Origin of the sequence: Streptomyces sp. NPDC017246, from assembly GCF_044331325.1 — a bacterium.
Classification (GTDB): Bacteria; Actinomycetota; Actinomycetes; order Streptomycetales; family Streptomycetaceae; genus Streptomyces.
This window is the reverse complement of record NZ_JBIRMW010000012.1, coordinates 57672-279692: the sequence shown is the minus strand read 5'-3', so window position 1 is coordinate 279692 and position 222021 is coordinate 57672. Positions and strand designations below refer to the sequence as shown.

The following is a 222021-nucleotide window of genomic DNA, read 5'->3' as shown; positions in this document are numbered from 1 at the left end:
GCCGGCGACCGACTCGTCTCCGATCTCCGCGGCGGCCCGTCGGCCGCCGGGATCGCCGCCGTGACACCGCTGCTCAACGCCACAGGGCGGGCCACCGATCCGGGACACCGCAGCCCCCAACCGCTCGACACCGCCGTCGTCGGCGTGCCGGACGGGGCGATCACCGGCATCACCTTCCGGGAGCGGCTGCCCGGCCTGAACAACGACCCCGCGGTATGGCGTGCTCTCGCCTCCGACCCCCGCTACGTCGTGCTCGACGCCTTCTTCGGCAGCACCGGCGGCCCGGCCGGCGACTACTACGATCCCGGCGACACCCTCACCCTGACCGACCCCCGCACGGGCCGAAGCGAACAGAAGATCATCGCCGGGGTACTCAGCAACGGGTTGGTCTTCTACCCTGGCACCGGCGCCAGTTCGACCACCTACCCCGTGGTGTCGAGCGAGCAGGCGACGCGCGAGCTCTTCGGCGCCCAGGCCCAGAACGCCTCCGCACTGGTCAGAACCAGCCCCGGAACATCCCCCGACGCCCTGGCGACCCGACTGCAGGGCGAGCAGCTCTCGTCCAGCCTGGTCGCCACACCCATCGAGTCGGACATCCGCCAACAGTTCGACTCCAGCACCGCCTTCTTCCGCCTCATGCAGGGCTTCCTCGCCCTGGGCCTCGGCGTGGGCATCACCGGCCTCGGCGTCGTCATGGTCCGATCCGTACGCGAACGCCGACGCACCATCGGCATCCTGCGAGCCCTCGGCTTCCGGGCGCGGACCGTCCAACGGTCCTTCCTCTGGGAGAGCACCTTCATCGCCATGGAAGGAATCGTGCTCGGCTCCCTCCTGGGCGTGCTCACCACCTGGCTGATGTACGCCAACAGCGCCGCGTTCGAGGGCCTCGAAGGAGGCTTCCCGGTCGAATGGACCAGCATCTGCGGCCTGGCCGCAGCCACCTTCGCCGCGTCCCTCCTCGCAACGATCGGGCCGGCCCGCCGCGCTGCCGCCATCCGCCCCGCGCTCGCGGTCCGCGTCACCGAATGACGAGCGACTCGGGAGGGCTCGTCTCACCCACCCCGGTGCTGAGGCAGCGCCGTCACGAGATCCGCTTCCCGGCGCACCGCCACCTCGTCACGCGTCGAGCTGCCGGGCGATGTCGTCCGCCCAGGCGTCGATCGCCGCCCAGTCTCGGTGGTCCCCGTAGCGGCAACCGAGCAGTCGGAACAGCAAGGCACCCTTCCGGTCGAGGTGTTCGCGCCGGATTACACCCGAGATACGCCGATGGTCCCGAGGGCGGACAAGCTCGACGAGAGCGGCGATGCGTGGCTGCACCATACGTTCGGCAAGCCGGCGCAACGGTCCCGGCAGGGCCGCGGCCATGCCGACGCTGAACATCCACGTCGGTTGATCACCCCAGCGATCGGCGTTGCTCCTGGTGAAGCCTTCCGCCACCGGCAGCCAGGCACCGTCGTGGACCGCGCTGCCCAGCACGAGCGCGTCGCCCGGCAAGGGCCCCTGCCCCTCGGAGGATGCGCGCAGCGCCTGGATCTCCACACGGTGTCCGTTGCTGGGCGCGTCGCTCGACCCCGCGTCCACGGTGATCGACGAGGCCGCGCTGCACTCCCCGGTCGAGCGGACCTTCAGGGCTGTGAGGGGCGCTCGGCGCACTCTCCGAGGCTCACCCGACCCTCGCCGACCAGCAGATCACGGGCAAACAGATCGCGGTGCCGCGGGACGCGACCCGGCTGGAGGTGAACATCGGCAACGCCTCCGACAGGAACGCCGACCTGGACCTGTACCTGATCGCTCCGTCCGGCGCGCTGATCGCCTCCTCCACCAACGGAGGCGCCCGCGAGTCGCTGAACGTGAAGAACCCGGCGCCCGGCTACTACCTGATCTACATCGCCGGTACGGACATCCCCTCCGGCAGCACCACGTTCGACGTCCAGGACACCCTGTTCTCGACGTCGCTCGGCTCGGTGACCGTGGACAGCGCGGAGCCCGTCCACCTCACCCCCGGCGAGTCCCTCCGGATCCGCGGCCGCATGGTCGCGGACATCGCCCCGCCGGCCGGGCGGCGGCTGGTGGGACGGTTCTCGCTGGCGACGGACGCGGGCACCGCACTGGGCGGTGCGGATGTCCTGCTCGGCAGGGTCACGCAGCCGCAGGCCGAGGTCACCGGCTCGTTCGGGCCCGCGCTCGGGTTCAGCCTGGACGACAGGGGACGGGTCTCGGGCTCCCAGCAGGTCGCCGGCGTCACCCGGCCGGTCCGCTGGGCTCCGGGCAGCGGTGTCACTCTGCTGGCCAACCCCGGTACCGGCACCGGCTACGCCCTGGCCCAGAGCCCGTCGCAGGGCTACGCCACCGGCCAGTTGACCGTCGCCAAGCAGACCCGCGCCATCCTCTGGAACGCGGAAGGTGAGCTCACCCCGCTGCCGCTGCCGGGCTGGGAGGCGTACACCTACGCCCGCGGCTTCGCCGTCACCGACGAGGGCACCGTGATCGGCAACGCCACGGGGCTGGTCAGGAACCCGGCGACGGGCCGCGACCAGACGGTGAACGACGGGTACATCTGGAACGCGAAGGACGGATACCGCAAGCTCGCCCACCTGACGGACAACCGCTCACTGACCGAACCGCTCGCCGTCAACGACGCCGGTGTGGTAGTCGGCCACTCCTCCAAGGACGGCAGGCGGCACGCGGTGCGGTGGGACGCCGACGGCAGGATCACCGACCTGGGCACGCTCCCTGGCATGACCGACAGTTTCGCCAGGTCGGTCAACTCCTCCGGAACGGTCGCCGGGAGCAGCGGTGACGACGCCTTCGTCCTCAAGCCGGGCGGCACGATGACCCGGCTGCCCGACTTCGGTTTCGACGCCGAGGCGAAGCAGGTGAACGACGCGGGGTGGATCATCGGCACCGCCGAGACCGCGCCCGACGTGACCACGGCCGTGGTGTGGAACCCCGAAGGCCGCATGCACGACCTGGGCTCGATGGTCGACTCCTCCCACTGGAGCCCGATGGAGGGCATCGGGATCCACGCCCGGGGCGAGGTCGCGTTCTACGCCATGGACCTGAAGGACGCGGGGAAGACGAAGATCGTCGTGGCCGGCCTGCCCGGCTGATCCCCCGCACGTCGCGGTTCGGCGGTCGCACGTCCGTGACCGCCGGCCGCGGCAGTGGGGGCACACCGTTGGCTGGCACGCCTTTGGCCGCCATGCCTTTCGAGCCGGGCAGGGTAGGGCATCCGGCCGCCCGGCACACGGTCCTCGGGCAACGCCGATCGGCTGCCGGCCCGTGGATACGGGCCGGCAGCCGACAGACTCGGAGGATCCTTCGGAATCACTTCAGACCGAAGGCAAGGATCACCTCCTGCTCGACGGTCAGCCCGTTCGCGGCCTCGGCGCCGGCCTTGAGCGACACGAAGCCGCCCGGCGTCCTCGGCAGCTTCAGCTCCGCCGACCAGGAGCCTCACCCGTCACGGTCCAGAGCGACCGGCTGCCAGGTGGCGCCGTCGTCGTACGACACCGACAGCGTCGCGGAATCCGCGTACGTGGTCGAGTCGAGCCACTGCTGAGTCGAGGCGGAGAGGGTGAGCTCGATGCGGCGTCCGGACTCGACGTCGCCCGCCAGGTCGGTGTCCACCTCGAAGTGCGGCTGAAGCAGTTTCACCGACTCCCGGCCCGAACCGGCGGCCATCGCCCCGGAGGTGAAGCCCCACTCGGAGTGGCTGCGCACGGCGGTGTGCCAGTCCGCCGCGTTGCGTGCGCTGTCCATGACGAGCCGGTACGGCAGAGCTTCGGCGGGTCGGTTGCGCGCGGTCACCGAGCGGCTCGAGGACTGCCCGACCAGGGATTCACCCTGGTACAACGCCATCTTGGTGGTGCTCTTGTCCAGGAAACCGGACCGGTCGACGGCGCCGCCGTCGGCGTACGGGGTGACGGCCAGCGACAGGGTGTTGTTGCCGTCGCGGTAGGGGCCCGCGTACGCGGAGCCGATGCCCGGGTGCTGGACCGGGGCGAGCCAACTGGTGGTGTAGTTCTTGCCGGCCGTGTGGTTCAGCCGCCCACCGGAGGTGTTCTGGACTCCGCGCGAGTCCCAGGTGGTGTGGTCCTCGAACCAGGAGGAGCCACCCTCCAGGTGGTCCACCCATTCGGTGCGGACCATCGGGTAGGACTCGTCCATGTTGTGGACGACGCCGGCGCCGTAGGTGGGAACGTCGTAGCGGTAGCCGTACCCGGTGGCGGCGCGGTCCGAGTAGAGGCGGTTGGCGAGCTGCGCCAGGTCACGGTCCGGGTCGGGCGCGTAGGTCAGCGAGCGGTCCGGAACCCGGTCGGGGTGGCGGGACACCAGGTCGTACAGGTAGCGGGGGGCACCCTGGGCGTCGATCACGAGTTCCTCGCCGCGCTCGTCGCGGTCGAGCAGGTCGGCCACCTGCGACTGGTGCACGGTCACTACGGGGATGCCGGTCAGGCCCGTCGTCGCGTAGGACTCGTTGAGTCTGCCCGGCCGGTCGCTGAGGACCATGAGCAGTTTGGCGCCGGCGGCCTCCGCGTTGGCGACCCGGGTGCGCGGCGGCACCGCGTCACTCCTGTCCACGATCACGGCCTTGCCCTTGACGTCCAGGCCCGCGTAGTCGGCGGCGGCACGCGTGTGGACGTACGCCGTGTGCAGCCGGTGCCTGCCGGTGAGCAGCATGCTGCGGGTCTGCACCATGGCGGGCACCGAGCCACCGCTCGCACGGTAGGTGAACCGGGGCTCCTGAAGGTTCCAGCGGGTGAGGAACTGGAAGTCGCCCTCGCTGACCTTGTCGGTGGGGCTCACCCACAGCTCGTCCACCACGATCGGCATGGTCACGACGCTACGGATGACGTTGCCGTCCTCCACGGTGCGGACCATCTCGTACTGCGTCTCGCGCGTCTCGGTCGACTTCGGTGTCCTGGCGCTGATCAGCCGGGCCTTCGAGGCGTCGAGAGTGACCGTGGCGTCATCGTTCAGCCTGGTCTCGGGGTCGATCAGCAGCGCCTGTGCCGCCGTGTTCCTGCCGGCGCTTCCACATCGATCCGCGACCACACGACGTAGTTGCCCGGAGGCATGCGCAGGGTCTTGGTACCCGCGACCTCGAAGTCCGTGGCTGTGGTCGATCCGAGCCGTGACAGGTGAACCCACCCCGTCGCGGGCTTGCCGTCCCGCCCCCGCACGTCGATCCTCAGGTCGTAGAGCTCACGCTCCTTGGCCAGGGCGAACCCGGTGTGGGCCACGACCGTCCCGGTGGCGTGGTCCTTGGCGACCACCTGTCCGGAGAAGGTGGTTCCCACGGCGGCCTTCGCCGGGTCCAGCGAGAGGACGGCCTCGGCGCTGCCGCCGGCCGGAACGGTGACCTGACCGGCGGAGAGCGTGTACGCGTCGGCCGAGGTGTCGGTGGCCAGGTCCAGGGTGACGGGCCGGTCGCCCTGGTCGCGGTAGGTCACGGTGCGCTCGGCGACCGGGTCGCCGGCGCTGTGCGGCCAGTCGTACGAGGCGGCGGCGACCGAACCCGTCGCGGTGATCTGCGCGTCGACGGCAGCGGGGACGTCGACCCGCCCGGTGCCCATCTCGTACGGGGTGTAGTCCGGCAGCTGCTTGGACGTGCTCATCAGCGCGTCCTTGAGCTGCTGACCGGTCCAGTCCGGGTGCCACTGCTTGAGGATCGCGGCCACACCCGCGACGTGCGGGGTGGCCATCGAGGTACCGGACATGGTGCGGTACATGCCGGTGGTCCCGGGGACCGCCTGCGATGCGGCGGCGGTGATGTTCACGCCGGGAGCGGAGATGTCCGGCTTGAGGCCGGAATTGCCGACAAGCGGTCCCTGGCCGGAGAAGGGAGCCCGCGCGTCGGACCTGTCCACGGCGGCGACGGTCAGCGCCTTCTCCGCGGAGCCGGGGGTGGAGATGGCCCCGGGGTCGTAGGCATTGCCCGCGGCGATCACGAACAGCGGTCCGCCGTCGGCCGACAGCGCGTTGACGGCCTGGGCCATCGGGTCGGTGCCGTCGTCGGGCGTGGTGTCGCCCAGGCTCATGGAGACGACCGAGGCGCCCTCGGCCTTGGCCCACTCCATGGCTTCGATGATCCCGGAGTTCTGCCCGTAGCCGTCGTTGCCGAGCACCTTGCCGACCAGCAGATCGGCGGCGGGGGCGACACCCTTGTCGGCGCCGCCCGAGGCGGCGCCGGAGCCGGCCACGGTCGAGGCGACATGGGTGCCGTGACCGTTCTCGTCGAGCACGGCCTGACCGGGGACGAAGCTCTTGGAGCCGACGATCCGGTCCTTCACGTCCGGATGACCGGGGTCGATGCCGGTGTCGAGCACCGCGACCTTGACACCCGTCCCGTCGAAACCCTCGGCCCAGGCCTTCGGCGCGCCGATCTGCGGCACCGAGTCCTTCAACGCGCCCTTGACCCGGGCGTCGAGCCACAGCTTCTTCACTCCGGTCGAGAGCGTACGGCTGGTGCCCGGAGTGGCGACGACCTCGTTCCAGAACGCCCCCTGCCCGGATCGCCGAACCGTCAGCGCGGCGCCGTGGATGCTGTCCAGGCGATGCGTCAGGGAGCTGCCGGTGGGGGCGGCGGGCACGGAGCGGGTCGCGGCGCCGTACGTGGCGATCACGGGAAGGCCGTCGACACGGGCGTCGTCGTAGCCCATCGCGATCAGCCCGGTGACGTCGAACAGGCGACGGTCCAGGGTGCCGGCGGCGATCAGCGGGGCGGCCTCGTCGGGAATGACGTAGTAGTCGTCGCCGAGCTGCTGCACCTCGACGCCGCCCGCGGTGCCGTCCGCACGGTCGACGGTGAGGGTGTCACGGGTGCCCGGCCCGTCCGTGTAGTGGACCACGTCACCGGTGATCAGGGTGACGTCGTAGGACCGGGTGTCGCTCGCCGGGGCGGGTTCACCGTAGACGACGGGCTGGGCGGTGGCCCGCAGGGGTATGAGCAGGCCGCCGGCCACGGCCGCCGCACAGGTGAGCGCCGCCATCTGGCCGCGCCACCTGCGCGTGGGCCCGGCGTAGCCGGGGATGTGGGTTACGGAGGTCATGCGGAGCATCATCAGCCCTGCCGGGCAGATGGTTGTCCCCTACACGGTGGCGGCAAGTCGCCTGGCCACTGACCGCCACATTCCGGTTCGGTCGCCACGCCACCGTCTTGCGGGGAGAACGGCGAGCACCCTGCCCTCCGTTCGCGGGGCGGCCGCCCGCCGCGCGGTTCATTCGGCGGTGACGTCCAGGAGCCGGCGGGTGCGGGCGCTCGCACCGCTGAGGGCGAGGGGGATGCCGAGGCTCGCGCACATGCGGTGGGCACGGGAGAGGGCGCTGAGGGTGGCCGGAGTGGGTTCGGCGCTCGGGACCTCGACGACGACGCGGGTGGGACGGTGCGTCTGGACCAGGGCCTGGACCTGGAGGGCGGCGGCGGCCCGGTTGGTGACGTCCAGGTCGCGGTGGAGCGTCACGTGCAGCACATGGTGACGTACGGCGTGGCTGATGAGCATGGTGTCCCTCCGCGCAGGACGACGAAGGCCCACAACTGGACACGCTGTGGGCGGTTCGTCCGAGGATGTCACGGGGACCGTCCAGGTGGCGTTCTCGTGGCATCGACGGCGCGGAGTGTCAGACCGGAGCGATCGGCATTCACGTACATGAATACGATCATCGTGCGGGCCGGGGTGAACCGGTCGACATATCGAACGTGACCCTCCCTCACCGGGCGACTCCCCAGGCGGTTCTCATGACCCAGTTCGACCTGCCCCTCGACCAGCTCCACGGCTATCGCAGCGCTTCCGTGGAGCCGGAGGACTTCGACTCCTTCTGGGCCGAGACCCTCGGCGAGGCACGCGCGCACGAGCTGGACGCACGCTTCGAGGCGGTCCCGACGGGGCTCTCCACGGTGGAGGCCTTCGACGTGACCTTCGCCGGTTTCGACGGACAGCCGGTCAAGGGCTGGTTCGTCCTCCCCGCTGGTACGACCGAACCGCTGCCGGTCGTGGTGGAGTTCCTCGGGTACGGCGGCGGGCGCGGCCTTCCGCACACACATCTGCTCTGGGCCTCGGCCGGGTTCGCCCACTTCGTGATGGACACCCGGGGGCAGGGCAGCGGCTGGGCGACCGGTGACACCCCGGACCCGGTGGGCAGCGCGCCGTCGTTCCCCGGCTTCATGACGCGCGGCGTCGAGGATCCGTACACCTACTACTACCGGCGGCTCTTCACCGACGCGGTCCGTGCCGTGGAGGCCGCCCGCTCGCACCCCCTGGTGGACGCGAGCCGTACGGCGGTGACCGGCGTCAGTCAGGGCGGCGGGATCACGATCGCCGTGGCGGGGCTGGTGAGCGACCTCGTGGCGGTGGCGCCGGACGTGCCGTTCCTGTGCGACTTCCCCCGTGCCACGACGATCACGGACCGCACCCCGTACCGCGAGATCGGCAACTACCTCAAGACGCACCGCGGCCGGGTGGAGCGGATCCGGGCGACGCTCGCCTACTTCGACGGGGTCCACTTCGCGGCCCGCGCCACGGCGCCGGCGCTGTTCTCGACGGCCCTGGAGGACCTGACCTGCCCGCCGTCGACGGTGTTCGCCGCCTTCAACGCGTACGCCGAGGACGAGAAGGCGATCGAGGTGTACGACTTCAACGACCACGAGGGCGGCGGCGCCTTCCAGCAGGCGGCCCAGCTGCGCTGGCTGCCGGGCAGACTGCGCGGCTGAGACCCCGCCCCGCTCGGCCGGCTCGGGTTCGGCCACCCGCGCCGGGGACGAAGGCCCGCGGGGACGGACCCGGCGGAGTCACGCCGCTCCACGGGTGACACGATTCCCGTCGTGGAGAGCACGCGCGTGTGGAACGACGGACCCGTGGGCGACGAGGCGGGGGACGGCGCCCTGGGGCGGCTGTTGGGCGGGGCCGCGCCCGGCGGGACGGACCGGCGGATCGTGACCGGTGCCCTCGCCTGCCGCTACTGCGACGCGGACCGGTTCGAGGTGACCCCGTGGGAGTGCTTCTGCGAGGGCTGCTGCCTGCCCATCGGCGTACAGGACGGGGATGTGCACGAGAGCCCGGACACCCCGCTCCGTCGGCTTGAGCCCTCCGCCGTTCCGGCTCCGGGGACAGACCCGAAGGTGCTCACATGCCCTGCGGGGCACGACCTGTTCCAGGTGGCCGCCGCGTACACGCTCGACACGGACGGCCGGGTCCTGCGTCTGTCGGTCGGCCTGCGGTGTCCCGTCGACGGCGCGCTGAACCTGTTCGTCGACGACGCCCGCGTGGTGCCGGTGGCCGGCTGACGGCCGGGCCCTCCCGTCGTCCCGGCCACGGGGCACGAGGCACTGCGGGTACGGTCCGGAGCCCGGACCGGGTCCCGGACATGGGCCGGAGCCCGAACCGCGCAGCGGGTTCGGGCTCCGGCGGGGTGCACGGGTGTCGTGCACCGGCGTGGTGCCCGCCTCCCGGACGGGCCGCACGCTCACTGGTTTCAGTGCCAGTACTTCATGGTCGTACCTCCTCCCCCGTCTCTGGACGCAAGGTGACCTCGAAGCGGTCGAGACCGCGAAGGGTCAGATTGCGCCGGTGGTCCGGTTCCGCGACCGCCCGTGCGTCGGGGTGGTCCTTGGCCAGGGTCCCGAGGACCGATCCGGTGAGCCGGATCGCCATGGACGCGCCCAGACAGGCGTGGGCCCCGCGGCCGAACCCGAGGTGTGGGTTCGGTGCGCGGTCGAGTCGCAGCTCTGTGGGGTGGTCGAAGCGGAGCGGGTCGTGGTTGGCCGCGCCCAGGAAGAGCGTGACCGGATCACCCGCTCTCATCGTGACGCCACCCAGTTCGGTGTCGGTGACGCAGACCCGGGCGTCCGCCTGGACCGGTGCGTCGTACCGGATGAGTTCGTCCACGGCCGCGGCCGGGGTCGCCCGGAACGAGGAGAGCGCGCCGGGGGTGGTGAGGAGGGCGGCCGCCGCGTTGCCGAGGAGCCGGGACGCGGATTCGTAGCCGGCGTGGAGAACGGCGCGCAGACTGTTGCGCAGAACCGTTTCTGCTACGCCACTGTCCGCCGCGTGCTCGGCGACGTACGCGATGAGGCCTTCCTTGGGCGGGTCGGCGAGCCACCCGCCCGCGTACTCCGCGAGCCGGGCGCGGGCGGCCACGGCGGGCTCGTGCTTCTCCGGCCACAGGCCGGCGTCCATGCCGTCGACGACGGTACGGGACATGGGCACGAACCAGTCGAGCTCGGGAGCCGGGACGCCCAGGAAGGCGGTGACGAAGCGGAGGGCCACCGGCTCGGCGAGCTCCCCGACGAAGTCGAAGGAGGGGCGCCGGGCCAACTCCGCGAGGAGATCGTCGATCTGCCCCTCCAGACCGTCGTGCAGCGCCTGGCGGTCCTGTGCCCGGAAACCGTCGAGCAGCAGATGCCGGATCGCGGTGTGCTCCGGCGGGTCGAGCGTCTGCACGCTCAGGAGCGGGGCGGGGATGTCCTCCCCGGCGCGCCGCCAGTCGGAGGCGAAACGGTTGCTGTCGGTGAGCACGGCGAGGCAGTCGGCATGCCTGGTCAAGACCCAGGAACCGAGCAGTTCGTGCCAGAAGACGGGGGAGGTCTCCCGCATCCGGTCGTACGACGGGTACGGGTTCCGCAGGATCGACGGACGGGCCAGATCCAGAATCGGGTCCACGGCTGCCGCTTGCTCCACGAAACGTCTCCCCCTGCGCATAGGGCCTGGTTGAGGCCTTGGCTGCTACCGAGTCGAGCTGTACGAGGCACCGGGCACCGGTGGGTGGAGCGCCTCGCTGATCTTTTCACCGACGGTTCGCCGGTCCTTCGCCGAACATCATCCGAGCCGAGCGCCGGTGACGCTACCACGCAACTGGGGTGGCTGGTATGACTACTTGCCAGAGATCTTTCACAAAACGTCGGGGAGTTACGGAAGATGACCGGTCAAGAGCAGACAATCGTTCACGATGTCCCGGTAAACGTGGCCCAACAGCCCAACCCCTACCCGCTCTTCGAGCGCATCCGCGAACACGGTGTCGTCCAGCGCGTGCGGCTGAATCCCACCCTTGAAGTCTGGATGGTCACCGGCTACGACGAGGCGGTGGCCGCGCTCACCGACCCCCGGCTCAGCAGCAGCCCCGTCGGTGTCAACGGCCTGGAGGAGGAGATGGCGCACCAGGAGCGCACCAACGTCCTGATGGCCAGCATGCTCGTCGCCAACGGCGAGGACCACACGCGCCTGCGCAACCTCGTCTCGAAGGCCTTCACGGCCCGCCGGGTGGAGCAGCTCGCACCCCGGGTCCAGGCACACACCGACGCCTACCTCGACGCGATCGCGGCACGCGGAACCGCCGACCTGGTCTCCGAGTTCGCCCTGCCGCTGCCGATGGCCGTGCTGAGCGAGCTCATCGGCATCCCGGCCGAGGGACAGCCGGACTTCGCCCGCCTCGCGGTCGGCCTGATCATGCCGCCCAACACTCCGGAGCGCCTCGCCAAGGGTGCCCGCGCACGGGCCGAACTCACCGAGTTCTTCGAGCCGTTGATCGCCGAGCGCAAGAAGGACCCGAAGGACGATCTGCTGAGCGCGCTGTGTGCCGCGCAGGCCGAGGAGCGGATCAGCGACCGCGAGCTGACGGCGATGACGATCCTGCTCACGCTCGCCGGACACGAGACGACGGCGAGCCTCATCGCCAACGGCGTCCACGCCCTGCTGCGCCACCCGGACCAGTTCGCCGCACTGCGCGACGACCCCTCGCTGCTGCCGGGCGCGATCGAGGAACTCCTGCGCTACGAGGGCCCGGTGAGCCGCGGCGTCGCGCGCTTCACCACCGGCGCGTACGAGATCGGCGGGGTCGTCGTCCCGGCGGGCGAGATGATCATCATCGGGCTCGCCGCCGCCAACCGCGACCCGGCCCGCTACGACCGTGCCGACATTCTCGACATCGCACGACGCGAAGTGCCGCAACAGCTCGCTTTCGGCCACGGTGTGCACTTCTGCCTGGGCGCGCCTCTCGCCCGCGCGGAGGCCAGGATCGCCATCGGCACCCTGCTGCGCCGCTTCCCCGACCTGCGGCTCTCCGACCCGGACGTGGACCTGAGCCGGCGCGAGGGCATCCTGCGCGGCATGGCGACGCTGCCCGTGACCTTCACGCCCGAGGGCTGACCCACCTCGTGCCGAGGACCGGAGCCGACCCGCCCGAGGGCGGGAGCGCATCTGTCCGCACCACCACCGGAGGAACCGTCCGCGGCGGACACACCCCGCCGCGGACAAGCAGTGCGCCGGAGAGCCCGTCCGGCGGAGAAGAGAAGGGAGACAGCAGGATGACATCGGCCTCCACCGTCCCGGAGTTCGACGCGATCGCCCCGGAGTACGACGCCTCGCGCGGCGGCACGGCCCGGGCCGCCGGCTTCGCCGAGCAGCTCGCACCACTCCTCGACCCGGCCCGGCCCGTGCTCGACATCGGGGTGGGCACGGGCATCGTGGCGGCCGAACTGACGGCGCGCGGGCACGTGGTGTACGGGCTCGACCTCTCGTCCGGGATGCTCGCCCGGGCCCTGGACCGCCTCGGTCCGCGGGTGGCGGTGGCCGACGCCTGCCGGCTTCCGGTACGGACGGCCTCGGTGGGCCAGGCGGTGTCCACCTGGCTGCTGCACACAGGGCCCGATCACGGCCGGGTCTTCGACGAGGTGGCCCGGGTGCTCCGGCCGGGCGGCCGCTATCTGGTGATCCCGGCCGGGGGCACCCGCCCCACGGACGACGTCGGGGTCGTGGTGGGCGAGCTGGAGGAACGGCTCGACCCCGGCCGGACCCGTCAGGACGGGCCGTGGACCCTCGCGCCGATCGCCGAGGCGCGCGGTCTCGTCTACCGGGGCACGGCCTCCGAACGCCCCGCGGTCTTCCGGGTGTCGCCGCGGTCGATGGCCGACTCCCTGGCGGGCGGGCTCTTCACCGGCGCCTGGTCGGTCACCGGCGAGGACACCCGCCTGGTGGGCGAGGCCCGGAAGCGGCTCCTGGCGCTCCCGGACCCGGACGTCCCCCGCGTGCGGGAGACGTCCGACTTCGTCATGGTGTTCGAGAAGCCGTGACGCCGGTGGCTCCGGCGCGGCCGCGCAGCGCCGCGGAGTAGGCCTCGTCGGGGTCGAGGCGGCGCAGTTCCTCGGCGATCAGCTCGGCGGTGGTCCGCACCTTCAGGGCGAGGACCCGGCTGGGCTGACCGGGGATGGAGAGCCGGGCCACCGGGCCCTCGGGCCGGTCGATGCGGATCTCGCCGTCCGCGGTGCCCATACGGACGGCGGTGACGACGGGGCCGTCGGTGACGATCCGGTCGACGGGGACTCCGAGGCGGACCTCGAACCAGCGGGCGAGGAGTTCGGCGCTGGGGTTCTCCGCCTCGCTCTCGACGGCGGCCGAGGTCACGGCCAACGGGGCCTGGTCGAGCGCTGCGGCCAGCATCGAGCGCCACGGCGTGAGCCGGGTCCAGGCGAGGTCCGTGTCACCGGGGGCGTACGAGGCGGCCCGGGCCTCCAGTGCGGCGAGGGGGTCCTCGACCGCGTACATGTCGGTGATACGGCGCTGGGCCAGGACGCCCAGCGGATCCCGGGACGGGACTTCGGGGGCGTCGACGGGCCACCAGACGACGACGGGCGCGTCCGGCAGGAGCAGGGGCAGGACCACGGAGTCGGCGCGGGCGCCGAGCTCGCCGTAGAGGCGGAGCAGGACCGTCTCGCCCGAACCCGCGTCGGTGCCGAGGCGGACCTCCGCGTCCAGCCGGGTCTCGTTGCGCTCGCGGGGCGTGCGGGCGTGGCGCTTGATGACGACGAGGGTGCGGGAGGGGTGTTCCCGGGAGGCGTCGTTGGCGGCCTTGACCGCGTCGTAGGCGTTCTCCTCGTCGGTGACGACGAGGAGGGTGAGCACGGCGCCGACGGCGGGTGTGCCGACGGCCCTGCGGCCTTCCAGGATCGCCTTGTTGATCTTGCTGGAGTTGGTGTCCGTCAGATCGATCTTCATGCGGGGCGGTCGTCCCTTCCTCTGCGGCGAGCCTATCCCTCCCGCACGGGGGACGCGTGCGGGCCCCCGTCACCGGTCGGCGCTCACGCCGATTCGGGGTCCGGCGCCGGGTCCGGGGCGGACTCCTCGGCGGCGGCCCGGTCGTCGGCGCGGCGGTTGACCACGGCCGCGGCGGCGATGGCGGTGCCGACGAAGGCGGTGGCCACCACCCAGGGACGGTCGAGGACGTGCCCCGTGGCGTGGTCGAGCGAGTACCGCCCGGCTCCCGTCACCCCGATCGCCGCGGCGACGAAGCCGAGGAACGCGGGGTACTCGTAGCCGCCGCTCTGGGCGAAGAAGCCGGCCGGGGCGTGGACGGCGACGGCGCCGGTCATGGCGCCGGCCGCGGCGGCGCCGGCGGCGGGAGTGGCGAGACCGAGGGCGAGCAGGGCGCCGCCGCCCGCCTCGCCGAGACCGGCGGCGACGGCGCTCTCCCGGCCGGGGTGGAAGCCCATGGCCTCCATCGCCTTGGTGGTTCCCTCGATGCCGCCCCCGCCGAACCAGCCGAAGAGCTTCTGGGTGCCGTGCGCGGCGAGTACGGCACCGGTGCCGACCCGCAGCACGAGGAGCCCGAGGTCGCGTCGGTTGAGGTGGCCCATGTGGTTCTCCAGATGCGGGAGGGGCGGACGGGGATCGGAGACGTACGCCGTCCACTGTCGTCGCCCTCGCGGGTCCGCGCCGCCCGGGACCCTGTCTTAATACTCCGTAAGAGTCATGTTTTGCGACGCTTGTCCACCGGTGCTTTGGTGGGAGTGTCGTTCGCCGTGCGGGGCCTCGCGCAGCACCACCCCGCACCGGCCCGAGGGAAGTGGGTACGCATGTCCGCAGAGTCCACCGCGACCGCAGCCCTGCGCGAGAAGGTCCGGGCGCTGATGCCCCGGGCCAAGGAGGACCTCGCCGAGCTCGTGGCGATGCGCTCCGTGGCCGACCCTCGCCAGTTCCCGCCCGAGGAGTGCGCGAAAGCCGCCGACTTCCTCGTGCGGGCCTTCACGGAGGCCGGGCTCCGTGACATGCGCCGGGTGACGACCCCCGACGGCACGGACGCGGTCGTGGGTCAGGCGCCGGGCCCCGAGGGGGCGCCCACCGTCCTCCTGTACTGCCACTACGACGTACAGCCACCGCTGGACGACGACGCCTGGGAGACACCTCCCTTCGAACTCACCGAACGCGACGGGCGCTGGTACGGGCGCGGCTCGGCCGACTGCAAGGGCAACATCGCCATGCACCTCACGGCGCTGCGCGCGCTCGGCGGCCCGGACGGCGGCGGATTCCCCGTGAACATCAAGTTCGTGGCGGAGGGTTCGGAGGAGCAGGGCACCGGGGGACTGGAGCAGCTCGTCCCCCTTCAGCCCGAACTCTTCTCCGCCGACACCCTGTTGATCTGCGACACCGGCAACTTCTCGCGCGGTCTGCCCACCACGACCACCTCGCTGCGCGGGCTCGCCAACGTCGTCGTCACCGTCTCCACCCTCAAGGGGGCGATGCACTCCGGCATGTTCGGCGGCCCGGCGCCCGACGCCCTGGCCGCGCTGGTCCGGATCCTCGACAGCCTCCGCGACGAACACGGCAACACCGTGATCAAGGGGCTGCCCGGCGACGGCGTCTGGGACGGGGTGGACTACCCGGCCGAACAGTTCCGGGCAGACGTGGGCGCCCTCGACGGAGTCTCCCTCGCCGGGACGGGCTCGGTCGCCGACGAGCTGTGGGCGCGACCCGCGGTCACCGTGCTCGGCATCGACTGCCCGCCGGTGGTGGGCTCCTCGGCCGCGGTGCAGGCGAAGGTACGGGCCAGGGTCAGCCTGCGGGTCCCGCCCGGGATCGACGCCGACGACGCCCTGCGCGCCCTCACCGACCATCTCGTCGCGGCCGCCCCGTGGGGTGCCCGGGTGGAGGTGGAGCCGGAGGGCGTCGGCCAGCCGTTCCGCGCGCAGACCGACGGCCCCGCGTACCGGGCGCTCGCGGCGGCGCTCCACGAGGCGTACGGGAAGGACATGGTCCAGTCGGGGCAGGGCGGTTCGATCCCGCTCTGCAACGTGCTCGCCGCCCGGTTCCCCACCGCCGAGATCGCCCTGATCGGCGTCGAGGAACCCGGCTGTCTCATCCACGCCCCCAACGAGAGCGTGGACCCCTCCGAGATCGAGTACATGGCGCTGGCCGAGGCGCTCTTCCTCAGTACCTACGCCACCCCGCTCTGAACCCCCCGCTCTGCCCATCCCCTCCACGGAAGGACGGGAACCGTCCATGGCACAGACTCAAGACGGCCCGAGGCACCAGGACATACCGCCCGGCCCGCTGAGCGCGCTCGCGGGCGCCGCCTGGCAGGCACTCCTCGTCGCCGGACTCGCGTCACTGGTCCTCGGCGTCATCGTGCTGGTCTGGCCGGACGCCTCACTGTTCGTGGCCGGCCTGCTCTTCGGTCTCTTTCTGCTGTTCAGCGGTATGCTGCAACTCGTCGCCGCCTTCGGTACGCACACCACGACCGCGCTGCGCGTCATGGCCTTCATCAGCGGCGCCCTGTCGATCCTGCTCGGTCTGCTCTGTTTCCGGGGAGCGACGCAGTCGATTCTGCTGCTCGCGCTCTGGATCGGGATCGGCTGGCTCTTCCGCGGCATCACCGAGACCGTCGCGGCGGCCTCCGACCCCGCGATGCCGGCGCGCGGCTGGCACGTCTTCCTCGGCATCGTCAACGCGCTCGCCGGTGTGGTCCTCATCGTCTCCCCGCTGGAGTCGGCGGCGGTGCTGATGGTCCTGGCAGGTATCTGGCTCCTCGTCGTCGGCGTGGTCGAGATCCTCACGGCCCTCCGGGTCCGTTCACGCGCCAAGAGCCTGCCGCCGGGCACCTGATCAGGGCCGTTCACCACTCTCCCGGCTCCCCGTCGCAGCGTCCGCCGCCCGCCCGATTCCCGGGCGGGCGGCGGGGGCTGTTGACGCGTGCGCTACATTTTGCCGGTCCTTGACCACCGATCCCCCGTGATCGCGACGTAGCGGAGACCGGCACACCATGAGCGACATCGTCAACGGCCTCGGCCGGGCCGGCGCCTACGGCGCCCTCGGCGTGGTTCTGCTGATCCTCGGCATCGTGCTCGTGGACCTGCTGACCCCGGGGAAGCTCGGGCGGCAGATCTGGGAGGACCGCAACCGCAACGCCGCGATCCTGCTGAGCTCGGCGCTCCTCGGCATAGGCGGCATCGTCTTCACGTCGATCTGGACGACGTACGACAACTTCGGCAAGGGTCTGGTCTCGACGGCCGCGTTCGGTCTTCTCGGCCTGGTGATGATGGCCGTGGCCTTCCTGGTCGTGGACCTGGTCACGCCGGGCAAGCTGGGCGCCACCCTGGTCGACCCCCAGCCGCACCCGGCGGTCTGGGTGACCGCCTCCTGCAACATCGCGGTCTCGGCGATCGTCTCCGCCTCGATCGCCTGAGCCCGGCCCGAGCCCCGCCGGGGTCCGCTCCGGCCCTGGCCTGCCCCTCCGGTCCTCGGTTCCTCGCTCCTCGCTCCTCGGTCCTTCGGGAATCAGCCGTTCATGGGTTCGACCTCCAGGAAGCGGCGGCCTCGCGGGCCCTTGTAGAGCAGGGCCTCCCAGCCGAGCCGCGCCAGGGCCGGTACACACGCGCCGAGGGCCGCCGTCTCCTCCTGGGCGGCGCCCGAGCCCGCCGGGCCCAGCCACTCCACCACCGCCGTCTCCGGCCGGTCCCCCGCCCTCACCCGGTACCCGGTGGTGATCCGGGCTCCGGTGGCGTCCACGGACGAGGGCGCGAGCCCGCCGGACTCCAGCGCGAGCGCCACCGCGCGGAGCGGCTGCCGGCGCTCCCAGTCGGCGGGTCCGGTCGTCGGGTCCCCGCCGTCCGGACGACGGGTCAGCCGTCTGATCTGGAGCAGCCCGTCGACGGCCGCCCGGACCTCCCGCGACCGCTGTTCGGCACCGGCCGGGGGCAACGGCGGGCCGTCCCCCGTGGCCGCGTCGAACGTGCCGCCTCCACCGTGACCCCCCGCCCCGTGACCCGCTGTCACTGAAGCCGCCGGATGTCACCGCGGACCCGGTAGAAGCCGCCCGCGGCGGCGTGCAGGGCGTCCACCACGTACCGCACGCCGGGCTCCCGGATCGCCCGGGGGAACTGCACGTTCCACGCGGAGTCGTAGCCCTGGGAGACGACCCGCACCCGGGTCCTGCCCGACTCGTTCACACATTCCACGACCACCGATCCGGCCGGGGCGTCGCTGACGGACGCCACGGCGGTGACGGTCGTCGCCGGCTCGTACACCGGCAGGGCCGCGGCGAGCTTGATGTCCCGGGCGACCGGGACCGTACCGCCCTGGGCGGCCTCGATCGCCGCCTCGCTCGCGTCGACGCACACCAGCGACCCGTCCGTGGTCACCAGGTAGAGCCGCTCGTCGCGGTACTGCATGGAGAGCGCCGAACCCCCTCCCGTACCGAGCTTCCAGAGTCGGGTCCCGTCCTCCGCGAAACAGTAGACGGAGGACGCCGAGTCGGCGGCGAAGACGAACCGGCCACCGGGCGAGGTGGCGCAGGAGTACACCGGGCTGTCGCAGGCGTAGACCGCCTCGACGCGCCCGTCCTTCTTCGCGAGCCGCTGGACCTTCTTGCGGGCCGTGCCCGCGTAGACGGCGGTGTCCTCCTGCCAGCCGAAGAGCACTCCGCCTTCGGTGGCCGTGTGCCACAGCTCGCCGCCGCCGTCCGGCGCGTGGGCGGCGACGCCCCGCGTGTCCCCGTAGTAGACGGCGTCCCCGTCGGCCCGGACCATCCAGGCGTGCTCGCCCTGGCCGCCGCGCGCCCACTGGTGCTCGTCCTCGTGGTCGATGACGGTGAGCCGGCCGGAGCGGTCGGCCACGTGCAGGACGCCCTCGTGGATGTCGAGCCAGAAGATGTCGACGTCGGTGGCGATGTCGTACGCGGCGAAGGGCAGCTTGGACGACAGGTCGTACACCTTGCCGTCGTCGCAGCCGGCGTAGATCCAGAAGTCGTCGGCGACCAGGCACTTGACACCGTCCGGCAGGCTGAACCGGGCCTGCACCTCGCCTGAGCGGTCGAGGGTGAAGACGTCCCCCGCCTGGTTGCCGACCCAGCAGCGCTCCTCGTCGACGTGGATGCCGAAGGCCGCCGACCCGGTCCGGAAGCGCCAGAGCACGGGGGCGACGGCACGCGCGGTGGAGGGCGCGGAGGTCACCGCACGGCGTGTCACGGCGCGGGCCGCCCGCTGTCCACGGACCGCCGGGGCGTATCCCTTGCGGACCTTCTCCCCTATCTTCTTCGCCGCGGCGGCCTGCGCCTTCGCCTGTGTCGGGAAGGTGGAGCACTGCGTCTGGCCCGCCGCGCCGATCCGGCCGTAACGGACCGACACCGTGAGCTCGTCCACGGTCACTTCGTAGAACTTGTGGGCAGCGCCGTCGTCCTGCGACAGCTCCAGATAGGTCGTCGTCATGGTGAAAACGGTAGGGCCACCCACTGACAACGGCCCTCGGTGAAGCCTTGGCCGAGGGACCTGAGTCCCGGGCATTCAGGACGTTCGGCTCGGTATTCCGGACATACACCCCTGTGACGATGGTGCGTGAAGATCATCCGACGCACCGTCACCTCCGGAACGACCGGCAGGTCCGGAAGGGCCAGAAGGGCCTCATGACCGAACTGCGGAAGCGGCCCCTGCCCGAGGCGGAAGCCGGGACCGTCACGGAAGCCCCGAAGGCGGCGGGCCCTACGGCATCCCCGCGCCGTCCCCCGCCCGTCGACCACGACCTCGTGGAGCGCCCCGGGCCCGCCGCCCCCGGGTGGGTGGCCATCCTCACCGGCCTCACCGCGCTCGCCGGCTGTGTCGTCGTCACCGTCGTCGCCTTCGGCGGGCTGACCCGAGGGCGCACCGGCTCCGCCTGGGTGCTCTCGCTCTTCGGCCGCTACCGGGGAAGCGTCCGCCGCACCGGACTCGTCTGGATCAGCCCCTTCGTGCTGCGCCGCCGGATCGACGTGCGCCTGCGGCACTGGCGCAGCTAACCGATCGCCGCCGTCGACGCCGAGGGTTCCGCCCTGCGCGTGGTGGTACTGGTGGTGTGGTCCGTACGGGACACCGCCCGCGCCCTGCTCTCCGTCGACGACCATCTCGGCTGTCTGCGCGAGCAGGTGGAGGCCTCTGTCGCACGGGTGTTGTCGCAACTGCCCGCGGACGCCTTCCGGGGCGACGCGCCGACCCTGCGGGACGCCGAGGCGGTCGGCGACGCGCTCACGCGCCTGCTCGCGGCCGAGTGGCGGCCCGTCGGCATCGCGGTCTTCTCCGCACAGCCGACCCGCATCGAGTACGCCCCCGCCATGCGGCGCCGGCAGATCGCCGTGCTCGACGCGAAGCACCGGGAGTCGGTCCTCACCGGGGTCATCGACGCCGTGGACGACACCGTGAACCGGCTCACCGCGCGGGGACTCGTCGAGCTCGACGACTTCGAACGCCAGGCCCTGGTCAAGGACTTGGCCGTGGCCTTCTACACCCGGAGTGGCGGCCCGGCCGACCGGAGTCAGGAGTGAAGAGGACCGTGTACGCCCCCGCACCCACCGCCCCCGTCGTCAACCCGCCCGTGAGCACCCCACTCGCGAGCAGCGCACCCCCGTTCGCGCTCCCCCCTTTCTCCGCGCCCGCAGGCGCGGCCGCGGGAACGGCGGCCGCCGAACCCGCCCCGGCGCACGCGGGCTGGGACGGCGCGAAGTACTGGTTCCGGAACGCGGCGGGCGACTGGCGCTGGACCAGCCACGCCACGACGTACGAGCGGCGCACCGGAGCCTCGGCCGTCGAGAACGTCACCGTCACCCCCGCCCGGCGCGGCGGCCGGACCGGTGACCCGGTCCTCCGGGGGCGGCAGGGCTGGGACTCCAAGGACCGGGTGTACTGGTACAAGTCCCGTGGCCACTGGTACTGGACCGGCCACGCCTGGAGGTACGAGCAGCGGACGGGCCTGCCCGCCACCGAGTCCGAGCCCTCCCCGACGCCGAAGCCGGCCGGGCCGTCCGCTCCTTCGGCGCCCTCCGGCTCCTCGCGGGGCTGGACGGCGCCGGTCTCCTCGTACGTCTTCACCGGGTACTACGGGCAGCGCGGTTCCTGGTCGAAGGGCTACCACACGGAGCAGGACTTCGCCGTGCCGTCGGGAACGACGGTCCGCTCGGTCGGCCCCGGCCGGGTGGTGACCGCCGGGTACGGACGCTCGTACGGATACGAGGTGGTGATCCGTCACCCGGACGGCTTCACGCAGTACGCCCATCTCTCCCGTATCGACGTGCCGGTCGGCCGGAGCGTGTCCGCCGGGCAGCGCATCGCGCGGTCGGGGGCGACCGGGCGGGTGACGGGTCCGCATCTGCACTTCGAGGTGCGGACCACGCCGTACTTCGGCTCGGACATCGACCCGCTGGCCTAACTGCGCGGCCGAGGCGTGCCCGTGCAGACCCTCAGGCCTCGACCGGGTCCGGCGACTCCGCCGGGCGGTTCTCCTTGATCGTGATCCGGCCCTTGCGGATCGTGGCGAGGCGGGGTGCCCGGCGGGCGATCGCGCTGTCGTGGGTGACCATGACGAAGGTCAGCCCGTGCTCCTTCCACAGCCCTTCGAGCAGGTCGACGATCTCGTCGCGCATCGACTCGTCGAGATTGCCGGTGGGTTCGTCGGCGAGCAGCACCTTGGGGCGCTTCACCAGTGCGCGGGCGATCGCGACGCGCTGCTGCTGGCCGCCGGAGAGCTCGGACGGCAGATGGCCGAGGCGCTCGCCGAGCCCGACCGACTCCAGCGCCTCGGCGGCGCGGCCGCGGCGCTCGGCGGGCCTGACGCCGAGCGGGACGAGCGCCGTCTCCACGTTCTCCTGCGCGGTGAGCGTGGGGATGAGGTTGAAGCTCTGGAAGACGAAGCCGATGTTCTGACCGCGCACGGCCGTCAGCCTGCGCTCGGAGAGCGCGGCGAGGTCGGTGCCGTCGAGCAGGACCTGCCCGGAGGTGGGGCGGTCGAGGCCGCCGAGCATCTGGAGGAGGGTCGACTTGCCGCCGCCCGTGGGGCCCTGGATGACGAGCCGGTCGCCCTGGTCGAGGGTGAGGTCGACCCCGGCGAGCGCGTCGACTCTCTTCTGCCCCCGCCGGTACTGCTTGGTGACGCCGATGAGTTCGTACATGGTGCGACTCCTGTGGTGCGTGGGTGGGTTGGTTCGGCTACTCGACGCGGCGCAGGGCGTCGGCGGGGCGCAGCCGCGAGGCGCGCCAGGCGCCGAAGGCACCCGCGACGAGGCCGCCGCCCAGCGCGAGGAGCACGGCGAGACCCACCGTGGTGATGCTGACGGGGGCGGTGAGGGCGATGTCGACGGTCTTGCCCGCGGCCGTACCGCCGGGGCCGCCGCCGAAGACCATGCCGCCGCGTCCACCGCCGCCGCCACCTCCGAACGCGCCGCCGGACGAGCCGAGTTCGGCGGTCAGCGTCGGGCTGACGGCGGTCACGGCGTACGCCCCGGCCAGGCCGATCGCGATGCCGAGGGCGCCGCCGATGACTCCGTTGACGAGGGCCTCGCCGACCACCTGGCGGGTGACCCGGCCGCTCTTCCAGCCGAGGGCCTTGAGCGTGCCGAACTCACGGACCCGACGGGTGACGGCGGAGGAGGTGAGCAGACCGGCGACCAGGACGGCGGCGAGCAGCACGGCGTACGAGAGCCACCTGCCCATGTTCGAGGCGAGGTCGGCCGCGGTGTCGAGCGAGCCGGAGACCGTCTGGGCGAGGTCGGCCGAGGTGGTGACGGTGGTGCCGGTGACGTTCTTCTGGATGCTCGACTTGACCGCGTCGATCCGCGTCGAGTCGGCCGCCTTCACATAGATCGTGGTGATCTTGGAGGCGGAGGAGGAGAGCGTCTGCGCCTGCTTCAGCGGCAGATAGACCTGGGCCGCGGACTGGCCGCGGTCGGCGGTGGCGATGCCGACGATCTCGAACTTGACGCCCTTCACGGTCAGTTCGCCGCCGACGGCGAGCCCCTGCTGCTGGGCGTAGGCGCTGTCGACGACGGCGACCTCGGCGTCGGTCTCGGTGGTCTTGAAGGTACGGCCCTTCGAGACGGTGGAGGTGGTGAGGGGGCCGAGGTCGGGCGCGGTGACGTCGGTGCCGTAGAGGGTGAAGGAGTCGACGTCGAAGGCCGCACCGCCGCCGGTGACCGTGTCGCCCGGACCGCTGCCGCCGCCGGTGCCGCCGCCGTTCTCGCCGCCCGGCCGGCTCTGCTGGGTCTGGCCGCGCTGGATCCGGCCCCGCTCGAACTCCCCGTTGATCTTCAGGTTGACGAGGCTGAGTCCGCCCACCGCCCGGGCGACACCGGGCTGTCCGGCGACCGTGGCGACGGTGGAGTCCGCGAGGGTCTGGAATCCCTGGACCATCAGCCGGTCGCTGCTCTGCGCCTCGCCCTCCTCCTTGCCCTGGAACTCGAACCGGGGGCGCTGCGGCCGGGCGCCGTCCTCGGGCCGTTCCTGCGCCTTGGTCACCGTCAGGTCCGTCCCGAGACCGTAGAGGGATTCCAGGACCTTGCCCTGGGCCTGGCTCATGCCGGAGGAGACGGAGTTGACGACGATGACCAGCGCGATCCCGAGCGCGAGCCCGGAGGCGACGACGAGCGCCGCCTTTCTGCGACGGCGCAGTTCGCGCCGGAGGTAGGTGAAGAACATGGGCGTGAAGCTAGGCGCGCCGTGTGATGACGGGATAAGGCCTACGTGAGAGCGGGATGAGAGCGGTCGGCTGGACTTCCGCTGTTTCGCCGTCGCCGCCCCGGACGGTGCGGGCTGGACGCTGATCGACGCGGGCTTGGGCCCCGCCGAGGGTCCCGGGGCGCCCTGGTGTCCCGTGCCCGGCCGGCTGCCGGAGCTGCTCACGACGGCCGGGATCGACCGGGCGGACGTCCACACCGTGGTCCTGACGCATCTCCACGAGGACCACACCGGCTGGGCCGCCGGCCTGCCGTTCTTCCCGCGGGCCCGGTATGCCGTCCAGCGCGCGGAGACCGCCGCACTCGGCCGGCGGGACCCGGTCGCCGACCGGGTGGTGGAGCCGCTCCGCGCCGCCGGGCAGCTCCACGAGGTCGACGGCAGGCACCGGCTGCGCCCGGGCGTCACGCTGCTGCCCACCCCCGGGCGCACCCCGGGCCATCAGTCCGTCCTGGGCGAACGGCCGGCCGGCCGGGACGTGCTGGTCACCGGTGACCTCCTCGTCCACGCCGTGCAGCTCGCCGCCCCGGGCGTGGCCTGTGCCCATGAGCTCGACCCGGTCGCCGCCCGCACCTCGCGCGAGGAGCCTCTCGCGCGGGCCGCGGAGAGCGGGGCGGTGCCGGCGACGGCGCACCTGACCCGTCCGTTCGTCGAACCCCCGCCGTACGGCCCGACGGCCGCCCGGTCGTGACCGCGGCGAGCGGCACGGCGCGGTGCGGCGCGGCGCGCGCGGACCGGTGAGGCGCTCTCAGGCCCCCGCGGCCGCGGCGTACGCCAGCGGGTCGGCCAGGACGTCGTGGAGGACGAGGGCCGCCGCGCCCCGGGAGGCGTCGGTGGTGGCGGAGGCCGGGCGCAGCCGGCCCGCGTCCGGGGTCCAGAGGCCGGAGACGACCCGGTCGGAGAGCTCCTCGGCCAGGGCCGGGACGAGCCACGGCATCAACTGCGGGTAGATCCCGCCGAGGACGACCGCCTCGGGGTCGAGGAGGTTCACGGCGCCCGACAGTGCGCGCCCGAGCATCCGGCCCGCCTCGGCGAGCGCGTCGAGCGCCCGCCGGTCGCCCGCCACGGCCCGCTCCGTCAGCTCCGGGACGCCGGTCGCCTCCGCCGAGCGGAGCAGCGCCGCCTGCCCCGCGTACTGTTCGAGGCAGCCGCGTGAGCCGCAGCGGCAGCGGGGGCCCTCCGCGTCGACGACGAGATGGCCGATCTCGCCGGCGAAGCCGTGGGCGCCGCGCAGGAGTTCGCCGTGGACGACGATCGCGCCGCCGACGCCGATCTCCCCCGTCAGGTGCAGAAACGTCCGCAGGTCGCCGAGTGCGCCGAACCACAGCTCGGCGAGGGCCGCCATGTTGGCCTCGTTGTCCGAGGTCAGCGCGAGGCCCCCGGTGCCGGGGCGCAGCGCCGTGAGCGCCTCGCCGAAGAGACGCTCGGCGTCGACCTCGTACCAGCCGAGGTTGGGGGCCTGTCGGACGGCTCCGCCGGAGACGAGGCCGGGCAGGGCGAGTCCGGCGCCGGCCGGGACGAGGTGGCGCTCGGCGGCGGTGTCCAGGGCTTCGGCGGCGATGCGGGCGGCCCGGGCGAGGACCTCGGGGGCGCCGGCAGCGCGGTTGTCGAGGCGTACGGTGCGGCGGACGCGGTCGGTTCCGGTCAGGTCGACGACGCAGACGGTCACGTAGTCGACGTTGATCTCGACGCCGAGCCCGGCGGGTCCGGTGTCGGCGGGCTTCAGGACGGTGCCCGGACGTCCTGCCTGGCCGCTGAACGTCTTGCCCGATTCGACGAGGAACCCGAGGTCGAGGAGTTGCTCGACGAGGGACGAGACGGCGGGCCGGGTCAGGCCGACGCGGGCGGCGACGGCCGCCCGGGTGGTCTCGCCCGCGTCGTGGACGGTCCGCAGGACGAGGCTCAGGTTGTGCCGGCGCACGCCCGACTTGTCGGCCTTGGGTTCCGTGGGCTGGTTCATGGTGAGCGAGAGCCTAGTCGTCCCTTTCACTCACCCGAAACGGCAACGCTCGCTCACCGGGCAACAGCGCCCGATCACCTGTGAGCAGCCCTTCGGTCATCCGCGAACAGCTTCGCTCGCCAAAAGAGTTCAGTGACCGAACTCTTCTGCGCTAGGGTCCGGTCATGACGCTTCCGCGCGACTACCGCGGCCAGACCTGCGCCCTGTCCCGGTCGATGGAGATCGTCGGCGAGCGCTGGACACTGCTGATCCTGCGCGACGCCTTCTACGGCGTCCGCCGGTTCGGCGAGTTCGCCGCGCACCTGGGCGTGCCCAGGGCCGTCCTCACCGACCGGCTCACCACCCTCACCGGGGCGGGTGTCCTGGAACGGCGCCCGGAGACGGGCACCGGCCGCCGCGAGGTGTACGCGCTCACGCCCAAGGGCGTCGCCCTCTGGCCGGCCGTCCGCGCGCTCACCGCCTGGGGCGAGGAGTTCCACGCGGCGGACGGCGGCCCGCGCCGCGTCTTCCTGCACGCCGCGGACGAAGCCCCCCTCGACGCGGACGGACGGTGTACGGGCTGCTCCACGGCCGTACCCGTCGCGGACGTCCTGGTCGCCCCGGGGCCGGGACTGGCCCCCACCTCCCCGGACGACGATCCGGTGACGGCGGCACTCGCCCGGCCGCACCGGCTGCTCCACCCCCTGCTCATCACCGCGCCCACGGGGCGCCCCACGAGAGGTTCGCGACGATGAAGATCCTGGTCGTCGGCGCCGGTGCCACCGGTGGCTACTTCGGAGCCCTGCTCGCCCGCGCAGGACAGGACGTCACCTTCCTGGTCCGCCCGGCCCGGGCGGCGGCACTGCGCGAGCGCGGACTGCGGGTCGTGGGCCGCGACGAGGAATGGGTCCTGACGCCCCGCCTCGTGACGGCCGACGCGCTCGACGCCCCGTACGACCTCGTCCTGCTCTCGGTGAAGTCCACCGGCCTGGACGCGGCGATCGAGGACATCGCCCCGGCCGTCGGACCGGACACCGCCGTCGTGCCGCTCCTCAACGGCCTCGCCCACCTGGACGCCCTCAATGCCCGCTTCGGCGCCCCGGCCGTCCTGGGCGGCGTGGCCAAGGTGGTCACCACCCTCGACGACTCGGGTGACATCCGGCGGCTCGCCCCGCTCGCCCATCTGACGCTCGGCGAGCAGGACGGTACGGACTCCGCGCGCGCGGCGAAGATCCGGGCGGTGCTCGAAGGCGCGGGCATCGCCTCGCCGGAACCGGCGCACGCGGTCACGGCCATGTGGCACAAGTGGGTGTTCATCACGACCCTCGGCGCCGTGACGAGCCTGATGCGCGGCACGGTCGGCGAGGTGTACGACGTGCCGGGCGGTCCCGGCCTCGGCCCGGCGGTGCTCGACGAGGCGTCCGCCGTCGCCGCGGCGGCCGGGCACCCCGTACCGGAGGCGGAACGGGCCGCGACCCTCGCCGTGGTGTCCGTGCCGGGTTCTCCGATGGTGCCGTCCCTCTACCGCGACCTGACGGCGGGCCGTCCGACCGAGGTCGAGCACCTCTTCGGCGACCTGACCGACCGCGCCCGCACCCTGGGCGTGCCGACCCCGCTCCTCGACCTGGCGACCCTGCACCTGCGGGTGCACCAGCGGCGCGTCACGACGGGGACAAGGCCCGGGGCCTGACGGGGACGGCAAGGAAGCGGCGGGCACGGGCTGTGGGGCGGGCGGGGGCCCGTGCCCCCGCCCGCGCTCCGGCTTGGACTTTCGTACCGGCTCATGGATCCTCGCCCGAGACCGTGGCGGGGGCACGGCCGGCTCGCGATCATGACGCCATGAACGTCGACACCTCACTCCCGCTCGGTCTGGACTGGGCCACCGCTCCCGCGGCGTACTCCCTCGCCGAAGGCGTCCTGACCGTCACCGCCGCCCCACGGACGGACCTCTTCACCGACCCGCTCGGCGGGGCGGCACGGCGCGACGCCGCCGTGGCCCTGACCACTCCCCCGGAAGGCGACTGGCAGTTCTCGGCCCGGCTCCGCGTCGGCTTCCGGTCCGCCTGGGACGCGGGGGCCCTCGTCGTCCGGTCCGACGACGACCACTGGGCCAAACTCAACTTCGAGCAGGCCCCCGACGGGACGCCGAGCGTCTTCTCGGTCGTGACCCGCGGCCGTTCCGACGACGCGGTCGGGTGCCCCGTCGCGGGCGACGCGCTGTGGCTGCGCGTCAGCCGGATCGGGGAGGGTTTCGCCTTCCACGTCTCGGACGACGGGGACTTCTGGCGCCTGGTCCGGCAGTTCGCCCTGGAGGGTCCCCGTCCCCTACGGATCGGCATCGAGGTGCAGTCGCCCGTGGGCGAGGGGTGCCGTGTGCGCTTCGACGACATCCGTCTCACCCCCACGAGCCTGGCCCACCTCATCGACGGCCGATGACACCGACGCCTCGGGCGGCACCCGTGACACCGGCCGCACGATGATCCGCCGCGCGTCAGCGGCGCCGAAGGGTCCTGGGAGCGGCGCGGTACCGACTTTCCGTGCTCTTCAGCGAGCGATCTGCCGGTCCCGCCGCTCCCGCGTCAGGTCGTGGGGCCGCCGTGGTCCCGCAGGACGTGCAGAGCCCTGTCGAAGGCCGAGTCCCTCTTCTTGGCGAACTCGTCCTCGGTGAAGACCGGCTCGGTGAGGTGCGGCGGAATGCCCGTGCCGTCGAAGGTGCTGCCCGAGCGGGTCAGGAACTCCTCGTTCGGCAGCCAGGCCGACATGCCGTTGGGGAGCTTGCGCATCATGACGTCCGAGAAGACGCCCTGCGTGGGCTGTCCGATCCGGACCGTCCTGCCGGGCCGGTCCATGAGGGCCTGGGCGAACGTCTCCCCCGCGCTGACCGTCGACCCGCCGGTCAGCACGGCGACCGGCCCGGTGTAGCGGGGACCCTGGGCGGGCGTGACATGGGCGGCCTGGGGGCGCGTGTGCCTGGTGGGGTCGGCGGGGTCGTTGCGGGCCCGCTTGGAGTAGGCGACGTAGGGGGTGTCGGTGAGGCGCTCGGCGATGTGGATCCCCATGGAGTCGGAACCGCCGCCATTGATCCGCAGGTCGATGATCAGACCCTTCAGGCGCCGGGTGCGCTCCTGGCCGAAGACCGTGTCCAGAGCCCTGTCGAGCTCGGCCAGCTGGACGGCGTAGGGGGCGCCGGCGCCCGCGTATCCGCCGAAGCCGGAGATCCGCACATAGCCCTGCCCGCCGGGGAGGTCGGCGTAGGTGATGCGCCCGTTGGCGAAGTCCTGGAGGTTCCGGGCGTCCTTGAGGTCGCGCGCCACGATGAAGTTCTTGACCTTGGTGTCCAACTTCTCGGTGGGCAGGACGGTGCCGGGGCGAACCTGCGCGAAGACGCGGTCGCCGTCCTGAACGGCGACGTGGGCGTCCTGGAGCGGCCTGACCATCTCGCTGAAGACGGCGTAGAGCTCGTCCCTGGTCGTCTTCGCGTGCACCTCGGGCCGGTAGTGGTCGCGTACGGCGTGCCAGTCGACGCCCTTGGCGGCGAAGAAGGGGTAGTTCTCCTCGTAGGACTGCCAGAAGACGTCGAAGGCGGCGAGCGGACCCTTGGGGGCGGGACGCTTACAGGCGTCGGGCAATTCCGGGATCCGGCGCAGACTCCGGTCGCCCACGGAGCCGTCCACCCGCAGGGACGCGCTGTCGAGGCCTCCTTGGGGGCGCACGGTGCGGACGGTCCCGTCCGGCGTGGTGTACGTGCCGGGGCCGGTCCGCCGTGCGGAGTCGCCCTTGAGGCAGCTGACGGCGGTGGTCTGGTACTCCTGGAAAGTTCCGTTCCGGATGGACAGCACTGTGCCGTAGCCGTCCATGCGCCAGGTTCCGTCGGTGGTCGGCTGGTGGGCGGCGGCGGCCGACGCGGCCCCGCCGACGAGAGCCAGTGCGACGGCGGTGGCCGTGACAATGCGCACGATCTTGCCTTCTCTGTAGGCGACTTGTTCGGGACAGCCCCCACAGTCGCCGACACGACGTCCATCCGCCCATCCGGCTGTCCGGTCGATCGAAGGTGGGGCCAGCCCCCACTGACCGGGGAAACCGTCCTGACGGGCAACCCCTGTCAGCGAGTTGATCTCCGCCTACGGAACTCCTGCCGGAGCCGTGACCGTACGTACTGAGCAAGGCAGTTGTGCGGCGCTCGGGCCCGGGTGGTTCAGCGGAAGGCGTCGGTGTTCTCCGAAGCCCATTGCCGGAACGGGCGGGCGGGCGTTCAGGTGATCCGTGCGACCGTGTCGCGCACCGTCAGCAGCTCGTCGTTCACGTCTCCGCCCGTGACGTCGAGCACCGCTTCCGCGGCTTCCGGGCCGAAGACCGCGGCCATCTGCGCGTGGGCTCGGCGGCGGCTGATCTCGGCGAAGGGAACCTCCCGGCGCAGGGTTTCCGCGATGGCCTCGACCTGCTGTCGGGCGGTCACCGGCTCGGGGCCGGTCAAGGCGTGCGTGCGACCGTGGTGGCCGGGCTCGGTCAGTGCCACCCGTGCCACCGCCGCGACGTCCGCAGGGTGGATGGTGGGCAGCGCGGTCTCGGCGTACGGTGCGCGGACGGTCTCGCGGCCACGGATGGATGCCGCCCACATCAGGGTGTTCGAGGCGAACTGCGTCGGTCGCAGGATGGTCCAGGCCATGCCGCTCGCCTTGAGCAGCTGCTCCACCGCCAGGTTCTCTCCGGCGGGGCCGAGGTGCGGGTGGGTCTGGACGGTGATGGACGACACCAGCACGACGTGCTCCACGCCCGCCTGGCGCGCGGCTTCGAGCATGTCGGCGTCCGGGCCCGGACGCGACACGAGGAACAGCGAACGCACCCCTTGCAGCGCGGGCTTCAGCGAAGCCGGCTCCCTGAAGTCGCCCTCCACGGCCTCGACCCCGTCTGGGAGGACGGCCCGTGCGGCATCACGCGTGAGGCCCCTCAGCGGCCCGACACCGCGTGCGTGCAGCTCCTTCAGCAGGGCACTGCCGATGTTTCCGGTGGCTCCGGTCACGAGGATCATGGGTGTCTCTTCCCGTCACCGGATGATCAAGTAGGCACCACGCTAGAACCTCGACCAAGCTTCAGGTCAAGGAGTGCCCATGGTGCGGCGCGGCCTGTGAGGCGTGTTCGGCCGCGGCGCGAGACCGTGCGGGTGAAGCGCCGGGCAGGAGGTCTCGCCAGTCGGCGGGCCAGTTGGCCAGCGCGAGGATGCCCATGACGACGAGGTGGGTCGGCGCGGCCCAGCTTTCCCCCGCCGGGTCGTGGTTGACGATGTGGGTGGTGGCCGCGCCGGTGAGCACGAACATCAGCGTCGTGGCACCCAGGAAGCGTGCCCGCTTGTCGGGGATCACCAGCAGGACGGCGGCCACACCTTCCAGGGCGCCGACCACGAAGCGCATCCACGACGGGTACCCCCATTCGGCGAACTTCACGGAGTACGCCGAGCTGAACATCGTGTCGCCCGGCCAGTACTTGGTCACGGCGCCCAGCGCGAACTCGCAGGCCATGAGCCAGTACAGGCCGGTCATGAGTCTCTTCGACATGGTCGTCCCTTCAGGAGGAATCGGGCAGGGTGATTCCTCCGCACGGCGGTGGAACTGCCGTGCGGAGTGCGGGCTCTCGGGCTTTCGGGCTCTCGGGCTCTCGGGCTTTCGGGCTCTCGGGCTCTCGGGCTCTCGGGCTCAGCCGTGCAGGGTGGCGATGGCCTTCTCGATGCGCCGCCGGCGCGTCTCGGGCTTCTTCGCGCTCTCGACGGCGCGCACATGCTCACGCTTGCGGCTGTGGGAGAGGGTGTCGTACGCGGCGCGTGCGACGGGGTCGTCGTCCAGGGCTCGGGTGAAGTCCTCCGGCTCGACGACGACGCGCGGCTCGGTGTCGAGTTCCAGCTCGACCTCGACCTCGTCGCCGATCGCGACACCCGCGGCCTGCCGGTTGGCGTTGCTGAGGCCGAGCAGGTGGCGGCCTCGCAGGAGGGCGACCCGGCTCTTCCAGGAATGCCCGTTGACCGTGATCGTCACCGGCGGCCGTGCGCCCCCGCCGAGCGCTTCAACCACCTCGGACGGAACTTCCAGGCCCCGCATGGGCTCGGGCGGCTCGACATGGGTCCAGAACCTCATGGTCTTGCTCCTGTTCGGTGAGGCGGGAGATCGCGGCTACTCGGCGTAGGGCTGGTCGGTTCCCCGGGTACTGTGGTCGAGGCTCCAGACGTAGCCGTCCGGGTCGGCGAAGGTGCCAGCGGTGCCGCCGAGGACGACGCGGTGCGAGCCGGTGCCGTCCGCCGGGACGCCGAGGTCCTTGGCAAGGGCACGGCGCTTGTACAGCGCCAGCTTGACGGGGCTGGACTGACCGGGGGCGAACTCGGCGTACTTGCCGCCGAAGCTCTTGGCCACGGTCAGGCCCAGGCCGGCGTACATCTGCCTGGTGGCCTTCACGTCCTCGACGCCGAGGAGCAGGACGATGTCGTCGATCTCGCGGGTGGCGGGGCCGGTGTCCTTCTTCTCCGAGGTGGCGATCTTCCAGATCGTCCCGTCCGGGGCCCGGACGACGCCGCTGTATCCCCAGAACGACTTCGCGGCGGGCTTCAGGACCGTGGCGCCGGCGGCCACGGCGGCGCCGACGAAGTGGTCGACGGTGGCCGGCCCGGACACCGTGAGCGCCAGGGTGAAGCCGCGGAATCCGGTGGAGTGCGCCTCGGACGCCCGCAGGCCGATGTACGTGTCCACGCCGAAGGCGGCGTAGAAGCGGCGGGCGGCGTCGAGGTCGGCCACCTCGAGGGTGACGGACGCGAGGGACGTGGTGGCTGCGGTGGAAGCGGTGGTTGCCATGACCATCACGCTAGGGGCAGTGCGACGGGCGGGGCTTCTCGATTCCTGACCGGCCTTGAGACGCGCCCGGCCAGGCACGCCGACCCGGCCCGCCCCGCACGCCGGCTCTCGCTCTCGCACACCGGCCCCGCCGCCCCGCACGCCGACCCCTCCCCCTCGATCGCCGGCCCGGCATCACCGGCGCCACCCGCGGCAGCGGCATGGCCGGCCGACCGGCCTGAACACGCGGGCCGACCGGCCCCGGGCCCGAAGGCCCCGTGCGGTCGGCCCACCGGCGCTCAGCGCAGCAGCGCGGGCGTCGCGGCGGCCAGGACCCCCGCGATCCGGTCCCAGGTCGCCTCGTCGCGCTCGACCGGGGGCAGGACCTCGCCGGTCCCCGTACCCCAGGCCGTCGTCAGGGCCACCGGGTCCGCGCCCGTCACCGCGGCGGCGGCGAGGGCCGCCGCGCCGAGGGCGACGAGCTCGTCGGCGGCGGGGACGATCAGGGGTCGGCCGGAGAGCCGCCGGACCGTCTCGGTCCAGACGCGGCCGCGTGCGCCGCCGCCGATCAGGCGCAGCGGCCGGTCCCGTACGGCGGGGTCGGCCGGGTCGAGGCCGCAGGCGGTGAGGAGTCGGTCGAGTGCGCGCAGCACGGTGAAGGCCGCTCCCTCGTAGGCCGCGCCAAGCACCTCACGCGGGTCCGTGCCGTGCCGGAGGCCGGTGACGAGTCCCGAGGCGTGCGGGAGGTCGGGGGTCCGTTCGCCGTCGAGGTACGGCAGGACGACGACGTCTCCGCCGGGTGCCGCGTCCGCGCGGTCGAGGCCGAGGAGCGTGGCGAACCGGTCGACGGCCAGGGTGCAGTTGAGCGTGCAGCCGAGCGGGAGGTAGGTGCCGTCGGTGGCGGCGAAGCCGGCGAGTCCGGGGTCGGCGGGGCGGGCGCGGGTCGCGGCGAAGACGGTGCCGGAGGTGCCGAGGCTGACGACCGGGTGGTCGAGGAGTCCCGCGCCGCCGAGGCCGAGGCCGACGGCGGCGGCCATGTTGTCGCCGGTCCCGGCGGCGACGACGACCGTCCGGGGCAGCCCGAGGGCCTCGGCGGCGGCCGGGGTCAGGGTGCCGACGCGGGTGGCGCCCCCGGGCGCGACGGCGGGCAGCAGGGCGGGGTCGAGACCGATGAGGTCCAGGATCTCGGGGTCGTAGGCACCGTCGCCGGTCCCGTACCAGCAGGTCCCCGAGGCGTCCCCGGGGTCGGTCACGGCGGTTCCGGTGAGCCGCTCGGTGAGGTGGTCGTGCGGAAGGCGGACGCCGGCGACGGCCGCCGCCGTGGCGGGTTCCCGCTCGCGCAGCCACTGCCACTTGGCGGCGGTCATGGAGGCGACGGGGACGGAGCCGGTGCGCTTCAGCCAGGCCGGAGGGCCGCCGAGGCGGGTGGCCAGGCCGGCGGCCTGGGGGGCCGATCGGGTGTCGTTCCAGAGCAGGGCGGGGCGCAGGGGGTGCCCGTCGGCGCCGAGGGTGACGAGCCCGTGCTGCTGTCCGGCGACGGCGATGCCGGTGACGGAGCCGGCCGGGACGCCCGCTTCCCGTACGGCCGCGCGGACGGCCGCGGCGAGGGCGGTCCACCACTCCTCGGGGTCGCTCTCGCGCGCCCCTGCGGTACCGGTGACGGTGTGCGGGGCGCGGCCGAGGGCGAGGAGTTCGCCGGTGTCGGCGTCGACGGCCGCGGCCTTGGTGGACTGCGTGGAGCTGTCCACGCCGATCACGACGGAGCGGCTCGTGGGCACGCCCTCACCTCTTTCCTGTTGTTCGTCCCGGGGGTGATTCGTGGCCCGGGGGGTGGCGCCCGGTGCGTCCGTCCCGTATTAGTTATCTCAGAAAACAAATCCCGAGAGAAGGACACCACCATGCCGGATCTCTACTCCCCCGTCCCCGAGGACCGGTTCACCTTCGGACTCTGGACCGTCGGCTGGCAGGGCCGCGACCCCTTCGGCGAGGCCACCCGCCCGGCGCTCGACCCCGTCGAGACGGTGGAGCGGCTCGCCGGCCTCGGTGCGCACGGCGTCACCTTCCACGACGACGACCTCATCCCGTTCGGCACCCCGGACGCCGAGCGCGACACGATCGTCAAGCGCTTCCGGGCGGCCCTGGACCGCACGGGCCTGAAGGTCCCCATGGCGACGACGAACCTCTTCACCCACCCGGTCTTCAAGGACGGCGGCTTCACCGCCAACGACCGGGACGTCCGCCGCTTCGCCCTGCGCAAGACCCTCCGCAACATCGACCTGGCCGTCGAGCTCGGCGCCACCGTCTATGTCGCCTGGGGCGGCCGGGAGGGCGCCGAGTCCGGGGCCGCGAAGGACGTCCGGGTCGCGCTCGACCGGATGAAGGAGGCCTTCGACCTGCTCGGCCAGTACGTCACCGAGCAGGGCTACGACCTGCGGTTCGCGATCGAGCCCAAGCCGAACGAGCCGCGCGGCGACATCCTGCTGCCGACCATCGGGCACGCCCTGGCCTTCATCGAGCGCCTGGAGCGCCCCGAACTCGTCGGCGTGAACCCCGAGACGGGCCACGAGCAGATGGCCGGCCTCAACTTCCCGCACGGCATCGCGCAGGCCCTGTGGGCGGGCAAGCTCTTCCACATCGACCTCAACGGCCAGTCCGGCATCAAGTACGACCAGGACTTCCGCTTCGGGGCGGGCGATCTGCGCCAGGCGTTCTGGCTGGTGGACCTGCTGGAGACGGCCGGGTACGAGGGTCCGCGCCACTTCGACTTCAAGCCGGTGCGCACGGACGGTGCCGACGGGGTGTGGGAGTCGGCGAAGAACTGCATGCGCAACTACCTGATCCTCAAGGAGCGCGCCGCGGCCTTCCGCGCCGACCCGGACGTCCAGGGGGCTCTCGCCGCCTCCCGGCTGCCCGAACTCGCCGTCCCCACCGCCGCCGACGGTCTCGCCGCGCTGCTCGCCGACCCCACGGCGTACGAGACCTTCGACGCGGACGCGGCGGCGGCCCGCTCCATGGCCTTCGAGCACCTCGACCAGCTGGCCCTGGAGCACCTTCTCGGCGTCCGCTGACGCCCGCGCTCCGGGAGGTCAGGGACCGGCGAGCGTCGAGCGGCGGACGACCAGTTCCGGCTGGAGCACCACGTGCTCGTGCCGGTGGTCGGCCGCCCGCTCGCCGGTCTCCTCCAGGAGCAGCTCGGCGGCCCTGGCGCCGAGCGTCACCGCCGGCTGCCGTACGGACGTCAGGGGTACGGTCGCGGCCGCCGCGAACTCGATGTCGTCGTAGCCGACGATGGCCATGTCCTCCGGGACCCGGACGCCCGCCGCGTACAGGGCCTGGAGCACGCCGAGGGCCAGCAGGTCGTTGGCGCAGAAGACGGCGGTCGGGCGGTCGGGGAGACCGAGCAGCCGGGAGCCCGCGTCGCGTCCCGATGCCACGTCGAGGCGCTCGGCGGGGAGTTCCCGGAGCGCCGAGGCGGGCAGCCCGGCCTCGGCGAGCGCGAGGAGGGCGCCCTCGCGCCGGTCGCGCACCTGCTGGAGGTGGGAGGGGCCGCTGACGTACGCGAAGGTCCGGTGTCCCGTCGCGGTCAGGTGCCGGATGGCGAGGGCGCCGCCGACGACGTCGTCGACGGAGACCGAGCAGCCGGCGCCGTCGCCCGCGACCCGGTCGACGAGCACGGACGGGATGCCGTGGCGGCGGAACTCGCGCAGGTTCGCGCCGCTGGGGTCGGCGGGGGTGATCAGGACGCCCCGGACGCGCTGTTCGGCGAAGAGGGAGAGGTAGTCGGCCTCGTCGCGGGCGTTCTGGTCGCTGTTGCAGACCATGACGCCCAGGCCGGCGGCCCGCGCGGTGCGCTCGGCACCGCGGGCGATGTCGACGAAGAAGGGGTTGCCCATGTCGAGGACGAGCAGCGCCATGATCCGGCTGTGGCCGGCCCGCAGCTGGCGGGCGGACTCGCTGCGGACGTAGCCGAGGCGGGCGATGACTCCTCGTACGTGCTGGAGGGTCGCGGGCGAGACCCGGTCCGGCTGGTTGATCACATTGGAGACGGTGCCGACGGAGACTCCCGCCTCGCGTGCCACGTCCTTGATCCCGACCGTCCGCGCGGTGTCCGTCATCCGTCCCACCTGGTTCGCCCTGCCCCTGCCGCCCCGTCGGGGCGGGGTCCTGCCCCGGTTCTCATCCTACTGAAATGTTTCATTTCCGTGGACCAGGACGGTAGGACGTGGGTGAGAGCAAGGTCAAGGATCATGCGGAGTGAATCGGTTCAATACATCGGGTTCAACACATCGGTTCGACGTATCGGTTCAACTCATCGGTTCAACGCCGAAGGAGCGGCCGGCCCCGAAGGGTCCGGCCGCTCCACGCGTACGTACCGACGGACTCGCGTCCTACGCCGATTCGCGGCGGACGAGCTCCGTGGGCAGGATGACCGCCGCCGGTTCCTCGCCCGCGATCCGGGCGAGCAGCGTCCGCACCATCTCGGTGCTGATCCGGTCCCAGGGCTGGCGGATGGTGGTGAGCGAGGGCCGGGAGGAGAGGGCCGCCGGGGAGTCGTCGAAGCCTCCCACCGCGATGTCCTCGGGGACCCTGCGGCCCGCCCGGGCGAGGGCGTCGAGGACGCCCTGGGCCATCAGGTCTGAGGCGACGAAGACGGCGTCGATGTCCGGGGCGCGCTCCAGGATGACGCGGGCCGCGTCCTCGCCGCTGGCCCGGCTGTAGTCGCCGGTGACGATCAGCGACTCGTCGGCGGGCAGCCCGTACTCGGCGAGCGTCTCGCGGTATCCGGCGAGGCGTTCCACCCCGCCGGGGGTGTCGAGCGGTCCGGTGACGGTGGCGATCCGGCGGCGCCCGGAGGCGTAAAGATGACGGACCATGTCGCGGGCCCCGTCGCGGTCGTCGGCCGCCACGTATCCGATCTTGGCGGTCTGGCCGAGGGGCTTGCCACAGGCGACGACGGGGACGCCGGCCTCGTGCAGCCGGGCCACGACGGGGTCGCCGGAGTGACTGGAGACGAGGAGGACGCCGTCGACGTGACCGGCCTCGATGTAGCGGAGGTTGCGGCGGCGCTCGTCCTCGGTGCCCGCGATCATCAGAAGGAGCGGGATGTCCCGCGCCGCGAGCGCCTGGGTGCAGGCGCGGAGCAGGACGTTGAAGTTGGGGTCCTCGAAGAAGCGTTCCTGCGGCTCGGTCAGGAGGAAGGCGACCGAGTCGGACTTGCCGGTGATCAGCGAGCGGGCGTGCCGGTTGACGACATAGCCCGTTCTGCGGATCGCGGCGTCGACGGCCGCCTTCGCCGTCGGGCTGACGTAGTGGCCGCCGTTGAGGACTCGGGAGACGGTGCCGCGCGAGACGCCGGCCTCGCGGGCCACGTCGTGGATGGTCGCCGGGCGGCGCCTGCTCGCTGCTGTGCTCATGCTGTGTGTTTCCCCTCGATCCCCTGTGCTCAGGACTTTACGGCGCCGGAGAGGAGGTCGAGGCTCCAGAAGCGCTGGATGAGAAGGAAGAGGGCGATGAGCGGGAGGACGGCGAGGAGCGCACCGGTGATCACCAGGGTGTAGAGGGCGGGCTGCCCCGCGCCCTGCTTGAGCAGGGTGAACAGGCCGACGGTCATGGGGAACTTCTCGTCGTCGCCGAGCATGATGAACGGCAGCAGGAAGTTGTTCCAGATGGCGACGAACTGGAAGAGGAAGATCGTCACCAGGCCCGGGGACATCATCGGGGCGGCGATCCGCAGGAAGATCCGCCACTCGCCCGCGCCGTCCATGCGGCCGGCCTCGACGAGTTCCATGGGGACGGCGGCCTCGGCGTACACGCGGCCGAGGTAGACGCCGTACGGGGAGAGGATCAGCGGCAGCAGCACGGAGGCGTAGGTGTCCGTCATGTCGGCCTGGGCCATCAGCAGGTACTGCGGGATGGCGAGGATGACCGGGGGCATGAGGACGCCGGCGAGCATCACGTTGAAGAAGGTCTCGCGGCCCCGGAAGCGGTAGACGGCGAGGCCGTATCCGGCGAGCGCCGAGACCGCGGTGGACAGGACGGCGCCGAGGCCCGCGTAGAACAGCGAGTTGCCCATCCAGCGCCAGTAGATGCCGTCGCGGTACGCGCCGAGGTCGCCGAGGTTGTCGGTGAAGCCGTCGCCGGGCAGGAAGGTGAAGGTGGAGAACAGGTCGGCGCCGGACTTGGTGGCGGCGACGAGGACCCACGCGACGGGCAGCAGGCAGTAGACCGCGCCGAGGACGAGGGCCGCGGTGGGCAGCAGCGCGGCGCGGCGCGGCCGGGGCGGTCCCTGGGAGGTGCCGGGTGTGGTGCCGGCGGCCGGTGCCGCCTTGTGGAGCGGCGGGGAGGCGAGCCCGGTCATCGGGTTGCTCCTTGCGTGGTGCGGCGGTTGGAGATCCTGAGGAGGGCGAAGGAGAGGACGAAGGTGGCGAGGGCGAGCACCACGGCGGTGGCCGAGGCGGCGTGGATGTTCCCGCCGGTGAAGGCGTCGTTGTAGACCTTCATCAGGGGGCTCCAGGTGGTGGGGATGCCGTTGGTGAGCGGCCGGAGCGTGGTGGGCTCGTTGAAGACCTGGAGGGTCGCGATGATCGAGAAGAAGAAGGTGAGCACCAGGGAGGGCGCCACCATCGGGATCTTGACGCGGAGCGCGATCTGGAACTCCGAGCAGCCGTCGAGCTTGGCCGCCTCGTACACCTCGGCGGGCAGGGAGCGCAGCGCGGTGTAGATGACGATCATGTTGAAGCCGGTGCCGCCCCAGACGGCGATGTTCGCCATGGCGAGGTAGAGCGGGGTGCCGTCCATGAGGTCGGGCTGCGGGAGTCCGAGGGCGTCGAGGACGTAGAAGAAGGGGCTGACGTCGGGGAGGTAGAGGAAGCCCCAGAGGAGCGCGGCGATGACGCCGGGGACGGCGTACGGGAGGAAGATCGCGAGCCGGGAGAAGGAGCGGGCCCGGACGCGCTCGGTGTCGAGGAGGAGCGCGAAGAACAGGGCGAGGCCCAGCATGACGGGGACGACGATGGCGCCGTAGCCGAGGATGCGCAGGGCGCTGGCGCCGAGTTCGGAGTCGGTGAGGGCGGAGGTGTAGTTCTCCAGACCGGCCCAGACCTCGCTGCGGGCTCCCTTGCCGAGGCCGAGACCCTTGATCTCGATCTTGTGGAAGCTGAGCCAGATCGCGTAGCCGATGGGCAGGGCGAAGAAGAGGGCGAAGAGGACGGCGGCGGGGAGGAGGAAGCCGTACGGGGCCGCCTTGACCCCGTACGACCGGCGCACGCCCTGAGGGGGCTGCGTCACTTGGCGACCTCGAAGCCCTGCTTCCGCAGGTCCGCGACGGTGGCGGACTGGACGGAGGTGAGGGCGGTGCCGAAGCCGGACTTGGCCTTGGCGGCCTTGCCGAACTCGTCCTTGAAGGAGGTGTAGGCGACGTTCACGTTGGGGCCCCAGGCGGCCGGCGCGGTGGTCTTCGCTATCTCGGCGGCGCGGGTGTAGAAGTCGGGCTGGTTCGGGAAGAAGGCGGGGGCCTCGGCGAGGGCGCCGCTGGTCTGGGCGGCGGTGGCCGCCGGGTAGATGCCGCTCTCCTTCACGAGCGCGGCGAGCGCGACCGGGTCGGTGTTGAGCCAGGTGGCGAACTGCGCGGCGGCCGTCTTGTGCCGGGAGTCGGTGGTCACGGCGGTGGAGGAGCCGCCCCAGCTGCCGGTGGAGGAGGCGCCCTCGCTCCACTGCGGGAGCGGGGCCATGGCCCACTTGCCCTGGGTGTCGGGGGCGGCGGTGGTGAGGACGCCGGGGGCCCAGACGGCGCTGACCCAGGCGAGCTGCTCGCCGCTGTTGAGGGCCTTGTTCCAGGCGGGGGTGTACATCGGCTGGTTGTCGACGGCTCCCTCGCCGACGAGGCCGCCCCAGAAGTCGGTGACCTTCTTGGTGGCGGCGTCGTCGATGCCGACCTTCCAGGTGTCGCCCTCGAAGGTCCACCACTTGGCGCCGGCCTGCTGGGAGAGTCCGGCGAAGAGGCCGGAGTCGTTGGCGGAGAAGGTGGTCAGGGACTTCTCCGGGGCCTTCTTCTTCAGGTCGCGGGCGGTGGCGGCGAACTGGTCCCAGGTGGTGGGGACGGAGAGGCCGTACTGCTTGAAGAGGTCCTGGCGGTAGAAGAACATCAGCGGCCCGGAGTCCTGCGGCAGGGCGTAGACGGCCTCGCTGCCGAAGGTGGTCTGCTGCCAGATGCCGGGGGCGAACTTGTCCTTGACGCCCGCGACGTCGGGGGCGATGTCCGCGAGGGCGTCGTTGGAGACCAGGGTCGGCAGGGCCTGGTACTCGGCCTGGACGAGGTCGGGTGCCTTGTGCGCCTTGGCGGCGGTGATGATCTTGGTGACGAGGTCGTCGCCGGATGCCTGCTTCTGCACCGTGACCTTGATGTCGGGGTGTTCGGCGTTCCAGAGGGCGACGACCTTGTCCATACCGGGCGCCCAGGCCCAGTAGGTCAGCGAGACGGGGCCGGACGCCGCCGCCTCGTCGCCGGAGTCGGAGGATCCACAGGCGGTGAGCGCGGTGGCGCCGAGAAGGACGGCGGTGGCGGCGGCGAGGCTGCGGCGCTTCATGTGGGGCATGGGGTACTTCTCCCTGACCGAAAGGGGCCTCTCCCTTGAGCGGGGAGGCCGACCATGCATCTGTGAGCGTTCACAGTAGAGAAACGTTCCGGACACTTGTCAATGGTTGTTCCTGTGCGGTTATGTTGCGTTGCCACATCGAGACCGGGTGTGTGCACGTTCCCAACCGAACAAAGCTTTCATCGTTCGACGTTTCAGGAGAGACTCATGTCGCAGACCACTCCCAAGGGCCTGCACCGGCTCGCGTTCGGCGGGGACTACAACCCCGAACAGTGGCCGGAAAGCGTCTGGCAGGAGGACGTCCGGCTCATGCGCGAGGCCGGCGTCACCATGGTGAGCGTCGGGATCTTCTCCTGGGCCCTCCTCGAACCGGAGCCGGGCCGGTACGACTTCGGCTGGCTCGACCGGCTCCTCGACCTGCTCCACGAGCACGGTGTCCGGGTCGACCTGGGCACGCCGACCGTGGCACCGCCCGCCTGGTTCTACCGCGCCCACCCCGAGGCACTGCCCGTCACCGCCGAGGGCGTGCGCTACTCGTACGGCTCACGCGGGACGATCTGCCACAGTTCCTCCGCCTATCGCGCGGCCGCCACCGGCATCACCACCGAGCTGGCCCGGCGCTACGGCAGCCACCCGGCGCTCGCGCTCTGGCACGTCCACAACGAGTACGGCGTCCCCGTCAGCGCCTGCTACTGCGACAGCTGCGCCGCCCACTTCCGCCGCTGGCTGCACGAGACGTACGGCTCGGTCGACGCCGTGAACGAGGCCTGGGGCACCGCCTTCTGGGGGCAGCGCTACGGCTCGTACGAGGAGATCGACCCGCCCCGGATCACCCCCACCGTCGGCAACCCGGCCCAGCAGCTCGACTACCGGCGCTTCGCCGACGCCACCATCCGGGAGAACTTCCGGGCGGAAAGGGACATCCTGCACGAGCTCGCCCCCGGCATCCCCGTCACCACCAACTTCATGACCGCGCTCAGCCAGTGCGACTCGATCGACTACTGGGCCTGGGGCCGCGAGGTCGACCTCGTCACCAACGACCACTATCTGATGACCGACGGCCGTCGCACCCATGTCAACCTGGCCATGGCCGCGGACCTCACCCGCTCCGTCGCCGGCGGCGCCCCCTGGCTGCTCCTGGAGCACTCCACGTCCGGAGTGAACTGGCAGGCCCGCAACCCGGCCAAGCGCCCCGGCGAGATGGCCCGCAACTCCCTCGCCCATGTCGCCCGCGGCTCCGAGGGCGCCATGTTCTTCCAGTGGCGCCAGTCCCGGCGCGGCGCGGAGAAGTTCCACTCCGCGATGGTCCCGCACGGCGGCACCGACACCCGGATCTGGCGCGAGGTCGTCGCCCTCGGCGCCGACCTGGAGGCCCTGGAGGAGGTACGCGGCACCCGGACCGTCCCGGACGTCGCCGTGCTCTGGGACTGGCACTCCTGGTGGGCGCAGAACCTGGAATGGCGGCCGAACGCGGCCCACGAGGCCCGCGAGCGCGCCGACAGCTTCTACGAGACCCTCTACGACCGGCACCTCACCGTCGACTTCGCCCACCCCGAGGCCGACCTCTCCGCCTACCCGCTGGTCGTCGTACCCGCGCTCTACCTCATGACCGAGGCCGCCGGGCGGAACCTGCGGGAGTACGTCGAGAACGGCGGCACGCTCGTCGTCTCGTACTTCTCCGGGATCGTCGACGAGCACGACGCCGTGCACCCCGGCGCCTACCCCGGCGCCCTGCGCGACGTCCTCGGTCTCACCGTGGAGGAGTGGTCGCCGCTCCTGGACGACCGGCGCGTACGGATCGAAGGACCCGACGGCGCCTCGCTCACCGGCGACGTGTGGACGGAGTTCGTGCGGCCCCGCGGCGCCGAGACCGTGTGGACGTACGCGGACGGGCCGGCCGCCGGCGGACCCGCCGTCACCCGGCACCGGCTCGGGCGCGGCACCGCCTGGTACGTCTCCACCCGCCTCGACGCCGCCTCGCTCGACGCGATCGTCGCCGCAGCCGGCGAGGACGCCGGTGTCACGGCGCGCGACGGGCTGCCGCACGACGTGGAGGTCGTGCGCCGGGCCGGGGAGGGCGGGGAGTACGTCTTCGCCCTGAACCACTCCGGGGAAGACGCCGAGGTGCCGCTGGACGGCACCGGCACGGAGCTCCTCGGCGGTGGCCAGGTGACCGGCCGGCTCGCGGTTCCGGCCGGGGCCGTCAGGGTCGTACGACGGAACGGCTGACCCGCACCACAGCCCTCCCGCCCCGCCTCCCTCCCGCGCCACACCCCTTCCGCCCCGGTGGCTTCCGGGCCGGACCCCCTGATCTCCCCGGGGGCGGCAGTACCCGCTGCGCCGTCCCCGGGTGAGCCGTACCCCCGTGCCCTCGGCACGGGCCGATCCACCCGCACCCTCCGTACTGCCCGTACCACCGGCACGACTGGCGCCACCGGCATCACCAGAACCACTGGCACGACTGGCGCCACCGGCACCACCCGTCAGGAACGCACCACTCCCCTCATATCCGCCACCGTCGAAGGGACTCGACGATGCACCCCACCACCAGAAGCCGCTTCCGTCTGCGCGCCGCGGCCGTCGCCGCCGCGCTCGGCGCCCTGCTCCTGGCCCCGCTGCCCGCCGCACAGCGGGCCGAGGCGGCCGCCACGCTCACCAACGCAGGGTTCGAGAGCGACGCCGCCGCGACCGCCGCTCCGGCCGGCTGGTCCACCTACTCGGCGGCCGGCCAGAACACCGCCTCGTTCACCGAGGCCGGGGGCCGCAGCGGCGGTTACCGTCTCAGCCACTGGTCGGCCTCCGCGTACAAGGTGGAGACGTACCAGTACCTCTCCGGGCTCGCCAACGGCACGTACACGCTGAGCGCCTGGGTCCGCTCGGGCGGCGGCCAGAACGCGGCCTACCTGGCCCTGCGCAACTGCGGCTCCGCCGAGCAGCGCACCGACCTGCCCGTCACCACGAACGGTGCCTGGATACGGCTCGTCACCTCCGTCACGGTGACCGGCGGCGCGTGCACGGTCAGCGTCAACTCCGACGCCAACGCCGGAAACTGGCTGAACGTCGACGATCTGACGTTCACCTCCGGATCGACCGGCCTCACGGTCAGGGGTGTCGACCTCTCCGCCCTCAAGAAGAGCGAGGACCTCGGCGGCACCTACCGCACGAGCACCGGAACCACCGGCGACCCGGTCACGATCCTGAAGAACGCGGGCGCCACCTACGGCCGCCTCAAGGTGTGGGTGAACCCGGCCGACGGCTACAACGACAAGGCCCGCGTCCTCGCCACGGCCCAGCGCGTCAAGGCCCAAGGCATGAAGCTCCTCGTGGACTTCCACTACTCCGACATCTGGGCCGACCCGGGTGCCCAGACGAAGCCCGCCGCCTGGCAGGGCCACTCGTACGCCCAGCTCAAGACGGACGTCTACAACCACACCTACGACGTCCTGAACGCGCTGAAGGCGCAGGGCACCACGGCCGACATGGTGCAGATCGGCAACGAGATCAACACCGGCATGCTGTGGCCCGAGGGGTCGACGATCAACTGGCCCCAGCTCGCCGGGCTGCTCAACTCCGGCATATCCGCCGCCAAGGCGGTCTCGTCGGGCACCCAGATCGCGCTGCACCTCGCCCACGGCGGCGACAACGCCCTGTACCGCACGTGGTTCGACAACGCGACCGCGCAGGGGGTGAGTTACGACGTGATCGCACTCTCCTTCTACGGCTACTGGCACGGCGCGCTGTCCGCCCTCCAGGCCAACCTGGACGACATCTCGGCCCGCTACGGCAAGAAGGTGATGGTCGCCGAGACGGCGTACCCCTTCCGCCTCGACAGTGAGGACAGCCACGAGAACATCATCGACCTGTCGTCGGAGCTGGTCACCGGCTACCCGGCGAGCGCGGCCGGACAGTCGGCCTGGCTGCGGGACATCATGAACGTCGTCGAGGCGGTGCCGAACGGCCGCGGCCTCGGTGTCGTCTACTGGGAGCCGGCCTGGACCGCCGTGACGGGCAACGGCTGGGACCCGGCCGACCCCTCCTCCGGCAACGGCTGGGAGAACCAGGCCCTGTTCGACTACGACAGCAAGCTGCTGCCGGCGGCGAGCTGGCTCGCCCACCGGTGACCTGACCCCGGGGAACCCACCACCGTGAACCCGTGAGGGGGCGGGCTCGTGAACGAGCCCGCCCCCTTCACCGCGTCTCGGCTACCACTCGGCGAGCGAGCCGTCGTCCCGCCGCCAGGCCGGGTTGCGCCAGCGGTGCCCCGCCTCGGCGGCCCGCTCGACGGCCTTCGCGTCGACCTCGATACCGAGACCGGGGCCGGTGGGCAGGCCCACATGCCCGTCCTCGTACCGGAAGACCGAGGGGTCGACCAGATAGTCGAGCAGGTCGGAGCCGGTGTTGTAGTGGATGCCGAGGCTCTGCTCCTGGATCAGCAGGTTCGGCGTGGCGAAGCCGACCTGGAGACAGGAGGCGAGCGCGATCGGGCCCAGCGGGCAGTGCGGGGCGAGGGAGACGTCGTACGCCTCCGCCATCGCGGCGATCCTGCGCACCTCCGAGATGCCACCGGCGTGCGAGAGGTCCGGCTGCGCGACCGCGATGCCCTGGTCGAGCACCTTCTTGAAGTCCCAGCGGGAGTAGAGGCGTTCGCCCGTCGCGATGGGGATGGAGGTGGAGCGGACGATGTCACCGATGTGGTCGCTCATCTCCGGGACGACCGGCTCCTCCACGAAGAAGGGCAGGTACGGCTCCAGGAGCGGCAGCACGCGGCGGGCCATCGGGGCGGTGAGCCGCCCGTGGAAGTCGATGGCGATGTCGAACTCGTCCCCGACCGCCTCCCGGATGGAGGCGACCCGGTCCACGATCCCGTGGACGGCCGCCGGGGTGTCGATGAGCCGCAGCTGCGCCGAGGCGTTCATCTTGATCGCGGTGAAGCCCTCGTTCTTCCGCGCGAGGGCCTCGGACGCCACCTCGTCGGGCCGGTCGCCCCCGATCCAGCTGTACACCCGGGCGCGGTCCCGGACGTTGCCGCCGAGCAACTGCCACACGGGGACGCCGAGGGCCTTGCCGGTGATGTCCCACAGGGCCTGGTCGATACCGGCGACGGCACTGGAGAGGACCGGACCGCCCCGGTAGAAGCCGCCCTTGGTGAGGACCTGCCAGTGGTCCTCGATCTTCATCGGGTCCTGGCCGATCAGATAGTCCGAGAGCTCCTCGACGGCGGCTGCGACGGTGTGGGCGCGGCCCTCGACGACGGGCTCGCCCCAGCCCGTGACGCCCTCGTCGGTGTCGATGCGCAGGAAGCACCAGCGCGGGGCGACGAGATAGGTGCGCAGGGAGGTGATCTTCACTTGGATTCCTTCTTCACGGTCCAGCCGCCGTCGACGACCAGGTTCGTTCCGGTGATGTAGGCGGCGTCGGCGGAGGCGAGGAAGGCGACGGCCGCGGCGACCTCCTCGGGCCGGCCGAGCCGGGCGAGCGCCGTGGCGTCGGCGGAGAGCCGCCGTCCTTCCTCGTCGACGTCGTTCCAGACGTCGGTGAGGATCGGGCCGGGCAGGACGGAGTTGAACCGCACGTCGGGCCCGTACTCGACGGCGAACTGGCGGACGAGGGCGCACATGCCACCCTTCGCGGCGGCGTACGCGGGGTAGCCGGGCAGGCCGAAGTCGGCGTGCACGCTGGAGGTGGCGACGAGGCTGCCGCGCTCGGCGCGCAGATCGTCGAGGAAGGTGCGGGTGGCGAGGTAGAGGGCCCGCAGGTTGACGGCCATCTCACGGTCCCAGGTGGCGACGGGGAGCTCGTGGGCGGCGGCCGGGGTGTGGGTGAAGGCGTTGCTGTGGAGGATGCCCACCGGGCCGAAGCGGGCGTGGGCCTCGGCCCGCAGGGCGGTCCAGTCGTCTTCCGAGGCGACGTCGCAGCGTACGTAGACGGCCCGACCGCCGTCGGCGCGGATCGCGGCGGCGACGGCCTCACCGGGTCCGTCGGCGATGTCGGAGACGAGCACCGCGGCGCCCTCGGCGGCGAGCCGGACGGCGCTGGCCGCCCCGATGCCGGAGGCCGCGCCGGTGACGACGGCGGTCTGTCCGGAGAAACGGTTCATGGGTGTGGGTTCCTGTGTGCTGGTACGGAAGGGGATCGGGGGACGGCCGGACACGGCGGTGCCCGGCCTCGCACGGCTCAGCGGCTGATGTCCTGGGCCGCGAGCAGGCCGAGTTCGGTGCGGCGCGGGAGGCCCTCCCAGTCCCCGGGGACGGAGACCGCGAAGGCTCCGCAGAGCGCGCCCAGGTGGAGGCGCTCCTCCACGGGGGCGCCGTCGAGAACCGCGGCGAGATAGCCGGAGACGAAGGCGTCGCCCGCGCCGACGGGGTCGACGGCGGTGACGGGGACGGCGGGTCTGATGTGCAGCTCGCCGTCGGCGGTGGCCACCAGGGCCCCCCGCGCGCCGAGCTTCAGCACCGCCTGCGCGGGACCCAGCCGGGTGAGGGCGCGCGCCATCCGCTCCGGCGCCTCCTCGGGTACGAAGAGGGCGGCCTCCTCGGGCCCGGCGAAGACGATGTCGGCGTACCGCAGGATCCCGGCCAGCACCTCGGCGGCCTCCGCGCGGCCCCACAGGCGCTCGCGGTGGTTGACGTCGAAGGAGACGGTGACCCCGGCGGCGCGGGCGAGAGCCACCGCGTGCTCGACGGCGGCGCGCGCCGTGTCGCTCAACGCCGGCGTGATACCGGTGACATGGAGCACCCGGGCACCGGTGATCCGCGCCTCGTCGAGATCCTCGGGGGCGAGCCGGGAGCCGGCGAGCCCGGCCCGGTAGTAGCCGACGCGGAGCCGGTCGGCGGTGCGGCGCTCACGGAGCATCAGACCGGTGGGTGCCGCCGGGTCCGTACGGGCGGCGGAGACGTCGACGCCCTCGGCGCGGAGTCCGGCGAGGATCATCGCGCCCGCCGGGTCCTCGCCGACCCGGCCGGTCCAGGCGGTCGGGTGGCCGAGGCGGCAGACCCCGATGGCGACGGTCGCCTCGGCGCCCGCCCAGCCGAGCCGGAGCGGCGCGCCGGTGGCGAACGGACCGGGTGTGGTCGCGGCGACCACCGCCATGGCCTCGCCGAGGGTGACGAGGGCGGGCGGTGTCCCGGTCGTCATCGGCGGATCCCTTCCAGGAAGGCGGCAGCGCGTTCGCCGAGTGCGGCGAGGGATCCGCCCTCGCAGGCGTCGCCGACGAGGGGGCCGCCGATGCCGAGGGCGACGGCGCCCGCCGCCAGGTAGGCGGGGGCGTCCGCCACGCCGATGCCGCCGGTCGGGACCAGGGGGACATGGGGCAGCGGGGCGCGGACGGCGCGCAGGTACTCCGGTCCGCCGGTGGCCGCGGGGAAGAGCTTCACCATCGTGGCTCCGGCCCGCCAGGCGGTGAGGATCTCGGTGGGGGTGTAGGCGCCGGGGAGCACCGGGACGCCGAGACGAACGGCCTCCGCGATGACCTCCGTCGAGGTCGTCGGGGTGATGAGGTAGGTCGCCCCGGCCTCCACGGCGGCCCGGGCCTCGGCCGGTGTGGTCACCGTGCCGGCGCCGAGCGCGAGCCCGGGCGGGGCGTCGGCGGCGTACTCGCGGAGGGCGTCGAGCACGCCGGGGGTGGTGAGGGTGAACTCGGCCGCGCGGACACCGGAGGCGAGGAGGGTGTCGGTGACTTCGGCGAAGCGGGTGGCGGAGGCGGCGCGGAGGATCGCGATGACGGGTGCGGCGGCGAGGGCGGCCCGGAGACCGTCGTGGGGGGCGCCGTCGGGGCGCGTACGTCCCCCGGGCGGGGTGGGCGCTGCGGGCGGGGTGGTCATGGGCGGGTGCTTCCTGGTGGCGGGGAGGGGTGGGTGATGGGGAGGGAAGGGCCGGGCCGGGTGGGAGGTGAGGGCGCGTGGGGGCGCCGGCGATCGGGGGGGGCGCCGGACGTGCAGACCGCTCCGACGGGCGCCCGACGCCCAGGCGGTCCCGGGAGGCGCCCGACGCCCAGGCGGTCCCGGGAGGCGCCCGACGCCTGGGCCCGGCCGCGGGCGGATTCCGCGGGGTCAGCGGTCGGCGTACGGGACGGTCGGCAGGCCCGTCGCTCCCGGGCGGCACACGAAGAGCCGGCCCGCGTCCGGTTCGGCCCGGCGGCGGTCCTCCGCCAGGCCTTCCGTCGCCGTCGTGATGACCAGGACGTCGAGGTCCGGTCCCGCGAAGGCGCAGCTCGTCACGTGGGACGCCGGCACCTCCACGCGCGCGTGGAGGGCGCCTTCGGGGGTGAAGGCGAGGACTTCGCCGCCGCCCCAGACCGCGACCCACACGCGGCCCTCGCCGTCCACGGTGAGTCCGTCCGGCACGCCTCGGTCGAGGACGGCGAAGGGCCGACGGTCGCCGAGGGTGCCGTTCTCCCGGTCGTACGCGAAGACGTCGACGCGGCCGGTCGGGCTGTCGGCGTAGTAGAGCCGGGTGCCGTCGGGGCTCCAGCCGAGGCCGTTGGAGATGGTGACGGAGTCGAGGAGGGTGACGAGCCCGTGGCCGTCGAGGCGGTAGAGGGCGCCGGCGCCGGGGCTCTCGTCGTACGCCATGGTTCCGGCGAGGAGCCGGCCCGCGGGGTCGACGGCGGCGTCGTTCATGCGGCGGGGCAGGCCGTCCTCGGGGAGGACGGGTGCGGCGAGCTCGACGGCCTCGGCGACCGGCCGGCCCTCCTCCAGGTGCAGGAAGGAGGTGCCGGCGGCGGCGAGCAGGGCTCCGGAGGCGCAGGGCAGGACGGCGCCGACGGGGCGGTCGAACCGGAGGGTGGAGACGGCGACGAGGTCCGGTCGCGCGTCCTCGTGCGTCAGGGCGGCGCGGTGGACGAGCCCGTCGGGTATGTCCACCCAGAGCAGTTCCTGATTCCGGGTGTCCCAGACGGGTCCTTCCGTCAGGCGTCCGGGCAGGGGGGAGCAGGGCACGGCCCTGAGGTGCTGCATCTGGCCTCCTCGGTCGGCGGGTGGTGCGGCACTCAAAAAACTACGGGTTCGTCTAACGGTTGTAAATATCCCGCCCTCCGCTTCTTCCAACCCTTTGAATAAGATCGCGGGGTACGGGTCGTACGAGCGGAGGACAGCACACATGATCAAGCGGACGTCCCAGGACATTCGCCGCCTCAACCGCTTCGAGGTCCTGCGGCGCTTCTACGCGGGTTCCGGCGCGATGAGCCGCCAGGACCTCGCGGCGGCGACCGGACTCTCCTTCGCCACCGTCGCCAACCTGACCTCCGAACTCCTGGAGGCCGGCGTCCTCGTCGAGGCGGGCCACGAGGACTCCAGCGGCGGCCGGCCCCGCGCGCGGCTCGCGGTCAACGCCGACCGGGGTGCGCTGATCGGTATCGACATCGCCGAGACCTCGGTGCACGCCGAACTCTTCGACCTGGCCCTGGAGGTCCGGCACTCCGTGGAGCGCCCGCTCCCCCCGGGCGACGTCCGGCCCGCCGACGTCGTCGAGCAGCTCGCCGCCTGCGTCGAGGAGTTGCTGAGCGGCTCGGGGGTGCCCCGCGCGCGCGTGCTCGGGGCCGGGGTCAGCGTGCCGGGCATGGTGGAGCGCGAGGGCGGGGTCTCGTCCTTCTCCCCGTACTGGTCCTGGCACGAGGTGCCGCTGCGGGCCCTGCTGGCCGAACGTCTCGGACTCCCCCTGTGGCTGGACAACCCGCTGCGGGCCAGCACGGTCGCCGAGCTGTGGTTCGGCGCGGGGCGCGAGGTGGACGATCTGGTGGTGCTCACCCTGCGGGCCGGTGTCGGCGCCGGGATCGCCGTCGACGGACAGCTCTACCGGGGGTTCACCAACAGCGCGGGCGAGTGGGGGCACACCTGCCTCGCGATCGACGGCCGGCTCTGCACCTGCGGCAACCGGGGCTGCGTGGAGGCGTACGTCAGCACCCGGGGGATCGCCCAGACCTGGCGCGAGCTCGCCCCCGGCGACGAGCGCGCGGCGGGGCCGGACGACGCGGCCGTCGTCGCCGCTCTCGCGCGGGCGGCGGAGGAGCGGGACCCGACGGCCGCCGAGGTCATCGACCGGACGGGGCGCTACCTGGGCGCGGCGGTGGCCAATCTCGTCAATCTGCTCAACCCCCGGGCCCTCGTCCTCGGCAACCAGGTCGTCGACCTCCTGGGGGAACGCCTCCTGACGGCCACGTACGAGGCGGTCACCCGGCACGCGCTGCCGCTGCCGCACCGGGCGGCGACCCTGCGGCGCAGCGCGGTGCCGCACAACGCGGTCACCCGGGGCGCCGCCGCCTTCGCCCTGGAGGGCTTCCTCGACGACCGGGAGGTCTTCGGCCCGGTCAGCCGGATGCGCCAGCCCCGGGAGCGAAGGGACGGCAGGCGCGCCGGGTCCGCCGATGCGGAGGCCTGACCCCGGCGGGTCGGGCCGGGGTTCAGCGCGCGATCCGGTGCCCGAGGCGTTCCGACAGCTCGTTCGCGCCCTTCACCGCGAGGGCGGTGAGCTCGTTCTCGCGGTCCTCGCTCCAGCGGTGCACCGGGACGGAGACGGAGAGCGCGGCGACGACCCGGCCGGATCGGTCCCGTACCGGGGCGGCGACACAGCTGACGTCGGGGTTCGACTCCTGCTGCTCACCGGCGACTCCGAGGATCCGGATCTCCGCGAGCGCGGCGCGCAGGGCGTCCGGATCGCTGATGCTGCGGGGCGTCATGGCGACGAGCCCACGCCCGTCCGCACATCCGTCGACCCGGCCGTCGACGCGGCCGTCGAGCCGCTCCTCCAGCTCGTCCTCGGGAAGCGTGGCGAGCAGCATCTTGCCGACGGCCGTGCAGTGGGCGGGCAGACGGCGTCCGGCGGCGGAGACCATGCGGACCGCGTGGCTGGAGTCGACCTTGGCGATGTAGATGACGTCCATGTCCTCCAGGACGGCCACATGGACGGTCTCGCCGCAGGTGTCGGCCACCTGACGGGCGACCTCGTGCCCTTCCGCGGCGAGGTCGAGCTGCTCCGCGTACCGGCTGCCGAGCTGGTAGGTGCGGACGCCGAGCCGGTAGCGGCCGGGCTGTTCGGGCACCGCGACGAGGTAGTTGCGGGCGGTCAGGGTGGTGACCAGCTCGTGGGTGGTGGTGCGCGGCAGCTGGAGCCTGCGGGTGATCTCGGGGGCGGAGAGAGTCCCGTCGCCCTCAAGGAACAGCTCCAGCACGTCGAATGCCCTGGTAACCGCCGGAACAAGTCGTCCCATGGGCCCCCCACCTCACTTCTGACCGTTCGGTATGCCGTACGGCGGCCGAAATCGCGAACAGAGACTAACGCCGCGCCGCAGGCGGGGCAACGGTTCGCGCGAGGGGGGCGGGCCGGGTGGCCGCGCTCCCCGCGGCGCCATTGACACCCCGGCAGGCCGCTGCCTACGGTCACGCCTACATTTCGAACGTGTGACGAAATTTCGAACGAGATCGAGGGGCAGCTGCCTTGCGGATCACGGGAATCACCACTCATGTCGTCGGTACGCCCTGGCGCAATCTCACCTATGTGCTCGTCCATACCGACGAGGGTCTGACCGGTGTGGGCGAGACGAGGATGCTCGGGCACACCGACGCGCTCGTCGGCTATCTCCGCGAGGCGGAGGCCAACCACATCGCCGGTTCGGACCCGTTCGCGGTCGAGGACCTGGTGCGCCGGATGAAGTACGGGGACTTCGGACGGGCCGGCGAGATCGTCATGTCCGGTATCGCGGTCGTCGAGATGGCCTGCTGGGACATCAAGGGCAAGGCCCTCGGCGTGCCCGTCTGGCAACTCCTCGGCGGCAGGGTGACCGACCGCGTCAAGGCCTACGCCAACGGCTGGTACACCACCGAACGCACCCCCGAGGCCTACCACCAAGCCGCCCGCACCGTCATCGACCGCGGATACCGCGCCCTCAAGATCGACCCGTTCGGCACCGGACACCTGGAACTCTCCCACCAGGACACCCTGTACGCGATCTCCCTCGTCGAGGCCGTCCGCGACGCCATCGGACCGGACACCGAACTCATGATCGAGATGCACGGCCGGTTCTCCCCCTCCACCGCCATCCGGCTCGCACACGACCTCACGCCCTTCCGCCCGGCCTGGCTGGAGGAACCCGTCCCGCCCGAGAACCTCAAAGCACTGGAGAAGGTCGCCGCGAAGGTCGACCTCCCCCTCGCCACCGGCGAACGCATCCACGACCGCACCGAATTCCGCGAACTCTTCGAAAGCCAGGCCGTCGACATCATCCAGCCCGACCTCGGCCACCTCGGCGGCATCTGGGAGACCCGCAAACTCGCCGCGACCGCCGAAACCCACTACACGATGATCGCCCCACACAACGTCGGCGGCTCGGTACTCACCGCCGCATCCCTCCAACTCGCCGCCTGCACACCCAACTTCAAGATCCTGGAACACTTCAACGACTTCGCCGACGCCGAGATCAAGAAGGTCGTGAAGGGCGCCCCCGAGGTCGACCCGGAGACCGGCTGCTTCACCGTCTCCCACGCGCCAGGCCTCGGCGTCGAGCTCGACGTGGACGCGGCGGCCGAATTCCCCCAGCAGCGCGCCCGGTTCGACCTGTGGGCCGAGGGCTGGGAGAAGAGGCAGCCGAAGTGAGCACCGATCCAGCCCGAGCGAACACCGGCTCCACCGACCCGAGCGCTGACGTCCCCGGAACGGACACCGGCTCCCCCGGGAGGGACACCGCTCCCGCCCCGCCGAGCCGCGCGATCCTCGTCGAGCAGCCGGGCGCCCACCGGCTGGTCGAGCGCGAGATCCCCGTGCCCGGCCCCGGTGAGGTCCGGGTGCGGGTCGCCGCCGCCGGCATCTGCATGAGCGACCGCGAGTTGTACGAGGGTCACCGCGCCCCCGGCTATGTGCGCTACCCGGTGGTCCCCGGCCACGAGTGGTCCGGGACCGTGGACGCCGTCGGCGCCGGGGTCGATCCCACACTCCTCGGACGGCCGTGTGTAGCCGAGGGGTTCCGGGCCTGCGGCCGGTGCGAACGCTGCCGGTACGGGGAGACCAGCCTGTGTACGGCGGGGTACGCGGAGACCGGCTTCACCGAGCCGGGGGCGTTCGCCGACCATCTCCTCGTCCCCGCCCGGCTGCTGCACCCGCTGCCGGACGGGGTGGACCTCCGGGCCGCGGCCCTGCTCGAACCGGCCGCCGTCGTCGCCGCCGCCGTGCGGGCGGGCCGGCCGCGGCCGGGCGAGAGGGTAGCCGTGGTCGGCGCCGGGACGCTCGGTCTGCTCGCCGTGCAGTGGCTCGCCGCCTCCTCGCCCGCCGAACTGACCGTCGTGGACCCGCGCACGGACCGGGCCGCCCAGGCCCTGGCCTTCGGCGCGAGCCGGGCCCTCACCCCGGCCGACGCGGAAGACGGGGCCGGGGCCTTCGACCTCGTCGTGGAGACCTCGGGGGCGCCCACCACGGCCGCCTCCTCCTGTCTGCTCGCCCGCCGCGGCGGGCGGGTCGTGCTCACCGGCATGTTCACGGCGGGGGCCACCGGAATCGACCCGGTCCACCTGTCCGTCAGCCAGCTGGAGATCCGCAGCGTCTTCGGTGCCTCGTCCGCCGCCTGGGCCGACGCCGTCCGGGCCCTCTCCCTGGGGTTGCTCGACCCGGCACCGCTCATCACCCACGAGTTCCCGCTGGAGCGGTTCGGCGAGGCGCTCGCCCTGGTGGGCGGCGGTGGTCGGAGCACGGGCAAGGTCCTGCTACGCCCCTGACGGACCACCGCGCGTCGAAGCGCTTCGATCTTCTTGGGTCACCTCTCTGGACACGTCAACACACCCGCGTTACGGTCTCGCTGAGCTGTCGAAGCGATATTCCGACAGACACCGTCGAAGCGAATCGACTCGGCCCGCGGGGAGAACGGATGGTCACGCTTGCCGAGGTCGCCCGGCACGCCGGAGTGTCGGCCAGCACAGTGAGCTATGTCCTCAGCGGGAAGCGGCCCATCTCGGACCCCACCCGGCGGCGGGTGCGGGCCAGCATCGAACAGCTCGGCTACCAGCCCCACGCGGGGGCCCGCGCCCTCGCAAGCAGCCGTTCGCGGATCATCGCGCTCATGGTCCCGCTGCGCACCGACATGTACGTGCCGGTGATGCTGGAGATCGCGGTCGCGGTCGCCACCGCCGCCCGCGCCCACGGCTACGACGTCCTGCTCCTCACCGGGGAGGAGGGCCCCTCGGCGCTGCGCCGCGTCACCGGCAGCGGGCTCGCCGAGGCGGTGATCCTGATGGACGTCCAGCTCGACGACGAGCGGCTGCCCGTGCTGCGCGCGGCCGGTCCGCCGTCCGTCCTGGTCGGGCTGCCCGCCGACCCCGCCGGGCTGAGCTGCGTCGATCTGGACTTCACCGCGGCCGGTGCGCTCTGCGTGGACCATCTCGCGGGCCTCGGGCACCGGGAGATCGCGGTGATCGGCGAGGCTCCCGGTGTCTACGCGCGCCACACGGGCTTCGCCGAGCGCACCCTGCGGGGCCTGCGCGACCGGGCGGCGGAGTCGGGGGTCCGGCTGCTGCACCGACCGTGCGAGGGCGGTCATGACGCCGTGGCGGGCGTCCTCGCCCGGATCTTCGACGAGCGGCCCGGGGTCAGCGCCTTCGTCGTCCAGAACGAGACGGCGATCGAGCCCTTGCTCGCACTGCTGCGGCGGACCGGCCGGGCCGTACCGGAGGACGTCTCGGTGGTCGCCGTCTGCGCCGATCAGATCGCCTCCCAGGCCTCGGTGCCGCTCAGTTCGGTGGCGATCCCCGCGCAGGAGCTGGGCCGCAGGGCCGTGGAACGGCTCGTCGCGGGCCTCGCCCGGCCGGACGCGGAGGACACCGCGGGGGTCGAACTCCTCACGCCCGCCCTGACCGTACGGGACAGTACGGGTCCCCCTCCCCCGCCGACCGCGTTCAGGAACTGACGGTCCGCCGTTCCCCGGCGCGCAGCACGAGCCGGGTGGCGCCCGCCGGGGTCCTGAGGTCGATCTCCGCGTCCCGGTCGGGGCGGAGCACCGCGTGGTACGCCTCCGGTGCCCAGGTCAGGTCGACACGGGCCCCGAACCTGGTCCGTACGCCGGTGAGCCGGCCGCGCGGGCACCGGGCGGGCGGTGCGGGCAGGAGGACGAGGCGCGTGGGCGTGGACTGCACGAGGGCCTCGACGAGGAGCGCGGGCAGGGTGTGGGCGGCGTCGGCGTTGTAGACGTCGCGGGCGGGGTAGTGCGCGCTCATGAGGGAGTCGTGGAAGTAGTCCCCGGTGAGGACACGGGCGAGCGCCTCCTCGGTGCGGCCCGCGTCGCCCAGGCGGGCGGCGATCAGCCCGTGGTGGAGGTGCCCGTGGGCGGAGTCGTTCTCGGGGCCCCGCAGTTCGAGTGCGCGCCGGGCGGCCCCGGCGAGGTCGGGGGTGTCGTACGGGTTGATCTCGTCCAGCGGCCAGACGGGGTAGAGATGGCTGAGGTGACGGTGGTCGTAGCGGTCGCCCAGGCCGGGCCAGGCCCACTCGGCGAGTGCGCCCTCGTCGTTGACGCGGTGGTCCGGGAGCCGTGCGGCGAGGGCTCGGAGACGGGCGGCGTCCCGCGCCGGGGCGCGGTCGGCGGCCGCGTGCAGGGCGTGACGGGCGGCGGCGATGTCCATCGTGGCGTTGACGGCACCCCAGCTCCCTCCGCGCGGCCGGTTCTCGGGGGAGTACGAGGGGACGACCGCGATCCGGCCGTCGGGACCGGTCCGGGTGAGGAAGTCCTCGTAGAAGGCGGCGAGTTCGGCCAGGGCGGCCGAGGTCCTCGGGTCGTGGCGGCCGTTGGTCTCGTCGTGGTCGAGGAGCGGCTTGAGGAGCCAGTCGGCGCCCGCCGTCCACAGGTGGAGGGGGTACTCGCGGCTGAAGTGGTACGTGTGCCCCGAGACGCCGTCCGAGTGGGAGGGGGCGACGATCCCCCGGGCGCCGAAGATCGCTCGCGCGTTGTCCCGCCAGTCGGCCAGCCGGCCGTGGACGAAGGCCGCGTGGGCCTCCGTCACCTCCGGCAGGTCGGCGGCGACGGAGGAGGCGGTCTGGAGATTGAGGTTGGCGTTGGTGGTGAACGCCCCGGACCAGGCCGTGTCCCAGTCCCCGGTCCAGAGCCCGGTGAGCCGGGGCGGATGCGCACCGGAGGAGGAGAGCAGGTGGTAGCGGCCCGCCGCGAAGAGCCGTTCCAGGAGGGCGGGGCTGCCGGGGCGGCGGAGGAGGGCGGAGCCCGGCAGGGCCCGCTCGGTCTCGTCGGCGCCGAGGTCGAGGACGACGCGCCCGTACGCGGCGCCGTGCGGGGCGGTGTGGCGGGCGAGCAGGCGGGTGTGGAGGGCGGCGAGGTCGCTCCCCGAAGTCCGGGCTCCGGCACCGGCATCGGCACCGGCTCCGACGGCAGGTCCCGCTCCTGATCCGGCTCCGAGGGCAGACCCCGCTCCCGTCCCCACTCCTGATCCCGCTGCGGACCCCGGTCCACCGATCAGTGCCCGCAGGTGCTCCGTCTCCCGGGCCGTGTCGCAGTCCCCCGCGTGGCTCCGCACCCGCGTCAGGAGCAGCAGCGCCCCCGCCCCCTCGACGCGCACGCCGGAGGAGGTGACCGTGGTGCGTCCGGTGTCGATGAGCAGGAGGGTGACGCCGGTGTAGCCGAGCGGGCTGTCCGGGTAGCGGGCCCGCAGGGTGAGGACGGTCTCCCGGCGGGCGGTGGCGACACCCCGGCCGGCTTGGAGCGCGCGGGGGACGCCGGGCAGCCGGTGGTCGAGGTCGATCTCGACGACGGGTCCGGGTGCGGTGACGTACTGGACGAGGACGTCGTCGGCGCGGGAGACGAAGACCTCGCTGCGCCGCTCCCCGTACTCCCCGGTGACCACCCCGGTGGCGAAGTCCACGGACCGGCGTCCCACGGGCCGGCTCACGGCGGTGCCGGGAGTGCCGGAGGTGCCGTGCGGCCGCCGGACCCGGGTCTGGAAGCCGGGGTGGAAGGGCCGGACCCAGCGCAGCGGCCGCCCGTCCGTGAACCGTTCGGCGGCCGTCGTGTCCCCGGCGAGCAGGGCGTCCTGAAGGGCCGGGAGCGCGGCGGCGAGCAGGGGCGGGGCGGTGTCGGCGGGCGCGTTGTTCGGGCGTACGAGGGTGTGATGGGTGACGATCACCCGGTCGTCCTCGGGGTCGCCGGGGACGAGGGCGCCGTGTCTGCCGTTCCCGGCGAGGAAGGCGTCCTCCCAGCGGGCGGCGGGCGTCGGCTCCCAGGTGCCGTGCGTCACGGAAGCTCCCCCGACACGGTCGCCGGGCCCCCCGGCGCTGTCGCCGGGTCCCCCGTCGTGGCGAGCCGTTCCTCCGGCGCGTCGGCCGGCTCCGGTCCGCACTCCTCCAGGACCGCGACTCCGTACCGTTCCAGCTTCAGCGATCCCCCCGTCTCCGTTCCCGTGAGCAGGTCGCGGTGGCGGCCGGGGAGCGGCACGGTGACCGGGTCGGGGCCGTGGTGGAGGAGGAAGAGCAGGTCGCCGCGCCGGACGGCTTCGACGCCCTCGGGCAGGCCGTCGACGACGGGGCGTACCCCCGCCTCGCGGGCCACGGTGGTGAGCAGCCCGCTCAGCCCGGCCGGTTCGGGGAGGGTGGAGACGTACCAGGCGCGGCCGTTGCGCAGCACGGCGGGCAGGCCGTCGAGCTCCCCGCCCCGGTAGGTGGCGACGGTCTCGGCGCCGGGGGCGGCGGTGAGTTCCTCGGACCAGAGCGTTCCCCCGAAAGTGCCGCAGTCGACGTGTTCGCCCTCGTCGAGCGGCCACCACTCCTGGAGCAGGTCGATGCCGAGGAGCTCCCGGAGGCGGGCGTCCATGCCGCCCGGGCGGACCCGGTCGTCCCGGTCGGCGATACCGGTCAGGAAGCCGCAGACCAGGGTGCCGCCGCCGCGTACGTACGCGAGGAGGTTGTCGATCGCGGTGTCGTCGAGGAGGTAGAGGTGCGGGACGAGGACGAGGCGGTGGGAGCCGAGGTCGTGGTGGGGGTGGGCGAAGGAGACGGGGAGGTGGGCGTCCCAGAGGGCGCGGTGCCAGGCGCGGACGATGTCGGCGTGGTCGACCCGGCGGGAGAGCGCCCCGTCCTGGTCCCCGGCCCACCAGGAGTTCCAGTCGTGCAGGACGGCGATGTCGGTGGTGACGCGGCTGCCCGCGACGCGGGGGCCGAGCCGGGCCAGCTCCTCCCCGATGCGGACGGTCTCCCGGAAGACCCGGCCCCGCTCCCCCGCGTGGCCGAGCATCCCGGAGTGGAACTTCTCGGCTCCCTGCCGGGACTGCCGCCACTGGAAGTAGCAGATGCCGTCGGCTCCGTGGGCGACGGCCTGGAGCGACCAGAGGCGGTTGAGTCCGTACGGCTTGGGATGGTTGACGCCGCGCCAGTTGACGGCTCCGGCGGCCTGCTCCATGACCATCCACGGCCGGCCGCCGGCCTGGGAGCGGGTCAGGTCGCCGATCATCGCGTTGTACGGGCCGGCGCCCGGGTCGCGCGGGTCGGGGTAGACGTCGACGGAGACGAGATCCTCCTCGGCCGCCCATGCCCAGCCGTCCTGCCCCTGCCAGAACGGCATGAAGTTGGTGGTCACGGGGACGTGCGGGGTGTGGCGGCGGACGATGTCGCGTTCGGCGCGGTAGCACTCCAGGAGCTGGTCGGAGGTGTAGCGCCGGAAGTCGAGGACATGGGCCGGGTTCTTCAGGTAGTGGGCGCGGCGGGGTGGCAGGACCTCGGCCCAGTCGCCGTACCGCTGGCTCCAGAAGTCGGTGCCCCAGGCGGTGTTGAGGGCGTCGAGGGTGCCGTACCGGTCCTGGAGCCAGCGGCGGAAGGTGCGGGCGGCCTCGTCGCCCCAGTCGTAGGTGCAGTACTCGTTGTTGATGTGCCACAGGGTGAGGGCCGGGTGGGCGGCGTAGCGGGCGGCGAGGTCCTCGGTGATCGCGGCCGCGTACCGCCGGTAGACCTCGCTGGAGTGGGAGAAGTGCTGGCGCGAGCCCCACCACTCGGTCCGGCCGTCCTCGTCGCGCGGCAGCGTCTCGGGGTGGAGCCGTCCCAGCCAGGGCGGCGGCGAGGAGGTGGGGGTGGCGAGGACGACGCCGACGCCGTGGGCGTGGGTCAGGTCCATGAGCCGGTCGAGCCAGCCGAACTCCCTCGCCCCCGGTGTGGGTTCGATGCGGGACCAGGAGAAGACGCCGAGGGTGACGGAGGTGACTCCGGCGCGGCGCATGAGCCGGAGGTCCTCGGTCCAGGTCTCCTCGGGCCACTGCTCGGGGTTCCAGTCGCCGCCGTACAGGATGCGGGGCGGGCGGCCGGGCGGCCGGGTCAGGTCGTCGAGGCTGGGCATCGGACTCTCCGTAGGGGGTGCGGACTTCGGGATGGGGTCAGCCCTTGACGGCGCCGGTGAGCATGCCCTTCCTGAAGTGCTTCTGGACGAAGGGCGAGAGGACGGCGACGGGCAGCAGGGCGAGGACCATGACGGCCATCTGGACGGCGAGCCCGGAGAGGTTCCCCGCCTTGACGGCCTGGCCGAGGCCGACGGGGATCTCCTGTTTCTGGGCGAGCTGGATGAGGACGTTCTGCAGCGGCATCATGTTCTGGTCGCTGAGGTAGATGGAGGCGTTGAACCAGGCGCTCCAGTAGCCGACCGCGTAGAACAGGGTGATGACGGCGATGACCGCCCTGGACAGCGGCATCACGATCTGCCAGAGGATCCTCAGGTCCCCCGCGCCGTCGATGCGCGCGCTGTCGACGAGTTCGGGGGAGACGCCCATGAAGAAGCCGCGCAGGACGAGGATGTTGAAGACGCTGACGGCGCTGGGGAGGATCAGCGCGAGATAGCTGTCGGTGAGGCCGAGGGTCTGCACGAGGAGGTACGTGGGGATCAGGCCGGCGCCGAAGAACATCGTGGCCATCAGGGTGAGCAGGATGAAGCGGTGGCCGAGCGAGCCGGGCCGGGAGAGGCCGTACGCGCAGAGGATCGACACGGCCATCGAGAAGAGCGTGCCGGTCACGGTGACGAGGACGCTGACGACGGCGGCGCGGGTGACCTGGCCGCCGCTCAGGAGTTCCTGGTAGGCGAGGAAGGTGATGTCCCTCGGGACGACGACCAGACCGCCGGTCTCCGTGATCGTCTTCTTGGACGACAGGCTGGTGACCACGACGATCCACAGCGGGAAGAGGACCGCGAGGCAGGCGAGGACCAGGATCAGGCCCTTGGCGGCGAGGCCGGCCCGGCCGGGCGGCTCCTCCCAGACGGGCCGGGCGGGCGCCGCCCATCGCGCGGGGGTGAGAGGTCGGGTCACTTCCGGTACACCCCCTGCTCGCCCATGAGATGGGCGGTCTTGTTCGCGGAGAGGACCAGCACGAGGCCGACGACTCCCTTGACCAGTCCGGCCGCGGCCGCGTAGCTGAAGTCCTGGCTGCGCAGTCCCGTCCACCACACGAAGGTGTCGAGGACCTCGGCGGCGCCCGGGCCGACGGCGTCGCGCTGGAGCAGCAGCTGCTCGAAGCCGACGGTCAGGGCGTCGCCGACGCGGAGGACGAGCAGCAGCGCGATCACGGGCCGCAGCGCGGGCAGGGTGACGTGCCACATCCGGCGCCACCGGTTCGCCCCGTCCATGGCGGCGGCCTCGTACAGGTCCTGGTTGACGGCGGCGAGCGCGGCGAGGAAGACGATGACGCCCCAGCCGGCGTCCTTCCAGATGCCCTCGGCGGTGACGAGGAACTTGAAGATCGCCGGATCGGTCATGAGGTCGAAGCCCTCGTGGCCGTGCTGCCGGAGGGTCTGCGCGATGATGCCGGCGCCGCCCAGGATCTGCTGGAAGACCGTGATGACCAGCACCCAGGAGAAGAAGTGCGGCAGGTAGAGCACGGCCTGGACGAGTGCTCTGACCCGGGGCCTGAGCACGCTGTTGACGAGCAGGGCGAGCGCGATCGGCACCGGGAAGAAGAGGAGCAGCTGGAGGAGGAAGAGGACGAGGGTGTTCTCGACGGCGTGCCAGAACCCCGGGTCGGAGAAGACCCGTTCGAACTGGGCGAGACCGACCCACGGGCTCTCCAGCATGGCGGTGATGCCGTTGGTCGAGACGTACGGGTCGTAGTCCTGGAAGGCGACCACGTTCCCGAGGATCGGGACGTAGTTGAAGACCACGACGAGGACGAGGGCGGGGACGGTCATGAGGAGGAGGGCTCGGTCGCGGCGGAGCCGCCGGCCGAGCGGGACGTGCCCGGTCCCGGGGTTCCCGCGCCGGGCCCGGCGGCGGTCGCCGCCGGGGGGCCGGCCGGCGGTCGCCCGCCCGGCCGGGTCCGCCCTCTTGGTGTCGAGCGTGCTCACGGTCAGCTCGCCGCGGAGCCGTTGGTGTCGAGGAGCTTCTTGTACCAGTCGCGCAGCTGGTCGCCGCCCTTGGTCTTCCACTCGGAGACCGCCTGCTGCATGTCGGAGACCTTCTTGCGGCCGCGGACGACGTCCTTCTCCAGTTGCTCGAAGTCGTTCATCAGGCCGGTCCACCGGGACGGCTCCGTGACGGTCATGCCGTAGAAGGAGGACTTGGAGGTGACGGCGCCCATGCGCTGCTGCCACTCGACCATGGCCCGGGTGACCTCGGGAGTGTCGGGGTGGGCGATGTAGGGGGCGGGGCTGGCGACGAACATCCAGGAGCTGCTGACCTCCTGGTTGCCCTTGTCGGTCTTGACCGGCAGGCCGTCCTTGACGGTGTGGTGGACGCCTTCGACGCCGTAGTCGGTGAGCATCCGTTCCTTGGTGCCGTAGGGGGCGGCGGTGAAGTCGGCGACGGCGAGGGCGTCCTCGATGACCGCCTTGGAGCTGCCCTTGCGCACGAAGGCCCAGATGTTGGCGGGGTTGGTGGCCCACAGTTTCGGGAGGCCGCCGGCGTGACCGGGGATGTCCATGGCGGCCATGGCGAACGCGGGGTTCTGCGCGGCCTGTTCGGACGTCTTGGCGTACCAGTGGGAGAGGTCGTTGTTGTAGATCAGGCACTGGCCGGCGGTGAAGCGGTTGCCGGTGTCGCCCTGGTTCTGGGTCTTCTCGTCGGGGTGGACGACCCCGGCGTCGAAGAGCTTGCGGGTCCACTCCAGCGCTTCGAGGTACTCCGGTGTCTCGATGCGGTTGATCAGCTTGCCGTCGGCGAGGTTCCAGCCGAGCGCCTTGTCGCTGCCGGACAGCACGCCGAACATGTTGTAGGCGGTCCAGGTCATGTCGCCGCAGGCCCACACCTTGGTCTTGGCGCTGGTGATCTCCTTGGCGAGGGCGAGGAACTCGTCCGCGCTCCTGGGGAGTTGCCAGCCCTTGGCGTCGAAGAGGTCCTTGCGGTAGAAGGGCGCGATGTTGGTGACGTAGGAGGCGGGCATGGGCAGTCCGCGCAGCTTGCCGCCGAAGATCGAGCGCTGCCAGGCGTCGGTGGGGATCGCCGCGAGGTTGGGGTAGACCTTGACCTTGTCTCCGGCGAGGTAGGGGCCGAGGTCCTCGAACTTGGCGTCGACGGCGCTGGGGATCTTGCCGCCGAGGTTCCAGCCGGGGATGACGACCACGTCGGGGATCTCGCTGGAGGCGAGGACGGCGCCGAGCTTCTGGTCGTAGACGTTGCCGTCCTGGTTCTGCCAGGTGGCCCGGACGCCGATGGCCTCGTTCATGGCCTTGTAGTACGGGTTGTCGGGGGCCGGCGGGGGACCCCAGAACGGGGCCATGATCGTCAGTGCGCCGCCCTTGCCCCGCTTCTCGGTGACGGAGGCCTTGAGCGCGGAGCTCGGGATGGCGCGGGTGAAGCCGGCCGCGGAGCCGTTCTTCGGCGCGATGTCGGGGGCGACGACGGTGCTCGCGGCGAAGGCGGGGAGGAGTTTCGCCGCGTCCTTGCCGGTGGTGGTGCCGTCCTTCTTCCCGTTGTCCGAGCCGCCGCCACCGCAGGCCGCGAGGAGCGGTGCGCCGCCGGCGACCGCGGCGGCGGCGACGGCGGTGGAGGCGAGGAAGCCCCTCCGGCTCGGGGTGGATCTCCGGGAGCCCGTGGAGACGGCGTTCGGCGTCATTGCGTCAACCCTTCATGGCACGCGCCAGGACATACGGCGACCGCGGGGGTGCCGGCCGGCTGCGGTGGTGGAGGTGGTGCGGGCGGGGCGGTGCACCCCGGGGCGCTGTCGGCGTTCGAGTCGAAGCGCTTCGATATTGCTGCGAGGTTAAGTGAACGTCACAGGCGCGGCAAGAGTGGTTCCCGAGAATCTCGGGGATTCGGCGAGCCTCGCGTCCGGGCAAGTACCCTTGAAGGCAAGGGAAATGGTCGCTTCCACGGCTTGACACCCCCTCGGCGCACCCCGGAGCATCGAAGCGCTTCGAAACAGTCGTTCCGACGACCTCCACGTTCTTCTGCCAAGGGACTCGCACGTGACCGCACACCGGCCGCCCTTCCGTGACCCGGCGCTTCCCGTCGCCCGCCGGGTCGACGACCTCCTCGACCGGCTCACCGCCGACGAACGCCTCGCGCTCCTGCATCAGTTCACCCCAGGCGTCGGCCGTCTCGGCCTCGCCGCCTTCCGTACCGGCCAGGAGGCCCTGCACGGTGTCGCCTGGATGGGTCCGGCGACCGTCTTCCCGCAGTCCGTGGGCCTGGGGGCCACCTGGCACCCGGAGTTGGTGCGCCGGGTGGGCGAGGCGGTCTCCCGCGAGGCGCGGGCGATGCGCGCCAAGGACGACCGGGTCGGCCTCAACGTGTGGGCGCCGACGGTGAACCTGCTGCGCAACCCGCTGTGGGGACGCGGCGAGGAGGGCTACTCCGAGGACCCGGCGCTGACGGCCGCGATCGCCACCGCGTTCACCCGGGGGCTGCGCGGGGACCATCCGGTGTACTGGCGCACCGCGCCCGTCCTCAAGCACTGGCTCGCGCACAACAACGAGGCGGCGAGGGACACGTCCTCGGCCTCCGTGCGGCCCCGGGTGCTGCACGAGTACGACCTGCGGGCCTTCCGCGGGCCCGTCGAGGCGGGCGCGGTGGCCGGGGTGATGCCCGCGTACAACCTGGTCAACGGGCGGCCGAACCACCTCTCCCCGTACCTGGAGGACGAGCTGCGCGGCTGGACGGACCAGGAGCTGCTCGTCTGCTCGGACGCGGGCGCACCGTCCAACCTGGCCGACTCCCAGGGGTACTTCGCGACCCACGAGGAGGCGGTCGCCGCGTCCCTGAAGGCCGGTGTCGACTCCTTCACCGACCACGGCACGGACACCTCGGTGATCCTCGGGCGGCTGCGACGGGCGCTGGAGTCGGGGCTGATCGGGCAGGAGGACGTGGACCGGGCGGTGCGGCGCCAGCTGACCGTACGGTGTCTGCTCGGCGAGTTCGACCCGGAGCTCGATCCGTACGCGGACGAGGACCGGTTCGACACCCCCGAGCACCGGGAGCTGGCCCGCGAGACGGCGGAGGCGGCGGTCGTCCTGCTCAGGAACGAACCCCGGGGGCCGGACGGCACGCTGCTGCCCCTCGCGGCAGACGGACGGCGGATCGCCGTGGTCGGGCTGCTCGGCGACGCCTGCGGCCTTGACTGGTACAGCGGTTCGCTGCTGCACCGCTCCTCCCCGTTGGACGGGCTGCGGGAGCGGTTCGGCGCCGACCTGGTGACCTTCGCCGAGGGCGTGGACCGGATCCGGCTGCGGACCGCGTCCGGGACGAGGCTCCGGGTCCCGGAGGGCGGGGCCGCCGGGACGGTGCGGGGCGCGGAGGGGGCGCTCGACCCGGCGCTGCTCGTGGGCCGGACCGACCTTCCCCCGCTCACCGCCGACGCGGAGGGTTCGGAGCTGGCGCTGGTCGACTGGGGCGACGGGGTACTGACCCTGCGCGCCCCGGACGGCCGGTATCTGTCGGTCGCCGGGGACGGGTTCGTCCGCGCCTCGGCGGACGAGCCCGGTGGCTGGGTCGTCCAGGAGACCTTCCGGCTCGAAGCCCGTGAGGGTCCTGCGCATGGGCACCTCCTTCTGCACCTCGGTACGGGTGGCTACGTCTCTGTCGCCGCCGACGGCGCGAAGGTTGCCGCCGGCCGGGAATCCGCCGAGGTGTTCACCGTGGAGGTCGTCGAGCGCGGTGAGGACGCGGTCGCCCGGGCCGCCGCCGGGGCGGACACGGTGATCGTGGTCGCGGGCAACGACCCCCACATCAACGGGCGGGAGACCGAGGACCGTACGACGCTCGCCCTCCCCGCCCAGCAGGAACGGCTGTGGCGGGCCGCGCACGCGGCGAACCCGCGGACCGCCCTGGTCCTGGTCTCCTCCTACCCGTACGCGGTCCCGGAGGCCGCCGCCACGCTCCCGGCCCTGCTGTGGACCGCGCACGGCGGGCAGGCGGCGGGCACGGCGCTCGCCCGGGTGCTCGCCGGTGACGTCTCCCCGGCGGGCAGGCTCCCGCAGACCTGGTACGCGCGGGACGAGGACCTGCCGGGGATGCTGGACTACGACGTCATCGGCGGCCGGCAGACGTATCTGTACTTCGACGGCACGCCGCTGTTCCCGTTCGGACACGGCCTGTCGTACACGACGTTCACGTACGAGGAGCTGACGGCCGTCGTCGACGGGGAGACCGTACGGATCGCCTGCACGGTCACCAACAGCGGCGACGTCACCGCCGACGAGGTGGTCCAGGTGTACGCGCGGGCGGTCGCGCCCTCCGTACCGCGCCCGCACCGCGAGCTCGTCGCGCACGAGCGGGTGGAGCTGCTCGCGCCGGGCGCGTCCGCCTCCCTCTCCTTCGAGGTGCCGGTGGCGGCGCTCGGCCACTGGGACGTGGCCCACGGCCGCTGGACGGTGGAGCCGGGGGCGTACGAGATCCGGGCGGGCGGGTCCAGCACGGACGACCGGCGCACGGTCCGCGTCGAGGTGGCGGGCGAGGCGCCGGGTCCGCGCCCGGTCCTGACGGAGGGCCTCGCCGCCGCCGACTACGACGAGCAGTCCGGCACGCTGATCGTGGACCGGACGAGGGTCTCGGGCGACGCGGTGACACCGGCGGATCCGGGCACGGAGGGCAGGCTCGTCTACCGGGCCTGTGACCTCTCCGACGGTGTCACCGAGGCGGCGCTGACGGTCGCCGGCGAGGGCTCGGTGGAGCTGTCGCTCGCCGACGGCACGGTCCTGGCCGGGGTCGAGGTCCCGCCGACGGGCGGCCCGTACACGTACACCACCCTCGGGGTCCCGCTGCCGCTCCGGGACGTCGTGGACCTGCACATCGGGCTGCGCGGGCCCGTGCGCCTCGCGCACGTCGGTTTCGCCGGCTGAGGAGCCGGCGCGACCGGCCGGGAGCCCGGCACCGGTTCCTCCGGTGCCGGGCTCCCGTCGTGCCCGAAGGGCGACAGCGACCGCCCGTCCGCCTGCCTGCCGCCGCCTCAGACCGCCCAGACGCCGTCCCGCATCAGATGGCGTCCGGCGAGCTCCGGCTCCTCGTGCCAGGCTTCCACGGCGGTGGGCCGGACCCGGAACCAGCCGTACGAGGGGCCGGAGTCGCGGGGGTCCCAGCCGCACTTCGCGGCGAACTCCTCGATCGCCGCCGTCGGTACGTCCCCGACGGAGAGCGTCGTCACGTCGCCGTCCAGCAGGACGACGTCCCGGGTGTGCCCGAGCGCCAGGCGGGTCCGCCCTCCGTCACGGAGGTTGCGGCCGGTGGGATTGGTCAGCCTGGTGCACAGCCAGATGTCCGTGCCGTCCCAGTGGAAGGCCAGGGGCACGAGGTACGGCGTCCCGTCGCCGCCCGCCGAGGCGACCCAGATGTCCACCTCCTCCGCCAGGCGGGCGAGGACGTCCTTCTTGCGCTCTTCGGGGCCCCGTGTCGTCCGCGTGTTCGTCATGATCCCGACCCTACGGGCCGTCCTCCCGGCGATGCATCCGCTTCCACCACCCGGGGGAGAAAGGCCCGTTCACCTCGGGGAGAGGGCCGGTCCCGCCGCCCTCACCCGTCGAGACCCCCCGCCCCCAGGACCCGCACCGCGTACGGCAGCTCCGTTCCGGTCACCGTCGCCCGGGGGCCCTCCGGGGTGCGGGTCACTCCGTAGACGGCGGCCGGGGCGCCCCGGTGGTCGGGGACCGTGACCGTGACCTCGCCCGACCCGCCCGGAGCCACGAGGAGCGTGAGGCCGTCGAGCCACTCGCCGTCCGGACGCGTGTCGTCGGCCCCCAGCGGGAGGACCGCGCCGGGGCGGACGTACAGCGGGAGGCTGTCGAGCGCGTGGGTCTCGTGGCGCCAGCCGGGACCCGTCACCGTCTCGCCCGTGAGGAGGTGGGTCCACTCCCCCGCCGGGAGGTACACCTCGACCTCGCCCCCGTGGGTGAGGACGGGCGCCACGAGCAGGTCGGGGCCGAGCATGTACTGCCGGTCCAGGGTCCGGCAGGCCGGGTCCTCCGGGAACTCCAGGAGCATGGGCCGCATCACGGGGACACCCGTCCCGCGGGCCTCGGCGGCAACCCCGTACAGGTACGGCATCAGCCGGTGCTTGAGCCGGGTGAAGCGCCGGGCGACCTCCACCGCCTCCTCGCCGAACTCCCACGGCACCCGGTACGAGTCGCTGCCGTGCAGCCGGCTGTGCGAGGAGAGCAGCCCGAAGGCGAGCCAGCGGGTGAAGACCTCCGGCTCCGGCGTGCCCTCGAAGCCTCCGATGTCGTGGCTCCAGAAACCGAAGCCGCTCAGGGAGAGCGAGAGACCGCCGCGCAGGGACTCGGCCATGGCCTCGAAGGAGGCCCAGCAGTCCCCGCCCCAGTGCACGGGGAACTGCTGCCCGCCGGCGGTCGCGGAGCGGGCGAAGAGGACCGCCTCGCCGGTGCCGCGCTCCTTCTCCAGGAGGTCGAAGACGGTCCGGTTGTAGAGCTGGGCGTAGTAGTTGTGCATGCGCTCGGGGTCCGAGCCGTCGTGCCAGACCACGTCGGTGGGGACCCGCTCGCCGAAGTCGGTCTTGAAGCAGTCGACGCCCTGCGCGAGCAGCGGCCGCAGCCGGTCCTGGAACCAGGTCCTGGCCTCGGGGTTGGTGAAGTCGACGAGGGCCATGCCGGGCTGCCACAGGTCCCACTGCCACACGTCGCCGTTCGGCCGCCGGAGCAGGTACCCGCCGGCGACGCCCTCGTCGAAGAGGGGGGACTTCTGGGCGATGTAGGGGTTGATCCACATTCCGACGCGGAGCCCCCGCGCCCTGAGCCGGGCGAGCATGCCCTCCGGGTCGGGGAAGGTCTCGGGGTCCCAGCGGAAGTCCGACCACTGGTACTCGCGCATCCAGAAGCAGTCGAAGTGGAAGACGGAGAGCGGGATGCCCCGTTCGGCCATGCCGTCGACGAAGGAGGTGACGGTCGCCTCGTCGTAGCGGGTGGTGAAGGAGGTGGTGAGCCAGAGGCCGAAGGACCAGGGCGGGGGCAGGGCGGGGCGGCCGGTGAGCGCGGTGTAGCGGGTGAGCACGTCCTTGGGGGTGGGGCCCGCGACGACGAGGTACTCCAGGGTCTGGTCCTCGACGCTGAACTGGACCTGGCCGACGGCCTCCGAGCCGACCTCGAAGGAGACCCGGCCGGGGTGGTTGACGAAGACGCCGTAGCCGCGGGAGGAGAGGTAGAACGGGATGTTCTTGTAGGCCTGTTCGCTGCTGGTGCCGCCGTCGGCCTGCCAGATGTCGACGCTCTGGCCGTTCTTCACGAAGGGGGTGAAGCGCTCGCCGAGGCCGTAGATCTGCTCGCCGACGCCGAGCGCGAGCTGCACGGCCGTGTGGTGGGCGCCGTCGGGGGTGGTGACGAACGCGGTGCCCTTGCGGCCTGCCTCGGTGAGGATACGGCCGTCGGCGTCGCGGAACTCCAGGGTCCAGGGGGCCGAGCGGTCCAGGCGCAGCCGGAGGGGGCCGGAGGCCAGTTCGACGACCGGTCCTTCGCTGTGGACGGTGCCCGCTCCGGCCCCGGAGCCGTCGAGCTCGAAGTCGGGGCCGCGGCGGACCGTGCCGGCGTGGTGGGTGACGCGGACGCCGATGACGCCTTCGGCGGGTGCGTGGCACTCCACGGTCAGGAGGGCCGAGTTCAGGGTGTCGCCGCGGGTTTCGACCCGCTTGACGGAGGCGTAGGCGGTGAAGCGGTCGGCTTCCGGGCGCAGATCGCGGACTTCGGTGGCGTACGAGGCGTGGACGCCCTCGCGCATCAGCCAGAAGCCGTCGGTGAACTTCATGCTGGTCCTTGGGGGTGGGGTGGGGAGGGGGCTGCACCGAGCCCTCAATAGTTATCCCAGAAAACAAATCACCGGACCAGCCCCGCCACCACCCGACTCGTGCGACACGCACGACTCGCACGGCAGGAGCCGGCCCGCCCGGCCCACCCGACCCGTACGACCGCCCCGGCGATTCCCCTGACCCGCACCCTTCCCGGACACCGATCGCAGAAAGCGCTTGCGCGAAGCATTGACGAAACACGAACGCCCCCTTAGCTTCATGCCCGTTGCACTTCGTACGTCATATATGAGACGCGATACATGAGATCTGAGAGTGCGCCATGGCCTTCGCCCCCAGTCCCATCCCCTCCCGCACCCAGTACGTCCTGGAAGCGATCAAGCACGACATCCTCACCGGGGGACTCAGACCCGGGCAGGCGCTCGTGGAGACCGAACTCGCCGCGCGTTTCGGGGTGTCGAAGACCCCCGTCCGCGAGGCGCTGAAGACCCTCGCGGGCAGCGGACTCGTGGTGATGAGCCAGTACAAGGGCGTCACGGTCCGGATGGTCGACGCGGACATGGCCCGCGCCGTCTACGACGTACGACTCCTCCTCGAACCCGAGGCCGTCCGCCGCGCCGTCGCCTCCCGCGCCCCGCTCGACGCGGCGCACGAGGCGCTGCGCCGGGCCGCGGGCGCCGAGGACCCGGCCGAACGGTCGCTGGCCAACCGGGACTTCCACCGCGCGCTCTACCTGCCCTGCGGCAACCCGCTGCTCGGCCGGATGCTCGACGAGGTCCGCGACCAGGCCGCACTCGTCTCCACGGTCGCCTGGGCCGCCAGCCCCTCCTGGGAGCGCGAGGCCGCGGAGCACGAGGAGATCCTGCGACTGGCCGACGCCGGCGACATCGACGGATCGGGCCGGGCCGTACACGACCACATCGCCTCGTTCGTCGAGCGCGCCTTCCCCCAGTCCCCCCTGATCAGCGAATGAGCGGGCAGCACGTGAGCATCGAATCCGACACCCTGAGGACCGCGCTCGCGGACGTCGTGGCCATCCCGGTCACCCCGTTCGCCGAGGACGGCTCCGTGGACACCGTCACTCACCGGGCGCTGCTGCGCCGGCTCCTCGACGGCGGGGTCCGCACCCTCACCCCGAACGGCAACACCGGCGAGTTCTACGCCCTGACCCCCGAGGAGCGCCGCTCCCTCACCGAGATCACCGTCGAGGAGGCCGGCGACCGCGCCACGATCCTCGTCGGCGTCGGCCACGACGTGCCGACGGCGGTCGAGGCCGCCCGGCACGCCCGCGCCACCGGCGCCCACATGGTGATGGTCCACCAGCCCGTCCACCCGTACGTCTCCGAGAGCGGCTGGGTCGACTACCACCGGGCCATCGCCGAGGCCGTCCCCGAGCTCGGCGTCGTCCCCTACATCCGCAACCCGCTGATCGGCGGCGACCGGCTCGCCGAGCTCGCCACCCTCTGCCCCAATGTCGTCGGAGTGAAGTACGCGGTCCCCGACGCGGCCCGGTTCGCCGGCTTCGCCCGGGACGCGGGCCTCGACCGGTTCGTGTGGGTGGCGGGCCTCGCCGAGCCGTACGCCCCCGCCTACTTCGCGAGCGGCGCCACCGGCTTCACCTCCGGCCTGGTCAACGTCTCCCCCGCGCTCTCCCTGGAGATGCTGGGCGCCCTGCGGGCGGGCGACTACCCGGGGGCCATGAAGGTCTGGGAGCGCATCCGCCGCTTCGAGGAGCTGCGCGCGGCGAACGGCAGCGCCGACAACGTGACCGTGGTCAAGGAGGCGCTCGCCTCCCTCGGCCTCTGCCGCCGCGCCGTCCGCCCGCCGAGCCGGGAACTCCCCGAGGCGGAGCGGGCCGAGGTCGCCACGATCGCCGCCGGGTGGCCGATATGAGCACCGGAGACCCCGCAGGCACCGGCCTCCGCCCGGAGGACCTCCGCAGTCACCAGTGGTACGGCACGGACGGGCTGCGTTCGTTCAGCCACCGGGCCCGCACCCGGCAGCTCGGCTACCTTCCCGAGGAGCACCTCGGCAAGCCGGTGATCGCGATCCTCAACACCTGGTCCGACATCAACCCCTGCCACGTCCATCTGCGCGACCGCGCCCAGGCCGTGAAGCGGGGTGTGTGGCAGGCCGGCGGCTTCCCGCTCGAATTCCCGGTCTCCACCCTCTCGGAGACCTTCCAGAAGCCGACCCCGATGCTCTACCGGAACCTCCTCGCCCTGGAGACGGAGGAGCTGCTGCGCTCGTACCCGGTGGACGGGGCGGTGCTGATGGGCGGCTGCGACAAGACGACCCCGGCGCTGCTGATGGGCGCGGCCTCGGTCGACCTGCCGACGGTGTTCGTTCCGGCGGGTCCGATGCTGCCGGGCCACTGGCGGGGCGAGACCCTCGGCTCCGGTACGGACATGTGGAAGTACTGGGACGAGAAGCGGGCCGGGAACCTCGGGGACTGCGAGATGGCCGAGCTGGAGAGCGGTCTCGCCCGCTCCCCCGGCCACTGCATGACGATGGGCACGGCGTCCACCCTGACCGCCGCCGCGGAGACCCTGGGCGTGACCGTGCCGGGCGCCTCCTCGGTGCCGGCGGTGGACTCGGGACACGACCGGATGGCGGCGGCCTCGGGGCTGCGGATCGTGGAGCTCGTACGGCAGGACCTGCGGCTGTCGCGGATCCTGACGAGCGAGGCGTACGAGGACGCGGTCGCCGCCGTGCTGGCGCTCGGCGGCTCGACCAACGCGGTCATCCATCTGATCGCGATGGCGGGGCGCTCGGGGGTGAAGCTGACGCTCGACGACTTCGACCGGATCGCGCGGACCGTCCCGGTGCTCGCGAACCTGCGGCCGGGCGGGAAGTTCCTGATGGAGGACTTCCACTTCGCGGGCGGGATGCCGGGCTTCCTCTCCCGGCTCACCGATGTCCTGCACCTGGACCGCCCGACGGTCTCCCACGCCACTCTGCGGGAGCAGCTGGACGGCGCGCTCGTCCACGACGAGGAGGTGATCCGGGACCGTTCGAGGCCGTTGGCCGCCGAGGGCGGGGTCGCGGTGCTGCGCGGCAACCTCTGCCCCGACGGCGCGGTGATCAAGCACATCGCGGCCGAGTCGCGGCTGCTCGAACACACCGGTCCCGCCGTCGTCTTCGACGACTACCGGTCGATGCAGCGGACGATCGACGACCCGGCGCTCGGCATCACGGCGGACCATGTGCTGGTGTTGCGCGGAGCGGGTCCCAAGGGCGGGCCGGGGATGCCGGAGTACGGCATGCTGCCCATCCCCCGGTACCTCCTGGAGCAGGGGGTTCGGGACATGGTGCGGATCTCCGACGCGCGGATGAGCGGGACGAGCTACGGGGCGTGCGTGCTGCACGTGGCGCCGGAGTCCCATGTCGGCGGACCCCTTGCCCTCGTCCGTACGGGCGATACGATCACCCTCGACGTCGCGGCACGCTCCCTCCATCTGCACGTCTCGGACGAGGAGCTGGACAGCCGTCGGGCCGCGTGGACACCGCCGCCGGCCCGGTACGAGCGCGGTTACGGCGCGCTCTACATGGAGCAGATCTCCCAGGCCGACACGGGCTGCGACTTCGAGTTCCTGGCCCGTCCGGGCACCACCCCCGATCCGTACGCGGGCTGACACCCCGTCTGCCGCACCCGGCCTCATGGCCCCCACTCACACCTCCAGCTCCACCCGCCCCACCTTGTCCGAAATCTCGAACGTCGTTCGCGAAGCGCTTCACCGAGAACGGAGCCGCCGTCATGGCCTCAGCTGTGACCCCACCGCCCCAAGCCGTCACGGCACGGGGGCGCCGCCGCACGGGAGCGACCCCCCGCCGACTGCCGTATCTGCTGATCGCCCCCGCCGGACTGCTGATGCTGGGCTTCATCGCCTACCCGGTGCTCAGCGTCTTCTACTACAGCCTCCAGCACTACAACCCCACGAAGCCGTGGCGGAACGGCTTCGCCGGCCTGGACAACTTCACCCGGATCTTCACGGACGACCCGCGGTTCTGGGGGACGCTGACCTTCAGCCTCAAGTGGGTCTTCGTCGAGGTGACGCTCCAGCTCCTCTTCGGTCTCGCGCTCGCCCTCATCGTGAACCAGACCTTCGTCGGGCGGGCCCTGGGCCGGGCCCTGGTCTTCTCCCCGTGGGCCGTCTCCGGCGTCCTCACCTCCGCGATCTGGGTGCTGCTCTACAACTCCCAGACCGGCATCAGCCGTTATCTGGCGGACATGGGGCTCGGCACGTACGGCACGTCCTGGCTCTCCGACACCTCGACCGTGTTCCCCGCGGCGATCATCGCCGACCTCTGGCGCGGAGTGCCCTTCTTCGCCATCCTCATCCTGGCCGACCTCCAGTCCGTACCGAAGGACCTGTACGAGGCGGCCGAGGTCGACGGGGCGGGCCGGGTCCGGCAGTTCCTCCACATCACCCTGCCCCACATCCGGGACGCGATCGTCCTGTCCACGCTGCTGCGCGCGGTCTGGGAGTTCAACAACGTCGACCTGCTGTACACGCTGACCGGCGGAGGACCCGCGGGCGAGACGACCACCCTGCCGCTCTACATCGCCCACACCAGCGTCGACGCCCACAACTTCGGATACGCCTCCGCCCTCACCACGGTGGCGTTCGTGATCCTTCTCTTCTGCTCGATGGTCTATCTGCGCCTGAGCAAGTTCGGAGGCGACGGCAAGTGACAGCCGAGTCCACCCTGAGCCCGGCCCCGGCCGACGTGACCCCGCCCCGGGACGCGCGGCCGCCCGACCGGACCCCGCCCGCCGCCGCCCGTGCCAGGCACAGGGCCTGGGACGAGGTGCCCCGCTGGCAGATCTATCTGCCCCTCGGGATCTATCTCCTCTTCACCCTCGTCCCCTTCTACTGGATCCTGCTCTTCGCCGTGCGCCCGGCCGGCTCCACCTCGCTGGTGCCCTGGCCGATGACGACCGCGCACTTCGAGAAGGTGTGGAACGAGCGCAGCTTCGGCGTCTTCTTCCAGAACAGCCTGCTCATCGGCGTCGCCGTGCTCATCAGCACCACCGTCGTCGCCCTGGCCGGCGGATACGCGCTGGCCCGCTTCGACTTCACGATCAAGAAGGGCTTCATGCTGGCCCTGCTCTGCTCGCAGTTCGTACCGGGCGCCCTGCTCCTCGTCCCGCTGTTCCAGATCTTCGCCGAGCTGAAGATGATCAACTCCCTGGGGAGTGTGATCATCGCCGAGACCGTCTTCCAGCTCCCCCTGTCGATGATCCTCATCAGCGGCTTCATCAGGAACGTGCCGTACTCCCTGGAAGAGGCCGCCTGGGTCGACGGCTGCAACCGCTTCTCCGCCTTCCGGATCGTCGTCCTGCCGCTGCTCCGGCCCGGCCTCGTCGCCGTCGGCTCCTTCGCCTTCGTGCACGCCTGGAACCACTTCCTCTTCGCCCTGATGTTCCTCAGCAGCCAGGACAAGCAGACGATCCCGGTCGGTCTCAACACCCTCATGGGCGCCGACAGCGTCGACCTCGGAGCGCTCGCCGCCGGCGGCGTCATCGCCGCCGTGCCCGTCGTCATCGTCTTCGCCTTCATCCAGAAGTGGCTCGTCACCGGGTTCAGCGCCGGGGCGGTGAAGGGATGAACGGGGCCGCCGGCATCAGCACAGCACGCACGGACAGGGAAGACATGAACACCGCACGCACCACCCCGCTGCCGGTCGTCCTCGCCGGCGCGCGCGGCCACGGCCGCAGCCACCTCCTCAACATCCGCCGCCTCGAAGAGCGGGGGCTCGTCCGTCTCGCCGGGGTCTGCGAGCTGCGGCCGCTCGACGCGGACGAGCTCGACGGCATCGGCGACCCGCAGCAGTCCGCCGACCTCGAGGCACTCCTCGCCTCCACCGGCGCCCGGATCGCCGTGCTCAGCACCCCCATCCAGACCCACACCGACATGACGCTCACCGCCGCCCGGCACGGGGCGCACATCCTCCTGGAGAAGCCGCCCGCCCCGTCGTTCGCCGAGTTCCGGAGGATGGCCGACGGGGTCGAGGCGGCCGGGGTGGCCTGCCAGATCGGCTTCCAGTCGCTCGGCTCGCACGCGGTGCCCGCGATCCGCCGGATGGTCGAGGACGGCGCCATCGGCGAACTCCTCGGCGTCGGCGGGGCCGGCGCCTGGGTCCGCGACGAGGCCTACTTCCGGCGCGCCCCCTGGGCGGGCCACCGGCGGCTCGGCGGGGTCGACGTCGTCGACGGGGCGCTCACCAACCCCCTCGCCCACGCCGTCGCCACGGCGCTCGCGCTCTCCGGCTCCACCCGCGCCGAGGACGTCGAGCACATCGAGACCGAACTGCTGCACGCGCACGCCATCGAGTCCGACGACACCTCCGGCGTACGGGTCGTCACCTCGGCCGGCACGCGGGTCACGGTCGCGGCGACACTGTGCGCCGAGAAGGCGTCGGAGCCGTACGTCGTCGTCCACGGCAGCCAGGGCCGGATCACCTTCTGGTACCGGCAGGACCGGGTGCTGGTGCAGCGTGCCGGACACGGCCCGGTGGAGACCGAGTACGGCCGGACCGACCTCCTGGAGAACCTCGTCTCCCATGTCACGGACGGCGTGCCGCTGTGGGTGCCGCCGGCGGCGACCGGCGCGTTCATGCGGGTCGTCGAGGCGGTACGGACGGCTCCCGACCCGCGCGGGATCCCGGCCGCGCACTGGCGCACCGAGCCCGGCGAGAGCGCGCCGCGCCGGGTCGTCGACGGCATCGACGCCCTGGTCGACGCCAGTGCCGACGAGCTCAGGCTGTTCTCCGAACTCGGCGCCCCCTGGGCTCCGTCGACCCGGGCGGAGGCCCGATGAACCCCGAGGCCCCGAAGGTCCTGCGCTGCGCGGGCCGCTCCGTCGCCCGCTACACCACCCGGCCCGATCTGGCCCCGGACCACGCGCCCCGGCCGTATCTGCACCCGGTCACCACCCTGACCGGACGCCCGGTCACCGAGACCGTCCCCGAGGACCACCCGCACCATCTGGGCGCGGGGGTCGCCGTGCCCGACGTCGCGGGCCACAACTTCTGGGGCGGGCGCACCTACGTCCGCGACCTCGGCTCGGTCGAGCTCGACAACCACGGGGTGCAGCGGCACGACGGGTTCAAGCTGTGCGACCCGGACGGCTTCGTGGAGGAGCTGACCTGGACGGCGGGCGGCGAGCGGCTTCTGCGCGAGCACCGGACGGTGGCGGCGACCGCGCTGACCGATGCCGCCTGGGCACTCGACCTCACCTTCTCCCTGACCAATGTGTCCGGTCGGGACCTGTCGATCGGCAGCCCCGCGACGAACGGCCGGCCGGGCGCCGCGTACGGCGGCTTCTTCTGGCGCGCGCCGAAGGAGACGACGGAGCCGATGGTCTTCGGGGCGGGGGCCGACGGCTCGGGCGTGGACGGCGAGGAGGCGGTGCACGGGGTCCGCGCGGACTGGGTGGCGCTCGCCGGCGAGGGCTGGACCCTGGTGTTCGCCGGGGCGACCGCACGGACCCGCGAGGACCCCTGGTTCGTCCGGGCCGCCGAGTACCCGGGGGTCGGCTCCTCGCTCGCCCACGACGAACGTCTCCGGGTGACCGCCGGGGAGACCTTCGTGCGGCGCGTGGTGACCGTCGTCGCCGACGGCCGGCTCGACCGGGACGGCGCCGCGGCGCTGGTCCGCAAGGCGGTGGCGTCGTGAGCTGGGCCGGTGCCGTCACGGCGAACGCGGCGGGTGCGCGCACGCCGACCGGTGACCTCGGCGACGGGACCTACCGCAACCCCGTGCTCGCCGCCGACTGGTCCGACCCGGACGTGGTCCGGGTCGGCGAGGACTACTACCTGACGGCGTCCAGCTTCGGCCGTGCCCCCGGCCTGCCCCTGCTGCACTCCGGGGACCTGGTCAACTGGACGCTGGTCGGCCACGCCCTGGAACGGCTCGAACCGGCCGCCGCGTTCACCGAGCCCCGGCACGACCGCGGAGTGTGGGCGCCCTCGTTCCGGCACCACGACGGACGGTTCTGGATCTTCTGGGGCGACCCCGACCACGGCGTCTTCCAGGTCAACGCCCCGTCCGTGCGCGGCCCGTGGACGGTGCCGCATCTGGTGAAGGCGGGCCGGGGACTGATCGACGCCTGCCCGCTGTGGGACGAGGAGTCGGGCGAGGCGTACCTCGTGCACGGCTGGGCCAAGTCCCGCGCCGGCTTCAACAACCGGCTGACCGGACACCGGATGAGCCCCGACGGCACGAAGGTCCTCGACGAGGGCCGGATCCTCGTCGACGCGGACCGGATCCCGGGCTGGTTCACCCTGGAGGGCCCGAAGCTGTACCGGCACGACGGCTGGTTCTGGATCCTCGCCCCGGCCGGCGGGGTGGCCACCGGCTGGCAGGGCGCGTTCCGGTCGCGGTCGTTCCTCGGCCCGTACGAGGAGCGGATCGTCCTCGCTCAGGGCGACACCGACGTCAACGGCCCCCACCAGGGCGGCTGGGTGCGCACGCAGCGCGGCGAGGACTGGTTCCTGCACTTCCAGCAGTCGGGCGCGCACGGCCGGCTGGTCCATCTGCAGCCGATGCGCTGGGACGCGGACGGCTGGCCCGTGCTCGGTGACGACGGCGCCCCGGTCCGCGTCCACCGCAAGCCGGACCTGCCGGAGCAGCCGCCCGCCCGGCCGGCCGTGGACGACACCTTCCCCGGCGGGCGGTTCGGCCGTCAGTGGCAGTGGACCGCCAACCCGGGCGAGGGCTGGGCCAGCCAGCACGCGGGCGACGGTCTGCGCCTCGACTGTGTGCGGACGGACCGCCTCGACGATCTCCGGCGCGTGCCGCACGTCCTCACGCAGCGGCTGCCCGCAGGGGCCGTGACCGTCGAGGCGGGGCTTCGGCTCGACTCGGCGGCGCCCGGGGCCCGCGCGGGGCTCGTCGTCCTGGGCGACGCCTACGCGTGGATCGGTCTGGAGCGGGCCCCGGACGGGACCGCCCGGCTCGTGCACCGTTTCGCCCCGGCCAACGCCGACCGGGAACGGCACGCGGCGCACGCCCGGCCGGTGGCCGGTGACCGGGTCCTCCTGCGGATCGAGATCACCGCGGACGCGCGCTGCCGCTTCTCGTGCACCACCGACGACACCGCTGACGACCCGGTCCCGCTCGGGCCCGAGTTCGCCGCCACGCCCTGGCGCTGGGTCGGCGCGCTGCTCGGTCTGTTCGCCGGGGCGCCGGAGGGCGCGGGGCACGCCGGGACGGCCGTGTTCTCCGCCTTCCGCGTCACCGCCGCCTAGCGGCATCCCCCCCCCGGGGCGCTCTCCGGCGCCCCGCCCCGAACTCCCCCACATCCCCTCCCCGCAACACCCCGAGAGATCCCGCAACACCCCGAGAGAAGAGAGCCGACGATGACCATCTTCCCCGGCGGACGGCGCAGAGCCGCCCTCGCCCTCGCCCTGTCCGGCGTCCTCGCCCTGTCCGCCACCGCCTGCGGTGACGACGGCAGCGGTACGGGCGGCGACAAGGGCACCGAGGGATCGGGCAAGGGAAAGATCACCTTCTGGGACAACAACGGCGGTGTCCGCACCGACGTCTGGAAGGAGATCATCGCGGACTTCGAGAAGGCGAACCCCGACATCGACGTCGAGTACGTCGGGGTCGCCTCCAAGGAGGTCCAGTCGAAGTACGACACCGCGATCCAGGGCGGTGGGCTGCCGGACGTCGGCGGCGTGGGCGCGGCGATGCTCGCCGGAATCGCCGCGCAGAAGGCGCTGGAGCCGCTCGACGCCCGCGTCGAGGGCAGCTCCCTCAAGGGCAAGCTGAACAACGCCATGGTCAGGAGCGTCACGGCGGCCGGCGGCCAGGACAAGATGTTCACCGTCCCCACCTCCGCCAGCAACGGCGTCCTTTACTACCGCACCGACCTGTTCAAGGCGGCGGGGCTGCCGGAGCCGTCCACCTGGTCGAAGTTCTACGGGGCCGCCGAGAAGCTGACCGACGTCGACAGGAACAAGTTCGGCTACACGATCCGCGGTGGCGCGGGCTCCATCGCGCAGGCTCTGGACGCCATGTACGGCCAGAGCGGCATCACCAGCTTCTGGGACGGCGAGAAGACCACCGTCAACGACCCGAAGAACGTGGCGGCCATGGAGAAGTACGCCGGCCTGTTCAAGAAGACCACCCCGGCCGCGGACGTCAACAACGACTTCACCAAGATGGTCGCCCAGTGGGACAGCGGCGAGATCGGCATGCTGAACCACAACCTGGGCTCCTACCAGGACCATGTGAAGGCGCTCGGCACGGACAAGTTCCGGGGCATCCCCAACCCGACCCTCGACGACGGCACCCGGGTGCAGGTCTCCAACCCGGTCGACGGCCTCGGCCTGTTCTCCACGAGCAAGAACAAGGCCGCCGCCTGGAAGTTCATCGAGTTCGCGGCCTCGCACGCCTCCAACAGCAAGTGGAACAAGTCGGCCGGCGCCATCCCCGCCAACACGGACGCCGCCAAGGACCCGTGGCTCCAGGAGGCCGAGCCGACCAAGCTGGGCGCCGAGGTCCTGTTCAGTGGCGAGGCCACCATCGTCGAGCTGCCGTACTACCTGCCGGACTGGAACACGATCTCCAAGGCCGAGAACGAGTCGGGCTTCCAGAAGGTCCTGCTCGGCACGACCACGGCCAAGGCGTTCCTCGACCACCTGGCCGAGCAGCTGAACACGGCGCAGGCCGAGTGGCTGCAGCAGAAGCAGTGAGCGTAGGCCGCCGCGCGGTGGTCACGGCCGGGGCGGGCCTCACGCTCGCCCTGGCCGGGGCTCCCCCGGCCCGTTCCCAAGGACACCCCCGTATGCGCACCGTCTTCATCGCCGGCGACTCCACGGCCGCCCAGAAGTACGCCGACGCCGCGCCCGAGACCGGCTGGGGCATGGCCCTCCCCTTCTTCCTGCACCGGGGCGTGCGGGTGGCCAACCACGCCGTCAACGGGCGCAGCACCAAGAGCTTCCTCGACGAGGGCCGGCTCGACACCGTCCTGGCGGAGCTCCGCCCCGGCGATCTGCTCCTGATCCAGTTCGGCCACAACGACCAGAAGGTCGCCGACCCGAGCCGGTACACCGAGCCGTGGACCACCTACCAGGACAACCTGCGGGTCTTCGTCGAGGGCGCGCGGTCCCGGGGCGCTCTCCCGGTGCTCGCCACCCCGGTCGAGCGGCGCAGGTTCGACGTCGACGGCACCGCCCTGCGCACCCACGGGGCGTACCCGGCGGCGATGCGGGAGACCGCCCGTGAGTCGGACGTCCCGCTCCTCGACATCGAGGCGCTGTCGCTCGCGCTGTGGCAGCGGCTCGGCCCCGAGGCCACCAAGACGTACTTCAACTGGACCGCGACCGAGCAGGACAACACCCACTTCAACCCGCCCGGGGCGATCGAGGTGGCCCGCCTGGTCGTCTCCGAACTGCTCGCCACCCACGTCCTCGTACCGCGTGAGACGCGTCGCCTGGACGACCAGATACCCACCGGCCTGATCACCTGGCCCACATCCGAGGAGAGCCGACCGTGAACCGACACACGCGACTGGGAGTGGTGGCCGCCACCGCCCTCGCCCTGACCGTCACCGCCCCCGCGGCCGGAGCCCACGCCGCACCGCGCCCCGGCGCCGACCCGGCCCGCGCGACCCTGCCGGCCGGCGACGGCTGGGCGTCCGAGGGGACCGGCACCACCGGCGGGGCCGCGGCCGACGCCTCCCGGGTCTTCACCGTCACCACCTGGGAGGAGTTCCGGGACGCGCTGGCCGTGCCCGGCACCGAGCCCAGGATCGTCAAGGTGGTGGGCACCCTGAACGCCACCGCCGCCGGCTGCGCCGCCTTCGAGGCCCCCGGCTACGACTTCGACCGGTACCTCGCCGACTACGACCCCGCCGTCTGGGGGTACGAGAACGTGGTCAGCGGCCCCCAGGAGGACCTGCGGGCGGCCTCGGCCACCGCCCAGGGCAAGGCCATCAAGGTCAAGGTGCCCTCGAACACCACGATCGTCGGTGTGGGCAAGCGCGCCGGGATCACCGGCGGCAGCCTCCAGGTGCAGGGCGTCGACAACGTCGTGGTCCGTGATCTGACGCTGGAGAGCCCGCTCGACTGCTTCCCGCAGTGGGACCCGACGGACGGCGCGACCGGGGCGTGGAACTCCGAGTACGACAGCCTCGTCGTGTACGGCTCCACCCATGTCTGGATCGACCACAACACCTTCACCGACGGTGCCCACCCGGACAGTTCACTGCCCTCGTACTACGGCGAGGTCTACCAGCAGCACGACGGCGAGCTGGACGTCGTGCGGGGCGCGGACCTCGTCACGATCTCGTGGAACGCCTTCACCGACCACGACAAGACCCTGATGATCGGCAACAGCGACAGCGCGGGCGCCACCGACCGGGGCAAGCTGCGGGTCACCCTCCACCACAACCTCTTCGAGAACGTGGTCGAGCGGGCGCCGCGGGTCCGGTTCGGGCAGGTCGACGCGTACAACAACCACTTCGTCGTGCCGAGTGCGGCCTATGCCTACAGCCTCGGCATCGGCCAGGAGTCCCAGCTCTTCGCGGAGAAGAACGCGTTCACGCTCGCCGAGGGCGTACCGGCCGGGAAGATCCTGAAGAAGTGGAAGGACGCGCCCGTCACCACCGTCGGCAACTACGTGAACGGCAGGCCGGTCGACCTCCTCGCCGTCCACAACACGCAGTTCCCCGAGGAGCTGCTGCGGGCCGACGCGGGCTGGACCCCCGTCCTGCGCACCCGGGTCGACCACCCGAGGGCCGTCCCCGCCCTCGTCGACCACCACGCGGGCGCCGGCCGCTCCTGCTGAGCCCCCGTCCCCTCCAGGAGGATCCCGCATGCCCTCGCCCGGCGCCGCCGCCGTCCCAGGACGCCGCTCCCTGCTCCTGGGCGCCGCCGGAGCCGCGCTCGCCGCGCTGACCCTGCCGGCCGCACCCGCGTCGGCCGCCTCGCCGTCGCGGACCCGGCCCTTCGGCCGGTTCGGTTCGCCCGCCCGGCGGCTCACCGGGCGCACGCTGTACGTGCACGCCGGCGGGCTCGGCGACCACACCACCGTCCAGGCCGCGGTGACCGCCGCCGACGGCACCGGCCGGACCCTGGTGATCGCTCCCGGCACGTACCGGGAGACGGTCGCCGTGAGTGCCGCCCGCACCGACATGACCTGGATCGGCGCGAGCGGCGACCCCCGGGACGTCGTCGTGGTGTACGCCAACGCCGCCGGTACGCCCCGCCCCGAGGGCGGTACGTACGGCACCACCGGATCGGCGACGACCACCGTCCAGGCGGCCGGTTTCACCGCCCACGGCATCACCTTCGCCAACGACTTCCTCCGCACCGACCTCCCGGGGAACCCCGGCACCCAGGCCGTCGCCCTCAAGGTGCAGGGCGACCGGTCGGCCTTCTTCCACTGCCGCTTCCTCGGCCACCAGGACACCCTCTACGCCGACTCCCTGTCCCTGACGGCCTTCGCCCGGCAGTACTTCGCGCATTGTCACGTCGAGGGCGACGTCGACTTCGTCTTCGGCCGGGCCACCGCCGTCTTCGAGCACTGCCACTTCCGGACGCTGCTCCGCCCCGATCTGACGGCGGCGCCGCACGGCTTCGTCTTCGCCCCGTCCACGGCCCGGGAGAACCCGTACGGGTTCCTCGCCGACCGCTGCCGGGTCACCGGCGACGCCCCGGACGGCTTCTACAAGCTGGCCCGGCCCTGGGTGCCCGGCTCCGATCCCACCGCCTGGCCTTCGCTCGTGGTCCGGGACAGCGTCCTCGGCCCGCAGATCGACGCGGTCGCGCCGTACGCGAACATGCGTGACGTGTACCCGTGGCAGGAGCAGCGCTTCGCCGAGTACCGCAACTCCGGCCCGGGCGCGCGGATCACCGTCCCGGAGAACCGCCCCCGGCTCGGTGCCGCCGAAGCCGCGTCCGCGACCAGGGCGACCCGTCTGGGCGACTGGGACCCCCGCCCGCCCTGCCCCTGATCCCCCACGCCCAACGGAACCGGCTCGGTGAGCGTGGGCTCGTCGGTCGTCTCGGCGGGCAACAACCGGGACGGCGGGATCGGTACGCCGGCCTTCCTGTCCACCGATCCGGCGAGCGCGTACGGGGCGCGGAAGGCGGACGGCTCCCTCCCGGGGACGGCGTTCCTGACGACCGGGTCGACGACGATCGGCTCGACGATGAACTGACCGGCTCCCGAACGCCGGGAGGGGAGGGGCTCTCCGGGCCCCTCCCCTCCCGGCGTTCTCCCGTGTCTCAGAGCAGCAGGTCGACGCAGTCGATCGCGGTGCCCGGGCTCAGGAAGCCGGTGCCGGAGGAGCCGCTGACGATGTTCAGCTTGAGCACGTTGTACCGGCCGGGGTCGGTCTGCCAGGCGCTCGCCGGGACGACATGGGTGAAGGTGTGGTTGTTGCCCCGGTAGGAGCCGTTGGTCAGCGACCGGGTCGAGGGCTGGGCGGGCGGCGAGGGGATCGCGGAGACCCAGTCGTTGACGGTCACCTGGGGGCGGCCGTTGAGGAAGGCCGTGGTGACCCCGATGCGCAGGGTGTGCGCGGCGGCGGCCTGGGCGGCGGTGAGCCGGAAGTACACGAGGACGCCGTCGTTGACGTCCTTCCACAGGTAGCAGGGGAACGAGGCGGACACGTCGCCGGCGCCGAGGACGACGTTCCCGGTCCAGGGCGCGGCCCGGACGTCGGCCGGGTGGGCGTAGGTCATGAGGGCGGCGTTCTTGAACGCGCCGGGGGTGCCGTCCCAGTCGCCGATCCGCCAGAGGGCGGGGGCGGTGCTCGGGTCGTTGCTGAGGGTGAGGGTGTGGAGGGCGGTGGTGGCGCCCGCGGTGACGGTCACCGTGCCGGTGTGGACGGCGAGTTCACCCTTGTGGACGGTGAGGGTGTACGTACCGGGAAGCATGCCCCGGCAGGAGAACGCGCCGGTTCCGTCGGTGGCACGGGCCCAGTACTGGGCGTCGGCGTTGGCGAAGCCGACGGTGTACGCGTGGCCCGCGGCCATGCCCTGGAGCCCGACGCCCGCGACCCTTCCGCGGCCGGCGGCGCCGACCCAGCCGGGGATGCCGAGGCCGTCCACCCACGAGGTGTCGTGGTTCGCGGCGGAAAGCGCCGGGTCGGGGGCGCCGCCGTCGGTGAAGGCGAGCAGATAGGGGCCCTGGAGGCCGAAGCGCATGGGTTCGGTCTGGGACTGGTTGTAGTGGAGGATCTCGTAGAGTCCGACGCCGAGTTCGTTGGAGTGGCGGAGCAGGGAGCGGTAGAAGGGCCCGCCGGAGGCCTTCTCGTGGTTGGAGCGGATCATCCAGAGGCCGACGCCGCCGGTGGTGTAGCCGATGTGGTCGTAGTCCATGACGCGGACCCCGGAGTAGTGCTTGGACCGGGTGTGGCCGTCGGCGCGCTGCCAGACGTCCCCGGCCTCGATGACGGTGTCGGCGCCCTCGACCCAGGAGTCGGGTCCCTCGTTGGGGAGGATGCCCGGCTTGAGGCGGGCGATGAAGCGGGTGGCCGTGAAGGAGGTGTCGGCCTTGTCGGTCCACAGGTAGACGTTGTTCCGGCCGGAGCGGGCCGCCAGGTAGTGGCGGAGGGTGCCGTGGACGACGGTGATCAGCACGGTGGAGCCGGTCCGCGCCAGGCTGACGGTGGAGGCGCCGAGGCCGGACTCGACGTGCGAGTGCTTGCCGCCGTACCCCTCGTACTCCTTGCCCTTGTAGACGAGGGAGGTGAGGTCCCCGGTCGACCTGGAGACCTTGAAGACCAGTCCGGCGCCGGTGTCGACGACGTACTGCGTGCCGTCGTCGCTCCAGCCGAACCCGGCGGCCGCGGCGGTGGAGGGCGCGGGTCCGCCGGTGGCGGCCACGGCCGTGCCGGCGACGGCGGCCCCGAGGAGGGTGCGGCGGCGGAGGGGCTGTCCTGTGGTGTCGTACGGGCGCATCGCGTGCGGCTCCTTCGGTGCGGGGGACTCCGGGGCGGCTCCCGGTTGCCCTCAAGTCGCCGCGCGGAGCCGAAGGGTTGCCCCTCGCCGTCGCCGTCGTACGGCGGCGGGCTCAGCCGGGCGTCGGTGTCCCCGGCACCGGCAGGCGGGCGCAGCGGCGGCAGGCGCGGGCCGTGCTCGCCACGGCGGCGTGGGAGGCGGCCGCGAGCGCGCCGGCGCAGGCGAGCAGGGGACCGTTCGCGGCGAGGGCGGACGCGGTGGCGAGCGCGAGGGTGGTGACCGCCATGGCGACGCCGGCGGTGGTGCCGGTCCAGGCGACCACGAGCGGCAGCCGGCGGGGTGGGGGCAGCCGGCGGGAGAGGCGGCCGGTGGCGGCCAGCGCCGCGGCGGCGAGCAGGGTGGCGACGATCGCGACGCCGGCCGCGTTCACCGCCAGCAGCTGCGCGGTGCGGGTGACCGGCCCGGCCGGGTCGTGGCCGGAGGTCCCCGCCACGTACCAGCAGGCGATCAGGAGGGGGGCGGTGAGCGCGACGGCCCGCGCGGTGTGCCGGGCCTGGGCGAGGGTCAGTTCCCGCTGGCAGCCGGGCACGAGCTCTTCGGCGGTCCCGAACTCCCGCAGCGCCTCGCGGACCGCGTCCCGATGGGGCAGGCCCCGGTCGAGCCGGGCGTCCACGGTGTCCGCGAGGCCGCCGCGGATCTCCTCGATCAGCCGGGCCTTGGCGCGGGGCGGTCCGTGCAGGGCGGCCGTCAGCTCCGCGACGTACGCCTCGACGGGGTCGGTCTCCCGGCCGTCGGCGCTCATGTGGTGAGCCCGGGGGCGGGGCTGGGGTTCAGGACCGATCCGATCGCGGCGGTGAACTCCCGCCATGCCGTGCGTTCGCCGGCCAGGGTCCGGCGGCCGGCGTCGGTCAGTTCGTAGCAGCGCCGGCGCCGTTCGCCGGAGGACTGCCAGCTGCTGCTCAGCAGACCGGTCCGTTCCAGCCGGTTCAGCGCCGGATAGATGGTGCCCGTGCGCAGTTCGAGCACGCCTCCGCTGCGCTGCTGCACCGCGGTGATGATCGCGTAGCCGTGCAGCGGGCCGGGTTCCAGCACCGCCAGCAGCAGTCCGTCCAGGTGCCCTCGCACCGCATCAGCCTTCATGGGTAGGCAGCCTACCCAAAAGATCAGTAGGCAGTGTATGTATTGGCAGCCAACATATTGAGCGCCGACTCGGAGGCCCACACCGTGACCAAGCTGCTGTTGTCCGTCCACGTCCTCGTGGCGATCCTCACGGTCGGGTCCATCACCGTGGCCGCCTCGATGTTCCCGCGCCACGCGTTGCGGGCCTGCGGCGGCGAGCGGCACGACGGCCGCCCCGAGGGGATCGGGACGGCCGTGCTCCTGCACCGGATCTGCTGCGCCTACGCCCTCGCCGGGGTCGCCGTGCCGGTCTTCGGAATCGCCACCGGCGCCCAGCTGGGCGTGCTGACGGATGCCTGGCTGATCGTGTCGCTGGTGCTGACCACGCTCGCCGCGGCCCTCCTCGGACTGGCGGTCCTGCCCGGCCAGCGACGGCTCCTCGCCCTGGCCGAGGGCGCGGCCGGCGAGGAGGAGGCGCGGCCCGTGGCGACCCGCCTGGCGATGCTCACCGGCCTCTTCAACGTCCTCTGGGCGGTCGTCGTCGTCCTGATGATCGTCCGGCCCGGCTCCACCACGAGCGCCTGAGGGCCTGCACCGAACCCGCCGAGCGAGGCCCCCGCCCGGCGGTCACGTGGCGGAAGCCGCCCCGAAGGTCCCGCCGAGCGTCGACCGGCCGCCGTCGGCGCCCGTCAGGACCACGCTGTACGAGTCCGCCGAGGTGTCCCGCACCCCTTCGGCGTGGTTGTACTGACCGGCGAAGGTGTGGGGCCCCGGCGGGACCGTTCGGCCCGGCTTGAGGGTCCAGCGGTAGACCAGGTCACGGCCCTCCGGGGCCACCGTCACCGTGAAGTCCTCGGCCGGTCGGGTCCGCCAGTGACCGGTGCTCACGACACCGGGGGTGCGGACGATCCGCAGTTCCACGGTGAGGCCGGTGACGGGCACGTCCGTCGTCACGGCGAGATCGCTCTGCGCCCACCAGCGGTTGCTGCCGGGGTCGACGGTACCGGTCGCCCGTGCGCCCGGGCCGGGGGCGGGCAGGGTGGCGGCGGGGCCGGCGGGCCGGTCGTCCAGCCGGGTCGCCGCGAGGCCGCCGAGCCCGACGACTGCGGCGACGGCCGCGGTCACGGCCACGACCGCCGTCCAGCGGCGGCCGGTCCGCGGACGCGCGGGCCGGGGCACACGCGTCGCCGGGGCGGGCGCGGCGAGGCCGCGTTCCACCCGGGCCAGCATGCGGGCGTGGTCGGGCCGGTGCGCGAGCGCCGCGTCCCGCAGCTCACGACGGAGCCGTGTCTCGTCCATCAGCGCCTTCCCGCGGCGAGTTCGGTGGCGGCCCGGGGGCCGAGCAACCGCTGGAGTTCGGCCATGCCCTTGGCCGTCTGGCTCTTGACCGTACCGACCGAGACCCCCAGGGCGAGGGCGGTGTCCCGCTCGGAGAGGTCGAAGGCGTGCCGGAGCACGACACAGGCACGCTTGCGGAAGGGCAGGGCGCGCAGGGCCGTGCGCACATCGATCACGGCGGGGACGTCCGGGTCCTCGGTGTGGTCGGGACGCCGGTCCCAGAAGGCGGCGATACGGCGCCGCTCGCGCACGGTGCCGCGGATCCGGGAGCGGACGAGGTTGGCGACGACGCCCCGGGCGTAGGCGGCGGGGTGGTCGGCGGCGCGGACCCGGTCCCAGCGGTGCCACAGGGCGAGCATGGCGTCGGCGGCGAGGTCGTCGGCGGCGTCGGTCTCGCCGGTCAGCAGGTGGGCGAGACGGGCGAGTTCGGCGTAGTGGCGCTCGAAGAAGGCCCGGAACTCCGTCGCGCTGTCGCCGTCAGCGTCCGCCGTGACCACGAGGGTCCTCCGTGGGCGCGTCGGGGGACGCCGGGCCGGCGGCCGGTCCCGTACTGGCGCGGGGGGTCAGCCGGGGCGCGATGAGCTCCGTACCCCGGGGCTCCTCCCCCGCGAGTCGCCGGACGACCCGTTCGACGGCCAGGCGGCCCATCTCCTGGGCGGGCACGGAGACCGCGGTGAGCGGTACGGAGGCGTGGACGGCGACCTGGTCGGGGCAGATGGCGACGACGGAGACGTCCTCGGGCACGGCGCGGCCCTGGTGGCGCAGGAGGGCGAGCAGCGGTTCGACGGCGGCCTCGTTCTGCACGACGAGGCCCGTGGTGCCGGGGCGCTCCTCGAAGACCCGGGTGACGGCGGCGGCGACGGCCGCGTAGGTGCCGTCGACGGGGCGGTGGAGCAGTCCGACGCCGTGGCGTTCGGCGGCGGCGCGCAGTCCGGTGAGGGTGCGGGCGGCGAAGCCCGTACCCCGCTCGTAGACGGCGGGGGGTTCGCCGAGGACGGCGACGCCGGTGTGGCCGAGTCCGGCGAGGTGCTCGACACAGCGCGCGCCGGCGGCCTCGAAGTCGAGGTCGACGCAGTCGAGTCCGGCGGTGCCTGCGGCGTCCGCGGTCTCGGTGGGAAGTCCGATGAGGACGGCGGGCCGTTCCGCCTCCCGCAGGCAGGGGAGGCGCGGGTCGTCGATCCCGACGTCCATGACGATCATGGCGTCGGCGACGGCGCTGCCCTCGACGCGCCGGACGGCCTCGGGGCCCTCCTCGCCGGTGAGCAGCAGCACGTCGTAGCCGTGGGAGCGGGCCGTGGTGGTGACGGCCATCGCGATCTCCATCATGACCGGCACGTAGAGGCCGGTGCGGAGCGGCATCATCAGGGCGAGGATGTCGGTGCGGCTGCTGGCGAGTGCGCGGGCGCCGGCGTGCGGCCGGTAGCCGAGGGTGTCGATGCTGTGCTGGATCCGCTCGCGTGTGGGGGCGGATATGGAGCGTTTGCCGCTGAGCACGTAGCTGACCGTGCTGGCCGACACCCCGGCGTGGCGGGCGACATCGGCGAGGGTGACCACGTGCGCGCTCCTCGGCAGTTCCCGGTGTTCCGGGCGAACGGTGCCCGTCGATGATTCGGACCCCGACCCTAAGCGGCCGCTCGTCGAGCTGTCCAGGCGGGCCGCGAAGAGTCCAAGGGTCCGGCGGCCGGGCGGGGTTGTGCGCGGGCGTCCCGCGCGATGGGATGAACACCGTACAGCAAGCGCTTTCCGCGTCGTCGGTCTCCCCTTCCCTTCCTCCCCGCTTGCCTCCCTCGCCGAGCCCCGCCCTCCGTCTCCCGCCCTCCGACAGGAGAAGCATGTCCGCCCTGCCCTGGTACGAAGACGTCTCCCCCGGCCGCGGCACGCTCCCGCCCCGCGCCTGGTACGCCCGCTCCGACGCCTCCGCCCTCTCCCTGAACGGCGACTGGGCCTTCCGGCTCTCCCCCACCGCCGACACCGAGGACGAGTCCTTCGCCGCCCCGGACTTCGACGCGAGCGGCTGGGGAACGGTCGCGGTACCGGGCCACTGGGTCCTCCAGGGCAAGGAGCACGGCGGCCCCGTCTACACCAACGTCCGCTACCCCTTCCCCGTCGACCCGCCGCGCGTCCCCACCGAGAACCCCACCGGCGACCATCTGCGCCGCTTCGACCTGCCGGCCGACTGGCCCGCGGAGGGCGGGGCGGTCCTCCGCCTCGACGGGGTCGAGTCCTGCGCCCGGGTCTGGCTCAACGGCACGGAACTCGGCGAGTTCAAGGGCTCCCGGCTCGCGCACGAGTTCACGGTCGGCCACCTCCTCGGGCCCCGGGACAACGTCCTCGCCCTCCGCGTCCACCAGTGGTCCTCCGGCTCCTATCTGGAGGACCAGGACCAGTGGTGGCTGCCCGGCGTCTTCCGCGACGTGACCCTGCTGCACCGGCCCGCGGGCGCCCCCGGCGACTTCTTCACACACGCTGCGTACGACCACGTCACCGGCGGCGGCACCCTGCGGGTGGAGTGCGACGTACCGGGCCGTGTGACCGTGCCCGAACTCGGCCTCGACCTCGCGACCGGCGAGTCGGTCACCGTGCCGGTCGAACCGTGGAGCGCCGAGGTCCCCCGTCTGTACGAGGGCGAGCTCACGACCGACGGAGAACGCGTCCCGCTGCGCATCGGCTTCCGGACGGTGGCCGTCGAGAACGGCGTCATGACGGTGAACGGCCGCCGGGTGCTCTTCCGGGGTGTGAACCGCCACGAGTTCCACCCGGTGCGCGGACGCAGCCTGGACCTCGCGACCATGCGGCAGGACGTCGAACTGATGAAGCGGCACAACATCAACGCCGTCCGCACCTCCCACTACCCGCCGCACCCGGCCTTCCTCGACCTCTGCGACGCCTACGGCCTCTGGGTGATCGACGAGGGCGACCTGGAGACCCACGGCTTCGAGGACCTGGCCTGGCAGGGCAATCCGGTCGACGACCCGCGCTGGACCCCGGCCCTGCTCGACCGGGCGGCCCGGCTGGTCGAACGGGACAAGAACCATCCGTCGGTCGTCATGTGGTCGCTGGGCAACGAGTGCGGCACCGGCACCGGACTGACCGCGACGGCCCGGTGGATCCGCGACCGGGACCCCTCCCGGCTCGTCCACTACGAGGGTGACAGGTCCTGCGCCGACACCGACGTCTACTCACGGATGTACCCGCCGCACGCCGAGGTCGACGAGATCGGCCGCCGGGCCGACGAGGGCCCCGAGCGACGGCGCGCACTCCCCCTCATCCTCTGCGAGTACGCGCACGCCATGGGCAACGGCCCCGGCGGACTCTCCGACTACCAGCGGCTCTTCGAGACGTACGAGCGCTGCCAGGGCGGCTTCGTCTGGGAGTGGATCGACCACGGCCTGGTCCACCCGGTCCACGGGTACGGCTACGGCGGCGACTTCGGGGAGGAGCTGCACGACGGGAACTTCGTCTGCGACGGGCTGCTGCTCCCCGACCGGACGCCGTCGCCCGGACTCCTGGAGTACAAGAAGGTCGTCGAGCCGGTCCGTATCGCCGACGGCGGAGCGGGCACCGTCCTGGTGACCAACGGCCATGACGTCGCCGACCTCTCGCACCTCGCCTTCACCTGGTACTTCCTGGCCGACGGGGAGACCCTCGCCACCGGCCCCCTGGAGGTGCCGGAACTGACCGCCGGCGCGAGCGCCCGCGTCGCGCTCCCCGTACCGCCCGAGCACGCCGCCGCGGCGGAGACCGTGTGGACGGTACGGGCGCTGCTCGCGGACGACACGGCCTGGGCGCCCGCCGGGCACGAGGTCGCCTGGGGGCAGATCCCGCACTCCGGGCCGGCCACCCCCGCGCCGCGCGCGGCGGCCGGTTCCGCCCGGCCGGTCCGCGAGACGGACCGGATCACGCTCGGCCCCGGCGTCCTCGACGCACGGACCGGCGCCCTGCTCGCCCTCGGCTCCCTCCCCGTCGCCGGCGGCGCTCGTCTCGACGTCTGGCGGGCGCCGACCGACAACGACGAGGGCGCGCCCTGGCAGCCCGACGAGCGCCACGGCCCGCTCTGGCGCGAGCTCGGCCTGCACCGGATGCGGCACCGGATCGACGAAGTCGCCCTGGAGGAAGAGGGGTTGACGGTGCGCACCCGGGTCGCCGCCGCCGCATCCGATCTCGGGCTGCGCACCACCTACCGCTGGACCTCGGACGGCACCGCGCTGCGGCTCGGGGTCGAGGTGGTTCCCGAGGGCGACTGGCGGGTGCCGCTGCCCCGGCTCGGGGTCCGCCTCGGGCTGCCCGCCGCCCTGGACCGCGCGGTCTGGTACGGCGCGGGGCCGGGCGAGGCGTACCCCGACACCCGGGCGGCCGCACGACTCGGCCGCTGGGAGGCCACGGTGGACGCGCTGGGGACCCCGTACCTGCGACCGCAGGAGAACGGGGCCCGGATCGACACCCGCTGGGTGGAGCTGACCTCGGGGACCGAGGGTGTACGGGTGGACGGCGAGCCGGTGTTCTCGTTCACCGCCCGCCGCTGGACCACCGAGCAGCTGGACGCGGCCGCCCACCCCACCGATCTGGTGCCCGGCGACACGCTGTGGCTGCACCTGGACCACGCCCAGCACGGCATCGGCTCCCAGTCCTGCGGGCCGGGAGTGCTTCCCGCCCACCGCCTGGACGCGGCACCGGCGTCGTTCGCCCTCACCTTCGGCCCGCCGGAAGCCTGAGGACCTTCGGCCGGGCGGAGCCCGAGGCCTTCCGGCCGGACGGCCTCACGCCTCCGGAACGCGCCGGAGCAGCCGCTTCGGCAGGATTCCCCGGGCCCGTAGTCCGGCCGCGACGAGGGCCGCGTACTCCGTGGCCCCCCGCACCGAGGTGTGGGTGTTGTCCCGCTTCTCCGTCGTCAGGTACAGCGCCTTGGACGCCTCGGGGCCCAGCTCCTCTACGCGCGCCCTGGTGAGGGCGGTGAGGTCGATCAGCGGGGTACCGAGGGTGCCCGCGAGGGCCCGGATCTCGGCCGGGTGGTCCACGCCGAGGCCGTTGACCAGCAGGGCCGTGCCGTTGTTCAGGGTGCCGTCGGAATTGAACCAGCGGCGGACGATCGGGGTGACGAGGACGGGCTCGCCGCGCCGGGCCCGTACCCGCTCGACCAGTGTGGTCAGATTCGCGCGGTAGGTGGCCGCGTCCGTCTGCTTGTCGTTGTGCGCGAGTTGGATCAGGACGGGGTCGCCGGGCCGGATCGCGGCCTCCACGCGGTCGAAGAGGGCCGGGTTCTCCAGGAAGGTGACGGTGCTCTCCCCGGAGTCGGCGTGGTTGGCGACCGCGATCCCCCGCCTCAGATGGGCGGGGAGCATCTGGCCCCAGCCGGTGTACGGGTCCCCCGGCTGGTCGCAGACGGTCGAGTCGCCGACGAGGAAGAGCCGGTGGGCGGCGCGGGCGGGGGTGACCCGCAGCGCGGTGACGCGGGGTGCGGAGCCGCCGAGCACCAGGTCGAGTCCGGGGCTGCCGGTGGGCCCGGTGGGCTCGCCCTCCGGATCGCGGACGTCCACGGTGAACGAGCGCCGGACACGCTGCCCGGCCCCGGTGACGGTCTCGGCGAGCAGCGACCGACGGGTCTCGCCCGTGACGGCGGTGGCCCCGGCCTCGTCACCACCGAGGACCACGGAGACCTCGTACGTGCCGGGTGGGACCTCGAAGCGGCAGACGAGGGCCGCGGTGTCGGGGGTGGTGGTGCAGTGGTCGAGCCCCTGGACGTAGGGCCCGTGGGACGGGGCGCCGTGGGCGGCCGGCGCGGCGGCGAGGGTGCTGAGCAGGGTCGCCACGGCGGCGAGGAGTGCGGTCCTTCTCATCGTGCTTCCTCCGGGGCTCACGCGGGCAGGTGGTCGCCGACGAGGGCGAGGTTCTGGATGGCGGCCAGGCCGTAGAGGGCCGTGGTGTTGGTGCTGATCCACAGGTGCTCGTAGCCCGGTTCGAGGGCGGCGGATCCCTGCACGGGGGTCTTGTCCCAGACCATGGCGGCGGTGTAGCCGTCGCTCCTGTCGAACCTGGCCCAGGCACGCTGGGCGAGCGCGGAGTCGTTCAACTGGGCGGCGGCGTAGGCGTCCTGGCGCGAGTGCCCCTGGAAGAGGAGGAGCGTGCCGAAGTTCTGGCCGTAGCGGGCGGCCTGCTCGGTCTTGGAGGCGTTGAACCAGCGGCAGTAGTCGAGCCAGGCCTCCTTGAACTTCGGCTGGTCGACGAGGTCGATGAGCTCGGCGCACATCTCGACCAGGCCGAACATGGCGGAGAGGTGCGAGACTCCGACGACGGGCTTGTCGGCGATCACGAAGCGGCCGGTGTCCAGGTCGTAGAGACCGGTCCCCTGGACGAAGCCGTTGGGCTGGGCGGCGATCGTCTCCATGGTGGAGCGCAGCCGGGCCTCGGCCTTGGCGGCCTTCGGGCCGCCGCGCTCCCACTCGGTGAGCCAGGCCGCCGCGAGACCGCTCCAGTCGGTGCCGAAACCGATGGAGAGGGCGTGCCGGTCGGGGGTGTAGGGCTCGGTGCGGATCTTCCGGATGGGGTCGAGGGCGAGGAACGTCTCGTCGGAGTCGACCAGGTCGTGCATCAGGTCGCCGACACGTTCGTCGGCGGTGAGGAAGTAGTAGGGGCGCCGGTAGACGGCGGTGGAGATGCGCTGCTGCTTGGCGCTGTCGGCGAAGTGCTGGACGCCGTGGCGGGTGCCGAGGCCGGCCCACGTACCGAGGTGGTACACGTCGACCTCTCCGGTGTGACGGGTCATGGCCTCGGCGAAGCGGAAGATGTCGGAGCGGCCGGAGCGGAGGTACGCGTACCAGAGCCACAGGTCGGGCGAGAGTTCGGAGTTGTCCCAGGCGTAGCCCCCGATGTCGTACCGCCACTGGTGCCGGTCCTCGTCGTAGGTGTGCATGATGTCGCCGTAGTCCCAGAAGCCGTACCAACGGCGCTGCTCCGCCTGGTCCTTGTAGTAGGTGAAGAGGTAGTCGAGGCGGTCCTCGATCCTCGCCCTGGCGGGGGTGGAGCGGTCGACGGGCGAGAAGAGCCCGCCGAACACCCGGGCACGGACGAGGTCCTCGGGGGCGGCGGCGAGCTGGGGCGGGGTGCGGACGGCGGCGGCCTGGGCGACGAGCGCCGAGGCGGTGGGGGTGGCGGCGTTGGCCCAGAACATCAGCTCGCTGGTACGGGCGATGCCGTAGGGGGTGCCGAAGCCGGGCTCGTGGTCCTCGTAGGTGATGTTGAGGCCTTCGAGCTGCTCGGGGAAGGTGTCCTGGCCCATGCCGTCGTGGTAGAAGCGCAGGTCCATGGGCTGGGCCTCGGGCGACCAGAGCCAGAGGGTGACCTCCGCGGCGTCTCCGGCGGCGCCCCTGATGTCCAGCTGGGCGGGGTGCTTCTGCCAGAAGTCCCGCAGACCGAAGGAGAGTCCACCGCTCACACCGCCGACGTAGCCGAAGCCGCTCGCGCGACGGCCGCCGCCGGCGGGGATCCAGCCGTGTCCCTCCTTGGTCCGCTTGCGGAGGGCGAAGCCGTCCGCGGACAGCTGGGCGAGGGTGTAGTCGCCCCAGGTGGGGACGTACCGCATACGGGTGGTGACGCGCTGGTCCCAGGTGGCGGGGTCGGGCAGCTTCTCCCCCTTGACCTGGGCCGTGCGGACGGCGGCGCCGGGGTCTCGGCGCAGGCCGGTGACGCCCTGGACGGCCTCGGTGAGGAATCCGGCGCCCTCGCCGGCGATCCGGACGTGCCGGTCGTAGGCGGCGTCCCGCATGGGGACGGTGAAGCGGACGCCGAGGCCGCGGATGAAGTCCTTGTTCTGGTCGCCGTCGTAGGTGATCGTGTGGACCATGCGGAAGGACTCGGAGCCCGCGTAGAAGTAGAGGCGCACGGAGAACGGAAGCCAACTCCGGCTGCCCTTGCGGTGCTTGCCGTCGATTCGGACGACGGCCCGGACGGGGCCGCTCTGCTCGACGACGGCGCCGGAGATCTCACCGTCGAACCGGTCCCACTTGGCGTTGCCGTGGTCGCCGTCGTCGAGGTCGCTCTGGCGGAGCAGGACGAGCCGGCCGTCGGTGGCGATCTTCACGCCGTCGCGGGTGACGGACTCGACGAGCTTCCCGCCGCCCTTGGAGACGACGGCCCGGACGGTTCCGGTGTCGACGGTGATCCGGCGGTCGGTCTCGGTGACGGAGACCGTCTTCGCGGCGGTGGCGGGGGTTCCCGGGGCGAGAGTGAAGCGCTCGGCTCCGGCGGCCTCGGGTCCGACGGCGTGCGCGGTCCACTTGAGGGAGCCGTCGGGCCAGCGGGCGGTGGTCCAGGTCTGCACCGGGACCTTCGCGCCGTCTTCGGTGGTGAGCGCGAAGGCCCGGTCGCCGGGGTGGACACCCTTGGGCCAGGCGACGCCGAAGGTCGATCCGGCGGCGGCGCCGAGCCCGCCGGGCTCCAGCCAGGTGATGGTGGCAGGCCGGTCGGCCGCCGGGGTCTCGGCGGGGGCGGCGGCCCTGGCCTCCCCGCGTCCGAGCGCCCAGCTGAACTGTGCGGCCGCCCCGGCCACGGCGGCGGCCTTGAGGAGGGAGCGACGAGGAATCGAGGACACGAGAACTCCTTTCATGGGCATGCGCGGGCATGCCCGCGGAAGCGGGAGGTGCGGGAGGTTCCGGGGGGCGAGAGGTGCCGGGACGAGAGGTGCCGGGGACGGAGCGTCCCGGGTCCGGCCGATGGCCGGAATCCAGGCCTGGCCCAGGAGCCCGGAAGGGCTCCACCGATGGTCGGGTGCGCGGTCCCGGCCGGGCCACGGTCCGGCCGTCAGGCCCGGGCCGACCGGCAGGCCGTGCCCCCGGGTCCGTGGATCAGGCGTGCGCCGGAGCCGTCCGGCGGCGTTCCGCCGCCAGGGCCGAGGCGACGAGGATGCCGAGGGCCGGCAGGGCCAGGGGGGCGGAGAACCAGGCCGACGCGGCGATCACCGCCAGGCCGCAGACGACGAGGAGGGAGCCCGCCGGGTCGCGCAGCGCACGGCGGGCGGCGGGGCCCAGCAGGTCCCGCCAGCGCAGGTCCGGGCGCCAGGCCGTGGCCGCCCGCAGCAGGGTGACCGTCAGCCAGAGCGCCACCAGGATCGCGAGGGCGCCCGCCGTCCGCCCGCCGGGCACGGGCAGCGCCCGTACGAACGCGAGGTCGGCGGCCACCAGGGCGAGCACGGCCCCGTAGCCGAGACCCGTCGACCAGCCCCCGCCCCGCAGGGCCGCGCGCAGATCGGCGGAGAAGAACCGCAGTCCGGCCTCCTCGCCGCCGGTCCAGCGCCGCAGATGCGCGGCGCCGGCCGCGAGCGCCGCCGGAAGGGTGACGAGGGGCACCGCGGCGACGGCGATCCACACCCCGACGAGCAGCGCCTCGGCGAAGACCGCGAATCGGGCGAGGAAGCGCGCCCTGGTCCCGCCTCCCGCTCGGGTACCGCTGTCCGCACTCATCGACGGCACCGCCCCTCAGCCCTTGAGGCCGGACGTGGCCATGCCGTCGATGAGGTACCGCTGGAAGGCGAGGAAGAACGCGACCACCGGAAGCAGCGCCACCAGCGACATCGCGATCATGCCGCCGTAGTTGGCGACGCCGTCCTGGTCGACGAACATCTTGAGGCCGAGCGAGACCGTGTACTTCTCGGGTTCGTTGAGGTAGATCAGCGGACCCATGAAGTCGTTCCACGCGTTGATGAAGGTGAAGATCGCGCTGGTGATGAGAGCGGGGCGGCACAGTGGCAGCACGATCGACCAGTACGTCCGCAGGTGCCCGCAGCCGTCGAGGCGCGCCGCCTCGTCGAGTTCCTTCGGCAGCCCGCGCATGAACTGGAGCATCAGGAAGACGAAGAAGGCGTCCGTGGCGAGGTACTTGCCGAGCAGCAACGGCGTGTAGGTGTTGATGAGTTCGAGCTTCTGGAACAGCACGTACTGCGGGATGAGCAGGACGTGGTACGGCAGCAGCAGCGTGCCGATCATGGCGGCGAAGAGCACTCCGCGTCCGGCGAAGCGGACCTTGGCGAAGGCGTAGGCCGCCAGGGAGCTGGACAGCACCACGCCGATCACCGAACCGACGGCGAGGAAGAGGGAGTTGCCGAAGAAGGTGCTGATGGGGATGTCGGCGATGCCGTCGGCGAGACGCCGGTAGTTGTCGGTGATGGGGTCGGTGGGGAAGAGCGTCAGGCTGCCGACGATCTCGTCGTTCGGTTTGAAGGAGCCGCCGACGACCCACACCACGGGGTAGAGGATGACGGCGAGGACGGCGAGGGCGCCGAGGTGCCAGAGCACCGAGCCGGCCGTCCGCGTCCTCGCGGGACGCGTGGCTGTGCGTACGAGGCTCATCGGGCCCCCTCCTCGTAGTGCACCCAGCGCTTCTGGGACCAGAAAAGGAACGCCGTGACCAGGGCGACGGCGAGCAGCAGCATCCAGGCCATCGCCGAGGCGAGGCCCATCCGGCTGTTCTCGAAGCCCTGGATGTAGAGGTAGCAGGTGTAGACGAGCGTGCCGTCGGCCGGTCCGCAGGCGTTGCCCTGGCTGCCGATGATGTAGGCGGACCCGAAGATCTGGAAGGAGTGGATGGTCTCCAGGAGCACGTTGAAGAAGAGGACCGGGGAGATCATCGGCAGGGTGATGCTCCAGAACCTCCGCCACGGGCCCGCGCCGTCGACCTCCGCCGCCTCGTACAGCTCGCGGGGCACCTGCTTGAGTCCGGCGAGGAAGATGACCATCGGGGCGCCGAACTGCCAGACGGTCAGCGCGACGAGGCTGTAGATGATCCGGTCGGGGTCGCCGATCCAGCCGCCGGCCTCCATGCCGAGGAGTTGCTGCCCGCGGTCGATCGCGGCGCCGTCGGAGAACAGCGCCCGCCAGACGATGGCGATGGAGACACTGGCGCCGACGAGCGAGGGCGCGTAGAACGCGGCCCGGTAGAAGCCCTGTCCGCGTCGGCTCTGGTTGAGCAGCAGGGCCACGCCGAGTGCCGCCGCCAGTTTGAGCGGGGTGCCGATCACCACGTACCAGCCGGTCACCTCGACGGAGGTGCGCCAGCGGGGGTCGCCGAACATCTCGGTGAAGTTGTCGAGGCCGATCCACTGGGGGGCGTCGAAGAGGTTGTAGTCGGTGAAGGCGAAGTAGAGCGAGGCGACCATGGGCCCCGCGGTGAGCAGGAGGAAGCCGGCGATCCAGGGGGACATGAAGAGGTAGCCGGCGAGGTTCTCGCGGCGGGCCCGGCCGCGCGGGCCGGCGGGGCCGGGGGTCCGGAGCGGGTGTCCCCCGCCGGACGTGGCGTCCGCGGGTGCGGTCGCCACGTCCGGCCGGGTCACCGGCGCGGGGTTGGGTGCGGAGGTCACGGCGGCGTCCATCAGGAGGTGAGCGCCGTCTTCGCCTCGGTGAAGAACTGCTTCACCGCGTCGGCGACGGGCCGCGTGCCCAGGGACATCTCCTCGCCGAGCCGCAGGAAGGCGGCTTCGGTGACGTCGGCGCCGGCCGGGTGGGGCGTGATCGGCTCCAGGAGGCGCGATTCCACGAGCTGCTTCTCGTACGCGGCGATCTGCCTGCCGACCTCGTCGGTCGGCACGTAGGCCTCGTACTGGGCGGTGGTGGCGGGGACTCCTCGGTCGTAGCCCATGATCTTCCCGACCTCGGGGTCGTGGACCATGAAGTCGATGAACTGGGCGACTTCCTTGGGGTGCTTGGTGCGGCGGGAGCCGCTGAGCATGAGTGAGCCGAGGTACTGGCCGGTCCTGCGGCCGTCCGTGGTCGGGATGGGGGCGAGACCGTACTGGCTCTTGCCCTCGGAGGCGTAGCGGACGGTGAAGTTGTCCCAGGTGAACTCGCAGGCGGCGAGTTCGGCGGTGACGGCCGACTTGGGCTTGGCCTGGATCGTCTTCTTCGGGTCGGCGTAGACGCCCGATGTGACGCCGGCGTACGCCTTGGTCCACCAGTCCGTCAGGTCGGCCTCGGTGAAGCCGAGTCCGGAGGCGGTGAAGAAGGCCTTGCCGTGCTGGCGCAGGTAGAGGTCGTAGAGGTACATGATCCCGTAGGGGCCCGCGTCGCCGGCGCGTCCCTGGGTGTCGCGGATCTTGGCGAGGGCGGCGTGGTATTCGTCCCAGGTCCAGCCGGTCTTCGGGTTGACGCCGGCCTTGCCGAAGACGGTCCGGTCGACGACGAGGGCCATCGAGTTGCTGCCGACGGGTACGCCGAGGAGCTTGCCGTCCACCTCGCCGAACTTCTCCAGACCGGCCCGGAAGCCGTCGAGGCGGAGGTTGCCCTGCTGGGCCTGCTCGCGCAGGTCGAGCAGGACGTTCTTCGCGTCGTACTTGCGCAGGAAGCCGATGGCGTTCTGGAAGACGTCGGGCGCGTTGCCGCCCGAGGCCTGGGTGTTGAACTTCTTCCAGAAGTCGGCGTAGGGCTGGAAGTCGGTCTTGACCTTGATCTTCGGGTACTTCTTCTCGAAGAGCGCGATCGTCCGGTTGATCCGCTTGGCCCGGTCGTCGGAGCCCCACCAGGCGTACCGGATGGTGACGGTGCCGTCCCCGGAGCCGGAGCCGGTGCCGCATCCCGCGGCGGTCAGGCCGAGTGCCGCCAGTGACCCGCCCGCGAACTTCAGCAGATTCCGACGGTCGACAGTGCTTTGAGTACGCACAGTTCGTCCTCCCGCGCGTGTAATTAGAACGTTTCAGGAAAGCGCTTGCTGGGACAAAGTAGGTGGGCTCGCCAGCCACGTCAACGCTTCGGACAGGATCTTTCGAAGCGCTTCGAGGGTGGACCGGGCAACCGAGGTGAAAGGATTCAACATCGGATGCGGCAACGGGTCGTTCAGAGCAGCCTGACGACGTTCCAGGACATCGGCTCCAGGACGGCCCGCAGTGTCCCGTCCACCAGCGTGGCGCCCTCCACCGCGTGCGGCACGACCCGCTCGGGCGCGTCCAGGGTGTTGCGCGCCTCCGGGTCCGCGTCGGCGAGCGCGGTGTGCTCGACGACCCGGCTCAGGTCGAGACCGCGCAGGGCCACCTCGAGGGGCAGGGACGCGTTCCGGCCACGGTTGACCGCGAAGACCGTGACACCGCCGTCCTCGCCGCGTACGGCCGTGGCGTGCAGCAGCGGAACGTCCCCGTACCGCTCCGTGGGGTACGTCGGCGCGTCCACGCGCACATCGAGGACGGTGCCCCGGCCCCAACGGGAGGCCTGGGCGAAGGGGAAGAAGGTGGTCTGGCGCCAGGCGGGGCCCCCGGGCTCGGTCATGATCGGAGCGATCACGTTGACGAGCTGGGCGAGGCAGGCGACCGCGACCCGGTCGGCATGGCGCAGCAGGGCGATGAGGAGGGTGCCGAACACGACGGCGTCGGTGACGCTGTAGACGTCCTCGAGAAGGCGCGGGGCCTCCTGCCAGTCCTCCACCGGATGCGGGTTGGGCCGGCGCTGGTACCAGACGTTCCACTCGTCGAAGGAGAGGGTGAGCCTCTTCGACGACTTCAGCCGGGCACCGACGTGGTCGCAGGTGGCGACGACCTCCTCGATGAAGGCCTCCATCTCGACGGCGGAGGCGAGGAAGGAGTCGCGGTCGCCGTCGGTCTCCTCGTAGTAGGCGTGCAGGGAGACGTGGTCGACGACCTCGTAGGTCTCCGCGAGGACGGTGGCCTCCCAGGCGGCGAAGGTCGGCAGGCCGCGCGCCGAGCTGCCGCAGGCGACGAGTTCGAGTCCGGGGTCGATCTGCCGCAGGGCGCGCGCGGTCTGCGCGGCGAGCCGGCCGTACTCCTCCGCGGTCTTCTGTCCGGTCTGCCAGGTGCCGTCCATCTCGTTGCCCAGGCACCACAGGCGGATGCCGAAGGGCTCCTCGTCGCCGTGGGCGACGCGGCGGTCGGAGAGCTCGGTGCCGCCGGGGTGGTTGGCGTACTCGACGAGGTCCATGGCCTCGGTGATGCCCCGGGTGCCGAGGTTGAGGGCCATCATCGGCTCGGCCCCGGGTCCGGCCTTCCGCAGGAAGGTCATGAACTCGCCGAGACCGAAGCGGTTGGTCTCGGTGGACCGCCAGGCGACGTCGAGCCGGCGCGGCCGCTCCTCGACCGGGCCGACACCATCCTCCCAGCGGTAGCCGGAGACGAAGTTGCCGCCGGGGTACCGGATCGCGGTGACGCCCAGTTCGCGGACGAGTTCCAGGACGTCGGTGCGCAGACCGTCCTCGTCGGCGGCGGGGTGGACGGGTTCGTGGATGCCGGTGTAGACGCAGCGCCCGAGGTGCTCGACGAAGGAGCCGAAGAGGCGGGGGTCGACGGGGCCGACGGTGAAGTCGGGGTCGAGGGTGAAGCGGGCGGTGCGGGTGGTGTGTTCGGCGTGGGACACGCGAATCCCTCTCGTTCAAGACGTTCGAAATATCGACCAACGGTCGTATGTCCGAACGAGAACGTAGGAGCCGGGACTTCGCACGTCAATGGACCGCCGCCAGGTCCCCGGGGCACGCGTGAAGGCCGGGCGGCCCCTTTCGGGGGCCACCCGGCCTCGTCGTACGCGGAGCCGCTCCCTGCGGGGCGGCTGCTATTCGAGCAGCTCCGCGTACGAGCCCATGGCCAGGGCGATGTCCGCCTGGGCCCAGAACCGGTGGTAGGTGAAGACGGGCGCGGCGCCGCCCGCCAGATAGGCCTCGATCTTCGGCCAGGCCGGGTCGTCCTGGTAGAAGGTGCGGATCGAGGCGAAGGTGGAGGAGTTGTTCACCGTGTCGCCGTTGGGCATCGTGCCCGTCCAGCCGCTCGGCACGTACACGGGGTCGTCGAAGCGGCTGTAGTCGGCGCGGGTCTCCTCGACGGCGATGCCGAGCGGGTCCTGGTGGTGGTCCCACATGCCGTCGAGCAGGGCCTTGGCGACGCGCTTGGCCTCGGCGTTCCCGGACTTGGCCGCGTAGTAGGTCAGGGTCTTGGCGTAGGCGGCGGCCACGCCGACGTCATCGGTGTAGTCGGCGACGGTGACGTGCAGGCCGGCGTTGGCGCCGGGGGTCGTGGCGTTCCAGGTGTCGGGTGCGCCGGACCACTGGAGGGTGGAGGGGATGCGGTAGGTGCCGTCCGGGTTGATCGTGGTCTTGGACAGCGCCCAGGAGACCCACTTGTCGAGGACGGTCTTCGCCCCGGCGTCGCCGGTCTGCTGGTAGTACTCGGCGACCCGCTCCATGGACCAGGCCTGGAAGCCGAACCACTGGTTGGACGCCGGGTCGTGATAGACGGGCTTCTCGTCGTAGAAGAGGCCGTGGAAGGTGGGGGTGCCGGCCGGCGGGGTGGCGTAGCGGCCCTGCCAGCTGTTGGTGGCGCCGCCCGCGATGGCGCCCTCGTCGGACTGGAGCCAGCGGTAGAACTCCAGCTGCCGGTCGAGGCTGGTCGCCCAGTCCGCCGCGCCCGTCGTCGACTTGGGCTTGAGCGGGGCGTACTCGCTGAGCGCGTACGCGGCGAGCGGGTTCTGGTAGCCGCCGTGGGCGTGGCTGGAGCCGATGCGCCAGGACCAGCCGGCGGAGGTGTCGGTGGCGCCGCCCCAGGCGTAGTACCAGGACATCAGGTAGTGCGCGCTGTCCTTGCCGGTACCGGCCGGGCAGGTGGTCGGGCCGACGCAGTTCCCGGCCTTCTTGAAGTACTTGTCGAACATGGCGTAGCGCAGGTAGTCGCCCATCTTGGCGGCCTTGCCGACCGTGGCGGAGACCTGGGTGCCCTTGCCCTGCTGCTTGGCCCAGAGGTCGGCCCAGTAGGCGGCCTGGACGGCGCGGGCGTCGGCGTCGGGGGCGTTGGTGTACTTCCACTGCTTGGCGTAGGAGGCGTCCCCCGTGAAGAGGTCGAGGTAGCCGTTCCTGCCGCCGTAGGAGAAGTTGTCGCAGGTGGGGTGGGTGACGGTCTCCCAGACGGACTCCTGCGGGCCGCGCTGGAAGGTGTTGATGTACGAGGGGCCGGTGGCCGTCGGTCCCGCGGAGCACTTGCCGGGTTCGTTGCCGAAGCCGTAGACGTTGTCGACGTCCTGGAGCCAGTGCATGCCGTAGACGTCGTCGGTGCCGTAGGCGCTCTTGAGCTCGGCGGCGATCGGGTCGGACCCGGAGGTGACCCCGGAGTCCAGCTTCGCCGGGTACTGGGACGGCAGGTCCCACTCGGGGGCGTACGTCGCCGGCTTCGAGGCGTTGTAGGAGGAGCCGGTGGGCTGGTCGGCGTGGGTGGGGATCATGAATTTCTCCATGGTCTCCCAGGCGCCGTTGAACTTGGTCCAGTCGCCGGTGATCTTGCCGTACATGGCCTGGAGCCAGATGAGGTAGCTGTACGCCTCCGAGGTCGTCTCGTGCCCGTGGTCGGGGGCCTCGACGATCAGGGTCTCGACGGAGTGGTACGGGATGCCCTCGGGCGAGAAGTAGCCGTTGGCCGGGTTGGTGATCTTCCCGTGGAGGTCGAGGAAGCGGGCGTCGTACGTGGAGTTCGCGGCCAGCTGGGCGACGGTGACCTCGGCCTTGGCGTGGCCGGGGGCGGTCGCGGTGAAGACGGCCGAGCCGGTGCCGGTGGCCGCGGCTGCGACGGTCACCTTCTGGGCGGTGTTCCAGTTCGCCGGGGTGAAGGTGAGCGCGGCCGGGGTCGCGGTGAGGTTGGTGTTGCCCGAGGTCCGGGCGACGCTCACCGTGACGTTCGCGGTGGGCGCGGTGGAGAGCTTCAGGTCGAAGGTGCCGGTGGCGCCCTGGCGTACCCCGAGCTGGCTCGGGGCGGCGACGAGCGCGGGACCCGCGGCGACGGTGATGCCGACGGGGGCCGACTCGGCGGAGGCGCCGAGGCTGTCGTACGCCTTGGCGTAGAGCGAGTGGGCGCCGGTGGCGAGGCCGGCGGCACCGAAGGTGAAGGGAGCGGTGGTGTCGGTGCCGAGGAGCGCGGTGTCGCTGTAGAACTCCACCTTGCTCACGGTGGCGCTGTCGGCGGCGGCCGTGGCCGCGAGCGGCACGGTGTCGCCCTGGCTGTAGACGGCCCCGGCGGCCGGGCTGGTCAGGACCGCGACCGGGGGCTGATGGGCGCCTGTGCAGGGGGTGCCGTTGACCGCGAAGGAGCTCGGAGCGGCGTTGGCCCCGCTGTAGCCGAACTGGGCGCCGGTGGTGACCGCGGCGCCGGCGGCGAGGGTGCCGTTCCAGGCCGCGTTGGTCACGGTGACGTTCTTGCCGGACTGGGACCAGACGCCGCTCCAGCCGTTGGTGAGCTTCTGGTCACCGGCGTAGGCGTAGGTGAGGGTCCAGCCGTTGAGGGCCTCGGCGGCCCGGTTGGTGAGGGTGAGTTCGGCGGTGAAGCCCGAACCCCAGTCGCTGGTCTTGTAGTCGACGCTGCACTGCACGGCGGCGGCCTGGGCGGTGGTGGCGCCGACGGCCGTGAGGCCGAGGGGGAGGGAGAGCGCGGCGGCCAGGGCGGTCAGCTGCCGGCGTGGTCGCGTTCTCGGTAGGAGGCGTGGCATGCGGGTGGTTCTCCTCGCGGCTCGGGAGGTCGGGGGGAAGCGAAGAGCGAAAGGTGCGTGGAGACAAGCTCTGAACCAGTGGGAGCGCTCCCACTGTGCAGTTGGGACGCAACGGCGTCAAGGTGCGTGAAGAGTCGAAGGCAATTGGCGAGGGAATTTACCCAACCCCTCTTTTGCTTGGCGGCAGTTGCCGCTACGGTCTGCCCGACCAGTGGGAGCGAATCCGTCCGGTCGGCACACCGTCAGGGGTGTGCCCTCGCTGTGAGGACTCGCTCATGCGACATCCCCCACGTCTGTCCGCGCTGCTCTCCGGAGTGGCGCTCACGATGGCGAGCACCGCGTTCGCCCTCATGGGTACGGCCTCAGGAGCCGCGGCCGCACCCGCTTGCACGGTGGAGTACTCGGTCGTCGGCCAGTGGGCCGGCGGCTACCAGGGTGCCGTCACCGTCACCAACAACAGTGCCGCGCTGAACGGTTGGAGCCTCGGCTTCGCCTTCCCCGCCGGCCAGGTCGTCAGCCAGGGCTGGGGCGGCAAGTGGTCCCAGTCCGGTACCGGCGTCACGGTCGTGAACGAGAGCTGGAACGCCGCACTCGGCACCGGCGCGAAGATCTCGGGCGGCTTCATCGCCTCCTGGTCGGGCGCCAACACGGCACCCGCCTCGTTCACGCTCAACGGCACGCCCTGCAACACCGGCGTGCCCCCGACGCCCACACCCACACCCACACCCACACCCACCGACCCGACCACACCCCCGACCACACCACCCACGACACCACCGACCACACCACCCACCACTCCCCCGACGACGCCCACCCCGGTCACCGGCGCGCCCGAACTCGGCGTGTCCGGCAACAAGTTCGTCGATCAGAACGGCGCCACCCGACGCCTTCTCGGCGTCAACCGCTCCGGCGGCGAGTTCATGTGCGTCCAGGGCTACGGCATCTGGGACGGTCCGGTCGACGACGCCTCCGTGAAGGCCATCGCCGACTGGAAGGCCAACACCGTCCGCATCCCCCTCAACGAGGAGTGCTGGCTCGGCCTGGACAACATCAAACCCGAGTACCGGGGCACCCACTACATCGACGCCGTGAAGGACCTGGTCGACAAGGTCATCGCCCACGGCATGACCCCGGTGGTCGAACTCCACTGGACGTACGGCCAGTACACGGGCAACTCGGCGGGCTGCTCCGACGTGCACGCCTCCTGCCAGAAGCCGATGCCCGACGCCCAGTACACACCGGCGTTCTGGACCTCGGTGGCGAACACCTTCAAGCACGACAAGCGGGTCGTCTTCGACCTGTTCAACGAGCCCTATCCGGACCGGGCGACCTCCACCGCGACACAGGCCTGGACCTGCTGGCGCGACGGCGGTACCTGCCCCGGCATCGGCTACGAGGTCGCCGGCATGCAGGATCTGCTGGACGCGGTCCGCGCCACGGGATCGAGGAATCTCGTTCTCGTCCCGGGCATCGCGTACTCCAACGACCTGAGCCAGTGGCTCACGTACCGCCCCACGGACCCGGCGGGCAATCTGGCCGCCGCCTGGCACGTCTACAACTTCAACACCTGTTCCGACGAGACGTGCTGGAACAACACCCTCGCCCCGGTAGCCGCCGAGGTTCCTCTCCTCGCGGGCGAGATCGGTGAGAACACCTGCGGACACGCGTTCATCGACCGCGTCATGAAGTGGTTCGACGACCGCGGCCTGTCGTACCTGGGCTGGACCTGGAACACCTGGAACTGCAACTCCGGTCCCGCGCTGATCAGTTCGTACGACGGCACCCCCACCGCATTCGGCATCGGGCTGCGCGACCACCTGCGCAGCCTCACCCCCTGAAAGGATCCCCACCCGCATGAGCCGCACCAGCCGCACCGCCCTCCTGGCGGCCCTAGGCCTCATCACGGCCACCGGCGCCACCGCCACCGTCTTCGGCACCGCCACGGCCGGCGCCGCCACCCCCGGCTGCAAGGTCGACTACCAGATCACCAACCAGTGGAGCACCGGCTTCGGCGCCAACGTGACGGTCACCAACACCGGTGACCCGGTGTCCGCCTGGACCGTCGAGTGGTCCTACGCCGGCAACCAGCAGGTCACCCAGGGCTGGAACGCCACCATCACCCAGTCCGGTGCCGCCGTCACCGCCAAGAACGTCTCCTACAACGGGGCCCTGACCACCGGCGGTTCGACCTCCTTCGGCTTCAACGGTTCCTACAGCGGCACCAACGCCGTACCCGCGACCTTCAAGCTCAACGGGGTCACCTGCAACGGCGCCACCGAGCCGACGACACCCCCGACCACCCCGCCCACCACTCCCCCGACGACCCCGCCGACCACTCCGCCGGCCGGCACCAAGGCCGACAACCCGTACGCCGGAGCCAAGGTGTACGTGAACCCCGAGTGGTCCGCGAAGGCCGCGGCCGAGCCGGGCGGCACCAAGATCTCCAACCAGCCCACCGGCGTCTGGCTGGACCGGATCGCCGCCATCAACGGCTCCGCGACCTCCATGGGCCTGCGCGCCCACCTCGACGAGGCCCTCAAGCAGAAGGGCAGCGGCGAGCTCGTCGTCCAGCTGGTCGTGTACAACCTGCCGGGCCGCGACTGTGCCGCCCTCGCCTCCAACGGCGAGCTCGGCCCGACGGAGATCGGCCGCTACAAGACCGAGTACATCGACCCGATCGCCGCGATCCTCGCCGACTCGAAGTACGCGGGCCTGCGGATCGTCACCACGGTCGAGATCGACTCGCTGCCCAACCTGGTCACCAACGTCTCCGGGCGCCCGACCGCCACGGCCAACTGCGACGTCATGAAGGCCAACGGCAACTACATCACCGGCGTCGGCTACGCGCTCAAGAAGCTCGGCGCGATCGGCAACGTCTACAACTACGTGGACGCCGGCCACCACGGCTGGCTCGGCTGGGACGACAACTTCGGCTCCTCCGCCGAACTGTTCAAGCAGGCCGCCACGGCCGAGGGCTCCACGGTCTCCAACGTCCACGGCTTCATCGTCAACACCGCCAACTACAGCGCGCTGAAGGAGGACCACTTCACCATCAACGACAGCGTGAACGGCGTCTCCGTGCGCCAGTCGAAGTGGGTCGACTGGAACCGGTACACCGACGAGCTCTCCTACGCCCAGGCGATGCGCACCAAGCTGGTCTCGCTCGGCTTCGACAGCAACCTCGGCATGCTGATCGACACCTCCCGCAACGGCTGGGGCGGCACCGCCCGGCCCACCGCCGCGGGCGCGACGACCACCGTCGACACCTACGTCAACGGCGGCAAGTACGACCGGCGCATCCACCTCGGCAACTGGTGCAACCAGTCCGGAGCGGGCCTCGGCGAGAGGCCGCAGTCGGCGCCCGCCGCGGGCATCGACGCGTACGTCTGGATGAAGCCCCCGGGCGAGTCCGACGGCGCCAGCAAGGAGATCCCGAACAACGAGGGCAAGGGCTTCGACCGGATGTGCGACCCGACGTACACGGGCAACGCCCGTAACGGCAACAGCATGTCGGGCGCGCTGCCGGACGCCCCGATCTCGGGCCAGTGGTTCTCGGCCCAGTTCCAGGAGCTCATGAAGAACGCCTACCCGGCGCTGTAACACCCCGTCCCGCCCCGCGGCCGGCCGGACCCTCCCGGGTCCCGGCCGGCCGCGGGAGCGTACGGACGCCACGGCCGAACGCCTCAGCACGACTCCCGCACGATCAGCTCCGTCGGCAGCACGTGCCGGCGGGGCTCCCGCGGTGTCTCCGCGATCTCCTGGAGCAGCATCCGCGCCATCGTGCGGCCCATCTCCTCGATGGGCTGCCGCACGCTCGTCAGCGGCGGGTCCATCAGCCGCGCCACCGGCGAGTCGTCGACCCCCACGAGGGCCACGTCGGCGGGCACCCCGCGCCCCGCCTCCCGCAGCGCCGCGCGCGCCCCGGCCGCCATCACGTCGGAGGCGACGAAGACGGCGTCCAGGTCCGGGCTGCGTTCGAGCAGCAGCCGCATGGCCCGCCGGCCGCCCTCCTCGGTGAAGTCGCCCGCCGAGACCAGCGCCTCGTCGGGCGCGAGTCCGGCCTCCGCGAGGCCCGCGCGGTAACCGCCGAGCCGGGCGCGTGCCACGTACATGTCGAGCGGCCCGGTGACGGTCGCGATCCTGCTCCGGCCGCGCCCGACGAGATGGGCGACGGCCGCCCGTCCGGCCCCGATGTTGTCGGAGTCGACGTACGGCACGGGCTCGGCCTCCGCCCGGCGTCCGTTCATGACGACGGGGAGGCCGAGTTCCCTGATCCGGTCGGGCAGCGGGTCGTCTCCGTGGACGGAGGCGAGGAGGACGCCGTCGACACGCTGGGCGGCGAGGTACTGCTCGAAGCGCTGCCGCTCCTGCTCGCTGCGGACCAGGGTGAGCAGCAACTGCTTGTCGGCCTCGGCGAGTTCGGCGCTGACCCCGCGGATGAGGTCGAGGAAGTACGGCTCCGCGAAGAGGCGTGCCTCGGCCTCGGGGATGACGAGCGCGATGGCGTCCGTCCGGCTGCCGGCCAGGGCGCGCGCGGCCTGGTTGGGTACGTAGCCGAGTTCGGCGACGGCTCGGGCGACGGCCGTTCTGGTCTGCTCGCTCACCCGGGGGGAGCCGTTGATCACCCGGGAGACCGTGCCCCGGCCGACCCCGGCCCTGGCCGCGACTTCCTCCAGGGTGGGTCTGCCGCTCTGCCGTCCGCTCACAACTCCCGAACTCCCCTCGTAGGACAACGCGCAGCTCACCACGGGCCCACCGGTGACGGAAGCGCCAATGGGAGCGCTCCCACCGTAGTCCAAGGCCCTGCCCCCGCGCCACGAGGGTGCGTTCAGGAGGTGACGCGACCACCGCCGCCCGGGCCCACGAAACCCCCGGAAAACCTTCCGGTAACGAATCCGCGTTCATGTCTTGACACCCGTACCCGCCAGGCAGCAACCTTCCGGCAACGACGTGGGAGCGCTCCCATCCGGGACGCACACAGCCTTGCATCGGGTCCTGGCAGGCGCCGCCGAGCCGCGATGAACCGGCCGGACCTCTTGGCGCACAACGAGCACCACCTTTGGACGAGGAGAGTGGAATGCGCACTTCCATCAGACGCGGACGCCGTGCGGCGATCGCGGCGGTCGCCGTCGTCGTGACCGGCACGACCCTGCTCACCGGTTGCGGCAGCGACGACGACAACGGCGGCAAGGGCGGCGGGGGCGGCCAGAGCACCGAGAAGATCACCCTGAGGGTCGGGACCTTCGGTTCCTTCGGCTACGACAACAAGACCGGCGCCAAGCTCTACGCCGAGTACGAGCGGCTCCACCCCAACATCAAGATCGAGGAGTCGAACGTCTCCGACGGCCAGAAGTACTGGGACACGCTGAAGCTGCGCCTCGGCCAGAACAGCGGCGTCGCCGACATCCAGGCCGTCGAGGTCGGCTTCATCGCCGAGGCGACCGGCCCGACCATGGCCGGCAAGTGGATCGACCTGGGCAAGGAGGGCGGCGCGAACCTGGGCGATTACCTCGACTGGAAGGTCAAGCAGGCGACCACCGCCGACGGCAAGGTCATGGGCCTCGGCACCGACATCGGCCCCATGGCCATCTGCTACAACAAGGACCTCTTCGCCAAGGCCAAGTTGCCCACCGAGCGCGACGCCGTCGGCAAGCTGTGGTCCGGCGACTGGGCCAAGTTCCTCGAGACCGGCGAGAAGTACAAGGCGGCCGCGCCCGCCGGCACCTCCTTCCACGACTCGGCGAGCGGGCTCTTCAACGCCGTCGTCTCCAGCGACCCGGTCCAGTACGCCAACACGAGCGGCGAGCTCGACTGGGAGAACAGCCCCGGCGTGAAGAAGGCCTGGGACACCGCCGTCAAGGCGGCCCAGGGCGGCCTGACCGCCAAGCTGCGCCAGTTCGACGAGAAGGGCACCTGGAACGCGGCCTTCAAGAACTCGAAGTTCGCCACCGTCGCCTGCCCCAGCTGGATGACCGGCATCATCAAGGACCAGGCGGGCGCGGCCAACCAGGGCAAGTGGGACATCGCCGCTCCCCCGGTCGCCGGCAACTGGGGCGGCGCGTTCCTCGCCGTGCCCAAGGCCGGCAAGCACACCAAGGAGGCCGCGGAGCTGGCCGCCTGGCTGACCGCCCCGGCCCAGCACGCCAAGGTGTTCGCGGTCAACGGCAACATCCCCTCGTCCAAGGACACGCTCACCTCCTCGGCGGTCCAGGACGCGAAGCTGCCCTACTTCGGTGACACCCCGGTCGGCAAGATCTTCTCCAGCGCGGCCGCCGGGATCACCCCCGCCTCGATCAGCCGCTACGACGGCCAGGTGAAGACCTTCCTCACCGACAACGGCATCCTCGACATCGAGCAGCGCGGCACCGACCCGGCCAAGGCCTGGGAGAACGTCAAGAAGCTGGTCGACGACAAGATCGACCAGTAGCGGGGACACCTGCCGGTCCGCCGCCCGCGGGCGGCGGACCGGCACCGTCCGCACCACCGCACGCATCGACCTGGAAGGACGCCCCCGTGGCCACCTCCGTTCGGGCGAAGCCGGACGGCTCCCCGCCGCCCGTAGCACCGCCCTCCTCCCCCGGCCCGCGCGGCCACCGCTCCTCCTCCGGCGGCTGGCGCAGCACGCTCTACCGCTGGGACCTCAAGGCGATCCCGTACGTCTTCATCGCCCCCTTCTTCCTCACCTTCGCCGCCTTCGGCCTCTTCCCGCTGATCTACACCGGCTGGCTCTCGCTCCACCGGGTCGAGATCGGCGGTGACCCGACGTGGAAGGGCCTGGAGAACTACACCAACCTCGCGACCAGCGAGTTCTTCTGGAACGCGCTCTTCAACACCTTCACCATCGGTGTCATCGCCACCGTTCCCCAGCTGCTCATGGCGCTCGGTCTGGCGCATCTGCTCAACTACAAACTCCGCGGCCGGGGCTTCTTCCGGGTCGCGATCCTCGCCCCGTACGCCACCTCGATCGCGGCGGCGACGCTGGTCTTCGCCCAGCTGTTCAACACCGACTACGGCATGATCAACGGCCTGCTGGGCTGGATCGGCATCGACCCGGTGAACTGGGAGTCGTCCAAGTGGCCGGCGCAGATCGCGATCTCGGTGATCGTCACCTGGCGCTGGACCGGCTACAACGCGCTGATCTACCTGGCCGCCATGCAGGCCGTACCGCAGGACCTGTACGAGGCCGCCTCGCTCGACGGCGCCTCCCGCTGGCGCCAGTTCGTCAGCGTCACGATCCCGTCCATCCGGCCGACCATCCTCTTCACGATCATCGTCTCCACCATCGGCGCCACCCAGCTCTTCGGTGAGCCGATGCTCTTCGGCGGCAGTGTCGGCATCAGCGGCGGCAGCGGAAACCAGTTCCAGACGCTGAGCCTGCTGATGTACGAGAAGGGGTGGGTGACCGGCGCGCTGGGCCAGGCATCCGCCATCGCGTGGGTCATGCTGCTGCTCCTGCTGCTCATCGGCGGCGTCCAGGCGCTCGTCTCCCGCCACAACCGCAAGAAGCTGGGGGGCTGACCCGATGGCCCGCACACTCGACACGACGCCGACCGAGGAGAAGGCACCGGCCGGGGGCCCGTCGGCGGCCCGGCCGGGGCGCCGATTCCGGCAGACCGCCGGCCGCCAGCACCACGCCGGACCGCTCACCTACGTCATGCTGGCCGTGGCCGCGTTCGTCTCCCTCTTCCCGCTGTACTGGAACGTGGTCGCCGCCTCGCACACCGGCGAGCGGGTCGTGGAGGCCCCGGCCCCCCTGCTGCCCGGCTCCCGCCTCCTGGACAACCTCAGCTTCGCCTGGAACCAGGTCGACATGGGCGGGGCGCTGATCAACACCACGATCGTGGCGAGCCTGGTGGCCCTGTCCACCGTGCTGTTCTCCACGCTCGCCGGATTCGCCTTCGCCAAGCTGCCCTTCCGGGGCCGGGGCATGCTGCTCTCCCTGGTGGTCGCCACCATGACGATCCCGCCGCAGCTCAGTGTCATCCCGCTGTACCAGATCATCACCGACCTCGGCTGGTTCGACCAGCTCCAGTCGGTCGTCCTGCCCTCGCTCGTCGCCGCCTTCGGTGTGTTCTTCATGCGCCAGTTCCTGGTGGAGGCCCTGCCGATGGAGCTGGTGGAGGCGGCCCGGATGGACGGCGCGCACAGCCTCCGGATCATCTGGCACGTGGTCTTCCCCATCGCCAGGCCCGCCATGGCCGTGCTCGGCATGCTGGTCTTCGTCCAGTCGTGGAACGACTTCTTCTGGCCGTTCATCGCCCTCACCCCGGACGGCAACCCCACCCTCCAGGTGGCGCTCGCCGGACTCGGCGCGGGCAACCACACCGTGGACCACGCCGTCGTGCTGACCGGCGCCCTCATCTCCACCGTGCCACTGCTGCTGGTCTTCGCCTTCCTCGGCAAGCACATCGTGGGCGGCATCACGGCCGGCGCCGTCAAGAGCTGACGGCCCGCCCCCTCTCCGTACTGCACGAACCGAACGTACCTACCACGTACCCGCGTTGGGAGCGCTCTCCTATGACCGCGTCCGAAACCCGGCCGCTCACCGCCACCCGCTCGTTCCCGTCCGACTTCCTCTGGGGCGCGGCGACCGCCGCGTACCAGATCGAGGGAGCGGCCGCGGAGGACGGCCGTACCCCGTCCATCTGGGACACCTTCTCGCACACCCCCGGCAAGGTCTTCGAGGGCCACACCGGTGATGTGGCCGTGGACCACTACCACCGGTTCCGCGAAGACGTCGGGATCATGTCCGAACTCGGCCTGAACGCCTACCGGTTCTCCGTCTCCTGGTCCCGGGTGCAGCCCACCGGGCGCGGACCGGCCGTCCAGAAGGGCCTGGACTTCTACCGGGCGCTCGTCGACGAGCTGCTCGCCGCCGGGATCGAGCCGGCCCTCACCCTCTACCACTGGGACCTGCCCCAGGAGTTGGAGGACGCGGGCGGCTGGCCCGAGCGGGCGACCGCCGAGCGGTTCGCCGAGTACGCGGGGATCGTCGCCGACGCCCTCGGCGACCGCGTGACCCGGTGGACCACGCTCAACGAACCCTGGTGCAGCGCCTTCCTGGGGTACGGCTCCGGGGTCCACGCCCCGGGCCGTACGGACCCGGTTGCCTCGCTGCGCGCCGCCCACCACCTCAATCTCGGGCACGGTCTCGCGGTCCAGGCCCTGCGCTCGGCACTGCCCGCGGACCGGCAGATCGCGGTCTCCCTCAATCTGCACGAGGTGCGTCCGCTGACCGGCTCCGCCGAGGACCGGGACGCGGCCCGCCGCATCGACGCCGTCGGCAACCGGATCTGGCTGGGCCCGATGCTCGACGGCGCCTACCCCGAGGACCTGATCCGCGACACCGCACAGCTGACCGACTGGTCCTTCGTCAAGGACGGCGACACGGCGGCCGCGCGGCAGCCGCTGGACCTGCTCGCGATCAACTACTACACGCCGACGGTGGTCTCGCAGGTCCCGGAAGGGGCGGAGAAGCCGCAGGACGACGGGCACGGCAACAGCGACCACTCGCCGTGGCCCGGCGCGGACTCGGTGGCGTTCCACCGGGCGCCGGGCGAGCGGACGGCGATGGGCTGGCCGGTCGACGCGAGCGCCCTGTACGACCTGCTGACCCGGGTGTCGGCCGCGTACCCCCAGCTCCCGCTGGTCATCAGCGAGAACGGGGCGGCCTACGAGGACGTGGTCTCCCCGGACGGTTCGGTGCACGACCCGGAGCGTGCGGCCTTCGTGCACGCGCATCTGGAGGCGGTGCACCGGGCCATCACCGACGGAGTGGACGTCCGCGGCTACTTCCTCTGGTCGCTGCTGGACAACTTCGAGTGGGCGTACGGCTACGCGAAGCGCTTCGGCGCGGTGCGGGTGGACTACGACACCCTGGAGCGGACCCCGAAGTCCAGCGCCCGCTGGTACGCGCGGGTGGCACGGTCGGGTGAGCTGCTCGCCCCCGACGGCGGCTGATCTCCACAGAACGGGGAAGGCCGTGCCGGTGGTCCGGCACGGCCTTCCCTCATGGGCCCTCGCCCCTCATGGGTCTTCGACCTTCGTGGGCCTTCGACCGTCGTGGGCGGGGGTCAGATGTCGATCACGCGGTAGCCGATGACGTAGACGCCGCCGGAGCCCTCCACGGAGCGCCACTGGGTCTCGGCTCCGACCTCGCTGCCGGTGACGAGCGTGGCGCCGAGCTTGTCGTCGCCGCTGGTCGAGTCGTAGTCCCAGAGGGTCAGGGTGCGGGCCTGCTCCTTGCCGAGGATGAGGGCCGCGTTGCCGTTGCCGTCGGCCATCGAGCGGACGTAACCGGTGCCCATGGTCTGGTACTTGACGCCGTTGCCGGGCCAGACCTTGACGGCGTTGCCGTTGGCGTCGGTGATCTTGAGGTACGCCTCGTCGTGGTCGCCCTCGCTGTTCTTCTGGCAGTGCAGCTCGACCAGTTCGATCCGCACGTAGTCGATCGGCTCGGCCTGGGCCGTGCCGGCGAAGGCGGCGACGCTGCCGAGCCCGAGAAGGGCGGTGGCGGCCGTTCGGGCGATCCGGTTCTTGCGCATGTGGTCCCCCCACACATCTGGTCACTCGCGTGACGGTGGTTCCGGCCCGCCCCGGTTCGGTGGGGCCGGTGTGCCGTTCCCCTCGGCACGACACCTACTGTGCCCGCCCGCCCCGCCCGGTTCTACGCGCGTTCCGCTGGACGGAACAGCGCCGCTCGAACGCGGCCCGGAAGCCGCTCGGCAACGGCCCGGAAGCCGCCCGGCGCGTGGTCAGGGCACCAGCGCGGCCGTCGGCGGGACCGTTCGTCGCGGTCCGCCCCGGACGAGCGCGCGGCTGATCGCGGCCCCCGCCTCGGCGATTCCCCGGGCGAGCGTGTCCAGCGGCCGGCCGGCCGGGACCAGACCGGCGAGCGCCGCGACCGTGCGGCCGTCCGGGGTGCGGACCGGGAGGGAGGCGCAGCACACCCCGTCCATCACGTCCTCCCGGTCGAGGACGGCGCCGCCGCGAAGCGGTCCCCGCAGGGCTTTTCCGGCGGCGGTGTCGAGGTGGAACGCGATGCCGTCCCGTACGGGCAGGAGCGGTTCGAGGTCTCCCGGGACCGAGGCGACGGTGATCGCCATGTCCTCGCGCAGCACGGTGAGGACCACGCTCGCGCCGGTGGCGGCCCTGAGCCGTTGGAGCGGCAGCCGGGCGGCGGGCCGGAGCCCGGGGTGGGGCTCCCAGGCCTGGCCGAGGCGGTACAGCTGCGGGCCGACCCGGTAGCGGCTGCCCTTCCGTTCGACGGCGCCGAGCGTGACCAGCTGGTCGAGCAGACGATGCACGCTGCCCTTGGGCACTCCGCAGAGAAGGGCCAGTTCGGTCACCCCGGCCTCTTCACCGCTGCGGCGCAGGGCGTCGAGCAGTGCGAACGCCCCTTCGAGTACGCTCCGGCCGCGTGCCTGTCCGGGCGTGCCGCCCCGCTCCCGCCGGAGCCCGCCTCTGTGCGGTTCGCGTACCTCACCGGTGTCCATGAGTCCCCCGACTCCTCGGGCCCGGCCGAGATCCCCCGATGGCACGGCTCCGGGCACATGTCCCACCATGCCGCAGACCGGTCGATTCCGGCGAGGGGCTCGCGTCGTCCGCCGTGTCGCGGGACGAGGCCCCCGGGCCGCCGGCCGGCCCGGCCCCCCGTTCGACCGAAGGTGCGACGGTCGGTGCGACGGCGTCCCCGCCGGACGCGCTCGGCGCGGCCGACGGGGACGCCGTACCTCCGCTACGGCTGGCCGTCGATCCAGCTCAGCTTGTGTCCGTAGAGCACACGCTGGCAGTAGTCCGTCCCGGCCGGGTCGGCGCTGTCACGGTTGTCCGTGCAGTCGTCCGCCGAGCCCGGACGGTGTTCGGACAGGGACCACAGCCGGCCCGTGCCGCGCTCGACGTAGAGGTCCTCGGCGCCCCGGGCGGTCTTGACGGCCTGGCCCGCCTGGACCAGCCGGCCGTTGCTCCAGTTGTAGCGCCAGAGGTTGCCCGGCTCGTCCGTGCCCTTCGACTCGTTCACGTACAGCGTGCCGCCCACCGCCGCAGCGCCCTGGGAGCCGCCGTTGGTCAGGGGGAGGTAGTTGGCCCAGCCCTCCGCCGCGACGTCGGCGGAGCGGCCCTCCAGCGCCGCGACCGGGAAGGAGGCGATGCGGCCCGTGGACGGATAGCCGCTCTGCGGACGGCAGTACTCACCCATGAGCAGACGGTCCGGGGTGGCGCTGCGGTCCAGGGAGATGTACGAGGCCTTCGGCGCGCCGGTGGAGACACAGGCGTAGGAACCCTGCGGGTTGCTCTGCGTCGCCTTGAACTTCCACGCGGCCACCTGGGGCATCACATAGCGGTAGCCGAAGCTGTACCAGACGTTGTCGTGGCGGCCGACCTTCGTCTTGTCCTCGACGTTGGAGGTGGTCTTCACGCCGTCGGTGTCGGTCCCCATCGCGTCGTGCGTCTTGGGGTCGCCGTCCGGGTCCAGGTCCATGATGGAGCGCATGTCGAAGACGCGCAGGCCGTTGCGGGTGTCCGCGACGTAGAGGTAGTTGCCGTACCAGACGATCCCGCCGGCGTGGACGCCCTTCTGGATCGGGTACTCGGCGGCGTGCAGCCCGTCGAAGGAGACGTGGTCGGCCGAGTTCACATAGGTCCAGCCCAGGAGGACGTGGCGGTACTTGACCTCGGGGCTGCCGGTGGCCGGGTTGGTCCGGCTCTGTACGAAGGTGATCCGGACGCCCTTCTGGTTGCAGGCGTCATTGGCCTCGACCTCGGCCGTGGTGCAGTCTCCGGTCGCCGGGTTCGGGTCGGTCTCCCGGCCCGGGTCCCAGCCGTCGTAAGAGGCGAAGAGCTGGATGTTCCCGGCGTCGCCCCACAGCTCGTTGTCCTTGGCGTCGGAGACGCCGGTCATGCCCTGGGGGACCCATTCCTGCGAGACGGAGTCGTCGTTCTGCAGGCAGTACTTGATGTCGGGGTCCGGTGCCGTGCCGAACGAGTCCCGGGAGCACCACGGTTCCACGGTGCGGTTCGCCCCGGTCAGCAGGTTCTGGACGCCCGACTTGGGCAGCACCGAGTCCAGGCGGGCGACTCTGGTGGCCGTCTCGGCGTTCAGCGCGCCGGGCGCCATCGTGAAGTCACCGGGCGAGGCCGCTCCACCGGGGGCGGTCCAGGCGCGCGTCGTGAACGGCGAGGCGGTCGCCTCGGCCGTGCGGGGCTCCTGGATCCAGCTCTGCGGAACGCCCGGCGGAACGTCCTCCGCCTGGGCCGGCGCCGCGAGGCCGGTGAGCGCGAGCGAGGCCGCGGCGGCTGCCGTGAGCCAAGCGCGACGTATGCGCCTTGTGGGCATGTGAGGTTGCCTCCGTTGCTCATGTCTCGGGTAAGCCGAACGGAGGGTTCCAGAACGCTTGAGCGAAATGCAAACGTGTTCATGCCACAGCCAACAGAGCCCGGCAGGCGGGCAATTGATGAGTAATGGGGGCATATCGCAGCCATGCGGACAGCCCCGTCGCCGATCGGTGCGCAGAAGGTGGAGGTTGTCGCGAGGTCCGGTGGCCACGCGGCGCGGCACGAGACGCCCCACCCCGCTCCGGCCCGATCGACACCGCACCCCGTAGGGTGAGCGGTCATGAGAGACGCTCAGCTGCCCGCCTCCCGGTCCCGTCGGCGCAGGACGGCGGGCCTGGTCGCCGCGGCCACCGCTGTGGCCGGACTGGCGACCGCGTACGCCGTCGCCGCGCCGCCCTCACCGTCCGCGCCCGGCTCCGTCGCGGAGGCCGCCACGGCGAAGGACGGCACCACGGTGCACGCCGGCACCCCGGCCGAGGCCGCCGCCCGAGCGAAGACCGGTACCGCCGCGACCCCCTGGCTGCGGCCCGCCGGGGCGCCCCTGACCGTGATCGCCCACCGCGGCGCCCCCTCGGCCGCCCCCGAGAACACCCTGGTCTCCGACGAGGTGGCCCGGCGGGGCGGGGCCGACTGGATCGAGAACGACGTCCAGCCCAGCAAGGACGGCGTGCCGTACATCCTGCACGACACCACCGTCGACCGGACGACCGACGGAACAGGGCCCCTCCGCTCCCTGACCTCCGCCCAGCTGAACGCCCTGGACGCCGGCTCCTGGTTCGCCCCCGCCTACGCCGGGGCCCGGGTCCCGACGCTCGCCGCCCAGCTTGCGGACCTCCGGGACCGCGGCGGAAAGCTGCTCCTGGAGATCAAGGGCCGCCACAGCCACGCGGAGGTGGCCCGGATCATCCGGGATGTCCGGGAGCAGGGCATGGCCGACCGGGTCTTCGTGCAGAGCTTCGACATCCCCTCCCTGCGGTACACCCACGAGCTGGCGCCCGAGCTGCCCCTGGGCCTGCTGCGGAGCACCCTCGACGCCGACCCGGTCGCGCTCGCCGAGGAACTGGACCTCGCCGCGTACAACGTCTCGGACGCGGCACTCTCCACCCGCCCGGGGATCGTCCGCGACCTGCACACGGCGGGGGTGGCCGTGAACGTCTGGACGGTGGACACCCCCGCCCGCTGGAAGGCCCTGGACACGCTCGGCGTGGACGGGGTCATCACCAACCGGCCGACGGAACTCGGTGGCTGGTCGGCCGGGCGGACAAGCTGAGCGTGCCCCGCACCCCGGTTCGCCCGGGGTGCGGGGCACGCCTCAGACGAGGCTCGTAGCAGCTCCGCGAAGATCCGCGTCCTGCTGAAGTAGACGACGGGCGAGGCCGCGAGGGTGTGCACGTCGAAGGGGTGGTGCGGGGTCAGCGCGTCCGCCGCTCGCCGTGACCTGGCAGGTCGACGGCGTGCGAACGGTACCCGAGCACGAATACGGGGCGCGGGTCTGCGCGCATGGTGAGGATCCTCGTCATCCTGAGGTGAGCGGTGGACGGACGACCCGGTGCCGGCGACGGCCGGCACCACGGTCAGCCCGTCGACCGGTCGCGCAGGGCCCGTCGGTTGTGGATGACGGAACACATACCGACGACCGTAACAGCAGCCTCCGCACCGCGTACTCCCCTTTCCCGGCCCCGCGGCCCCGCAGCCCCGGCCTCGGCCGGGGCCACGGCGTCGCGTCGGGCCCCTACGGCGTGACCCTGATGCCGTCGACGAAGGCCCGGACCATGACGGCGTGGGTGAAGACGACGGTTCCGGGCTTGATGAGGCCGCCCTCGCCGCCCGTGCCCTTCACCTGGACCGTGCGCTCCCCGAGGAAGTTCAGCGTCCTGCTGTCGAAGATCCACTCGGTGCGCGCGCCGCTGGTCTCGTCGAGCCGTGCGACCGCGACACCCCTGCGGCCGACGGCGTCGGTGGCGCTGTCGACGAGGACGACGCCGGGGATCTTCGCGGCGGCCCTGTAGAGCGCGGCGGTCAGCTGCGGCGAGGGCCAGCTCTCGACGAGCAGGTCGCCGATGGTGGTGAAGGCCTGCTGGTCCTTGCCGTTGCCCTGCCCCTCGGTCTCCTTGTAGATCTTCCGCAGCAGCGCGTCGGGGTCGGTGGGGAGGGTGGCGAGGTAGTCGTGGGAGGGCGCGCCGAGGTGCGGTGTCGGCGTGTTGCCCTTCTCGTCGGTGCCTTCCAGGGTGATGCCCTCGGGGCCGGTGTTGCCGGGTTCGATCAGCCAGCCCCTGAGGCCGTCGGGGGACCGCCAGGACTGCCGGGTGTGGAGGGGGCGGCTCACCAGGCTGCTCTCGCCGCCGACGGTACTGACGTAGGTGGTGGCGGACTTCGTCTCGATGTACACGTACTGGCCGGCGCGGCCCCGCGGGGCGTCCGCCTCGGCGGCGGCGAGCGAGATCCGGTCGAGGAGGCGGGGCGCGCCCTGTGGGTCGACGGTGCCGATCGAGGTGGTGAGGGCGGGGCCGGTGGCGCGGTCGACGGAGCCGGTGGAGTCGCCCGGGGTGAGGACGAGGACGCCGACGGCGAGCGCTCCGGCGAGTGCGGTGGCGGCCGGCAGGAGGATCGCCTTCCGCAGGAAGGGGTTGCGCGGGGCGCGCGCCCGGGCGTCGGCACGGCGGTCGTCGTGGATGTGGTTCATCAGGCGCTCCTTGTGGAACTGGTGGCGGCCCCGAGGAAGGTCGTGTTCCTCGATCGCCGGGAGGCCTCCGGTCTCGTGCCGGTTCGTCGTACGGGTCTTGTCCGGGTCGGGGTTCATCGGATTCCTTCCTGCGCGGGCCGGACCGCGTTCACGCGATCACCTGTTGTCTGTCGGGGGCGGGGGGCGGGTTCCCGTTTTTCCCGGACGGGTTCCTGTCTCTCCCGGGCCGGGTCCCGTCGTGCCGGGACCGGTTCCTGTCTCTCCCTGGCGAGTTCTTCCTCGGCAGCGGTACGGAGCTTGGCGCGGGCGCGGGAGAGCCGGGAGCGGACGGTGCCGACGGGGACGCGCAGGGCCTGGGCGACCTCGGTGTAGGCGAGGCCTTCCCAGAGGCAGAGGACGAGGACCTCGCGTTCGGTACGGCGGAGGGTGGCGAGCGCCCGCAGGGTGGCGGCGATGCGGCGCCGGTCGTCGATCCGGCCGGCGACCTCGGGGGCGTGGTCGGGTACGGAGGCCTCGGCCGGGCCCGCCGAGGCGTACGCGGCGGCGGCCGCCCGGTAGCGGCGGTTTCCGCGGCAGTGGTTGCGGGCGACGTTGGTGGCGACGCCGAGCAGCCAGGGCCGGACCGAACCCCCCTCGGGGTCCACCTTTCCGCGGAGCCGCCAGGCCTCCATGAAGGTGGTCGCCATCACGTCCTCGGCGACCGACCAGTCGCCGGTCAGCCGGAAGGCGTGGTTGTAGACGCTCCGGGCGTAGGAGTCGAAGAGCTCGGCGAAGGCCGAGGGGTCTCCGTCCCGGATGCGTGCGCGCATGTCGATGTTCACGTCTCTCGTCTGTCCGGCCCCCGGTGCGGGTTCCCGTGACCCGGATCACATCAGGGGGCGGACTCCGCCAGCAGGTCGGGGTTGACCACGCGCAGGATCGTCGCGATGTCGGCGGGATCGGCCGCCGCCCACAACACCTGCCGGGCGGCCCGGTACTTGGCGGCGAGCCGTTCCCGCTGCTCGGGCGGCAGTGCGGCGGCCCGGTCGGGGCGGCTGTTGTGCGCGTTGTCGGCGATCTTCACGAGGGTGGCGTCGGGATCCTCCGTGATGCGGCGGATCTTCTCCTCGTAGGCCGTGCCGGGCACGTTGGTGACGGCCTCGACGACGGAGACGACCCGGTCCGGGATTCCGGCGGCGCGGAGCCGCTCCGCCGTCCATCCGGTGTCCTCGATGATGTCGTGGAGCAGCCCGGCCATGGCCAGGTGCGGGCCGAGCGGTGCCAGGCCCGCGGCGACCGCGCGGACGTGTTCGACGTACGGGACACCGATCCGGTCGGTCTGTCCGGCGTGCGCCCGGCCGGCGAGCGCGTCCACCTCGGCGAGAGTCTTCATCGCCCCATCATCGCGGGCCGCGGGGCGGGAGCTCGGCCGCTCCCCCGGCCACCGCGCAACACACTCTTCATACAGGAGGGGGAATGCCCTTCGCGGGCGCGGCGGTTGCCGGGTGCATGACCCTGGGAATAACGCTCGGTTCGACCGCCGTCCAGCGCACGATCGACAGCACGGTGCGGCTCGCGCGGGAGGCGCGCGACGCAGGCCTGCACTCGGCGTGGTTCGGCCAGACCTTCGCGTACGACTCGCCCTCGCTGGCCGCGATCGTGGGACGCGAGGTGCCCGGCCTCCAGGTCGGGACCTCCGCGATCCCGGTCTTCGGCCGCCATCCGCTGCTCGTCTCCAGCCAGGCGCAGACCGCGCAGGCGGCGACGGGCGGGCGCTATCACCTCGGGCTCGCCCTCGGCACCAAGCACCTGACGGAGACGGGCTTCGGCATCCCGTACGAGCGGCCCATCGGTCTGCTCAGGGAGTTCCTCACCGCTCTGCGTCCACTGCTCGAGACGGGCAGTGCCGATTTCCACGGGGAGCTCCTGACGGCGACGACGCCGTATTCGGCGGCGGTCCCGGGCGCCGAGCCTCCGGTGCCGGTGCTGGTCGCCGCCATGGGCCCGCAGGCCCTGCGGGTCAGCGGTGAACTGGCCGACGGCATCCTGCCGTTCCTGGCGGGACCGCGTGCGCTCGGCGAGCACATCGTCCCGGCCGTCAACGCCGCCGCGGCGGCGGCCGGCCGGCCCGCGCCCCGGATCGTGGCCCTCGTCCCCGGCGTGGTCACGGCCGACGCCGAGGCCGTGCGGGAGAGCGCGGCCGAGGCGCTCGCGCTGTACGAGCAGATCCCCTCCTACCGGCGTGTCATCGAGCTCTCCGGCGCCGCCCGGGCCGCCGAGCTCGCCGTGATCGGTGACGAGGAGACCGTCGCCGCGGAGGTACGCCGCTACCGCGAGGCGGGGGTGACGGAGGTGGTCTTCACGGCGACGGAGCTGAGCGGCGAGGACGACCGCCGCCGTACCTGGAAGCTGCTCGGCGAGCTGTCGGGCGGCTGACGCACGGCGCCGGCGACGAGGCCGCCGCCTCGCGCTCCCCGCAGGTGCGCGGGTCGGCGAAGGGTGGCGGGGCGTCGCCCTGACGGGCCGCGCGTGCCGGGCGGCCGCACCCGGCACGCGCGCCGGTCAGCCCTTCTTCGCCGCCTCCGCCACCGGCTCCATCCGCCCCTCGCCCTCGGTGTCCAGATGCGGCAGCATCCGGTCCAGCCAACGGGGGATCCACCAGGCGTGCTTGCCGAGGAGGGTCATCACCGCGGGCACGAGCAGCAGGCGCACCACGGTGGCGTCGATGAGGACGCTGGCCGCCAGTCCGAGGCCGAGCATCTTGACGACGATGTTGTCCGAGACGATGAAGGCCGCGAAGACACTCACCATGATCAGCGCGGCGCAGGTGATCACCCGGGCCGTGATCTCCAGGGCATGGGCCACGCTGGCCTTCGAGTCCCCGGTGCGCAGCCAGGCCTCCCGGACGCGGGAGAGCAGGAAGATCTCGTAGTCCATGCTCAGCCCGAAGACGATGGCGAACATCATCATCGGCACATAGCTCTCGATGGGCACCTTGCCGGAGACACCGAGCGCGGGCCCGCCCCAGCCCCACTGGAAGACGGCGACGACCACGCCGTACGAGGCGGCGATGGAGAGGACGTTGAGCACGGCCGCCTTCACCGCCACGAGCAGGCCCCGGAAGACGATCAGGATGACGAGGAAGGCGAGCCCCACCACCACGGCGATGATCAGCGGGAGCCGGCTGGAGACGATGTCGAGGAAGTCCACCTGGGAGGCCGTGGTGCCGGTGACATAGGTCTGCGCGTCGGTGCCCGCCACCGCCTGCGGCAGTACGTCGTCGACGAGGTGGTCGGTCAGCTGGGTGGTCTTCTCGTCCTGCGGGGAGGCCACCGAGTAGGCGGTGCCGACCAGGACGTCCCCGTCGGAGGTGGCCTGGAGCGGGGTGATGGAGGCCGCGTCCGGGACCCCGGTCAGCGCCTGCTTGAGCTTGTCGGCGAGGTCCGCCCGGTCCGCGGCGGGCACGGCCGTCTGGTCGACGACGACGGTCAGCGGCCCGTTCGCGCCCGGCCCGAAGGCGGTGGAGATCAGGTCGTAGGCGCGCCGGTCCGTGAACGACTTGGGGTCGGCCCCGTCGCCGATGTGGCCGAGCTGGATGAAGAGCAGCGGGAACGCCAGGACGAGCAGCACCAGGACTCCGCCGGTCAGGAACCACCAGGGGCGCCGCTCCACCCGCTGGGCGTACCGGTGCCAGGTGCCGTGCGCGGGTGTGCCGGGTTCGGCGTCGGTCTCGGCCACGGGCTTGCGGACGTGGTACCGGTCGATGCGCTTGCCGACGAGTCCGAGCATGGCCGGGACCAGGGTGAGCGCGGCGAGGACGGCGGTGACGACCGTGAACGCGGCCGCCAGGCCCAGTTTGCCGATGAAACTGACCCCGGAGACCCACAGCCCGGAGAGGGCGATGATCACCGTGCAGCCGGAGACCAGGACGGCGCGGCCGCTGGTGGTGGTCGCGAGGCCCGCGGAGTCGGCGGGCTCGTGCCCGTTCATGAGGTTCTGGCGATGGCGGGTGATGAGGAACAGCGCGTAGTCGATGCCGACACCGAGGCCGATCATGGTGGCCAGGGTGGGTGAGACGGTGCCGAAGGTGAAGGCCGCCGCCGTCAGGCCGAGCAGCGCGAGGCCGCAGATCACTCCGAGGAGCGCCGTGATCAGGGGCAGGACGGCGGCGAGGACGCTGCCGAAGCCGATGAGGAGGACGACGATCGCGACGGCGAAGCCGATCGCCTCGCTGGTCCGGTCGTCCGCCTGCGGCCGGGCGAGTTCGCCGAGCGGGCCGCCGTACTCGACGGTGACGCCGGCGTCCCGGAGTGGCTGTACGGCGGCGTCGACACCGGACAGGTAGTCGGTGCCGAGGGTGGAGGGCGGCACGCTGAAGCGCACGGTGATGTACGCGGTCTTGCCGTCCGTGGACAGCGGGCCCGTGTTGGGGACCCCGGCGGGGAGGGCGGGCGGGGTGGTCCCCGGCGGCGGCAGCGGGTTCTGGGCGCCGAGGACGTCGGGCAGCTTCTCCAGGGCGGCGACGGTCGAGTTGACCGCGGACGCCTCGTCGGTGAGGGGTCCGGAGGGCCGGTTCAGGACGATCTGCGCGCCGTAGCCACCGGCTGCGGGGTCGTGCGCCTGGAGGACGTCGAGTCCCTCCGCGGACTGCACGCCGGGGAGGTCGAAGTCGTCGGAGTACTGCCCCCCGATGGCCCGGTCGGCGACCTGGAGCCCCACCATCGCCGCCAGCCAGAGGACGATGACGACGACGAAGTGATGGGCGCACCAGTGCCCGAGTCGGTACAAGGCGCCCTTGGACGGTGCTCGCCGGCCCTGGGCCGGGCTTCCTGCGTTCATGGCAAGGCCGTGTCCGGTAGGGAAGTCCCCGAGCGGTCCCGGCACCGGCAGGGCGCGGGGCTACCCGTCCATTCTTCGCCCGCCGCGCCGCTCCGGCATCTCGGCCGGGGTACGAGGGCGTTCGGTCAGGTCAGGAGGCGGTTGGGGTGGGAGGACCGGCGGGCCGCGGCGAAGAGGGCGTGGATCCTGGAGCCGGCCTGGTCGATGTCGACGACAGGGGTGGGGAAGGGCAGCCGGACGTCCTGGTGGCCGGTGGGGTGTTCGAGGCGCAGGGTGATGCCGTACCGGTCCAGGGCGATGGGGAGGACGCGGACCATGTCCCGTTCGGGGCGCGGCCTGACGAGGCGCAGCAGCAGGGGGACGAGTTCGCTGTGGCTGTCGACGAGGTGGGTCAGCATGGAGGCCTCGGAGGAGGCCATCGGGTCGATGCCGGTGGCGTGGAGTTCTTCCAGGGTGATGTAGCTCCTGCCCTCGGCGTCCTCCAGGAGGGCCTGGCCGAACTCCATGCAGATGCCGGCGGCGGCCTCCGGCTCGTACGGGGCGGCGAGGAGTCCCGTCAGGGTGACGCGTGCCCGCAGGCGCTCGCGTACGGGGGTGGGGGCGATGTCGGTGAATTCCAGGCGCACCGGGATGCGCGCGCTCTGTCCGGCGTGGCTCTCCTCGGACGGGTCGTGCAGGTGGATGTGCCCCATGGGCCCGGTGCCGTCCAGGAGGTGCACTTCCTGGTGGAGTCCGTCGGACACGACCGTCATCGAGTGGGCGGCGGCCAGGATCGACCGCACGCGCTCGGCAGGAGTGGGCCGCGTGACGCGGGTAGTGAAGGGACGCATCCGAGTTCTCCCGGGACAGGTGATGGAACCACTGTTACTTAGGTAAGCCTAAGCTAACCCATGACGGGGCGACAGGGAACCGCACCCCGGGGTCCGGTTCCCGTGCCGACCGACTCGACCACGCCGCGAGGCGGCTGACGTCCCGTGTGATGATCTCCTCTCACGAGACGGATCCATCAGGGGTCCGGGGGGAGAGAACATGGCATACACGGACGCCAACGGCGTCGATCTGTCCGGCGTCACCGGCAGGCTCATCCAGACGGTCGACCTGGTGAAGAACCCGGCACCGCAGGCGATCGCCACCGACACCGCCAACGGACACGTCTTCGTCCTCCAGGTGGAGAGTTCGGCCACGGCCCCGCAGGGCAACCTGTACCTCAACCGCATCAACCGCAAGAGCGGCACGGTCACCGGCTCGATGCAGCTGAAGGGCTTCGGACACGGGCTCTCCCTGGGCGCCGAGGCCGTGGGCACCGACACCTACCTCTGGACCGAGGTCGGCCCGCTGCACACCACGACGGACGGCACCACCTTCGGCAAGGCCGTCACCCGGTTCCGGTTCGCCGACGGCGAGGTCCTCGACGGCGACCTCATACCGGCGGCGCGGAAGTTCACGCCGCCCGGCAGCACCGCGGGCACCGGCCCCTCGCTGGACCCGGTGAACAAGCAGCTGTGCGTCATGTACCACAAGGACGGAAAGCGGCACTTCACCCGGTACGACGCCGCCGCGGCCGCCGCGGGCTCATGGGTCCCGGTGGGCACCACCTTCGTGATGCCGGCCGGCGAGGACCTCACCCCCGACGTTCCGTCGCGCTACCCGCTGCAGGCGAAACTCGTCTCCCAGGGCTTCACCGTGCTGGGCGACGTCGTCTACTCGTACCAGTGGGCGCCGTACGACAAGGACAACAACCCCACGACGGTCCCCAGCGAGTTCCCGGGGATCGCCTTCCTCACCTCGTACTCGTGGACGACCGGTGCGCGCCTCGACCGGCAGGTCGTCACCAACGCCGACGGCCTCACCCGGCGCGAGCCCGAGAGCGTCGCCACCGAGGTCGACCCGGCGACCGGGGAGACCCGGCTGCTGTTCGGCTTCAGCGACACCGTCCCCGACAACGAGTACGCGCGCAACGTCACGATCGGCTGGTACCCCACGAAGCCCGCGGTGGACGGCGTCAAGGTGCTCGCCGACTGGGAGGACCTCACGCTGGAAGCCGGCGTCTCGCCCGGCGCCCAGCCCCCGCGCGGCCGGCTGATCTCCCTCGCCGGCACCACCTACCTCCAGCTGCGCGGCACCGTCACCTGCTCCCCCGGCCTGACCGCGGACAGCAGGATCGCGACCCTGCCGCACCGGCTGCGCGCGACCCACCTGACGCGCCAGAACGTGGCCCGCAACAACAACACCGGACGCTGCGTGTGCCGGATCGAGACGGATGTCACCGGCGCGCTCCGGGTGTACGGCGCCACCAGCGACAACGCCATCACCTGGATCGACTTCGACGCCGTCACCGTCGCCTGGCGATGAGCGGCCCCCGGGCCGCCGCACGCACCACCCCCGCCGCACAGGTCCCGCCGGTCCGCACGCCCGGACCCGCCGCACCCGTGCCCCCGACCGCCTTCCCCACCCGATCCGGAGGATCGAGCATGACCCAGCACACGACCAGCCGCCGCTCCCTGCTCACCGCGGCGCTGGCCGCGCCCGCCGTCGCCGTCGCCGGCCCGCTGCTCACGGCCACGCCGGCCGCCGCCGCCGGGGACGGCTGCCAGACCGTCGTCGACTGGACGGCGATCACCCTGGACGCCGCCGTCACCAACGAGGCCGGAGCGCCCGCGGAGGCCCGCGTGATACGACTCGCGGGGACGGACTTCCTCCAGCTGCGCGGCACCGTCACCTGCGCGTTCACCGCGGACGGCCGGCTCGGCACGCTGCCCGCCACCATCCGCCCGGCCAAGCTGACCCGCGGCGTCTGCCCGCGCAACAACAGCCTCGGCATCAACGCGATCCGCATCGAGGCCAACACGGCCGGCACCGTCAACGTCTACGGCCCCCAGGCGACGAACAAGGTGACCTGGATCCAGCTGGACAACTTCTCGTCCGTCCTGGGCTGATCCCCGCGGGCAGCGCCCGGATCGGGGCCCCTCCGGGCCTCGCCCCGGGCGCCGCCCACGCCGTCACGGGGCGTCGCCCGACCAGTCGAAGTGCAGCGTCCCACCGGGGCGCGGGTCGTAGAGCGAGCGCCCGTCGGCGCCGTACCGGCCGAGCTCCGTCTCCAGCGCCGTGCCGGACGCCAGCTGCCGCGGCGTCCAGTCGGTGACGTCCAGCAGCAGGCCGTCGAGCGGGCCGCCGACCAGCTCGGCGTAGACGCGGCCGGGCCTCGGGCCCGGACGGGGGTCGTCGTGGTCCTGGCCGTAGACCCGGCCTCTCAACAGCTCCTCGTCCCTGTCCATACGACTCAGCGTCCCAGCCGCCACTGACAACGCCACCGGCGACGCCGCGCCGAGCGCTTCCCACCGCGCAAGGCACCCCCGCCCGGTGTGCGCACCGGGCCCCCACCACACAGAACGCCCCAGGTCGAAGAGAAGAAGGTCACAGTCGTACGCCCTCCTGCTCCTTTGTCGATCTCCCCTAGCATCCGAGCATGACGGTCCTGCCTGACGACGGGCTCTCCCTGGCGTCCGAATTTCCCGACGCGCCACACGAACAGTGGCAACACCTTGTGGCAGGTGTCCTGCGCAAGTCCGGCAAAGAGGTCTCCGGCGACGCCGCCGAGGACGCCCTTTCCACACTTCTCGAGGACGGCCTCGACACCCGTCCGCTGTACACGGCGCGCGACACCGCGCCCGACACCGGACTCCCCGGCTTCGCGCCCTTCGTGCGCGGTGGCCGCGCCGAGGGCAACACCCTCGGCGGCTGGGACGTACGCCAGCGGCATCTCGCGGCCGACAACGAGGCGGTCCTCTCCGACCTGGAGAACGGCGTCACCTCCCTCTGGCTGGGCGTCGGCGGCACCGGTGTCCCGGTCTCCTCGCTCGACAAGGTCCTCGAAGGCGTCTACCTCGACCTGGCACCCGTGGTCCTCGACGCGGGCGACGGGACGGAGGCGGCCGCCGAACGGCTGCTGCGGCTGTACGAGGAGCGCGGCGTCGCCGACGACGCCGCCCGCGGCAACCTGGGCGCGGACCCGCTGGGCCACGAGGCCCGTACCGGCCGCCCCGCGTACGACCTCGCGTCCGTCGCCGGTCTCGCGCGCCGCTGCGCCGACCGGTACCCGGGGCTGCGGGCGCTGACCGTGGACGCCCTGCCGTACCACGAGGCCGGCGGCTCGGCCGCGCAGGAACTCGGCTGCTCCCTCGCGACCGGCGTGGCCTATCTGCGCGGGCTGACCGAGGCGGGGCTGAGCGTCGCCGAGGCGTGCGCGCAGCTGGAGTTCCGCTACGCCGCCACCGCCGACCAGTTCCTGACGATCGCCAAGCTCCGCGCGGCGCGCCGGCTCTGGGCCCGGGTGGCCGAGGTCTGCGGCGCCCCGGAGGCGGGCGCCCAGCGCCAGCACGCGGTGACCTCACCGGTGATGATGACGCGCCGCGACCCCTGGGTGAACATGCTGCGGACCACGGTGGCCACGCTCGCCGCCGGGGTCGGCGGCGCCGACAGCGTCACCGTGCTGCCCTTCGACGAGGTGCTCGGTCTGCCGGACGCGTTCGCGCGCCGGATCGCCCGCAACACCTCCACCGTCCTCATCGAGGAGTCGCACCTGTCCCGGGTGATCGACCCGGCGGGCGGTTCCTGGTACGTGGAGCGGCTCACCGACGAACTCGCCCACGCCGCCTGGGAGTACTTCCAGGGCATCGAGCGGGCCGGCGGCCAGCGGGCCGCGCTGCGGGCCGGGACGATCGGCGAGCAGCTGGCCGCGACCTGGGCCGCGCGCAGCGCCAAGCTCGCCACCCGCCGCGAACCGATCACCGGCGTCAGCGAGTTCCCGAACCTCGGCGAGAAGCCCGTCGACCGGGCGCCCGCGCCCGAGCAGCCGGCCGGCGGCCTCCCCCGGGTCCGGCGCGACGAGGCGTACGAGACTTTGCGCGCCCGCTCCGACGCGCATCTGGCGGCGACCGGGGCCCGGCCCCGGGTCTATCTCGCCGCGCTCGGCCCGGCGGCCGCGCACTCGGCCCGGGTCACCTTCGCCGCGAACCTCTTCCAGGCGGGCGGCATCGAGCCGGTCACCGAGGGCACGTTCGAGGAGAGCGGCGCCCGCGAGGTCTGCCTCTGCTCCAGCGACGCGCTGTACGAGGAGCAGGCGGAGACCGTGGCGGCCGAGCTGCGCGCGGCGGGCGCCGAACACGTCCTCCTCGCCGGACGCCCCGGGGCGTACCCCGGTGTCGACACGTATCTCTTCTCGGGCTGTGACGCCGTCGCCCTGCTCACCACCGCCCTCGACCGCATGGGAGTGTCCTGATGTCCATCCCCGACTTCACCGGGATCGAGCTCGGGGCGCCCACCGCCGACGGCGGCCCCGACGCGTGGCGGTCGGCCGTCAAGAAGGCCACGGGCGGCGACGACCTTCTCTGGGAGACCCCGGAGGGCATCGGCGTCAAGCCGCTGTACACCGGTCAGGACCTCGAAGGCCTGGACTTCCTGGACACCCGCCCGGGCATGGCACCGTACCTGCGCGGCCCGTACCCGACGATGTACGTCAACCAGCCCTGGACGATCCGGCAGTACGCGGGCTTCTCCACGGCCGAGGAGTCGAACGCCTTCTACCGGCGCAACCTCGCCGCCGGCCAGAAGGGCCTGTCGGTCGCCTTCGACCTGCCGACCCACCGCGGTTACGACAGCGACCACCCGCGGGTGACCGGTGACGTCGGCATGGCCGGCGTGGCCATCGACTCCATCTACGACATGCGACAGCTGTTCGACGGCATCCCGCTGGACCGGATGACGGTGTCGATGACGATGAACGGCGCCGTGCTTCCGGTGCTCGCGCTGTACATCGTGGCCGCCGAGGAGCAGGGCGTACCGCCCGAGAAGCTGGCCGGGACCATCCAGAACGACATCCTCAAGGAGTTCATGGTCCGCAACACGTACATCTATCCGCCGGGGCCGTCGATGCGGATCATCTCCGACATCTTCGCCTACACCTCGCAGCGGATGCCGCGGTACAACTCCATCTCCATCTCCGGCTATCACATCCAGGAGGCGGGAGCGACGGCCGACCTGGAGCTGGCGTACACCCTCGCCGACGGTGTGGAGTACATCCGCGCGGGACGGGAGGCCGGGCTCGACGTGGACGCGTTCGCGCCGCGCCTGTCGTTCTTCTGGGCGATCGGCATGAACTTCTTCATGGAGATCGCCAAACTGCGCGCTGCCCGGCTCCTCTGGGCGAAACTCGTGCGGCAGTTCGACCCGGCGAGCCCCAAGTCACTGTCGCTTCGCACCCATTCGCAGACCTCGGGCTGGTCACTCACCGCGCAGGACGTCTTCAACAACGTCACACGCACCTGTGTCGAGGCGATGGCGGCCACCCAGGGCCACACCCAGTCGCTGCACACCAACGCCCTCGACGAGGCGCTCGCCCTGCCGACGGACTTCTCCGCCCGTATCGCCCGCAACACCCAGCTGCTCATCCAGCAGGAGTCGGGCACCTGCCGCACCATCGACCCGTGGGGCGGCAGCGCGTACGTCGAGAAGCTCACGTACGACCTCGCGCGGCGCGCCTGGAAGCACATCCAGGAGGTCGAGCAGGCCGGCGGCATGGCCAAGGCCATCGACGCGGGCATCCCCAAGCTGCGCGTGGAGGAGGCCGCGGCCCGCACCCAGGCCCGGATCGACTCCGGCCGGCAGCCGGTGATCGGAGTCAACAAGTACCGGGTGGCGACCGACGAGCAGATCGACGTCCTGAAGGTCGACAACTCCTCCGTCCGCGCCCAGCAGATCGCCAAGCTGAAGCGGCTGCGCGAGGAGCGCGACGAGCAGGCCTGCCAGGACTCGCTGGCCGCGCTCACCCGCGCGGCGGGCGGCGAGGGCAACCTCCTCGAACTCGCCGTGAACGCGGCCCGTGCGATGGCGACCGTCGGCGAGATCTCCGACGCCCTGGAGAAGGTGTACGGGCGTCACGCGGGCCAGATCCGTACGATCTCCGGTGTGTACCGCAACGAAGCCGGCGCGTCCCCCTCCGTGGAGCGCACCCGGGCCCTGGTGGACGCCTTCGGCGAGGCCGAGGGACGGCGCCCGCGCATCCTGGTCGCCAAGATGGGCCAGGACGGCCACGACCGCGGCCAGAAGGTCATCGCCACCGCCTTCGCCGACCTGGGCTTCGACGTCGACGTCGGCCCGCTGTTCCAGACCCCGGCCGAGGTGGCCCGTCAGGCCGTCGAGGCGGACGTGCACATCGTCGGGGTCTCGTCGCTCGCCGCCGGACACCTCACGCTCGTCCCGGCGCTGCGCGAGGAGCTGGCGGCGGAGGGCCGGGAGGACATCATGATCGTGGTCGGCGGGGTGATTCCTCCGCAGGACGTGGCGACGCTCCTGGAGATGGGTGCGGCCGCCGTGTTCCCGCCGGGGACGGTGATCCCGGACGCGGCCCACGACCTGGTGACGCGCCTTTCGGCCGACCTCGGGCACGAGCGGTGATCGATCTCGACACGTACGTCCAGGGGGTGCGCGAGGGGAAGCGGGCGCTCGTCGCCCGCGCGATCACCCTCGTCGAGTCGACCCGCCCCCAGCACCGGGCGCTCGCCCAGGAGCTCCTGACGGAGCTGCTTCCGCACAGCGGCAACGCCGTGCGGATCGGGATCAGCGGAGTGCCCGGTGTCGGCAAGTCGACGTTCATCGACGCGTTCGGGACGATGCTGACCGGGCTCGGCCACCGGGTCGCGGTGCTCGCCGTCGACCCGTCGTCGACCCGGACCGGCGGCTCCATCCTCGGTGACAAGACGCGGATGGAGCGGCTGGCCGTCGACCCGGCGGCCTTCGTGCGGCCCTCCCCCAGCGCCGGCACCCTCGGCGGGGTCGCGAAGGCGACCCGGGAGTCGATGGTCGTGATGGAGGCCGCGGGCTACGACGTGGTGCTCGTCGAGACGGTGGGCGTCGGCCAGTCCGAGACCGCCGTCGCGAACATGGTCGACTCCTTCCTGCTGCTCACCCTGGCCCGCACGGGCGACCAGCTCCAGGGAATCAAGAAGGGCGTCCTGGAACTCGCCGACGTGGTCACCGTCAACAAGGCCGACGGCCCGCACGAGCGCGACGCCCGCGCCGCCGCCCGTGAACTCGCGGGCGCGCTCCGGCTCATGCACGGCGCGGACTCCTTCTGGACGCCGCCGGTGCTCAGCTGCAGCGCCCGCGAGTCGGCCGGCCTCGACGAGGTGTGGGACCGCCTTCAGCAGCACCGCACCCTGCTCGACTCGACCGGCCGTCTCACGGCCAAACGCCACGACCAGCAGGTCGACTGGACCTGGAACATGGTCCGCGACGAACTCCTGCGCCGCCTGCACACGGATCCGGCGGTCAAGGAACTCGCGCCCGCCCTGGAGGAGCAGGTCCGCGCGGGCGGGCTGACGGCGACACGGGCCGCCGAGCGCATCCTGGACGCCTTCGGGGAGCGGCGCGGCTGACGAGCCTCCTTTCGACGGGGCTTCAAGGGGGCCTTCCTTCGGGAAGGCCCCCTTTCGCTTGCTCCCGGACACCCACTTTTTTGTGCGTACTTGTCGGGTGCGCGGCCCCGGGCGAAGCTGGGAGCGGCCCGGAGGAAGGGAGAACGACAGGGCCTCAGGAAGCGGCCGGCGCGGCCGTGATCCGGTCCAGGCGACGATGGCCCCAGTCGGACAACGGGGCCAGCGCCTCGGAGAGTTCACGCCCGAATCCGCTCAGCGAGTAGACCGTCTTCGGCGGCAGGACGTCGTACACCTCACGATGCACCAGGCCGTCCTCCTCCATCTCGCGCAGCGCCTGGGTCAGCACCTTCTCGCTGATCTCGGGGAGCTTCCGGCGCAGTTCGCCGGGGCGGTGCGGGCCGGACTCGAGCAGCCACAGCAGGTGCGTCTTCCATTTGCCCTCGATGACCACGATCGCGGCGCTCACTCCGCACATGTTCGTGGCCCGGGCCCGGGCGCGTGTCATCCGCGTCCTTCTCCTTCTTCCGGGATGTCCGTCTCCATCTGTCCTCATCTGTCTACAAGGGAGTTCAGCCATGTCTTCTTCCCACGAACGCGCCGTCACCGTCATCGGTCTCGGACCCATGGGACGGGCGCTCGCCGCCGCGTTCCTGGCGGCGGGGGTACGGACCACCGTGTGGAACCGTACGCCGGGCCGGGACGGGGAGCTGGTCGCCGCGGGGGCCGTCCGGGCGGCGAGCGCCGAGGAGGCCGTCGCCGCCGGCCCGCTGACCGTGGTCTGCCTGGTCAACTACGACGCCACCGACTCCGTGCTGCGGCAGGAGGCCGTGACGGGTGCGCTCAAGGGACGGACCGTCGTCAACCTCAGTGCCGACACCCCCGAGCGGGCCAGGGACACCGGACGCTGGGCCGGCGAGCACGGCATCGGCTACCTCGACGGTGCCATCATGACCCCGACACCGACCATCGGGACACCCGCCGGGGTGTTCCTCCACAGCGGCCCCGAGCCGCTCCACCGCGAGCACCGTCCGGTGCTCGACGCCCTGGGCGGCACCCACACCCATCTCGGGGAGGAGATCGGCCGGGCAGCGGCCTACGACATCGCGCTGCTCGACATCTTCTGGACGTCCATGACGGGCTATGTCCACGCCCTGGCGATGGCACGCGCCGAGGGCATCTCCCCGACCGATCTGGCACCGTTCGCCCAGGGCATCGGCGCGATCCTTCCGCCGCTGTTCCGGGAGTGGGCCGAGGACGTGGAGAACGGCCGGTACTCCGGCGAGGGGAACCCGCTCACCTCGGCGGTGTCGACGATGGCGCACATCGTGCACGCCTCCGAGGCCCACGGCATCGACGCGGGTGTGATGCGCGCCGCCGAGGGCCTGGCGCGCCGGACGGTGGGCCTCGGCCACGGCGCGGAGGGCTTCACCCGGCTCACCGAGGTCCTGGGACGCCGCTGACCGCCCGGCCGGCCGCGGTCCCGCGACGCCGCCGACCCGGGACCGGGGCCTCCTCGGATGCCGTCCCCGGCCGGTCGTGCTGTGCTGGCTGGTGGGGGACGTCACCGACGGGGTGGCGCGGGAGGGACCGCCCCCGCCTCACGAGGAGTGATCCACCATGGCGATCTTCGTCCACGCGGTCATGCCGGGTGTCACCACGGACCAGTACGACCGGCTCAACGCCAAGCTCCAGGAGACGCCCGACGTCTTCGACGGCTGTCTCTCCCACGCGTGCGTCCCCTCGGACGACGGCCTCGAGGTCTTCGACCTCTGGGAGTCCGAGGCGCAGATGAACGCGTTCGTCGAGCGCATGATGCCGCTCGCGGCCGGCCTCGGCTGGCCCGTGTCGGACGGCGCGCCCCGGATCCTGCGGGTGCACAACCACTGGGTCCCGGGGGCGGCCGGCTGACCCGGCCGCCCCGGAGGCGGTCGACTGCCCCGGGTGCCTAGCCGCGGGCGAGAAACGCCGGCCGGAGGGACGGGTCCACCGGGTCGTAGTACCGGTGGAAGACCGGGGTCGCGGAGCCGGAGACCGGCGGGACGATCCAGCTCCAGTCGGCGGGCGTCTCCCTCCCGTGGCGGCTCTCCTGGGCGATGTGCCTGAGGAACCGCTGGGACTCCGTGTGGTGGTCCGCCATCGTCACCCCGGCCTCCTGGAAGGAGTGCAGCACCGCCACGTTGAGTTCGACGAGCGCCCGGTCCCGCCACAGCGTGCGTTCGGTCGACCGGTCGAGCCCGAGCCGGTCGGCCACCACGGGCAGAAGGTCGTACCGCTCGGCGTCGGCGAGGTTGCGGGCACCTATCTCGGTGCCCATGTACCAGCCGTTGAACGGCGCAGCCGGATACCGCACGCCGCCGATCTCCAGGGTCATGTCGCTGATCGCGGGCACGGCGTACCACCGCAGGCCCAGTCCGGCGAACCAGGCGTGGTCGGGGTGGTGGAGGGGCACCTCTCGGACGGAGTCGTCCGGCAGCTCGTACCACTCCGGGCGCGCGCCGGGGCGCTCCCGCACCATCAACGGCAGCACCTGGAAGGCTTCCTCGTCCCGCTTCCACCCCAGGTCGCGGGCCTGGGCGGTGAGGGGCGCACTGCGCGGGTCACCCCTCCAGCGCCCTTCGGGGGTGCGGTGTCCGGCGTAGCGCACCAGCTGTTCGTTGACGATCCGGGGCCCGGGGCGTCCCGGCCGGTCCGGCGCGAAGACGGAGATCACCGGGCGGATCCTGCCGCCGTTTCCGGCGATCCGCAGATGCTCGACGCACTCGGCCGCGATGTCGTCGGCGGACGTGAGGTGCCGCAGGTCGCGCACCACGAGGCTGCGCCAGTAGAGCCTGCCGATGCAGCGGGCGGAGTTGCGCCAGGCGACGCGGGCGCCGAAGGCGAGTTCGGCCGGGGAGTGCTCGTAGCCGCCGGTGCGGTCGATCGCGGCCAGGACCGTACGGACCCGGCTCTCCACGTCCCCGGCGCCCGGATGCTCGTCGTGGAACTGCCGGACGAACCGTTCCGCCTCCTGTCGGTCCACGCGGTGCGGCAGATGGCCGCGGGCGTCCTGGACGGGTACGGCGGCTGCGGGGTCCCCGGCCCCGTAGGGGCAGGTACCCGCGCTGGGGACAGACTTCCGGCGGCGGCTCAGGCTGAAGATCAAGGTGTTCCCTCCCGGTGTCCATGACTACCCTATGAACACGCGTGGGAGCGGAGAGTATGTGAATCTCCGTCGCCGGAAGGGTCCTCTCTGGTACGCTGCCGCGCCGCCCGAAGCCCGGGTCGCCCTCGCCGTGGGCGACGGTGACCCGACCCGGCGGTCATGGAACGGTCCCCCACACGGTCGTGGAACGGCCCCGCCCCCGCACACCGGTCGGCGTGCGGGGGCGGGGCCGCGGAACGAGCGGGGTCCTCAGATGACGCCCTGCGCCGTCATCGCCCCCGCCACCCGCAGGAACCCGGCCACGTTGGCGCCGAGCACGTAGTCCTCGGCACTCCCGCCGTACGTCTCCGCCGTGGCGCGGCACTCGGCGTGCACCCCGCGCATGACGGCGGCGAGCCGGGCCTCGGTCTGCTCGAAGGTCCAGCTGTCGCGGGACGCGTTCTGCTGCATCTCCAGGGCCGAGGTGGCCACGCCGCCGGCGTTGGCGGCCTTTCCGGGGCCGAAGAGGACCCCGGCCTCCCGGAACACCTTCACGGCCTCCGGGGTGCAGGGCATGTTCGCGCCCTCGGCCACGGCGAGCACACCGTGCTTGACCAGGGCCACGGCGTCGTCGCCGCCCAGCTCGTTCTGGGTCGCGCAGGGCAGTGCGATGTCGCACGGGACGTCGTGCACGGTGCCGCGGGCGGAGAAGCGCGCGGTCGGCTTCGCCTCCGCGTAGGCGGAGATCCGGGCCCGGCGCACCTCCTTGATGTCCTTGAGGAGTTCGAGGTCGATGCCGTCCTCGTCGACGAGGTACCCGGAGGAGTCGCTGCAGGCCACCACGCGGCCGCCGAGGGCGTGCACCTTCTCCGCCGCGTAGACGGCCACGTTGCCGGAGCCGGAGACGACCACCCGGCGCCCGTCGAAACCGTGGCCGCGCGTGGCCAGCATCTCCGCGGCGAAGTACACCGCGCCGTAGCCCGTGGCCTCGGTACGGACGTGCGAGCCGCCCCAGCCCACGGGCTTGCCGGTGAGGACGCCGGACTCGTAACGGTTGGTGATCCGCTTGTACTGGCCGAAGAGGAAGCCGATCTCCCGCGCGCCCACACCGATGTCGCCGGCGGGTACGTCGGTGTGCTCGCCCAGATGCCGGTAGAGCTCGGTCATGAAGGACTGACAGAAGCGCATGATCTCGGCGTCGGAGCGGCCCTTGGGGTCGAAGTCCGCACCGCCCTTGCCGCCGCCGATCGCCATGCCGGTCAGCGCGTTCTTGAAGATCTGCTCGAAGCCGAGGAACTTCACGATGCCGAGGTTGACGCTCGGGTGGAAGCGCAGCCCTCCCTTGTACGGTCCGAGGGCGCTGTTGAACTCCACCCGGAAACCTCGGTTCACCCGCACGGTGCCCTGGTCGTCGACCCAGGGAACCCGGAACAGCAACTGCCGCTCGGGCTCGCACAGTCGCTCCAGGATCCCGGTCTCGACGTACTCGGGGTGCCGCTCGAGCGCCGGGGCGAGGGAGTCGAGGACTTCGGCGGCCGCCTGGTGGAACTCCGCCTCCCCGGGGTTGCGTCGGCGGACCTCCGCGTAGACGGCTTCCATGTGTGCGCTGACGTTCATGGTGTGTGTTTCGCCTTCCTGGTCTCGACACGTGACGCAGCCCCGAGGCGACGTCACGCAATTGTGGCCGGACCAGCACACCGCGCGGTCACCGAGGCGGTCCCCGCCCCGTCGGTCATGACGACCTTCGGTACGACCGACGTCACGGTGACCTCAGGTTCCCCGGGTGCGACAGGCGTCGCCCTCTCCTCCGCTATCCCCCCTCGTCGTCGATCCACTCGGCCCCGCCCAGGGGGAAGGCGTAGGCGGGCCGGGCCGGATTGCCGCTGGTACGGAACGGGCGGCCCTTGTCGTCGACACGGATCGTGCCGCGCTGCTTCCCGCTGGACCAGGTCAGTTCCAGATACCAGGCGACGTCGTGCGCCCGGGCGTGCGCGGTCACGTAGAAGACCTCGGGGTCGGACTCGCTCACCTGGTACGGGAACTTCCGCTGCCCGGCCACGGCGGCGACGGCGGGCCGGCCGGCGTCGAGATCGACGGCGAAGGTCTTGGTCGACACCCCGCCGCCGCAGCCGACGCCCATCGCGTAGTCGTTCCAGGCCAGGGGCGCGCCCTTGCTCACGACTCGGACGTGCAGGGCCTCCAGGACGACCGTCCGCTCCCCCGCGCCCTGCACCGTCAGCCGGACCAGCTGCTCCCCGCTCGGCACGGCCGCCAGCGCCCCGACCCACCCGGACGCGTCCTGCTCCATGGGCGGTGGAGGCACCTGCTCGGGCTGACGGTCGACCAGATAGTGCTGGCTGCAGGGACTTTCCCAGGTGTGGGGCGCGACGGCGACGGTCGGCTCGGACGCCCTGCCGTCGGACTGCCCCGGAGCGCGGGGGGCCGTCCCCGGCTGCCGGGTGGCGGAGGGTGCGGCGGCGGCCGTGGTCGGCCGTGCCGAGGCGCCGGCCTGTTCCCCCTTCTCCTCCGTGCCCGCGCGCGAGAGGCTCACGACGAGCGCCATCGACACGGCGGCGGCCACGGCAGTGCCGACGACCACGGCGGTACGCCGGAACCGGCGCGCCGGACGGGCGGGGGCCGTCTCCGGCCCGGTCGGCCCGAGTGCGGCCCCGAGGGCGGGCTCGGGTGTACCCCCGGGTGCGGTCTCGGGGCCCGCCACCTCGACCACCGGTCGAGGCGCGGGCTCCGGCTCGGGCACTGGCACTGGCACTGGCACTGGCCCAGCCTCCGGGTCCGTCGGCCGGTCCGGCTCCGGGGCGGCCCGGTCCGGACCGGCGGCCGGCCCCTTCCGCTGTCGGGAGACATCCGCCCGCACCCACAGCCGGTGCAGCTCGACGAGTTCGTCGGGGGTCGCACGGCACAGGCGTGCGAGCCGCTCCACGGGGGCGTAGTCCACCGGTACGGCGTCCCCGTTGACGTACCGGTGCAGCGTCGAGGCACTCAGGTGCAGACGCTTGCCCAGCGTGCCGTAGCTGAGCCCCGACCGTTCCTTGAGCTGCCCCAGCAGCGCCGCGAACTCGTCCCCCGCCACCGTTCCACCCGCTTCCGGCGTTCGACCCGGCGTCCCAGGAAAGGGCATCACCACAGGTCAACGCGTTGAAATCGTTCCAGCGTCCCGTACCACCCGACAGGAGCGGCCTCTGGAACGGATCTTCGCACAAGCTGTGGTCGGCGAAGCAAGGCCGCCACGGGGAACCGGCGGCCTCCGCCGAACAACGGCCGTATTTCGCCCTTGAGGGGACTCCCATGCCCGGACGCACCGCCCGCACCCGCCTGTTCGCCGTCACGACGATCGCTATCGCCGCGCTCTCGCTCACCGCCTGCGGCGCCGGCGCCGCCAAGGACGAGGGCGCCGCGATGCCCTCCGTTGCACCCACCCCCTCCGCCGCCTCCACCACGCAGCCGGCCGAGACGCCGACCACGGCCCCCACCACCGCGCCGACCCCGGCGTCGACGACGACCGCCCCGACGACCGCGCCGACCCGGCCGAGCACACGCAGCACGCCCACCCGCAGCGACACCACCAAGGACAGCGGCAGCAAGCACGGGAGCGAAAGCGACCACCACAGGCAGTGCGGCGCGGGCAACACCAAGATCATCGCCACGCCGGTCTCCCGCCCGCTCAACCACCTCCTGCTCACCGTCACCAACACCGGCTCCGCCGGCTGCGATCTGCTCGACAGCCCGATCGCCCGCTTCGACGAGGCCCAGTCCGTGCCGCCCGTCGACGAGTCGACCCACCCCCAGGCGGTCGTGACACTCGCGCCCGGCGAGTCCGGCTACGCGGGCGTGCTGCTGTCCGCCGCCGACGGAAGCGGCACCCACGGCCTGACGGCGACGAGCCTCACCGTCGGCTTCTCCGACGGCAGCACCGCGAAGCCCCGGCTCGGCGGGAAGGGTGTGTACGTCGACAGTTCGCTGCGTGTGACGTACTGGCAGCACAGCCTGGCCGAGGCCCTCAACTGACCGTCTCGGCGCCGCATCGGCGAGGTCGGCGGCCGGGCGGGGTCGGAAGTCGGCCCCGTGGCCGGGAGACAGCGGTACGGAAGTGGTCCGGTCGACTCCCCGCGGGCGGCGGTCTGTTGCGTACGCGCCAATAGCTCATCCGCGCCCCGGGGGCGCGCCGGGGGCCGGCCCGGTCGCCGCTCGTGTCCGCGCACCCGCTGCGGTGTGCGCGGACACGAGCCGACACGACCCGTCACACTTTCCCCGCACCGCCTTCACGAGAAGAACACTTTCGGCCGTCGGCCGTTCCGGGCCCTCCCGTCGAGGCAGACGCCGGACCGTCCCCGTCCCTAGCCTCCCGGCCATGCGATCACTCCTCACGAGACGCCTGGGTCTCGCCGCCGTCCTCGCCCTGCTCCTCACCCTGTTCGGCCTGGCGCCGTCCGCGAGCGCGGCCGACCCGGCCCCCGCCCAGCTGACGTTCACCACGGACGCCGCGACGACCACGCCGGGCGGCACGGTGAACCTGTCGATGACGCTCACGAACAACAAGTCCTACGACATCTGGTTCGTCTACCAGACGATCGACCCCACCTGGCTCACCACCCAGCGCCCGGACCTGAAGTACTCGTTCGCCGGCTGCACCCTCGCCGGCCCCGGCGGCAGCACCCCCTGTTCCGGCACCGGCCCGGCCAACCTCGGCGCCAACTACGGGGCCACCGTCCCGCCCGGCCAGAGCCGCACCGTGACGCTGACGCTCCAGGTCGCCGCCGACTCCGGCTGCAACGGCAACATCGGCTTCTACTCGTACTTCTACGCCGAGTTCAGCGACAGCACCAGCGTCAACGGCGGACCGGTCTACACCCCGGAGACCCGCGTCCTCTGCGCCTGACGGACCCGGCGTACCGACGCCGGGCGGGGCGCGTCCGGAAACCGGCCCTCACCCCACTGATCAATGGGTCTAAACCATTGGCGGTTCCACCGGCGGACCCGACGGTCCGCCGGTGGGGCTCGGCCCCCTCCCACCTGGGCATCAGCCACACGGTGCGGGAGAGGCCGACAGGCCGTAGAGCCGAACTCCGTGCCGGTCACCCCGCCCCGGGCGCCCGCGTTTTTCCGTCACCTTTCGCAGCAGCACCACAGAAGCTCCACAGATACCCCACGATGTGACGCGACGGATGCGTGGACGACCGGCCTTCGAGGGGGATGCCGGCGTCGCACGAGGGGGTGCGTCCGCTCCTCGGAGCTGTACCCACCCCTGCTCCCAGGAGGGGACACCACCGCATGAAGCGGATCTCAGGCACCACCCTGTTCACCACGGGCGCGCTCGTCGCCGCCCTCGTCCTGCCGGGCACGGCGGCCCGCGCGGACGACCCGGCTCCCCGCGTCGACCTGCGGGTGCTCGTCGTGTCCGACGGCGGACCGGCCACCGCCGCCATCGCCGCCGAACTGGACGCCGCGGGAACGCCGTACACGGAGATCGACCTCGCCCGCGCCGACCGGCCCGTGATCGACGCCGGCTACCTCGCGGACACCGTGGGCGGCCGGAACAGGGCCAAGTTCCAGGCCGTCGTCCTGCCGAACGACAACCCGTTCCCGGTGAACTCCCCGGAGATGGCCGCGCTCGCGGCCTACGAGCGGACCTTCGACATTCCGCAGGTCGACGCGTACACCTACGCGAGGCCCGAGGCCGGACTCCAGTACCCGGTCTACGGCGGCTACTCCGGAAGCCTCGACGGGGCGCAGGCCCAGGTGACCACCGCCGGCCGGTCGGGTCCGTTCGGCTATCTCGACGGACCGGTGCCCTTCGAGGACAACTCTCCTGCCGTGGGGGAGAGTTACGCCTATCTCTCGACCCCGGCGGCGGGCGCGAACTTCGTCCCGTACGTCGACGCGGCGATACCCGGGACGACCCGGCGCGGTTCCCTCGTGGGCGAGTACCGTCACGACGGACGTCGGGAACTCGTCGTCACCTTCGTCTACAACCAGTACCAGCAGCAGTTCCGTCTGCTGGCCCGCGGCATCGTCTCGTGGATGACCGGCGGGGTGCACCTGGGCGCCTCCCGCAACTACTTCGCCGTGCACGTGGACGACGTCCTCGCGGCGGACGACCGCTGGAACTCGGCGCTCAACTGCACTCCGGGCGATGTGGACTGCACCGATCCGAACGCCACTCCCGACCCCATCCGCATGACAGCCGCGGACGTGGACCACGCCGTCTCCTGGCAGAACACCCGCGGTTTCACCCTCGACCTCGCCTACAACGCGGCGGGCAGCGTCGACCACCGCGAGGACAACAACGGCGCCGACCCCCTGGCCGACCGGCTCGTCGCCGCCCGCCAGGAGTTCCGCTGGATCAACCACACCTACACGCACGCCTTCCTCGGCTGCGAGCAGGACACCACCGTGGTCCCGTGGCGCTGCGCCACCCAGCCGAACGGCTCCGTGAAGTGGGTCTCCCGGCAGGCCGTCTCCGACGAGATCGCCCTCAACCGCGTGTGGGGCCAGAGCGTCGGACTGCCCCTGGACAACCACGAGTTGGTCACGGGCGAGCACTCCGGACTGCGCGTCCTTCCCCAGCAGAACACCGACAACCCCAACCTGGCACCGGCCCTCGCCGACAACGGCATCACGTGGCTGGCGTCCGACAACTCCCGGGAACGCGACCAGCGGCCCGTCGGTCCGGCCACCACGGTCCCCCGCTACCCGATGAACGTCTTCTACAACGCGGGACGGGCGGCCGAACAGGTCGACGAGTACAACTGGATCTACACCAGCCGCGCGCAGGGCGGCAGCGGGATCTGCGAGGACAACCCCGCCACCACCACCTGCCTGCCGGCCCCGCTCGACCTCACCACCGGCTACACGGGCCACATCGTGCCCCTGGAGCGGCAGATCGCCCTGGGCCACGTGCTCTCCAACGACCCCAAGCCGCACTTCATCCACCAGTCCAACCTGGCCGAGGACCGCATCGCGTACCCGGTCCTGGACGGTGTGCTCGACAGCTACGACACGCTGTTCGCCGCGAACACCCCCGTGGTCAACCTGCGGATGGCGGACATCGGGCAGGAACTCCAGCGGCGCGCCGCCTGGCGTGCCGCCGTGCGCGACGGGCTGGTGACCGCGTACCGCATCGGCGGCACCGTGACCGTCGAGGGCCCGAGCGGCGTGGCGGTTCCGGCGACGATGCCGGAGGGCACGCTGCGGGCCGGCTCCGCCTTCGGTGAGACGTACGCCGGCGGGCGCTCCGCCTGGACGTCCGTCACGGGTGCACCGCTGACCCTCGCACTGCCGTCGTCCGCCGCCCCGGCGGGCGCCTCCTCCACGGCCACCGGCACGGGCGCCACCCCGTCGGCCCCCGCCCCCGCCCCGGCCGCCCGGGTGCCCGCGGGCGTCACCGAGGCGGTCCCGCCCGGCGCGGGCGGCTGACCGCCGTACCGGCAGCGACGTCCCGGCCGCCAGGCGGCGGCCGGGACCGGCATCACCCCCCACCACGGCCGTGGAGCACACATCGATGCACGTTCATCACGGCGCGCGGCGCTCCGGCGCCCCGCGCGTCACACTTCTGACCGAAGGCACCTACCCGCACAGCCACGGCGGTGTGAGCGTCTGGTGCGACCAGCTCGTCACCGGAATGCCGGACATCGACTTCGACGTCATCGCCGTCACCGGCACCGGGCGGGAACCCCTCGCATGGGACCTCCCGGCCCATGTCTCCAGCGTTCTGTCCGTACCGATGTGGGGCCCCGCGCCGTCCGGCCGTCCGCCCGGCGGCAGATCCGGCAGACGGCTCGCCGAGGCGTACGAGAGGTTTCTGACGGCGCTGCTCGACCCGGCCGCCGAAAACGGGTTCGCTCCCGCACTGCACACGCTCGGGCGGGCGGCGGCGGACGGCATGCTCAGCCCGTTCCTGCGGGGCGACACGGTGATCGCGGTCCTCACCTCCGTCTGGCGGCGGCCGGGCGTCGCCGTACGCGAGGCCGGGCCGACCCTGCACGACGCGCTCACCGCCACCGCCCTGCTCGAACACGCCCTGCGTCCGCTGTCCGCCCCCTCGCCGGTGGAGGGCGTCGCCCACGCCGTCAGCGGCGGGGTGGCCGTCCTGCCGGGGCTCGCCGCTCTCGAACGGCACGGTGTGCCGCTGCTGTTGACCGAGCACGGCGTCTATCTGCGCGAGCGCTACCTCGGCTACCGCACCGCTCCCTACCGCTGGCCGGTCAAGGCCGTCATCCTCGGCTTCTTCCGGCTGCTCGCCGAGGAGAGCTACCGGCGGGCGGCGCTGATCACGCCGGGCAACCGCTACAACCGGCTGTGGGAGGAGGAGGGCGGCGCCGATCCGGCGTCGATCCGCACGGTCTACAACGGCGTCGACCCGGTCGCCTTCCCGCACGCCGGTCCCGAACCGGACACCCTCACCCTCAGCTGGGCGGGGCGGGTGGACCCGATCAAGGACCTGGAGACCCTGATACGGTCCTTCGCCCTCGTCCGGGACCGGATCCCCGACGTGCGCCTCCGGCTCTTCGGCGGCACGCCCCGGGGCGGCGAGGCGTACCGGGAGCGCTGCGAGGCACTGGCGGCCGAGCTGGGAATGGCCGGCGCCGTGACCTTCGAGGGCCGCGTCGACGACATCAAGGACGCCTACGCCGCAGGCAACGTCGTGATGCTCTCCAGCATCAGCGAAGGCTTCCCGTTCACGCTGATCGAGGCGATGTCCTGCGGCCGGGCGACCGTCTCCACCGACGTCGGGGGCGTACGGGAGGCCGTCGGCGACACCGGTCTCGTGGTGCCGCCGCGCGATCCGTCCGCGATGGCCACGGCCGCGCTCACGCTGCTCGGGGATCCCGTCCGGCGCCGCGCGATGGGCGAGGCCGCCCGACTGCGTGTGATCGAGCAGTTCACCCTCCGTCAGACCATCGACTCGTTCCGCGCCATCTACCACGAACTGGCCTCCGGCAAGCGGGAGGCGCCCGTCCGGGTGGTCCTGCCCACCCCGGCGGTCAGCGGCACGGGGAGCCTCGCCGGATGAGCGGCCCGATATTCCTCGAACCCGGCGGGGCCGAGCAGGACACGCTCGCGATCCGGCTGGCGGCGCCACGCCCCCGCCGTCGGCATCCGGACGACGCCACCCTCGCCATCCGGATCCCCCGGAAGGGTCCCGACCAGGAGGCGGTCAGCGCGCTCGCCGCCGAGCTCGCCGACCGGATAGGCCCCGCCGTCCACCCCTACGAGGTGGCCGCGCTCCTGGAGGCGGACGGCCTCTCGGCCGCCCTGATCCAGGAACGGTACGGCCACCCCGATCTGTTCTCGCTGGCGTCGGCGCTGTACGAGCGGGTGCCCCGGACGTTCCCCGATCCGGCCACCGCCGCCGCCGACCCCTGGCGGCCCGACACCGTGCGGTGTCTGCTGCGGGGGCTGCTGTTCGCGCTGCCCGCGCTGGCCTATCTGCTCACCGCGCCGCTGTGGCGCGTCGACCGGCACGCCCCCGTCCTGATCGTGGCGGGCATCGCCTCCTGGGCGTGGGGTCAGGCGCTCGGGCACCGCGCGCATCTGCGGCTGGCGACCGGTCGCCGGGAGGCGGCGCGCACCCTGCTGGCCGGGTCCGCGCTCGGGGCCGCCGTGGCAACGGGCCTCGCCGCGCTGCCCGCCGGCGGCGGCCCGATCACCGCGGTGGCGGGGGCCCAGTCCCTCTATCTGGCGGGGGCCGGCGTGCTGTTGGTGCTCGGCCGGGAGCGGCTGCTCCTCGCCGCGCTCAGCCCGCTGATCGCCGGTGCCGCGGTGCTGCCCTGGTGGGAGCCCGGCGCCCTGCTGCGGCTCGCCCTGCCCCTGCTCGCGCTGCTCGCCACGCTCGCCGCCGCCGTACTGGTCCTGGCCTCCGGCCTGGCCGTTCCGGCCGTCGCCGCGGGTCCGCGGCCGCGTCTGCGGGCGTCCGTGCCGTACGGACTGTTCGGGCTGGCCGCGGCGGTGCTGGTGATGCTGGAGGGCCGCCGGGACCCGTACGCGGTCATCGCTCTCACCCTGAGCATGGGGCCGGCGGAATGGCTGCTCTACCGCTACCGGGGCCGGTCGGTCGCCGCGCTGCACGCCAGCGCGACGCCCAGGGCCTTCCTGTTCCGCTCCTCGGGCGTCCTCGCGCTCTGTCTCTCCGGCTATCTGCTGCTCCTGCTGCCTCCGGCGCTGCTCACCGGCTCCGGCCCGGTGGCGCTGCTGAGCCTCGCCGCGGTGCTGTGGACCGCCCTTCTCCTCCAGGCGTTCGGCGTGGCCTGGCCACCGGCCGCGGTCTGTCTCGCGACCGCCGGCGCGGCGGCCGCTTTCACCTGGCTGGGGCCCTCACCGGGGCACCCGGCGGTGCTCCCGGCGGTCTGCGGCGTGGCCGCGGTCGCCCTCTCGGCCTGCACCGTCGTCCTCCTGGGCCGGCCGTCCCCGCACTCCTGATCCACCGGGCGCCCGGCGCTTCCCCGTCGTCACCACCGGCGCTCCGCCGGCCGGACGCCCTGTCAACGATGCACCGACGAAAGGAACCAGAGAGTTGACCTCCGCACCGCTCGCCGCCGTCACCGGAGCCGAAGGATTCATCGGCTCGCACCTCACCGAGCTGCTCGTGGCCTCCGGCTACCGGGTCAGGGCCATGGCCCAGTACAACTCGTTCTCCTCCTACGGCTGGCTGGAGACCCTGTCCCCCGATGTCCTGGACCACGTGGAGATCGTGCTCGGCGACGTCCGCGACCCCGGCTCCGTGCGCGCTCTGCTGGAAGGAGCCGACTGCGCCTACCATCTGGCCGCGCTCATCGCGATCCCGTACTCCTACCAGGCGCCGCACAGTTACGTGGACACCAACGTCACCGGCACCCTCAACGTCCTCGAAGCGGTGCGCGCGCTGGGAACGCCCCGGCTGGTGCACACCTCGACGAGCGAGACGTACGGCACCGCGCTCACCGTGCCCATCACCGAGGACCACCCCATCAACACCCAGTCCCCGTACGCCGCTTCGAAGGCGGGCGGCGACCGGCTCGCCGACAGCTACCACGCCAGCTTCGGCACCCCCGTGGTGACCCTGCGCCCCTTCAACACCTTCGGCCCCCGCCAGTCGATGCGGGCCGTCATCCCCACGGTCATCGGCCAGGTGGCGGCCGGGGAGCGCACCCTCACCCTCGGCGATCTGCGCCCCACCCGGGACTTCACGTTCGTCGAGGACACCGCGCGGGCGTTCCTCGCGGTGGGCACGACGGCGGCCGAGCACGTCGTCGGCCGCACCTTCAACGCGGGGACCGGCGGGGAGATCTCCGTCGGCGATCTGGTGGCCCTCATCGGCAAGGTCATGGACGCCCCGCTCGACGTCCGAGAGGACGCCGAGCGCCTGCGCCCCGCCAACTCCGAGGTGATGCGGCTCGTCGCCGACGCGTCCCGGCTGACCGCGGCCACGGGCTGGCGGCCGGGCCGCTCCCTGGAGGAGGGCCTCGCGCGAACCGCCGAGTGGTTCGTCGACCCCGCCCACCTGGCCCGGTACAAGACCGGCATCTACAACATCTGACCCGTCCGGCACGTCCCCACAGGAGGTATGCCATGCACGCTGTGATCCTGGCCGGTGGAAAGGGCGTCCGGCTGCGGCCGTACACCACCGCGCTGCCCAAACCGCTTGTCCCGATCGGCGACGAGCACGCCATCCTGGAAATCGTGCTGCGCCAGCTGTCCCAGTCCGGCTTCACCCACTGCACCCTCGCCATCGGCCACCTCGGCGAGATCATCCGCGCCTACGTCGGCGACGGATCGCAGTGGGGCATGAGCATCGACTACGCCACCGAGGAGAGCCCGCTCGGCACCATGGGCCCGCTGCTCAATCTGCGCGAGCGGCTGCCGGAGCACTTCCTGGTGATGAACGGTGACGTGCTCACCGACCTCGACTACGCCGACGTCCTGCGCCGGCACGAGCTCTCGGCCGCGCCCCTGACCATCGCCACGTACGCCCGCAAGGTGCACATCGACTTCGGGGTGCTGACCACCGACGCCAGCCGGGTGGTCGCCTTCACCGAGAAGCCCAGCATCGACTACCGGGTGTCCATGGGGGTCTACGGCGTCTCGCGCAGCACGCTCGACGCCTACACCCCTGGTCTTCCGCTCGGCTTCGACGAGCTGGTGCTCGACCTGCTCGCCGCCGAAACACCCCCGTACGCCTACGAGTTCGACGGCTACTGGCTGGACATCGGCCGCCCCGACGACTACGACCGGGCCAACGCGGAGTTCACCAGCCGCAAGTCCCTTCTGCTCAAAGGAGCCTGAGCACCGATGCGGATCCTCGTCCTCGGCGCCGGCGGCTATTTGGGCGGCCACGTGACCGAACGGCTGCGCGCGCTGCCGGGCACGCGTGTGCTCGTCGGCGGCCGTTCCCCGGCGGCCGACGTCACCGTCGACCTCGCGTCCGACAGTCCGTACGGGCTGGCCCGGGCGCTGGTGGCGGCCGCGCCCGACGCCGTCGTCAACTGCGCGGGCGCGACCGGCGGTGACGCCGTCACGCTCACGGAGGTGAACGCGCGCGGGCCGGCCGTGCTGTGCGCGGCCCTCCGCGAGGCGGCGCCCTCGGCGCGGCTGGTCCACCTGGGCTCGGCCGCGGAGTACGGCCCCGGCACCCCCGGCCGTCGGGTGACGGAGTCGGAGACGCCGGGACCGGCCGGACTGTACGGCGCGACCAAGCTGGCGGGCACGATGGCGGTGACGGCGTCGGGACTGGACGCGGTGGTCCTGAGGGTGGGCAATCCAGTGGGCGCCGGGGCGCCGCCCACTGGATTGCCCGGCCGGGTCACCGCGCTGCTCGCCGAGGCCGGGGCGCGGTCCGCGTTCGAGGGCGGGGGCGAGGGCGGGGCCGATTCCGGGTCCGGCGAAGGGTCCGGAGCGCAGGCCGAGCTGCGGCTCGGTGACCTGTCCGCGTACCGCGACTTCGTGGACGCGCGGGACGTGGCACGGGCGGTGGAGCTGGCGGCCGTCGCGGCGGGGCCGCTGCCGCCCGTCCTCAACGTCGGCGGCGGCGAGGCCCTGCCGGTGCGGGAGCTGGTGCGCGGGCTCGCCGACGTCGCCGGGTTCCGCGGCCGGATCGTCGAGGCGGACGGCGGCGGATCGGCGCGGTCCGCGCAGGTGTCGTGGCAGTGCTCCGACATCACCGCGGCCCGGCTCTCCCTCGGCTGGCGGCCGGTCCACTCCCTCGACGCGTCGCTCGCCGCGCTGTGGGCGGCGCGGTCCCACCGGCGCGCACCCGACGGGGTGGCGGCACCGTGAGCCTGCTGATCCCCCTGTACGTCCATCCGGCGGAGGATCCGGACGCGTGGCACCGGCTGATCGCCCGTGCCACGCGTACGTACGCCGTCGTGCTCAACCCGGCGAGCGGCCCGGGCGACGCACCGGATCCGGCGTTCGCCTCCGCCGCCCGCGCCCTGCGGTCGGCGGGGGCCCGGCTGCTCGGCTACGTGGACACCGACTACGGCATGCGCGACGCGGACCGGATCACCGCGGAGGCGCTCCGGCACCAGGAGTGGTACGGGGTGGACGGCTGCTTCCTCGACCGGACGACCGCGGGGCGGGACGGCCTGGCGGACTGCAGGCGTCTGGTGCGTTCGCTCCGCAGGGCGGGGGTGTCGCCCGTGGTCCTCAACCCGGGTGTCCATCCCGACCCCGGTTACGCGCGACTCGCCGACCTGACGGTCACCTTCGAGGGCCACTGGTCCACGTACGTCTCGGCGTTCACCCGCCCCTCGTGGACGGCGCGGCTGGCACCCGAACGGATCTGCCACCTCGTGTACGGGGTGCCCGGCCCGCTCGTCCCGCTCGCCGTGCGCACCGCAAGGGAGCGGGGCGCGGGGGTCTGCGGACCGGTGACGGGAGAGCCGCCCAACCCCTGGGCGGGGCTGACCCCGGCACTGGTGGAGGTGGACCGGTGAGGCGATTCCGGGCGGCCCCCGCGGCCGTACTGCTCCTGCTCGCCGTGCTCGCCGCCTGCTCGGGCGTCCCCGACGGGCCGGGCGACGGCCAGGCGGCCGGCCGGCCCACCGGGCGCACGACGGGCCCCACGACCGGGCCGGCGGCCGATCCCCCCTCCGGCCCCCCGAAGGGAGCCACGACCGGGCCCACCACCGGATCCCCGACCCGTCCCACCGGCGGGCCGACGACCGGCCGGCCCACCGGCGGATCCACGAGCCGTCCCGCGCCCCGCACCCGGTGGCAGCCGCGCCCCGGTCTGGCCTGGCAGTGGCAGCTCGACGGCAAGGTCGATCCGTCCGTCGACGTCCCCGTGTACGACATCGACGGCTTCGAGAACAGCGCCGCCGCGGTGGCCCGGCTGCACCGGGACGGCCGCAAGGTGATCTGCTACATCAACGTCGGCGCCTGGGAGGACTTCCGTCCCGACCGGGACGACTTCCCCCGCTCCGTCCTGGGCGAGCCCAACGGCTGGCACGGCGAACGCTGGCTGGACATCCGCCGTGTCGCCGTCCTGCGCCCCCTCATGGAACGGCGGTTCGACATGTGCCGTGACAAGGGGTTCGACGCCGTGGAACCGGACCTCATGGAGGGGTACGCCAACGACACCGGCTTTCCGCTCACACCGGACGACCAGCTCCGGTACAACCGCATGATCGCGGCCATCGCCCACGAGCGCGGTCTCGCCGTGGGCCTCAAGAACGACCTGGCCCAGATCCCCCGACTCGTCGGCCACTTCGACTTCGCGGTCAACGAGGAGTGCGCGGAATTCGACGAGTGCGCGCTGCTGACCCCCTTCGTCGCCGCGGGGAAGGCGGTGTTCCACGTGGAGTACACGGAGCCCACGGCCGGTTTCTGCCCCCAGGCCCGCGCCCTGCGGCTGTCGTCGATGAAGAAGAACCTGGAGCTGGACGTCTGGCGCAGACCCTGCTGACGTCGGACGGGGAGGCGTCGCGGGTACGGGCGTACGCTGATGGGCATCCTTCCGCCGACGCCGTCCACCGGTACCGGCCCGGCCCGGCACCCGTGCGCGGCCCGAGGAGCATTCATGATCACCTGGCGTCGGGTCACCGAGGACGACTTCCCGCTGCTCCGGCGGTGGCTGTCCCGGCCGCATGTCGCCCGCTGGTGGAACCACGAGACGGACGCGGCGGCCGTGGCCCGCGACTTCGGCCCGGTCGCCCGTGGCGAGGAGCCCGCGGAGGACTGGATCGCCCTGCTGGACGGCGTGCCCCTGGGGCTCGTCCAGCGCTGCCTGTGGGACGACTATCCGGAGTATCTGGAGGAGCTGGCCGGGGTGACGGACGTCCCCGAGGGCGCGGCGACGGTCGACTATCTGATCGGCGACCCGGCGTTCACCGGCCGGGGCGTCGGGCCTCGCGTGATCCGCGCCATGATCGACCGCACCTGGGTCGACCACCCGCGCGCCTCGTCGGTCCTCGTCCCGGTGGTGGCCGCCAACCGGGCGTCGTGGCGGGCACTGGAGAAGGCGGGCCTGGTGCGGGTCGCCGAGGGCGAGCTGGAGCCGGACAACCCGATCGACGACCGTCTCCACTACGTCTACCGGATCGACCGGCCGACGGCGGACCGGGCGACGGCGGACCGGACGCCGCCGGAGCGGGCGACGGAGGACCGGGCGACAGCGGGTCCGACGACGGCGGGTGGGGCGGCGGCAGCGGAGCCGCCGCCTCCGTCTACAGGCTGAGCGCGTCCTCCGCGTTCGTCATCCACGCGGTCACCGAGTTCTTGCCGGACGCCACGTACAGGCCGGGGGTCGAGGCCTTGAGCGGCTTCTGCTCCAGGTCGGACTCGGTGTTCATGGTCATCGCGATCGAGTTCACGGTCGCGCCCGTGCCGTCCTTGATGCCGCCCATCAGTCCGGCGTAGGCCGACTGACCCGGCGCGAGCCGGATCGCGTCCTCGATGCCGGGGGCCGCGCCCCGCTCGGTGGCGTGCCCGTCGAGGTCGCCGAAGGTGACGATCGGGTGCCCCAGCGCCTTGCACGGCTTGCTGCCCTTGTTGGTGATCTTCAGCAGGTAGCTGCTGGTCGTGGGCTCCGCCAGGGTCGCGGTGAACGTCACGTCGTAGGTGCTGCACGGGAACACGTCGTAGTCCGGGTCGGTCGACGCGCCGCCGCCACCGGACGCCCCCGTGCCGGGAGTCGCCGAGGGCTTCGCCGGCTTCGTGGGAGGCGGGGTCTTCGCCGGGGGCGTGGACTTCGCCGGGGGCGCGGGCGTGGCGGACTTCGACGGGGCCGTCGGCGGCGCCTCGGGGCCACCCGCGGCCCCGTCCTCGCCGGGACCACAGGCGGTCAGCGCGAGCGCGGACACGGCGACGAGAACGGCGGCTGCTCTGCGAACGGTGCTCATGATGGTGTCCCCCGATGGTGAAGCGCGACCTGTGCGGCGCCGAGCTGAGTGGAGTTCCAGCGTCCCGGGGAAACTTCACAGCTTGGTGACGGTGTCTTGCCGAAATCACCACGGTCATCCGCGCGTCACAGCGTGCCCGGCGCCGCGCCGGGCCGACGGAGGGACCGGGCGGCACCGCGTGGTCACCCGTTCACGGGCGCAGGAGCGGGAATGCGGCGGCGGCCCACAGCGCACGGGGAACGACGGGAAGGCCGGCCGCGGGCGGGGTGTCGTCGGTGCTCCATGTCCTGGTGTGGGCGTCGGAGTCGGTGACCGGGGACCAGCCCGGGTCTCCGGTGGTGGCGAAATCGGCCCAGGCGCGGACCATGCGGCGTGACAGGTCGTGGTCCGCGGGGGTGGGTGCGCCGCCGATGAGGAAGGCCGCGGAGTCGTCGTCCACATTGCCGAAGGCGAAGGGGACGTCCGCGCAGTGCCAGGCCCGTACGGCCCCGTCCGGGCCGGGGCGCCGACGGTCGAACCGCGACAGGTGGGCCCGGCCGCCGCCCCGGGTGTGCTGTTCGGCGAGCCGGTGGGCGTACTCGCCGAACAGCAGATCGCCGAAGACGGCGAGGTAGACGTCGAGGACCGGGGCCTGCGGCATCGCGGTGCGATAGCCCGCCAGCAGACCTTCGGGCAGGCCGAAGTCGGCGGCGAAGAGGTCGAGTTGCTCCTCGGTGGTGACCTTGGCGCTGCTGCCGACGGCGTCGAGCAGCCGGTACTCCTCCGTGGTGTGGCAGACGAGCAGGTCCACTCCCCGGGAAGCGCCCGCGGCCATCGCCGTGAGGGGGTCGGTGGGCAGGACGTCGCCGTCGAGGACCGGGGCGTAGAGCGACGGGTCGTAGTGGCGGGATCCGGAGGCGGGATCCCGCCGGTAGGCGTCGACCACCCGGTCGGACGCGACGCCCAGGGCCTGCGGAGTCATGGCGGTCAGGCCCCCGGGGGTGGCGGGGCAGCCGGCCGCGGCGGCGACCTCACGGGTGGTCGCCGCGGCGAGGCCGAGCGGGAGGGCGGGGCTGGCGGGGCTGTGGGCGACGGCCCGGTGGAACAGACCGCGGGCGCGGTCCATCACCATCAGGCAGGCGACCGATGCGGCCCCGGAGGACTGGCCGGCGACGGTGACGTTGTCGGGATCGCCGCCGAAGGAGGCGATGTTCTCGCGGACCCATCGCAGGGCCGCGACCTGGTCCAGCAGACCTCGGTTGTCCGGGTGGCCGGCCGCCCAGCCGCCCGGGACGTGGCCGAAGCCCTCGAACCCGAGCCGGTAGTTGAGGGTGACCACGACCAGACCGGCGCGGGCGAGGACGGTGCCGTCGAAGTCGGGCTGGGCCGAGGATCCGAAGGCGTAGGCACCGCCGTGGATCCAGACCAGGACGGGCAGGCAACCGCCGCCGCCGGGTACCGGGGTCCACACGTTGACGGTGAGGATGTCCTCGTCGCCGGGGGACCACACGGGCGCTCCGGGCAGTTCCGCCGACTGCGGGGCGACCGGCCCGAACTCCGTGCAGTCCCGTACTCCGGTCCACGCCGGTACGGGGAGGGGTGCGCGGAACCGGCCGGCGCCGAACGGCGGGGCGGCGTAGGGGATGCCGAGGACGGCGACGACATCGGCGGAGGCCCGGAAGCCTCGGCACACCCCGCTCGTCGTCCTGAAGTCGTCCACGTCCGCATCCCCGTCCACCTGTGCGTCCGCGTCCACACGCGCTTCCACGTCCATGACGTCACGTTCGCATCACTCGGCGCCCGAGGGCCAACACCGAGATCATGACGATTGACACACCCGTGATGTCAATCGTGTGGTCGCCTCAGGACCGCCGGCCGGCTCACCCCTCCCAGTACGGTGCGAGCGCCCCCTCCGTGAACGGTGCCGGGCTCACGCTGAGTTCGCCCGCGAAGGGACGGTCGAGGACGAAGACCAGGAGCAGGCTGAACCCGATCAGGGCAGCCACCGAGGCGACGAACAACAGCTGGATCCGTAGCCTGCGCATGCCGTACAGAAAGGTGAGCGGGATCAGGACGAGCGCGCCGCCGAACGCCAGGACCTGGAGCAGCGGCGGCAGTTGCTGCTCCGCCATGGTCAGGCGGGCCCGCCGCTGGGCGGCGACGTCGTTGAGATGGGTGACGGCCTCCTCGTAGAAGACCTCCTCGCGGGCGGTCCTCGGTTCGTAGTCCTGGAGCACGTCGTAGGCGGACTGGAGCTTGGTGGCGGTGGCCCCGTAGCTCGGCTCTCCCGCGCGCATGCGGGGCCACTGGGTCTCCACCACCGAGTGGACGTAGTCGCCCAGTGCGGCGTCGAGACGGGCGCGGACCGGGGGCGGAAAGGCGGCGGCGTCACGGGCGATGAGCGCGACGTCGGTGGCCTCGGTCGCCACGACGGTCTGGGTGCTCTCCAGCTGCGTCCAGAGCGTGACGATCACGAAGGCGAGGATGATCCCGTAGATCGCGCCGAACATCCCCAGGGTCACCCCGACCATGTCGTTGTGCTCGCCGTCGGCCAGCGAGGGGTATCGGCGGCGGGCGATCACACTGCCGGTGACGGCCAGGGCGACGGTCCCGCCGACGGCGACCACGGCCAGGGTGAAGGTGCTGAAGTGATTGAGCAGCCAGAGCGACATGTGCCGGAAGTCTAGGTACGTCACGAACGTGCGCAGCGCCGCCGAGCGGCGATTCGACAGGTGATCGCCCAGGAGTCCACACCATCGAGTGAGCGGACGACGGCACCGTCCGACGCGAGCCGCGCTCCCCCACGGCCCCGGGGGCGCCCGCCGAGTCGCGGGAACCCGGTGGGACTCCCGTCCGACTCCTCCACCGCACCGGTACGGCAGCGGCGAAGGGTCGACAGCCTCCGGCACGCGGCCGCCCGGCCCCGGCTCTCCGACCGCGACGACTGGCAGCGGGAGGCGGAGCACACCCAGCCCCGGAGCCTCCCCGGCTTCGAGGACGGCATCGCCCTCGCCGAACTCCTGGCCGCCCTCCCGGCCGAGCGGAGGGACGCCTTCGTCCTCACCCAACTCCTGGGCCTGCCCTACGCCGAGGCCGCCGAGACCATCGGCTGTCCCATCGGCACGGTCCGTTCACGCGTCGCACGGGCCCGCGCCTCGCTGGTCGGCCTGCTGCGCGGCGAGGAGGTTCCCCGGCCGGCGCCCGCACCCGACGAAGGCCCTGCGGCGCGGAAGAGGTTCACACGGGCACCCGCCCTCGCCTGACCTCCGGCCTCGTCGGTACAGACGGTGGTGGGCCCGCTGCGCATCGCGGGCCCACCCCGTCCTGTCCATACCGTCGAACCCCGACCGTCCTCGTCGCGTACGCGGACACCGCCCCGGTGCCCGCCCGGACCCCGCCCCGGCCTCGACCCCCACCGGTGTTCCCGCGACGGATGTCCGGCCGACGGAGTCCCACGACATGGGACACCCGCACGGCGGCGGCCACCGGTGACACCCCCTCACTCGGGCGGGGGCGCGGCATCGCGAGCGGTGGGTCCCGCGGTGGGCCGGGCGAGCAGCCGGCGCGGGTCGGCCGCCCGGGTGATCGCCGTCTCGACGGCCGTGATGCGGTCGGCGAGCAGTCCCAGGGCAGCGACCGCCCGCGTCAGCGGGTCGTCGTCGGAGCCGCCGAGCATCCTCGTGCGGGTGTGGGCCGCGGTGATCTCCGCCCAGCGCTCGGCCTGTGCCGAGGTCGGCGTGCCCCGGAGCAGGGCGAGCTTGAGCAGGTTGGCCTCGGCCTCGGTGGTGAGCGTCTGGGCCTCGGCGGTGTAGTGGTCGTCGATGACGGCGGCGAGTTCGGCGTCGTTCATCGCGGGTGCCAGGCGGGCCGTGATCTTGTTCATGTTCCGGTACGAGCCCTGGAGCCGGAACGGCGGCTCGGTGCGTGCCGAGTCGGCGCGGGCGGCGGACGCGATGTAGGCCGCGTTGACCGCGAGGACGGTCTCACGGGCGGCCAGCAGATGGCGCAGGACGGCGAGGACGCGGTCGAGTTCGGCGGGGGCGTAGGGATGGGTGAGTCGGTCCCGGCGTGCCGTGGGGTCGTCCGCCGCCAGTCGGGTGAGCAACTCCAGGTCGGCGCGGTCGCGGCCGGCGAGCGGGGCCAGGACGGGGTGGGAGGTGAGGGCGTTCTCGACGAAGCTGAGGGCGAAGGCGTCCTCCTTGCCGCCGAGCACGTCGCCGAGGTTCCAGACGTCGGCGCGGTTGGCGAGCATGTCGGGGACCTGGAAGCGCTCCCCCGACTCCGTGTAGGGGTTTCCGGCCATGCAGACGGCGAAGCGCTTGCCCCGCAGGTCGTGGCCGCCGAGGGTCCGGGTGGCGTCGCAGAGGGGGATGAACTTCTGGAGGAGCTCGGGCGAGCAGTGCTGGATGTCGTCCACGTACAGCAGGACGTTGCCGGCCGCCGCCAGGGCGAACGCGATCTTCTCCAGTTCCCGGCGTGCGGCGGCGTCGGGTGCCTCGTCCGGGTCGAGCGAGGTCGTGGCCCGGCCGAGGGCGGGGCCGTCGACCTTGACGAGGAGGAGGCCGAGGCGGTCGGCGACGTACTCGATCAGGGTCGTCTTGCCGTACCCGGGCGGGGAGAGGAGCAGGAGCAGGCCGTGGGAGTCGGTGCGCCGGGCGTCACCGGCGGCCCCGATCTGTCGGGCGAGGTTGTCGCCGATCAGGGGGAGGTAGACCTCGTCGACGAGCCGGTTGCGGACGAACGAGGACATGACCCGCGGCCGGTACTCGTCGAGCCGCAGCCGGGCGCGCTCGGCCGCGACGAGTTCGGCCCGGCTCCGCTGATAGGCGCGGAAGGCGGGCACGTCCTCGGCGGCGAACTCCCCGGTCCTGGAGAGGAATTCACCGAGGTTCAGCTCCAGCGCGCCGCCCCGCACCCGGGGATGGGTGCCCAGGAGGCCGGTGACCGTCGCCGTGGTGGTGGCGCCCACCTCGTACCGGTCGAGCTCCGGGGTGAGCTCGACGGCCACGGCCTCCACGAGCACGCCGTCGTCGAGCGGCTCGCCGCAGGCCGAGGCGTACGCGCCGAGCCAGCCTTCGACGAGCTGCCGGCGGGCGGCGGGGTCCGTCAGCGCGGCGAGATCGTCGTCGTAGGCCGAGCTGCCGACTGCCCTGCGGAACTTCTCCAGGAAGGTGCGCGCGGCCTCGGAGACGGCGAACCCCCTTGGTGTGGAGGCGAGTTCCTCGACGAGATACGCCGCGGCCGCCGCGTCCCCCGTCTCGGCGGCCAGCTCACGCCGGAGCCCGTCGACGGAGGAGGCGGCTCCGAAGAGGTCCCGGGCCCGGGTCAGGGAGACCGCCCGGCGGGTCCACTGCTCGCGGGCCCCGGCCGTGGGGACGCCCGCCCAGAAGACCTGCGCCGTCGCCCGTGCCTGCGCCCGGTGGCCGAGCGGCCCCGCGTGCTCCCGCAGCCCGAGCACGGCTTCCAGGATGAGCACCGCGTCGTGGTCGTGGACGCCTCGCTCGTACCCCTCGTCGTAGGCGGCCGACGCCGCCTCGCGTACCAGCTCGGCCAGGGACCCGTCCGCCAGCTGGTCGGCGCCGTGCTCGGCGAGCAGGCGGGCGGCCAGATACTCCGAGCGGTAGACCTCGGGGGACTCGGACGGGAGGGTGCGGGTCCAGTACGGCCGGGTCGCGGCGAACGCCGGGTCGTCGACGGGGGCGCGGTAGTCCGTCCCCGTGACGGCGAACGCGAGGGTGTCGCCGTACGGGACGAGTGTCAGCTCGGTGGCCTGCCGGTCGACGGCGAAGAGGTGCCGGCCGAGCCGGATGGTGTCACCGCCGTCGGTGTACAGGTCGGTACGGTCCCGCAGCGCGCGTCCGGCCTCCTGGCGGGCGGCGGCGAGCCGGCCCTCCAGCTCCTCCGCCCTGACGCTGTCGCCGAGTTCACGGAGTTGAGCGCCGGTGCGGCGGACCCTGGCGACCATGGGGTCGGACGCGAAGTACGTGTGCACCTCGTCGAGGCCGCCCAGGGCGGAGGCGCGTCGGCCGATCGCCTCCAGTACCCGGGCCGCGGAGTCGGCCAGGCGTTCCGCACGGCGGGCGCGGGCGTCCTGGAGGGACTGCCTGCGTGCGGCGAAGGCGTCGTGGATCTCGGTGCGCCGCTCGGCGAGGTCGGCGAGGAATCCGTCGTGCTCGGCGAAGCGTGACTCCAGGTTCTCCAGCTGGAGCAGCAGGCGGGCGAGCTGGTCGTCGCAGCGCTCGGGCGTGTCGGCCGCCGCCAGGGCTCCGGTCACGGCCTGGCGGAGCAGGGCGAACTCGGCGGCGAACTCGGCCCGGCCCTCCACGTCGAGGAGTTCCGCGCGCCGGGCGCCGAGGACGGCCCTGGCGCGGTTGGCGGCGCCCAGGACGCGGGCGATCCGCTCAAGGACGGCGGTGCGGACGGTCGCGTCACCGATGTCGAGACCGGCCACGATCTCGCTCAGGGTGCGCAGCCCGGTGGTGAGCGAGTCGAGCCGCTCGCCGACGGGGCCCGCCTCGGCGACGGTGGCCAGCGCTCCGGCCTCGGCCTCGATCCGCTCCACCTCGGCGTGGTGGACGGTGAACGCGTCGTCGCCGCGGAGGAGGGCGACGGCCCGGCGGGCGGCCGAGGTGATGTCGTCCTCGACCTCTCGGGCGAGGGCGTCGATGCCCTCTGTGTCGGCGTACCGCATCTCCTTGAGGGTGATCAACCGGCCTTGCTCTTCCCGGAGTTCGGTGATCCGCTCGATCCACTCGCCGGCGGTGGCGCGCGCCTCGCCGCGGACGAGCCGGACCAGCCTTCCGATCCGCTGGCCGGCCTCCTCCACGGCCTCGGCCGCCCGGCGGGTGAGGGCCGTCACGGTCTCGAACTCGTCGAGGACCTGCTCGGCGGTCGCCCGCACCTCGCCGAGGGGGGCGCGGAGGTCCCCGGTCTCGGGGTAGCCCAGCCAGTGGTGGACGTCGCCCGCGCGGACACAGGCGGTGACGAGCGCCCGGTACACCTCACGGGCCGGGCTCGGCTCAGCGGCCTGCCGGGCGATCGACAGACAGTCGGAGATGCCCCGGACGAGATCGGCGTTGCCGATGCGGGCCAGCGGTCCTTCCGCCCCGTCGTTTCGGGGGTGGGCGTGGGTGTCGGCGACGTAGGGGGTACGCCAGATCTGCACGGGGTGAACTCGGCCCGGTTCGGCCGCCGTCGCCCTCAGGACGAGCATGGTGCCGTCCTCGAAGAGTGCGTACCCGCCACAGGTGACGGGGGTCGCGATCTCCTTGCGGATGAGGTTGTACGGCAGGAGGAGGGCGCGGCCTGCGCGCGGGTCGTGGAAGACGTAGAGGAGGTCCTCGCCGTTGGGCGACCGGACCACCCGTTCGAAGACGGGTCCGTCCGGCCCTGTCTGCCCGCCCGCCCGCACCGTGCCGTCCGGCCCACCCGCCCGCACCGGCCCGGACCGCCCGTCCGTCTCCGCGCCGGGGGAGTGCACGGTGTCGAAGGTCTTCACCGTGCCCGAGGCGAGGCAGTAGCCGCCGGGGAACACGATCCCCTCGTCGCCGGGCAGCCGAAGGCAGGCCTGTCCGATGCCGTCCAGCCTGGTCACGGCCCCGGTGAGGGTGTTGACGACGAGGTGGCGGTGCGTCTCCTCCTTGTACGGGCGGACGCGCGCCAGAAGCAGCCGCCCCACGGTGGCGTACGAGACGTCGGCGTCGGCCAGGGACTGTAGGGGCTCGTCGACCGGCTCAGCGTAGACGCCCTCGTCCGTCTCGGTGCCGTTCTCCGTCCTGACCGTCAGCGTGCCGCCGGCCGTGGAGAGGAGGACACGGCCGCCGAGCGAGATGTGCGGGCTGCGCCCGGGCACGTGGTCGTCCCGGGTCGTCCCGATCCAGTCGACCTCGTGCGAAGGGGGCAGGACGTGATCGCGTTCTCCCCGGGCGTCCAGGAACGCCGTCTCCCCGGACGGACCGACCGACCATCGCAGCACCCGCAGGTCGTCGGCCTGTTCGCCGACCCGGAAGACGGCGAGGAGGCGGCCTTCCACCCGGCGCAGCCGCACGAGGCGCGCACCCCGGAAGTAGCGGTGCAGCGCCGTGAACTCCCGTACGAACGCCGGGTCGTCGAGCAGTCCGGGCACGGCGTCCTCGGCCAGCGGGGCGAGGTCGCGGTCGTACAGGGTGAAGACGTCGGCGACCGGCCTCTCGGCGTTCCCCGGGGCGGGCGGGGTGTGACAGCCGAGGAGCAGGACGCCGTCGCGCCCGGCACCGACGGCGACGACGTCCCTGGGCACTCCGCCGCGCTCGGTGCGCAGCCGGCCGGTGCCGGTGAGGTCGAGCTCGCCGGAGCCGAACTCGGCCGTGCGGGCCCGGTTCAGTGCCTCCGCGCGCCGGGCCAGCCCGGCGGCCTGCGTGGCCAGCCGGTCGCGCAGCACGGCGTACGTGTCCTGGTCGATTCCGGCGCTCATCCGGTTCCGCTCCCCTGTGGTGGTTGGGGGCCCGGTGCCGTGCGCTCACCGCGCACGGCACCGGACCCGTGGTGACCGCTCCCCCGTGGCGGTCAGTTCTTGGCGGCGCCGTTGAGGACGCCCGGGTGGCCCGGGCCGGCGGCGGTACGGACCGCTTCGACGCCGTCGTGTCCCGCGTCGAGCACGCCCGAGCTCATGACCTTCGCCAGCAGCGCGGAGACGCTGAGGTTCTGCACATCGGCGCTGGACAGTGAGCCCAGGACCTTCGTGAGGTCCTCGGTGAAGGAACCCTCGCCGTTCAGCCAGTCGCCGGCGAGTGCCTGTGCGGTCCGTGAGTGGTCCATGAAGCCGTCGACGGACTTGCCGAGGGCGATCGACTGGACGAGACGGTCGAGGAAGACGGACTCGCCGCCGACGATGTTGATGTCGGCGTGCTCCAGGCCGGTGGCCAGGACGGTCGCCTGGGCCTCGGCGACCTGCCGCTGCACGTCGAGGCCTGCGAGCCGGATCTCCTTCTCCGCCTCCAGCCGCAGCCGGTACTCCTCGTGGGCGCGGGAGGCCTCGTCGAGCGCGGCCATCGCCGCCGCCTTCTCGGTCAGACCCTCGGCCTCGGCCTTCAGCTTCTCGCCGATCGCCGTCGCCTCGGCGAGGGCCTTCTCGCGGTTGCCGACGGCCTCGGCACGCATCCGTGCCTCGGTGGCCCCGGCCTCCGCGCGGCCGGCCTTCTCGATGGCGTCGGCCTCCTTCTCCCTGACCTGCACCGCCGCGAGCCCCTCGGCCGCCGCCTGCGCCTGGACGCCCTCCGCGAGACGGATCTTGGCGCGGGCGTCCATGTCGGCGGCCTTGTTGCGGGCCTCGGCCAGGGTGAGCTCCTCGGCGGCCCGGTGCACGGCGGCCTGTTCGGCCGCCTCCGCCGCCTTGATGTCCTTGACCAGCCGCTCCTGGGCCTCCGCCTCGGCCGCGATCACGATCGCCTGCCGGGTGCGCTCGGCCTCCTCGACCGTGCGGAGCCGCTTGATGGACTCCTCCTGCTCGGCCACCGTACGGTCCACCGCGATCCGCTCGCGGATCACCTCGGCGATGTCCCGACGCTCCGACTCCACTTCCTTCTCGGCGGAGATACGGGTCAGTTCCGTCTCCCGGTCGCGGGCGATGACCTCCAGGAGGCGGTCCTTCTCGATCCGCTCGTTCTCGACGGCGATGACCCGCTCGCGGTTCTTCTGCGCGACGGCGACCTCGCGGGCCTGGTTCTCACGCTGGATACCGAGCTGCTCCTCGGTCCTGAGGAACGCGCTCTGGGCCCGCAGCCGCTCCTCCTCCACCACCCGGGCCGTCTCGGCCTCCTCGCGGGCCCGTACCGTGTCGATCTCCCGCTTCTGCTTGATCTCCGCGTCGGCCTGGCGCCGCTCCAGCTCCAGGATGGCCTCACGGGCGTCGACGTTCTGCCGGGTGATCTCCTTCTGCTCGTGCTGGCGGAACTCGTTCGTACGGACGTTCTCGACGGCGGTGAGTTCCGTGATCTTGCGGATGCCCTGGGCGTCGAGGATGTTGCCGGGGTCGAGCTGGGTGAGCGGGGTCTGCTCCAGGTAGTCGATCGCCGCGTCCTCCAGGCTGTAGCCGTTGAGGTCGATGCCGATGATCTCGATGATCCTGTAGCGCAGTTCCTCACGCTTGGTGTAGAGGTCGGTGAAGTCGAGCTGCTTGCCGACCGTCTTGAGCGCCTCGGAGAACTTGGCGTTGAACAGCTCCTGCAGCGTGGCCTTGTCGCTCGCCCGCTCGGTGCCGATGGCCTGGGCGACCTTGATGACGTCGTCGACGGTCTTGTTGACCCGGACGAAGAACGAGATCCGGATGTCGGCACGGATGTTGTCCTGGCAGATCAACCCGTCCCGCCCGGTGCGGGAGATCTCGATGGTCTTCACCGAGATGTCCATCACCTCGGCCTTGTGGAGGACCGGCAGCACGATCTGCCCGGTGAAGGTCACGTCGACCTTCCGCATCTTGGAGACGATCAGCGCCTTGCCCTGCTCCACCTTTCGGAACAACCGGCTGACCACGAGGAGCAGAGCGACGGCGATGATCAGGACGACGGCGGCGAACACGCCGAAGCCCACGGTCAGGAAATCCATGAGAGAACCCCGTGTCGATGGAGGGAGTCGATGGAGGAGGGGGGGAAGGAAGAAGCAGGAAGGGGAGAGCGGGGCTCACGCGGCACGCGGAGGGGCAGCGCGAGAGGAGGCGGAGCGAGGGAGAGGGTCCTCGGAGACAGGCGTCGTCTCGCGAGGGAGCCGGGAAGAGCCGGTCGCCCGGCTACGCCGGCACAGTCGCGTGACGCCGCCGCACAGGCCCTGTCGGCAGGCCCCGCTCGGCCCGCCGCACCCGTTCGTCGGGGGCCGGCTCGGCGAGCGCTCGTCCGGCGGGCCCGACAGGGTGAAGGCCCCGGACGGGGATCGGAATCTCCCCCATGGCTCTCCCCCTCTCTCCCCGCGTGCTTTCCGGCTCCCGGCATCGGGGCCGTGCCCGCGCCCCGCCGTCACACCATCCTGAATCATCGGCACCGTTCCGGTCATTGCCGTGACCCGGCAGTCCTTGACGCTTTCCAGATGCCGGTGCCGAGCACCCGCGAACGCCGTGGCACGCTGGGTGGGCACACGTCAGGAACTCGTCAGGACGTGCCGGAGAACGGGGAGGAACCGTGACGGATCGCGGCGCGGCGGAACGGGACACGGCGGCCGACCATCTGGACGGATACGCCGAGATCCTGACGGAAGTGTGCGCGACCGGCCGCAGGCTCACCCGCGAGGAACGGGACGCACTGCGGTCCCGCGGGGAACGGGCGGCCGAGGCCGGCATCGGGCTGCGCGCCCTCGTCCGGGCCCATCTCTCGGCCGCTCAGCGGGTCCACCCCGGTCTGCCCCGGGGTGCCGCCGAGCATCTCCTGAGCGCCGTCGAGCAGGCCGTCGACGCCTTCGCCGAAGGCCACGAGCGGGCTCAGCATCTGGCGATGCGTCAGCAGGAGGCGGCACGGCGGGAGTTCATCGACGATCTGCTGCACGGCCGCAGCGACCTCGGCCGCATAGCCGAGCGGGCCGAACGCTTCGGACTGCTCCTCTCCCACGCCCACGCCGTGGCGGTGGCCCAGGGAAGGGAGCCGTACAGCGACGGGTTCGAGGTCATCCGTTCCGTCGAGTCCTCACTCGTCGCCCGCTTCGGCGACCGCCGCATCCTGCTCACCACCAAGGAGGGCCGGCTGATCTGCGTCGCACCCGCCGACGAACCCGATGTCCTCGCCCATTTCGCCAAGCAGGCGTACGCCGCGACCGACGGCGGCCAGGTCGCCGTCGGCCGGCCGCACCCGGGCCCCGGCGGCGTCGTCCACTCGTACGAGGAAGCGCTGAACGCCCTCGACCTCGCCGCCCGCATGAACCTGGACGAGCCGGTCCTGTACGCCGCCGACCTCCTCGTCTACCCCGTCCTGACCCGCGACCGGCAGGCCATGGCCGACCTCGTACGCACCGTCCTCGGCCCCCTCCAGGAGGCGCGCGGCGGCGCCGGTCCCCTCCTGGAGACCCTCACCGCGTACTTCGACACCGGCTGTGTCGGCGCGCAGGCGGCACGTCGACTGAGCCTGAGCGTGCGCGCCATGACGTACCGGCTCGCCCGCATCCACCGCCTCACCGGGGCGGACCCCACCGACCCCGTCCAGCGGTACACCCTCCAGACGGCCGTGATCGGCGCCCGGCTGCTCGACTGGCCCGACCAGCCGCTGTGAGCCGGTCACGGGGTCGGCGCGCCCTCGCCGTCGGCCTGGCGGAGGCAGGAGGCGACGACCACCAGGGGCCACGCGGACTGGACGCACGTCACGAGCCGTTCGACGACTCCGGCGACCCCGGCGGAGCCCTGCCGGTTCACCTCGACGAGGAACCAGAGCGCGCCGAGGCCCATCAGCAGGGTCACGAGGACGGAGGGCGTGAACCGTAGCCCCCACGGCACGGCGCCACCGCGTTCGGCGGCCAGCACCGGCCACACCGCGAGCAGGGCGAAGCCGACCGCGGTGACCGCTCCGTGGTGCAGGGACCCCCCGCTCCTCGGCACCGGGACCACCGCCACCACCAGCGCCGCCGCTCCCCCGCCGGCGAGCGCCACCCGCCCGGCGGGCGCGGCGGGCCGCAGCCCCCAGGCGGTGAGCAGGTGGCAGATGCCCAGGGCGAGGAACGCTCCGGTCATGACCCAGGACCCGGCGGCCCCGTAGGCCGCGAGGACGCTGATCGTCTGCGTGACGGGATCGTAGGCGGGCCCTTCGAGGAGCGCCGCGACGGTCCAGCCGCCGATCAACAGGGCGGGAGCACACCCCGAGGACAACAGGGCCCACCTGGGAACGGATCGCATCGGCCCACCGTAGGACGCGGATTGTCTCCCCCGCCGCGTACACGGCCGACGGGCCGGGACGTTCACCTCAGAGGTCGACGCCGGACCCGCCCGCGTTCCCGCTCGCCTTCACGTCCGGACTTCGTCCGGTCAAGCCGTCGCTTCCGCGGCGACCTCCGGCCGCGGCCGGGTCCGCATGCCCCAGCGGGCCAGGGCCGGGCCGGTGGCGCCCAGCGCCGCGAAGAACACCGCCAGCACCAGCCAGCCTGCCGTGCCGAGGCCGAGCACCACCGTGGTGAGGACGGCGGGGGCGAGGGCCTGGCCCGCGCTGAAGCCGAGGCCGAGAACGCCCTGGTACTGGCCCTGGGCATGGTCGGGGGCGAGGCCGAAGCCCAGGGCGAAGCACGCCGAGGACTCCCAGATCTCCCCCAGGCTGTGGACGAAGATCGCCGCGACGACCAGTCCCGCCGCCGCCCAGACCGGGGTGTGGGCCGCCAGCCCCATCAGCGGGCAGCTGACGAGGAAGAGCAGGCCCGCGGTGCGGAACGCCCTGCCGCCGTCCCGCGGGGTCTCGATCCGTGAGCCGATCCTGGTCTGCAGGAGTACGCAGAAGGCGGAATTCGCGGCGAACACCGCGGCCACCGTCCAGCGCGGTGCCTCGGTGTGTTGGGAGATCCAGATCGGCAGGAGCAGGGACACCACCGAGTACTGCAGCCCCATGGCCCCGTAGAGGGCGGTGAACGCCAGGAACGGGCGGTCCGCGAGAGCGAGCCGGCGACGCTCTCGCGGCGGTGCCGCCAGCACCGGGTAGGGGGGCAACAGGAGCAGAAGCAGCGCGCAGAGCGCGAAGCTCGCCGCGTTCCCGAGGATCAGCGCGACATAGGCACCCCGGGTGTCCGCCGCCACCGCCAGCCCGGCACCCAACGTCCCGAGGACGACGCCCAGATTGACGAAGGTGCGCAGCCTCGCCCGGAACAACGCCGGGCGTTCGCCCCCGACCCGGACCACCAGAGCGCCCCAGGCCGCCCCGCCGGCCGCCGCGGCGAGCTGGTCGACCGTCGCGATGGCCGTGAGCGCGGCCCAGCTCTCGACGAGGACGAGGGACGCCATCGACACCGCCTGGACCACGAGGGCCAGCATCATGACCGTGCGCGCCCCGCGCCGATCGGCGAGGTGGCCCCCCGGTATCCCCGCGAAGAGACCGATCAGTCCGGCGATGGTGAGCGCCGCACCGACCTGCGCCGCCGGCAGTCCGACGATCAAGGTGAAGTAGAGCGCCGACGCCGCGTTGAACAGGCCGTTGCCGACCCGGTTGACGAAACTGGCGGCGATCAGCACGCGCTCCGGCACGCTGTCCCCCGCCATGCGGACCATTCGGCCGGCCGGGCTGCTCTTGATCATGACCAGCAGGCTAGCAAGGCGCGCCGGCGCCACCTCGGCCGAAGGTTCATGACCCGGGTGGCCCGTCCGCCGGCGGCTCCAGCGCGGCGAGGAAGGTGCGCATCTCATCGGCGTCGGGGACGGCGAGGGCCGTGTACAGCTCAAGGGCCTGTCGGGCGTGGTCGCGGGCGAGGTCGACGCGGCCGAGGTCGCGGTGGACCTGCGCGAGGCCGCCGTGGGCGCGGGCCTGTTCGGGGCGGTAGCCGCACTCGCGGGCGAGGGTCAGGGCGCTGTCGTGTTCGGACTCGGCCAGGGTGAGGTCGCCCAGGGCGCGGGCGGCTTCCGCCAGGGCGTTGAGCGACTCGGCCTCGTCGCCCGGGAAGTCGAATCTGCGGCTCAGTTCCAGGGCGTCGCGATGACGGCGCCGGGCCTCGTCGTAGTGGCCCTGCCGTCGGTACAGCAGTCCGATGTTGTTCAGGACGATGGTCTCGCCGATGCGGGACCCGGTTTCGCGGTACACGCGCAGCGCCCGGCGGTGGTGGTCGTGGGCGTCCTCGTATCGTCCTCGGCGCTCCAGGAGGATGCCGAGGTCGGTCAGGCAGCGGGCTTCGCCGCCCCGGTCGCCGAGTTCGCGGAAGAGCTCCAGGGACCGCGCGCAGTGGTCGTGGGCCCGGTCGTAGTCCCGCCGCCGCGTGGAGTAGGTACCGAGGTTCTGCAGCGCGCGGGCCGCGACGCCCCGGTCGCCGCTCTCGTGCGCGAGGTCCAGTGCCTGCCGGTAGTGCTCGGCCGCCACCTCGTACGCGCCGTGCCACCAGAAGTGGACCTCGCCGAGGTCGAGGAGGGTGCGTGCCTCGGCGGCCGGGTCCCCGCTGCGGCGTCCGGCCCGGAGTGCCAGGTCGTGGAGGGCCAGTGCGTCGGCCTGGTGGGCGTGACCCAGCAGGTAGCGGTGGAGGGTGGCGGCCAGTTGGCTGGTGTGCAGGTGCCGGTCGTGCTCGGCGGCCTGCCGTCCGACCGCCATGAGGTTCGCGCGTTCGCGGTCCAGCCAGGCGATCGCCTCCGTCTCGTCGGCCGGGGACGGGACCGGGGCCGGGGTGTCCGGCGCGGGAATGCGCGGTCTGCGGTGCGTGCCCTCGGGGTAGAGGTGGTCGACGGCCACGCTCGCGGTGTGGAGATAGTGGTGGAGGAGCCGGCCGACGGCCTCGTGCCGGGCGTCGGGTGAGTCCTGGGCGGCCGCGGTGGCCAGGGCGTGTTCGCGCAGGAGGTCGTGGAAGGTGTAGCGGCCGGGCTGGTGCTGGACCAGGACGTGGGCGTCCAGGAGGTCTTCGAGGAGCGTCTCGGCCTCATCCGGCGGGAGGACGGCCAGCGCGGCGGCCGCCTCCGGGCTGATGTCACGGCCGGGCTGCAGCCCCAGAAGCCGGAACATACGCTGCTGATCGTCCGTCAGGTACTGGTAGGACAGCGTGAACGCCGCCGCCACCCCCCGTTCCGCAGTGGCCAGTTCGGCCAGCCGGCGCCGCTGGTCACGGAGCCGGTCGGCCAGGTAGGCGACGGTCCAGCGGGGGCGATGATGCAGGCGGGCGGCGGCGATCCGGACGGCCAGCGGCAGGAAGCCGCACAACTGCAGGACGTCGAGGACGGCGAGGGGTTCGGCGGCCGCCCGTCCGCCCACGATCGCGGTGAACAACTCCACGGCGTCCGCGGCGGGCAGCACCTCCACCGACAGGGCGTGCGCCCCGTCCAGGTCGGTCAGCCGCCGGCGGCTCGTGATCAGGACGAGGGCGCGGGAGGCACCCGGCAGCAACGGACGTATCTGTTCGGTGCCGAGGGCGTTGTCCAGTACGACCAGCACCCGGCGGCCGGAGAGCTCGGACCGCCACAGCGCGGCACGGTCGGCGACCGACGCCGGTATCTGCTGGGCGGCCACACCGAGTTGGCCCAGGAGGATCTCCAGCGCGGCACCGGAGTCGAGGGGCACCTGACCGGCGGTGTGGGCCTGCAGGTCCACGAAGAGCTGCCCGTCGGGGAACTCGTCCGCCAGGCGGTGCCCCGCGTGGACCGCGAGCGTCGTCTTGCCGACCCCGGCCATCCCGTCGATCGCCGCGATCGTCACGCCCGCGCCGCTGTCGCCCGCCCACCGGCGGGTCAGCCCGTCGATCTCGCCCTCGCGTCCGGTGAAGTCCGGGACGTCGTACGGCAGGAAGTTGCCGCCCTGCGGCTTCGCGGTCGCGGTGACCGGCGCCCGGAGGTCGGGGGCGTCCCGCAGGATGTCCTGTTCGAGCCTGCTGAACGCGTGGCCGGGGTCCAGTCCCTGCTCTTCGGCCAGGGCCGCCCGGAAGTCTCTGGCCACCCGCAGTGCGTCGGGCTGGCGTCCCCCGCGGTGCAGGGCGAGCATCAACAGGCAGGACAGCCGCTCCCGCACGGGGTTGGCCGCCACGTGGCCGGTCAGTTCCTCGATGAGGTCGTCGTGACGGCCCAGGGAGAGATCCAGGTCGGCCAGGCGCTCGACGGCGGTCAGCCGTTGCCCGTCCAGGCGCGCTCTGGCGCTCTGGACGTAATGGGCGGTGATGCCGGCCAGCGGCTCTCCCCGCCACAGCGCCAACGCGGCACGTATCTGCTCCGCGATGGCCATCGGATCGTCGGAGGTGGCCGGCGCCTTGGCGATCAGGCCGGTGAACTCCTGCAGATCGAGTTGTCCCGGCTCGGGAGCGATCACATACCCGGCCGGCCGGGTGGCCAGCATCCGGTCGGCCCCCGAGGCCCGCAGCATCCGCCGGATCGCGGCGATCGTGGTCTGGATCTGCGCGCGGGCGGAGTCCGGCGGCAGCGGCCCCCACATCGCGTCGATCAGGCGGTCCGTACTGATCGCGACCCCGGCGTGGAGCAGCAGATAGGCGAGCACCGCGCGGTGACGGGGTGCCAGCCCGGGCGACTCGGGACCGGGAGCCAGGACCTCCACCGGGCCGAGGATCGTGAACCGCATTCCGTCACTCCGGGGGTCACCAGCGCGTGCATCGAGGAAGCATCGGGAATGTATCAAGATCCACCGGCAGGGTTGCCCGCATGCACCGACTCCACACCGTCGATCCGGAGAACGCGACCGGTGAGACCTCCGCCCTGTTCACCGCCACGCACCGCGCCCTGGGGGTCGTCCCCAACCTGGCCAGGGTGATGGCCAACAGCCCGGTCGTACTGAAGGGGTACGTGGACGTCGTCACCGCCCTGAGCGCGGCGGGGACCTTGTCGGCCGGGGTGCGCGAGCGCGTCGCGCTGCTGGTGGCGCAGGAGAACCGCTCCGACTACTGCCTGTCCGTGCACGCGTTCCGCGGGACCAGAGTGGCCGGGCTGACCACGGCCGAGGCCGACCGCGCGCGGCGGGGCGAGGCCGAGGACCCCTGGGCCGCCGCCGTCCTGGACCTGGCCGCCGCCGTGGTCCGGAACCGCGGAGCCGTCTCCGACGCGCGACTGGCCGCGGCCCGGCACGCCGGCCTCTCCGACGGGCACGTCGTCGAGGTCGTCGCCCATGTGGCGCTCGGCGTGTTCACCAACTACCTGGCCACAGCGTCGCGGATCGACATCGACTGGCCGCTCGTGCGCCACACCGACCGAGAGGACGTGACGGCCTGAACACACGCGACGACACGGCCGGATCCGGACCGGCCGGACTGCCCGGACCGTCCCGCACCGGCCCGCACCGGCCCGCACCGGCCCGCACCGACGACACCTGAGCCTTCCCCCACCGAGGAGCACCCCTTGATCAACGCCGTCCCCCTCGACCAGGTCTCGACCGAGGACGCCACCGCCTGGCACACGGTCGTCACCGCCTCGCTCGCCCACGACCTCCCCGCGGAGCCCGCGCCCCCGTACGAGCAGACCCACGCCCGGCTCACCGTCACCGGCCACTCCGACCGCCGACTGCTCTGGCTGGCCACCGCGGCCGACGGTGCGGTGGTCGGAGTGGCCGGGCTGCGGCTGTTCACCCAGGCGGGGCAGAGCCACCTGGCAGAGCTGGAGCTGCACGTCACCCCGGACCGGCGGCGCTCGGGAGTGGGCTCGCACCTGCTGGCCACAGCCGTGGAGGCGGCCAGGGCCGAACAGCGGCGCAGCCTGGTGTCCGCCGCACCCGGAGACGGCCCGAGCGGCGCCTTCTGCGCGGCGCGCGGCTTCCGGCGCGTACTGGCACTCGACCACCTCCTTCTCGACGTCGCGCACGCCGACGACGCCGAGGCGGACGCCGAGCACCCCGGCTACGAGCTGACCGGTTGGACCGGCACGGTGCCCGACGAACTGGCCGAGGCGTTCGCCGCGGCCAAGAACGCGATGAACGACATGCCCATGGGCGACATGGACTACGGGAGCCAGTCCTGGACCGCCGACCGGGTCCGCGCCATGGCCGAGGTCCTGGCCGACCGCGGCGACCTGCTCCTGACGACCGCCGCGCTCGCCGAGGGGGAGATGGCCGGATACACCGAGATCGTCCTCCGGGCCGGGGAGACCGTCCGGGCGCTGCAGTACGACACCGTCGTGGTGCCCGCCCATCGCGGCCACGGGCTCGGCCTGTGGGTCAAGGCCGCGATGACGCGCAGGCTCCGTGCCGAACACCCCGGCATCACGGAGGTCGAGACCGACAACGCACAGGACAACACCCACATGCTCGCCGTGAACCGCCGGCTGGGCTTCCACTTCCACCGCAGCACTCACGAGTACCAGCTCGACCTGCCGACCGCCTGACCACTCCCCCGCGGCCGCCTCCGGACCCTCGTCCGTCGCCTTCCTCTCTCCTTCGCCACCTCCACCCGCCCAAGGAGCACCCCACCATGTCCAAGTTCACCGCAGCAGGACAGCGCAAGATCCGCGACGTACTGGCCCGGCACGTGGAGTCGGGAAAGATCCCCGGCGTCGTCGCACTGTTCAGCAAGGACGACGAGACGCACGTCGAGACGCACGGCACGATGCGGCACGAGGGCGGCGCCCCGATGCGCCGGGACACCCTCTTCCGGATGGCCTCCGCCTCCAAGCCGCTCTCCATATCGGCGGCGATGGTGCTCCTCGACGAGTGCCGGCTGCGGCTGGACGACCCCGTGGACCGGTGGCTCCCGGAACTGGCCGACCGTCAGGTGCTGAAGGCGTTCGACGGCCCGATCGACGAGACGGTCCCCGCACGCCGTCCGATCACCGTCCGGGACGTGCTGACCTCGACCTTCGGTCTCGGGATGGACATGACCTCGATCGGGACGCCGATCATGAACGAGGTCTTCGCCCAGGGTCTGACGCCCAACCTGCCCACTCCGATGCCCGACCAGGACGAGTGGCTGCGCCGACTGGGCGCGCTGCCGCTGATGCACCAGCCCGGCGAGCGCTGGCAGTACCACATCGCCAGCGACCTGGCCGGCGTGCTGGTCTCCCGGGTGACCGGCAGGACCTTCGACGAGGTGCTGCGCGAGCGCGTCCTCGGCCCGCTGGGGATGAAGGACACCGGCTTCCACGTCCCGGACGGGAAGGCCGACCGCATGCCGGTCCTCTACGCGCCCGACCCGGCGTCCGGCGAGTTCCACGTGTGGGACGAGTCCCGGGACGGCCGGTGGAGCAGTCCTCCGGCGTTCCAGGGCGGCGGGGGCGGTCTGGTCTCCACCGCGGACGACTACCACGCCTACTTCAGGATGCTCCTGAACGGCGGCAGGCACCGCGGCGAGCGGATCCTGTCCAGGCAGGCGGTGGAGCTCATGACCACCAACCGCCTCGGCCCCGCCCAGAACGCGGCCCGCACGAAGCTGGCCACCGACAACGTCCACATCTCCTTCGGCCAGGGGCAGCACGGAGGCTGGGGCTTCGGGATGGCGGTACGGACCTACCGCGGCGACTACGCCCCCGTCGGCCAGTTCGGCTGGGACGGCGGCTCCGGCACCTCCACGTACGCCGACCCCGTCAACAACGTCGTCGGTGTCCTCCTCACCCAGGTCGGCACCTCGGCCCCCCACTCGGTCCACCTGATGCACGACTTCTGGACCACCCTCTACCAGGCGATCGAGGAGTAGGCCGGCAAGGACCGACGCGACGGAGAAACCCCGGCCGGAGGTGAATCCTCTCGGGCCCTCCCCGCCTCTCGTCCACGTACCGGCCGAACGGGCCGGCGGAACCGGGAGGAACACCCATGATGATCACTGGCCTCGTCGTGATCGGAGTCCTGCTCATGGGCGCGTGCAGCTGGCATCTGCTGCGCCGCTACAAGAGCCGAGTCTGACCGACGCCTCCGTGCGGAGCGGGACACCTTCCGGGAAAGAGGAGTACATGAAGCAGCGATTCTCGTGGCCCGACGAGCGGCTGATCAAAGCCGCCCAGGACGGCGACGTCACCTCGCTCACCACCGTCGTCATGGAATCGCAGCCTCATGTGCGCAGGTTCGCCCTGTCGCTGTGCGCCTCGCCGCAGGACGCGGAGGACGCGGCGCAGGAGGCGCTGATCATCCTCTACCGGAAGATCGGCACCCTGCGGGCGACCGGCGCACTCGCCTCGTGGATGTTCCGGATCGTGCGCAACGAATGCCTCCGGCACGTACGGCAGCTCGTCTCGCGGAGGGAGGAGGCGCCGGCCGAACCGGAGGCGAGCACGGAACGGTCCGCCGAGGACGCGGTGCTGCACCGGCTGGAGGTGGAGAGGATCGCGGCGGCGGTCAGTGCCCTTCCCCGTGACCAGCGGCAGGTCCTCATCATGCGGGACGTACAGGACCTGCCGGGAAAGGCCGTCGCCCATTCGCTCGGTCTGAGCAACTCGGCGATGAAGTCGCGGCTGCACAGGGCACGCGCGGCGCTGCGTGAGTCCCTGGCGGCGGCCGACCGAGCAGCGGACCACACACCCGATCGAGCCGTCGACCAGCGAGTCGGAGGGGAATGAGCCATGACCCTGAAGTCCGTCAACGCCCTGAAGCCCACGCAGGATGCCGAGGAGGCGCGGCACGCGAAGGCGACGCGGGAGACGAGGGGCCGGACCACCGCACCGCCCGCCCAACCCGCTCTGGCCGAAAGGAACTTCGCCAGCAAGTCCGTCCCGCGCCATCTGGCGCGCGGCGCCGTCGGCTTCGGGCTGATCATCGGCTCGATCGCCCTGGTGCCGTTCGCGGGCCCGGCCGCCCTGCTGGCGGCACCGCTGGCCCTGGTCGCCTTCCGCGGCTGTCCCACCTGCTGGATGGTCGGCCTGGCGCAGACCATCTCCCGCGGCCGCCTGGAACGCCAGTGCGTGGACGGCGTCTGCGTCATCACCAAGGCACATCCGCCGACGAAGACCGCGCACCGGTAGTCCGGCCCCTCGTACTCCCCCGAACACCGTTCCCTGCGGATGCGGATTACAGCCAATGGGAACGACACCCTCCGATCACGAGGGCGTCCGCCGTCGAATCGCGTGCGGGGCCTGCGATCCGGCGGGGTCGGGGTGGTCGCGTGTCGCGCAAGCATCGAGCGGCTGTCACACGGTCGTCACATCGCCGTCGTGGTCCCATCAAACTCCCCGGCTTCCGGATGGCTTGAAACCATGCGGATAAACCCCCTCCGCCCGTCCCCTCGTTGATCACGTCTCCCCCGCCTCACATACTGCGCTGACCGGAGACGGGGTGCCGTTTCGCCCCCGGCCGGCAACGACCACTCGACCTCATCCCAAGCTCCTGGGGGAGACTTGCGCGCACAAGTGCACAGAGCACGCGCCTTCACCATCGCGGCGGCCACATCGGTGGCGCTCGTGGCAGGCATGACCGGTCCCACGACGGCGATCGCCGTGAACACGGCGGCCGCGTCGGACATCACAGACATCGGCGGCAACCAGCGGATCCCGCTCGTCACGGGCGACCGTGTCGTGGTGAACGCCAAGGGCCGCATGGTGGGCTTCGAGGCCGCCGAGGGCCGCGAGCACATACCCGTACAGATACAGCGCTTCGACGGCCGCACCCTGGTGGTGCCCGCCGACGCGCAGCGCCTGATATCCGCCGGCACGCTGGACCAGCGGCTCTTCGACCTCGACGTGCTCACCGACGCGCGGCTGCGCAAGAGCCACCGCGACGGGCTCAAGCTGATCGTGCAGTACGAAGGAGGTGCGGGCGCGGCACGGGCCGAGGTGCGGACGGCCGGCGACACCCAGCTGCGGCGCACGTTCCCGACCATCAACGCCGACGCGATCCGTACGTCCCAGGACGACGTCGCCAGGGTGTGGGACGCGCTGACCGACCGCCGGGCGAGCGGCGCGCGCGCCACCGCCTCCGGCATCGCGAAGGTGTGGCTGGACGGGGTGCGCGCGGCGCGCCTCGACGGCAGCGTCCGGCAGATCGGCGCCGACAAGGCGTGGGAGGCCGGGTACGACGGCACGGGTGTCAAGATCGCCGTTCTCGACACCGGTGTCGACAAGACCCATGACGACCTCAAGCCCCAGGTCGTCGGCGAGAAGAACTTCTCCTCGTCCCCCGATGCCGTGGACCGTGTCGGACACGGCACCCATGTCGCCTCGATCGCCGTGGGCACCGGCGCCAAGTCCGGTGGCCGGTACAAGGGCGTCGCCCCCGGTGCCAAGGTGATCAGCGGGAAGGTCCTCGACGACGAGGGCTACGGCGACGACTCCGCCGTCATCGCGGGCATGGAGTGGGCCGCCGCCGAGGGCGCGGACGTGGTCAACCTCAGCCTCGGCGGCCCGGACAGCCCCGGCGTCGACCCGCTGGAGGCCACGGTCGACAGGCTGTCCGCCGAGAAGGGGATCCTGTTCGCCGTCGCGGCGGGCAACGACGGCGAGTACGGCCCCGAGACGGTGGGCTCACCGGGCAGTGCGGACGCCGCGCTGACCGTGGGCGCCGTCGACAGGAACGACAAGCTGGCGCCGTTCTCCAGCACCGGACCGCGGGCCGGCGACGGCGCCGTCAAGCCGGACGTGACCGCGCCCGGCGTCGCCATCACCGCGGCCGCCGCCCCCGGCAGCGCCATCGACAGGAGCCCCGGCACTCCGCACCCCGCGCCGGGGTACCTGCAGATCGACGGCACGTCCATGGCCACCCCGCACGTCGCGGGCGCGGCCGCGATCCTGAAGCAGCTGCATCCGGCCTGGAAGTCCGCCGAGCTCAAGGGCGCGCTGACCGGGTCCGCCAAGGACATCGGCCTCACCGCGTTCCAGCAGGGTGCGGGCCGGGTCCAGGTCGACAAGGCGCTGGCCCAGAGTGTCGTCGCCGAACCGGTCTCGCTGAACTACGGCATGGCGCAGTGGCCGCACGCCGACGACCTGCCCGTCACCCGGAAGGTCGCGTACCGCAACCTCGGGACCAGTGACGTCACCCTCGACCTGTCGGTGTCCACGGTGGACCCGCACGGCAAGCCGGCCGCGGCCGGGTTCTTCACGCTCGGCGCCTCGAAGGTGACCGTGCCCGCCGGTGGCAGGGCCGAGGTCGACCTCGTCGCGCACCCGAGCGTCGGCGATGTCGACGGCACCTTCTCTGGCTCTGTCACCGCCACCGGCGCGGGCCAGTCCGTCCGTACGGCCGCGGTGGCCGTCCGTGAGGTGGAGTCGTACGCCGTCACGCTGCGGACGCTCGGCCGTGACGGCGCCGACGCCCAGAACTTCTCCAGCGCGCTGACCGGCGTCGGCGGCCCCGCCGTGGGCTTCGGGGCCCGCGTCGACAACGAGCCGGGCAGCCACACGATCCGGGTTCCCAAGGGTTCGTACACCTACAACACGGCGGTCTACGCGGACCCGTCGGACTACACCAAGGGCACCGACTGGATCGCCCAGCCGAAGCTGGAGATCACGGGCGACACGACGCTCACCGCCGACGCGCGGATCACCAGGCCGGTGGATCTCACCGTGCCCGGTCTGAACCGGGCGGACTACGGCGGCACGTACTACGAGGTCGCCACCGAGGCCGGCCGGGTCGGCAACGGCTGGGTGCTCAGGGGCTTCACCGGCTTCCGTACCGCCCACCTGGGACCGGCCGTCACCGACGGCTCGCTTCTGCAGACCTGGGACGCGCACTTCCTCAAGGACGCCACCACCCAGTACTCGGTGGCCTTCGGCGGCAGGACGAACCGGATCACGACCGGCTACACCAAGCACGTGAAGGCGAGCGAGCTGGCCACGATCAAGGTCGGTCTCGGCGCCTCCGCGCCCGGGAAGTCCGCACTCGTCTCCCCGTACCCCCATATTCCGGGCGCGCCGGAGGGCAACGCCTATGCCGACGCGCAGGCGGCGCCGGGCACCCGTACGTTCCTCGTCTCCACCGGCGACAACGTCGAGTGGCTCACCCGGTTCAACCAGCTGGGCGAGCTCGACCAGTGGGGCTACCCGGCCTTCGAGGGCGGCTACGAGATGCTCCGGCCGAAGCGTTACGAGGCCGGCAGGACGTACAAGGAGTCGTTCAACGCGGGTGTCTTCGGCCCGCTCCTGGGCGAGAAGACGGGTGTGTTCCGCACCGCTCCCGACCCGGTGACCGGCCTTCAGCAGCTCGTCGGCTCCGTGCCGCTGTTCGCGGACGGTCAGGGCAACGTGGGTCTCACTCCGGACACCACGGCCACGACGACGCTGTACCGCGACGGCGTCAAGGTCGCCGAGAACGACGACCCGCTGACCGGCTCGACGCCCTTCGCGGTCGACGCCGCCGACGCCGAGTACCGGCTGGTGACCTCCGCCGCACGTCCGGCGAAGACCGCGGAGGCCTCCAGCCGCGTCGAGACCGCCTTCACGTTCCGCTCGGGGCAGGTCGCGGCCACCACGGCGCTGCCGGTGTCCACGGTCCGCTTCGCGGCCCCCGTCGATCTCGGCTCGCGTGCCCCGGCCCTCGCGCCGGTCGTCGTCCCGGTGACCGTGCAGGGCTCGGCGGCCGGGAAGAACCTCTCGTCGCTCAAGGTGTCGGTCAGTTACGACGACGGGAGCACCTGGCAGCTCGTGAAGGTCGTCAACGGCCGGATCTCCGTGAAGAGCCCGGCGAAGGACAGCGGAATCTCGCTCTCCGCCGTGGTCACGGACAAGCAGGGCAACACGTCGACGCTGACCGTGCACAACGCGTGGCTCGGCAAGTGACGCTGTCCCGGTAGCCGTTCCCGCCGGCCGCGGTGCCGCCACCCGAGGTGGTGGCACCGCGGCCGGCGCCGTACGTGCCGGCCGGTACGGCGGCGGGCCCGGCCTCAGGGGACCGAGCGGATACGGCTCACCAGGACCGAGCCCGCGAGGGCCAGCGCGCCCGCCAGGGTGTAGAGGGTCGTGTACCCGCCGAAGTGGGTGACGACCGGGGCAGCGATCACGGGGGCCAGCACCTGGGGAAGCGCGTTGGCGATGTTGATGACGCCCAGGTCCCTTCCCCGGTCCTCCGCCGTCGGCAGCACGTCCGTGAGCAGGGCGAAGTCCACGGCCGTGTACACGCCGAAGCCGAGGCCGAGGACGAGCGAGGCGACGACCGCGCCCGTCCAGGTCTGCCAGACGGCGAGGAGCAGGGTGGCCGCGGAGATGACGAGACCCGACCGGATCACATAGGACTTCCGTCGGCCGCTGCGGTCCGACCGGATGCCGCTGATCACCACCGTGGCGAGCAGGGTGAGCGCGTTGAGCGCCGTGAGGATCAGTACGCCGTTGTCCGCGTCGCCCTCGTAACGCACGGCGTCGGTGAGGTAGTAGAGCAGGTACATCGTGCTGATGGAGTACGACAGGTTCATCAGGAAGCGGGTGAGCCAGGCCCACCCGAAATCCGGATGGCGACGCGGGTCGATCCAGAAACCGCCGAGGAAGGTCCTCCACCGGAAGGCCGGCCGGTCGGCGCGGGCGAGCGGGGTGTCGCGCCGCATGAGGACGTACGGAACGGCCGCGACCACCGAGAAGACCGCGCAGGCCAGATATCCGCCGACCACCCCGCCCGCGACCGTCGCCAGTGCCGTACCCACCAGGATGCCGCCGACCTGGGAGACGCCGAGCCAGCCGCCGACCAGACCGCGCCGCCGCGGCGGTACCTGGTCGGGGACGGCCGCGGTGAGAGCGGCGAAGGCCGCGTTGAGGGCGAGCTGGACCACGCACCAGCCCACGATCACGGTCGCGACACTCTGCGCCGCGGCCAGGACGAGCAGCCCGGCCGCCCCGCCCGCCACTCCGCCTGCCACCCAGGGGACGCGCCGGCCGACGGACGCCGTCGTCCGGTCGGAGAGCGCGCCGAAGACGGGGTTGGCGACCATCGACACGGCCGCTCCCACTCCCGTCACCAGGGCGAGGGTGGACGCCTTGTGGTCGGGGGTGAGGTGCTCGGCCTGGCGCGCCAGGAGCAGTTGCAGAGGGCCGAACCAGCCGACCCAGACACCGAGGTTGGCGAGGGACAGCGCGCTCACCCACCGGCCCCCGGCCGGGACCCCGGTCACGGGGGCCGGCTCTGCCGCCGTCCCCTCGGCGGTCATCTGCCGCTCTTGATCAGGTCGCGGTACCAGGCGTACGACTCCTTGGGCGTCCGCTCCAGGGTCTCGTAGTCGACGTGGACGAGCCCGAAGCGCTGCCGGTACCCCTCCGCCCACTCGAAGTTGTCGAGGATCGACCAGATGAAGTACCCGCGGACATCGGCGCCCTCCGCGATCGCCTCGTGCAGCGCGCGCACATGGCCGTCGTGGTACGCGACCCGGCGGGCGTCGTCGATCCGCCCCGTCTCGGGGTCCGGCCCGTCGCCGTACGAGCAGCCGTTCTCGGTGATGTGCACGGGCGGCAGCCGGTCGCCGTAGCGCTCGCGCATGGTGCCGAGCAGTTCGCGCAGTCCGTCCGGGACCACCGGCCAGCCGAAGTCGGTGAGTTCACGGCCTTCGATCTGCCGGATGGCGAAGGGGAGGTCCGCTGGTATGTCGATCCCGCCGAAGGAGGAGCCGGCGTCGGCGGAGGAGTCCGGGGTCGGCTGCGGGGCGCCGACGAGCATCGGGTTGTAGTAGTTGATCCCGTACCAGTCCAGGGGGGCCGAGATCGTCCTGAGGTCCTCCGCCACCGGGCCGGGGAGGAGCGAGGCCAGGCCCTCGTCCGGATAGGCGCCGGTCAGGAGGGGGTCGGCGAAGAGGCGGTTCGTGAGGGTGTCGTACAACTCGGCGGCCGCCCGGTCGTCGTCGCTGTCGCCGGCGGTCCAGACCGGACTGTGGGAGACGGCGATGCCGATCTGCTGGGCGCCCGCGGCCCGCAGGGCCTGGACGCCCAGGCCGTGGGCCAGGAGCTGGTGGTGGGCGGCGGGCAGGGCGTCGAAGACGAGTCGGCGGCCGGGGGCGTGCTCGCCGAGGCCGTATCCGAGGAGGGTGACCTCGGCCGGCTCGTTGATGGTGATCCACATGGGCACCCGGTCGGCGAGCCGCTCCGCGACCACCGAGGCGTACGCCGCGAACCGCTCGGCGGTGTCCCGGTCGAGCCAGCCGCCCCGCTTCTCCAGGGCGAGGGGGGTGTCCCAGTGGAACAGTGTGGGCACCGGGGCGATCCCCGAGGCGCACAGCTCGTCGACGAGCCGGTCGTAGAAGTCCAGCCCCTTGTCGTTGACCCGGCCGTCACCTTCGGGCAGGACCCGGGACCAGGAGACCGAGAACCGGTAGGCGCCGACGCCGAGTTCGGCCATCAGCGCCACGTCCTCGCGGTAGCGCCGGTAGTGGTCGGTGGCGACCTCCGCGTGCGAGCCGTCCTTGACGCGTCCCTGCTCTCCGGTGAAGGCGTCCCAGGAGGAGGGGCCGCGGCCGTCGGCCGTGAGCGAGCCCTCGATCTGGAAGGCGGAGGCGGAGACTCCCCAGAGGAAGCCGGCCGGGAACTCGGGTACGGGCGCTGTCATGGGGACTCGCTTCGATCGCCGGGGTGCTGGTTGCTCACGGCACTTTCGGGCCCCGGGATCCGCCCTGTCAATGGAAAGTGAACAATTCTCAACTTTTACCGAGGCAGCGACCGACGGACGCCGAGGGTCTGCAGACCCCCGGTGACGTCATGCCCGACCGTCCGGGTCGCGCGACCGCCGGCCACGGTCCGTCTCCGCCCGCGCGGCGATCAGGCCGGGCGCGGACGATACGCCAGACCGTGCGCGCCCGGCTCGCCCAGCTTGGCGATGTCCAGCCGGGCCAGGCGATCCAGCGTCTCCAGGTCGACGGTGGACGAGACGGCGCAGGCCACGTACGCGAGTCGGCCGTCGGAGGACGAGGTGATGGTCCGCGGGAAGAGCCCGATCCGTTCGACTGCGAGATCGGCTGCGATGCAACCAGCAGTGGTGCACGCGTGTCGTCCACGGGTGTCGTCCACGGGTGATCGGAGCACTCCGTGACCTCAGGTGAGGCGTGGTCCCTTCCGGGCCGGCCCGGCAGGGCGCCCGGGCCTCGAGGGCGAGACCCGGGCGCGTCGCTCAGCGGACGGGTTCCTGCATCGTGACGCAGTGCGCGCCACCGCCGCCGTTGCCGTAGAGGTTGTCGAGGTTGAGCTGGACGACGGGCCTGCCGTAGGCGGCCGCGATCGCCGTCCTGGCCGCCGCGTCCTTGGCCGTGTCTCCGAACTGGGTCGTGATCACCGCCTGGTTCGTCACCGTCCAGTTCATGTAGGAGCTGAGGAAGTCCTGGCGCTTGCCCGCCGCGATCCGCGGCAGGGTGTCGGGACCCTGGATGGTGAGGACCTGCAGTCGGCGGCCCCTGGCGTCGGTCGCGTTCACCAGGACGTCGTGGATGGCCTGGGCGTTGTCGGTCCAGACGTCCGGCCGTACGGCACCGGCCAGCTGCACCATCACCACGCCGGGCTTGATGTACCGGGCGGTGCCGTCGATGTGGCCGTCGGTGACGTCCTGCCCGGTGACACCGGGCAGCCAGATCATCTTCGAGGCGCCGAACCGGGAGAGCAGCTCCGCCTCGACCTGACTCCGCGACTTGCCGGGGTTGCGGTTGCTGTTCAGCCAGCAGCTCTCGGTCGCCATCACCGTGCCGTCGCCGTCGTACTCGATGCCGCCGCCCTCGCCGACCACGGACGCCTTCGCGAACGGCACACCCACGGAGGAGGCGACGCGCTGCGCGAGCACACGGTCCTTGTCGTAGGCGGAGGCGGGGAGGCCGTAGAAGCGCGTGGCGTTCTCGCCCCAGGCGTTGAAGTTGAGCCCGAAGGAATCCATGCCGCCGGCGCCGTCGACGCGGAACAGCGGGCCGGTGTCCCGCATCCAGCAGTCCGAGACGGGGATCGAGCTGATCACCGTGACCGTGGATCCGCAGGCGGTCCTGGCCTGCGAGGCGGCCGACGAGCCGTCCGCGCACATGGTGACCGGCTCGTACTTGGCCACCTCCTTCGCGAGCTTGGCGATGTCGGTCTGGATCTTGGAGAGCAGGTTGCCCCAGATCGTGTAGCTGGACGGCCAGGCCATCCAGGTCCGCTTGTGCGGCGTCTCCTCACCGGGGACCCGCCAGGACGCGGCCATGGCCGGCTGGATGCCGCCGAGTACCGGCCCCACCGCCAGTGCGGCCGCGGCCGCCCCGGTTCGGGCCAGAAGCGTTCTACGGCTGATGCCCGGCGTGTCGCCGTCGTGCTGTGTCTTCACGTGATGCTCCTTCTCGCGGAGGTTCGTACGTGCGGCGCGGTGTGCTCAGTGAGGTGGCGTCAGCAGCCCCTCCTCTCGGACCATCCGGCGTTCGGTGGCCAGGTCGAGGCTCCGGGCGAAGATCCAGTAGAGGCCGCCGGCCACCGGCAGTCCGACGAAGAGCGAACAGTCGACGCCACCGAGGATCTTCGCGACAGGTCCGACGTAGAGACCGGTGATGACCATGAACGGGGCCATGCAGGCCAGCCCGATCCCGTAGGCGAGGTTTCCGCGCCAGCCCCAACGGCCATAGATTCCGCGCGGGTTGAAGATCTCCTTCACGACGTACTGGCCGCGCCGGACGAAGAAGAAGTCCACCAGGTTGACGGCCGTCCACGGGATGAACAGGTACGTCAGCACGACCACCACGTTGGCGAAGAACCAGTTGAAGCGGTCGATTCCGACGAGGGTCGAGATCGACCCGACGGCCACCAGCATGATCCCGATCGTCACGACCCGGATGCCCCGCGTCGGCTTGACCGGCCGGAACGAGTCCACGATCGAGATCATGGTGAGACTGCCGCCGTACTGGTTGATCGCCATGATGGAGAGCAGCCCGATCAGCAGGACCACGACGGCGAGCGTCCCGAACCCGCTGAACAGCCGGTCGCCGGCGAGCTTCAGCGCGGTCACCGGGTCGGTGCCCTCAGGGGCACCGGCCGAGACCACGGCGCCGAGGAGGAACACCCAGATGCCGGAGACGGCGCTGGGCAGGTAGGTCCACCAGAAGGTGCTGCGCACTGAGACGTCGGGTCTGAGGTACCGCGAGTAGTCCGAGACGTACGGTGCCCAGCCCAGCTGGAAGCCGGCGACGAAGACGAACACGAGCACGAACGGCGCGAGCGCGAAGGGACCCGCGTCCCAGACGTCGGCGGGGAGCCCGCCGGCGAACAGGGCGGCAGCGGTGATGGCCGCGGTGACCACGACGAACGGCCAGGTGAGCCATCTGTTCAACCGGTGGATCCAGTCGTAGCCGAACAGAGCGATCACGGTCGCCACCGCGGCGGCCAGCACATACCCGAACCCGTTGGGAATCCCGGTCAGCAGGTTCACGGCCTGACCGGAGAGCAGGGCGTCGGAGGTGTTGAAGCCCACGTAGTTGACCAGCGCGAAGACCCACACGGTCAGCGCCGCGCCGACGTACCCGAACTGCGGCCGGGACTGGACCAGTTGGGGCAGCCCCAGCTGGGGGCCCTGGGCCGAGTGGAAGGCCATGAAGAACGTGCCGAAGAGCGAGCCGAGGACCGTGGCGATCACCGTCCAGACCAGCGAGGCCCCCATGGAGAGCGTCACGACGCCGGTGGCGAGACCGGTGAGGTTGAGACTGCCGACGAACCAGATGGCGCCGACACTCGACGGCTTGCCGTGCCGTTCCGCGAGGGGCACCCAGTCGATCGAGTGCTGCTCGATGCCGGCGGGAGGTGCGGAACTCCCGGTCTCCGAGGTGACTGACCCCATATGGCCTCCTGAGTAAGGGGTGCACCTCAAGGCCACCCGACCACCCCGACCGGACGGAGTCGGTGGGGCTGCGCCACCCTAGGGATTGACTCAATTTTCAGTCAATAGATAGCGCACAGATGACGTCAGGCAATCCTGCCGATGTGATCCAGCCGGTTGACTGCGCCCGCGCCACCGGGGGTTGACCATCCTTTTCGGGCATGGACACCACCGTGCCGGGAGTGAGCCGGCAGCACGCGTCCCACAGGGAACCGCGAGGGAGAGGGCCATCGAAATGACCGAATTTTCAATCAAGAGCCCGCATGGGTGTTCACCGGGCGTCGGATGCGACCTTGTCGCGCCAGCGGATGAAGAGCTGCTCCGGGTCCCCGGTGTACGACCAGGGCACTTCGGTGGCCCGGTTGTCCAGCAACCGGAAGACCTCGCCCGCCCGTTCGGCCATGCCGGCCCTGACCAGACCGTGCGCCAGATGGTTGAGGTCGGCGACGTCCTGCGCCCTGGGGACGCGGTGGGCGATCCACTTGTCCCACGCGTGGCGAAGGTCGCCGCGGGCACGCTCGTCGGTCCAGTGGTGCGTCAGGCCGAGGACGCCCTTCCCCTCGGTCGCCACCCGGTGCCGGTAGTGCTCGGCGCGCGCCACCTGGGCGAGGATGGCGAGCGGTGATCCGTACGGGGCGGAACCAGCAGCGTCCCAGGCGAAGTTGAGCGTCGTGGCGTAAGAGCCGTGCCAGCGGGCGGAGAGGTGACGAAGGACCTGGTGGTGACCCTCTCGATGGTCCCGGTCCCGCGCGAGGATCTCCTTCCACCAGGCCGACGTCTCGGGGTGTCCGCCGGGGTAGAGCCTGCCCAGGGTGAGCAGTGAGACCCACGGTTGGGGATCGGAGGGTGCGAGCTCGGCCGCCCGGTAGCAGTACCGGACCGCCGTATCCAGTCTGTCGGCGCCGGGAGTCCGCCCGGTGCGGGCGGCGGCGAACATCCGCATCACCTCGGTCTCCGCCCGCAGTACGGCGGCGTCGGGGTTCGTCGGTTCCGACACCTGCCACAGGTCCACGGTGCGCCGCCCCGCCGCGGCGTCGGCGAGCAGGCGGACGCGGTGGGCTCGTACGTCCCAGTCGCCCGGGATCCGCGCGAGCAGGTCGCGGGCGCCTTCCCAACGGCCCAGGAGCATGTCCTCGCGGCCGTCGGCGAGCGCCCTGTCGCCGAACGTCGGGTCGTAGTCGGGCGCGGATGTGCCACGGCGCAGCCAGGCGGACATGTCGGTTCTCCCTCGTACGGATTCCGGGTGCCGGGTGGCGGGTTTTCCGGGTGCCGGGTGCCGGGTGCCGGGTGCCGGTTCCGAGTTCCGGGTGGCGGGTGGCGGGTTCAGAAATCTGACAGGAGGCCTTCTCGTCTGCCGTCGGCGGTGCCGGCCGCCGGCACGTCCTCGAACGACGACTCCGCCGTGGTCACGTCCTTCGAGTTGAGCGGGCGTGGGCGGAGGAAGGACCGGCCGCCCCGGAACCACGCGATGCCCAGCGGGATCAGCCCGACGGCCAGCGCGCCGATGCCGATGGCCAGTTGTGCTCCGGTCAGGGTCCGGGCCGAGGCCACGAGGACCCAGATGTTGAAGGCCACGCCGGTGAGCGGCCAGAGCCCCAGGAAGATCAGATTGCCGAGGGAGGCGAGCAGCACACCGCGGAAGGCCACGGCGACGGTGATGCCGGCGAGTGTGTAGTAGAAGGCGATCAGGAGACCGATCCCCATGAGGGCGTCGTCGAGGACGACGAACCCGCGATCGGTGAGCACGACGAGCGTCAGGGTCGTCACGGCGAACGCGCAGACGACCAGTGTGGACGCCACGGGGGTCCGCCGCCGGGGGTGCACCCGGCCGAGGAAGGCGGGGACCATGCGGTCGCGGCCCATGGCGAACAGGGTGCGCGTCACCTGGAGGAGCGTGGTCTCCAGGGTGGCGACCATGGCGAGCGGGACGGCGAGGACGAGCAGGGTGCCGCCGACTCCCGGCCAGGCCGTCTCGCCGAGCAGAAGGAGGAAGGTCTCGTCGTCCGAGGTGACGGCGGCCGGCCCCAGGAGCATGTTCGTGCTGACCGTCAGGGTGAGGAGGGTGGCGGCGACGACGAGGAGGCCGATCAGTCCGCCCAGTCCGGAGCCGCCCCGGCCGCTGCGGGTCTCCTCGCTCAGATTGGCCGTCACGTCCCAGCCCCAGTACACGGCCCCCACGATCAGCGCGCCCGCGGTGAAGGAGTGGGTCGCGTCGAAGTGGCCGAGGCCGAACCAGGAGAAGGAGAACGCGGCGGCGTGGGTGTCCCGGGTCAGCGCGGTGACGGCCACGGCGAGCAGCAGTGCCAGCTGCACCCCGACGGCGACGACGCGCACCCCGGCGGCGATCCGGGTGCCCGCGGCCACGAGGGCGGCGATCAGCAGGAACCAGCCGAGGCCGACCGCGGTGGACCAGACCTCGCTCCTGGCCAGATCCTCGTCGAAGAGGGACAGGGTGGCCGCGCCCGCGGAGGTCGTCGAGGCGACGATGAAGAGGGTGGTGGCGGCGACCACGGCCCATCCGCTGAGGAATCCGAGGACGGGGTGGAGGCCCCTGGCGACCCAGGAGTAGGTGGCGCCGGCGCTGACGTCGAGCCGTCCCAGGTGCCGGAACGCGAGGGCGATGCCCACCATGGGGATCGCGCCGTAGAGCAGGGCGGCGGGGGCGGCGAAGCCGACCGCCGCGACGAGCGCGGGGATCAGCGCGACGACGATGTACGCCGGCCCGCAGCCCGCGACCGCCATGACCACGGAGTCGAACGTACCGAGGGCTCCCGCCCTGAGTCCTCCCCCGCCACTGCTGGACCTGTCGATCACCTGTGCGCCTTTCCTCGGCCGTGCTGGAGGACGGTGGTGGCGGCCGGGAGCCGTCCGGCCCCCGGGGGGCGGACGGACGCCCGTGGACGTCCGTCCGGTCCCCGGTGGCCCCTGTCCCGCTCTCGGCCGCCGTTCGTTCGCTATCTGACGGGCTGCTGCTGGGTGACGCAGTGGATGCCGCCGCCGCCCGTGCCGAGGCGGTCGATGTTCAGCTGCTCGATGACACGGTCGGGGTAGAGGCGGGCCAGGGTGGCCTTCGCCGCCTGGTCGGCCCGGGTGTCGCCGAAGTGGGCGCTGATCACCGCGTCGTTGCACAGGTAGAAGTTGGCGTAGGAGGCGAGGAAGTCCGGGTTGGCGGAGCGGATCTTGTTGTAGTCCGGTCCCTGGAGGCGCATCGTGTCCATCGGGGTGCCGTCGGCGGTCGTCGAGGCGGACAGGATGCCGAACTGCTGGCGTGCGTCCCGGGCGTAGGCGTCGGACTCCGACGAGAGCGGCATCTGCACGAGGGCCTCGCCGGGGGCGAGGAAGCGGGACGTGGCGTCGACGTGGTCGTCGGTGATGTCCTGGCCCTTGACGCCGTCGAACCAGATGACCTTGGAGGCGCCGTACGCCTCGCACATGACCGCCTCCAGCCGGCGCTCCGTCACCCCGGGGTTGCGGTTGCGGTTGACGAGGCTGCTGCGGGTGGCCATGAGGGTGCCGGCGCCGTCCTGCTCGATGGCGCCGCCCTCGCCGACCAGGTCGGCGTAGGTGATCGGCACGCCCACGTAGGCGGCGATCCGGCCGGCGACGAGCGCGTCCTTGGCGTGGGTCTGCTTGTTGCCCCAGCCGTTGAAGTTGAGGCCGACGGCGTCCAGGCCGCCGGCCCCGTTCGTACGGAAGACGGGCCCCGTGTCGCGGGTCCAGCAGTCGTCGACGGGGATGGAGCTGATGACGGTGACCGTGGAGCCGCACAGCTGGCGGGCCTTGGCGGCGCTCCCGGAGTTGGCGCACATCACGACGGGCTCGTACTTCGCGATCGTCCGGGCGATCAGGGCGATGTCCGCCTGGACGCCGCTCAGCGTGTTGCCCCAGATCGAGGTGCTGTCGGGCCAGCACATCCACGTACGGGTGTGCCGGACGTCCTCGACCGGGACGCGGAAGGTACTGGCGGCCGGGGCGGCGGCCCCGGCCTGGAACCGGGTGGTCGCGAGGGCGGCGCCCACGGCGGTCACGCCGGCCGCCGCGACGAATCCTCGCCGGCTCAGGGTCCTGCGTGCGTGTCGGCTCGACTCGGGTCGGCTCACTTGCGCCTCCTACGTCAACTCCCCGCGGAAGGTCCGCGGTTGGTCGGAAATCTAAAACCGAGCGAGCGCTCGGTCAATATTTTTGGCGGCACTGTCGGGAACCCGGCCCCCGCCTCCGCCCCGGGCGTGCGCCAGGCGCCGAAACCCGCTGATGGCGGGCATGGCACCTGGTTAGATGGAGGTCATGGCAGCATCCGCGAAGGACTCCCCGAACCAGGCCGCTTCCCCGGACCTGACCCGCCCGGCATCGCGGTCGCGGGCCTCGGCGAAGGGCGAGCAGACGCGGGCCCGGTTGATCGCGGCCGCGCGCACACTGCTGGCCGGCGAGATGAGCGAGCGGTTCACCACCCGCAACGTGGCGGCACTGTGCGGGGTCTCGCACGGAATGTGCCACTACCACTTCCAGGACAGGACCGACCTCGTCCTCGCCGTCATCGCGGACATCCGCCCCGAGTGGATCTCGCCCCTGGAGGAGGCGGTCACCGCCACCGGCACCTTCGCCGAGCGCGCCGGGCGCGTGCTCGATCTGCTCGACAGGCCCGAGGGAACGGACCTCGCCCACCTCCACTCCGCCCTCCACTGGCACGCGTTGAACGACGACCGGGTGAAGGAGTCCCTGGAGGCGGAGTACCGGCGCTGGCGCGCCTGCTTCGTCTCCCTGTTCCAGGTCCTGGCCGACGAGCGAGGTGGCGGCCTGGACCCCCGGCCGCTGGGCGAGGCCGTCGCCGCGGCCGTCGACGGACTGGCCGCCGTGGAGTCCCTGGACGCCGACGTCGACGCCGGGGCGGTGCTCCGGACCTTGGTCCGCACGCTCGCCGCCGGTGCCTGAAGGGGCCTCGACCGCGTTTACAGCGCCCGGCGGGCGGCCGCGATCCGCTCCGGATCCCAGCCCGGGCGGGGGACGGACTCCAGGAGCAGCCGGGTGTACGGGTGCTGCGGCGCGGCGAGCACCTCGGCGGTGGGCCCCGCCTCCACGACGGCGCCGTGGCGCATCACGATGACCTCGTCGGTGACACACCGGACCACACCCAGATCGTGGGTGATGAAGAGGTAGCCGATCGAGGTCTGCTCCCGGATGTCGGCGAGCAGGTTGAGGATCTGCGCCTGCACGGACACGTCGAGCGCGGCGACCGCCTCGTCGAGGACGAGGACGGCCGGCTCCACGGCGAGGGCGCGCGCGATGGCCACGCGCTGCCGCTGGCCGCCCGAGAGCTGACGGGGCAGCACGTCGGCGGCCCGGGTGCCCAGGCCGACCTGGTCGAGCAGTTCCCGGATCCGCTTGGCGTGGTCCCGCTCGGGGAAGTGGAGTCGCAGTGTCTCGCGGAGGGCCGCTTCGACGCTGGTCCTCGGGTCGAGGGACAGCAGGGGGTCCTGGAAGACCATCTGGACCTCGCGGGCGCGGGCGAGGCGCTGCGCGCGGCCGCGCTGTCGATCGGTCCGGGACCGGCCGCGTACATGGACATCGCCCTCGTCCGCGCGCTCCAGGCCGACGACGATCCGCGCGGTGGTGGTCTTTCCGGAGCCGGACTCCCCCACGATGCCCAGGGAACCGCCGTGCGGCAGGGTGAACGACACGTCGTCCACGGCCCGCACCGTCCCGTAGGTCCTGCGCAGGCCCTTGACGACCAGTACGGCATCGGACTTCTCGCCGTACCACGTGTTCCCGGTGTTCTCGGTGTTCCGGGTGTTCTCAGGCATCGACGGCGCTCCCTTCGAGCCGGTCGCTGTGGTGGCAGGCGGCCTGGTGTTCGGGTCGGCCGGGGGCGGGCAGCGACAGCGGGGCCTGCTGGTCGCAGAGCTCGGTGGCGAGCGCGCAGCGGGCGGCGAAGGCGCAGCCGGTGAGTGTCACCCGGAGGTCGGGGGGCTGGCCGTCGATGGCGGCGAGCCGGCCCCGCGGGTTCTCCAGGCGGGGGGTGGAGGCGAGGAGAGCCGCCGTGTAGGGGTGGCGGGGGTGCGCGAAGATCTCTTCGGCCGGTCCGCTCTCGACGATCCGCCCGGCGTACATCACGTACACGCGGTCGCTGATGGCGGCCGCGAGATCGAGATCGTGGGTGACGAAGAGCAGCCCGGTGCCGAACCGCTCGCGCAGCCTGCCGAGGAGGGCGATGACCTCGGCCTGGGTGGTGACGTCCAGGGCGGTGGTGGGCTCGTCGGCGAGCAGGAGGGCCGGGTCGCCCATCAGCGCGGCGGCGATCATGACGCGTTGCAGCATGCCGCCGGACACCTGGCCGGGGTACTTGGCGAGCGCCGCGCTGTCCAGGCCCACGGCCTCCAGGAGTTCGACGGCGCGGGCGGTCGCCTGCCCGGCGGTCATCGTCCCGGTCGTGCGGACGCTCTCGGTGAGGAAGTCGCCGATGCGCCGAAGCGGGTTGATGGCCGCCCGCGGGTCCTGGAAGATCATGGCCGCGGTGCCGGTGCGCAGCGTGCGCAGGCGGTCGTTCTCCAGGGTGAGGACGTCATGGCCGTCGACGAGGACGGTGCCCTCGGTGACGGCGCCCGGCGGCAGCAGACGCAGGGCTCTGCGTGAGGTGAGGCTCTTTCCTGAGCCGGACTCGCCGACGAGCGCGACGGTCTCTCCGGTGGCGACGGTGAGGTCGATCCCGTCGAGGACGGGGCGAGCCGTGCCGGGCAGGGTGATCCGGAGCCCTCGTATGTCGAGCGCCGGCCTGGCGGATGTGTTCATCGGTCTCTCCTGGCGACGCGGTCGGCCCAGCGCTCTCCGACCACGTTGAACGCGACGACGGTGAGCACGATGAAGACGCTGGGCAGGATCGCGGACAGCGGGTAGCCCTGCTGGACGGCGGTCTGCCCGTCGAAGACCATGCGACCCCAGTCGGGGGTGAGCGCCGGTACGCCGAGGCCGAGGAAGGAGAGGCCGGCGAGGTCCATGAGGGCGTAGCCGAAGTTGATGGTGGACTGGGCGAGGACGATGGGGGCGACGTTGGGGAGGATGTGGCGCAGGCAGATCTGGAGTGCCGAGTGGCCCTGGACCTGGTAGGCGCTGACGTACGGACGCGCGCGTTCGGCCAGCACCAGGGAGCGCGTCAGACGGCTGACGTAGGGCAGGTAGGCGACGGCGAGGGCGATGACCGGGGCCAGGAGCCCCTCGCCATAGATCGAGATGATGAGGATCGCGAGCAGCATCCCGGGGAAGGCGAAGACCAGCTCGGTGCTGCGGGAGAGGACCGAGTCGAGCCAGCCGCCCCGCCAGGCCGCCGCCGTACCGATCACGACGCCGGTGACGGTGGAGAAGAGGACCACGCCCAGCGGGCCGAGGAGCGATGTGCGGGCTCCGAGGAGCAGCCGGGACAGGGTGTCGCGGCCCGCCGCGTCCACGCCGAGGAGGTGTTCGGCGGAGGGGCCCGCGAGCGCGTTGCCGAGGTCGACCGCGTTGGGGTCGTACGGCACGACGAGGGGGGCGAGCAGCGCTCCGGCGACGACGAGGACGACGAAGCCCAGGCTGATGAGGTGGAGCGGTGACCGGGCCGTGCGGAGCTTGGCGAGGCCGGGCCGGCGGGTGAGGACGGCGGTCATGCGGAGGAGCTCCTCGATCCGAGGGTGATCCGCGGGTCGACCAACGGGAGCAGGAGGTCGACGATGAGGTTCACGATCATGAACAGGGCGACGATGATCAGCGAGATGGCTTGGACGGTCGGGAAGTCCTTGGTGGTCGTGGACAGCTCCAGGAGCTGGCCGATGCCGCCGATGCTGAACGCGGTCTCCACGAGGATCGTGCAGACCAGCAGGGTCGAGACGATCAGTCCGCCGGTGGTCAGGACGGTGCCCAGGGAGTTCCGGAACACATGGCGGCGGATCACCTGGCGCTCCGGGACGCCCCGGCTGCGGGCCACGGTGACGTGCTCGCCGTCGAGGGCTTCGAGCATCGCCGAGCGGGTGACGCGGGCGAGCATGCCGATCAGGTAGAGCGCGAGCGCGATCGCCGGGAGCGTCAGATGCCAGAGCTTGTCGAGGAAGCCCTCGCCCGCGCCGCCGCTCGGGAACCAGCCGAGCCGGACGGCGAACAGGGCCTGGAGGAGGACGGCCGCGACGAAGGACGGGGTGCCGACGGCGAACGTGGTGGTGACGAGGACGGCGGAGTCGGTGGCTCCGCCTCGTACCGCGGAGATCCAGCCGAGCAGCAGGCCGATGACCACGACCACGACCAGGGCCATCGCGATCAGCAGCAGGGTGGTGGGCAGACGGTCGGCGAGCAGCCGGGAGACGTCGGTGCGGTACGTGATGGACCGCCCGAAGTCGCCCTGGACCACGTCGCCGAGCCAGCGGAGGTAGCGGACGAGGAACGGCTCGTCCAGGTGGTACTGGGCGTTGATCGCGGCGAGCGCCTCCGGCGAGGCCGAGCGGCCCGAGAGCAGGAAGCTCGCGGGGCTGCCGGGGGCCAGGTACATCGCGCCGAAGACGACGAACGACGCGACGAGGAGGGTGGCCCCCATCTCGGCGGCCCGCCGGGCGGCGAATCTCAGGAAGCTCACGGCGCGGCCCCCACGTCGGCGGCCCACGGGTAGTACATGTACGAGATGGTGGTGGGCGCCCCGCTGATCCTCTTGTTGAGGAAGACGGCGGTGGGCCACTCCGCGACCGGTATCCACAGCAGCTGTTCGACGGCGTGCTTCTGCAGCTCCGCCTCGATGGCGAGGCGCTTGTCCGGGTCGTACACGGCGGTCGCCCGGTCGATGCCCTCGTCGTACTTCTTGTCGCTGTAGCCGGCGAAGTTCATGTAGGCGCCGGTCTTGAAGTTCTGCAGCAGGTCGATCGGGTCGGTGATGGAGTCGTAGTAGGTGAGCGGGAACATGTCGATGCCCTCGCGGGCCTCGGGGTCCGTGAACAGCGCGGTGAACGCGTTCGGGGCGATGGTCTCGAGCCGGATGTCGAGCCCGATCCGGGAGCCGGCCGCCTGGACGGCGGTGGCGAGGAGGGAGACGTCCTGGCCGATGGAGCTGGTGGCGACGGTGAGGGTCTTGCCCGTGGCGCCGGCCTCCTTGACCAGAGCCTTGGCCTTCTCGATGTCGGGCGTGAGCTGCGGAAGGCCGTCGAAGGCGTTCTTCCTGGTCTGCTCCGAGCCGGCCGCCCACGCGGCGCGGGTGGTGAGCGAGTTCGTGACGGTGCCCGCGCCGCCGAGCCCGGCCTTCACGAATCCGGAGCGGTCCAGGGCCATGGACAGCGCGCGGCGGACGCGGACGTCGCCGAGCGGCCCCTTCATGTTCGTGATGTTGACGTTGACCGTGCTGAGGCCCTCGCCGAAGTAGAGGGTGCCGACGCCGCTGGACTTGAGGCGCGCGTAGCTCTCGGTGGGGATGAGGTAGCCGCCGTCGGCCTCCCCGCTGAGCATGGCGTTCGTCCGGGAGGAGAGGTCGGTCATGAACCGGAAGAGCACCTTGCCGGACTTGGCCTTCTTGCCCCAGTAGCCGTCGAAGCGGTCGAGCTGGACGGACTGTCCCTTGTTCCACTCGCCGAGCTCGAAGGGGCCGGTGCAGGCGAGGCCGCCCGTGGTGCCGTAGTCCTTGCCGGCCGCCTCGACTCCGGCCTTGGAGGCCACGACGCCGGCGGCGGTCGCCATGTACTGGGGGAACTGCGAGTCGGGCTTCTTGAGCTTGACGGTGACCTGGAGCGGGCCGGTCTTCCGCACGGAGGCGACGTTCTGGAAGTTCTGCGCCCAGGCCGCCGCGTTGTCCGGGTCCGTCTGACGGCCGAGGCTGAAGACGACGTCGTCGGCGGTCATGGTCCGGCCGTCGTGGAAGCGCACCCCGGACCGCAGGTCGTAGACCCAGGTCTTCGGGTCGGGGTTGGTGGCCTTCTCGGCGAGTCCGGGTTCGAGGGTGAGGCCCGGCGTCCAGCGCATCAGGCTCTCGCACACGTTCGAGAGGATCGTGTTCTGCGGGTAGTCGAACGCCACGGTGTAGTCGAGCGTCGGCGGCTCCGCGTACACGGCCCAGGTGAAGGAGTCGATCTCGCCCTTGGCGGCGGGCGTGGTCTTCGAGAGGGAGAACGCGCCGGTGCTCTCCCCGCTCTTGGGCGGCCCCGAACAGGCCGTGACCAGGGCCGCCGCCGTCAGGAGGGCGGCCGCGGCGGCGCGGCGGCGCCCGGGCCGACGGCCGCGGCGCACGCCGGCACGTCTGCTGGCGCGGGGGGCGGGTGTGCTCATCGTCGCGCTCTCTTTCCGTACGGCCTGTGCGTACGCGATAGGGGGAGGCCGCCGGACCGCGGGGACGGTCCGGCAGGAGCGATCGGTCCGGTCCGGTTACGCGAGCGGGCGGGCGACGGGGATCTGCTGCGTGATGCAGTGCACTCCGCCGCCGCCGAACGCGATCGCCTTCGCCCGCACGCCGACCACCTTGCGGCCGGGGTGGGCCGCCGCGATCACCGCGAGGGCCGCGTCGTCCTGGGCCAGACCCGCCACGGGCACGACGACGCCGCCGTTGGCGACGTAGTAGTTCAGGTACGACACCTCGACCTCGTCGCCGGCCACATCGGCGAACGCGACCTGCGGGACGTCGACGATCTCCAGGCGCCGTCCCCGAGCGTCGGTGCTGGCCTCCAGAACAGCGCGGTTGGCGCGCATCCTGGCGTAGTCGGGGTGCTCGGGGTCCTCGGGCAGCGAGACGACGACCTTACCGGGGGCGGCGAAGGCGCAGACGCCGTCGACGTGGCCGTCCGTCTCGGTGTCCAGCAGGCCACCGTACGGAAGCCAGACAACCTTACGGACGCCCAGCCGGGATTTCAGCTCAGCCTCGATCTCGTCCCGGTTCATACCGGGATTCCTGTTGGTGTGCAGCAGGCACTGCTCGGTCGTGATCAGCGTGCCCTCGCCGTCGACCGTGATCGCTCCACCCTCCAGGATCATTTCGGAGGGGATGCGCTCCACCCCGAGGTGGGCGAGGAGCAGGGCGCTGATCCGGTCGTCGGAGTCGTAGGGGTGGTGCTTGCGGCCCCAGGCGTTGAAGCGGAAGTCGACGCCGGCGCGGCGCCCCTCGCCGTCCAGGACGAACAGCGGGGCGGAGTCGCGGAACCAGGAGTCGTCCAGCGGAAGCTCCACGACGGTGATCCCGTCGCCGCAGTGGGCGCGGGCGTCGTCGCCGTGGCCGGGCGGGGCGACCATCGTGACCGGCTCGAACCCGGCGATGGCCCGCGCGACGTTCGCGTACTCCTCCTTGACGTCGTCGAGCACACCGCCCCAGAGGTCGGGGCGGGTGGGCCAGGCCATCAGGCAGCCCTCGTGCTCGGACCACTCGGCGGGCATACGGAATGCGGTCATTCGAGATCTCTCTTCTCTCGCCAGAGATACCGGTCGGTGGCGGACGGGACGGCGCGCAAGGCCGAATCGAGCCAAGGACGGGTACGTGGTGGGTGGAATCTTCCCCTCGACTGAATTTTCAGTCAAGAGACAGTTCAGAGGTCGTCCACTCGGAAGCGGAACGCTGCGGATCAGAGGAAGTACAGACGGCTGAGGGAGACTGCCTCGGCCGGTTCGGAGCGCAGGGGCTCCCCGTCCATCGTGACGAGGCCGGTGCGGCCGTCGACCTGGACGTCACCGGTCCGGGAGTTCAGGAAGAGGTCGGCGGGGCCGATGCCCCGGGTGCCACGCACCGCGACCCGTCGCCTGCGGGTCGCCATGGCGTCGTACGGGCGGCCGAAGGAACCGGACTCCGCGGCGGCGCGGCTGACGAAGGCGACGGAGAGCTCGGCCGGCGTGGCTCCGTGCGCGCCGAACAGCGGGCCGAGGACGAGGGGCTCGCAGGTGTCGGTGGCGGCGTTGGGGTCACCGGTCACGCCGTAGGCGGGGAAGCCGTTCTTGATGACCATCTGGGGCTTGGCGCCGAAGAACGGAGGCCGCCACAGCACGATGTCGGCCATCTTACCGATCTCGATCGAGCCGATCTCGTGGGCGAGGCCGTGGGCGATCGCCGGGTTGATGGTGAGCTTGGCGATGTACCGGAGCACACGTGCGTTGTCGTCGCCCTGCCCGTCGCCGTCCAGCGGGCCGAGCTCGCCCTTCATCTTCCCGGCCATCGCGAAGGTGCGCCGGATCGTCTCCCCCGCCCGTCCCATGCCCTGGGCGTCGGAGGAGGTGATCCCGATCGCGCCGAGGTCGTGGAGGACGTCCTCCGCGCCCATCGTCCCGGCCCGGATCCGGTCGCGCGCCATGGCGGCGTCGCCGGGCAGGTCCGGCTTGAGCGCGTGGACGGAGACGATCATCCCGTAGTGCTCGGCGACGGCGTCGCGGCCGAAGGGGAGCGTGGGGTTGGTGGAGGAGCCGATGACGTTCGGGACGCCCGCCATCTTCAGGACGTTGGGTACGTGCCCGCCGCCGCAGCCCTCGATGTGGAAGGCGTGAATCGTACGGCCGTCCAGGACGCGCAGGGTGTCCTCGACCGACAGGCACTCGTTGAGGCCGTCGCTGTGCAGGGCGACCTGCACATCGTGCTCCTCGGCGACCCGCAGGGCGGTGTCCAGGGCCCGGGTGTGGGCGCCCATGTCCTCGTGCACCTTGAAGCCGGACGCCCCGCCCTCCGCGAGCGCCTCCACCAGCGGCGCCGGGTCCGAGGACGAGCCCCGGGCCAGGAAGCCGATGTTCACCGGCCAGGCGTCGAAGGAGTTGAACGCGTGCTTGAGGGCCCATGGCGAGTTGACGCCGACGCCCCAACTCGGTCCGATCTCCTGGCCGATGATCGTGGTGACGCCGCTCGCGAGGGACGCCTCCATGATGCGGGGCGAGAGGAGGTGGACGTGGGTGTCGACGGCTCCGGCGGTGGCGATCAGCCCCTCGCCGGGGATCATCGTCGTCCCCGTACCGACGACGACGTCGACGCCGTCGAGCGTGTCGGGGTTGCCGGCCCGCCCGATGGCGTGGATCCGGCCCTCGCGGATGCCGACCGACACCTTGCGGATGCCGAGGACGGCGTCGATCACCAGCACGTTGGTGATGACCACGTCGCAGGTCTCGCGGACGGCGGCGGCCTTCAAGTGCATCCCGTCGCGGGCCGTCTTGCCGAAGCCCGCGAGGAACTCGTCGCCGGGCTCCTGCGAGTCGGCCTCGACCCGGACGACGAGACCGGAGTCGCCGAGCCGGACCCGGTCACCGGCACGGGGCCCGTGGACGGTGGCGTACTCGTACGGGTCGACATGTCTGCTGACGCCCGGCTCGCAGTGATCGCTGTGACGTTTCTGCTTGCTCACGGGGTGGTTCCTTCCAGGGCTTCGGCGGCATCGTCGCGCGCGCTGTCCGCTCCGAGGTAGCCGCAGGCCGCCGCGCGCCGCAGGGCCTCCTCCTTCGCGCCGGGCGCGTCCAGCGGGCCGTCGACCAGACCCGCGAAGCCGATGGCGACGCGCGCGCCGCCGATCGGCACGAGCCCGACCTCCGCCGCGCCGCCCGGGTCGAAGCGGAAGGAGGCGCCGGCCGGGATGGCGAGCCGCATGCCGTACGCGGCGGCCCGGTCGAAGTCGAGGCGCGGATTGACCTCGAAGAAGTGGAAGTGCGAGGTGACGCTGACCGGCACCGCGGCGGTGTTGCGGACGGTCAGCGTCACGTCCGGCTCCCGCACCTCGATGACGTCCGACACGGGCAGCAGGGCGCCGGGGGCGGCGTCGTCGCGCTCGTGGGCACCGAACGGCTCGGCGATGGCCGCGAGCCGGGTGCCGTCGTCGAAGACCGCCTCGACCTGGACCTCGGTGACCACGTCGACGACTCCGGGCAGCACCTCGTCCGGGCCGAGGACCGAGCGGCCCCGCTCGATCGCCTCGGCCAGCCGCAGCCCGTCGCGGGCGGCTTCGCAGACCGTGTCCGCGATGAGCGCGGTCGCCTCGGGGACGTTCAACCGGAGTCCGCGCGCGCGGCGGGCCCGGGCGAGCTCGGCGGCGGTGAACAGCAGCAGGCGGTCCCGCTCGGTGGGAGTCAGCGGCACGACGGCCCCCGACCTCTTGGTCCGACGGGTGCGCCGGTCGACATCATGGTGTTCATTCCTTCTCCGGAAGGTGCGAGACGCCTGTGCGGCGGCGAGGCAGCCGCTGGGCGCCGGACCGGCCACGGCCCGGGGGCGGCGCGGCCGGCGATGGCCGAGGAGCTCTCGGCGGGCGGGGAAGCCGGCGGTACGGGATGCGGGAGCGGTCCGTACTCGGCGATGACCTCACTCTGACACTGACTGAAAAAACAGTCAATACATCGGAGAGGAACGCTCCACACCGGACCAGAAGAAGGAGCCGGAGAGCGAAAGCTCCGCGGCACGACACAGCACGGACAGGGAGAAGGAGCTGGCGGCGCCCGGGGTCAGCGGAGCCCGGCCAGCTCCGCTTCGACGGCGCCCCGCAGCAGTGCGCGCGCGTGGTCGATCCTGATCCCGCCGCCGAGCCACCTCATGCTGAGCCCCTCCAGGAGGACCGTGAGCCGCTCCCCCGCCGCGGCGAGTGCCGACGCCGACGCCATGGGCCGCACCTGACCGAGCAGCGCGGCGACGTCCTGGGCCCACATCAGGGTGGCCCGCGCGAGATCCTCGCGCAGCAGCTCGTCGAAGACGGCGCTCGCCCGCAACTCGCCCCAGGCCGCGCTGTTCTCCCGCACCTCGACGGTGTCCTGGAGCTCCAGGAGGAGTGTCTCCTCCAGCTCCTCCCGCGGGCTCAGCGGCGGGGCGTCCGGATCGCGGTCGCTCGTGTACCGCTCGGCGCGCTCGCTGATGAACTCCAGCGTGCGGCGCAGGATCCCCGCGCGGTCCTTGAAGTAGTAGTAGATCAGGGCCGTGGAGACGCCTGCCTCCGCGGCGAGCTCCTCCACCCGCAGCCCACGGATCCCGCGCCGGGCGATGACCCGCGCGGCCGCTTCGAGGATCTGAGTACTACGAGATGCCATGCGCGAACCCTACCCGGCGCCGTCCCGGCCGATCCCAGGGCCTCCGCGGCCGCCCGACCGGCACGGATCCCCCTCATCCCGCGCGGCGATAGCGGTCCACGACGACCGTGACGGAACCGCCGCCCGACGTCGCTTCGACCAGGCGCGCGATCACGATGTCCTTCTGGTCCGCGCTCCGCACGCAGAAGGGCCGTTCGTCGGCGAGCTCGGCGAAGGGCAGCGCCGTCACCGGTTCCGACTCGATCCCGTGTACGCACTCGGCCACACTGAGGCCGTCCCCGGACCCGACGAAGGCGTCGCTCTCCTCGGGCAGGACGAACGCGCCGTCACCGATGGCGAGGTACCAGGAAGCCGTGTCCGCGGGAACGACCTTGCCGGCCTGGATGTCGAACTCGTACGAACTGTCGGGCGAGGTGAGTTCGACACCGGCGTATCCCGGCACATAGCCGGCGGACGGCTTCGGCGCGGAGCTGGAAGGACCCACGGTGACGGGCGGACTCGACGGTTCGCCGCTGGCACCGGCCGGTTCCGTCCCCTCCTCCGGCAGATAGTCGAGGGAGTAGACGGCCGCCCCGCCCACGACGAGCGCGAGGACCGCCACCAGGGCCGTGAGCAGCAGCCGCCCACCGCGACGCGGCGCTCTGCGCGACGACGGGGCGTGAGCCCGGACCTCGACGGGACGCTCCGCCACGCCGCCGGACGAGGCCGTGCCGCTCGCGCCGGCCGAACCCCTCGCCGAGTCGATTCCCCGAGGGACGCCCTCCGACGGGAACGCGGTGGCCGTGGCGGTGGCAGTGGCAGTGGGCTGCGCGTACGACGGGGTCGGCCCCACGCCGTGCCCGGCGATGTCCGCGCTGACCGGGTGGGGCAGCCAGTCGTCGGCGAACTCCGGCCGCGCCCCCACGGCGGGGTGGGCGTGGACGGCCGCGATCACCTCGGCGGTCGTGGGGCGGTCCTCCGGACGCTTGGCGAGGCAGTGCCGCACCAGGTCCCGCAGTCCGGCGGGGACACCGGCCAGATCGGGCTCCTCGTGGACGACGCGGTACAGCGCCGCCGACTCCGGCCCGTTCCCGAAGGGCGGCGCGCCGCCCGAGACATAGGCGGCGAGCGCGCCGAGCGCGAACACGTCGGTCGCCGCCGTCGCCTGGATTCCCAGCGCCTGTTCGGGCGCCATGAAGGCGGCCGTCCCTATCCGCAGACCCGCCCCGGTCAGCGCGGCGGCGTCGGCCGCCCGCGCGATCCCGAAGTCGATCACGCGGGGGCCGTCCGAGGCGATCAGTACGTTGGCGGGCTTGAGGTCCCGATGGACGACGCCCACGCCGTGGATGCCCTGGAGCGCCTCCGCGATGCCCGCGACGAGCAGCAGCACCGTGCGGACCGGCAGCGGGCCGTGCCGCTGGACCACCTGCTGGAGGGTGGGCCCGGGGACGTATGCCGTCGCCAGCCATGGCGTGCGGGCGTCCACCCCGGAGTCGACCACCTGCGCGGTGAACAGACCGTGGATCCGCCGGGCGCTGGCCACCTCCTGGGCGAAGCGCTCGCGGAACTCGGGGTCCGCGGCGAACTCCGCCCTGACCGCCTTCAGGGCGATGGGACGCCCGCCGGGGGTGTAGGCCAGGTACACGACGCCCATGCCGCCCGCACCCAGCCGGGCGTGCAGGCGGTAGCCACCGATCTCGCGGGGGTCGTCGGGGGACAGAGCCGTGCTAGCGGGCTGTACACCGGGAAGCTGAGCGGACATGCGGCTGGCTCTTTCAGCAGGTGGAACGAAGCGGCGTACGGAATATCGCGAGTGAGGAGACGGGGTTCCGTCCCGGTACATCGGGACTCACTCACATGACGCTGTCCGCATCGTGCCCTTAACTAAAGTTTCAGTCAATGTGAGACGATGACCAGCGGAGACGGTGAACACCGTGAAGGCCGGCCGGAGGGAGTAGAGGGTGACCGACCGAAGAACCGCGATCCTGGAGGCCGCGGCCCGCACCATAGCCCGACGAGGGGTGCGTGGGCTCCGCACGGAGGAGCTGGCCGCCGAGGCCGGGGTGTCGACCGCGCTGGTCTACTACCACTTCAAGGACCGAGCCGGCATCCTACGGCACACGCTCGAGTTCATCACCGACCGGGCGAAGGCGCACTCCGCGGGACGGCGCCGCGCCGACGGGCCGTCGGACGCGCGGGACCTCCTTGAGCTGGCCTTACTGCTGGAGTTCCAGGACCTCCCCGAAGTCCGCGAGAACAGCACGGCGTGGGGCGAGCTGCGCGCCAGCGCGGTCTTCGAGCCCGAGCTCAGGGAGGCCCTGGCCAGGGCGGGTGCGGCCTGGGTCCAGCTGGTCGCGGAGCTCCTCGCTCTCGCCCGGCCGACCGCGAGCGCGGCCCACCTCGCGGCCCCGGCCGAGCCGGCGCCCCCTTCCGCCCCTGCGGCATCCACCGAGCCGGCGGCCTCCTCCGGCCCTGCGGCCCCCATCGAGCACCCCGCCCCTGCGGAGCTCACGGCCTCCGCCGAACGTCTGACCGCGCTGCGCGAAGGACTCAACGCGCGTCGACTCACCGGCATCCTGCGCCCGGACCACGCCCGCGAGCTGATGCGGGAGGCGATCGAGGTGGAACTCGCGCACCTGACCGCACGGCCACGCCCGACGGTGAGCGTCTGACCCCGGCACCGCCCCCTCCGATTCCGGAAGCGGCGGTGCCGGGTCGAGCCATCCGACTGATATCCCAGTCTCCGTTTCGCGCGCGCCCGGCGCCGCGGCCTCCCCGCACTACAACCGCTTGGCGCTCCGCAGCCCCGCGGCGTAGAAGCCGTCGCCGTCGAGACGGGCGACGCCGCCCAGGTCGCCGAAGGTAGGGCCGTCGGCCTCCTCGCGACTGGAGACGAAGCGGGGCTTGCCTTCGGTGTCCAGGCCCATGTACATGCCGACGTGGTCGAGCCGGGCGCCCGTGCGGGCGTCGATCTCGAAGAACACGAGGTCACCCGGCTGGAGTTTGCCGAGCGAACGGGGACGCTCCCCCGTGAACGCCAGGGTGTCCACGCCCACCTTGCCGCGCGCCATGCCGTTCGAGGTACGCGGCAGACCGTCGCCCTCGTCGTCGCTCGGGGCGAGCGGAAAACGTGCCCGATACCCGAGGACCAGACGTATGTAGCCGGAGCAGTCGACGGCACGGTAGCGGGCCTTGTCGGGCCGAACGGCCGTCCCGTCGCGGAAGGTGTAGGGGATGCCGAGGTAGTCGAAGAAGTCCGACTCCTCCAGTCGCTTGTCACCCGTGGGGTCGGGGTTGACGGGGCCGAAGCCCGCGTCACCGGCGCAACCGGTCCCCCGGGCGTCCTTCTTGACCTTCGCCCCGTCGAGGTACTCCTGGGCGAAGGCCAGCACGTCGGGCTTGCCGCCGTTCCGTTCCGCGGCGAACCAGGCGGTGAACCAGCCGGCCTTCTCGGCACCCGCCGTCCAGGGCCGGGGCAGGAGGCGCACCCACCGGTCCGTGACCACCTTCGCCTTGGTGAAACGCGCCTCGGCGAAGGTACGGACGGGTCCGGCGAGCACCGCCGTACGGGCTCCGTCGGTGAAGGTCGCGACCACCGCGCCATCGGCGCCGCGGGCCACCGTGCGGTTCGGGTCGCCGAGCCGCTCGAAGGTCAGCGCCCCGTGGACGATCGGTGTCGCCGCCCTGTCCTCGACGACGGGCGGCGGTGGCGGCGTCCTGGCCTTGTTCAGTTCGCCGGTCAGATGGACGGACGTGCCGAGCAGGCCGACGGCGGCGACCGCCGCGAGGGCACCGCGCCTTCGACGCTTGCGTGTGGTCGTGTCAGGCACCGGGCATCACTCCGAGCAGGATTCCGGCCGTCAGCACCACATAGGTGGCGAGGGCGACCGTACTGGTGGCGAGCAGGGTGGCCCCCCGGGGCTGCCGGACGAGCTGGTGCGCGATATCGCGTACGCGACGTTGGCGATGTCCCGGCGCACCGCGCCGAGGGAGCTCGACCAGACCGACGACAGGGCGGGCCAGGCCATGAAGGTACGCACGTGCTGGTCGGTCTCCGCCGGCATCCGCAGAGTGGCGCCCGACGGGGCCGTCGCCGCACGGGCGACCGACGGCAGCGCCGCGCCCAGAGCGGCGAGCGGCAGAGCGGCCGCACCGAGCTGGAGGAGTCGGCGGCGAGAGGTGACTGGCATATCCATGGAACTCCCTAGGTAGGGACGGGAGGATGTTCCGCCATCCTGGCCTGAACTGAAAATTCAGTCAGCATGAGATAGTGGCGGGCGACGACTAGGAGGTACGACGTGGCGACAGACCGCAGAACCGCGATCCTGGAAGGGGCTGCCCGGGTCATAGCGCGACGGGGGGTCCGGGGACTGCGGGTGGAGGAACTGGCGGACGAAGCCGGGGTGTCCACCGCGCTCGTCTACTACCACTTCAAGGACCGGGCGGGCATCCTGCGCCACACGCTGGAGTTCATCAGCGACCGGGCAGACCGTTACACGGCCGCGGAGGAGGCGGCGGCCGGCCGCTTCGATCCGCATCAGGAGCTGGAGCGATCGCTGCTGCTGGAGTTCCAGGATCTTTCCGAAGTCCGGGAGAACAGCACGGCATGGGGCGAGCTGCGCGCCAGCGCGGTCTTCGACCCCGAGTTGCGCACGGAGCTGGCCAGAGCCGGCCTGACCTGGGTCCACGAGGTCGCGGCGCTGTTGGGTCAGACGTGCCCCGAGGTCCCCGCGCCGACGCTCACGGCGTCCGCGGAGCGCTTGACCGCACTCCTGGAGGGGCTCAGCACGCGTTGGCTGAGCGGAGCGCTGACCTCGGCGCACGCCCGCGAGCTGATGCGGTCGGCCATCTCGCTGGAGATCGGCGATCTGCGTCGGCGTTGGGTCCCGGACGGCGAGGCCGTCCGGGACGGCACGTCCGACCCCGCGGCTTCTCGGTGAGAAGCTCTCCGTCAGCGCTTGAGCAGCTGCTTCATGCGCTTCCCCTGGGGCGACTCGGCGAGGGTGTCCCACAGCTTCTTCGAGCTCGTGGAGGTGTAGACGCCCGGAGCGCCCTGCTCGCCGCAGCCTTCGCCGTACGACACGACGCCCGTCTGGTAGGTCCGCCCGGACACCTTGCGGAACAGCGGACCGCCGCTGTCGCCCTGGCAGGAGTCCTGTTCTCGACTCCGGCGCAGATGTTGACGGCCTTGTCGTACTCCTTGTACGTCGCCCGGCACTCCGCGTGCGAGAGCATCGGGACCGTCACACCCCGCAGCCGGTCGGGGAACCGAGGCACCTGGGTGTTCGTATCGCCCCAGCCGATGACGCTCGCCTTCGCGCCGGGCCGGAGCAGCGCGTCCGTGCCGGGGGTCGGAAGCCGCACCGGAGCGACGCCGTCGACCGGCCTGTCCAGCCGATAGAGGGCCAGGCCGTACGCCTCGTCACCCTTCGCGTAGCGCGGGTGGACGACGATCTCCTTCACCTTGCGCACGTGGCCCTGGCGCGTGTCGGAGAGCACGGTGCGCCCGACGGTGACCTCCAGCTTGTTCGCCGGGGCCACGACGGCGCAGTGCGCGGCGGTGAGCACGACGTCGGGGGCGATCAGGCTGCCACCGCACAGGTGCCGGTCGAGGGCGCTGCCGGCGCCCCTGAACTGGGTCGACACCATCCACGGATAGGCGCCGACGGGCTGCGGCGCGCCACCGATGATCTTGATGCTCGGCTTCGTGCGCGGGGCGCCCGACGGGTCGGGCTCCACCGAGGCCGCCGAGGCGGCGGTGGCGGCGAGGGTGAGGAGCGCGAGGGCCGAGGTCGACGCCAGGCCGGCCAGGGCGAGACGTCGGGGCAGGATCGTTCTCATGGGTGTGTGTTCTCCACTTCCAGAGCCGGTGTCGCACCGGTGGTCAGGGACGATCCTCGGCCGGACGAAGGGCGCGCGACAGGCCTGACCGGCCTTTCACGACCACGGAATGAAGGAGTCCCCCCGGTCGTCCACCCCCGCTCACCGACCGGCGAGGGCGGCAACCGGACGGCTACTCCTCGGATTTCGCGCAGGCGCGGGCAACCCGGCCCGGACGAACGCCGTCTTCCGCTCGACCCCCCTGCCAGAGGAGAATCTGTGCCGCCCACCCCGGACCTCGTACCGCGCTTCCGCGTCCCCACCTTCGACAACGACGACTACCTGGGCCGGGCCATCGCCCTCGGCGCCGGTGGATTCCTCCTCAAGGACACCGAACCCGACACGCTGATCCGGTCCGTACGCGCCCTGGCGACCGGTGCCGGCTGCCTCTCGCCGTCCGTGGTGCGCCGGCTGCACGGCGGGCTCGCCCCCGGTGCGCGGGCACAGTCGGCCGCGCGGGCGGTGGCCCGGCTGTCGCCACGGGAGCGGGAGGTGCTCGGCCGCATCGGGCGGGGCCTGTCGAACGACGCGATCGGCGCCCGGATGCACTTCTCGGTGGCCACGGCCAAGAACGACGTCAGCGCCGTCCTCGGCAAGATCGGTGTGGCCAACCGGGTGCAGGCCGCGGTCATCGCGGAACGCGCGGGCCTGCTCGGCGCCGACCCGCCCGAGGACTCCCTCGAAAGGGCCTGACCAGGGAGTTCCTCCAGGTCGGCGGTGCGCTCGGGGGCAGGGAGCGGCGCGGCGGAGCCGATCGGGCGGGGTGCGAACAGGAGCAGGCCGCCCCCTCGTCGCACGCCGCCGTGGGGAATCAGCGGTACCACGGTGCCGGCCGCCCACTGGGACGCCTGACGGCAGGGCTCGGACCTTCCGGACGGGCGGAGGCTACAGCTCTCGCAGCCGGGCCAGCTCCACCTCGACGGCCTCCGACATGAGCGCGCGCGCATGGTCGATCGCGAGACCGCCGCTCAGCCAGCGCATGCTCAGGCCCTCCAGCAGCGCCGTGAGCCGTTCGGCCGACGCGGCGAGACCGACCACCGGCGCCAGCGGCTGCACCTGACCGAGGAGACCCGCGAGCTCCTGGACCCATGTCAGGGTCGCCCGGGCGAGATCCTCGCGCAGGACCGGGTCGAAGACGGCACTCGCCCGGAGCTCGCCCCAGGCCGTGCTGTTCTCCCGCACCTCCGGGGTGTCCTGGAGCTCCAGGACCAGCACCTGGTCGAGCTCCTCGCGGGGGCTGAGCGGCTCCGCCCCCTCCTCCCGCGCCGCGGTGTACCGCTCGGCACGGCCGTTGATGAACTCCAGCGTGTGCCGCAGGACACCGGTGCGATCCTTGAAGTGGTAGTAGATCAGCCCGGTGGAGACCCCGGCCTCCTCGGCGAGTTCCTCCACGCGGAGCCCGCGGACCCCGCGCCGGGCGATCACCCGGGCGGCCGCCTCCAGGATCTGAGTACTACGAGATGCCATGTCGCGAACCCTATCCGGACCTTCGGGCGACGCCCCAGCCCGGCCCGGCCACCCCCACCGCGGGCACTCCCGGTCCCTGCCCTCCCGCCGTACGAGAACCTTCGGTAACCCGTCCCGCACATTTGACTGAAAATCCAGTCAGTGCCACAGTGGTATCACGGCCACCCCCACTCACGCCACGACGCGGCCGCCGACACGGCCAGCCGTGCGCGTGAAGCCAAGGCCCGCGATCCCGTTCGCCGCGTCCCGTCCCCCGCGATCCGCCGGCCGCCGCCGGATACGCTCGCCAATCCACGATCGGAGCACGTTGTGTCCCATTTCCTCCCCTCCCGTCGCAGCGCCTTGCGCGCCTTCGCAGGAATCGGCGCCGCCCTCGGCCTCGGCGCGACCGCCTGCGGCCCGCAGGATTCCGCACTCGGGGGTACGTCCGGCACTCCCGCCCGCACGCCCTCCGGCGGCGAGCGTCGCTTCGGCGCCGAATGGGACAGTCACACCCGCACCTTCATGGCCTGGCCGGCCCTGGAGTCGGTCTGGGGCGAGGACCTGCCCTACGTACGAAAGGACATCGCCCGCGTCGCGCGGGCCGTCGCGGAGTACGAGGCGGTCGTGATGATGGCCAGGCCCGCACAGCTGAAGGCCGCGCAGAGGGCGTGCGGCTCACAGGTCGAGGTGATCCCCCTGGAGGTCGACGACTTCTGGGCGCGTGACATCGTTCCCGTCTTCGTCGAGGAGGACGGCGAGGTCGTCGGGGTCGACTTCCGCTTCAACGGCTGGGGCAACAAGCAGGAGCACACCCACGACGCCGAGGTCGGCCGCAAGCTCCTCACGAAGTACGGGCTCCCCCGGGTCGAGGCACCGCTGGTCGCCGAGGGCGGCTCCTTCGAGACCGACGGCGAGGGCACCCTCCTCATCACGGAGAGCTCGATCGTCAACGACAACCGCAATCGCGGGAAGAGCCGGGACCAGATCGAGGACGAGCTCATCGAGACCCTCGGACTGGAGAAGGTGGTCTGGCTCGCCGGAGTCCGCGGCGAGGACATCACCGACGCACACGTCGACAGCCTCGTCCGCTTCGTCGCCCCCGGCGTCGTCCTCCTCGACCAGGCCTTCCCCGGCACACCCCCGGACTCCTGGTCCCGCTCCGCCGACCAGGCCCGCTCCGTCCTCACCAAGGCCACCGACGCCCGAGGCCGGCGCTTCGAGATCATCGACCTCCCCCAGCCCGACCTCGACAGGATCACCGGCGAAGGCGACGACTTCGTCTCCACCTACGCCAACTTCTACATCGCCAACGACTCGGTCTTCATGCCCAAGTTCGGCGACCGCAAGTCCGACAACAACGCCAAGGCCATCCTCCAGGAGCACTTCCCCCAGCGCGACATCGTCATGGTCCAGATCGACACCATCGCCTCCGGCGGCGGCGGAATCCACTGCTCCACCCACGACCAGCCCGGCAAGCCCGCCGCCTGACACCACCCGGGAATGACACCCGAAGCCTGGACCAGCACCACACCGGCGTCATGCCGCACGAACCTCACGTCACGTGGGACAACCCCTGCGCCTCGGCGGGTGCGGCCGACCTGGCGGCCTGCTCGACCTTCGCCCAGTGGGCCGCCCGGGCTTCCTCGTCGATCGGCTTCTCCAGTTCGGCGCGCAACCCGGTCCGGCCGTCGAGGCCCTCGCGCAGGATGTCGGCGTGCCCGCCATGCCGGATGGACTCGCCGAGGACATGGACCATGACGGCGAACAGGTTCGTGTCGGCATAGGGCTCCGGCCACCACGGCACGTGGCCGGGGGCGTCGAGGGGAAGCGCGTTGATCGTCGCGTCCGAGTGTTCCCACGTGCGCCGGTAGAACCCGGTGATCTGATCGCGGGTCTCGTCCTCGGCCGCCCACAGATCGCTGCCGTCGGAGTCCTGCCACCGGGGCAGCGGTTCCGGAGAAGGACGGTCGAAGACCTCGCCGAAGTACCTGGCCTCGACGGCGGCCAGGTGTTTGACCAGGCCGAGGAGGTTGGTCCCGGTCGCTGTCAAAGGTCGGCGGGCGTCGTATTCGGACAGGCCGTCGAGTTTCCAGAGCAGCGCCTCGCGGTCCCGCCGCAGTCTCCCGTGCAGGTTGTCCTTGGCGAATTCGTCGATCATGCGGCATGAGCCTGCCATGGGCCGCTCGTGGTCTCAAGCGCCCCGGAGAACAAGGCCGCCAGGGAGCACCGGGCCGTGACCGGTGACCCGCGGCACCGGAATCGGTGGCGCGGGTCACCGCCGTCCCTGCCCGCCGGCGGTGCGGGCGGCCCGCGTCAGGCGCCGGCCCGGCGCCTGCCCCGCACGCGGCGCGGGTACGGGAAGAGCCTCGGAGAGCGCTTCGCGGCCACGTCCTCGACCCAGCCGAAGGCCAGCACCAGCAGTCCGATCAGTGGGATCGCCACCATCAGCGGAAACCACTGGCTGGTCAGCAGCCACTGGCAGTGCTCGTAGAAGAAGCCGACGGACCAGAGGGGGTCGATCAGCGGGACGGCGGCCACCAACGCGGTCTCGTGCCAGAGGTAGACGCTGACAGCGCGTGAGTTGAGCAGGCTGATGAGGCCGTTCCAGCGTTCCAGCGGTCGGGGCCACTGTTCCCAGGAGGGACTGACGTGGAGCAGGACGGCGACGAAGCCGAAGGACCACAGGGCCTGGGCTATCGGCCAGCTCTCGATGTCGGTGGGCACGGTCGGATCGACCGGCCGGGTCTGCAGGTACCACCAGCCGGCCACCATGATCAGCGGCGCGACGGACGGCACGACGTACTGCGGGATCTTCTTGAGCAGGCCCTCCTGATGAGCCATGCCGAGGATCCAGCAGGAGCCGAAGGTCGCGAAGTCGCTGACGGTCTCCCAGACCCGGCTGTAGATGAACTCCTGGTCGATGAAGAACGTGTTCATGACGATCGACAGCGCGAGCGGCACGAACAGCGTCACCACCGGCATCCGCCGCAGCGCCCACAGCATCAACGGTGACAGCAGGACGAACCAGAGGTACGCGCGGAGGTACCAGAGCGGGACGATGACCTGCACCGCCCAGCCCTGCCCCACGAGATGGTCGAAACCGTTCAGCGACTCGGCGTACGGCGGAGTGCTCAGCGGCACGATCCAGAGCAGCAGCTTGCCCCACCACCAGTCGGGGTGCCCCTCGGCGTCGGGCCCTCCGCCGTCGAGGAGCTGGCCGGTGAGCATGATCGCGCCGAACAGCCACATCGGCGGCAGCAGTCGGCGCAGGCGGCCCCGGATGACGCCGAGGGCGGGCCGGCTGAGGGAACGGGCCATCAGCGACCCGGCCAGCGCGAACATCACGCCCATCGACGGGAAGACGACGGGCAGCCAGAACCAGCCGAAGTTGTGGTAGAGCACCACGCGAACCAGCGCCAGGGCGCGCAGCAGGTCGAGATAGCGGTCCCGGCCGCCCTTGGCCCTGGACGGTGCCGTGGGGTCCGGCTCCGGCTCCTGCGTCGGTTCCCGTCGCAGAGCGGCGGGGACGCGCAGCGCGAGGGTCTCGTGGGTGCCCCCGTACTCGAAGGATGCGGTCATGGTCAGGCCTCCACCGGTGCGGCGACCTCGCCGGTGCGCCGGAGCTTCTGCCAGCGCAGCCGGCCACCGGTCAGCGCCGTGATCGTGGACTGCAACAGGACGAGGTACATCAGCTGCCGGTAGACCAGTTGCTGGATCGGCAGGCTGATGAGGTGCAGGGGCTTCTCGCCGTCGAGCCGGAAGGCGTACCAGGACAGCACGGCCTGGAGCAGGATGAAGCCGCCCCAGCTGGCGAGGGTGATCGGGGCGTCCGCGAACAGCACGCCGTACAGCAGGAACATGTCGACCAGCGGCGCGAGCAGCGGGGCGACCACGCCGAACATCACGACGAGCGGCAGTCCGAGCCGGCCGAAGCGCCCGGCCGGGCCGCGGGAGGTCACGGCACGGCGGTGCTTCCACATCGCCTGCATGGAGCCGTAGCTCCAGCGGTACCGCTGGGACCAGAGCTGCTGGAGGCTGGCGGGGGCCTCGGTCCAGGCGCGGGCACGCTCGGCGTAGACGATCCGCCAGCCGTCGCAGAGCACCGCCATGGTGATGTCGGTGTCCTCGGCGAGGGTGTCGTCGCTCATTCCGCCGACCCGCCGCAGGGCCTCCCTGCGGAAGGCGCCGACCGCGCCGGGGATGGTCGGGATGACGTTGAGCATGTCGTACATCCGCCGGTCCAGGTTGTGGCCGAGGACGTACTCGATGTGCTGCCAGGCTCCGATCAGGCTGTCGCGGTTGCCGACCTTGGCGTTGCCCGCGACCGCGCCGATCGTCCGGTCGCCGAACGGCTGGACCAGCTCGCGCACGGTGGACGGCTCGAAGACGGTGTCGCCGTCCATCATCACGATGATGTCGTGCGACGCGGCCGCGATGCCGAAGTTGAGCGCGGTGGACTTGCCGCCGTTGGCCTTGCGGATCAGCCGGACGAACGGCAGACGCATCTCCTCGACGATGTCCGCGGTGCCGTCCGTCGAGCCGTCGTCGATGACGATCACCTCGATGGGATAGTCGCTGGCGGCGAGGGAGTTCAGGGTGTTCGCGATGCACTCGCGCTCGTTGTAGGCCGGGACGAGGACGGTGACCGGCTCGGTGACGGGCGGTCCCCACGCGTCCCGCCGCCGGGAGCGCCGGGCGTGGAGTGGTGCGAGGACGAGCATCAGCGCGAACCGGCCGAAGTTGAGGAAGCCGACGACGGCCAGCAGAGCGACCAGCACCGGCACGGAGAGCACGGCGGCCTTGGTGGCCCAGATGAAGGACTTGCCCGCCCACAGCTGGTAGCCGTGCACCGGCACGGTGGCGTCGGTGGCGCCGAGTGCCTCGGAGATGGTGGTGAAGCGGTACCCCTCGCCCTGCAGCTTCTCGATGATCCGCTCGAGCGCGGCAAGGGTCTCGGTACGGTCGCCACCCGCGTCGTGCAGCAGGATCAGCTCGCCCGCGCCGGGCTTGCGCGGCATCGCCGCCTCGACGATCGCGTCGACGCCGGGACGCTTCCAGTCGTGGGTGTCGCGGTCGATGAACGCGGTGAGGTAGCCGTGGGAACCCACGTACTTGATCACCGGGTAGTTCCAGTCGTCGAGCGCCGAGGCGTCGGAGGAGTACGGCGGGCGGAACAGCGCGGTGTGGACGCCCGCGACGCCGGCCAGCGCCAGCTGCGTCTGGGCCAGCTCCCAGCTGATCCGGGCTTCGGACTGGTACACCAGGTCGGGGTGGGTGAAGGTGTGCACGCCGATCTCGTGGCCGCCCGCGACGATCTGCCGGATCAGCTCCGGGTGGCGCGTGGTCATCGCGCCGGTCACGAAGAAGTCCGCGCGGATGTCGTGGGCCGCGAGCACGTCCAGGATCTTCGGGGTCCACTCCGGCGAGGGGCCGTCGTCGAAGCTCAGGACCACGGTGCGGTCGGGGATCCGGTAACTCACGGGGCGCTCGTTCCTGGTGCCGCGCGCGTCGATGATCGGGCCGCCCTTGAGCAGGTTCTCCGGCACGGTCGTCTTGTCGACCGAGGTCGCCACCCGGGTGTCGTGGAACGCCTCGTTGGTGGCGAGGCCCCGCAGGACGAGGAGCGCGAGCAGGCAGGCCAGCAGGGACAGCGGCATGAAGAAGCGCAGCGGCGGCGCAGCCAGTCGGCGCGGCCTCAGCAGGGACTGCCGACGACGCTGGTGGCGGGACAAGGGTGCTCCTGGAGATGGGTGGTGCGGACGATCAGGCACGCTCGGCCCGGCCCGCAGACGGTGCTCCGGGCGGCACGACGGTCGCGGTGTTCGAGGGAATGTCCCGAGGTTCGGCGTGAGGGCCGAACTCTTCGGGCGGGGTGTCGCGGACCGTGTCCTCTAGGGCCAGGAGGGCGACAGGGGCCCCCTGGTGGGCAAGTACGAGGGCTTCCCCGGTATCCCCATCGCCGGGGCGTCCGACTGCCCGCCGATGAGGCTGCTGCCCATGGCGGCCGCCAGGATCGCGCCGACCACGGAGACCGGCCAGCCGAAGCGCCGCAGCTGGCGGCTGCGCAGACCCGACTGGTCGACGAACACCGGTGCCGGAGCAGGCTCCACCTGATGCGATTCGGCCACGCCGGGCTGTACCGAGTGGAACGATCCGCGCCCGGAGGGTGTGGCGACTTGGCGCATGAGTTGTGGCCTTTTTGTGCAGGGTGTGGAGACTGCTGAAGCGTAGAGCGGACCGTAGCGCATGACCTGAATCGATTGGTGTGCGATGTGCGTATTTGGCATATTCCGATCGGGTGTCGTAACCGGATCGGTATCTCAACAGGCGCCTCCCCGCCCTTGGATGGCCGGGACGCGAACAGCAGGCGGGGTGGCCTGAATCCTTCGCTAGGATGACCGCTCAATTCATGCGATCAGCGATTGACCCGCATGCAACGGGCGTGTCCAGTCACCGCCTCTACGCCCCAAGGAGCCCGTGTGAGCCAGCCCCGCCGCACCTCTCGTCGCCGAGCGTGGACGGCGCTCACGCTGCCCGCCCTCCTGTGCGTACTCGCCGCGTGTTCCGCCGGCCCCGCGACCGGCGGGGGCGCCGACGCCGCCGGGCCCGCGAGGGACGCCTCACCGACGCCCACCGGCCCCCCGGGAACCCTGTTCGACGACTTCGACTACACCGGCGCCGACGACCCTTCCCTCACCGCGCACGGCTGGGAGATCCGTACCGGCGGCGGCGGCCCGGGGATCAAGGACACCTGGAGCGCCGACGGCGCCGCCTTCCCCTCCGACCCGACGGCCGAGGGGGGCAAGGTCCTGCGACTGCGCTCCTCCACCGACGGCACGGAGCAGGGCACCACGCAGGTCGAGGTGCAGACCACGAGCCGGAACTTCCTCAAGGGAACCTTCGCCGCCCGGGTCCACCTCAGCGACGAGCCCACGAACGGACGCGACGGCGACCACGTCGTCCAGACCTTCTTCCCGATCTCCCCCTCGGACTCCTCGGAGAACTACAGCGAACTCGACTTCGAGTACCTGCCGAACGGCGGCTGGGGTTCGGTGGGTCCGCAGCTCGACAACGTCAGCTGGTACAGGGCCGACCCGCCGGACCGGGTCCACCACACCCTCAAGCGGAGCCTCGAGGGATGGCACACCATGTTGATCACCGCCATGGACGGAAAGGTCGTCTACTCCCTGGACGGCAAGGAGCTCTTCACCAGCTCCGGCAAGTACGTCCCGCGCGAGCAGATGGACATCCACTTCAGCAACTGGCTCATCGACCTCCCCTTCACCGGTGGCCGGCGCACCTGGGACATGAAGGTCGACTGGGTCTACTACAAGGCCGGCGAGGCCGTCTCCCGGGCGGACGTCCAGAAGACGGTGGACGGCTTCCACAGCGCCGGCACCGACTACGTCAACACCGTCCCGAAGCCCTGACCCCACCCGCTGCACGGTCGCAAGCACCCCCGGAGCGCAACTCGACCCCGTCGAAGTGCGCTCCGGCGGGTCAAGGCGAGTTGGTCCCCGACCGGTCCGCGAAAACGATCGAGGGGCCGTTTCAGATTGCTCTGAAACGGCCCCTCGATCGACGACTCTCTCGAGTCGGGACGACAGGATTTGAACCTGCGACCCCTTGACCCCCAGTCAAGTGCGCTACCAAGCTGCGCCACGTCCCGGTGCTCGTCTTCGCGGTTTCTCTCCGCGTCGGCGTGCAGGGAAAACATTACCTCACTCCGGACGGTGGGTTGACGCACGGGCTGTCACCGCGCCGGAGGTGAGGGGGTCCGCGCCGCAGGTGGTGGCCAGGGACGTCGCTTCGGCGAGGGCCGAGGGCGAGCCCGTCGCGTGGGCGAGGTCCAGGCGGGCACGGGCCTCCTCGTAGCGGGAGGGGGAAGCGGCCAGGTGCGCGACGGCGCGGGTGAGGAGGCGGCGGGACTCGGCCGGGGGCGCGAAGAGGGACAGACAGCGGAGGGCCTCGCCCAGGGCGGTGGGGGTGCCGAGGTGTTCGGCGTGGCCGTGGGCCTGGGTGGCGATCCCGGCCGCGCGGTCCGGATCCGTCGGGGCGAGGGCGAGGGCGCGGGCGAGGTCGAAGGGCCAGGGGGCCCAGACGCCGTGGTGCCGGCCGCGGACGGTCAGCGCCTCGGCCGCCGCCTCCAGGGTGTGGACCGCCTCCTCGTGGCGGCCCTCGGCGAGCAGCAGCCGGCCGAGGACGCTCGGGCCGTCGGGCAGCACGATCGCGCCCGGCCAGGGCGGGCCGAAGGCGTAGTGGTCGGCGACCTTCCGGGCCTCGGCGGTGCGGCCGCGGGCGAGCAGCGTGTCGACGAGGAGGCAGGCCGTGTCCCAGTGGACGGGGAGTCCGGTGCCGACCCGGTCGGCCAGCCGGAGGCCCTCCTCCAGGTGCCGCTGGGCCCGGGGCAGGTGTCCGCGCCTCCGGTGGACCAGGCCCAGCAGGGTGTGGGCGAAGGCCAGGTGCGCGCCGCTCCAGCCGGAGATCTCGAAGGCCCGGACCGCCTCGCCGAACAGGGTCTCGGCGCGGTCGGGACGGTCGGCGAACGCGTACGCGATGCCTGTCAGCGCCGGGATCTCGAAGCCCCAGGTGGTGTCGGTCCAGCCGAGCCCACGGGCCGGCGCGCCGTCGACGAGGGCGCGGTCGCAGAGCCGTACGACCTCGGTGGCGGGTTCGCCCCGGAGCATCGCGTCGAAGGCGCGGACGGCGACGAGGGCCCGTTCGGAGTTGTCCGCGCCGGTGAAGTCGGCGGTGAGCCCGGCCAGGCGGCGGGAGCGTCCCGGGCCGTTCTCCTCGACGGCCTGGAACCCCTCGTACATGAAGTGCGCGGCCTGGAGACGCCGTCGGCCGGTGCCGGGCGGGGTCCTGGTGGCCTCGGCGGCGACGGTCCGTGCGGCCTCCCCGAGCTGGTTGCTGTGGGCGAGGACCTGGGCGAGCCGGAAGGTCGCGTCGATCCGGCGCGCGTCGTCCAGTCCCGGCAGGTCGAGCGCGGAGCGCAGATGACGGACCGTGGCGGCGGGTGCGGTGAGCAGGGAGGCACAGCCGAGTTCGTACAGGACGGTGGCGTACGTCTCCGGGCGGGGCGGTTCGGCGAGGGCCCGGTCCAGGCAGCGGCGAGCCGCTTCGGGGGCTCCGACGGCCAGGTGCTCGACGGCGGCGGCGCGCAGCTGACGGACGACGTCCTCGTCGTCGTCCGGGTGCACTTCGAGGAGGTGCCGGGAGGCGGCTGCCGGTCCTCGCCCCGCCGCGGTGAGCGCCCAGGCGGCCCGTCCGTGCAGGGCGGTCCGTACACCCGCGGGGACCGACCCGTGGACGGCGGTCGCGATGAGCGGGTGGGCGAACTCCAGAGGGGCCGTCGCTGCGGTCCCCCGGGGATGCGTCGGGGCGGCCGCTGAGGGCGCGGCCACGATCCTGGCCCGGCGGAGGCGCTCGCCGTGTTGGGCCACCTCGCTCGGTGCCATGCCCGTGAGCGCCGCGAGGAGCTCGGGTGTGCTGTCCGTGCCGAGGACGGCGATCGCCCAGGAGAGTCGGGCCGGGCCGCTGCCGAGCGCCTCCAGGCGGGCCACGAGGCCGCCGCCGCGGGCGCCCGCGGCGAGATCGCGGAGGAGGGCGGCGGATCCCGCGACGGGTTCGACCATGCGGTCGCGGGCCTTGGCGAGCAGCTCGACCGTCTCGTACGGGTTCCCGGAGGTCACCGTCCAGAGTTCGTGGCAGAACGGTGCGTCCGCGTGCCCGCCGAGGGCGTCCCGCGCCAGTACGGCGGTGGCGTCGGGCGTGAGGGCGTCCAGGCCGAGGGCCAGGACGGCGCGGTCGCCCAGCGCGGCGAGAGTGGCGGAGGTGGCGAGGGCGCCGGGCCCGCCCGGGCCGTTCGGTCGGCTCGGCAGGGGCCGGTGGGCGAGGACGACCAGGACGGGCAGCCGACCGTCGCGCCGGGTGCGGGTGTAGGCGTCGAGCCAGGCCAGGGACTCGGCGTCGGCCCAGTGGGCGTCGTCCACGAGCAGCACCGGCGGGCGGTCCCGCAGCCGCTCGGCGAGCCGGTCCAGGAGCCGTACGAGACCGTCCCGTACGCCCTGCGGGTCCGCGGGCCCGGCCGAGGACGGCGGCGGCGCCGTGAGCCCCAGCGCGGGGGCGAGGAGGTCGTAGTGCTCGCCGAAGAGGTGGCGGACCGCGTCGGCGTCGTGCCCGTCCAGAGCGGGTTGGAGGAGTTGGCGTGTGAGGTGGAAGGGGACCGAGGTGAGCGTCTCGCCGCCCCGTGCGGTCAGGACGGTGCACCGGTCGCGGGCGGTGCGGCGGATCTCGGCGAGGAGCGCGGTCTTGCCGATGCCCGGCTCTCCCCGGAAGACGAGGATGCCGCCGCCGTGCGGTACGGGGCCGGGCGCGCCGGAGAGACGGCCGAAGGACCCGGCGGCGGACGCGGCGGCCTGCCCGGTGGCGGACCCGCCGAGCGATCCGACGACCGGCCCGCCGGCCGGCCCGGTGACGGACCCGCCGGCCGATCCGGCGACGAGCGCGTCGACGGCGTGGGCGGCTGCGGCCAGTTCCGGGCCGCGTTCCAGGAGGCCTCCGCCGTCGGGGCGGACTCCCCGGCGCGGCGGGCCTCCGGCGGCGGACGTCCCGGATCCCCCACCGCAGGCTTCCACCAACGACCTTGCGTGCGGCGGCCGTTCAGGATCCGACGACACATCCGACGACACCGGTGACCCACTCCCCCACAAGAGCTGCTGCCATGACCGGCCCGCGCGACCCACGCGGACCCGGGATTCGCTGGACCGACGAGCCTAGCGGTCCTGATCGTCCCGGGGGCGACAATGGGCGCGTGAACCGGACGACGAGTGACCCCGGCAGGGACCGTGACGACGAGGGGCGGGCGCGCAGCGCGCGTCCCCGTGACGGGCTCGGCCGGCCGCTGCAGTACGGGGCGGAGGGCGTGCCCCGGCAGCCCGAGGGGGTCGTACGCACTCCGGAGGAGACCCTGCGGGAGGCGCAGCGGCTGCTGGACGCCGGAATGCCCTTCCACGCGCACGAGGTCTTCGAGGACGCCTGGAAGTCCGGCCCGGAGTCGGAACGGGACCTGTGGCAGGGCCTCGCGCAGCTCGCGGTGGGGCTGACCCACGCCGCCCGCGGCAACGCGGCGGGCGGGGCGCGGCTGCTGCGCCGTGGCGCCGACCGCCTGGCGGGCGCGCCTGCGGACGTGACGAAGGCCGCCGTCGCCCGGGGGATCGATGTCTTCGGACTCGTGGCGTGGGCGCGGGAGTTGGCCGATCGCGCGGAGGCCGGGCGGACGCGAGGGGCGGACGGCGGGAGCGAGGACATCGGCCCGGCGGTGTCCGGCGCCGCCGCGGACGTCCCGACCGTGGTCGACGCCGCCGCCGAGGCGCCCCGACTGCGCGGGGACCTTCCCTGACGGCCGCGTCCCCGCAGACGGCCCCGGCCGCCGCCCCGACGACGGCGCCGCCGGCCGCTTCCCCGGCTACTCCCCCGACCGCCGCTCCAGTTCCCGCTCCAGCACCGATGTGTGGCTGACCGACGGGTCCTTGGCGGCCGTGAGGAGGGTGACCGTCCCCTCGGCCGCGAGGTCGCGCAGCCGGTCCAGGGCCGCCGCCGCCTCGGGGACGGCGAGTTCGGCCTCGTACCGTCGGCGGAACTCCTCGTACGCACCCTCCGGGCCGTGGTACCAGCGGCGGAGTTCGGTGGACGGGGTGAGCGCCTTGGGCCATTCGTCGATGTGGGCGTCCGTCTTGGCGAGTCCGCGCGGCCAGAGACGGTCGACGAGGACCCGTACGCCGTCGTCGGGCGAGGGTGGCTCGTAGATCCGGCGGACGCGGACGTCGTGGCTGTGTGGGGGCATGGCTCCAGGGTGACGGACGGGCCCGCGACTCACCCCTCGACGCACAGCGCCGGAAGCAGGACGGCGTCGACGAAGGTCCGCATGGTGGAGACGTCCGAGAAGCGGTCCTCGAAGAGGCGTTCGATGCGGAGCATGCCGAGGAAGCAGGGGGCGACGAAGCCGATCGCGGGGTTGTCGGCGTCGACCTCGCCGCGCTCGACCGCGCGGGCCACCACCGCGTCGATGGCCGCGACCTCGGGGGCGATGACGGTCTCGCGGAGTGCGGCGCGCAGGTCGGGGTGCTGGATGAAGGCCTGGGCGACGGCCTCCATGAGTTCGGCGTCGCGCTCGTGGTGGGAGGCGGCGATGCGGCCGGCCTCGCGCAGGTCGCCGGCGAGGGTGCCGGTGTCGATGCCGGTGAAGACGGTGCAGCGGCGCTGGGCGAGCGCGGCGGTGACGAGCTGCGGTTTCGTGCCCCACTGCCGGTAGAGGGTGGCCTTGCCGCACTTGGTGCGGGCCGCGACGCCCTCCATGGTCACCGAGTCGTAGCCGCCCTCGCGCAGGAGGCGGAGCACGGCGTCGTACAGCTCGGTCTCGCGCTCCGGCGTGATCTTGCTGCGGCGGGCTGCGGCGGTCGCGGCTTCTGTGGACATCGATCCCTCCAGGACGCCTCTGTCTCTGCACATACGAGAGTAGGGGGTGCACAATCGAGACGCAAACGTATCGAGACGCTTGCGTCTCGATGAAATCGGATCTAGGCTCACTCCGTTTGTTGGCGATTTGACGGATTAGAGGGCCGCACGATGGCTGGCGGGATACGCGGGATACGAGGACCACGTCCTGCAGGACCGGGGATGACGCCTACCCCCGGCCCCGCCGGACACGACCGCGGAGGGAGCAAGGAGCGCGACGGGGACGGCGGTGAGAGGACCGTCAGACCGCCGCTCCTGCGCGAGCTCGCGCTCGTCACCTCGCTCTTCCTCGTCTACAAGGTCGGCCGGCTCTTCGCCAACGGCCACGAGACCCGCGCCTTCAGGAACGCCGACCGCGTCTGGGACGCCGAGCGCGCGCTCCACCTGCCGGACGAGGGAACGATCCAGCAGCTGCTCCTGCACACCGAATCGCTGGTCCGGGCAGCGAACACGTACTACGCGGCCGTGCACTTCCCGGCCACGCTCGCCTTCCTCGTCTGGCTGTACCTGCGCCGCCCCGCCCACTACGTGTGGTCGCGCCGCGTCCTCGCGCTCGTCACCGCCGCCGCGCTGGCCCTGCATCTGCTGATGCCGCTCGCCCCGCCCCGGATGCTCGCCGCCGCCGGACTCGTCGACACCGCCCGGGTCTACGGCCCCTCCGTGTACGGAGCGACACCCGAGACGGACTCGATGGCGAACCAGTTCGCCGCCATGCCCTCGCTGCACTTCGGCTGGGCCCTGATGGTCGCCATCGGCCTCATCGCCGCCACCCGGTCCCGCTGGCGGGTCCTGTGGCTGCTGCACCCGCTGCTCACCCTGCTCGTCATCGTCGGCACCGCCAACCACTACTGGTTCGACGCGCTCGCCGCCGCCGCGATCCTCGGCCTCACGCTGCTCGCCGTCCGCGCCCCCGGACGCCGGACCGCGCCACCACCCGTACCCCACCCGCTCGGTACGGCCCCTCTTCCGGTCGGAGTCCTCCGATGAACCCCGCCGTCGGCACCGTCATCGCGGTGCTCCTCTCGCTCGTCTCCGCCGCCGGATACGCGCTCGCGGCCGTCGCCCAGTCCCGGCTCGCCGCCGCCTCCCCCGCCCAGGACGGGCGCGGGGCGCTGCGCGCGCTGCTCGCCCGCGGGCAGTGGTGGTCGGCGGTCGGCCTGAACGCCGCCGGCGCCGTCGCCCACGTGGCCGCGCTGCACTACGGGCCCCTGACCCTGGTCCAGCCGCTCGGCGCGCTGACCCTGGTGGCGGCGCTGCCGCTCGGCGCGTACGCCGCGCGGCGGCGGGTG

180 protein-coding genes, 1 tRNA gene and 3 pseudogenes (1 of these 184 cut by a window edge) are annotated in these 222021 nt (G+C 72.3%); 83 read left to right on the top strand and 101 right to left on the bottom strand.

Annotated elements, in window-relative coordinates; genetic code table 11:
- The coding region (locus ACH4MY_RS26955; protein ID WP_398006303.1) for an ABC transporter permease at positions 1-1029 on the top strand (1029 nt) is incomplete at its 5' end.
- 87 nt (positions 1030-1116) lie between these two features.
- Here the strand turns inward: ACH4MY_RS26955 and ACH4MY_RS26950 are convergent.
- Entirely contained in the window at positions 1117-1539 is a 423-nt protein-coding gene (locus ACH4MY_RS26950; protein WP_398006302.1) for a flavodoxin, read from the bottom strand.
- A gap of 170 nt (positions 1540-1709) precedes the next feature.
- Between ACH4MY_RS26950 and ACH4MY_RS26945 the strand changes: the two genes are divergently transcribed.
- Positions 1710-3110, top strand: a complete 1401-nt coding sequence (locus ACH4MY_RS26945; RefSeq protein WP_398006301.1) for a pre-peptidase C-terminal domain-containing protein — start codon at positions 1710-1712, stop codon at positions 3108-3110.
- A 346-nt stretch (positions 3111-3456) separates the two neighbouring features.
- Here ACH4MY_RS26945 and ACH4MY_RS26940 read toward each other — a convergent pair whose 3' ends face one another.
- The 3 genes from ACH4MY_RS26940 to ACH4MY_RS26930 form a co-directional block, all read right to left on the bottom strand.
- Positions 3457-5058 carry a PA domain-containing protein gene (locus tag ACH4MY_RS26940; RefSeq protein ID WP_398006300.1) on the bottom strand — a complete coding sequence of 534 codons (1602 nt, stop codon included), beginning with the start codon at positions 5056-5058 and terminating at the stop codon, positions 3457-3459.
- Positions 5001-7055, bottom strand: a complete 2055-nt coding sequence (locus ACH4MY_RS26935) for a S8 family peptidase (protein WP_398006299.1) — start codon at positions 7053-7055, stop codon at positions 5001-5003. Before ACH4MY_RS26935 ends, ACH4MY_RS26940 begins: the two co-directional genes overlap by 58 nt.
- 168 nt (positions 7056-7223) lie before the next feature.
- Complete coding sequence (locus ACH4MY_RS26930) at positions 7224-7505, bottom strand: hypothetical protein (protein ID WP_398006298.1); 282 nt, start codon at positions 7503-7505, stop codon at positions 7224-7226.
- Positions 7506-7741: 236 nt separating this feature from the next.
- Here ACH4MY_RS26930 and ACH4MY_RS26925 point away from each other — a divergent pair, with 236 nt between their 5' ends.
- Positions 7742-8713 (top strand): acetylxylan esterase, encoded by a 972-nt coding sequence (locus ACH4MY_RS26925; RefSeq protein ID WP_398006297.1) that lies wholly within the window; start codon positions 7742-7744, stop codon positions 8711-8713.
- Positions 8714-8824: 111 nt separating this feature from the next.
- On the top strand, positions 8825-9286 hold the full coding sequence (locus ACH4MY_RS26920; protein WP_398006296.1) for a hypothetical protein: 462 nt from the start codon (positions 8825-8827) through the stop codon (positions 9284-9286).
- 202 nt (positions 9287-9488) lie between these two features.
- Here the strand turns inward: ACH4MY_RS26920 and ACH4MY_RS26915 are convergent, their stop codons facing one another.
- Complete coding sequence (locus ACH4MY_RS26915; protein ID WP_398006295.1) at positions 9489-10679, bottom strand: cytochrome P450; 1191 nt, start codon at positions 10677-10679, stop codon at positions 9489-9491.
- 282 nt (positions 10680-10961) lie between these two features.
- Between ACH4MY_RS26915 and ACH4MY_RS26910 the strand changes: the two genes are divergently transcribed.
- Both ACH4MY_RS26910 and ACH4MY_RS26905 read left to right on the top strand, forming a co-directional pair.
- Positions 10962-12143, top strand: coding sequence for a cytochrome P450 (locus ACH4MY_RS26910; protein WP_398006294.1), 1182 nt, complete (start codon positions 10962-10964; stop codon positions 12141-12143).
- A gap of 158 nt (positions 12144-12301) precedes the next feature.
- On the top strand, positions 12302-13066 hold the full coding sequence (locus tag ACH4MY_RS26905; RefSeq protein ID WP_398006293.1) for a class I SAM-dependent methyltransferase: 765 nt from the start codon (positions 12302-12304) through the stop codon (positions 13064-13066).
- On the opposite strand, the gene opcA is transcribed toward ACH4MY_RS26905, so the two are convergent.
- Together opcA and ACH4MY_RS26895 are read right to left on the bottom strand one after the other, a co-directional pair.
- Positions 13044-13988 carry a glucose-6-phosphate dehydrogenase assembly protein OpcA gene (gene opcA, locus ACH4MY_RS26900; RefSeq protein WP_398006292.1) on the bottom strand — a complete coding sequence of 315 codons (945 nt, stop codon included), beginning with the start codon at positions 13986-13988 and terminating at the stop codon, positions 13044-13046. The genes ACH4MY_RS26905 and opcA overlap by 23 nt on opposite strands.
- Before the next feature lie 83 nt (positions 13989-14071).
- Complete coding sequence (locus ACH4MY_RS26895; protein WP_398006291.1) at positions 14072-14626, bottom strand: DoxX family protein; 555 nt, start codon at positions 14624-14626, stop codon at positions 14072-14074.
- A 219-nt stretch (positions 14627-14845) separates the two neighbouring features.
- On the opposite strand from ACH4MY_RS26895, the gene ACH4MY_RS26890 reads away from it, so the two are divergent.
- The 3 genes from ACH4MY_RS26890 (at position 14846) to ACH4MY_RS26880 (ending at position 17451) form a co-directional block, all read left to right on the top strand.
- Complete coding sequence (locus ACH4MY_RS26890; RefSeq protein ID WP_398006290.1) at positions 14846-16222, top strand: dipeptidase; 1377 nt, start codon at positions 14846-14848, stop codon at positions 16220-16222.
- A 46-nt stretch (positions 16223-16268) separates the two neighbouring features.
- Positions 16269-16871: an HdeD family acid-resistance protein gene (locus ACH4MY_RS26885; RefSeq protein ID WP_398006289.1), complete on the top strand. Its 603-nt coding sequence runs from the start codon at positions 16269-16271 to the stop codon at positions 16869-16871.
- Positions 16872-17028: 157 nt separating this feature from the next.
- Positions 17029-17451, top strand: coding sequence for a DUF350 domain-containing protein (locus ACH4MY_RS26880; RefSeq protein ID WP_015037854.1), 423 nt, complete (start codon positions 17029-17031; stop codon positions 17449-17451).
- Positions 17452-17543: 92 nt separating this feature from the next.
- Here ACH4MY_RS26880 and ACH4MY_RS26875 read toward each other — a convergent pair whose 3' ends face one another.
- Both ACH4MY_RS26875 and ACH4MY_RS26870 read right to left on the bottom strand, forming a co-directional pair.
- A complete protein-coding gene (locus ACH4MY_RS26875) occupies positions 17544-17966 on the bottom strand; it encodes a hypothetical protein (RefSeq protein WP_398006288.1) in 423 nt (140 codons plus the stop codon).
- A 71-nt stretch (positions 17967-18037) separates the two neighbouring features.
- The gene (locus ACH4MY_RS26870; protein WP_398006287.1) at positions 18038-19471 is read right to left on the bottom strand and encodes a WGR domain-containing protein; all 1434 of its coding nucleotides are present in this window, start codon (positions 19469-19471) and stop codon (positions 18038-18040) included.
- Positions 19472-19665: 194 nt separating this feature from the next.
- On the opposite strand from ACH4MY_RS26870, the gene ACH4MY_RS26865 reads away from it, so the two are divergent.
- The 3 genes from ACH4MY_RS26865 to ACH4MY_RS26855 are packed head-to-tail and all read left to right on the top strand — an operon-like array spanning position 19666 to position 21437.
- A complete protein-coding gene (locus tag ACH4MY_RS26865; protein WP_398006286.1) occupies positions 19666-20034 on the top strand; it encodes a hypothetical protein in 369 nt (122 codons plus the stop codon).
- A gap of 39 nt (positions 20035-20073) precedes the next feature.
- A complete protein-coding gene (locus ACH4MY_RS26860; RefSeq protein ID WP_398006285.1) occupies positions 20074-20556 on the top strand; it encodes an SPFH domain-containing protein in 483 nt (160 codons plus the stop codon).
- Complete coding sequence (locus tag ACH4MY_RS26855; protein WP_398006284.1) at positions 20553-21437, top strand: M23 family metallopeptidase; 885 nt, start codon at positions 20553-20555, stop codon at positions 21435-21437. Before ACH4MY_RS26860 ends, ACH4MY_RS26855 begins: the two co-directional genes overlap by 4 nt.
- A gap of 31 nt (positions 21438-21468) precedes the next feature.
- Here ACH4MY_RS26855 and ACH4MY_RS26850 read toward each other — a convergent pair whose 3' ends face one another.
- Both ACH4MY_RS26850 and ACH4MY_RS26845 read right to left on the bottom strand, forming a co-directional pair.
- A complete protein-coding gene (locus tag ACH4MY_RS26850) occupies positions 21469-22176 on the bottom strand; it encodes an ABC transporter ATP-binding protein (protein WP_398006283.1) in 708 nt (235 codons plus the stop codon).
- 37 nt (positions 22177-22213) lie between these two features.
- On the bottom strand, positions 22214-23698 hold the full coding sequence (locus tag ACH4MY_RS26845; protein WP_398006282.1) for an ABC transporter permease: 1485 nt from the start codon (positions 23696-23698) through the stop codon (positions 22214-22216).
- A 70-nt stretch (positions 23699-23768) separates the two neighbouring features.
- Between ACH4MY_RS26845 and ACH4MY_RS26840 the strand changes: the two genes are divergently transcribed.
- Entirely contained in the window at positions 23769-24425 is a 657-nt protein-coding gene (locus ACH4MY_RS26840; RefSeq protein ID WP_398006315.1) for an MBL fold metallo-hydrolase, read from the top strand.
- 57 nt (positions 24426-24482) lie between these two features.
- Here ACH4MY_RS26840 and ACH4MY_RS26835 read toward each other — a convergent pair whose 3' ends face one another.
- Complete coding sequence (locus ACH4MY_RS26835) at positions 24483-25694, bottom strand: ROK family protein (RefSeq protein WP_398006280.1); 1212 nt, start codon at positions 25692-25694, stop codon at positions 24483-24485.
- Positions 25695-25858: 164 nt separating this feature from the next.
- On the opposite strand from ACH4MY_RS26835, the gene ACH4MY_RS26830 reads away from it, so the two are divergent.
- From ACH4MY_RS26830 to ACH4MY_RS26820, 3 genes are all read left to right on the top strand, one after another.
- Positions 25859-26428: a winged helix-turn-helix transcriptional regulator gene (locus ACH4MY_RS26830; RefSeq protein WP_398006279.1), complete on the top strand. Its 570-nt coding sequence runs from the start codon at positions 25859-25861 to the stop codon at positions 26426-26428.
- Entirely contained in the window at positions 26425-27363 is a 939-nt protein-coding gene (locus tag ACH4MY_RS26825; protein WP_398006278.1) for a ketopantoate reductase family protein, read from the top strand. Before ACH4MY_RS26830 ends, ACH4MY_RS26825 begins: the two co-directional genes overlap by 4 nt.
- Before the next feature lie 149 nt (positions 27364-27512).
- Positions 27513-28109, top strand: a complete 597-nt coding sequence (locus ACH4MY_RS26820; RefSeq protein ID WP_398006277.1) for a DUF1349 domain-containing protein — start codon at positions 27513-27515, stop codon at positions 28107-28109.
- Positions 28110-28252: 143 nt separating this feature from the next.
- Here the strand turns inward: ACH4MY_RS26820 and ACH4MY_RS26815 are convergent, their stop codons facing one another.
- The 6 genes from ACH4MY_RS26815 to xylB form a co-directional block, all read right to left on the bottom strand.
- Positions 28253-29629, bottom strand: a complete 1377-nt coding sequence (locus tag ACH4MY_RS26815; RefSeq protein WP_398006276.1) for a S41 family peptidase — start codon at positions 29627-29629, stop codon at positions 28253-28255.
- 296 nt (positions 29630-29925) lie between these two features.
- Complete coding sequence (locus tag ACH4MY_RS26810) at positions 29926-30702, bottom strand: SDR family oxidoreductase (protein WP_398006275.1); 777 nt, start codon at positions 30700-30702, stop codon at positions 29926-29928.
- Positions 30703-30763: 61 nt separating this feature from the next.
- Positions 30764-31225 (bottom strand): DoxX family protein, encoded by a 462-nt coding sequence (locus ACH4MY_RS26805; RefSeq protein WP_398006274.1) that lies wholly within the window; start codon positions 31223-31225, stop codon positions 30764-30766.
- Between the two features lie 138 nt (positions 31226-31363).
- Complete coding sequence (locus tag ACH4MY_RS26800) at positions 31364-31798, bottom strand: YdeI/OmpD-associated family protein (RefSeq protein ID WP_398006273.1); 435 nt, start codon at positions 31796-31798, stop codon at positions 31364-31366.
- Positions 31799-31834: 36 nt separating this feature from the next.
- Positions 31835-32506 carry a glyoxalase gene (locus tag ACH4MY_RS26795; protein ID WP_398006272.1) on the bottom strand — a complete coding sequence of 224 codons (672 nt, stop codon included), beginning with the start codon at positions 32504-32506 and terminating at the stop codon, positions 31835-31837.
- 278 nt (positions 32507-32784) lie between these two features.
- Positions 32785-34263, bottom strand: a complete 1479-nt coding sequence (gene xylB, locus ACH4MY_RS26790; protein WP_398006271.1) for a xylulokinase — start codon at positions 34261-34263, stop codon at positions 32785-32787.
- Positions 34264-34383: 120 nt separating this feature from the next.
- On the opposite strand from xylB, the gene xylA reads away from it, so the two are divergent.
- Entirely contained in the window at positions 34384-35553 is a 1170-nt protein-coding gene (xylA, locus tag ACH4MY_RS26785; protein WP_398006270.1) for a xylose isomerase, read from the top strand.
- Positions 35554-35571: 18 nt separating this feature from the next.
- Here xylA and ACH4MY_RS26780 read toward each other — a convergent pair whose 3' ends face one another.
- The 5 genes from ACH4MY_RS26780 to ACH4MY_RS26760 all read right to left on the bottom strand — a co-directional run bounded on the left by ACH4MY_RS26780 (position 35572) and on the right by ACH4MY_RS26760 (position 41079).
- On the bottom strand, positions 35572-36600 hold the full coding sequence (locus ACH4MY_RS26780; RefSeq protein ID WP_398006269.1) for a LacI family DNA-binding transcriptional regulator: 1029 nt from the start codon (positions 36598-36600) through the stop codon (positions 35572-35574).
- Between the two features lie 273 nt (positions 36601-36873).
- On the bottom strand, positions 36874-37899 hold the full coding sequence (locus ACH4MY_RS26775; protein ID WP_398006268.1) for a LacI family DNA-binding transcriptional regulator: 1026 nt from the start codon (positions 37897-37899) through the stop codon (positions 36874-36876).
- Positions 37900-37928: 29 nt separating this feature from the next.
- The gene (locus ACH4MY_RS26770; RefSeq protein WP_398006267.1) at positions 37929-38843 is read right to left on the bottom strand and encodes a carbohydrate ABC transporter permease; all 915 of its coding nucleotides are present in this window, start codon (positions 38841-38843) and stop codon (positions 37929-37931) included.
- Positions 38840-39772, bottom strand: coding sequence for a carbohydrate ABC transporter permease (locus ACH4MY_RS26765; protein ID WP_398006266.1), 933 nt, complete (start codon positions 39770-39772; stop codon positions 38840-38842). The genes ACH4MY_RS26770 and ACH4MY_RS26765 overlap by 4 nt, the downstream gene beginning before the upstream one ends.
- Positions 39769-41079: an ABC transporter substrate-binding protein gene (locus ACH4MY_RS26760; protein WP_398006265.1), complete on the bottom strand. Its 1311-nt coding sequence runs from the start codon at positions 41077-41079 to the stop codon at positions 39769-39771. The genes ACH4MY_RS26765 and ACH4MY_RS26760 overlap by 4 nt, the downstream gene beginning before the upstream one ends.
- Before the next feature lie 207 nt (positions 41080-41286).
- Here ACH4MY_RS26760 and ACH4MY_RS26755 point away from each other — a divergent pair, with 207 nt between their 5' ends.
- Together ACH4MY_RS26755 and ACH4MY_RS26750 are read left to right on the top strand one after the other, a co-directional pair.
- On the top strand, positions 41287-43308 hold the full coding sequence (locus tag ACH4MY_RS26755; protein WP_398006264.1) for a beta-galactosidase: 2022 nt from the start codon (positions 41287-41289) through the stop codon (positions 43306-43308).
- Between the two features lie 305 nt (positions 43309-43613).
- Positions 43614-45200: an arabinogalactan endo-beta-1,4-galactanase gene (locus tag ACH4MY_RS26750; RefSeq protein WP_398006263.1), complete on the top strand. Its 1587-nt coding sequence runs from the start codon at positions 43614-43616 to the stop codon at positions 45198-45200.
- An 81-nt stretch (positions 45201-45281) separates the two neighbouring features.
- Here the strand turns inward: ACH4MY_RS26750 and dgoD are convergent, their stop codons facing one another.
- The 5 genes from dgoD to ACH4MY_RS26725 all read right to left on the bottom strand — a co-directional run bounded on the left by dgoD (position 45282) and on the right by ACH4MY_RS26725 (position 50033).
- The gene (gene dgoD, locus ACH4MY_RS26745; RefSeq protein ID WP_398006262.1) at positions 45282-46427 is read right to left on the bottom strand and encodes a galactonate dehydratase; all 1146 of its coding nucleotides are present in this window, start codon (positions 46425-46427) and stop codon (positions 45282-45284) included.
- Entirely contained in the window at positions 46424-47176 is a 753-nt protein-coding gene (locus tag ACH4MY_RS26740) for an SDR family NAD(P)-dependent oxidoreductase (RefSeq protein WP_398006261.1), read from the bottom strand. Before ACH4MY_RS26740 ends, dgoD begins: the two co-directional genes overlap by 4 nt.
- Positions 47177-47253: 77 nt before the next feature.
- Positions 47254-48213 carry a sugar kinase gene (locus tag ACH4MY_RS26735; RefSeq protein WP_398006260.1) on the bottom strand — a complete coding sequence of 320 codons (960 nt, stop codon included), beginning with the start codon at positions 48211-48213 and terminating at the stop codon, positions 47254-47256.
- The gene (locus tag ACH4MY_RS26730) at positions 48210-48899 is read right to left on the bottom strand and encodes a bifunctional 4-hydroxy-2-oxoglutarate aldolase/2-dehydro-3-deoxy-phosphogluconate aldolase (protein WP_398006259.1); all 690 of its coding nucleotides are present in this window, start codon (positions 48897-48899) and stop codon (positions 48210-48212) included. Before ACH4MY_RS26730 ends, ACH4MY_RS26735 begins: the two co-directional genes overlap by 4 nt.
- A gap of 228 nt (positions 48900-49127) precedes the next feature.
- On the bottom strand, positions 49128-50033 hold the full coding sequence (locus ACH4MY_RS26725; RefSeq protein WP_398006258.1) for an SMP-30/gluconolactonase/LRE family protein: 906 nt from the start codon (positions 50031-50033) through the stop codon (positions 49128-49130).
- 142 nt (positions 50034-50175) lie between these two features.
- Here ACH4MY_RS26725 and ACH4MY_RS26720 point away from each other — a divergent pair, with 142 nt between their 5' ends.
- Entirely contained in the window at positions 50176-51453 is a 1278-nt protein-coding gene (locus tag ACH4MY_RS26720; protein ID WP_398006257.1) for an ROK family protein, read from the top strand.
- A 22-nt stretch (positions 51454-51475) separates the two neighbouring features.
- Here ACH4MY_RS26720 and ACH4MY_RS26715 read toward each other — a convergent pair whose 3' ends face one another.
- Complete coding sequence (locus tag ACH4MY_RS26715; protein ID WP_398006256.1) at positions 51476-52282, bottom strand: IclR family transcriptional regulator; 807 nt, start codon at positions 52280-52282, stop codon at positions 51476-51478.
- A 227-nt stretch (positions 52283-52509) separates the two neighbouring features.
- On the opposite strand from ACH4MY_RS26715, the gene ACH4MY_RS26710 reads away from it, so the two are divergent.
- The 3 genes from ACH4MY_RS26710 to ACH4MY_RS26700 all read left to right on the top strand — a co-directional run bounded on the left by ACH4MY_RS26710 (position 52510) and on the right by ACH4MY_RS26700 (position 55960).
- Entirely contained in the window at positions 52510-53664 is a 1155-nt protein-coding gene (locus ACH4MY_RS26710; protein ID WP_398006255.1) for a mandelate racemase/muconate lactonizing enzyme family protein, read from the top strand.
- 113 nt (positions 53665-53777) lie between these two features.
- Positions 53778-54776 carry a zinc-binding dehydrogenase gene (locus ACH4MY_RS26705; RefSeq protein ID WP_398006314.1) on the top strand — a complete coding sequence of 333 codons (999 nt, stop codon included), beginning with the start codon at positions 53778-53780 and terminating at the stop codon, positions 54774-54776.
- A gap of 149 nt (positions 54777-54925) precedes the next feature.
- Entirely contained in the window at positions 54926-55960 is a 1035-nt protein-coding gene (locus ACH4MY_RS26700) for a LacI family DNA-binding transcriptional regulator (protein WP_398006254.1), read from the top strand.
- Here the strand turns inward: ACH4MY_RS26700 and ACH4MY_RS26695 are convergent.
- The 5 genes from ACH4MY_RS26695 to ACH4MY_RS26675 are packed head-to-tail and all read right to left on the bottom strand — an operon-like array spanning position 55950 to position 64068.
- Positions 55950-58289 (bottom strand): glycosyl hydrolase family 95 catalytic domain-containing protein, encoded by a 2340-nt coding sequence (locus ACH4MY_RS26695; protein WP_398006253.1) that lies wholly within the window; start codon positions 58287-58289, stop codon positions 55950-55952. The two genes, ACH4MY_RS26700 and ACH4MY_RS26695, sit on opposite strands and share 11 nt — an antisense overlap.
- Entirely contained in the window at positions 58286-60373 is a 2088-nt protein-coding gene (locus ACH4MY_RS26690) for a beta-galactosidase (protein WP_398006252.1), read from the bottom strand. Before ACH4MY_RS26690 ends, ACH4MY_RS26695 begins: the two co-directional genes overlap by 4 nt.
- Before the next feature lie 37 nt (positions 60374-60410).
- The gene (locus tag ACH4MY_RS26685) at positions 60411-61331 is read right to left on the bottom strand and encodes a carbohydrate ABC transporter permease (protein WP_398006251.1); all 921 of its coding nucleotides are present in this window, start codon (positions 61329-61331) and stop codon (positions 60411-60413) included.
- A complete protein-coding gene (locus ACH4MY_RS26680) occupies positions 61328-62362 on the bottom strand; it encodes an ABC transporter permease (protein ID WP_398006250.1) in 1035 nt (344 codons plus the stop codon). Before ACH4MY_RS26680 ends, ACH4MY_RS26685 begins: the two co-directional genes overlap by 4 nt.
- A 2-nt stretch (positions 62363-62364) precedes the next feature.
- Positions 62365-64068 (bottom strand): Tat pathway signal sequence domain protein, encoded by a 1704-nt coding sequence (locus tag ACH4MY_RS26675; RefSeq protein WP_398006249.1) that lies wholly within the window; start codon positions 64066-64068, stop codon positions 62365-62367.
- Between the two features lie 352 nt (positions 64069-64420).
- Between ACH4MY_RS26675 and ACH4MY_RS26670 the strand changes: the two genes are divergently transcribed.
- The gene (locus ACH4MY_RS26670) at positions 64421-67291 is read left to right on the top strand and encodes a glycoside hydrolase family 3 C-terminal domain-containing protein (protein ID WP_398006248.1); all 2871 of its coding nucleotides are present in this window, start codon (positions 64421-64423) and stop codon (positions 67289-67291) included.
- Between the two features lie 107 nt (positions 67292-67398).
- Here the strand turns inward: ACH4MY_RS26670 and ACH4MY_RS26665 are convergent, their stop codons facing one another.
- Entirely contained in the window at positions 67399-67857 is a 459-nt protein-coding gene (locus ACH4MY_RS26665) for a pyridoxamine 5'-phosphate oxidase family protein (RefSeq protein WP_398006247.1), read from the bottom strand.
- A 101-nt stretch (positions 67858-67958) separates the two neighbouring features.
- Positions 67959-70196 carry an alpha-xylosidase gene (yicI, locus tag ACH4MY_RS26660; RefSeq protein WP_398006246.1) on the bottom strand — a complete coding sequence of 746 codons (2238 nt, stop codon included), beginning with the start codon at positions 70194-70196 and terminating at the stop codon, positions 67959-67961.
- 320 nt (positions 70197-70516) lie between these two features.
- On the opposite strand from yicI, the gene ACH4MY_RS26655 reads away from it, so the two are divergent.
- The 13 genes from ACH4MY_RS26655 to ACH4MY_RS26595 all read left to right on the top strand — a co-directional run bounded on the left by ACH4MY_RS26655 (position 70517) and on the right by ACH4MY_RS26595 (position 84371).
- Positions 70517-71167: a GntR family transcriptional regulator gene (locus ACH4MY_RS26655; protein WP_398006245.1), complete on the top strand. Its 651-nt coding sequence runs from the start codon at positions 70517-70519 to the stop codon at positions 71165-71167.
- Positions 71164-72087, top strand: a complete 924-nt coding sequence (locus ACH4MY_RS26650) for a dihydrodipicolinate synthase family protein (protein WP_398006244.1) — start codon at positions 71164-71166, stop codon at positions 72085-72087. Before ACH4MY_RS26655 ends, ACH4MY_RS26650 begins: the two co-directional genes overlap by 4 nt.
- On the top strand, positions 72084-73829 hold the full coding sequence (gene araD / locus ACH4MY_RS26645; protein ID WP_398006243.1) for an L-arabinonate dehydratase: 1746 nt from the start codon (positions 72084-72086) through the stop codon (positions 73827-73829). Before ACH4MY_RS26650 ends, araD begins: the two co-directional genes overlap by 4 nt.
- A gap of 122 nt (positions 73830-73951) precedes the next feature.
- Positions 73952-74890, top strand: coding sequence for a carbohydrate ABC transporter permease (locus ACH4MY_RS26640; RefSeq protein ID WP_398006242.1), 939 nt, complete (start codon positions 73952-73954; stop codon positions 74888-74890).
- A 35-nt stretch (positions 74891-74925) separates the two neighbouring features.
- The gene (locus tag ACH4MY_RS26635; protein ID WP_398006313.1) at positions 74926-75807 is read left to right on the top strand and encodes a carbohydrate ABC transporter permease; all 882 of its coding nucleotides are present in this window, start codon (positions 74926-74928) and stop codon (positions 75805-75807) included.
- Positions 75808-75851: 44 nt separating this feature from the next.
- Entirely contained in the window at positions 75852-77018 is a 1167-nt protein-coding gene (locus ACH4MY_RS26630) for a Gfo/Idh/MocA family protein (protein WP_398006241.1), read from the top strand.
- Positions 77015-77875, top strand: a complete 861-nt coding sequence (locus ACH4MY_RS26625) for a PmoA family protein (protein ID WP_398006240.1) — start codon at positions 77015-77017, stop codon at positions 77873-77875. The genes ACH4MY_RS26630 and ACH4MY_RS26625 overlap by 4 nt, the downstream gene beginning before the upstream one ends.
- 83 nt (positions 77876-77958) lie before the next feature.
- Entirely contained in the window at positions 77959-79449 is a 1491-nt protein-coding gene (locus ACH4MY_RS26620) for a family 43 glycosylhydrolase (RefSeq protein WP_398006312.1), read from the top strand.
- Between the two features lie 111 nt (positions 79450-79560).
- Positions 79561-80901 carry an ABC transporter substrate-binding protein gene (locus ACH4MY_RS26615; RefSeq protein WP_398006239.1) on the top strand — a complete coding sequence of 447 codons (1341 nt, stop codon included), beginning with the start codon at positions 79561-79563 and terminating at the stop codon, positions 80899-80901.
- Complete coding sequence (locus ACH4MY_RS26610; protein ID WP_398006238.1) at positions 80898-81704, top strand: rhamnogalacturonan acetylesterase; 807 nt, start codon at positions 80898-80900, stop codon at positions 81702-81704. The genes ACH4MY_RS26615 and ACH4MY_RS26610 overlap by 4 nt, the downstream gene beginning before the upstream one ends.
- Positions 81701-82996 (top strand): polysaccharide lyase family 1 protein, encoded by a 1296-nt coding sequence (locus ACH4MY_RS26605; protein ID WP_398006237.1) that lies wholly within the window; start codon positions 81701-81703, stop codon positions 82994-82996. Before ACH4MY_RS26610 ends, ACH4MY_RS26605 begins: the two co-directional genes overlap by 4 nt.
- Positions 82997-83024: 28 nt before the next feature.
- Entirely contained in the window at positions 83025-84164 is a 1140-nt protein-coding gene (locus tag ACH4MY_RS26600; RefSeq protein ID WP_398006236.1) for a pectinesterase family protein, read from the top strand.
- 27 nt (positions 84165-84191) lie between these two features.
- Positions 84192-84371, top strand: coding sequence for a hypothetical protein (locus ACH4MY_RS26595; protein WP_398006235.1), 180 nt, complete (start codon positions 84192-84194; stop codon positions 84369-84371).
- Between the two features lie 67 nt (positions 84372-84438).
- Here the strand turns inward: ACH4MY_RS26595 and ACH4MY_RS26590 are convergent, their stop codons facing one another.
- From ACH4MY_RS26590 to ACH4MY_RS26580, 3 genes are all read right to left on the bottom strand, one after another.
- Positions 84439-86118 (bottom strand): rhamnogalacturonan lyase B N-terminal domain-containing protein, encoded by a 1680-nt coding sequence (locus ACH4MY_RS26590; protein WP_398006234.1) that lies wholly within the window; start codon positions 86116-86118, stop codon positions 84439-84441.
- A 112-nt stretch (positions 86119-86230) separates the two neighbouring features.
- Positions 86231-86920, bottom strand: coding sequence for a permease prefix domain 1-containing protein (locus ACH4MY_RS26585; protein ID WP_398006233.1), 690 nt, complete (start codon positions 86918-86920; stop codon positions 86231-86233).
- Positions 86917-87258, bottom strand: coding sequence for a PadR family transcriptional regulator (locus ACH4MY_RS26580; protein WP_398006232.1), 342 nt, complete (start codon positions 87256-87258; stop codon positions 86917-86919). Before ACH4MY_RS26580 ends, ACH4MY_RS26585 begins: the two co-directional genes overlap by 4 nt.
- An 84-nt stretch (positions 87259-87342) precedes the next feature.
- Here ACH4MY_RS26580 and ACH4MY_RS26575 point away from each other — a divergent pair, with 84 nt between their 5' ends.
- Positions 87343-87822: a hypothetical protein gene (locus tag ACH4MY_RS26575; protein WP_398006311.1), complete on the top strand. Its 480-nt coding sequence runs from the start codon at positions 87343-87345 to the stop codon at positions 87820-87822.
- A gap of 42 nt (positions 87823-87864) precedes the next feature.
- Here the strand turns inward: ACH4MY_RS26575 and ACH4MY_RS26570 are convergent, their stop codons facing one another.
- From ACH4MY_RS26570 to ACH4MY_RS26560, 3 genes are read right to left on the bottom strand one after another with little or no spacing between them, the layout of a single operon-like run.
- Positions 87865-88536, bottom strand: coding sequence for a hypothetical protein (locus ACH4MY_RS26570; RefSeq protein ID WP_398006231.1), 672 nt, complete (start codon positions 88534-88536; stop codon positions 87865-87867).
- Entirely contained in the window at positions 88536-89072 is a 537-nt protein-coding gene (locus tag ACH4MY_RS26565; protein WP_398006230.1) for a SigE family RNA polymerase sigma factor, read from the bottom strand. Before ACH4MY_RS26565 ends, ACH4MY_RS26570 begins: the two co-directional genes overlap by 1 nt.
- Complete coding sequence (locus ACH4MY_RS26560) at positions 89053-90129, bottom strand: LacI family DNA-binding transcriptional regulator (protein WP_398006229.1); 1077 nt, start codon at positions 90127-90129, stop codon at positions 89053-89055. The genes ACH4MY_RS26565 and ACH4MY_RS26560 overlap by 20 nt, the downstream gene beginning before the upstream one ends.
- 278 nt (positions 90130-90407) lie before the next feature.
- On the opposite strand from ACH4MY_RS26560, the gene ACH4MY_RS26555 reads away from it, so the two are divergent.
- A complete protein-coding gene (locus ACH4MY_RS26555; RefSeq protein WP_398006228.1) occupies positions 90408-93287 on the top strand; it encodes a glycoside hydrolase family 2 TIM barrel-domain containing protein in 2880 nt (959 codons plus the stop codon).
- Positions 93288-93332: 45 nt separating this feature from the next.
- On the opposite strand, the gene ACH4MY_RS26550 is transcribed toward ACH4MY_RS26555, so the two are convergent.
- The 8 genes from ACH4MY_RS26550 to ACH4MY_RS26515 all read right to left on the bottom strand — a co-directional run bounded on the left by ACH4MY_RS26550 (position 93333) and on the right by ACH4MY_RS26515 (position 106013).
- The gene (locus ACH4MY_RS26550; protein WP_398006227.1) at positions 93333-94409 is read right to left on the bottom strand and encodes a rhamnogalacturonan acetylesterase; all 1077 of its coding nucleotides are present in this window, start codon (positions 94407-94409) and stop codon (positions 93333-93335) included.
- Positions 94410-94426: 17 nt separating this feature from the next.
- A complete protein-coding gene (locus ACH4MY_RS26545) occupies positions 94427-97159 on the bottom strand; it encodes a Tat pathway signal sequence domain protein (protein WP_398006226.1) in 2733 nt (910 codons plus the stop codon).
- Between the two features lie 253 nt (positions 97160-97412).
- Positions 97413-98027, bottom strand: a complete 615-nt coding sequence (locus ACH4MY_RS26540; protein WP_398006225.1) for a hypothetical protein — start codon at positions 98025-98027, stop codon at positions 97413-97415.
- A 15-nt stretch (positions 98028-98042) separates the two neighbouring features.
- Positions 98043-98912 (bottom strand): carbohydrate ABC transporter permease, encoded by an 870-nt coding sequence (locus tag ACH4MY_RS26535; protein WP_398006224.1) that lies wholly within the window; start codon positions 98910-98912, stop codon positions 98043-98045.
- Positions 98909-99931 (bottom strand): carbohydrate ABC transporter permease, encoded by a 1023-nt coding sequence (locus ACH4MY_RS26530; protein WP_398006223.1) that lies wholly within the window; start codon positions 99929-99931, stop codon positions 98909-98911. The genes ACH4MY_RS26535 and ACH4MY_RS26530 overlap by 4 nt, the downstream gene beginning before the upstream one ends.
- Positions 99931-101214, bottom strand: coding sequence for an ABC transporter substrate-binding protein (locus tag ACH4MY_RS26525; protein ID WP_398006222.1), 1284 nt, complete (start codon positions 101212-101214; stop codon positions 99931-99933). The genes ACH4MY_RS26530 and ACH4MY_RS26525 overlap by 1 nt, the downstream gene beginning before the upstream one ends.
- A gap of 173 nt (positions 101215-101387) precedes the next feature.
- Positions 101388-102911 carry an alpha-N-arabinofuranosidase gene (locus ACH4MY_RS26520; protein WP_398006221.1) on the bottom strand — a complete coding sequence of 508 codons (1524 nt, stop codon included), beginning with the start codon at positions 102909-102911 and terminating at the stop codon, positions 101388-101390.
- Between the two features lie 192 nt (positions 102912-103103).
- A complete protein-coding gene (locus tag ACH4MY_RS26515; protein WP_398006220.1) occupies positions 103104-106013 on the bottom strand; it encodes a glycoside hydrolase family 48 protein in 2910 nt (969 codons plus the stop codon).
- A gap of 275 nt (positions 106014-106288) precedes the next feature.
- Between ACH4MY_RS26515 and ACH4MY_RS26510 the strand changes: the two genes are divergently transcribed.
- Both ACH4MY_RS26510 and ACH4MY_RS26505 read left to right on the top strand, forming a co-directional pair.
- Entirely contained in the window at positions 106289-107851 is a 1563-nt protein-coding gene (locus ACH4MY_RS26510; RefSeq protein WP_398006219.1) for a cellulase family glycosylhydrolase, read from the top strand.
- Positions 107852-107867: 16 nt separating this feature from the next.
- A complete protein-coding gene (locus ACH4MY_RS26505) occupies positions 107868-109613 on the top strand; it encodes a glycoside hydrolase family 6 protein (RefSeq protein WP_398006218.1) in 1746 nt (581 codons plus the stop codon).
- 83 nt (positions 109614-109696) lie between these two features.
- Here the strand turns inward: ACH4MY_RS26505 and ACH4MY_RS26500 are convergent, their stop codons facing one another.
- On the bottom strand, positions 109697-110719 hold the full coding sequence (locus tag ACH4MY_RS26500) for a LacI family DNA-binding transcriptional regulator (protein ID WP_398006217.1): 1023 nt from the start codon (positions 110717-110719) through the stop codon (positions 109697-109699).
- Positions 110720-111090: 371 nt separating this feature from the next.
- Between ACH4MY_RS26500 and ACH4MY_RS26495 the strand changes: the two genes are divergently transcribed.
- The 4 genes from ACH4MY_RS26495 to ACH4MY_RS26480 all read left to right on the top strand — a co-directional run bounded on the left by ACH4MY_RS26495 (position 111091) and on the right by ACH4MY_RS26480 (position 115973).
- Positions 111091-112440, top strand: a complete 1350-nt coding sequence (locus tag ACH4MY_RS26495) for an ABC transporter substrate-binding protein (RefSeq protein WP_398006216.1) — start codon at positions 111091-111093, stop codon at positions 112438-112440.
- An 86-nt stretch (positions 112441-112526) separates the two neighbouring features.
- Complete coding sequence (locus ACH4MY_RS26490) at positions 112527-113531, top strand: carbohydrate ABC transporter permease (RefSeq protein ID WP_398006215.1); 1005 nt, start codon at positions 112527-112529, stop codon at positions 113529-113531.
- Between the two features lie 4 nt (positions 113532-113535).
- Complete coding sequence (locus ACH4MY_RS26485) at positions 113536-114459, top strand: carbohydrate ABC transporter permease (protein ID WP_398006214.1); 924 nt, start codon at positions 113536-113538, stop codon at positions 114457-114459.
- A 71-nt stretch (positions 114460-114530) separates the two neighbouring features.
- Positions 114531-115973, top strand: a complete 1443-nt coding sequence (locus ACH4MY_RS26480) for a GH1 family beta-glucosidase (protein ID WP_398006213.1) — start codon at positions 114531-114533, stop codon at positions 115971-115973.
- A 113-nt stretch (positions 115974-116086) separates the two neighbouring features.
- Here the strand turns inward: ACH4MY_RS26480 and ACH4MY_RS26475 are convergent, their stop codons facing one another.
- The 3 genes from ACH4MY_RS26475 to ACH4MY_RS26465 form a co-directional block, all read right to left on the bottom strand.
- The gene (locus ACH4MY_RS26475) at positions 116087-116557 is read right to left on the bottom strand and encodes a hypothetical protein (RefSeq protein WP_328941329.1); all 471 of its coding nucleotides are present in this window, start codon (positions 116555-116557) and stop codon (positions 116087-116089) included.
- 210 nt (positions 116558-116767) lie between these two features.
- Positions 116768-117508, bottom strand: coding sequence for an IclR family transcriptional regulator (locus tag ACH4MY_RS26470; protein WP_398006212.1), 741 nt, complete (start codon positions 117506-117508; stop codon positions 116768-116770).
- Positions 117509-117750: 242 nt separating this feature from the next.
- Positions 117751-119346: a hypothetical protein gene (locus tag ACH4MY_RS26465; RefSeq protein ID WP_398006211.1), complete on the bottom strand. Its 1596-nt coding sequence runs from the start codon at positions 119344-119346 to the stop codon at positions 117751-117753.
- A gap of 279 nt (positions 119347-119625) precedes the next feature.
- Here ACH4MY_RS26465 and ACH4MY_RS26460 point away from each other — a divergent pair, with 279 nt between their 5' ends.
- Positions 119626-120615 carry a glycerophosphodiester phosphodiesterase family protein gene (locus ACH4MY_RS26460; protein WP_398006210.1) on the top strand — a complete coding sequence of 330 codons (990 nt, stop codon included), beginning with the start codon at positions 119626-119628 and terminating at the stop codon, positions 120613-120615.
- Between the two features lie 462 nt (positions 120616-121077).
- Here the strand turns inward: ACH4MY_RS26460 and ACH4MY_RS26455 are convergent, their stop codons facing one another.
- From ACH4MY_RS26455 to ACH4MY_RS26445, 3 genes are all read right to left on the bottom strand, one after another.
- Positions 121078-122145, bottom strand: coding sequence for a CU044_5270 family protein (locus tag ACH4MY_RS26455; protein WP_398006209.1), 1068 nt, complete (start codon positions 122143-122145; stop codon positions 121078-121080).
- Positions 122142-122837 (bottom strand): RNA polymerase sigma factor, encoded by a 696-nt coding sequence (locus ACH4MY_RS26450; RefSeq protein ID WP_398006208.1) that lies wholly within the window; start codon positions 122835-122837, stop codon positions 122142-122144. Before ACH4MY_RS26450 ends, ACH4MY_RS26455 begins: the two co-directional genes overlap by 4 nt.
- A gap of 62 nt (positions 122838-122899) precedes the next feature.
- Positions 122900-123400, bottom strand: a complete 501-nt coding sequence (locus ACH4MY_RS26445) for an HD domain-containing protein (RefSeq protein ID WP_398006207.1) — start codon at positions 123398-123400, stop codon at positions 122900-122902.
- A 116-nt stretch (positions 123401-123516) separates the two neighbouring features.
- Here ACH4MY_RS26445 and ACH4MY_RS26440 point away from each other — a divergent pair, with 116 nt between their 5' ends.
- Positions 123517-124443 carry a TIGR03564 family F420-dependent LLM class oxidoreductase gene (locus tag ACH4MY_RS26440; protein ID WP_398006206.1) on the top strand — a complete coding sequence of 309 codons (927 nt, stop codon included), beginning with the start codon at positions 123517-123519 and terminating at the stop codon, positions 124441-124443.
- A gap of 126 nt (positions 124444-124569) precedes the next feature.
- On the opposite strand, the gene ACH4MY_RS26435 is transcribed toward ACH4MY_RS26440, so the two are convergent.
- Both ACH4MY_RS26435 and ACH4MY_RS26430 read right to left on the bottom strand, forming a co-directional pair.
- Entirely contained in the window at positions 124570-126846 is a 2277-nt protein-coding gene (locus tag ACH4MY_RS26435) for an MMPL family transporter (protein WP_398006205.1), read from the bottom strand.
- A gap of 125 nt (positions 126847-126971) precedes the next feature.
- Positions 126972-127676 (bottom strand): DUF2470 domain-containing protein, encoded by a 705-nt coding sequence (locus tag ACH4MY_RS26430; RefSeq protein WP_398006204.1) that lies wholly within the window; start codon positions 127674-127676, stop codon positions 126972-126974.
- 199 nt (positions 127677-127875) lie between these two features.
- On the opposite strand from ACH4MY_RS26430, the gene ACH4MY_RS26425 reads away from it, so the two are divergent.
- Both ACH4MY_RS26425 and ACH4MY_RS26420 read left to right on the top strand, forming a co-directional pair.
- Positions 127876-129198 (top strand): hypothetical protein, encoded by a 1323-nt coding sequence (locus ACH4MY_RS26425; RefSeq protein WP_398006203.1) that lies wholly within the window; start codon positions 127876-127878, stop codon positions 129196-129198.
- 119 nt (positions 129199-129317) lie between these two features.
- The gene (locus ACH4MY_RS26420; protein ID WP_398006202.1) at positions 129318-129782 is read left to right on the top strand and encodes a hypothetical protein; all 465 of its coding nucleotides are present in this window, start codon (positions 129318-129320) and stop codon (positions 129780-129782) included.
- 63 nt (positions 129783-129845) lie between these two features.
- Here ACH4MY_RS26420 and ACH4MY_RS26415 read toward each other — a convergent pair whose 3' ends face one another.
- Complete coding sequence (locus tag ACH4MY_RS26415; RefSeq protein ID WP_398006201.1) at positions 129846-130121, bottom strand: hypothetical protein; 276 nt, start codon at positions 130119-130121, stop codon at positions 129846-129848.
- Positions 130122-130312: 191 nt separating this feature from the next.
- On the opposite strand from ACH4MY_RS26415, the gene ACH4MY_RS26410 reads away from it, so the two are divergent.
- From ACH4MY_RS26410 to meaB, 3 genes are read left to right on the top strand one after another with little or no spacing between them, the layout of a single operon-like run.
- Positions 130313-132124 carry a methylmalonyl-CoA mutase family protein gene (locus tag ACH4MY_RS26410; RefSeq protein ID WP_398006200.1) on the top strand — a complete coding sequence of 604 codons (1812 nt, stop codon included), beginning with the start codon at positions 130313-130315 and terminating at the stop codon, positions 132122-132124.
- The gene (gene scpA, locus ACH4MY_RS26405) at positions 132124-134298 is read left to right on the top strand and encodes a methylmalonyl-CoA mutase (protein WP_398006199.1); all 2175 of its coding nucleotides are present in this window, start codon (positions 132124-132126) and stop codon (positions 134296-134298) included. Before ACH4MY_RS26410 ends, scpA begins: the two co-directional genes overlap by 1 nt.
- Positions 134295-135278: a methylmalonyl Co-A mutase-associated GTPase MeaB gene (gene meaB / locus ACH4MY_RS26400; protein ID WP_398006198.1), complete on the top strand. Its 984-nt coding sequence runs from the start codon at positions 134295-134297 to the stop codon at positions 135276-135278. Before scpA ends, meaB begins: the two co-directional genes overlap by 4 nt.
- Before the next feature lie 154 nt (positions 135279-135432).
- Here meaB and ACH4MY_RS26395 read toward each other — a convergent pair whose 3' ends face one another.
- On the bottom strand, positions 135433-135783 hold the full coding sequence (locus tag ACH4MY_RS26395; RefSeq protein ID WP_398006197.1) for a winged helix-turn-helix transcriptional regulator: 351 nt from the start codon (positions 135781-135783) through the stop codon (positions 135433-135435).
- A gap of 70 nt (positions 135784-135853) precedes the next feature.
- Between ACH4MY_RS26395 and ACH4MY_RS26390 the strand changes: the two genes are divergently transcribed.
- Positions 135854-136738, top strand: a complete 885-nt coding sequence (locus ACH4MY_RS26390; protein ID WP_398006196.1) for an NAD(P)-dependent oxidoreductase — start codon at positions 135854-135856, stop codon at positions 136736-136738.
- 157 nt (positions 136739-136895) lie between these two features.
- On the top strand, positions 136896-137186 hold the full coding sequence (locus ACH4MY_RS26385; RefSeq protein ID WP_398006195.1) for a hypothetical protein: 291 nt from the start codon (positions 136896-136898) through the stop codon (positions 137184-137186).
- Positions 137187-137223: 37 nt separating this feature from the next.
- On the opposite strand, the gene ACH4MY_RS26380 is transcribed toward ACH4MY_RS26385, so the two are convergent.
- The 3 genes from ACH4MY_RS26380 to ACH4MY_RS26370 all read right to left on the bottom strand — a co-directional run bounded on the left by ACH4MY_RS26380 (position 137224) and on the right by ACH4MY_RS26370 (position 141490).
- Positions 137224-138420: a nitric oxide synthase oxygenase gene (locus ACH4MY_RS26380; protein ID WP_398006194.1), complete on the bottom strand. Its 1197-nt coding sequence runs from the start codon at positions 138418-138420 to the stop codon at positions 137224-137226.
- 249 nt (positions 138421-138669) lie between these two features.
- A complete protein-coding gene (gdhA, locus tag ACH4MY_RS26375; RefSeq protein ID WP_398006193.1) occupies positions 138670-140016 on the bottom strand; it encodes an NADP-specific glutamate dehydrogenase in 1347 nt (448 codons plus the stop codon).
- A gap of 193 nt (positions 140017-140209) precedes the next feature.
- The gene (locus ACH4MY_RS26370; RefSeq protein WP_398006192.1) at positions 140210-141490 is read right to left on the bottom strand and encodes a helix-turn-helix domain-containing protein; all 1281 of its coding nucleotides are present in this window, start codon (positions 141488-141490) and stop codon (positions 140210-140212) included.
- 215 nt (positions 141491-141705) lie between these two features.
- Here ACH4MY_RS26370 and ACH4MY_RS26365 point away from each other — a divergent pair, with 215 nt between their 5' ends.
- From ACH4MY_RS26365 to ACH4MY_RS26315, 11 genes are all read left to right on the top strand, one after another.
- Entirely contained in the window at positions 141706-142425 is a 720-nt protein-coding gene (locus ACH4MY_RS26365) for a DUF4232 domain-containing protein (RefSeq protein WP_398006191.1), read from the top strand.
- A gap of 343 nt (positions 142426-142768) precedes the next feature.
- Positions 142769-143296: a hypothetical protein gene (locus ACH4MY_RS26360; protein ID WP_398006190.1), complete on the top strand. Its 528-nt coding sequence runs from the start codon at positions 142769-142771 to the stop codon at positions 143294-143296.
- Positions 143297-143688: 392 nt separating this feature from the next.
- Complete coding sequence (locus ACH4MY_RS26355; protein ID WP_398006189.1) at positions 143689-145833, top strand: hypothetical protein; 2145 nt, start codon at positions 143689-143691, stop codon at positions 145831-145833.
- Between the two features lie 85 nt (positions 145834-145918).
- The gene (gene pelF, locus ACH4MY_RS26350) at positions 145919-147430 is read left to right on the top strand and encodes a GT4 family glycosyltransferase PelF (protein ID WP_398006188.1); all 1512 of its coding nucleotides are present in this window, start codon (positions 145919-145921) and stop codon (positions 147428-147430) included.
- Entirely contained in the window at positions 147427-148836 is a 1410-nt protein-coding gene (locus tag ACH4MY_RS26345) for a hypothetical protein (RefSeq protein ID WP_398006187.1), read from the top strand. Before pelF ends, ACH4MY_RS26345 begins: the two co-directional genes overlap by 4 nt.
- 94 nt (positions 148837-148930) lie before the next feature.
- Entirely contained in the window at positions 148931-149932 is a 1002-nt protein-coding gene (locus ACH4MY_RS26340) for a GDP-mannose 4,6-dehydratase (protein WP_398006186.1), read from the top strand.
- Positions 149933-149964: 32 nt separating this feature from the next.
- Positions 149965-150678: an NDP-sugar synthase gene (locus ACH4MY_RS26335; RefSeq protein ID WP_398006185.1), complete on the top strand. Its 714-nt coding sequence runs from the start codon at positions 149965-149967 to the stop codon at positions 150676-150678.
- 6 nt (positions 150679-150684) lie between these two features.
- Positions 150685-151668, top strand: a complete 984-nt coding sequence (locus ACH4MY_RS26330; protein ID WP_398006184.1) for an NAD-dependent epimerase/dehydratase family protein — start codon at positions 150685-150687, stop codon at positions 151666-151668.
- On the top strand, positions 151665-152327 hold the full coding sequence (locus ACH4MY_RS26325) for a spherulation-specific family 4 protein (RefSeq protein ID WP_398006183.1): 663 nt from the start codon (positions 151665-151667) through the stop codon (positions 152325-152327). Before ACH4MY_RS26330 ends, ACH4MY_RS26325 begins: the two co-directional genes overlap by 4 nt.
- Positions 152324-153298: an endo alpha-1,4 polygalactosaminidase gene (locus ACH4MY_RS26320; RefSeq protein ID WP_398006182.1), complete on the top strand. Its 975-nt coding sequence runs from the start codon at positions 152324-152326 to the stop codon at positions 153296-153298. The genes ACH4MY_RS26325 and ACH4MY_RS26320 overlap by 4 nt, the downstream gene beginning before the upstream one ends.
- A gap of 114 nt (positions 153299-153412) precedes the next feature.
- A complete protein-coding gene (locus ACH4MY_RS26315; RefSeq protein ID WP_398006181.1) occupies positions 153413-154069 on the top strand; it encodes a GNAT family N-acetyltransferase in 657 nt (218 codons plus the stop codon).
- Here the strand turns inward: ACH4MY_RS26315 and ACH4MY_RS26310 are convergent.
- From ACH4MY_RS26310 to ACH4MY_RS26300, 3 genes are all read right to left on the bottom strand, one after another.
- The gene (locus ACH4MY_RS26310) at positions 154059-154733 is read right to left on the bottom strand and encodes a DUF4232 domain-containing protein (RefSeq protein WP_398006180.1); all 675 of its coding nucleotides are present in this window, start codon (positions 154731-154733) and stop codon (positions 154059-154061) included. The two genes, ACH4MY_RS26315 and ACH4MY_RS26310, sit on opposite strands and share 11 nt — an antisense overlap.
- Positions 154734-154923: 190 nt before the next feature.
- Positions 154924-156432 (bottom strand): carboxylesterase/lipase family protein, encoded by a 1509-nt coding sequence (locus ACH4MY_RS26305; protein ID WP_398006310.1) that lies wholly within the window; start codon positions 156430-156432, stop codon positions 154924-154926.
- Between the two features lie 160 nt (positions 156433-156592).
- Positions 156593-157384, bottom strand: coding sequence for a DUF4239 domain-containing protein (locus tag ACH4MY_RS26300; RefSeq protein ID WP_398006179.1), 792 nt, complete (start codon positions 157382-157384; stop codon positions 156593-156595).
- A 201-nt stretch (positions 157385-157585) separates the two neighbouring features.
- On the opposite strand from ACH4MY_RS26300, the pseudogene ACH4MY_RS26295 reads away from it, so the two are divergent.
- Positions 157586-157975, top strand: a pseudogene (locus ACH4MY_RS26295) (sigma factor-like helix-turn-helix DNA-binding protein); the annotation flags it as partial.
- Positions 157976-158211: 236 nt separating this feature from the next.
- Here the strand turns inward: ACH4MY_RS26295 and ACH4MY_RS26290 are convergent.
- Positions 158212-163164 carry a DNA repair ATPase gene (locus tag ACH4MY_RS26290; RefSeq protein ID WP_398006178.1) on the bottom strand — a complete coding sequence of 1651 codons (4953 nt, stop codon included), beginning with the start codon at positions 163162-163164 and terminating at the stop codon, positions 158212-158214.
- A gap of 92 nt (positions 163165-163256) precedes the next feature.
- Positions 163257-165293, bottom strand: a complete 2037-nt coding sequence (locus ACH4MY_RS26285) for a flotillin family protein (protein ID WP_398006177.1) — start codon at positions 165291-165293, stop codon at positions 163257-163259.
- Positions 165294-165859: 566 nt separating this feature from the next.
- Here ACH4MY_RS26285 and ACH4MY_RS26280 point away from each other — a divergent pair.
- The gene (locus ACH4MY_RS26280) at positions 165860-166936 is read left to right on the top strand and encodes a PucR family transcriptional regulator (protein WP_398006176.1); all 1077 of its coding nucleotides are present in this window, start codon (positions 165860-165862) and stop codon (positions 166934-166936) included.
- A gap of 5 nt (positions 166937-166941) precedes the next feature.
- Here the strand turns inward: ACH4MY_RS26280 and ACH4MY_RS26275 are convergent, their stop codons facing one another.
- From ACH4MY_RS26275 to ACH4MY_RS26265, 3 genes are all read right to left on the bottom strand, one after another.
- Positions 166942-167553, bottom strand: a complete 612-nt coding sequence (locus ACH4MY_RS26275) for a DUF998 domain-containing protein (protein WP_398006175.1) — start codon at positions 167551-167553, stop codon at positions 166942-166944.
- A 129-nt stretch (positions 167554-167682) separates the two neighbouring features.
- Positions 167683-168933: an MFS transporter gene (locus tag ACH4MY_RS26270; protein WP_398006174.1), complete on the bottom strand. Its 1251-nt coding sequence runs from the start codon at positions 168931-168933 to the stop codon at positions 167683-167685.
- 46 nt (positions 168934-168979) lie between these two features.
- Positions 168980-171892 (bottom strand): BTAD domain-containing putative transcriptional regulator, encoded by a 2913-nt coding sequence (locus ACH4MY_RS26265; RefSeq protein ID WP_398006173.1) that lies wholly within the window; start codon positions 171890-171892, stop codon positions 168980-168982.
- A gap of 80 nt (positions 171893-171972) precedes the next feature.
- On the opposite strand from ACH4MY_RS26265, the gene ACH4MY_RS26260 reads away from it, so the two are divergent.
- From ACH4MY_RS26260 to ACH4MY_RS26235, 6 genes are all read left to right on the top strand, one after another.
- Entirely contained in the window at positions 171973-172536 is a 564-nt protein-coding gene (locus ACH4MY_RS26260; protein ID WP_398006172.1) for a carboxymuconolactone decarboxylase family protein, read from the top strand.
- 126 nt (positions 172537-172662) lie between these two features.
- Positions 172663-173640 carry a GNAT family N-acetyltransferase gene (locus ACH4MY_RS26255; RefSeq protein WP_398006171.1) on the top strand — a complete coding sequence of 326 codons (978 nt, stop codon included), beginning with the start codon at positions 172663-172665 and terminating at the stop codon, positions 173638-173640.
- 86 nt (positions 173641-173726) lie between these two features.
- A complete protein-coding gene (locus tag ACH4MY_RS26250; RefSeq protein ID WP_398006170.1) occupies positions 173727-174944 on the top strand; it encodes a serine hydrolase domain-containing protein in 1218 nt (405 codons plus the stop codon).
- Positions 174945-175197: 253 nt separating this feature from the next.
- Positions 175198-175800, top strand: coding sequence for an RNA polymerase sigma factor (locus tag ACH4MY_RS26245; protein ID WP_398006169.1), 603 nt, complete (start codon positions 175198-175200; stop codon positions 175798-175800).
- A gap of 3 nt (positions 175801-175803) precedes the next feature.
- Positions 175804-176202: a hypothetical protein gene (locus ACH4MY_RS26240; protein WP_398006168.1), complete on the top strand. Its 399-nt coding sequence runs from the start codon at positions 175804-175806 to the stop codon at positions 176200-176202.
- A 444-nt stretch (positions 176203-176646) separates the two neighbouring features.
- Complete coding sequence (locus ACH4MY_RS26235; protein ID WP_398006309.1) at positions 176647-179946, top strand: S8 family peptidase; 3300 nt, start codon at positions 176647-176649, stop codon at positions 179944-179946.
- Positions 179947-180050: 104 nt separating this feature from the next.
- Here the strand turns inward: ACH4MY_RS26235 and ACH4MY_RS26230 are convergent, their stop codons facing one another.
- The 8 genes from ACH4MY_RS26230 to ACH4MY_RS26195 all read right to left on the bottom strand — a co-directional run bounded on the left by ACH4MY_RS26230 (position 180051) and on the right by ACH4MY_RS26195 (position 190050).
- The gene (locus ACH4MY_RS26230) at positions 180051-181301 is read right to left on the bottom strand and encodes an MFS transporter (RefSeq protein ID WP_398006167.1); all 1251 of its coding nucleotides are present in this window, start codon (positions 181299-181301) and stop codon (positions 180051-180053) included.
- Positions 181298-182686: a GH1 family beta-glucosidase gene (locus ACH4MY_RS26225; RefSeq protein WP_398006166.1), complete on the bottom strand. Its 1389-nt coding sequence runs from the start codon at positions 182684-182686 to the stop codon at positions 181298-181300. The genes ACH4MY_RS26230 and ACH4MY_RS26225 overlap by 4 nt, the downstream gene beginning before the upstream one ends.
- Before the next feature lie 209 nt (positions 182687-182895).
- Positions 182896-183144 (bottom strand): hypothetical protein, encoded by a 249-nt coding sequence (locus tag ACH4MY_RS26220; protein WP_398006165.1) that lies wholly within the window; start codon positions 183142-183144, stop codon positions 182896-182898.
- 100 nt (positions 183145-183244) lie between these two features.
- Positions 183245-184414, bottom strand: coding sequence for an agmatine/peptidylarginine deiminase (locus tag ACH4MY_RS26215; protein WP_398006164.1), 1170 nt, complete (start codon positions 184412-184414; stop codon positions 183245-183247).
- Between the two features lie 45 nt (positions 184415-184459).
- On the bottom strand, positions 184460-185911 hold the full coding sequence (locus ACH4MY_RS26210) for a purine-cytosine permease family protein (protein ID WP_398006163.1): 1452 nt from the start codon (positions 185909-185911) through the stop codon (positions 184460-184462).
- Between the two features lie 310 nt (positions 185912-186221).
- The gene (locus tag ACH4MY_RS26205; protein ID WP_398006162.1) at positions 186222-187166 is read right to left on the bottom strand and encodes a hypothetical protein; all 945 of its coding nucleotides are present in this window, start codon (positions 187164-187166) and stop codon (positions 186222-186224) included.
- A 107-nt stretch (positions 187167-187273) separates the two neighbouring features.
- Complete coding sequence (locus ACH4MY_RS26200) at positions 187274-188764, bottom strand: APC family permease (RefSeq protein ID WP_398006161.1); 1491 nt, start codon at positions 188762-188764, stop codon at positions 187274-187276.
- Between the two features lie 140 nt (positions 188765-188904).
- Positions 188905-190050 (bottom strand): agmatine/peptidylarginine deiminase, encoded by a 1146-nt coding sequence (locus ACH4MY_RS26195; RefSeq protein WP_398006160.1) that lies wholly within the window; start codon positions 190048-190050, stop codon positions 188905-188907.
- A 184-nt stretch (positions 190051-190234) separates the two neighbouring features.
- On the opposite strand from ACH4MY_RS26195, the gene ACH4MY_RS26190 reads away from it, so the two are divergent.
- A complete protein-coding gene (locus ACH4MY_RS26190) occupies positions 190235-190879 on the top strand; it encodes a TetR/AcrR family transcriptional regulator (protein WP_398006159.1) in 645 nt (214 codons plus the stop codon).
- Positions 190880-190896: 17 nt separating this feature from the next.
- Here ACH4MY_RS26190 and ACH4MY_RS26185 read toward each other — a convergent pair whose 3' ends face one another.
- The 10 genes from ACH4MY_RS26185 to ACH4MY_RS26140 all read right to left on the bottom strand — a co-directional run bounded on the left by ACH4MY_RS26185 (position 190897) and on the right by ACH4MY_RS26140 (position 202646).
- Positions 190897-191748, bottom strand: coding sequence for an ABC transporter ATP-binding protein (locus ACH4MY_RS26185; protein ID WP_398006158.1), 852 nt, complete (start codon positions 191746-191748; stop codon positions 190897-190899).
- Entirely contained in the window at positions 191741-192733 is a 993-nt protein-coding gene (locus ACH4MY_RS26180) for an ABC transporter ATP-binding protein (protein WP_398006157.1), read from the bottom strand. Before ACH4MY_RS26180 ends, ACH4MY_RS26185 begins: the two co-directional genes overlap by 8 nt.
- Positions 192730-193584 (bottom strand): ABC transporter permease, encoded by an 855-nt coding sequence (locus ACH4MY_RS26175; RefSeq protein WP_398006156.1) that lies wholly within the window; start codon positions 193582-193584, stop codon positions 192730-192732. Before ACH4MY_RS26175 ends, ACH4MY_RS26180 begins: the two co-directional genes overlap by 4 nt.
- Positions 193581-194540 (bottom strand): ABC transporter permease, encoded by a 960-nt coding sequence (locus tag ACH4MY_RS26170; protein ID WP_398006155.1) that lies wholly within the window; start codon positions 194538-194540, stop codon positions 193581-193583. The genes ACH4MY_RS26175 and ACH4MY_RS26170 overlap by 4 nt, the downstream gene beginning before the upstream one ends.
- Positions 194537-196210, bottom strand: coding sequence for an ABC transporter substrate-binding protein (locus ACH4MY_RS26165; RefSeq protein ID WP_398006154.1), 1674 nt, complete (start codon positions 196208-196210; stop codon positions 194537-194539). The genes ACH4MY_RS26170 and ACH4MY_RS26165 overlap by 4 nt, the downstream gene beginning before the upstream one ends.
- Positions 196211-196306: 96 nt before the next feature.
- Positions 196307-197320 carry an agmatine/peptidylarginine deiminase gene (locus tag ACH4MY_RS26160; protein ID WP_398006153.1) on the bottom strand — a complete coding sequence of 338 codons (1014 nt, stop codon included), beginning with the start codon at positions 197318-197320 and terminating at the stop codon, positions 196307-196309.
- A 170-nt stretch (positions 197321-197490) separates the two neighbouring features.
- Complete coding sequence (locus ACH4MY_RS26155) at positions 197491-199242, bottom strand: urease subunit alpha (RefSeq protein ID WP_398006152.1); 1752 nt, start codon at positions 199240-199242, stop codon at positions 197491-197493.
- Positions 199239-199967 (bottom strand): urease subunit gamma, encoded by a 729-nt coding sequence (ureA, locus tag ACH4MY_RS26150; protein ID WP_398006151.1) that lies wholly within the window; start codon positions 199965-199967, stop codon positions 199239-199241. The genes ACH4MY_RS26155 and ureA overlap by 4 nt, the downstream gene beginning before the upstream one ends.
- 362 nt (positions 199968-200329) lie before the next feature.
- Positions 200330-200905: a TetR/AcrR family transcriptional regulator gene (locus ACH4MY_RS26145; protein WP_398006150.1), complete on the bottom strand. Its 576-nt coding sequence runs from the start codon at positions 200903-200905 to the stop codon at positions 200330-200332.
- Positions 200906-200978: 73 nt separating this feature from the next.
- Positions 200979-202646: a serine/threonine-protein kinase gene (locus ACH4MY_RS26140; RefSeq protein ID WP_398006149.1), complete on the bottom strand. Its 1668-nt coding sequence runs from the start codon at positions 202644-202646 to the stop codon at positions 200979-200981.
- A gap of 199 nt (positions 202647-202845) precedes the next feature.
- Here ACH4MY_RS26140 and ACH4MY_RS26135 point away from each other — a divergent pair, with 199 nt between their 5' ends.
- Positions 202846-203556: a TetR/AcrR family transcriptional regulator gene (locus ACH4MY_RS26135; RefSeq protein ID WP_398006148.1), complete on the top strand. Its 711-nt coding sequence runs from the start codon at positions 202846-202848 to the stop codon at positions 203554-203556.
- 108 nt (positions 203557-203664) lie between these two features.
- On the opposite strand, the gene ACH4MY_RS26130 is transcribed toward ACH4MY_RS26135, so the two are convergent.
- Complete coding sequence (locus ACH4MY_RS26130; protein ID WP_398006147.1) at positions 203665-204714, bottom strand: NlpC/P60 family protein; 1050 nt, start codon at positions 204712-204714, stop codon at positions 203665-203667.
- A pseudogene (locus tag ACH4MY_RS26125) lies at positions 204707-204829 on the bottom strand (capsule biosynthesis protein capC); the annotation flags it as partial. The gene ACH4MY_RS26130 and the pseudogene ACH4MY_RS26125, both read right to left, overlap by 8 nt.
- 353 nt (positions 204830-205182) lie before the next feature.
- On the opposite strand from ACH4MY_RS26125, the gene ACH4MY_RS26120 reads away from it, so the two are divergent.
- The gene (locus ACH4MY_RS26120; RefSeq protein WP_398006146.1) at positions 205183-205824 is read left to right on the top strand and encodes a TetR/AcrR family transcriptional regulator; all 642 of its coding nucleotides are present in this window, start codon (positions 205183-205185) and stop codon (positions 205822-205824) included.
- An 11-nt stretch (positions 205825-205835) separates the two neighbouring features.
- Here the strand turns inward: ACH4MY_RS26120 and ACH4MY_RS26115 are convergent.
- A pseudogene (locus ACH4MY_RS26115) lies at positions 205836-206533 on the bottom strand (S1 family peptidase).
- A gap of 450 nt (positions 206534-206983) precedes the next feature.
- On the opposite strand from ACH4MY_RS26115, the gene ACH4MY_RS26110 reads away from it, so the two are divergent.
- The gene (locus tag ACH4MY_RS26110; RefSeq protein WP_398006145.1) at positions 206984-207457 is read left to right on the top strand and encodes a LuxR C-terminal-related transcriptional regulator; all 474 of its coding nucleotides are present in this window, start codon (positions 206984-206986) and stop codon (positions 207455-207457) included.
- A 192-nt stretch (positions 207458-207649) separates the two neighbouring features.
- Here the strand turns inward: ACH4MY_RS26110 and ACH4MY_RS26105 are convergent, their stop codons facing one another.
- Complete coding sequence (locus tag ACH4MY_RS26105) at positions 207650-208231, bottom strand: TetR/AcrR family transcriptional regulator (RefSeq protein WP_398006144.1); 582 nt, start codon at positions 208229-208231, stop codon at positions 207650-207652.
- A 309-nt stretch (positions 208232-208540) separates the two neighbouring features.
- Here ACH4MY_RS26105 and ACH4MY_RS26100 point away from each other — a divergent pair, with 309 nt between their 5' ends.
- A complete protein-coding gene (locus tag ACH4MY_RS26100) occupies positions 208541-209701 on the top strand; it encodes an agmatine/peptidylarginine deiminase (RefSeq protein ID WP_398006143.1) in 1161 nt (386 codons plus the stop codon).
- Positions 209702-209765: 64 nt separating this feature from the next.
- On the opposite strand, the gene ACH4MY_RS26095 is transcribed toward ACH4MY_RS26100, so the two are convergent.
- The 3 genes from ACH4MY_RS26095 to ACH4MY_RS26085 form a co-directional block, all read right to left on the bottom strand.
- Positions 209766-210371 carry a DinB family protein gene (locus ACH4MY_RS26095; protein WP_398006142.1) on the bottom strand — a complete coding sequence of 202 codons (606 nt, stop codon included), beginning with the start codon at positions 210369-210371 and terminating at the stop codon, positions 209766-209768.
- 155 nt (positions 210372-210526) lie between these two features.
- On the bottom strand, positions 210527-211792 hold the full coding sequence (locus ACH4MY_RS26090; RefSeq protein ID WP_398006141.1) for an acyltransferase: 1266 nt from the start codon (positions 211790-211792) through the stop codon (positions 210527-210529).
- A 2-nt stretch (positions 211793-211794) separates the two neighbouring features.
- Positions 211795-213945 (bottom strand): bifunctional polysaccharide deacetylase/glycosyltransferase family 2 protein, encoded by a 2151-nt coding sequence (locus ACH4MY_RS26085; RefSeq protein ID WP_398006140.1) that lies wholly within the window; start codon positions 213943-213945, stop codon positions 211795-211797.
- Positions 213946-214135: 190 nt separating this feature from the next.
- On the opposite strand from ACH4MY_RS26085, the gene ACH4MY_RS26080 reads away from it, so the two are divergent.
- Positions 214136-214327, top strand: coding sequence for a hypothetical protein (locus tag ACH4MY_RS26080; RefSeq protein WP_398006139.1), 192 nt, complete (start codon positions 214136-214138; stop codon positions 214325-214327).
- A 365-nt stretch (positions 214328-214692) separates the two neighbouring features.
- A complete protein-coding gene (locus ACH4MY_RS26075) occupies positions 214693-215643 on the top strand; it encodes a glycoside hydrolase family 16 protein (RefSeq protein WP_398006138.1) in 951 nt (316 codons plus the stop codon).
- Between the two features lie 165 nt (positions 215644-215808).
- On the opposite strand, the gene ACH4MY_RS26070 is transcribed toward ACH4MY_RS26075, so the two are convergent.
- Both ACH4MY_RS26070 and ACH4MY_RS26065 read right to left on the bottom strand, forming a co-directional pair.
- Positions 215809-215882: transfer RNA gene (locus ACH4MY_RS26070), tRNA-Pro, on the bottom strand.
- A gap of 52 nt (positions 215883-215934) precedes the next feature.
- Positions 215935-218853 (bottom strand): ATP-binding protein, encoded by a 2919-nt coding sequence (locus ACH4MY_RS26065; protein WP_398006308.1) that lies wholly within the window; start codon positions 218851-218853, stop codon positions 215935-215937.
- 176 nt (positions 218854-219029) lie between these two features.
- On the opposite strand from ACH4MY_RS26065, the gene ACH4MY_RS26060 reads away from it, so the two are divergent.
- Positions 219030-219617: a DUF309 domain-containing protein gene (locus tag ACH4MY_RS26060; RefSeq protein WP_398006137.1), complete on the top strand. Its 588-nt coding sequence runs from the start codon at positions 219030-219032 to the stop codon at positions 219615-219617.
- Positions 219618-219683: 66 nt separating this feature from the next.
- On the opposite strand, the gene ACH4MY_RS26055 is transcribed toward ACH4MY_RS26060, so the two are convergent.
- Both ACH4MY_RS26055 and ACH4MY_RS26050 read right to left on the bottom strand, forming a co-directional pair.
- A complete protein-coding gene (locus tag ACH4MY_RS26055) occupies positions 219684-220061 on the bottom strand; it encodes a DUF488 domain-containing protein (protein WP_398006136.1) in 378 nt (125 codons plus the stop codon).
- A 29-nt stretch (positions 220062-220090) separates the two neighbouring features.
- Positions 220091-220693 carry a TetR/AcrR family transcriptional regulator gene (locus ACH4MY_RS26050; protein ID WP_398006135.1) on the bottom strand — a complete coding sequence of 201 codons (603 nt, stop codon included), beginning with the start codon at positions 220691-220693 and terminating at the stop codon, positions 220091-220093.
- Between the two features lie 201 nt (positions 220694-220894).
- Between ACH4MY_RS26050 and ACH4MY_RS26045 the strand changes: the two genes are divergently transcribed.
- Both ACH4MY_RS26045 and ACH4MY_RS26040 read left to right on the top strand, forming a co-directional pair.
- On the top strand, positions 220895-221719 hold the full coding sequence (locus ACH4MY_RS26045) for a phosphatase PAP2 family protein (protein WP_398006134.1): 825 nt from the start codon (positions 220895-220897) through the stop codon (positions 221717-221719).
- Positions 221716-222021: the 5' portion of a DMT family transporter gene (locus tag ACH4MY_RS26040; protein ID WP_398006133.1), read on the top strand. It continues 873 nt past the right edge of the window; only the first 306 of its 1179 coding nucleotides appear in the window; its start codon is at positions 221716-221718; its stop codon lies beyond the right edge, outside the window. The genes ACH4MY_RS26045 and ACH4MY_RS26040 overlap by 4 nt, the downstream gene beginning before the upstream one ends.

Excerpts from the sequence above, each read along its gene's own strand:
- ACH4MY_RS26935 (WP_398006299.1), bottom strand. The coding sequence starts at position 7,055 with ATGACCTCCGTAACCCACATCCCCGGCTACGCCGGGCCCACGCGCAGG.
- ACH4MY_RS26460 (WP_398006210.1), top strand. The coding sequence starts at position 119,626 with ATGAGAGACGCTCAGCTGCCCGCCTCCCGGTCCCGTCGGCGCAGGACG.
- ACH4MY_RS26260 (WP_398006172.1), top strand. The coding sequence starts at position 171,973 with ATGCACCGACTCCACACCGTCGATCCGGAGAACGCGACCGGTGAGACC.
- ACH4MY_RS26795 (WP_398006272.1), bottom strand. The coding sequence starts at position 32,506 with ATGGCAACCACCGCTTCCACCGCAGCCACCACGTCCCTCGCGTCCGTC.
- ACH4MY_RS26515 (WP_398006220.1), bottom strand. The coding sequence starts at position 106,013 with ATGCCACGCCTCCTACCGAGAACGCGACCACGCCGGCAGCTGACCGCC.
- ACH4MY_RS26335 (WP_398006185.1), top strand. The coding sequence starts at position 149,965 with ATGCACGCTGTGATCCTGGCCGGTGGAAAGGGCGTCCGGCTGCGGCCG.
- ACH4MY_RS26275 (WP_398006175.1), bottom strand. The coding sequence starts at position 167,553 with ATGCGATCCGTTCCCAGGTGGGCCCTGTTGTCCTCGGGGTGTGCTCCC.
- ACH4MY_RS26535 (WP_398006224.1), bottom strand. The coding sequence starts at position 98,912 with ATGAGCCTCGTACGCACAGCCACGCGTCCCGCGAGGACGCGGACGGCC.
- araD (WP_398006243.1), top strand. The coding sequence starts at position 72,084 with ATGAGCACCGGAGACCCCGCAGGCACCGGCCTCCGCCCGGAGGACCTC.
- ACH4MY_RS26315 (WP_398006181.1), top strand. The coding sequence starts at position 153,413 with ATGATCACCTGGCGTCGGGTCACCGAGGACGACTTCCCGCTGCTCCGG.
- ACH4MY_RS26385 (WP_398006195.1), top strand. The coding sequence starts at position 136,896 with ATGGCGATCTTCGTCCACGCGGTCATGCCGGGTGTCACCACGGACCAG.
- ACH4MY_RS26185 (WP_398006158.1), bottom strand. The coding sequence starts at position 191,748 with ATGCCTGAGAACACCCGGAACACCGAGAACACCGGGAACACGTGGTAC.
- ACH4MY_RS26345 (WP_398006187.1), top strand. The coding sequence starts at position 147,427 with ATGAGCGGCCCGATATTCCTCGAACCCGGCGGGGCCGAGCAGGACACG.
- ACH4MY_RS26600 (WP_398006236.1), top strand. The coding sequence starts at position 83,025 with ATGCCCTCGCCCGGCGCCGCCGCCGTCCCAGGACGCCGCTCCCTGCTC.
- ACH4MY_RS26555 (WP_398006228.1), top strand. The coding sequence starts at position 90,408 with ATGTCCGCCCTGCCCTGGTACGAAGACGTCTCCCCCGGCCGCGGCACG.
- scpA (WP_398006199.1), top strand. The coding sequence starts at position 132,124 with ATGTCCATCCCCGACTTCACCGGGATCGAGCTCGGGGCGCCCACCGCC.
- ACH4MY_RS26360 (WP_398006190.1), top strand. The coding sequence starts at position 142,769 with ATGCGATCACTCCTCACGAGACGCCTGGGTCTCGCCGCCGTCCTCGCC.
- ACH4MY_RS26820 (WP_398006277.1), top strand. The coding sequence starts at position 27,513 with ATGAACGTCGACACCTCACTCCCGCTCGGTCTGGACTGGGCCACCGCT.
- ACH4MY_RS26550 (WP_398006227.1), bottom strand. The coding sequence starts at position 94,409 with ATGAGAAGGACCGCACTCCTCGCCGCCGTGGCGACCCTGCTCAGCACC.
- ACH4MY_RS26690 (WP_398006252.1), bottom strand. The coding sequence starts at position 60,373 with ATGCCCAGCCTCGACGACCTGACCCGGCCGCCCGGCCGCCCGCCCCGC.
- ACH4MY_RS26830 (WP_398006279.1), top strand. The coding sequence starts at position 25,859 with ATGACGCTTCCGCGCGACTACCGCGGCCAGACCTGCGCCCTGTCCCGG.
- ACH4MY_RS26540 (WP_398006225.1), bottom strand. The coding sequence starts at position 98,027 with ATGAGTGCGGACAGCGGTACCCGAGCGGGAGGCGGGACCAGGGCGCGC.
- ACH4MY_RS26055 (WP_398006136.1), bottom strand. The coding sequence starts at position 220,061 with ATGCCCCCACACAGCCACGACGTCCGCGTCCGCCGGATCTACGAGCCA.
- ACH4MY_RS26505 (WP_398006218.1), top strand. The coding sequence starts at position 107,868 with ATGAGCCGCACCAGCCGCACCGCCCTCCTGGCGGCCCTAGGCCTCATC.
- ACH4MY_RS26245 (WP_398006169.1), top strand. The coding sequence starts at position 175,198 with ATGAAGCAGCGATTCTCGTGGCCCGACGAGCGGCTGATCAAAGCCGCC.
- ACH4MY_RS26810 (WP_398006275.1), bottom strand. The coding sequence starts at position 30,702 with ATGATCCTCGTGACCGGAGCCACCGGAAACATCGGCAGTGCCCTGCTG.
- ACH4MY_RS26300 (WP_398006179.1), bottom strand. The coding sequence starts at position 157,384 with ATGTCGCTCTGGCTGCTCAATCACTTCAGCACCTTCACCCTGGCCGTG.
- ACH4MY_RS26700 (WP_398006254.1), top strand. The coding sequence starts at position 54,926 with ATGGTCACGCTTGCCGAGGTCGCCCGGCACGCCGGAGTGTCGGCCAGC.
- ACH4MY_RS26800 (WP_398006273.1), bottom strand. The coding sequence starts at position 31,798 with ATGAGGTTCTGGACCCATGTCGAGCCGCCCGAGCCCATGCGGGGCCTG.
- ACH4MY_RS26760 (WP_398006265.1), bottom strand. The coding sequence starts at position 41,079 with ATGCCCCACATGAAGCGCCGCAGCCTCGCCGCCGCCACCGCCGTCCTT.
- ACH4MY_RS26570 (WP_398006231.1), bottom strand. The coding sequence starts at position 88,536 with ATGGACGAGACACGGCTCCGTCGTGAGCTGCGGGACGCGGCGCTCGCG.
- ACH4MY_RS26090 (WP_398006141.1), bottom strand. The coding sequence starts at position 211,792 with ATGACCGCATCCTTCGAGTACGGGGGCACCCACGAGACCCTCGCGCTG.
- ACH4MY_RS26145 (WP_398006150.1), bottom strand. The coding sequence starts at position 200,905 with ATGGCATCTCGTAGTACTCAGATCCTCGAAGCGGCCGCGCGGGTCATC.
- ACH4MY_RS26665 (WP_398006247.1), bottom strand. The coding sequence starts at position 67,857 with ATGACGAACACGCGGACGACACGGGGCCCCGAAGAGCGCAAGAAGGAC.
- ACH4MY_RS26805 (WP_398006274.1), bottom strand. The coding sequence starts at position 31,225 with ATGTCGAAGAGACTCATGACCGGCCTGTACTGGCTCATGGCCTGCGAG.
- ACH4MY_RS26410 (WP_398006200.1), top strand. The coding sequence starts at position 130,313 with ATGACGGTCCTGCCTGACGACGGGCTCTCCCTGGCGTCCGAATTTCCC.
- ACH4MY_RS26885 (WP_398006289.1), top strand. The coding sequence starts at position 16,269 with ATGGCACAGACTCAAGACGGCCCGAGGCACCAGGACATACCGCCCGGC.
- ACH4MY_RS26480 (WP_398006213.1), top strand. The coding sequence starts at position 114,531 with ATGACCGCGTCCGAAACCCGGCCGCTCACCGCCACCCGCTCGTTCCCG.
- ACH4MY_RS26290 (WP_398006178.1), bottom strand. The coding sequence starts at position 163,164 with ATGAGCGCCGGAATCGACCAGGACACGTACGCCGTGCTGCGCGACCGG.
- ACH4MY_RS26845 (WP_398006282.1), bottom strand. The coding sequence starts at position 23,698 with ATGTTCTTCACCTACCTCCGGCGCGAACTGCGCCGTCGCAGAAAGGCG.
- pelF (WP_398006188.1), top strand. The coding sequence starts at position 145,919 with ATGCACGTTCATCACGGCGCGCGGCGCTCCGGCGCCCCGCGCGTCACA.
- ACH4MY_RS26530 (WP_398006223.1), bottom strand. The coding sequence starts at position 99,931 with ATGGACGCCGCCGTGACCTCCGCACCCAACCCCGCGCCGGTGACCCGG.
- ACH4MY_RS26650 (WP_398006244.1), top strand. The coding sequence starts at position 71,164 with ATGAGCGGGCAGCACGTGAGCATCGAATCCGACACCCTGAGGACCGCG.
- ACH4MY_RS26725 (WP_398006258.1), bottom strand. The coding sequence starts at position 50,033 with ATGCAGCACCTCAGGGCCGTGCCCTGCTCCCCCCTGCCCGGACGCCTG.
- ACH4MY_RS26105 (WP_398006144.1), bottom strand. The coding sequence starts at position 208,231 with ATGGCATCTCGTAGTACTCAGATCCTGGAGGCGGCCGCCCGGGTGATC.
- ACH4MY_RS26230 (WP_398006167.1), bottom strand. The coding sequence starts at position 181,301 with ATGACCGCCGAGGGGACGGCGGCAGAGCCGGCCCCCGTGACCGGGGTC.
- ACH4MY_RS26455 (WP_398006209.1), bottom strand. The coding sequence starts at position 122,145 with ATGAACCCCGACCCGGACAAGACCCGTACGACGAACCGGCACGAGACC.
- ACH4MY_RS26190 (WP_398006159.1), top strand. The coding sequence starts at position 190,235 with ATGGCAGCATCCGCGAAGGACTCCCCGAACCAGGCCGCTTCCCCGGAC.
- ACH4MY_RS26265 (WP_398006173.1), bottom strand. The coding sequence starts at position 171,892 with ATGCGGTTCACGATCCTCGGCCCGGTGGAGGTCCTGGCTCCCGGTCCC.
- ACH4MY_RS26310 (WP_398006180.1), bottom strand. The coding sequence starts at position 154,733 with ATGAGCACCGTTCGCAGAGCAGCCGCCGTTCTCGTCGCCGTGTCCGCG.
- ACH4MY_RS26640 (WP_398006242.1), top strand. The coding sequence starts at position 73,952 with ATGGCCTCAGCTGTGACCCCACCGCCCCAAGCCGTCACGGCACGGGGG.
- ACH4MY_RS26890 (WP_398006290.1), top strand. The coding sequence starts at position 14,846 with ATGTCCGCAGAGTCCACCGCGACCGCAGCCCTGCGCGAGAAGGTCCGG.
- ACH4MY_RS26755 (WP_398006264.1), top strand. The coding sequence starts at position 41,287 with ATGTCGCAGACCACTCCCAAGGGCCTGCACCGGCTCGCGTTCGGCGGG.
- ACH4MY_RS26740 (WP_398006261.1), bottom strand. The coding sequence starts at position 47,176 with ATGAACCGTTTCTCCGGACAGACCGCCGTCGTCACCGGCGCGGCCTCC.
- ACH4MY_RS26870 (WP_398006287.1), bottom strand. The coding sequence starts at position 19,471 with ATGACGACGACCTATCTGGAGCTGTCGCAGGACGACGGCGCTGCCCAC.
- ACH4MY_RS26625 (WP_398006240.1), top strand. The coding sequence starts at position 77,015 with ATGAACCCCGAGGCCCCGAAGGTCCTGCGCTGCGCGGGCCGCTCCGTC.
- ACH4MY_RS26895 (WP_398006291.1), bottom strand. The coding sequence starts at position 14,626 with ATGGGCCACCTCAACCGACGCGACCTCGGGCTCCTCGTGCTGCGGGTC.
- ACH4MY_RS26465 (WP_398006211.1), bottom strand. The coding sequence starts at position 119,346 with ATGCCCACAAGGCGCATACGTCGCGCTTGGCTCACGGCAGCCGCCGCG.
- ACH4MY_RS26235 (WP_398006309.1), top strand. The coding sequence starts at position 176,647 with ATGACCGGTCCCACGACGGCGATCGCCGTGAACACGGCGGCCGCGTCG.
- ACH4MY_RS26450 (WP_398006208.1), bottom strand. The coding sequence starts at position 122,837 with ATGCGCGCACGCATCCGGGACGGAGACCCCTCGGCCTTCGCCGAGCTC.
- ACH4MY_RS26365 (WP_398006191.1), top strand. The coding sequence starts at position 141,706 with ATGCCCGGACGCACCGCCCGCACCCGCCTGTTCGCCGTCACGACGATC.
- ACH4MY_RS26925 (WP_398006297.1), top strand. The coding sequence starts at position 7,742 with ATGACCCAGTTCGACCTGCCCCTCGACCAGCTCCACGGCTATCGCAGC.
- ACH4MY_RS26270 (WP_398006174.1), bottom strand. The coding sequence starts at position 168,933 with ATGATCAAGAGCAGCCCGGCCGGCCGAATGGTCCGCATGGCGGGGGAC.
- ACH4MY_RS26850 (WP_398006283.1), bottom strand. The coding sequence starts at position 22,176 with ATGTACGAACTCATCGGCGTCACCAAGCAGTACCGGCGGGGGCAGAAG.
- ACH4MY_RS26470 (WP_398006212.1), bottom strand. The coding sequence starts at position 117,508 with ATGGACACCGGTGAGGTACGCGAACCGCACAGAGGCGGGCTCCGGCGG.
- ACH4MY_RS26240 (WP_398006168.1), top strand. The coding sequence starts at position 175,804 with ATGACCCTGAAGTCCGTCAACGCCCTGAAGCCCACGCAGGATGCCGAG.
- ACH4MY_RS26250 (WP_398006170.1), top strand. The coding sequence starts at position 173,727 with ATGTCCAAGTTCACCGCAGCAGGACAGCGCAAGATCCGCGACGTACTG.
- ACH4MY_RS26880 (WP_015037854.1), top strand. The coding sequence starts at position 17,029 with ATGAGCGACATCGTCAACGGCCTCGGCCGGGCCGGCGCCTACGGCGCC.
- ACH4MY_RS26210 (WP_398006163.1), bottom strand. The coding sequence starts at position 185,911 with ATGGGGTCAGTCACCTCGGAGACCGGGAGTTCCGCACCTCCCGCCGGC.
- ACH4MY_RS26435 (WP_398006205.1), bottom strand. The coding sequence starts at position 126,846 with ATGAACGCAGGAAGCCCGGCCCAGGGCCGGCGAGCACCGTCCAAGGGC.
- ACH4MY_RS26750 (WP_398006263.1), top strand. The coding sequence starts at position 43,614 with ATGCACCCCACCACCAGAAGCCGCTTCCGTCTGCGCGCCGCGGCCGTC.
- ACH4MY_RS26475 (WP_328941329.1), bottom strand. The coding sequence starts at position 116,557 with ATGCGCAAGAACCGGATCGCCCGAACGGCCGCCACCGCCCTTCTCGGG.
- ACH4MY_RS26825 (WP_398006278.1), top strand. The coding sequence starts at position 26,425 with ATGAAGATCCTGGTCGTCGGCGCCGGTGCCACCGGTGGCTACTTCGGA.
- ACH4MY_RS26585 (WP_398006233.1), bottom strand. The coding sequence starts at position 86,920 with ATGAGCGCCGACGGCCGGGAGACCGACCCCGTCGAGGCGTACGTCGCG.
- ACH4MY_RS26865 (WP_398006286.1), top strand. The coding sequence starts at position 19,666 with ATGACCGAACTGCGGAAGCGGCCCCTGCCCGAGGCGGAAGCCGGGACC.
- ACH4MY_RS26430 (WP_398006204.1), bottom strand. The coding sequence starts at position 127,676 with ATGCGTCCCTTCACTACCCGCGTCACGCGGCCCACTCCTGCCGAGCGC.
- ACH4MY_RS26165 (WP_398006154.1), bottom strand. The coding sequence starts at position 196,210 with ATGAGCACACCCGCCCCCCGCGCCAGCAGACGTGCCGGCGTGCGCCGC.
- ACH4MY_RS26420 (WP_398006202.1), top strand. The coding sequence starts at position 129,318 with ATGACCCAGCACACGACCAGCCGCCGCTCCCTGCTCACCGCGGCGCTG.
- ACH4MY_RS26285 (WP_398006177.1), bottom strand. The coding sequence starts at position 165,293 with ATGGATTTCCTGACCGTGGGCTTCGGCGTGTTCGCCGCCGTCGTCCTG.
- ACH4MY_RS26425 (WP_398006203.1), top strand. The coding sequence starts at position 127,876 with ATGGCATACACGGACGCCAACGGCGTCGATCTGTCCGGCGTCACCGGC.
- ACH4MY_RS26225 (WP_398006166.1), bottom strand. The coding sequence starts at position 182,686 with ATGACAGCGCCCGTACCCGAGTTCCCGGCCGGCTTCCTCTGGGGAGTC.
- ACH4MY_RS26930 (WP_398006298.1), bottom strand. The coding sequence starts at position 7,505 with ATGCTCATCAGCCACGCCGTACGTCACCATGTGCTGCACGTGACGCTC.
- ACH4MY_RS26395 (WP_398006197.1), bottom strand. The coding sequence starts at position 135,783 with ATGACACGCGCCCGGGCCCGGGCCACGAACATGTGCGGAGTGAGCGCC.
- ACH4MY_RS26775 (WP_398006268.1), bottom strand. The coding sequence starts at position 37,899 with ATGAGCACAGCAGCGAGCAGGCGCCGCCCGGCGACCATCCACGACGTG.
- ACH4MY_RS26630 (WP_398006241.1), top strand. The coding sequence starts at position 75,852 with ATGAACACCGCACGCACCACCCCGCTGCCGGTCGTCCTCGCCGGCGCG.
- ACH4MY_RS26655 (WP_398006245.1), top strand. The coding sequence starts at position 70,517 with ATGGCCTTCGCCCCCAGTCCCATCCCCTCCCGCACCCAGTACGTCCTG.
- ACH4MY_RS26495 (WP_398006216.1), top strand. The coding sequence starts at position 111,091 with ATGCGCACTTCCATCAGACGCGGACGCCGTGCGGCGATCGCGGCGGTC.
- ACH4MY_RS26510 (WP_398006219.1), top strand. The coding sequence starts at position 106,289 with ATGCGACATCCCCCACGTCTGTCCGCGCTGCTCTCCGGAGTGGCGCTC.
- xylA (WP_398006270.1), top strand. The coding sequence starts at position 34,384 with ATGCCGGATCTCTACTCCCCCGTCCCCGAGGACCGGTTCACCTTCGGA.
- ACH4MY_RS26590 (WP_398006234.1), bottom strand. The coding sequence starts at position 86,118 with ATGCGCCCGTACGACACCACAGGACAGCCCCTCCGCCGCCGCACCCTC.
- ACH4MY_RS26180 (WP_398006157.1), bottom strand. The coding sequence starts at position 192,733 with ATGAACACATCCGCCAGGCCGGCGCTCGACATACGAGGGCTCCGGATC.
- ACH4MY_RS26675 (WP_398006249.1), bottom strand. The coding sequence starts at position 64,068 with ATGACGCCGAACGCCGTCTCCACGGGCTCCCGGAGATCCACCCCGAGC.
- yicI (WP_398006246.1), bottom strand. The coding sequence starts at position 70,196 with ATGAAGTTCACCGACGGCTTCTGGCTGATGCGCGAGGGCGTCCACGCC.
- ACH4MY_RS26160 (WP_398006153.1), bottom strand. The coding sequence starts at position 197,320 with ATGACCGCATTCCGTATGCCCGCCGAGTGGTCCGAGCACGAGGGCTGC.
- ACH4MY_RS26615 (WP_398006239.1), top strand. The coding sequence starts at position 79,561 with ATGACCATCTTCCCCGGCGGACGGCGCAGAGCCGCCCTCGCCCTCGCC.
- ACH4MY_RS26440 (WP_398006206.1), top strand. The coding sequence starts at position 123,517 with ATGACCCTGGGAATAACGCTCGGTTCGACCGCCGTCCAGCGCACGATC.
- ACH4MY_RS26730 (WP_398006259.1), bottom strand. The coding sequence starts at position 48,899 with ATGACCACCCCGCCCGCAGCGCCCACCCCGCCCGGGGGACGTACGCGC.
- ACH4MY_RS26735 (WP_398006260.1), bottom strand. The coding sequence starts at position 48,213 with ATGACGACCGGGACACCGCCCGCCCTCGTCACCCTCGGCGAGGCCATG.
- ACH4MY_RS26390 (WP_398006196.1), top strand. The coding sequence starts at position 135,854 with ATGTCTTCTTCCCACGAACGCGCCGTCACCGTCATCGGTCTCGGACCC.
- opcA (WP_398006292.1), bottom strand. The coding sequence starts at position 13,988 with ATGAAGATCGATCTGACGGACACCAACTCCAGCAAGATCAACAAGGCG.
- ACH4MY_RS26050 (WP_398006135.1), bottom strand. The coding sequence starts at position 220,693 with ATGTCCACAGAAGCCGCGACCGCCGCAGCCCGCCGCAGCAAGATCACG.
- ACH4MY_RS26485 (WP_398006214.1), top strand. The coding sequence starts at position 113,536 with ATGGCCCGCACACTCGACACGACGCCGACCGAGGAGAAGGCACCGGCC.
- ACH4MY_RS26045 (WP_398006134.1), top strand. The coding sequence starts at position 220,895 with ATGACGCCTACCCCCGGCCCCGCCGGACACGACCGCGGAGGGAGCAAG.
- ACH4MY_RS26415 (WP_398006201.1), bottom strand. The coding sequence starts at position 130,121 with ATGGACAGGGACGAGGAGCTGTTGAGAGGCCGGGTCTACGGCCAGGAC.
- ACH4MY_RS26835 (WP_398006280.1), bottom strand. The coding sequence starts at position 25,694 with ATGAACCAGCCCACGGAACCCAAGGCCGACAAGTCGGGCGTGCGCCGG.
- ACH4MY_RS26205 (WP_398006162.1), bottom strand. The coding sequence starts at position 187,166 with ATGTCCGCCTGGCTGCGCCGTGGCACATCCGCGCCCGACTACGACCCG.
- ACH4MY_RS26580 (WP_398006232.1), bottom strand. The coding sequence starts at position 87,258 with ATGAAGGCTGATGCGGTGCGAGGGCACCTGGACGGACTGCTGCTGGCG.
- ACH4MY_RS26140 (WP_398006149.1), bottom strand. The coding sequence starts at position 202,646 with ATGTCCGCTCAGCTTCCCGGTGTACAGCCCGCTAGCACGGCTCTGTCC.
- ACH4MY_RS26720 (WP_398006257.1), top strand. The coding sequence starts at position 50,176 with ATGATCAAGCGGACGTCCCAGGACATTCGCCGCCTCAACCGCTTCGAG.
- ACH4MY_RS26355 (WP_398006189.1), top strand. The coding sequence starts at position 143,689 with ATGAAGCGGATCTCAGGCACCACCCTGTTCACCACGGGCGCGCTCGTC.
- ACH4MY_RS26715 (WP_398006256.1), bottom strand. The coding sequence starts at position 52,282 with ATGGGACGACTTGTTCCGGCGGTTACCAGGGCATTCGACGTGCTGGAG.
- ACH4MY_RS26780 (WP_398006269.1), bottom strand. The coding sequence starts at position 36,600 with ATGACGGACACCGCGCGGACGGTCGGGATCAAGGACGTGGCACGCGAG.
- ACH4MY_RS26445 (WP_398006207.1), bottom strand. The coding sequence starts at position 123,400 with ATGAAGACTCTCGCCGAGGTGGACGCGCTCGCCGGCCGGGCGCACGCC.
- ACH4MY_RS26330 (WP_398006184.1), top strand. The coding sequence starts at position 150,685 with ATGCGGATCCTCGTCCTCGGCGCCGGCGGCTATTTGGGCGGCCACGTG.
- ACH4MY_RS26175 (WP_398006156.1), bottom strand. The coding sequence starts at position 193,584 with ATGACCGCCGTCCTCACCCGCCGGCCCGGCCTCGCCAAGCTCCGCACG.
- ACH4MY_RS26905 (WP_398006293.1), top strand. The coding sequence starts at position 12,302 with ATGACATCGGCCTCCACCGTCCCGGAGTTCGACGCGATCGCCCCGGAG.
- ACH4MY_RS26770 (WP_398006267.1), bottom strand. The coding sequence starts at position 38,843 with ATGACCGGGCTCGCCTCCCCGCCGCTCCACAAGGCGGCACCGGCCGCC.
- gdhA (WP_398006193.1), bottom strand. The coding sequence starts at position 140,016 with ATGAACGTCAGCGCACACATGGAAGCCGTCTACGCGGAGGTCCGCCGA.
- ACH4MY_RS26095 (WP_398006142.1), bottom strand. The coding sequence starts at position 210,371 with ATGATCGACGAATTCGCCAAGGACAACCTGCACGGGAGACTGCGGCGG.